The organism is Chitinophaga jiangningensis (assembly GCF_900142605.1).
Lineage (GTDB): Bacteria > Bacteroidota > Bacteroidia > Chitinophagales > Chitinophagaceae > Chitinophaga > Chitinophaga jiangningensis.
Window position 1 is genome coordinate 57,672 of sequence record NZ_FRBL01000008.1, and the last position, 230,686, is coordinate 288,357.

General features: G+C 47.9%; 174 protein-coding genes, 1 tRNA gene and 1 riboswitch (2 of these 176 only partly in view). Of the genes, 79 read left to right on the forward strand and 96 right to left on the reverse strand.

Features of this window, described 5'->3' with window-relative positions; genetic code table 11:
- A protein-coding gene (locus tag BUB18_RS20905; RefSeq protein WP_073084834.1) for an eCIS core domain-containing protein crosses the window boundary here: on the forward strand, positions 1–1,356 show its 3' portion. The gene continues 726 nt to the left of window position 1, outside the view; 1,356 of the gene's 2,082 nt are visible here — the last part of the coding sequence; its start codon lies beyond the left edge, outside the window; it ends in the stop codon at positions 1,354–1,356.
- Positions 1,357–1,411: 55 nt separating this feature from the next.
- Here the strand turns inward: BUB18_RS20905 and BUB18_RS20910 are convergent, their stop codons facing one another.
- Positions 1,412–1,963, reverse strand: coding sequence for a serine O-acetyltransferase (locus BUB18_RS20910; RefSeq protein WP_073084836.1), 552 nt, complete (start codon positions 1,961–1,963; stop codon positions 1,412–1,414).
- 141 nt (positions 1,964–2,104) lie between these two features.
- On the opposite strand from BUB18_RS20910, the gene BUB18_RS20915 reads away from it, so the two are divergent.
- Complete coding sequence (locus BUB18_RS20915; protein WP_073084838.1) at positions 2,105–2,923, forward strand: helix-turn-helix domain-containing protein; 819 nt, start codon at positions 2,105–2,107, stop codon at positions 2,921–2,923.
- Positions 2,924–2,926: 3 nt separating this feature from the next.
- On the opposite strand, the gene BUB18_RS20920 is transcribed toward BUB18_RS20915, so the two are convergent.
- The 4 genes from BUB18_RS20920 to BUB18_RS20935 all read right to left on the reverse strand — a co-directional run bounded on the left by BUB18_RS20920 (position 2,927) and on the right by BUB18_RS20935 (position 5,721).
- Entirely contained in the window at positions 2,927–3,376 is a 450-nt protein-coding gene (locus BUB18_RS20920; protein ID WP_073084840.1) for a YybH family protein, read from the reverse strand.
- A gap of 89 nt (positions 3,377–3,465) precedes the next feature.
- Entirely contained in the window at positions 3,466–4,458 is a 993-nt protein-coding gene (locus BUB18_RS20925) for a protein NO VEIN domain-containing protein (protein WP_073084842.1), read from the reverse strand.
- Positions 4,459–4,497: 39 nt separating this feature from the next.
- Complete coding sequence (locus tag BUB18_RS20930; protein WP_073084843.1) at positions 4,498–5,037, reverse strand: prolyl-tRNA synthetase associated domain-containing protein; 540 nt, start codon at positions 5,035–5,037, stop codon at positions 4,498–4,500.
- Between the two features lie 60 nt (positions 5,038–5,097).
- Complete coding sequence (locus BUB18_RS20935) at positions 5,098–5,721, reverse strand: DUF2306 domain-containing protein (RefSeq protein WP_073084845.1); 624 nt, start codon at positions 5,719–5,721, stop codon at positions 5,098–5,100.
- A 112-nt stretch (positions 5,722–5,833) separates the two neighbouring features.
- On the opposite strand from BUB18_RS20935, the gene BUB18_RS20940 reads away from it, so the two are divergent.
- The 7 genes from BUB18_RS20940 (at position 5,834) to BUB18_RS20970 (ending at position 14,384) form a co-directional block, all read left to right on the forward strand.
- Positions 5,834–6,190 (forward strand): winged helix-turn-helix transcriptional regulator, encoded by a 357-nt coding sequence (locus BUB18_RS20940; protein WP_073084847.1) that lies wholly within the window; start codon positions 5,834–5,836, stop codon positions 6,188–6,190.
- Between the two features lie 89 nt (positions 6,191–6,279).
- Entirely contained in the window at positions 6,280–6,954 is a 675-nt protein-coding gene (locus BUB18_RS20945; protein ID WP_073084849.1) for a response regulator transcription factor, read from the forward strand.
- The gene (locus BUB18_RS20950) at positions 6,951–7,994 is read left to right on the forward strand and encodes a sensor histidine kinase (RefSeq protein ID WP_073084850.1); all 1,044 of its coding nucleotides are present in this window, start codon (positions 6,951–6,953) and stop codon (positions 7,992–7,994) included. The genes BUB18_RS20945 and BUB18_RS20950 overlap by 4 nt, the downstream gene beginning before the upstream one ends.
- A 380-nt stretch (positions 7,995–8,374) precedes the next feature.
- Positions 8,375–9,487 carry a DUF4856 domain-containing protein gene (locus tag BUB18_RS20955; protein ID WP_073084852.1) on the forward strand — a complete coding sequence of 371 codons (1,113 nt, stop codon included), beginning with the start codon at positions 8,375–8,377 and terminating at the stop codon, positions 9,485–9,487.
- 97 nt (positions 9,488–9,584) lie between these two features.
- On the forward strand, positions 9,585–10,661 hold the full coding sequence (locus BUB18_RS20960) for an imelysin family protein (protein ID WP_073084854.1): 1,077 nt from the start codon (positions 9,585–9,587) through the stop codon (positions 10,659–10,661).
- Positions 10,648–11,982 (forward strand): HTTM domain-containing protein, encoded by a 1,335-nt coding sequence (locus BUB18_RS20965; protein WP_073084856.1) that lies wholly within the window; start codon positions 10,648–10,650, stop codon positions 11,980–11,982. Before BUB18_RS20960 ends, BUB18_RS20965 begins: the two co-directional genes overlap by 14 nt.
- Positions 11,983–11,987: 5 nt before the next feature.
- The gene (locus BUB18_RS20970) at positions 11,988–14,384 is read left to right on the forward strand and encodes a TonB-dependent receptor (RefSeq protein WP_073085297.1); all 2,397 of its coding nucleotides are present in this window, start codon (positions 11,988–11,990) and stop codon (positions 14,382–14,384) included.
- A gap of 113 nt (positions 14,385–14,497) precedes the next feature.
- Here BUB18_RS20970 and BUB18_RS20975 read toward each other — a convergent pair whose 3' ends face one another.
- The 3 genes from BUB18_RS20975 to BUB18_RS20985 form a co-directional block, all read right to left on the reverse strand.
- On the reverse strand, positions 14,498–15,670 hold the full coding sequence (locus BUB18_RS20975) for an HBL/NHE enterotoxin family protein (protein WP_073084858.1): 1,173 nt from the start codon (positions 15,668–15,670) through the stop codon (positions 14,498–14,500).
- Positions 15,671–15,822: 152 nt separating this feature from the next.
- Positions 15,823–18,225: a TonB-dependent receptor gene (locus BUB18_RS20980; protein ID WP_073085299.1), complete on the reverse strand. Its 2,403-nt coding sequence runs from the start codon at positions 18,223–18,225 to the stop codon at positions 15,823–15,825.
- A 58-nt stretch (positions 18,226–18,283) separates the two neighbouring features.
- Entirely contained in the window at positions 18,284–18,958 is a 675-nt protein-coding gene (locus BUB18_RS20985) for a response regulator transcription factor (RefSeq protein WP_073084860.1), read from the reverse strand.
- Between the two features lie 327 nt (positions 18,959–19,285).
- Between BUB18_RS20985 and BUB18_RS20990 the strand changes: the two genes are divergently transcribed.
- From BUB18_RS20990 to BUB18_RS21010, 5 genes are all read left to right on the forward strand, one after another.
- Positions 19,286–20,167 (forward strand): lysophospholipid acyltransferase family protein, encoded by an 882-nt coding sequence (locus BUB18_RS20990; RefSeq protein WP_073084862.1) that lies wholly within the window; start codon positions 19,286–19,288, stop codon positions 20,165–20,167.
- Between the two features lie 57 nt (positions 20,168–20,224).
- Entirely contained in the window at positions 20,225–21,211 is a 987-nt protein-coding gene (locus BUB18_RS20995) for a fatty acid desaturase family protein (protein WP_073084864.1), read from the forward strand.
- A gap of 343 nt (positions 21,212–21,554) precedes the next feature.
- On the forward strand, positions 21,555–22,130 hold the full coding sequence (locus BUB18_RS21000; protein WP_073084866.1) for a hypothetical protein: 576 nt from the start codon (positions 21,555–21,557) through the stop codon (positions 22,128–22,130).
- Between the two features lie 5 nt (positions 22,131–22,135).
- Positions 22,136–22,420 (forward strand): winged helix-turn-helix domain-containing protein, encoded by a 285-nt coding sequence (locus tag BUB18_RS21005; protein ID WP_073084868.1) that lies wholly within the window; start codon positions 22,136–22,138, stop codon positions 22,418–22,420.
- A gap of 70 nt (positions 22,421–22,490) precedes the next feature.
- Positions 22,491–23,177: a hypothetical protein gene (locus tag BUB18_RS21010; RefSeq protein WP_073084870.1), complete on the forward strand. Its 687-nt coding sequence runs from the start codon at positions 22,491–22,493 to the stop codon at positions 23,175–23,177.
- Positions 23,178–23,244: 67 nt separating this feature from the next.
- Here BUB18_RS21010 and BUB18_RS21015 read toward each other — a convergent pair whose 3' ends face one another.
- Positions 23,245–23,784 (reverse strand): YbaK/EbsC family protein, encoded by a 540-nt coding sequence (locus tag BUB18_RS21015; protein WP_073084872.1) that lies wholly within the window; start codon positions 23,782–23,784, stop codon positions 23,245–23,247.
- A 113-nt stretch (positions 23,785–23,897) separates the two neighbouring features.
- Between BUB18_RS21015 and BUB18_RS21020 the strand changes: the two genes are divergently transcribed.
- Positions 23,898–25,190 carry a flavin monoamine oxidase family protein gene (locus tag BUB18_RS21020; RefSeq protein ID WP_178372169.1) on the forward strand — a complete coding sequence of 431 codons (1,293 nt, stop codon included), beginning with the start codon at positions 23,898–23,900 and terminating at the stop codon, positions 25,188–25,190.
- A 51-nt stretch (positions 25,191–25,241) separates the two neighbouring features.
- Here the strand turns inward: BUB18_RS21020 and BUB18_RS21025 are convergent, their stop codons facing one another.
- The gene (locus BUB18_RS21025; RefSeq protein WP_218588074.1) at positions 25,242–25,739 is read right to left on the reverse strand and encodes a transposase; all 498 of its coding nucleotides are present in this window, start codon (positions 25,737–25,739) and stop codon (positions 25,242–25,244) included.
- Between the two features lie 132 nt (positions 25,740–25,871).
- Here BUB18_RS21025 and BUB18_RS21030 point away from each other — a divergent pair, with 132 nt between their 5' ends.
- Positions 25,872–26,573: a MarR family winged helix-turn-helix transcriptional regulator gene (locus tag BUB18_RS21030; RefSeq protein ID WP_073084878.1), complete on the forward strand. Its 702-nt coding sequence runs from the start codon at positions 25,872–25,874 to the stop codon at positions 26,571–26,573.
- Positions 26,574–26,663: 90 nt separating this feature from the next.
- Here BUB18_RS21030 and BUB18_RS21035 read toward each other — a convergent pair whose 3' ends face one another.
- The 6 genes from BUB18_RS21035 to BUB18_RS21060 all read right to left on the reverse strand — a co-directional run bounded on the left by BUB18_RS21035 (position 26,664) and on the right by BUB18_RS21060 (position 35,511).
- Complete coding sequence (locus tag BUB18_RS21035) at positions 26,664–28,019, reverse strand: DUF5074 domain-containing protein (protein WP_073084879.1); 1,356 nt, start codon at positions 28,017–28,019, stop codon at positions 26,664–26,666.
- 31 nt (positions 28,020–28,050) lie between these two features.
- Positions 28,051–29,565 carry a hypothetical protein gene (locus BUB18_RS21040; RefSeq protein ID WP_073084881.1) on the reverse strand — a complete coding sequence of 505 codons (1,515 nt, stop codon included), beginning with the start codon at positions 29,563–29,565 and terminating at the stop codon, positions 28,051–28,053.
- Positions 29,566–29,610: 45 nt separating this feature from the next.
- On the reverse strand, positions 29,611–30,540 hold the full coding sequence (locus BUB18_RS21045) for a DUF4465 domain-containing protein (protein ID WP_073084883.1): 930 nt from the start codon (positions 30,538–30,540) through the stop codon (positions 29,611–29,613).
- A 48-nt stretch (positions 30,541–30,588) separates the two neighbouring features.
- On the reverse strand, positions 30,589–32,061 hold the full coding sequence (locus BUB18_RS21050; RefSeq protein ID WP_073084885.1) for a PKD-like domain-containing protein: 1,473 nt from the start codon (positions 32,059–32,061) through the stop codon (positions 30,589–30,591).
- Positions 32,062–32,293: 232 nt separating this feature from the next.
- A complete protein-coding gene (locus tag BUB18_RS21055) occupies positions 32,294–33,445 on the reverse strand; it encodes a DUF5074 domain-containing protein (RefSeq protein WP_073084887.1) in 1,152 nt (383 codons plus the stop codon).
- On the reverse strand, positions 33,442–35,511 hold the full coding sequence (locus tag BUB18_RS21060; protein WP_073085301.1) for a TonB-dependent receptor: 2,070 nt from the start codon (positions 35,509–35,511) through the stop codon (positions 33,442–33,444). Before BUB18_RS21060 ends, BUB18_RS21055 begins: the two co-directional genes overlap by 4 nt.
- A 106-nt stretch (positions 35,512–35,617) precedes the next feature.
- Positions 35,618–35,823, reverse strand: a riboswitch (cobalamin riboswitch).
- Between the two features lie 272 nt (positions 35,824–36,095).
- On the opposite strand from BUB18_RS21060, the gene BUB18_RS21065 reads away from it, so the two are divergent.
- From BUB18_RS21065 to BUB18_RS21100, 8 genes are all read left to right on the forward strand, one after another.
- Positions 36,096–36,608 (forward strand): hypothetical protein, encoded by a 513-nt coding sequence (locus tag BUB18_RS21065; protein WP_073084889.1) that lies wholly within the window; start codon positions 36,096–36,098, stop codon positions 36,606–36,608.
- 463 nt (positions 36,609–37,071) lie between these two features.
- Positions 37,072–37,422: a hypothetical protein gene (locus BUB18_RS29450; RefSeq protein ID WP_143160033.1), complete on the forward strand. Its 351-nt coding sequence runs from the start codon at positions 37,072–37,074 to the stop codon at positions 37,420–37,422.
- A gap of 8 nt (positions 37,423–37,430) precedes the next feature.
- Positions 37,431–39,431, forward strand: coding sequence for a hypothetical protein (locus BUB18_RS21075; protein WP_073084892.1), 2,001 nt, complete (start codon positions 37,431–37,433; stop codon positions 39,429–39,431).
- A gap of 1 nt (position 39,432) precedes the next feature.
- Entirely contained in the window at positions 39,433–40,173 is a 741-nt protein-coding gene (locus BUB18_RS21080; RefSeq protein ID WP_073084894.1) for a glycosyltransferase family 2 protein, read from the forward strand.
- Positions 40,170–40,883 (forward strand): glycosyltransferase family 2 protein, encoded by a 714-nt coding sequence (locus BUB18_RS21085; protein ID WP_073084896.1) that lies wholly within the window; start codon positions 40,170–40,172, stop codon positions 40,881–40,883. Before BUB18_RS21080 ends, BUB18_RS21085 begins: the two co-directional genes overlap by 4 nt.
- Positions 40,861–41,826 (forward strand): glycosyltransferase family 2 protein, encoded by a 966-nt coding sequence (locus tag BUB18_RS21090; protein WP_073084898.1) that lies wholly within the window; start codon positions 40,861–40,863, stop codon positions 41,824–41,826. The genes BUB18_RS21085 and BUB18_RS21090 overlap by 23 nt, the downstream gene beginning before the upstream one ends.
- Before the next feature lie 2 nt (positions 41,827–41,828).
- On the forward strand, positions 41,829–44,060 hold the full coding sequence (locus tag BUB18_RS21095; RefSeq protein ID WP_073084900.1) for a peptidase domain-containing ABC transporter: 2,232 nt from the start codon (positions 41,829–41,831) through the stop codon (positions 44,058–44,060).
- A gap of 19 nt (positions 44,061–44,079) precedes the next feature.
- Positions 44,080–45,408, forward strand: coding sequence for a putative HlyD family type I secretion protein (locus tag BUB18_RS21100; protein ID WP_073084902.1), 1,329 nt, complete (start codon positions 44,080–44,082; stop codon positions 45,406–45,408).
- A 76-nt stretch (positions 45,409–45,484) separates the two neighbouring features.
- Here BUB18_RS21100 and BUB18_RS21105 read toward each other — a convergent pair whose 3' ends face one another.
- The 13 genes from BUB18_RS21105 to BUB18_RS21165 form a co-directional block, all read right to left on the reverse strand.
- Positions 45,485–46,324 (reverse strand): alpha/beta hydrolase, encoded by an 840-nt coding sequence (locus tag BUB18_RS21105; RefSeq protein WP_073084904.1) that lies wholly within the window; start codon positions 46,322–46,324, stop codon positions 45,485–45,487.
- 106 nt (positions 46,325–46,430) lie between these two features.
- Positions 46,431–46,946 (reverse strand): hypothetical protein, encoded by a 516-nt coding sequence (locus BUB18_RS21110; protein WP_073084906.1) that lies wholly within the window; start codon positions 46,944–46,946, stop codon positions 46,431–46,433.
- 89 nt (positions 46,947–47,035) lie between these two features.
- On the reverse strand, positions 47,036–49,144 hold the full coding sequence (locus tag BUB18_RS21115; protein ID WP_073084908.1) for an endo-1,4-beta-xylanase: 2,109 nt from the start codon (positions 49,142–49,144) through the stop codon (positions 47,036–47,038).
- Between the two features lie 4 nt (positions 49,145–49,148).
- The gene (locus BUB18_RS21120) at positions 49,149–50,105 is read right to left on the reverse strand and encodes a DUF5627 domain-containing protein (RefSeq protein ID WP_073084910.1); all 957 of its coding nucleotides are present in this window, start codon (positions 50,103–50,105) and stop codon (positions 49,149–49,151) included.
- Positions 50,106–50,129: 24 nt separating this feature from the next.
- A complete protein-coding gene (locus BUB18_RS21125; RefSeq protein WP_073084912.1) occupies positions 50,130–51,878 on the reverse strand; it encodes a RagB/SusD family nutrient uptake outer membrane protein in 1,749 nt (582 codons plus the stop codon).
- Positions 51,879–51,890: 12 nt separating this feature from the next.
- The gene (locus tag BUB18_RS21130; protein ID WP_073084914.1) at positions 51,891–54,737 is read right to left on the reverse strand and encodes a SusC/RagA family TonB-linked outer membrane protein; all 2,847 of its coding nucleotides are present in this window, start codon (positions 54,735–54,737) and stop codon (positions 51,891–51,893) included.
- 29 nt (positions 54,738–54,766) lie between these two features.
- A complete protein-coding gene (locus BUB18_RS21135) occupies positions 54,767–56,647 on the reverse strand; it encodes a RagB/SusD family nutrient uptake outer membrane protein (protein WP_218588075.1) in 1,881 nt (626 codons plus the stop codon).
- An 11-nt stretch (positions 56,648–56,658) separates the two neighbouring features.
- Positions 56,659–60,063, reverse strand: a complete 3,405-nt coding sequence (locus tag BUB18_RS21140) for a SusC/RagA family TonB-linked outer membrane protein (protein ID WP_218588076.1) — start codon at positions 60,061–60,063, stop codon at positions 56,659–56,661.
- A 118-nt stretch (positions 60,064–60,181) separates the two neighbouring features.
- Positions 60,182–61,255, reverse strand: a complete 1,074-nt coding sequence (locus BUB18_RS21145) for a FecR family protein (RefSeq protein ID WP_073084917.1) — start codon at positions 61,253–61,255, stop codon at positions 60,182–60,184.
- A gap of 80 nt (positions 61,256–61,335) precedes the next feature.
- Positions 61,336–61,929 (reverse strand): RNA polymerase sigma factor, encoded by a 594-nt coding sequence (locus tag BUB18_RS21150; RefSeq protein WP_073084919.1) that lies wholly within the window; start codon positions 61,927–61,929, stop codon positions 61,336–61,338.
- 21 nt (positions 61,930–61,950) lie between these two features.
- A complete protein-coding gene (locus tag BUB18_RS30040; protein WP_245805715.1) occupies positions 61,951–64,524 on the reverse strand; it encodes an endo-1,4-beta-xylanase in 2,574 nt (857 codons plus the stop codon).
- On the reverse strand, positions 64,524–67,124 hold the full coding sequence (locus BUB18_RS21160; protein ID WP_083550422.1) for a glycoside hydrolase family 3 C-terminal domain-containing protein: 2,601 nt from the start codon (positions 67,122–67,124) through the stop codon (positions 64,524–64,526). The genes BUB18_RS30040 and BUB18_RS21160 overlap by 1 nt, the downstream gene beginning before the upstream one ends.
- A gap of 42 nt (positions 67,125–67,166) precedes the next feature.
- Positions 67,167–68,036, reverse strand: coding sequence for an alpha/beta hydrolase (locus tag BUB18_RS21165; protein ID WP_083550424.1), 870 nt, complete (start codon positions 68,034–68,036; stop codon positions 67,167–67,169).
- A gap of 266 nt (positions 68,037–68,302) precedes the next feature.
- On the opposite strand from BUB18_RS21165, the gene BUB18_RS21170 reads away from it, so the two are divergent.
- Positions 68,303–68,815, forward strand: a complete 513-nt coding sequence (locus tag BUB18_RS21170; RefSeq protein WP_073084925.1) for an ester cyclase — start codon at positions 68,303–68,305, stop codon at positions 68,813–68,815.
- A gap of 662 nt (positions 68,816–69,477) precedes the next feature.
- Here the strand turns inward: BUB18_RS21170 and BUB18_RS21180 are convergent.
- Positions 69,478–69,975, reverse strand: coding sequence for a hypothetical protein (locus BUB18_RS21180; protein WP_143160035.1), 498 nt, complete (start codon positions 69,973–69,975; stop codon positions 69,478–69,480).
- A 93-nt stretch (positions 69,976–70,068) separates the two neighbouring features.
- On the opposite strand from BUB18_RS21180, the gene BUB18_RS21185 reads away from it, so the two are divergent.
- Complete coding sequence (locus BUB18_RS21185) at positions 70,069–70,422, forward strand: bleomycin resistance protein (protein WP_073084930.1); 354 nt, start codon at positions 70,069–70,071, stop codon at positions 70,420–70,422.
- Positions 70,423–70,464: 42 nt separating this feature from the next.
- Here the strand turns inward: BUB18_RS21185 and BUB18_RS21190 are convergent, their stop codons facing one another.
- From BUB18_RS21190 to BUB18_RS21220, 7 genes are all read right to left on the reverse strand, one after another.
- Positions 70,465–71,184, reverse strand: a complete 720-nt coding sequence (locus BUB18_RS21190) for an SDR family oxidoreductase (protein ID WP_073084932.1) — start codon at positions 71,182–71,184, stop codon at positions 70,465–70,467.
- Positions 71,185–71,264: 80 nt separating this feature from the next.
- On the reverse strand, positions 71,265–72,200 hold the full coding sequence (locus BUB18_RS21195; protein ID WP_073084934.1) for an AraC family transcriptional regulator: 936 nt from the start codon (positions 72,198–72,200) through the stop codon (positions 71,265–71,267).
- 24 nt (positions 72,201–72,224) lie between these two features.
- The gene (locus tag BUB18_RS21200) at positions 72,225–73,001 is read right to left on the reverse strand and encodes an ABC transporter ATP-binding protein (RefSeq protein WP_083550427.1); all 777 of its coding nucleotides are present in this window, start codon (positions 72,999–73,001) and stop codon (positions 72,225–72,227) included.
- Entirely contained in the window at positions 73,001–74,008 is a 1,008-nt protein-coding gene (locus tag BUB18_RS21205) for a FecCD family ABC transporter permease (RefSeq protein WP_083550430.1), read from the reverse strand. The genes BUB18_RS21200 and BUB18_RS21205 overlap by 1 nt, the downstream gene beginning before the upstream one ends.
- Positions 74,005–74,694, reverse strand: coding sequence for a class I SAM-dependent methyltransferase (locus tag BUB18_RS21210; RefSeq protein ID WP_073084939.1), 690 nt, complete (start codon positions 74,692–74,694; stop codon positions 74,005–74,007). Before BUB18_RS21210 ends, BUB18_RS21205 begins: the two co-directional genes overlap by 4 nt.
- Positions 74,691–75,692, reverse strand: a complete 1,002-nt coding sequence (locus BUB18_RS21215; protein WP_083550434.1) for an ABC transporter substrate-binding protein — start codon at positions 75,690–75,692, stop codon at positions 74,691–74,693. The genes BUB18_RS21210 and BUB18_RS21215 overlap by 4 nt, the downstream gene beginning before the upstream one ends.
- A gap of 9 nt (positions 75,693–75,701) precedes the next feature.
- Positions 75,702–77,852 (reverse strand): TonB-dependent siderophore receptor, encoded by a 2,151-nt coding sequence (locus tag BUB18_RS21220; protein ID WP_073084942.1) that lies wholly within the window; start codon positions 77,850–77,852, stop codon positions 75,702–75,704.
- A 355-nt stretch (positions 77,853–78,207) separates the two neighbouring features.
- Here BUB18_RS21220 and BUB18_RS29455 point away from each other — a divergent pair, with 355 nt between their 5' ends.
- The 19 genes from BUB18_RS29455 (at position 78,208) to BUB18_RS21320 (ending at position 96,172) form a co-directional block, all read left to right on the forward strand.
- Positions 78,208–78,489, forward strand: coding sequence for a hypothetical protein (locus tag BUB18_RS29455; RefSeq protein ID WP_143160036.1), 282 nt, complete (start codon positions 78,208–78,210; stop codon positions 78,487–78,489).
- 273 nt (positions 78,490–78,762) lie between these two features.
- Positions 78,763–79,068: an urease subunit gamma gene (gene ureA, locus BUB18_RS21230; protein WP_073084946.1), complete on the forward strand. Its 306-nt coding sequence runs from the start codon at positions 78,763–78,765 to the stop codon at positions 79,066–79,068.
- A 33-nt stretch (positions 79,069–79,101) separates the two neighbouring features.
- A complete protein-coding gene (ureB, locus tag BUB18_RS21235) occupies positions 79,102–79,473 on the forward strand; it encodes an urease subunit beta (RefSeq protein WP_073084948.1) in 372 nt (123 codons plus the stop codon).
- 43 nt (positions 79,474–79,516) lie between these two features.
- Positions 79,517–81,373 (forward strand): urease subunit alpha, encoded by a 1,857-nt coding sequence (gene ureC, locus BUB18_RS21240; RefSeq protein ID WP_083550441.1) that lies wholly within the window; start codon positions 79,517–79,519, stop codon positions 81,371–81,373.
- A gap of 12 nt (positions 81,374–81,385) precedes the next feature.
- Positions 81,386–81,847 carry an urease accessory protein UreE gene (locus BUB18_RS21245; RefSeq protein WP_073084949.1) on the forward strand — a complete coding sequence of 154 codons (462 nt, stop codon included), beginning with the start codon at positions 81,386–81,388 and terminating at the stop codon, positions 81,845–81,847.
- Between the two features lie 3 nt (positions 81,848–81,850).
- Positions 81,851–82,537 (forward strand): urease accessory protein UreF, encoded by a 687-nt coding sequence (locus BUB18_RS21250; RefSeq protein WP_073084951.1) that lies wholly within the window; start codon positions 81,851–81,853, stop codon positions 82,535–82,537.
- A gap of 25 nt (positions 82,538–82,562) precedes the next feature.
- Positions 82,563–83,168: an urease accessory protein UreG gene (gene ureG, locus BUB18_RS21255; protein ID WP_073084953.1), complete on the forward strand. Its 606-nt coding sequence runs from the start codon at positions 82,563–82,565 to the stop codon at positions 83,166–83,168.
- Positions 83,169–83,178: 10 nt separating this feature from the next.
- Positions 83,179–84,096 carry an urease accessory protein UreD gene (locus tag BUB18_RS21260; RefSeq protein ID WP_073084955.1) on the forward strand — a complete coding sequence of 306 codons (918 nt, stop codon included), beginning with the start codon at positions 83,179–83,181 and terminating at the stop codon, positions 84,094–84,096.
- Positions 84,097–84,103: 7 nt separating this feature from the next.
- Positions 84,104–84,445 carry a hydrogenase maturation nickel metallochaperone HypA/HybF gene (locus BUB18_RS21265; RefSeq protein WP_073084957.1) on the forward strand — a complete coding sequence of 114 codons (342 nt, stop codon included), beginning with the start codon at positions 84,104–84,106 and terminating at the stop codon, positions 84,443–84,445.
- An 11-nt stretch (positions 84,446–84,456) separates the two neighbouring features.
- On the forward strand, positions 84,457–85,164 hold the full coding sequence (gene hypB, locus BUB18_RS21270; RefSeq protein WP_073084959.1) for a hydrogenase nickel incorporation protein HypB: 708 nt from the start codon (positions 84,457–84,459) through the stop codon (positions 85,162–85,164).
- 31 nt (positions 85,165–85,195) lie between these two features.
- Entirely contained in the window at positions 85,196–86,383 is a 1,188-nt protein-coding gene (locus tag BUB18_RS21275; protein WP_073084960.1) for a porin, read from the forward strand.
- Positions 86,384–86,394: 11 nt separating this feature from the next.
- Positions 86,395–86,796, forward strand: coding sequence for a nickel-responsive transcriptional regulator NikR (gene nikR / locus BUB18_RS21280; RefSeq protein WP_073084962.1), 402 nt, complete (start codon positions 86,395–86,397; stop codon positions 86,794–86,796).
- Between the two features lie 250 nt (positions 86,797–87,046).
- Positions 87,047–87,868, forward strand: a complete 822-nt coding sequence (locus BUB18_RS21285) for an AraC family transcriptional regulator (protein ID WP_073084964.1) — start codon at positions 87,047–87,049, stop codon at positions 87,866–87,868.
- Positions 87,869–88,011: 143 nt separating this feature from the next.
- Complete coding sequence (locus tag BUB18_RS21290) at positions 88,012–89,376, forward strand: TolC family protein (RefSeq protein WP_178372170.1); 1,365 nt, start codon at positions 88,012–88,014, stop codon at positions 89,374–89,376.
- Between the two features lie 7 nt (positions 89,377–89,383).
- A complete protein-coding gene (locus tag BUB18_RS21295) occupies positions 89,384–92,524 on the forward strand; it encodes an efflux RND transporter permease subunit (RefSeq protein WP_073084966.1) in 3,141 nt (1,046 codons plus the stop codon).
- A 9-nt stretch (positions 92,525–92,533) separates the two neighbouring features.
- Entirely contained in the window at positions 92,534–93,616 is a 1,083-nt protein-coding gene (locus BUB18_RS21300; protein ID WP_083550451.1) for an efflux RND transporter periplasmic adaptor subunit, read from the forward strand.
- A 37-nt stretch (positions 93,617–93,653) separates the two neighbouring features.
- Entirely contained in the window at positions 93,654–94,535 is an 882-nt protein-coding gene (locus BUB18_RS21305) for a DMT family transporter (protein ID WP_073084970.1), read from the forward strand.
- Positions 94,536–95,039: 504 nt separating this feature from the next.
- Complete coding sequence (locus BUB18_RS21315; RefSeq protein WP_073084973.1) at positions 95,040–95,576, forward strand: hypothetical protein; 537 nt, start codon at positions 95,040–95,042, stop codon at positions 95,574–95,576.
- 2 nt (positions 95,577–95,578) lie between these two features.
- A complete protein-coding gene (locus BUB18_RS21320) occupies positions 95,579–96,172 on the forward strand; it encodes a hypothetical protein (RefSeq protein ID WP_073084975.1) in 594 nt (197 codons plus the stop codon).
- 369 nt (positions 96,173–96,541) lie between these two features.
- On the opposite strand, the gene BUB18_RS21325 is transcribed toward BUB18_RS21320, so the two are convergent.
- The 10 genes from BUB18_RS21325 to BUB18_RS21370 form a co-directional block, all read right to left on the reverse strand.
- On the reverse strand, positions 96,542–99,349 hold the full coding sequence (locus tag BUB18_RS21325; RefSeq protein ID WP_083550457.1) for a M16 family metallopeptidase: 2,808 nt from the start codon (positions 99,347–99,349) through the stop codon (positions 96,542–96,544).
- 22 nt (positions 99,350–99,371) lie between these two features.
- Entirely contained in the window at positions 99,372–100,685 is a 1,314-nt protein-coding gene (locus BUB18_RS21330; protein ID WP_073084977.1) for a MutS-related protein, read from the reverse strand.
- Between the two features lie 6 nt (positions 100,686–100,691).
- Positions 100,692–102,017 carry a MutS-related protein gene (locus BUB18_RS21335; protein WP_073084979.1) on the reverse strand — a complete coding sequence of 442 codons (1,326 nt, stop codon included), beginning with the start codon at positions 102,015–102,017 and terminating at the stop codon, positions 100,692–100,694.
- Between the two features lie 11 nt (positions 102,018–102,028).
- Positions 102,029–104,332 carry a Gldg family protein gene (locus BUB18_RS21340; RefSeq protein ID WP_073084981.1) on the reverse strand — a complete coding sequence of 768 codons (2,304 nt, stop codon included), beginning with the start codon at positions 104,330–104,332 and terminating at the stop codon, positions 102,029–102,031.
- 21 nt (positions 104,333–104,353) lie between these two features.
- Positions 104,354–105,283 carry an ABC transporter ATP-binding protein gene (locus BUB18_RS21345; protein ID WP_073084983.1) on the reverse strand — a complete coding sequence of 310 codons (930 nt, stop codon included), beginning with the start codon at positions 105,281–105,283 and terminating at the stop codon, positions 104,354–104,356.
- Between the two features lie 147 nt (positions 105,284–105,430).
- On the reverse strand, positions 105,431–106,357 hold the full coding sequence (locus BUB18_RS21350; RefSeq protein ID WP_143160037.1) for a hypothetical protein: 927 nt from the start codon (positions 106,355–106,357) through the stop codon (positions 105,431–105,433).
- 26 nt (positions 106,358–106,383) lie between these two features.
- Entirely contained in the window at positions 106,384–107,805 is a 1,422-nt protein-coding gene (locus tag BUB18_RS29860; protein WP_073084987.1) for a RagB/SusD family nutrient uptake outer membrane protein, read from the reverse strand.
- Positions 107,806–107,814: 9 nt separating this feature from the next.
- Positions 107,815–111,474 (reverse strand): SusC/RagA family TonB-linked outer membrane protein, encoded by a 3,660-nt coding sequence (locus BUB18_RS21360; protein ID WP_218588077.1) that lies wholly within the window; start codon positions 111,472–111,474, stop codon positions 107,815–107,817.
- Positions 111,475–111,661: 187 nt separating this feature from the next.
- Positions 111,662–112,861 carry a FecR family protein gene (locus tag BUB18_RS21365; RefSeq protein WP_073084989.1) on the reverse strand — a complete coding sequence of 400 codons (1,200 nt, stop codon included), beginning with the start codon at positions 112,859–112,861 and terminating at the stop codon, positions 111,662–111,664.
- A 57-nt stretch (positions 112,862–112,918) separates the two neighbouring features.
- Positions 112,919–113,521, reverse strand: a complete 603-nt coding sequence (locus tag BUB18_RS21370) for an RNA polymerase sigma factor (protein WP_073084991.1) — start codon at positions 113,519–113,521, stop codon at positions 112,919–112,921.
- Between the two features lie 388 nt (positions 113,522–113,909).
- Here BUB18_RS21370 and BUB18_RS21375 point away from each other — a divergent pair, with 388 nt between their 5' ends.
- Positions 113,910–114,290 (forward strand): nuclear transport factor 2 family protein, encoded by a 381-nt coding sequence (locus tag BUB18_RS21375; RefSeq protein ID WP_073084993.1) that lies wholly within the window; start codon positions 113,910–113,912, stop codon positions 114,288–114,290.
- A gap of 168 nt (positions 114,291–114,458) precedes the next feature.
- Here BUB18_RS21375 and BUB18_RS21380 read toward each other — a convergent pair whose 3' ends face one another.
- A complete protein-coding gene (locus tag BUB18_RS21380) occupies positions 114,459–116,603 on the reverse strand; it encodes a glycoside hydrolase family 31 protein (RefSeq protein WP_073085314.1) in 2,145 nt (714 codons plus the stop codon).
- 330 nt (positions 116,604–116,933) lie between these two features.
- Here BUB18_RS21380 and BUB18_RS21385 point away from each other — a divergent pair, with 330 nt between their 5' ends.
- Entirely contained in the window at positions 116,934–117,854 is a 921-nt protein-coding gene (locus BUB18_RS21385) for a phosphatase PAP2 family protein (protein ID WP_073084995.1), read from the forward strand.
- Positions 117,855–117,942: 88 nt separating this feature from the next.
- Here BUB18_RS21385 and sigZ read toward each other — a convergent pair whose 3' ends face one another.
- The 7 genes from sigZ to BUB18_RS21420 all read right to left on the reverse strand — a co-directional run bounded on the left by sigZ (position 117,943) and on the right by BUB18_RS21420 (position 122,917).
- On the reverse strand, positions 117,943–118,494 hold the full coding sequence (sigZ, locus tag BUB18_RS21390; RefSeq protein ID WP_073084997.1) for an RNA polymerase sigma factor SigZ: 552 nt from the start codon (positions 118,492–118,494) through the stop codon (positions 117,943–117,945).
- Positions 118,494–118,907, reverse strand: coding sequence for an arsenate reductase ArsC (locus tag BUB18_RS21395; protein WP_073084999.1), 414 nt, complete (start codon positions 118,905–118,907; stop codon positions 118,494–118,496). Before BUB18_RS21395 ends, sigZ begins: the two co-directional genes overlap by 1 nt.
- Before the next feature lie 42 nt (positions 118,908–118,949).
- The gene (arsB, locus tag BUB18_RS21400) at positions 118,950–120,029 is read right to left on the reverse strand and encodes an ACR3 family arsenite efflux transporter (protein WP_073085001.1); all 1,080 of its coding nucleotides are present in this window, start codon (positions 120,027–120,029) and stop codon (positions 118,950–118,952) included.
- Positions 120,030–120,038: 9 nt separating this feature from the next.
- Positions 120,039–120,527 carry a GNAT family N-acetyltransferase gene (locus tag BUB18_RS21405; protein WP_073085003.1) on the reverse strand — a complete coding sequence of 163 codons (489 nt, stop codon included), beginning with the start codon at positions 120,525–120,527 and terminating at the stop codon, positions 120,039–120,041.
- Between the two features lie 22 nt (positions 120,528–120,549).
- Complete coding sequence (locus BUB18_RS21410) at positions 120,550–121,383, reverse strand: arsenite methyltransferase (protein WP_073085005.1); 834 nt, start codon at positions 121,381–121,383, stop codon at positions 120,550–120,552.
- A 57-nt stretch (positions 121,384–121,440) separates the two neighbouring features.
- Entirely contained in the window at positions 121,441–121,770 is a 330-nt protein-coding gene (locus BUB18_RS21415) for an ArsR/SmtB family transcription factor (protein WP_073085008.1), read from the reverse strand.
- An 82-nt stretch (positions 121,771–121,852) separates the two neighbouring features.
- Positions 121,853–122,917 carry a DUF6340 family protein gene (locus BUB18_RS21420; protein WP_073085010.1) on the reverse strand — a complete coding sequence of 355 codons (1,065 nt, stop codon included), beginning with the start codon at positions 122,915–122,917 and terminating at the stop codon, positions 121,853–121,855.
- A gap of 186 nt (positions 122,918–123,103) precedes the next feature.
- On the opposite strand from BUB18_RS21420, the gene BUB18_RS21425 reads away from it, so the two are divergent.
- The 6 genes from BUB18_RS21425 (at position 123,104) to BUB18_RS21450 (ending at position 127,589) form a co-directional block, all read left to right on the forward strand.
- Complete coding sequence (locus tag BUB18_RS21425; protein WP_073085012.1) at positions 123,104–123,976, forward strand: helix-turn-helix domain-containing protein; 873 nt, start codon at positions 123,104–123,106, stop codon at positions 123,974–123,976.
- 63 nt (positions 123,977–124,039) lie between these two features.
- A complete protein-coding gene (locus tag BUB18_RS21430; protein WP_073085014.1) occupies positions 124,040–124,777 on the forward strand; it encodes an SDR family oxidoreductase in 738 nt (245 codons plus the stop codon).
- A 53-nt stretch (positions 124,778–124,830) separates the two neighbouring features.
- Positions 124,831–125,241 (forward strand): EthD family reductase, encoded by a 411-nt coding sequence (locus BUB18_RS21435; protein ID WP_073085016.1) that lies wholly within the window; start codon positions 124,831–124,833, stop codon positions 125,239–125,241.
- A gap of 115 nt (positions 125,242–125,356) precedes the next feature.
- Entirely contained in the window at positions 125,357–125,842 is a 486-nt protein-coding gene (locus tag BUB18_RS21440; RefSeq protein WP_073085018.1) for a hypothetical protein, read from the forward strand.
- Positions 125,843–126,230: 388 nt separating this feature from the next.
- Positions 126,231–126,992, forward strand: a complete 762-nt coding sequence (locus tag BUB18_RS21445; protein ID WP_083550470.1) for a glycoside hydrolase family 11 protein — start codon at positions 126,231–126,233, stop codon at positions 126,990–126,992.
- Between the two features lie 78 nt (positions 126,993–127,070).
- On the forward strand, positions 127,071–127,589 hold the full coding sequence (locus BUB18_RS21450; RefSeq protein WP_073085020.1) for a hypothetical protein: 519 nt from the start codon (positions 127,071–127,073) through the stop codon (positions 127,587–127,589).
- Positions 127,590–127,638: 49 nt separating this feature from the next.
- Here the strand turns inward: BUB18_RS21450 and BUB18_RS21455 are convergent, their stop codons facing one another.
- On the reverse strand, positions 127,639–128,247 hold the full coding sequence (locus BUB18_RS21455) for an FMN-dependent NADH-azoreductase (protein ID WP_073085022.1): 609 nt from the start codon (positions 128,245–128,247) through the stop codon (positions 127,639–127,641).
- Positions 128,248–129,168: 921 nt separating this feature from the next.
- Here BUB18_RS21455 and BUB18_RS21460 point away from each other — a divergent pair.
- The 3 genes from BUB18_RS21460 to BUB18_RS29870 all read left to right on the forward strand — a co-directional run bounded on the left by BUB18_RS21460 (position 129,169) and on the right by BUB18_RS29870 (position 130,646).
- Complete coding sequence (locus tag BUB18_RS21460; RefSeq protein ID WP_073085024.1) at positions 129,169–129,507, forward strand: TfoX/Sxy family protein; 339 nt, start codon at positions 129,169–129,171, stop codon at positions 129,505–129,507.
- Between the two features lie 361 nt (positions 129,508–129,868).
- Complete coding sequence (locus BUB18_RS29865) at positions 129,869–130,399, forward strand: DUF1016 N-terminal domain-containing protein (RefSeq protein ID WP_218588078.1); 531 nt, start codon at positions 129,869–129,871, stop codon at positions 130,397–130,399.
- Positions 130,320–130,646, forward strand: coding sequence for a PDDEXK nuclease domain-containing protein (locus BUB18_RS29870; RefSeq protein WP_218588079.1), 327 nt, complete (start codon positions 130,320–130,322; stop codon positions 130,644–130,646). Before BUB18_RS29865 ends, BUB18_RS29870 begins: the two co-directional genes overlap by 80 nt.
- A gap of 146 nt (positions 130,647–130,792) precedes the next feature.
- Here the strand turns inward: BUB18_RS29870 and BUB18_RS21470 are convergent.
- From BUB18_RS21470 to BUB18_RS21505, 8 genes are all read right to left on the reverse strand, one after another.
- Positions 130,793–130,865: transfer RNA gene (locus BUB18_RS21470), tRNA-Lys, on the reverse strand.
- Between the two features lie 112 nt (positions 130,866–130,977).
- Complete coding sequence (locus BUB18_RS29695) at positions 130,978–131,595, reverse strand: hypothetical protein (RefSeq protein ID WP_178372171.1); 618 nt, start codon at positions 131,593–131,595, stop codon at positions 130,978–130,980.
- Positions 131,596–131,720: 125 nt separating this feature from the next.
- Positions 131,721–133,145: an alpha-L-fucosidase gene (locus tag BUB18_RS21480; protein WP_073085026.1), complete on the reverse strand. Its 1,425-nt coding sequence runs from the start codon at positions 133,143–133,145 to the stop codon at positions 131,721–131,723.
- Complete coding sequence (locus BUB18_RS21485) at positions 133,142–135,196, reverse strand: glycoside hydrolase family 2 protein (protein WP_073085027.1); 2,055 nt, start codon at positions 135,194–135,196, stop codon at positions 133,142–133,144. The genes BUB18_RS21480 and BUB18_RS21485 overlap by 4 nt, the downstream gene beginning before the upstream one ends.
- 18 nt (positions 135,197–135,214) lie before the next feature.
- Complete coding sequence (locus BUB18_RS21490) at positions 135,215–136,798, reverse strand: RagB/SusD family nutrient uptake outer membrane protein (protein WP_083550474.1); 1,584 nt, start codon at positions 136,796–136,798, stop codon at positions 135,215–135,217.
- Positions 136,799–136,816: 18 nt separating this feature from the next.
- On the reverse strand, positions 136,817–140,062 hold the full coding sequence (locus tag BUB18_RS21495; protein WP_178372172.1) for a TonB-dependent receptor: 3,246 nt from the start codon (positions 140,060–140,062) through the stop codon (positions 136,817–136,819).
- Positions 140,063–140,316: 254 nt separating this feature from the next.
- Positions 140,317–141,480 carry a FecR family protein gene (locus BUB18_RS21500; protein ID WP_073085031.1) on the reverse strand — a complete coding sequence of 388 codons (1,164 nt, stop codon included), beginning with the start codon at positions 141,478–141,480 and terminating at the stop codon, positions 140,317–140,319.
- A 65-nt stretch (positions 141,481–141,545) separates the two neighbouring features.
- The gene (locus BUB18_RS21505) at positions 141,546–142,139 is read right to left on the reverse strand and encodes an RNA polymerase sigma factor (RefSeq protein WP_073085033.1); all 594 of its coding nucleotides are present in this window, start codon (positions 142,137–142,139) and stop codon (positions 141,546–141,548) included.
- Between the two features lie 312 nt (positions 142,140–142,451).
- On the opposite strand from BUB18_RS21505, the gene BUB18_RS21510 reads away from it, so the two are divergent.
- Positions 142,452–143,195 (forward strand): basic secretory protein-like protein, encoded by a 744-nt coding sequence (locus tag BUB18_RS21510; RefSeq protein ID WP_245805716.1) that lies wholly within the window; start codon positions 142,452–142,454, stop codon positions 143,193–143,195.
- A gap of 430 nt (positions 143,196–143,625) precedes the next feature.
- On the opposite strand, the gene BUB18_RS21515 is transcribed toward BUB18_RS21510, so the two are convergent.
- Positions 143,626–144,069 (reverse strand): hypothetical protein, encoded by a 444-nt coding sequence (locus tag BUB18_RS21515; RefSeq protein WP_073085035.1) that lies wholly within the window; start codon positions 144,067–144,069, stop codon positions 143,626–143,628.
- Between the two features lie 354 nt (positions 144,070–144,423).
- Between BUB18_RS21515 and BUB18_RS21520 the strand changes: the two genes are divergently transcribed.
- The 3 genes from BUB18_RS21520 (at position 144,424) to BUB18_RS21530 (ending at position 148,700) form a co-directional block, all read left to right on the forward strand.
- Positions 144,424–146,307 (forward strand): ulvan lysase-like protein, encoded by a 1,884-nt coding sequence (locus tag BUB18_RS21520; RefSeq protein WP_073085037.1) that lies wholly within the window; start codon positions 144,424–144,426, stop codon positions 146,305–146,307.
- A 135-nt stretch (positions 146,308–146,442) separates the two neighbouring features.
- Positions 146,443–148,083, forward strand: coding sequence for a peptide MFS transporter (locus BUB18_RS21525; RefSeq protein ID WP_073085038.1), 1,641 nt, complete (start codon positions 146,443–146,445; stop codon positions 148,081–148,083).
- A 167-nt stretch (positions 148,084–148,250) separates the two neighbouring features.
- The gene (locus tag BUB18_RS21530) at positions 148,251–148,700 is read left to right on the forward strand and encodes an SRPBCC family protein (protein WP_073085040.1); all 450 of its coding nucleotides are present in this window, start codon (positions 148,251–148,253) and stop codon (positions 148,698–148,700) included.
- Between the two features lie 370 nt (positions 148,701–149,070).
- Here the strand turns inward: BUB18_RS21530 and BUB18_RS21535 are convergent, their stop codons facing one another.
- On the reverse strand, positions 149,071–149,550 hold the full coding sequence (locus BUB18_RS21535; RefSeq protein WP_073085042.1) for a DUF4822 domain-containing protein: 480 nt from the start codon (positions 149,548–149,550) through the stop codon (positions 149,071–149,073).
- A 223-nt stretch (positions 149,551–149,773) separates the two neighbouring features.
- On the opposite strand from BUB18_RS21535, the gene BUB18_RS21540 reads away from it, so the two are divergent.
- The 11 genes from BUB18_RS21540 (at position 149,774) to BUB18_RS21585 (ending at position 173,654) form a co-directional block, all read left to right on the forward strand.
- Positions 149,774–150,748, forward strand: coding sequence for a YjgN family protein (locus tag BUB18_RS21540; RefSeq protein WP_073085044.1), 975 nt, complete (start codon positions 149,774–149,776; stop codon positions 150,746–150,748).
- Positions 150,749–150,759: 11 nt separating this feature from the next.
- Positions 150,760–151,812, forward strand: a complete 1,053-nt coding sequence (locus BUB18_RS21545) for a M48 family metallopeptidase (protein WP_073085046.1) — start codon at positions 150,760–150,762, stop codon at positions 151,810–151,812.
- 423 nt (positions 151,813–152,235) lie between these two features.
- Positions 152,236–152,829, forward strand: a complete 594-nt coding sequence (locus BUB18_RS21550; RefSeq protein WP_073085048.1) for a phage tail protein — start codon at positions 152,236–152,238, stop codon at positions 152,827–152,829.
- A 7-nt stretch (positions 152,830–152,836) separates the two neighbouring features.
- Positions 152,837–154,000 (forward strand): ABC transporter substrate-binding protein, encoded by a 1,164-nt coding sequence (locus BUB18_RS21555; protein WP_073085050.1) that lies wholly within the window; start codon positions 152,837–152,839, stop codon positions 153,998–154,000.
- Between the two features lie 9 nt (positions 154,001–154,009).
- Complete coding sequence (locus BUB18_RS21560) at positions 154,010–161,680, forward strand: Ig-like domain-containing protein (protein ID WP_073085052.1); 7,671 nt, start codon at positions 154,010–154,012, stop codon at positions 161,678–161,680.
- A 135-nt stretch (positions 161,681–161,815) separates the two neighbouring features.
- Positions 161,816–162,226, forward strand: coding sequence for a VOC family protein (locus tag BUB18_RS21565; protein WP_073085054.1), 411 nt, complete (start codon positions 161,816–161,818; stop codon positions 162,224–162,226).
- A gap of 35 nt (positions 162,227–162,261) precedes the next feature.
- Positions 162,262–162,390 carry a hypothetical protein gene (locus tag BUB18_RS30115; RefSeq protein WP_262487694.1) on the forward strand — a complete coding sequence of 43 codons (129 nt, stop codon included), beginning with the start codon at positions 162,262–162,264 and terminating at the stop codon, positions 162,388–162,390.
- 421 nt (positions 162,391–162,811) lie between these two features.
- Positions 162,812–165,931, forward strand: coding sequence for a SusC/RagA family TonB-linked outer membrane protein (locus BUB18_RS21570; protein WP_073085056.1), 3,120 nt, complete (start codon positions 162,812–162,814; stop codon positions 165,929–165,931).
- Positions 165,932–165,949: 18 nt separating this feature from the next.
- Positions 165,950–167,659, forward strand: coding sequence for a RagB/SusD family nutrient uptake outer membrane protein (locus BUB18_RS21575; RefSeq protein WP_073085058.1), 1,710 nt, complete (start codon positions 165,950–165,952; stop codon positions 167,657–167,659).
- A gap of 160 nt (positions 167,660–167,819) precedes the next feature.
- Positions 167,820–172,424: an IPT/TIG domain-containing protein gene (locus BUB18_RS21580; protein WP_073085060.1), complete on the forward strand. Its 4,605-nt coding sequence runs from the start codon at positions 167,820–167,822 to the stop codon at positions 172,422–172,424.
- 99 nt (positions 172,425–172,523) lie between these two features.
- Positions 172,524–173,654 carry an epoxide hydrolase family protein gene (locus BUB18_RS21585; RefSeq protein WP_073085062.1) on the forward strand — a complete coding sequence of 377 codons (1,131 nt, stop codon included), beginning with the start codon at positions 172,524–172,526 and terminating at the stop codon, positions 173,652–173,654.
- A 1-nt stretch (position 173,655) separates the two neighbouring features.
- On the opposite strand, the gene BUB18_RS21590 is transcribed toward BUB18_RS21585, so the two are convergent.
- Complete coding sequence (locus BUB18_RS21590; RefSeq protein ID WP_073085064.1) at positions 173,656–174,285, reverse strand: sigma-70 family RNA polymerase sigma factor; 630 nt, start codon at positions 174,283–174,285, stop codon at positions 173,656–173,658.
- Between the two features lie 64 nt (positions 174,286–174,349).
- Positions 174,350–174,700, reverse strand: coding sequence for a VOC family protein (locus BUB18_RS21595; RefSeq protein WP_073085066.1), 351 nt, complete (start codon positions 174,698–174,700; stop codon positions 174,350–174,352).
- Positions 174,701–174,801: 101 nt separating this feature from the next.
- Here BUB18_RS21595 and BUB18_RS21600 point away from each other — a divergent pair, with 101 nt between their 5' ends.
- Entirely contained in the window at positions 174,802–175,173 is a 372-nt protein-coding gene (locus BUB18_RS21600) for a YdeI/OmpD-associated family protein (RefSeq protein ID WP_073085322.1), read from the forward strand.
- 2 nt (positions 175,174–175,175) lie between these two features.
- Here the strand turns inward: BUB18_RS21600 and BUB18_RS21605 are convergent, their stop codons facing one another.
- From BUB18_RS21605 to BUB18_RS21615, 3 genes are all read right to left on the reverse strand, one after another.
- A complete protein-coding gene (locus BUB18_RS21605) occupies positions 175,176–176,051 on the reverse strand; it encodes an archaemetzincin (protein ID WP_073085068.1) in 876 nt (291 codons plus the stop codon).
- 131 nt (positions 176,052–176,182) lie between these two features.
- On the reverse strand, positions 176,183–176,722 hold the full coding sequence (locus tag BUB18_RS21610; protein ID WP_073085070.1) for a hypothetical protein: 540 nt from the start codon (positions 176,720–176,722) through the stop codon (positions 176,183–176,185).
- A 170-nt stretch (positions 176,723–176,892) separates the two neighbouring features.
- On the reverse strand, positions 176,893–177,219 hold the full coding sequence (locus tag BUB18_RS21615) for a hypothetical protein (protein WP_073085072.1): 327 nt from the start codon (positions 177,217–177,219) through the stop codon (positions 176,893–176,895).
- Between the two features lie 120 nt (positions 177,220–177,339).
- Between BUB18_RS21615 and BUB18_RS21620 the strand changes: the two genes are divergently transcribed.
- The 6 genes from BUB18_RS21620 (at position 177,340) to BUB18_RS21645 (ending at position 185,803) form a co-directional block, all read left to right on the forward strand.
- Entirely contained in the window at positions 177,340–177,915 is a 576-nt protein-coding gene (locus BUB18_RS21620; RefSeq protein ID WP_073085074.1) for an RNA polymerase sigma factor, read from the forward strand.
- Positions 177,916–177,986: 71 nt separating this feature from the next.
- Complete coding sequence (locus tag BUB18_RS21625; protein ID WP_073085076.1) at positions 177,987–179,138, forward strand: FecR family protein; 1,152 nt, start codon at positions 177,987–177,989, stop codon at positions 179,136–179,138.
- A 44-nt stretch (positions 179,139–179,182) separates the two neighbouring features.
- Complete coding sequence (locus BUB18_RS21630; protein WP_073085078.1) at positions 179,183–182,722, forward strand: SusC/RagA family TonB-linked outer membrane protein; 3,540 nt, start codon at positions 179,183–179,185, stop codon at positions 182,720–182,722.
- A 6-nt stretch (positions 182,723–182,728) separates the two neighbouring features.
- Positions 182,729–184,189 carry a RagB/SusD family nutrient uptake outer membrane protein gene (locus BUB18_RS21635; protein WP_073085080.1) on the forward strand — a complete coding sequence of 487 codons (1,461 nt, stop codon included), beginning with the start codon at positions 182,729–182,731 and terminating at the stop codon, positions 184,187–184,189.
- Positions 184,190–184,199: 10 nt separating this feature from the next.
- Positions 184,200–184,868 (forward strand): hypothetical protein, encoded by a 669-nt coding sequence (locus BUB18_RS21640; RefSeq protein ID WP_073085081.1) that lies wholly within the window; start codon positions 184,200–184,202, stop codon positions 184,866–184,868.
- Positions 184,869–184,885: 17 nt separating this feature from the next.
- On the forward strand, positions 184,886–185,803 hold the full coding sequence (locus BUB18_RS21645; RefSeq protein WP_073085083.1) for a DUF5007 domain-containing protein: 918 nt from the start codon (positions 184,886–184,888) through the stop codon (positions 185,801–185,803).
- Positions 185,804–185,915: 112 nt separating this feature from the next.
- Here the strand turns inward: BUB18_RS21645 and BUB18_RS21650 are convergent, their stop codons facing one another.
- The 8 genes from BUB18_RS21650 to BUB18_RS21680 form a co-directional block, all read right to left on the reverse strand.
- The gene (locus BUB18_RS21650; protein ID WP_073085085.1) at positions 185,916–186,623 is read right to left on the reverse strand and encodes a DUF4625 domain-containing protein; all 708 of its coding nucleotides are present in this window, start codon (positions 186,621–186,623) and stop codon (positions 185,916–185,918) included.
- A gap of 29 nt (positions 186,624–186,652) precedes the next feature.
- Positions 186,653–187,129: a DUF4625 domain-containing protein gene (locus BUB18_RS21655; RefSeq protein ID WP_073085087.1), complete on the reverse strand. Its 477-nt coding sequence runs from the start codon at positions 187,127–187,129 to the stop codon at positions 186,653–186,655.
- Positions 187,130–187,168: 39 nt separating this feature from the next.
- The gene (locus tag BUB18_RS21660) at positions 187,169–189,346 is read right to left on the reverse strand and encodes a TonB-dependent receptor (protein WP_073085089.1); all 2,178 of its coding nucleotides are present in this window, start codon (positions 189,344–189,346) and stop codon (positions 187,169–187,171) included.
- Between the two features lie 1,283 nt (positions 189,347–190,629).
- Positions 190,630–191,001 carry a hypothetical protein gene (locus BUB18_RS21665; protein ID WP_143160039.1) on the reverse strand — a complete coding sequence of 124 codons (372 nt, stop codon included), beginning with the start codon at positions 190,999–191,001 and terminating at the stop codon, positions 190,630–190,632.
- 61 nt (positions 191,002–191,062) lie between these two features.
- Entirely contained in the window at positions 191,063–194,686 is a 3,624-nt protein-coding gene (locus tag BUB18_RS21670) for a T9SS type B sorting domain-containing protein (protein ID WP_178372173.1), read from the reverse strand.
- Between the two features lie 149 nt (positions 194,687–194,835).
- Positions 194,836–195,000 carry a hypothetical protein gene (locus BUB18_RS29700; RefSeq protein WP_178372174.1) on the reverse strand — a complete coding sequence of 55 codons (165 nt, stop codon included), beginning with the start codon at positions 194,998–195,000 and terminating at the stop codon, positions 194,836–194,838.
- Between the two features lie 208 nt (positions 195,001–195,208).
- On the reverse strand, positions 195,209–196,030 hold the full coding sequence (locus BUB18_RS21675) for an alpha/beta fold hydrolase (protein ID WP_073085095.1): 822 nt from the start codon (positions 196,028–196,030) through the stop codon (positions 195,209–195,211).
- A gap of 272 nt (positions 196,031–196,302) precedes the next feature.
- Positions 196,303–197,544 carry a cation:dicarboxylate symporter family transporter gene (locus tag BUB18_RS21680; protein WP_083550487.1) on the reverse strand — a complete coding sequence of 414 codons (1,242 nt, stop codon included), beginning with the start codon at positions 197,542–197,544 and terminating at the stop codon, positions 196,303–196,305.
- Positions 197,545–197,705: 161 nt separating this feature from the next.
- On the opposite strand from BUB18_RS21680, the gene BUB18_RS21685 reads away from it, so the two are divergent.
- Entirely contained in the window at positions 197,706–198,545 is an 840-nt protein-coding gene (locus BUB18_RS21685; RefSeq protein ID WP_143160040.1) for a metallophosphoesterase, read from the forward strand.
- 70 nt (positions 198,546–198,615) lie between these two features.
- Here the strand turns inward: BUB18_RS21685 and BUB18_RS21690 are convergent, their stop codons facing one another.
- The 17 genes from BUB18_RS21690 to BUB18_RS21770 all read right to left on the reverse strand — a co-directional run.
- Positions 198,616–205,359 (reverse strand): MBG domain-containing protein, encoded by a 6,744-nt coding sequence (locus BUB18_RS21690; RefSeq protein ID WP_178372175.1) that lies wholly within the window; start codon positions 205,357–205,359, stop codon positions 198,616–198,618.
- A gap of 101 nt (positions 205,360–205,460) precedes the next feature.
- Entirely contained in the window at positions 205,461–206,603 is a 1,143-nt protein-coding gene (locus tag BUB18_RS21695) for an ABC transporter substrate-binding protein (RefSeq protein ID WP_073085101.1), read from the reverse strand.
- 34 nt (positions 206,604–206,637) lie between these two features.
- The gene (locus tag BUB18_RS21700; RefSeq protein WP_073085103.1) at positions 206,638–207,219 is read right to left on the reverse strand and encodes a phage tail protein; all 582 of its coding nucleotides are present in this window, start codon (positions 207,217–207,219) and stop codon (positions 206,638–206,640) included.
- Between the two features lie 36 nt (positions 207,220–207,255).
- Positions 207,256–207,804, reverse strand: a complete 549-nt coding sequence (locus BUB18_RS21705) for a phage tail protein (RefSeq protein WP_073085105.1) — start codon at positions 207,802–207,804, stop codon at positions 207,256–207,258.
- Positions 207,805–207,814: 10 nt separating this feature from the next.
- On the reverse strand, positions 207,815–208,402 hold the full coding sequence (locus tag BUB18_RS21710) for a phage tail protein (protein WP_073085107.1): 588 nt from the start codon (positions 208,400–208,402) through the stop codon (positions 207,815–207,817).
- Between the two features lie 178 nt (positions 208,403–208,580).
- Entirely contained in the window at positions 208,581–209,705 is a 1,125-nt protein-coding gene (locus BUB18_RS21715; protein ID WP_073085109.1) for a TlpA disulfide reductase family protein, read from the reverse strand.
- A gap of 30 nt (positions 209,706–209,735) precedes the next feature.
- Positions 209,736–212,288 carry a M1 family aminopeptidase gene (locus BUB18_RS21720; RefSeq protein ID WP_073085111.1) on the reverse strand — a complete coding sequence of 851 codons (2,553 nt, stop codon included), beginning with the start codon at positions 212,286–212,288 and terminating at the stop codon, positions 209,736–209,738.
- A 29-nt stretch (positions 212,289–212,317) separates the two neighbouring features.
- Positions 212,318–213,742, reverse strand: a complete 1,425-nt coding sequence (locus BUB18_RS21725) for a peroxiredoxin family protein (RefSeq protein WP_178372176.1) — start codon at positions 213,740–213,742, stop codon at positions 212,318–212,320.
- A 102-nt stretch (positions 213,743–213,844) separates the two neighbouring features.
- Positions 213,845–214,699: a zinc-binding metallopeptidase gene (locus tag BUB18_RS21730; RefSeq protein ID WP_073085115.1), complete on the reverse strand. Its 855-nt coding sequence runs from the start codon at positions 214,697–214,699 to the stop codon at positions 213,845–213,847.
- Positions 214,700–214,720: 21 nt separating this feature from the next.
- Entirely contained in the window at positions 214,721–216,226 is a 1,506-nt protein-coding gene (locus tag BUB18_RS21735; protein WP_073085117.1) for a RagB/SusD family nutrient uptake outer membrane protein, read from the reverse strand.
- A 24-nt stretch (positions 216,227–216,250) separates the two neighbouring features.
- Positions 216,251–219,817: a SusC/RagA family TonB-linked outer membrane protein gene (locus tag BUB18_RS21740; RefSeq protein ID WP_083550498.1), complete on the reverse strand. Its 3,567-nt coding sequence runs from the start codon at positions 219,815–219,817 to the stop codon at positions 216,251–216,253.
- An 85-nt stretch (positions 219,818–219,902) separates the two neighbouring features.
- Positions 219,903–221,027 (reverse strand): FecR family protein, encoded by a 1,125-nt coding sequence (locus BUB18_RS21745; protein ID WP_073085121.1) that lies wholly within the window; start codon positions 221,025–221,027, stop codon positions 219,903–219,905.
- A gap of 55 nt (positions 221,028–221,082) precedes the next feature.
- The gene (locus BUB18_RS21750; protein ID WP_073085123.1) at positions 221,083–221,625 is read right to left on the reverse strand and encodes an RNA polymerase sigma-70 factor; all 543 of its coding nucleotides are present in this window, start codon (positions 221,623–221,625) and stop codon (positions 221,083–221,085) included.
- Between the two features lie 68 nt (positions 221,626–221,693).
- Entirely contained in the window at positions 221,694–223,763 is a 2,070-nt protein-coding gene (locus BUB18_RS21755) for a carboxy terminal-processing peptidase (protein WP_073085125.1), read from the reverse strand.
- 252 nt (positions 223,764–224,015) lie between these two features.
- Complete coding sequence (locus BUB18_RS21760) at positions 224,016–225,464, reverse strand: alpha/beta hydrolase family protein (protein ID WP_083550503.1); 1,449 nt, start codon at positions 225,462–225,464, stop codon at positions 224,016–224,018.
- A gap of 287 nt (positions 225,465–225,751) precedes the next feature.
- A complete protein-coding gene (locus BUB18_RS21765) occupies positions 225,752–227,941 on the reverse strand; it encodes an IPT/TIG domain-containing protein (RefSeq protein ID WP_073085129.1) in 2,190 nt (729 codons plus the stop codon).
- 12 nt (positions 227,942–227,953) lie between these two features.
- Positions 227,954–230,686: the 3' portion of a TonB-dependent receptor gene (locus BUB18_RS21770; RefSeq protein ID WP_073085132.1), read on the reverse strand. 528 nt of this gene lie beyond the right edge of the window; only the last 2,733 of its 3,261 coding nucleotides appear in the window; its start codon lies beyond the right edge, outside the window — the gene reads right to left on this strand; it ends in the stop codon at positions 227,954–227,956.

Consider the following 230,686-nt stretch of genomic DNA (forward strand, 5'->3'; position numbering starts at 1 on the left):
GGTGGTGGTAGCCCTATGGACAGGCCGGTGCAATCGTTCATGGAAAGTCGTTTTAATGCGGACTTTTCCAGCGTAAGAATTCATGACAATCAGCAGGCCGCCGGACTTTCCAGTTCCCTGCAGGCGCAGGCCTTTACGGTGGGTAACGACATTTACTTCAACCAGGGCAAGTATGCACCGGGGACAGATGAAGGAAAGCATCTGCTGGCGCATGAGCTCACACATACCTTGCAGCAGTCCGGCGGCAGCACCGCCGTGCAGCGGCGTACAATACCACAGGACTTTGCCACAGCCGCCTATCCTACCGGACCCGTTTGGGATGTGCATCTGGTAGTAACCGGCGCCCCCGGAGGAACGACCGATTCCGTGACTGATTTCATCAATGCCTGTCACGATGGTATAATGGGTGCCGCCAACACCCTTGGCACCAGGCCGAGTGTTCCGGGCCGGAACATACGTGTATGCATCCGGTACAGGCGCATACGAGCCAATAGTGGTGATTATGCGGATGTACAGCAGGAAGCGTACCGGCTGGCATTGGCTTCCGTGCTGGGCCCCGCCCCTGCACCCGCTCCAACGCCGCCACCCTCCACACCAGCACCTACCCCACCAACACCGGCGCCACGCGGACCGCTGACGGTACTGCCCTGCCCTGCCTTTCCCATAACGATTGGCAGTCGCGGTGGCTGCGGCACAGGAGATGACGCCACCACTACGTTATTCCCCTTATCCGCTGTACCTTCTTCGCTGGCAAGGGAAGCGGCAGCATTGGATGCCCTACCGGATTTCATGCTTCGCGTTGCTCCTCAGGGCGTATTAAGCACCGCAGGTGCACCGGAAGGCTACTCCCTGTTCAACGACTTCTATAACTCCACCGCCTCCAGCAGAACATTTGGCGTTGGAACGGATGTATCTACCCGGGCGCAGGCCCATCCTGATTATATCCGTAACCGTGGTGTCGTGTCAGCGGGCTTTATAACCAATCTCGATGCACAGGCCACAGCTGCCAATCAGATCGATTGCTCCGCAATTACGCTACCCACTACACCGGCTTATAATTTCAGTGGTTCTTTCGACATAAAACTCTGGACACTGATCGGTGGTACACAGGGAACAGTGATAGAGCTGACGGGCATGACGATTGACCCGGCAGCCAGAACGTACACTGCTTCGGTAAGATTTACGATTTGTGACGACTTTGGAGTAGACACCTCTGACCTTTCCAGAACGGGCGTTACGGGTACGATGCTCAATGAGTTGTTGCTGCCATTCTGGATATTACAGCACCGGAGATCAGGCCATACGCCGCTGGTGATTAATGTGGTGGTAGAGGATACGATTTCAGGGCCGTTTTAAATAATACGGGCGGGGACCTGTAGATCCTCCGCCCGATTGCATGTATGATGTAGGTTTATAAGCTTAGTACATTATTGATATACCCTTCACAAGGGTTTTCCTTACTGATAATTTTGGCCGGATTGCCCAGCACCAGTGAGTTTTCCGGCACATCCATGTTTACATAGGCATTGGGTGCAATGAGCACATTGTTGCCGATATGAATATTTCCCACGATGACCGCACCTGTTCCCATCCACACATGATCTCCAATGGTGGGGTAGCCTTCCAGCTTACCCCGGTTGGCCTGGCCAATGGTTACATTATGAGCAATATTGCAGTTTTTTCCGATCCTTGCTTTCCCATTGACCACAATAGTGCCGTGGTGGCCGATAAAGAAACCTTCGCCAATGGTGGTGCCAACAGGAATCTGAAATCCGAATTTATAGGAATATCTTCTGCGCAGCCATGAAAAAAACAGGCGTTTCAAGGAATACCTGCCCCCCTGCGATGCCTGCCGGAATACGTACATATAGCGGAACCCGGGCTTCCGAAACCCTTTGATCAGCCCTTTGGTACCGGATAAACCGCCGTACCGGAAAAGGTCCGCCTGAATTGTTTTGTTCATCTAATTAGTCGTCGATATGGTTAAAGAAATAGTAACGGGTTAATGGTTTTTCAAAATTCGCTCTTTCCTCGCAAATTCCAGACCAGATAATATTGTTAAAAGATTAACTTTATAAACCATAAGTTATTAGACCCGGCCAACATGCAATTCTTACCATCTGCCATCTTAGCGCCCTATATTAAAAGCTATACCGTTGTCACCATTGAAAAAGATATCGACAACGAAGTGTTTTATCCCAGCGGATATGTGGACCTCGTCATCAATATTTCCGCCGGGATGGCGGCTACGATAATTAACGGGAGGAAAAAGGAAACGCCGGCCATTGAATTACTGGGGCATCTCACTCTCCCTACCCGTTTAACAGTCAAAAAAGGTACTACAGTACTAATCGCCCGCATCTACCCTCACGCATCTACGTTGTTTTTCCCATACCCCTTGTCGGAGTTTACCAACTACGCTACTGACATGTACGATGTACAGCTGCTGGAAAGCCGGGAACTCTACCATAAGGTGATGGAAGCGGAGCCGCTGGCGCAAAAAATCAGGGTATTGGAAGATTACCTCCTCCTGCAGCTGGCGAAGAATGAAAAGCAACTGAAAAAAATAACGCTGGTACAGCAATTATCCCGTCAGGTGTTGTCAGGCCCTGCGCAGCTGGATTTGTCCTCTTTGTCGCGGGATGCCGGCATATCAGCCAGGTACATCCAAAAGCTCTACTTATCCAATATTGGCTTAAGCCCGACGGCTTTTGCCGCTATTGTCCGGTTTAACAGGAGTTTGCAAATGGTATTGCATTCCCCGGTTCCGCTCACGGCCATTGCCTATGAGTGTGGTTATTATGATCAGGCGCATTTCATCAGGGAGTTCCGTAGGTTCACCGGCATTACTCCTTCCGAAGCGCGGCGTTCGCTCACAAAAAATGATGAGGCGTATCAGCAGGCGGTGAATATTGGGTTTTAATGGTTATTGTTTGGGCGGGTGGTTGCTGCTAAACATATCCCGGTGCATCTTCCAGCCTGCATTGGTTTTCTTCCACACGATCACCACTTTCCCATCGTCGATTTTATGGCCCCGCAGGTCTGTCATCTCATAAAAACTCTCTTCTGTCACAAAATCTTTCGCATCTCCGTATAAATGCTGGATAGTAAACTTAACATGCACCTGAGGACCATCTTTAAAAAACTTCCCAAGGTTTTCCTTACCACAAACAGGAGCAGCCCCCGGCGGGAAAAGGCAGGCATCATCAGTATAGCAGGTAAGGATACTGCCATCATTTTGGAGGGCCAGGTCCCCGTATTTGGCATTACTGGCTTCGATAGCTGTTCTGGCCTCTTTTAAGAGCTGGTCGTCAGATTGGGCAAAGGCCATGCAGGTGGTTAACACTAAAGCGGTTAGGAACAGGATTTTTTTCATGGGTTTATTTTTAGGCAAAGGAAGGCCATCCGGGGGTAAGGAAATTGTATAAATGCGAACAAAAGGGAATTTAAACTTTCATAGAGCCATCATTTTACCAAGATGGCCCTGGCACTAATTATTGGGTTCAACTGAAGAATTAATCCTTCTGGACTGGTCCAATAATTTGTTTCTAACGAATAAGAAAAAATATTTAGTTCTGGTTTGTCCAAGGCGTTTGTTACAATACATAGTCGCGCAAACTCATTATTTGATTTAAGGTGCGCATACTCATTTGGGGTTAATTCCGCTGCAATGCTTTTACCTGATAACCCTTTCACCTCTAACGTAAGTTGTGTCTTACTGTTGGTTGCTGTTAGATCCCAGCCTAAGTTGTCTTTCTCAACGGATTTCACACTAAACCCGAGCCTTTTATAGTATTGTGTAACCGCCAATATTGCATTTTTCTCAACTTTAGCCTTCTTTAACACATCCATTTGTCGCCCCATCCCATGATCATTAATTTTTGAGGCTGCAGGTACTATTCCAGTTTCTATGTATTTCTCCACCTTTTTTACAAACTTGGATTGCTTTTCCGCAAACCAGACATTACTCTGCCCCATCCAACCTTTACCCTGCCTAGGAACTTTAAAAATTCTTTCATCTACTGAAAGTAATCGACAGTTTGCAATTTCAGCCTTCGTGAAATAACCGACAAATTCAGATTTGAACCATCTATTTGACTTGTCTGAGGCTGGCTGGCAATATCTATAGACAAATGCTTTTTTATACCAGCCAATAATATAATTTCCATGATTATTCGGATCTCTGGCAGTCCAAACAACGGTTACATTTTCTATTTTATCCTCCTCTGGGGAAGCTCCTAACTTTTCAATTCTGATTGTACTTGGATTTCCATGTGTTCTGTCAATTTTTGGTTGCACATATCCAAAGTAATTTCCACGGTATTCCTGGAAGTTGAAAAGTTCGTGTCCCCATCCAGTTTGCTCTACATGCCTTCCACCTCCTTGAATTTTATCATTTTTTAGTCCCTTATAAAAATCCATCCAGCCGGTATTAAAAAAAATTATTTTGTCTTTCATACGGGTATTATTTTATAAATGTCATCTCTTTTAGTTTTTTTACAACCTCACCAGCTGCGGCACATGCCCTGTTCCCGGTATAAACTCCTTCATCACCCATTCCATTGGCAGCTTCAGGTAGCTGGTGGTGGTACCATCGCTGCAGCCGTACCAGGTTTCCTGCAGTACGTCTTCATCGATCACCAGCTGGATCTGGTGCTCCTTATCCAGCAGCAAACCGAATACCGTGGCGGCACCTACGGCCGTACCGAGCATGGAGTTAAGTAATGCTACCGGTGCAAAGGAAACGCGGGAAACACCCAGGGCAGCGCTAAAGTCTTTCGTAACAAAAGGCTTATCGGCAGTGGTAACCGCCAGGTAAAACCGGGTTTGCTGGCGGTTACAGAGAAACAAGGTCTTCACGGTTTTCATTTGCAGCCGTTCATCAATCCTGGTGCAGTCTTCCATGGTGATGGCTGGTTCACAGTCCACCCGATCGAAGGGCACGGCTTTTTCCTTTAGCAGCGCATATACCATTTCCTGCAAGGGTGTTTTAAATTCCTGTGGTGCATTTGCTGTTGCCTCGCTTACATAAATCATAATGATGACTTCCGGTTTGCGGTCAAAGATAGCCGTTGGCACCTGAAAATCAAAAGGCTGCTACTTCTTCCATTTCACACTTCGGATAATTTCGTAGGTGTATAATGGTACGGACCAGCCCAGCCAGAATAATGGCACCGTAACGGCTTCGAAGCTGCCGAGCTGCTGAATGGCCGGTATCTTATATAAAAATCCTGAAACCAGGAAGGCTACGGTTACAATATAACTGCGGATCATCCACTCCTTATGCAACTTGAACTGCCGTTGTACTGCGGTGATCCAGGCAATGAAGCTGCTGGTGATCCATACCGACGCCCATACCTGTAAAGTGAAGGCATATGCCCAGTTGACGTGGTACGCTGATGTAAACGACAGTACCAGTGCGGATATACTGCTGGTAAGTATCGCCAGCAGGTATACATACCCGATGATGCGATGCAGCAGCCAGCTAAAATTGCGGAGCTTAGGCCAGAACTGCAGGGCGCCCGAAATCAGGGCTCCCCCACCGGAGGTAATATGTGCGATCAGAAAATAACGTTGTTTAAAATACTTGCCCAGCGCTTCTGGGGTCATTTCCAGGTAATGATCCGCCCCGTGCATAAATAACCAGGTCACAAAAAATACACCTATCCATATGATCAAAGGTAATAAGTCGCTGTACTGTAGCCGAATGTTCTTCTCCATGTTGCTGATAATTTTATGATACAAATATCCATGGAAGCGCAGGCCTGTACAATAACCGAAAAAAGATTCGGTATGCCGATATTGCTTAACTTTAACCGGAAAGCCTATCAATATGTACACAAGGAAAATAGAAGAAGACCTGGACTGCGGCCTCATCCTCGGCATGAAAGTACTGGGCGGTAAATGGAAATGCTGCATCCTCGACGCTATTCACAAAGGTTTCACCAGGCCCAGTGAAATCACCCGCAGCATCCGGGAAGCCTCCCCACGGGTAATCGAAATGCAGCTGGCGGAGCTGCTGTTCTTCGGCGTGATTGAAAAGAACCTGGAAAGTGAGCAGGAATACCCTAAACGCACAGAATACCACCTGACGCCGCTGGGCCAAACCCTGCTGCCTATCCTCTCCCAAATCGACGCCTGGGGGTTGCAACATGCGGATATCATCAAGGAACGGCTTACAGAAGTATAATTTTCAATTAAAAGCAACCAAAGTGGTGTACCATCCCGTATATCAACATAATTCAGAATTTACACAGAATTGAACCATACATTTATCGAATGAAGATTTTAATTATTGAAGATGAACCGGAGCTGGCAAAAAGCATGGGCGTATACCTGAGGGATGAAGGCTACACCTGCGACTTTGCGACCGACTACACCGAGGGACTGGAAAAGATTCATGCTTGCAATTACGACTGTATCCTGCTTGATATTATGCTGCCGGGAGGAAATGGTCTTGCCATCGTGGAGGAACTGAAGCGACTGAAAAAAAATGATGGCACCATCATCATCTCTGCTAAAAACTCCCTGGACGACCGTATTAAGGGGCTCCACCTGGGAGCGGATGATTATATCTCCAAACCATTTTATCTCTCCGAGCTCTCTGCCCGCATCTTTTCGCTGATCCGGCGCCGGCAGCTGGGTAACGTTAATATCATTGAACAAAACGAACTGAAAGTAGATATACTCGGTAAGGAGGTTACCATTCATGATAAACCGGTTGTACTTACCAAAAAGGAATTTGGGCTGTTGCTACTGCTGATGAGCAATGCCAACAGGGTACTATCCAAATCCGCACTGGCAGAACATATTTCAGGGGCCGGCGTGGTGGACTTCGACAGCTACGACCACGTGTACGCTCATATTAAAAACCTGAAAAAGAAGCTGAATGATGGCGGCTGCGGCAACTACCTGCGTACGATTTATGGAACCGGTTACAAATGGGAGATATGAGTAAACTCCTGAACTATTCTCTCCGAAAAATTATCATCTGCGCCGGCATTGTGCTGGTTCTCAGTATCCCTATCTATTACTTTGCAATCAGCCGATTGTGGCAGTACGAAATGGATGAGCACAACGTGATGCTTACCACGGAGGCCGCCCGGGAAGACAGCTTCCTGATCATTGGAGCAGTAACGCTGCTGAGCGTCGTATTCTTCACTTTCCTCCTGGGGGCGCTGATTTTAATGAACCGCATCCTTTCCAAAAAGATGTGGCAGCCGTTTTACCAGAGCCTGGCAGAAATGAAGGCTTTTAATCTCAACCAGCCGCACGACATCAGCTTTAAAAAAACCGGCATCACCGAATTTGATGATCTCAACACCAGCCTGGAAAAGCTGCTCACCGCCAACATCAACATCTACAACCAGCAAAAGGAATTTGCAGATAATGCCTCCCATGAACTGCAAACGCCACTGGCCGTGGTGCAGTCCAAACTTGACCTGCTGTCGCAAAGTGAGCATTTAAATGATGCACAGTTCCAGCTGATAGAAGAAGCGTTGTTCGCCCTGTCGCGGGTGAGCCGTATCAATAAAAATCTCCTGCTGCTGACCAAAATAGAAAACAGCCAGTTTGCAGATAAGGTACAGGTAGATATTAGTGCCGTGCTGCAAGAGTTGCTCTCCCAGTTATCTTTTTACTTTGAAGAAAAGGAACTCACCTTGCAGGTGGACATCGAACCCGGAGTAATGGTAGAAGGGAACAGGATCTTACTGGAAATCCTGCTGGGCAACCTGCTGACAAACGCCATCCGCCATAGCAGTACGCCAGGTACCGTGCAAATTACCCTGCGGGCAGCTCACATCTCCATAAAAAATTCCGGAAAAACTGCTTTGCTGGAAGAGCAGCTGTTCAAAAGGTTTGCCATTACTTCTTCTCATAGTTCCGGCTCAGGCCTTGGACTGGCGCTGATAAAACAGATCTGCATCCGGTATGGGTGGCAGGTGGGATATCAGTTCGAAGGGTCGATGCATGTTTTCAGTATTACATTTTAGGTCCCACTATTTTCTCTTTTGCAAATAAGGACTGCCTTCGTCAGCCCTTATTTGCAAAAGTCCAGCGCCATCGGCGCTGGACTTTTGCAAAAACAATAAAACACAAGCCTTAGCTGCTTACCTGCTTTGCTGCTTGGCGAGAAAAAAGGATCGCCATGGGCCGAAGGCCCACCTCACAAAAAAATTCAGAATATTTTCAGATTTTATTCCAAATAATTTCAGATTCTGATTTTTTTATGCTAATCTTGCATCATCATTCTCCCGCACACCGGGCAGATATTTTATCGTCGTGCAATTTTTCCCGATTACATAAATCGAATTCCGCTTTCGAGTAAGGCGAAGTATTTCTGTTTTGTTGCTTTGCATCAAAATCAGAAAAAATGTTACATAGAAAAATCCTGGGTACATCATTAATCCTCGGTACCTTTATACTGACTGTTGCATCCTGTAAGAAAGACGACGCCCCTGCTACTCCACCCGTTTACACCGTTCCTGATACATACAATTTCGAAAACGTTGAATATGCGGAAGCCACTGGCTCTATCTCCATGTGGGCAGGATTTACATCCTGGCTGGGTAAAGGCACCGGGCGCCAGTTGTCAGCTGATTCTGCAAACTACCTCTGGAACAATACCAACAACGCCTTCACTGCGGAAACGACCACCAACCTGCCTATCGTTACTACCGCCATTAACACATTAGGATTTGGACTGGTAACTAAAGTTTCAGATGCCGCTACCTTCAAGCAGCTCGCCGATTCCATGGTAAAAGTGAGTGCATCCTTTTCAGTAGTGGCAGCACCTGGCGTAGCCGGTAAAGTAGGCACCCGCCTCGTCAACTACTCCGGTGTGGAATTCAACCAGCTGGTAGCAAAAGGACTCATGGGCGCTATGCAGATCGCTAAAATTAATGCGCTGCTGGACCAGTGTAAAAAAGATGATAACAACACCGTGAAAGCCGGTACCGGCACTGCTATGCAGCACAGCTGGGACCTCGCCTTCGGTTATGTAGGCATTCCCAAGGATTATGATTCTGCCAAAACATATGCTAACACGGAAGTAAACAGACCACTGGCCATCGGCGGCTACTTCCGTGAAAGAGGTCGCACCATCCAGGCTGGCGGTACTATCTTCACGGCGTTCCGTAAAGGCCGCGCCGCTATTAACGCGAAAGACTACACTGGCCGTGATCAGGCTATTGCCACCATCAAAGAAACACTGGAAAAAACCCTGGCCGCTGCCGCTTATGCTTACGCTACCCTGCCACAAGGCAGCTCCGACCTGGCTGTTAAATTCCATGCCTACTCTGAGTGCTACGGCTTTGTACTGGCACTGAAATACCGCGCTGCTACCAGCAAGCTCACCGCCGCTAACTACCAGACGCTGCTCGATATCATGAAGACTAACTTCTACGAACTGTCAGCAGATGCTACCAACGCAAAACTGAAACAAATGCAGACTATACTGACCACTACATACGGTCAGCTGCAATAACGTATACGACTACACACACTATTTGAGCAGGTGCCGCCCTTACAGCCGGCACCTGCTTTTCCAATAAGCATCGCATCACACACACAACGCACACACCATGAAATCAACTAGAAACTGGCTCATCGCTGCGGCAGGCTGCCTCCTCTTCGGATGCGGTAAAGACAGCAACTCCGGTGGCAGCACCGGCAACAGCACCGACGTATTCAAGAAAAATATGCTCGTGAATTATGCTGACACCTTAATACTCCCCTCCTACAGCGACCTCCAGGCAAAACTTATCTTACTGGAAACCGCCACAGAAGCTTTCCTGGCAGCACCATCTGCCGTTACACAACAGGCACTGAAACTGCCATTTAAAAATGCCTACGTATCCTATGAAGGCATTTCCGCAGTTTACTTCGGCCCCGGCGCTTCCCAACAATTAAACAATACGTTCAATACCTTTCCTACAGCGGTTACTAAAATTGAAAGCGGCATCCAGAGCGGCAACTACAATCTCGCACTGGTAATAGCTTCTGACAGCATCCAGGGCTTCCCGGCGCTGGACTACCTCTTCTTTTCCGCTAATGCCGTTCAGCAATTCAACGGCGCCACTGCCAACAACCGCAAAAAATATGTAAAGGATATTTTCGCCCGCATGAAGCTCCTGCTCACCAACACCCAGAACCAATGGGCAGCCGGCTACCGCGATGTATTTGTATCCAACCTGCAAACCAACGTGGGCAGCTCCATCGGCAGCCTGGTAAACCAGTTTGCTTTTGAAATGGATGCCCTCAAAGGCCCACGTATCGGATGGCCTTTCGGCAAACAATCCAACGGCATCGTGTTCGCGGATAAATGCGAAGGCTACTTCTCCGCCTATACGAAAGACCTCAGCATTGCTAACCTCACCGCACTTAAAAAATATTATACCGGCGGCAATGGCAACGGCATCGATGACTACCTCATCCTGCTCGGCAAACAGCAGCTCAACAGCGATGTACTGGCACAGTTCAACCTGGCACTCAATGCACTCAATGCCATTCCGGACCCGATGTCCGCCGCCTTTACCTCCAACGCCGCTTTAGTAGAAACTGCCTACCGTGAAACACAGAAGCTGCTCACCCTCATCAAAACTGATGTAGCTTCCGCCACCGCTGTGCAGATAACTTATATGGATAATGACGGCGACTAAGATACCTTCCTGGCAACGGCCGGTGTCTATCGCTCCGCTGGTGACCTTTCGCATCGTATTCGGACTGCTGATGTTCGGCAGTTTGCTCCGCTTTGTGCTCAGGGGCTGGATCGATACGCTGTACGTCCAGCCCACCTTTCATTTCACCTATTGGGGATTTGAATGGGTACAGCCCTTTGCCGGTGCAGGCATGTATATCCTGTTCGGCATCATCCTGGTGAGCACACTGATGATCACCTTCGGCCTCCTTTACCGGCTGGCCACCATCCTCTTTTTCCTGGGATTCACGTACGTGGAGCTGATTGACGTTACCACTTACCTGAATCACTACTACTTTATCAGTCTTGTAGCCTTTATCATGATATGGCTGCCTGCCAACCGCAGATACGCTCTGGATACGCTGCTGTGGCCTGTTATAAGGAGAGATAAGGTGCCTGCATGGACTATAGGCATCCTCCGCTTTCAGCTGGCCATCGTGTATGTATATGCGGGACTGGCCAAAATCAACAGCGACTGGCTGCTCCACGCTGAGCCCATGAAAACGTGGTTACCGGCAAGGAGTCACCTGCCGCTGGTTGGTCCGCTCATGTACAAATCCTGGGTAGCCTATGTGTTTTCCTGGTTCGGCTGCCTGTACGATTGCTTTATCGTTTTCTTTTTGCTAAATCGCCGTACACGGCCATGGGCCTATGCTGTTGTGGTGGGGTTCCATATTGCTACCGCTTTATTTTTCCCGGGCATAGGCATGTTCCCGTACGTGATGATTGTGGCGACGCTGATCTTTTTCTCCGGCAATTTTCATGAGCGACTGCTTTCCTGGCTGCCGGGATATGGCGGTAACGGTACTAACGCGAAGGCCTATACTTTTTCGCATCCCCGCGCGATTCAAACGGTGGTGGTAATTTATATAGTTATACAATTATTGGTGCCGCTGCGCTTCCTGTTTTATCCGGACAACCTCTTCTGGAATGAAGAAGGCTACCGCTTTTCGTGGCGGGTAATGCTGATGGAAAAGGCCGGCACAGCGTATTTCACGGTGAAGGAAGCAGGGCACCAGCGTGCAACCAGCATTAGCAACGCCACTTACCTCACGCCCCTGCAGGAAAAAATGATGAGCACACAACCGGATATGATTCTGAAATATGCCCATTACCTGCAGCAGGATTATTTAAAAAAGGGATGGAAAAATCCGGAGGTATATGCTGAAATATATGTAGCCCTCAACGGACAACGCTCCCGCTTATTCATCGATTCAACCATCAACCTGGCGGCCCAGCCACTGAGCTGGCGCCATTATAAATGGATTCTTCCCTATAAATGATTAACATGAGAACTGGTTTTATAGCAATACTGTTACTGACAATCTTAGGCATACCGGCAGCATTTGCCCAGTACGCCCTGGAGGGAACAGTGCGCAGCGGCAATGAACCGCTGGAAGGCGCTATAGTGCGGATCATGCCTGGCAATATCACACAGGCATCCAACGAAAACGGATTTTTTCGCTTTGCCAAAATAGAGAAAGGAACGTATACACTACTCATCAGCTTTGCAGGTTATAAAACATATGAGCAGTCCCTCACGGTGCCCTATTCCACCGCTAAACTGGACATCAACCTGGAAAAAAATACGCTGGCGGAAGTAGTAATCACCAACAGCAAAGCGGAAACAGTTTCCGGCAAGCTCCGCGATGTAGTAGGCACGGCCATCTACGCGGGTAAAAAAACAGAGATCATCCAGCTGAAAAATCTGAATGCCAACCTGGCGGCCAACAATACCCGCCAAATTTACGCACGCATACCCGGACTCAATATCTGGGAGTACGACAACGGCGGGCTGCAGCTGGGCATAGGCGGGCGCGGACTCAGTCCTAACCGCTCCTCTAACTTCAACATCCGCCAGGATGGCTACGATATCAGCGCGGATGCGCTGGGCTATCCGGAAAGCTACTACACGCCTTCCTCCGAAGCACTGGACCATATAGAAATTATCCGAGGCGCTGCCAGTTTGCAATACGGTCCGCAATTCGGCGGCCTGATCAACTTCGTGATGAAGGAGGGCCCGGCAGATAAGCCTTTTGAGCTGGTTACGCGCCAAACAGGCGGCTCCTTCGGTTTCTTCAATTCATTTAATAGTGTAGGCGGCACCGTAGCCAAGGGTAAACTTAACTACTATACGTTTTACCAGTTTAAAAGAAGCGACAGCTGGCGCCCCAACAGTCACTTCGACCAGCATAATGCCTATATACACCTGGCATATCAACTGACGCCCAGGTTCAGAATTACCGGAGAATACACTTTCATGAACTACCTGGCCCAGCAGCCGGGAGGCTTAACGGATGAGCAATTCAACGAAGACCCTTCCATCTCCGTAAGGGAAAGAAACTGGTTTAAGGTAAACTGGAACCTGGTTAACCTGAGCCTGGACTATAAATTTTCATCCCGCTCACAGCTGAACTGGCGCAACTTTACCTTACAGGGCGGCCGCGAAGCAATCGGTATCCTTTCCTATATCAACCGCCCGGACATCGGTGGGCCGCGGGATTTCATGAAAGACCGCTACAATAACTTCGGTTCTGAACTGCGCTTCATTCACCGCTATCCGTTGCTGGGCAGCACCAGCAGCACTTTTCTTGTGGGCGGCCGCTACTATAAAGGCCTTACCAACAGGAGTCAGGGCGATGGCAACGATGGCAGCAAAGCTGATTTCGAGTTCAATACGCCGGAGCCTGACAAATCCAGCTACCGCTTTCCGGGAGTGAATGTGGCGGCCTTTGTGGAAAATATTTTCCAGCTCAACAGCCACTGGAGCGTAACGCCGGGAATCCGCTTCGAGCATATCAATACCAGGGCCGACGGGTACTACTATAAACAAAACATATTTATCGATAACGAAAAGATTGAAGAACAAAAAGAAAATCCACGTTCTTTTACCCTCCTGGGCATCGGGACTTCCTGGAAATTCGATAACGGTACGGAGCTGTACGGTAACATCTCCCAAAACTACCGGTCCATCAACTTCAATGATATCCGGGTGGTGAACAACAATGCCCGCGTAGATCCCAACCTCCATGACGAAACTGGTTACAATATCGACCTGGGCTACCGTGGGTCATTTAAAGGTTGGTTGTATGTAGATGTCAGTGCTTTTTATCTGAAGTACAACGACAGGATCGGATCTATCTTCACGAAAGACTCCAATTTCATGACCTACCGGTTACGCACCAACGTAGCTGATAGTCGCAACCTCGGACTGGAAATGCTGGTGGAAGGAGATGTGCTGAAAGCCGTTACACAGGCGCGATCTAAATATAAACTCAACGTATATACGAACCTGTCGCTGATCGACGCCCGCTATATTGCCACTAAAAACACTGCCTTTGCCGACAAGCTGGTGGAAAACGTGCCACCTGTGTTGTTCCGCACCGGTGTTAGTTTTGGCAATCCTCGGTTTAATGTAAGCTGGCAATATTCTTACCAGGGAAAACAATATTCAGATGCTACCAATACGGAGATCACCCCTACCGCTGTAGATGGCGCCATCTATGCATTTCATGTGATGGACCTGAGTGCAAGCTATAACTGGCGCGGGGTTACACTGTATTCCGGCATTAATAACCTGGCAGATGCGAAGTATTTCACGAGGAGAGCGGATGGTTATCCGGGGCCGGGTATCCTGCCGGCAGACAAACGCAATTTTTACTTTACTGTTCAATACAAACTTTAGTGTGTAATTGTTTGTAGCCCCAAAGTGTGTGATGCAGAGGGTGTCTCAAATTACATTTGAGATACCCTCTTTTTTAATAGGAATTCAAAGACTCGTCTGGAGCTTCAGTACCGTCAGGCAACTGCCTGAGAACTCGGGATGGCAGTCACCTGACCATTGTCGGCTGCAGGGTTTTGCGTGCCATAATGATGCCAGGTTCCTGATGAATCCTGCCAGGAGTAATTGATATTGGCAAGACTGGTGGCGAAGGTGATAACGTCGGTCCAATTAGCTTCCGCCGCTTGAAAATCGGAGAGTGCCTGTTTAAACTGCTCGCTGGTGATATCATTATTCACATCATCTAATTCGGCAGCTACTGCGCCGATAGCCGCATCCAGCTGCGACCACATACCCGAAATTGTGGAAAGTGCCTGCACTGCCTGAACGCTCGCAGCCTGCAGGGCATTGATCTGTCCGCTGACACCCTGTAGCTGTATGATATCCTGGTTAATTCCGCTTACCTGACCCTGGAGGGAATTAATAGAGTTCTGCAGATCCTGTACCTCTTTGGAAAATACAACCGTTCCAGCAATTGAGGCGCCCAGGCCGGCAATTCCAAAGATGATAATACCTACGCCGATTCCCTGTGCGCCTGGAACCATACAAACCACCAGACCGATAAGACCAACAAAAATGGACGCAGCCAATCCGATTTCGGATACGGTCAGGAGCTGTTGTGCGTTGGCAACATCATTGTTCAAACGAATAATCTGGCTATTAAGGCTTTGAATCGTTGTTTTATCGGCACCAGCCATGCTTAAAGCCTGCTGCGCCAGTTGTTGAAGTGTCTGCCCGGCAGTTTGCGTATCGGTAGTGAATGCTGTGAGATTTGATTGTATATCTGTCACAAAGTTTAATTCAGCCTGAATCGTTTGCTGCATGTTAGTCAAGGTGGCTACTAGTCCATTCCTGGCGGCTACATTTCCAGGGTCATTGATGAGAATGTTCAGATAACCGGTAACTAAAGTTTCCTCCAAATTAAACAAGCTTCCCGCATAATTGATAATATGGGCAGGCAAGGTAGTTATGGATGGAAAAATGGTTTCCGACCAATTGATGGCGGAAGATTTCACCGGATTAAATGCTGAAATGAAATCCGCATAATTCGTCGGTGGCGCATTCAACGTCGGCAACTGCTGGTTTTCAACGGCATAGGTATAGCTGTTTACAACTATCAATGCATTTGCATAATCAGTGAGTTGCTGCGGAGTTGGTTGCAAAGCAACCAGGCGTGCTGAATTTTTCATTTTAATTCAATTTGGGTGAATGAAAGGATTTCACACAAATTCCGAATTAAGTCTGCTCAAGAACAGGCCGAAAAAGGCTTTTCAGCAAAGTGGTTTTTCACCTGGGGCGGGCGACACCGCAATGGTAACCTGACCAACATCCATAAGTTTATTTAAAATTTATAGCTGTACCCTACTCTGAATACCTGTGTTTCATAATAATCATTACTTACATAGCGAAAACCATTGCCGGTTACTTCTTTCTTGGAGCGGAGGGTATTAGCGAGGTCCGTTACGTTGGCAAAAACTTCTCCCCTTCCTTGCTGAATTCCTTTTTTAAGACCTGCATCAATTGAGAAGCGGGAAAAAGTTTTGCCCTGCGGAATCAGGTCAGGCGCCTGGTAAATGGCGGTGAGCTGACCTTCCAGGCTATGCGCGAAATGAAAAGCCCCGTTCACTTTCAGGTTGCCTGAAAAAATAGATTCCCTGGCTGCGCTGAAAGTATTTTCTACAGGGTACAGGTTCACTACCGTAAACGCATTCACGATATGCTGATAACCGTTGAGGTTCACACCCAGTGTAGCCCATGGCGTTAGTTTGTGCGACAACAGCATTTCCACGCCGGTACTGTAGCTTTTGCCGGCATTCTGAAAAATGTTGTAGATCAGCGTGCTGCCGGGCACAGTGCTGGCTATACGGGTAATGGTGGCATCCATGCGTTTATGGTACAGGGAAGAAGTGAGAAATCCGCTGTTCCAGTCAGTTTTATAGGCCAGCTCGAAAGTATTGGTATACTGCGGGCGCAGGCCAGGGTTGCCGACTTTAATAATTTCTGCATCATCATATTTCGGGAAGATGCGGATGTCGCCTTCGTTGGGGCGGTCGACCCGGCGGTTGTAGAACAGGGAGAATTTATTATAATCGTTGACCTTATAGGCCAGTCGCAGATTCGGGAATGGCTGCGTGTATTCGTAGCCGTTACTCCTGTACGTAGGATGGTTAGGATTCACCTGGTAATCAATTTTCACATATTCTACCCGCAGGCCTGCTTCTACTTCCAGGTGTTCTTTTTCCAGGATATAGTTACCGTATATGGCTGGAATGATTTCGTGGTAATCGGCCCATCCGCCGGCGTTTACGTCCAGCGGCGAATTTTCGCCCGGCTTAAACTGCATATTCACTGGGATGGTGCGATTGCGGAATTTCACACCAGTTTCAAAACGGCCATAGTGCAATGGCTGGATGTAGTCGAGGTTAAAATCCGCCACGTGCTCATCGGAAAGGAGTTTGAAGGAGTCCAGACCAATATAGGCGGGCATAAAGTTGGTGAAGAAATACTTTTCATCTTCCCTATGGAAAGTATAGTTGAAAGCAGCATTCAGCACGCGGCCCGGCTCTGCAAAGCGGTGCTGCCAGGAGGCGGAGGCGGTGAAGGTAGTCTTCATTTCATCTTCCAGGAACTGCCATAGGCGTTGGCGTTGGGAGAGGTCTTTATTAAAAAACGGTTCATCGCCCCGGTCAAGGATGTGTTCACGGCTGAATAATCCTGATACTGAGAAATTATCCTTGCTGCTGAGGTTCCAGTCTGCACCGGCTTTCAGCGTACCTACGTTGGTAGTGCGGTTACGTTTGGTTTGTTGCTTCACTACCGTGCCATCCTCATAAAACCTGTCTGCAAACTCATTCTTATTCAGGGTTTGGTTATACAGGTAATCACCTTGCAGGAAGAAATTCACTTTCCCTTTGAGGTAATTGAGGCCGAGCGAAGGGTTTAGCTTCGGCGTGCGCTGGTATTGGGGGCGGATGCCGGGATAGTTATGCTGTTTGATCCAGAGGGCACCGAGGCCGGTGGTGAGGCCCGCTTTGCCATTGAAGCCTTCTTTCTTTTCTTTTTTATAGATGATGTTGACGATACCGGCGTTGCCGTTGGCATCGTATCGGGCAGAAGGGTTATTGATAATTTCGATTCGGTCGATAGCGGAGGCGGGGATGTTATCCAGGCTGCTTTGTGCGCCGAAGCCGGTGAGTGCCGTCTGCTGGCCATCGATCAGCACCATTACCTGCTCGCTGCCGCGGATTTGCAGCTTACCGTCGGAGGTAACCGTCACACCAGGCAGGTTTTTCATGGCTGCCAGCACGGAGCCGCCGGTCTGACTAACGTTATCGGCTATACTAAAAGTTTTCTTATCCATTTTGGGAGACACTACCGCTTCTTTCCCGGCAACCGTAATTTCATGCAAGGTTTTCGCGGCACTCGTTAGTTCTATGGCTCCGACGTCCAGGAAATTATTGAGCTCCCCCACCCTTACCGGCAGGTAGCGGGGCTGGTAGCCTATGTAAGTAGCCAGCAGCAGGTAGCTGCCTTGTTTGATGTTGTGGAGTTGGAATCGCCCTTGTTCTTCCGTGATAGTACCCTTAATGGGAGTGGTATCGTTAACGGTGCGGAGTGAGATATTTACAAAGGGCATGGGTGCCCTGGTGGCTGCATCTTTGATTATGCCGGATACTGTTACCTGCTGCGCCGTGGCGGTGATGGCACCGGTGAGCAGTAACAGGAAAAGGAAAATTCGTTGCATCAATTGATTCTTTCCTGCATAGGTACCATGCAAATCAGTCGAAATTCTTAAGCGGGCCTTACATTTCCCATTTATAACCGGTGCCGTACATGGTTTTGAGATAGTTATCGCAGCCTGCCTCTGTGAGCTTACGTTTCAGGTTTTTGATATGTACGTAGATGTAATTGAAATTATCCAGCGCGTCCGCCATATCTCCCGATAAATGTTCGGCCAGCGCATTTTTGGAGATAACTTTATTTTTATTGCTGATGAAATATAGCAGCAGGTCGTATTCCCTGCGGGTGAGTGGAACCAGCTGATCGGCAACGGTAACCGACTTCCCTTGCAGGTTGATGCGTACGTCATCGAAATGAATAACATCATCATTGCCGAAATTTCGGCGGCGGATAAGGGAGTAAATCCTGGCGGCCAGCTCGGAGAGGTGGAATGGCTTGGCCAGATAGTCATCAGCACCGAGGCGCAGGCCGGTGATCTTGTCATCTACGGAATCCCGGGCAGAGATGATGATAACCCCACTTTGCTTATTCTGGGCTTTGATTTCTTCCAGTACTTTGAGTCCGTCTCCACCGGCCAGCATGAGGTCCAGCAGGATACAGTCATATTCGTAAAGATCCACTTTTTCGTAGGCCTCCTCCATGTTCACTGCAAATTCGCAGAGGTATTGCTCATCTGTGAGGTAAGTGCTGATGCTCTGCGCCAGTGACCGCTCATCTTCAATTATTAAAATCTTCATATACAACCGGCTAAAAGGCTAAGGTAGTAAGTCATTCTGAATAAAATCTGTACCTGAAAAGGGCGGATGGGGGAACTTTTAACATTTCTTTTATAGAGAAAATAGGGGTATCCGTCGATTGGCGTGTCGTATAGGGTATATGCCTGAAAGCAGGGCCCAATCCTGTACCGACGGCTATTTAACATTTAAATGGAAAGATATGATGCTACGCAAACGCCGACGGCATAACACTTTCGTTATGCTTAAAGATTATGAAAAGTGCCATGATACCCATATATTTACTACTTCTGCTTCCTTACCGGAGCAGTTTACTAAACCTTTGCTAACTTGTCAACTGTTATTTATTATTGTCTGCAACCTGTAATTTACGGGCTTGCCTTATTGCCTTTCCGTCTGTTATACTTGTTATCTGATGTGATGTTTCTGCTGTTGTACTACGTTCTTTCTTACCGGAAAAAGGTGGTAATGACTAACCTGCGGGCATCTTTTCCTGACAAATCTGAAGCGGAACTACAAAGAATCGGTAAAGATTTTTATCGCTACCTCTGTGATATGTTCCTGGAAACATTTAAGACGCTTACTATCAGCAGAGAAGAGATGGTAAAGCGTTGCAGTTTTACGCCCGAAACGGTAGAACTGTTTAACAAGCTGGCGGCCAACAACAAAAGCGCAGTGCTGGTGATGGGCCACAAGGGCAACTGGGAATGGGCCGGCAATACATTCAGTATTTTATGTAAGCAACAATTATATGTTATTTACCATCCATTGGGCAATAAGCGCTTCAACGACCTGATGATCCACATGCGTACCCGTTTTGGCACCAGGCTGATTGCCATGCAGGATACTTTCCGCGAAATGGTAAAAAACAGGCATGAAGTAAATGCGACGGCATTTATTGCGGATCAGTCGCCACAGCCTTCTACGGCACAATGGGTACCATTTTTGCACCAGGACACACCTGTATTCAAAGGCACCGAAAAGATTGCACAAAAAATGAATTCGCCGGTAGTGTATGTATCGGTGAACAGGGTAAAAAGAGGATATTATACTGTAGTGGCAACGATGTTGGTAGAAGACCCTTCTGCGGCAGCAGAGGGTGATATCACGGTATTGCACACACGAAAACTGGAAAAAGACATTATCGAAGAGCCTGCAACCTGGCTGTGGTCGCACCGACGCTGGAAGCACAAAAGACCACAGGCAGCTTAACACTGATTCAACTGACGCAGCAGTACTGCGTAACCACATCATACAAACCAAAGACCTATGCGCGAAGGAAAAGACCTTATCCTGGCAACGAAACCTTTTGCCAGTGAAGTAAGGTCCAGCAGTTGGTTCCACTTATGGACCACGCTGGCATTACTGGCGGGTGCACTTACCTGTACCCTTTTACTGCCTTATTTTGTTCTCCGGTTAGCTGCCAGCATCCTGGCCGGACTACTCATTGTACGGATGTTTGTGATTTATCATGATCACCAGCATCACACCATCCTGCAACATTCTCCTATTGCCAATGCGGTGATGACTGTATTTGGGCTTTACATCCTCGCACCGGCGAGCATTTGGAAACGTTCACACGATTACCACCATAAAAATAATTCCAAGCTTTTCAGCGCCAGCATTGGCTCCTATCCCATTGCCACGCGCCATAAGTTCGAGCAGATGAATGTCAGGGAAAAAAGGGCGTACCTCTTCACCCGGCATCCATTAACGATTTTGTCAGGTTACCTGTCCATGTTCCTGATTGGCATGTGTGTGCAGTCGTTCCTGAGCAGCCCGCGCAAGCATATGGACAGTCTGCTTGCCATCATCTTACATGTGAGTGGTAGTGTAGCCATTTTCTACTTCCTGGGCTGGGAAGCCTGGCTACTGTTCGTATTCCTGCCGTTCTCCATTGCCTGTGGCATTGGCGCTTACCTGTTTTATGCACAGCATAATTTCCCGGGTGTAACCTTCAAGGAAAATGAGGACTGGTGCTATCATGATGCTGCGTTGTTATCCAGCAGCTACATGGTGATGTCGCCGCTGATGAACTGGTTTACCGGCAACATCGGCTATCATCATATTCATCACCTGAATGCGAAAATTCCATTTTACCGGTTGCCGGAAGTAATGGCAAAGATTCCTGAGTTACAGCGGGCTAAAACCACCAGCTGGCGGTTGAAAGATGTGATGGCCTGTTGCAGGCTGAAGATCTGGGATTCCAAACTGCAGCGGATGATTTCGTTGCGGGAAGCAGCGATGCGTGCTTAACGGATTAAGCTATACGAAAAGAGGACCATCTTAAGAATCGATTAAACGACTGCCTGGCTCCACCAGGCACCCGAATAAAACGAGGCTGTATCATAACGATTTGATACAGCCTCGTTTTATTTATTCTATATAAGGTAGCTAATGCTACCTTAATATCTCTAACGCTTGTTCATTCATTTTTTTTCGAGAGATATAAAACCGGCTTTTATGGAATTGCGCGGCAGCTGCCAGCGTGCTCCAGGCCGTGGTGGCAGCTTAACACCTGCACTGCCGGGATAAAAAATAATTTAGTTTATATCGTAAACTACATTTACATTTGTAAGTAAACGCTAAAAGCTATTTCATGGAAGCGAATGAAATGAGGCTGGACCCGGAGCAGAGTCTCCGGTTGATCACGGCCACCATAGCCAAAACCAGGGATAACATACGGGCAATGAGCGATTGCTTTTTACTGTGGGGCTGGCTGATTGCCGGGGCGAGTTTCGCCTTTTACGGGTTACATGCGTTTACGGATACTACCCTCTATTTTTTACCGTTTCCCCTGGTGGTACTTGCCGGCGGTATCTGGACGATCCGTTTTTTCCGGCGGATGAAGGCGGGCACTGAAACCTGGTTAAACTGGTTTCTGAAGCAGCTGTGGGCTACTATTGGTGTCTGCTTTTTGTTAGTGGTAGCCATGAGTGTGGTGAAACACCAGCTACCGTTTACGTATACACTATTATTGGGGGGACTGGGAACGCTGGTATCAGGATTGGTGATGCGATTCAGGCCGTTAATTGGCGGAGGAATATTATTTTTGCTGCTGGCTTGCTGCAGTGTGGTGGTTAGCGATGCCATAAAACCTCTGTTGCAGGGTGTTGCCGTAATGGGTGGCTACCTCATACCAGGTTATTTACTGAAATATTCAAAAACAGCATAACGGCGATGTATAATGGTTTAGATCCTGTATTAAATACCCCGGTACGACTGGCAATTGTGTCGGTACTGGTAAAAATTAAGCAGGCGGATTTCAATTACCTGATGGAGGTTACCCAAACAACGCAGGGTAACCTGAGTCAGCAGATTAAAAAGCTGAGTGAGGCCAGGTACATTGAAGTGATCAAAACCTTTAAGGGCAACTACCCGCAAACCATTTGCAAATTGACGGACACGGGAAAAAAAGCGTTTGAAAAATATGTAGCGGATATAAAAATCTACCTGCATTTGTAGCGCGATTTTTTTTGTCCATTTGGTTTATAATGTAAACTAAATTAATATACTAATTCTTAAAATCCATTTTATGTCGGTATCTTCTATTCATTCGCCGTATAGCCGGCACCGTGGTCCCCATCCCGGCATCCTGGCAGTAGTCCATGTATCGTTGTTTGTGGCCAGTTTGGTCATCCTGGGCATACTAACCAAAGGCATGGGGTTTCCTAATCCATTTGTACCGCTGGCGGATGCGCAGCACCGGCTGCAAAGCTTTGCGGATGCCACCCGGATCAATGCAGTATTACAATTTGGTGCGGCCATTCCGCTGGGATTGTTTACCGCAGCGGTAACCAGCAGGTTGAACTTCCTAGGGGTAAATGTAACGGGAGTGAATATTGCATTTTTTGGCGGCCTGTCGGCCTCCCTGTTTATGGCGCTTTCCGGCCTGTGCACCTGGGTATTGACCCAGCCTGGCGTAGCGGATAATTTGTCGGCCATGCACGCGATGCAGTTATTTGGTTTTGCCACGGGTGGTGTGGCGCACGTAGTAGCATTAGGCTTACTAATGGCGGGCATTGCTGTTCCAGGTTTACTGGGAGGCTATACGCCCAAATGGGTAGCCTGGCTGGGACTAATACTGGCCGGGATCGCAGAGCTTTCTACGCTGAGCCTATTTTTTCCTGCACTAATGATCCTGTTGCCGGTAGTGCGTTTCGGGTCCTATGTATGGTTGATTGCTACAGGGTTTACAATCGCCAGGAGTAAAACGAAGTGAGTTGGCTGGAACCGGCGGTGGTAGGGATACTGCCGCCGGTAATGGCGGGCGAAAATTGTTTCATCATTCAAAAATTAACATACATCGGATCATGCCCAACCGCCGGTATAAACTCCCCCGTTAGCCACTCCGTCCGCAGTTTAAGAAAGTTCGTTCCGCTCCCGTCTGTACAGCCGAAATACTCCTCCTGCAGCACTTCCCTGTCAATCACCAGTTGTGCATGTTTTTCTGTATCCAATAGTAAGCTCAGCACGGTGGCACCGGCAGTATCCGTACCCAGCAAGGATTGCAGCAGTTTAACCGGTGCAAAACCTACGTGTGAAATGCGGAGTTCCGCGCTCAGGTCCTCCGGCGTAAAGGGCTTATCCTGTGGTGTTATCACCAGGTAAAAATCGTTCTGCTGGCGGTCGCACAAAAAAAGCGTTTGTACCATCATCACCTGTAGTTGCACTGCTACCTGCAGCAATTCAGCTGGTCCGGGGCTGGCATTAGTTTCCACGCGCTGGTATTCCACCGCATTTTCGCGGAGCATTTTATATACCAGTTTTTGAAGCGGTACATCGAAGGTGTTGGGCCGGTTTGTTTTGACCTCACTAACAAAAAACATACTTATGGACAGTTAAAACGAGGCTAAAGATACTATTACTTCTCTAAGAAATTATGCGCAACTGCACTCCTGCGTGGCACATTATCAGTAACTTTCCTGTATCAACGGAAAACATGAAACAAGCTGATATAATAGTAATTGGCGCTGGCGCCGCAGGACTGATGGCAGCCAGCCGACTTACCCGGGCTGGCAAAAAAGTAATTGTATTGGAGGCCCGGGAGCGTACCGGTGGCCGCATTCATACGATTCAGCATGAACACGGACTGTCGTTTGCTGAATTGGGAGCGGAGTTTATTCATGGCGAACTGCCCGTTACACTCGACCTGCTAAGGGAAGCCGGTATTTCGTATAATGATACCCGTTTTGAAATGTTTCATCATCATAACGGACAAATACAACAAGGCGATGAACCCATTACCGGGTGGGATGAATTAATGGAAAAAATGAACCAGCTGGAACAGGATTTGCCGCTGGAAGCATTCCTCGATCAACATTTCTCCGGTCCGGAATATACAGCCATGCGCAAGGAAATTACTGCCTTTGTAAACGGATACGACACCGCCTCACTCAGCGAGGTCAGTACTTTTGCTATCCGCAGCGAATGGGAACATGAGGACGATGAAGCACAACATCGGGTATCGGCAGGCTATCGCGCTATGATTCAATACCTGCAGGATATTTGTACAAAGGGAGGTAGCGAGATACTATTGCAGCAGGTGGTACAGCGCATCGAATGGACCAATGGAAGCGTAACTGTATACACACAAAGCAACAGTGTTTACCAGGCGGTAAAAGTGGTGGTGGCGCTACCACTGGGCGTGTTGCAGCAAGCAAACGGCGTTACTTTTGAACCAGCGCTGCAGCAGCATACAGCCGCATTGCACGACATAGGCTTTGGCGCCATCATCAAAATCCTCCTGGAATTCACCACCCCTTTCTGGATGAACGATGCCGCATTCGGCAATCCTGCGTTGAGTGCCAGTACCACCAGGCTGGTGGTTTCCGGCGAAACGGTTCCAACCTACTGGACGCAGACGGAACCCGGCAGCACGTTACTCACCGGTTGGCTGGGAGGCCCGCCGGCATGGGAAATGCGGGAGTGGTCGGCCGATGAAATATTGCATGCCACCCTAACATCTCTGCATCGCATCTACCAGGTTCCACTTAAAACATTGCAATCTCAGCTAAGCGGCTGGCAGGTAGTTAACTGGACGGCCGATCCGTATACACGCGGGTCATATGCGTATGATAAAGTGCCGAGCAGTGCTGCAAGAAAAATATTATCACAGCCGATACAGGATACCGTCTATTTTGCGGGGGAGTATTTGTATGAAGGGCCTGCTATGGGAACTGTGGAAGCAGCGCTGACAAGCGGGAAGTCGGTGGCCTCCATCATAACAACGTAGAGACGTGCGCAGCCCGTCTATCAAACGTGGGCAGAGGGGCGCAGCCCCTCTCTACCTAAGCCGTAAATTAAGCACCCGTATAAACAACGGGATAAGCCCAATTGATACCACCACAAAAATAGCCACCCGGACATAATTCAGCGTTTGCCACAACGATACCCGCTCTGCCAGGTTACTTACCACCGCCTGGGCTGCTGCAATCTTTTGAAAATTTATGATATTGGGCGCAAAGAACACTAATGTCCACACCCGTACGGCGAAGTGAACCGCAAACAATACCAGCAGCCAGTTCCTTGCAAAATCTATCTTCCAGCAAAAAATGATGGCTAATAAAAATGTAACTTCATGTACGGAATGCAACACAATCCAGAAATTTTTTAAGCTCGCTCCTCTCCCGTCTAATAGCAATTTAAAATTCTCCGGCGGTACCGCCGTCCATTTTGGTACAAACACCAGCGTTTCAAAAATCTGCGCACCGTTCATGAGAAAATAAATTACGGTGGTAATGAACAGCCACACCTCAGCTCGGGTTAAATAACTTGATGTCATATGTTTAATTATATCGGTTTAGTTATATTCAACTTCACAAAACAACTATTTCGACATAAAATTAAGAAAATACAGTAATAAACAAAGTTATTCGTCTTAAATAATTTACTTTTACATCGAATCCGATATATCATGAGCGAACTGGTGAAACTTATTTCTGCCTGGGATACATACAATCAGCAGCACAAAGGCGCTACTGCTGTGGAATTCTGCATGAACTTTTTAGCTACAGAGAGCAACGGCCAACTCTTCAGCGGCCTCACACCGCCGGATCTGGACACCGTTTTTGCCAAACTAATCGGCCGCGTAGCCAATATGCACACCGTGTATTGCAAAATGGCACTGCAGGATATGCCTGGCTTTGAGCTGGAATGGTTTTACTTCCTCAGCTCCATTTATCACCTGAAATCAGTCAAAAAAACACAGCTGATCCAGTACAACTTTACCGAACAAACCACCGGCATCGATATCCTCAATAAATTGAAAAAACTCGGCTACGTGAGTGAAAAAGCCGACCCGGACGATAAACGGGCCAAACTGGTGAGCATCACCAAAGCGGGAGAAAAAACGTTGTTTAAATTATATCAGCTGCTGTATAAACCTACGCTGCTACTGTATCACGACATCAGCCAGCAGGACAAGCAAGTGGTGGTGAACCTCCTCAAACGCACCGAACAAAAGCACCAGGAAATGCTTTCCGGCGCCCGTAATAAATCCATCGATGAACTGTTGGTGCAGGAACTGGGTTCAGCAAAAATTACGGCCATCGCTAAAGAACAGGAAAATAGAATTACACAATTTTCAAATGCCAGAAAAACCAAGGAAGATGTGTAAATAAGAATCCCATAGAGAAAAAACCTTCAGTCTATTCTCTATGGGACGTCATACCTTCTGCCGAAGGCAAAAGCTAATTCTTAACTACAACTAATTAAACGAATAGGTAAAGAAAGTACCTGCCGGAAAATTCGTATAATCCTTATAGTTAGCGCGCAGCGCCGCATCACCACTGAAGTTGAACACACTGATATTATTGATCAGGTAGTTCAATCCATAACCTTTCATGGTATTGAGATATACCTCACCGGTAACCGGATGCACCGCAATATTATTGTAAACGATACCAGCGTTTTCTACCATCGTTTTCGCATCCACCATAAACTCAGTTGTATTCAGACTGAATACATGACGGTAAATTTTTGTACCGGCACCGCTGAAATACAGCGTATCGCCTTTGGCGGTAATGCCTGGTGTAGCGCCGAAGCCTGCACTTAAGCTACCGGTAGTAATTTCGTTCGCTTTTATCAGCGAGTAATCCCTGAAGTTGATTTTAGAGATTTTCGAAGGTGCACCGGTAGTGGACACCCAGATGTTACCGTCGCTCGCTTTTACCACGCCACTTACGGATGCTTTCATATCCAGCGCATAGCTAATAGTGTCTTTATCCGCTTCCACCACAAACACTTTGGTGCCGGCAGCGGCAAATATTTTACCGTTTGAAACGGCCATAGTCATTTTAGCTGCAGAACGGGAACCTTTGATGAACGTCAGCACTTTGGTGGTGGTATTGAATTTCGACAAACCATTGTTATCCCTTATGATCACGTTCTGCTCGTTCAGTACGGCCACATGTGTAGGCCAGCTCAGGGTGCTCAACTCGTCATTGAACGCTGCTTCCTTTTTCAAAGTTTCGGCATTGGCTACAATCAGTCGGCCATCATTTTGAAAAGAGGTACCCACTGCATTTTTGTTGCCATTTTGAGAAATGATATAGATCTTGTTATTACGGATAAATAAATCCTGTGCTACATTACCCAGCTGGGTACCGTTGGCTTTAAAATAGGCACTGTCCGTCACCACACCTTTAGGACTAATGAAGGTAAGGCTACCATTCTCCGTAGTCATGTTGCCTTCATTAAGCACGAAAGTCCCGAACTTGTACTTACCGTATACGTTAATCGTTTCCTGGGAGCTTGTTTTCTGCCCGTTCAGCGCTGCTGTTACAGTAATTTTATGCTCCCCTAAATCGCTGGTCACGAATTTAAAAATGCTGTCCGTAACAGCTGCATCCTTACCATCCACTGCCCAGGCATAGGTGCTGCCTTTGCCTGCTTTTACTTTAAACACAAGGGTGTCTTCCTGTGCTACGGCGTTTTGCGCAAGTACATTTACAATCGCCACTTCAGGGGCTTCTACCGGCACAAGATCCGTTGCTTCATTTTTGGAACAGGATACTGCTGCCACGGCGATGAACGCCCCTACGCCTAATACACTTTTTTTCATATGCTTTTGATACTAATTGATGTTGCTATTGTTAGTTAATGGTGGCAATGTTGGTACCCAGCAGGTGCAGGTCTTCACCGCGACTCACCTCGGTGGATGATTCACCCAACCAGCCGTTTTCCTGGTCCACGCCATTATATATTTTTACGAAGTCAATACCCGGCAGCGTTACTTTATTACCGTTTTTGTCAATGGCCCAGTCGATGTCAATGCCTGAATTATCATGTACGTTTGGATAATTATCTACATAGCCGTAGCTATAAGCATACAGCACATAGTAGCTACCGGAGCCACTTTCATCTACGCCATTGGCAGCCAGCCGAATGCCTTTAAAAGTGAGCTGGTTGTCTTTTACCCAACCCGGATAATAGCTTTGCGTATGGTAGGTATTTTTGATTTTATAGCCTTGTTGTCCCTGATTATCTTTCCACTGGATGTAGTTGGCAATGCTGGTGTAGTTATCCGGTGTGCCAGGTGTTTCAGTAGCCGGGCGGTTGTAGGTCATTTCGTAATTGCGGAAGGTGCGTACATCTACCTTACCGTTTACGGCGGCGCTGTACCATAGTTCTTTGTCGGCGCCGAAGTTGCCGCTGCCTTTGATCTCATACCACTCGTCCTCATCCGGCTTACCGTTCTTATTTTTATCGTATGCTACCATTACCACACCAGGCTCACAGCTGCCACCAAAAGGCGCATTGGGGCGCGGGTTGGAGTTAGCCCCAAAGGCATTACCATTGATGCGAAAATCGCGCCTGCCAGCTACGTTTACGATGGTATGATCAAAGCCTATCACCACATAGCCTCCCCAGCCACCCAGCGTAATAACACTGGCATCTTCCCCCTTCAATTCTTTTTCTACCTTAGCCAGCATGGTTTCGTAGGTATCACCGGTAGTGTATTTAGGCATTTCGTTTACGAACTGGCCCGGGGCGGGCAGGTAATCAAATACTTTGGAAATATAGGGAGATGGTGCCTGCGTAGCCTGCTTTACGGTTACCAACAGGGTATCACTCAGGCTGCCGGAGGAAACACTGATTTTATAGGCCCCCTTGTCTACCGCCGTGAATAAGGCCGTGGTATTAGCGGCAGTCAGCCGGTACAGGTCACCCGGAGCCGTTACTACTTCCCATTTCACATCCGTTTTCCCGGCGAACTTAGCGGAGGCTTCCAGTGCGAGGATGGTATTGGCATTGGTTTCCCGGTTCAGGTACTGACCGGTGGTAATCTGTATCACTTTCTGAATAATATTACCCCGGTTATATGCCGTTACCACCAGGCTGAAAGTACCGGCAGTCGCAGGAGCCACAAAGTTGTACTGCAGCGCATTGGCGGCACGCGTGCCATTGAGTACCCACACAATGGAATCCACCTTATTTTCCACGGTGGGCTTCAGCAACAGGGATTCTTTTACCACTACATAATAAGCGGAATCCAGGCCGGAAATTACCGGTGGTGTATCCGGTATTTCAGCTCCTTCTTTTTTACAGCTGCTGATTATCAACAAACCGCAGGCAAGGTAAACGAGAAATTTAAATCGATTATTCATTTGATATAATTTTAAAAGAAAAGCCGGGCATAACTTTTAATGCCGTTAGATCGTCACATCTACGTTGTCAATGCAGATATACGCTGGTGTGTTTAAGCCATAGGAGCCATTATCGTTGCCTTCGAAATTGAATTCAACGCGGGTTACCGTACCTAAATCCGACAGGTCGAAATACGTCCAGGCAGTTAAAGGAGATACTACCGGCAGGTGGTTACTGTAGCGTGCCAGGTAGATTTCTACCGGGTCGCCATTATTCGTAGGTGTACTACCGTTATAACCGTATGCGAGTAATTTAATATAGCCTTCGCCGTTAGCGATATCTTTCAGCGGAGTGGCGGTACCCGAAGAACCAAAGGCATTACCATTCTGAATAACGCCATAGGTGTAGGACGACAAGCAGATGTACATACCATCCACTACGCCGCTGCCACTGGTGAAATTCATCACCGGGCGGGTAGCATAGGAAGCATTCCAGGCATCCACGTAGCCGAACAACACTGCGAAGTTGCTGCTGCCACCGTAGCCACCGTTTTTAGCACCGTGGGTACCGCTGTACACACTGCACTGGTTCAGGTAGGAATACCACCAATCGCCCGACTTACCAGGTATATTGGATTTATAATTCCAGTCAGACACTACAAAACCGCCATTGTAATAATCCACCGGACCACTTCCGGCGCCTTTGATGGCGAATTTCAGGTTACTGGGAGAATGCGTGTAGGGCGCAATCTGGGTACCACCCCAGGATGAATAGGCATTGTCGCCATAGGAAGTTGTATCGGCCATGTAGCCGCGACCAATCCCTTCAAACGTAATCGTGTAGGAACTGGTCAGCAGGGATTTTGCCGTTGTTGCCACGGCGTTGTTTTGCGCAACCGGATCTGGCGCCAGATCGTTTTGCTTGGAACACGAGGATGCTACAACAAGAGATACTGCTGCTATAATGAGGGTTTTACTAAAATGGGACTTTTTCATCAGTCAAGTTTTTTTTGTGAGATATTAGTTTCGGGGTTGCCCGGCTTTCTATTTGATGAGGTGTTTGTCCAGGATGGCGCCCACGTGCAGCATACGGGTTTCATCCATGTTATAATCTACCACCTGGCCACCGGCGTTGATGAAGTCCTGCTGCACAGGATACACCACTTTCCTTACCTTCACGAAATCAATACCGGGTAGCTGTACGCGCTCTCCCCTGCTGTTTACCGCGAGGTCAATATCAATATTCAGCTTTTGCGAAAACGGCGGTGCACCGGTGAGGTTTTTGGTAATACGCTTGCCCTTGCGGGTAAAGGTGTTTTGCCAGCCATCCAGGATGGCTACTTTTTTATTCGGGATATCTGTCATGCTGAGACCAGGGAAAAACCCTCGGGAAGAGAAGGTGCCGGCATCCGTCATAGCGCTGGTAAAGGTTTTATTGGTCAGCATCTCCCCTTGTGCAGGCGTTTCCTGGTTATCTTTCCAGTTATAGTAAGTATAAATTCTTTTGGCGTCTGTTTCGGTTTTGTTGTACGTAAAGGTGATGGCATAGTCCGGCATATCTTCCAGTCCATAATCCTCATTCTTGATTTCGTACCACTCCTCTTCGTCCGGCTTCCCGTTTTTATTACGGTCGTAGGCTACATAAACTGCCGGCAGGTCCAGCCGGGAGCAGGTAGCGGTGAGTTCCAGGTCGGGCTTCCCGGCGGCATTGGCAACGGTATGATCAAACCTGAATACTGCATATCCACCCCAGGAGCCTATCACCAGCGAAGGGGCCACATTATCCCTGCGCATAGCGGTGGCTTTTGCTAAAAAATCATTGTAAGGCAGTTGGAACTCATGTCCGAACTTCCAGAATTCAGCGTTGCCAATGATGGCCCAGTTATGGTTTTTAGCCGGTGCTGGTGCATATTCCAGTACCATGTAGGCATTTTGTACATATTGCTCCGGTTTGACTACAATTTTACGTGTAGCCGTTGCCGTTTGCTTACCGGCTACTGCCCGAAATTTCAGTTCATAGGTACCTGCGGCTGGTGAAATAAAATTCAATATGCGCTGCCTGCCAATCACCGAATCCCCAATGGACCATTGGTATGTAAAATCATTTCCAGCAGGGCCGTTCACCGTGGGTGATATCTCGAGCACCTTACCCATGGATACTTCCAGCTGATCCGCAATAGTCAGTTCGATCGGTTTTTCCACGTATATGTTAAAGGATTGCTTGTCGGTGCCGCCTTTATTATCTACCTTAAAAGTAACTTCAAAATTACCTGACGCCGTAGCTTCGAAGGTATAGCTGAGCTGGCCGGAAGCGGTTGCTTGTCCATTCACCAGCCAGGCATAGCTATTGCCTTTCAGGTTCTTGACGTTGGGCGCCAATACAATTCTATCTCCTATATTTAATACAATTGTATCCGCAGCAATGCCGGTAATACTGGGGGCACGGTACTCCTCTTTCTTGCAGGAGGAAAGCAAAACTGCAGCAGCAAACAGATTCAGAAAAAAGGTTCTTTTCATACGTTAAATTTCAGTTGCACTTTTATAGAACGTTTGTAGATTATTTCTTCGATGACAGGATATACCTTTCAGGCGCACCTTCGATTGGTGTAGAGACGCCTGGCAGGCGTCTATTCGCTATGATCGTCAAGGAAATCTCCGTATTGATATTTTTGCAAAGAAATTAGCGGAGATCTGCGCGGATAGACGCCTGCCAGGCGTCTCTACACAAATCGACAACGCTGCTATCCCTTTACGATTTGGGTAATAAAACCATATGCGCAGGGATATCACCGGTACGAACACTCCATTTCTTTTTCCCCTCTTTCGAAAAACAGTAAAGCATGCCGGGGGATACATAATTGCCGGCGTCTGTTACGTAAATATCTTTGGTCACGGGATTTACCATAATACCATAGGGAATTTCAATTTCCTTTTCTGTGCCGTCTGTGATGAAAGCCTTACTCACCACTTCCCTTGTACGTGTATTCACGATGGCGTAGGTGATCACATTGGAATACGTGATATAACTCCACTCGGTACTGTATACATACAGGGAATCGCCATCGAGGTAATAGTTACTCACTGCGATGGGTAAGGTATCTGTCACCTTCTCCTGGCTTTTATCGATGAAATACAGCCGCGATGGCAGCTGTTTATAATCCCCGCGGGAGGTTACCCATAAGTCACCGCGCTTATCCACCTTGATGTGATGCAGGTTGTAAGCCACATCAATTCTTTTTTCTTCTTTGAAAGATGCCAGGTCAATCACGGAAACGCTTCGTTCGTATTTGTCCGTACTACCAGCGCCCATATAGCCGCCGGAATTAGCTACATAAATTTTGCCATTGGTGATTTCCAAACCGTCCGGCTGGAAGCCAACTATGCACCGGTCCACTTCTGCAAGTGTGGCGGTATCAATTTTAGCCACGTAGCCTTTCTGTGTATAGTTAGGATTGATCTGGATAGGACCGGCATAAGAAGTAATATAGGCGTAACCGTTATCAAACTTAATATAGCGACAATTGGGAATCTCAATCTGTCCGATGCGTTTGGCGGTGCGGGCATCCATAACTTCCACCTTATTGGAAGCGTTGATCACCGCATATAACCGGCTACCGTAAATTGCCATATCATTGCCTACATCTCCCAATTCCTTTGGAACATTCGGGTTGATGGCAGCGTAGATATTTCGTTGGTACTTACCCGTAGTGTAATCAAAATAGTCAAGTGTACTTTTATTGCTTCCCATATTCCCTTCATTTAACAGGTAGAAGCCGGCGAAACCATTGACGGTGGCGGAGTCCAGGGAAGTATCTTCATTAATAAACACTTCCACATCTTTCCGGCAGGCGGACGCCATAAAAATTAACACCAGGAGTAAGAATAGATATTGCCTGCTCATAGTTCAACGGATAAAATGATTTTATAATTTCTTTTCGGCATCGGGTAGTTCACTACTACCTCATAATCCTGTCCCAGTACATTATTCAGCTCTGCTGCAATCCTGAAGCGGTAACGCTTAAAAGCAAAGTTTTTGGAGGCGGACAAGTCGTTGGTATACCAGGGCTGTTCGTAATTCTCCGGTATGTTGGCGGAGTTCTGATAACGCTCCCCTACATAAATAAAGCTGTAGTTTAGTCGCCACGACTTATACTGCACTGTTGAAATAACAGAACCGCTGTGCCAGGGGATGTAAGGTATCTGGCCGCCGTAAGTAATCTTTTGTAGTTCCGGATTTTTGCGTGTGGTATAGTCGCGTGCGGTCTGGTACGTATAGGCGGTCCTGATATTCAATAATATCTCCCTGGGAAAAGTAAATGCCAGATCCGCTACTACATCTACTCCCCTGATCTCCACATCCCCGATGTTCATCATCATCCAGCGGTACATGCCGCTGCCCTTAGGCACGGCCACAATTTTGTTGGTGACCTGGTTGTAGTAAAAATCGGATTGCAGCTGAAATTCGCTCAGCACGGAACCGGCGCGACTCTTCCGATACGCAAAGCCGAGGTTATATTGGTGTGTATATTCCGGTTGCAGGCTAATATTCCCAATATCCGTATAGTAGAGATCATTGAAAGTAGGCATCCGGAAAATATTCTTATAGAAGGCCCGCAGGTTAAAATCCTCCTTGGCAAAGGGTTTGTAAGAAATAAAGAAAGCAGGTGTGACTTCATTTTTAGCAGGAGCTGCTACGGAGGTATCGGTGGTGGAGGTGTTACCCCGGGTAATTTGCTCATTTACAAATGTGCCCAGCAGACTTCCCTGCATTTTCACCGGCCCTAATTCAGCTGCCGTGGCTAATGCTACCAGGGAGGTAAAACGTTTCGGGAATACAAAGCCATCCAGGTTTGAGTTCAATGTGTTGTACTGAAAATCAGTGGAGAGGTTGATGTCTATCTTTTTGGATACACTGTATTTATTGGCGATAGAAGCGTACCATTCCTGCTGGTGGAAGTTATTATCCAGGTACATCAAAGTCGTATCCGGGTTGAGGTAGCGCATATAGTCGTTAGCATACTTTGCGTTTACCTGCACATCATATCCTTTCACGATATTTTTCTGCAAGCCGCCCTGGATAAAGAAGTTACGGTCCCACTGCCGCTGTGAGCGTTTCCATACGTTGTTAACGATGGCGCCAGGTATCCCTCTTTCCGAATCATAGAAATATCCTTTTACATTCCATGCGCCGCGGTTGATATTCCCATACAAACCACTCTCTAGGCGCCAGGCTTCAATATCTCCGTTTTGGCGGATCGCAGTAGTATCCCATGCCGTAGCGCCGGAATTATGATATACTCTTTTATAACGAAACGGGTAGCGTCCGGATGACTTAATATATTCCGTGCTGAGGGAATAGTGTACGTTTTCTGAAATCTTTTGTTCCCACAGTACGGAGGGATTGATCAGGTCGAAGGAGCCTGTTTTAAAAACGCCTTTGAAGTTAGTGGTTTTGGTGGAGTCGAATGCAGGCTTGCGACTACGCAGGTAGATGCTGCCGGAGGAGCCGTAATCCTTTGCCGGTTGGAAGATATCGCTTTTCTGACCATTGTATACTGCAATGGATTCGATGTTATCCATGGAGAATTTACCGAGGTCGATTTGTCCGTTTTGTGCGTTACCGAGTTGTATACCATCGTAGAATACGCCCATATGGTTGGTGCCCATGCTGCGCATGTCTACGGTTTTGAGTCCGCCGATGCCACCATAATCCTTTACCTGCACGCCAGCGAAATAGCGGATAGCGTCTGCTACGGAAAAACTGTTTAGGCTTTTTAGATTTTCGCCGGTAAGTTTTTGCGAAGGGATCACCTCTTTATAGCCAATGGTGGAGATGGTAACACCCCGCAACATTCTGATGCCGGCGGTATCCACGTGGGTGGAATCGCGGTTGGTTTTTTGTCCGTAACTGCGCGTGCCAATAAATGCCAAAAACGTTATCATCAACGTTTTTAATGCGTTTGACATATCGATAAAAATTAAAACTGGTCCGGTATGGGTACCGGATGACATACTCAAAAAATCCTGAAATAATTTCAGTGTAGTTGATTCAAAGCACCTTCCCCGAGTGCTTACGAAATAGCTGCATGGCAGGTCTCCTGGCTTGTTCTCACTTTCGACGGCCTTCCCGTTTTTAGTCACTAAAAACAGTGGCAAGTGGATGTCGAAGTGTTGTTACAGAACTTACAGTAGCGGGTCTGCTCAGGATTTGCACCTGATTCCCTATTAATTTTAACCTTCGTGAAATGAAGGGTAAAAACCAATTGCGGCGTGAAAGTACAACAAATAATTGAGAAAGAGGCAAAAGGATAATTTTATGGCGGCTAGTTATACTTCTCTGGCGTAGTATAAGGGTGGTCTGAAAAAGTTTTGGAGGGATCAAGATAAATAGATAAAAATATATTTTGTTACGAATAGAATGTTCTATAATTTAACATTCCCAGCCAAAATATTTGGCTCCACCTTTTTACTTTCTCCATTTGATCATGCAAACAGTCGTAACTAACGACTCAGGAATTTTTATTTTTTGTTAAACCATAAATTCAAATTTCATGAAAATTTGCAGATTAACTTTTGCCGCTCTGGCAGAACAGCTGGAGATAGTAGACTCCGAAGAAATGAGATCCTACTATGGTGGTTATCTCACGACCAACCCAGATGGCCCCACCGATGGCTACGATTGTGTTTATAACTCTTGCGCCTATGTAGCAAACTATTATGGTGGTGGCGAATACGGCTATGAAAGTGGCTATTGGGAGGGGCTGTATGACTCAGAATACGGCAATGCCAATGAAGGAGTTGACGCGGCCACGCTGTATAATTTCCTTTCATCTCATTTTGTTGTGCAGCAAGTTGACCTCTCCACGTTAAGCGGGTCACTGAACGTACCAATCATGTGCGATTATGGAACTGGCAGCGGGGTAGCCCACTCAGTAATAATTCAGTATGTGGATCAAAACAGCCAATTAGCATATCTATACGATCCAACAAGCGGGGGAGCCTCGATAAAACCACTTTCTGAGATTGCAGCTGACAGAGTATTCCGCATAGATGGAATGCTGTAGAAGCCATAATAATTGCATAAGCTAGCTCAGAAGTTAGTACCAAGGTCGATCCAATACTTCAGCCCAAAACTAACAATTTTTATCATCAGGTAGCTGATGATAAGGCACATAACTATTGGATCGGCCTACTCAGCGACTCATTTTAACAGACAAACATTAAATATCTCCCACTATGCAGGCTTTTCATTTAAAAATAATGCTACAACTCCTCACGATACTTTTGCTTCACAACCTTACATACGGACAGCAGTCAGAAAAAGTATTCAGGAGCTATTTAAATGAATGCAATTTAACTTTCGTCAGTCCCAAAAACTATATGGACAGAGACACACAAGGAAGCTTCGCTTATTCTAAGAAGGCAAGTTTGAGTTACTTTTTTAAAACGTTGCAACATAAAAGGAAGCAAATAGTGATTGGAATTGCCTTAATACCAATCAGGCAACCTAAATATGATACAACAATAATGAAGTCAGCTTTCAGAAAGCACGACTTTGATGCTAATCAAAGTTTTTACAATCTGCTTACTTACCAATCGGATAGCTTGTATTCATCGATGCGGCTGTCGTCGGCCCAACGGCAGGCTATCAACGCGACTGATGCATATATCTATCAGTTAAACCAGACTGAATTATTTATGAACCAATACAGTAAGTGCCTGGTATTGGCTATACACCGAAAAAACATAGGGGATGCACATATATGCTATTTTTACAACCCCGAATCTGAAATGCAGGTGCGCAAAGAGATGAATAGGAATATCCGCATGATGCAATTCAAGCCAGATAGTGAATTCAACCCAATACTCATGAAATAAAGCGCACAATGATTTTTCTCTCCTGTCAGCCAGATGAACTTTACTTTATATGGCAAATTCAAGTTCAACTTTTCAACTTCGAGCGATTAGGTATAAACAGTAACGATGTACATGTACTGTTTGGGATCAGGGACAAAACTATTAGCAGCAACCTAAAGCAATTTTTAGCCGAAAATGCTTTTGGTAAAGTATTTATATACCCTGATACCCGGTCATTCATGAACTATGCATCCACCATCAGGCCACATATAATAAGAAAACATATCGAACAATTTCCGGAACTGGCTAAGGCAACAATATTTTACCACGACTCGGATATCATTTTTACCAAGCCTCCAGCATTCAGACACCTCCTACCGGGGGACACCTGGTATGCATCGGACACCAGAAGCTACATTAGTGCTGAATCTATAGTAAAAATTGCAGGACATAAAACATTGTACGAGATGGCGGCTATAGTTGAAATTGACCCTCACCTGCTATTGCTAAACAGCGAACACACCGGAGGGGCACAGTATATACTTAAAAATACCAACAGTTCATTCTGGCAGGAGATAGAGAACACATCCGAAAAGCTATTCAACTATCTCATGGGAAACCCGGCCATTAATGCATTGCAGCCATGGTGCGCCGATATGTGGGCAATACTGTGGACTGCCTGGAAAAAGGGCCAGGTGATCACCGTAGACAAAGCACTAGACTTCAGCTGGCCCCACCAACCTGTTCAAACCTTATCGCGGAACTCCATCTTACATAACTGTGGCGTACCGTTAAAACTCATGGACAAAATGTTCTGCAAAGGTGCTTTTAAGGTTTATACTCCATTTGGTATAAACAAAAGAGCGTATGATCAGACGGTTTGTGCTTCCAGATATGTAGAAGAAATACATCGGTACTCCGTACACCATAATATCAAAATTAACACAAGTACACAATCGATGAAAAAAAGATATACTGAGGAGAAAGCAATTGAGATAATTAGCGATATCCTTAAAATCAAAGCAGAAAAGACCAATAACCTCTCACAACATGATCTGCTGAGCATTTCAATTTTATTGTTTCATGCAGACCAGGTTTATCCCGATAATCAATATAAATATATTGCAGAAGCAACATTGGAAGATGCGGCCAGCAGACCGCTATCCAATGATTTCTCAATAACCAAAGGCGCTACCGCATTTGGATTAACACTTGAGCACTTGCAGCAACATGGTTTCATAAACGTAGACATCGATGATATCCTCATGGAAGTGGATAATGCATGTACTGAATTCCTTTTGAAATCAACAAATATTAACATACAGAATCAGTTACAAATTTTTAGTATAATCCATTATTTGTGCAAAAGATCCTGTGATAGTACAAAATTCATGCAAGCATTCGAACAGGCAGCAACCCTTCTTAAAAAATATGTTCATCAGCATTACAAGGGATTCTTGAGCAACAACAAACTCGCATCCATTGATGCGGAGCTCCCATTGCTTAGCCTCAGTTGTCAACTGTCAAGGAAAGTTCTGCCTGCAATAAGTGAACTAGTCGACATCCTTAGTACCAGTATCTTACACTATTTATATATCCGGCAAAACGAACCCAAACTGTTTACAGGAAGGATACTTAGCCATTTATGTGATGCAGAAAACATTCTTTCAAATACTGAAAAAACTGAAAAAACCAATAAGCTATTATCTTATTATGCCTCATTTTTACAGACGCGCGCAAACACTATTTTGTTTCCAGAAAACATACATCTCTCAACAGGCATTGGCAGAGCATTGATGCACCACCTCAAACTTGCAGAACTAGCACCGAGGTTGAATGAAATATCGGTATTCAATAACTATTTAGTCGATATTATGAAAGACAGCATTATCCAGGAAACAGCACATAAACCAGGGCGCATATACCCGGTAAATAGTTTCATAAATCCAGTTTGTGAATACGGGCTATCCACCTTAGCTATTAAACAACCTGCTACATTATTACAAATTGAAAACTTATATCTTTCCTGATATGACTATTACACTTTTTACAATAACGCGTAACACCGCACATCGACTGGAAGAATGGATTGCCTTTCACAGTTCCATAGGAATAGATGAAATCATAATTTATCTGGATCATCCAACCGACAATAGTATTCAACTGTTACAAAAGCTGCAACATCAATACAACATTACGTACAAAGTTTTACCACCAGACGGCGCATATTTGGACGGGCGCTTTGGAAGCGAATATATAAAATGGCTGCAGGAGCATGGAAATCCACTGGAGAATGCGCCGCATATTAAACGGCAATTCAATGCTATTAAAACAATACTCTCATCTTTAAAAGTAAAATATGAAGGACAAAATCATTGGACTGCATTTATTGATGTAGATGAATTCCTGGTTCCCCAAAAGACAACAAAAATCAAGGAAATCATTGAAAAATATCAACGCTTTTACAGTCGGATTGTGGCATTCGACTATCGCTTTGAATTACCAAAAGATATATTCATTCCATTTATTGAGCAATGCACTATTAGGCGACCTGTCACTCAGATGACAGAACACTGGCCAACAAGAAAATCAATCATACGAACAACCTACCATACCGAAATAAAATGCTTGCACGATTTAGATCAATCCCCATACCTAATCATAGATGATGAGCTCAAACTGTATCACTATCGGGAACAGGCCTCCTTTCCAGCTGATACCTATTTTATAGAAGACAGAAGGGCACTCATTCTAAAACAGCAATTAACATGAAGAAATTGCAATTCCAAAAACTAGTTTCGTTTACGATAATAACAGTTGTAAAAAATGGCGCCAAATTTCTCAAAGATGCTATAAAAAGCATCAGGGATCAACAATATCCACACATTGAATACATTGTGATTGATGGAGCAAGCATAGATGGCACGATTGATATTATCCAACAAAATAACGATATCATTACAAAATGGATAAGTGAGGCAGATAACGGGATCAGCGAAGCTATGAATAAAGGCATTCAGCAATCAACTAACGAAATTATAGGTATTATTCATTCAGATGACTGGTACATGCCGAATATTCTACAACCATTGTCCGATTTTATTTTCGAAAATCCATCTTTTGACGTTTATTATGGTAAAACAGCATTACTCGGGGAAACAGGCAGTCCCAGAATACTACCCCTACCCGACAGTCATCTTTTTTTGAAGAATGGCATGACGCTGGCACACCCATCTGTATTCATCCGTCGTGAGGCTTATCAGACCTATGGCACATTTGAAAATAATTTCAAAATCGCAATGGACTATGAGTTACTTCTGCGATTTATTATAAATGGAGCCAGGTTTAAATATTTCAATCAACAACTAGCCTACCACAGACCTGGAGGCATAAGCAACCGATTATATTCACAGGGAACAGCTGAATGCAAACTGGCCCAACACATTCATCTTCATAAAAGTGAAAATAAAATTAAAATTTGAAGAAAAAAGATCCTTAGACCAGGAAGAATTTCCAGCCGTAACCATTATCATACCAGTCCGAAATAATGAAACGAAATTAAAGGTATGCCTGCATGCCATTTCAGGGCAGGAATACCCAAGCGGAAAAATAGAAATATTGGTTGTAGATAACAACTCCTCGTGCCCTCCAAGTGAAGTAGTAGAGAAATATGGCAATGCCAAATTACTATTCTACAGAAGTACGAATAGCCCCTACCCTTCCAGAAACTTAGGAATCAGGAATGCCAAAAATGAAATTATTATATTACTTGATTCCAATTGCATTCCCTCACCAAGGTGGCTAATTACAGGCATCAGGGCTTTGCAGGCCACCCATGCATCGGCAGTTGCAGGTGACATCAGGTTCTACTATTCCAAACAGATTAATAGTGGCCATTTCGCGGACACCTTGCTTTTCGCAAATGTGGAGGCCGCAATTATGAATGGTGGTGCACCTGGGGGGAATATCTTTACCAAAAAAGAAACATTCAGACAATTTGGGTACTTCCCGGAAACCATCAGATCAAATGGTGACTCAATATGGTCTAACAATATTACCAGAAATGGCGGGCTAATAATCTACGAAAAGAATGCATATGTAGAATATGCAGCAAGGGGTACATGGCAATTTTTCAGAAAATCTTACCGCATCGGAAAAGGCAGCTATTATTACTGGAAATTTCTAGGATACTCAAATTACAAAATGATTTCGCTGTCGCTACGACAGATAAATCAATTCAGCCATACAGACATTAAAAAGGCAATCAAAATTAGGTTTCCAGAACACACCAGGCCTCCACTTGTGAAAATTCACCTGGTCATCCAAATCGGTTTCATTTTACGAGCGATTGCCAGAACCCAAACGATGTTTGTACAAAAATTATTCAGGAATATAAATAACAGTATTCATTCCCAGAACTTTTAACAATGATTTTTAACTCTTTTCCTTCCGAGAGACAAATGGACATGATGGATTGCGGCCCAGCTTGTCTAAAAATGATCGCAAAATATTATGGGAAATTCTACTCCCTGCAGTTCATGCGAGATAAATGCGGATCAACCAGGAGTGGCATTTCGATATCCGATCTTAGTCATGCGGCAGAAAATATTGGTCTTCGTACAATCGCCTTAAAATGCACAGTAGCGGACCTGGTTGACAAAGTACCTTTGCCAGCAGTTATACACTGGGACAACAGCCATTTCGCAGTTGTTTATAAAACTTCATCAAATAAAAAAGAAAATATTATTTACGTATCTGATCCCGCAAAAGGCCATGTCAAATACACGGCTAGTCAATTTTCCGAAAGATGGTTAAAAAGAAAAACCGACAAGGGAATTGTTATGGCCATTGAACCACAATCAAAATTTTATGAAAATGAAATAGTAACAAAATCCGAAAACAGAAAAACGCTTCTGAGTATTCTTGGCTATTTCCTACCATATAAAAAAAGCTTTGTTCATCTGTTCATTATTATGTTACTGATTACTATATTACAGGGTTTACTCCCCTTCATCAGTAAGTCAGTAATTGACGTAGGCATACAAACCCACGACACTAACTTTATTAACATTGTAATGATTGCTAATATCACAATCATTATAGGAGTATTACTGAGTAATATTGCACGGGATTGGATACTACTTCATATAACCAGCAGAATTAACGTGGCCCTGATTTCTGACTATTTAATCAAACTCATGAGGTTACCGATCACATTTTTCGAGAACAAAATGTCCGGTGACATACTACAACGTGCCCAAGACCACGATCGCATAAGAAGCTTCATCATGAACAATTCGTTAAACATGATTTTCTCCACATTGACATTCCTGGTATTTGGCATTATCATGTTTGTTTATAATCCTGTCATATTTTACTTTTTCCTGACAGGTAGCATTATTTATATTGCATGGGTACTTGCATTCTTTAAAGTAAGACGAAAATTGGACTGGGAGTATTTTGATCTGATCAGCAAGAATCAGAGTTACTGGGTTGAAACTATTGGTAGTATCACGGATATCAAAATCAATAATTATGAAAAAGAGCGTAGATGGAAGTGGGAGAATATTCAGGCAAGATTATATCACGTAAATAAGAGAGTTTTAAATATCAACAATATCCAGAATACAGGTGCTCAATTCATTGATCAATTAAAAAATCTGCTTATAACTTTTTATTGCGCAAAAGCGGTTTTATCAGGAGACATTACTTATGGTGTGATGATTTCCACCCAGTTTATCATTGGCATGCTAAATACCCCTGTCACACAATTCATACAGTTTATTATATCCTTTCAATTCGCTCAGATAAGTTTCCTGAGGTTGAACGAAATCCACCAATTAAAAGATGAGCATGATGCGGTAGGACAAACCAGCATGGATCTTCCGGATAACAAAAGTCTTGTGCTGACAAATGTGGCATTTCAGTATACACCAAACAGCAAGTTGGTACTCCAAGGGATCAGACTAGTTATTCCAGAAGGAAAAATAACAGCCATAGTTGGAGATAGTGGCAGTGGCAAATCTACATTGCTCAAATTATTACTACGGCTATATAAGCCTAGCTTTGGAGAAATCTGCATAGGAGAGATGAATATTAATAATATAAGTTTACGGCAATGGAGAGATAAATGCGGTGCCGTAATGCAAGACGGAAAAATATTTAATGACACTATCCTGAACAATATTGTTTTGGACGACCCTAAGATAGATTTTGATCGGTTAAAAAAGGCGATTCAGACTGCAAATATTGCATCTGAAATTGAGGCACTCCCACTTGGTTACGAAACTATGATGGGAGAAATGGGCAGAGGGCTCAGTGGAGGGCAGAAACAACGGATTTTAATTGCCAGGGCACTATACAAAAACCCGGAATATCTTTTTTTTGATGAGGCTACCAATTCTCTGGATACCATTAATGAACAAAAAATAACGAAAGCTCTCGATGAGGTATTTCATGGCAAAACTGTGGTAGTAGTGGCTCATCGATTAAGTACCATTCAAAAAGCTGATCAGATTATTGTGCTACAAAATGGGATGATCGCTGAAATAGGTAATCACGAAATTCTGATGGCAAAAAAAGGAAGGTATGCACAGTTAGTTCAAACTCAGATGTCAATGTCTGAAATGCATCCCTCACACCATGAAAATGTAGTATAATAATATCACAACCATCGTTATGACAACCATCAATCCAAAGCTCAAGGAAATTATAGAAGATCAGCAATCAGAGGAAATACAGCATATCATTAACAGGATGCCAACTACATTCAGTTCAATAATTTGCTATATAATAAGTTTTATTTTCATCAGTTTATTGCTGTGTGGCTGGATCGTCAAATATCCAGACGTTATAATCGGTAACATTACCATCAATACAAATACAAGCCCCATAAAACTAATTGCAAGTAGTTATGGCAAACTTAAACTGGGCAAAACTCAATCACTTAAAAGTGTCAGGGAAGGAGAATTAATTGCTTACATTGAGAATTCTGCAGCGCCTGAGGTCGTGCTACGAATCGATAGCCTTACAGTTGGATTTAATCCTAATATTGATAATCTAGTTAGCTTTTATGAAAAACTACCTCAAGATATCGCTCTAGGTGAGCTTAATACATATTATTTTTCATTAATAAAGGCACTTCAGGACTTTAAAAACAGCAAGACGGACCAACTTTATGACAAACAATCAGCGAGCCTGAAGGAGTTGATAACAGAACAAACAACTGCAATTACTGCTGCACAAAATCGTGTGAAAATGAGCCTCAATAACCTCACACTATCCAGCAAGTTTTTCAAGAGAGATAGTATACTTTTCGTGGAGAAAGTTATTAGCGAAGCAGATTTTGACAAGACGCAAATCAACTATATCAGTGCGAAGGATGGTCATCAAAATGCGCTTAACAATTTAACTGTAAGCAATCAGCAGTTAATGCAAACAGAAAGTAAGCTTCAGGAATTGCAAATTGCTCACCCCGAGAAAAACAAAGAGATCCAGATAGCAGCTATCTCTGCGTTTAATGATCTTATAGACAATATACAAAACTGGAAACGAAAATACCTATTTATTTCTCCCTTTGCTGGAAAAATACAGTTCCTTAAATTCTATTCGGATAACCAATACATACAGTCAGGGGAACCTGTATTTGCTATTATCCCAGAACAAAACGCAGTATTGGGCCAGGTAATGCTACCTGCTACTGGTGCTGGCAAACTTAAAAACGGCCAGGAAGTTATAGTAAAACTTGACAATTTTCCGTATTTGGAATACGGTAGTGTGTCAGGAAGGGTGCAAAATATTTCATTAACAACAAGTACCACTAAAACAGACAAAAGTGAAATCGAAGTCTACCTGATATCGGTAGAATTCCCAAGGCAACTGACCACAAATTATGGGGTCAGATTGGAACATAAGGCAGAAGCAAAAGGAACTGCTGAAATTATTACAAATGACCGCAGGCTGCTTGAAAGATTATTTGATAATTTAAAATACGTGTTAAAAAGATAAACATCGTAAATTTATGATAAATGACATGTAATAACAGCAAGAACTCAAAATATCTTGTTATTACATGTCATTCAGGCTATTTCACTCGTTCCCTTAACCAACTCAACAAATCCGCCATCACTACTTCTTTCTGCAAGTCATTCAGCAAATCATGATAGTGTCCTTCATAGAGCTTCAGCGTTTTATCCGCCGCGCCGGCATGCTCGTAGAAATACTGGCTGCCTTCATGTTTCGTAGCTTTATCAGCAGTACCATGGAGGATCAGCAGGGGAAGCTTAATAGCGGGCATTTCGCTTTTTAAACGCTCATCTGCCAGTACCAGCTGCTGCACCGTTTTCGTAGGTTGCACCTCGTTCGCAATCAGCGGGTCAGCGTTCATGAAATCTACTACTGCTTTGTCGCGGGAGAAGTCCTCGTTTTTCAGCTTCAGTACATGCGCATGGGGGAATACATGACTCAGCCCTTTCAACACAGCGAGGGCAAAATCGGGTGCTGGTACCTGGAAGGCGAAGCTCTCACAGATAAAGCCGCTCAGTTTCTGTTGATAGTCCAGCGTATAAACCGCCGATAGTACGCCGCCGGCGCTATGTCCCAGCAGGAATACGGGCAGGCCGGGATATGCGGCTTTTGCCATCTCCACTAACTGATCCAGATCCTTAACAAAAGCGGTGTAGTCTGCAATATAGTAGCGCTCTCCATCGGAATTTCCTCTTCCGGGCCAGTCGATACCATATACTTCAAACTGTTCATTTACCAGTTGTTCCGCGGTCCATTGAAAGTAGCCGCTGTGGGAGTTAAAGCCATGTGCCAGTATCACAACGGCTGTAGGGTTAGCAGCTTTCCAGTTACGATAGTATACGTTTAAACCATCGGCAGCCGTGAAAGTAGCGGTCTGCATTGGGGTAGTGTTTGCCATGAGATAGTATTTTGTGGTAACGTTACAAATGTAAGGTTTGAGGCGACCATCTGGTTCACTATAGCTCATATTTACATCAGAATGCACGAATGGTACATCTTTTTCTCTAATCTTTTCTCACCCAGCGCCAAACTGCCCTTGAGAACACCACCAAATAAGTTATTAACAGCCCTACGAATCCTGTCAGTGTAATTTTAAACCACTTAGTATCAGCCGTCTTTACTTCTTCCGGATTAATGATATAAGAAGCATTCTTCTTAAGACCTATTACACGCACTTTGTTGCTACGTTCACCCAGTATATTCCTATCTGCCTCAAGGATATTAATCGTGATCGTATCCATTGGCAGCATAGCGTCCAATGCAGCTTTTGCGGAATCATGATCCGTGAGGATATCATAACTTCCTCTTATTATGATGAACGAACATGGATATTCAGCGACGGTAAATTTGTAATATGGCTCTTCCTTATGGGGCTTATAATAAACAGGCAACTCTTTCACTGACACGTTAATCTCCGTGAGCCCCTGGCCTGTATAATAGTAGGCATCTGTCCTACATATCAGGAGGAAAACACCAATAGCTATAAGCAACAGCAACGAACCAGCTTTAAAAATTGACATCAGGTTGAATTAGCAAAAGACCGCAAGATAAAAAATCCTGCCAGTCGGAAGACTCCGTCCGGGCAGGATTTCTTTCTTATATGTCAACCCTATTTCGTTGCGGTTTCAAAAGCCTGGCAGGAAGTGGAATACGCCAGTTTGCGTATATATCCTTCCGTCCAGATGCCGATAGGCTCACCGGCGCGCCAGCTGGAGCTGGCCGGACTATCCAGCGGACTCCAGAAGGTAATGCCATAGCGTTGTTTGGCCGGCACCAGTTCAAAGTATTTCTGGATCACATACTGGTATAATTCCGCCTGCGCTTTGTAGTGCTCAGGCGTTGCAGCAGCCGTTTTAACGCCTACGCCTATATCCATTTCCGACACTTTAATCAGTTTGCCGGTGGCAGCGAGGAGCCTGAACATCTCGGCGATTTTCTCCTTATCGTTGGTGGTGCTGATATGCATTTGTGTACCAATACCGTCCACTTTTACGCCTTTGCTTTCCAGGTACTGTACGTAGGCGATCAGGCCGCGACACTTATCCAGGCTATATTCCAGGTTATAGTCGTTGATAAACAGTTTGTCGGTGGCATTCCCGTATTTGCGGGCCAGCTGGAATGCTTTTACGGCGTAATCCTTGCCGAGGTAGTCCTGCCAGTAGAACTCATCGTTTTTTAATGTTTTACCCACACCGGTTTTCAGCTCGGCAGGCTTACCGTCGTCCATGGGTTCATTTACCGCATCCCAGGCGTGTACATCGTTTTTGCAGGCCGTTACCATACCGGCAATCCAGGATTCCATGGCATTGCCGATGATCACTTCTTTTTCTGCGGCTGATTTTTGTACGGTGGTAGTTACACTGCCTACTGCTTTGGCATTGCTCAGCACCACGTCATCAATATATACCGTGCCGGCAAATTCTCCATAACTGAATATCAGCCGTATTCTGTCGGCCGCTGTTGTTTTTGTGGAGATGGTTACCTGTTTCCATTCTTTAGTGACGGGCACCTGTCCGAAGCCGTTAGAGGCGTAGTTCGCGCTCTGTAACTCCGGGCGGATGATACCTTCCGCCGTTCCTTTCACCCAAAAGCTCAGGTTATAGGTTTCCCCGTTGTCCAATGCTTTATCGAATGCATAGGAGGTTTGAATATCCCAGTAGTTGGCAGCCTTAGCGGTATTGGTCACATAAAACGCTTTGCCTTTATTGCCTACGCCCATACCATCGGCGGTAATGCCTCTGGTGGAGCCGGTTCCCCATCCTCCCCAGGCGCTGCCGGTTTCGAAGTCGCCGTTTTTGACCAGGTTGGTGATGGAAGGTGTGCCCTGGGTATCGTATACGTAAATATTATTAACGTCCAGGTAGTAGGTTACGCCCGGCTTGTAGCCTAAATCAAAATGTACTTTAAAAGTGCTGCCGGTAATATCACTCACCTGCACCTTTATTTCTTTCCAGGAGATGTTAGTGCTGAAGGAGGTAAATGGCGTGTTATTTCTCAGGCCTTCAAAGGCAATGCGACCTTCCCCGTCCTGATCGGATTTTACGTAGCAGATGATTTCATACTTATGCCCGGCCACTGCGTTGATGGCTGGCGTGATCAGCTGCAATGCCTCTGGCGTGTTGCCATTACCGGCTACCAGCTTAATGGCTTTTCCGCCATTCATGCCTGTACCGTCTTCCATCGTGATGGTGCCGGATTTGGTCCAGCTGGTGAAGCTCCCATCCAGCAAGCCGGTTCTGTTTAGGTCATTCGTGTAAGCAGGGGAAGTAAACATCAATGGAGCTATCAGGCCATTGAGGTAGGCGGCATTCTGGTTGGCATGCCAGCATAACGTATGCCCATAAACGCTCATGCCTGCACCTTTTGCAGTAGTAAGCAGACTGGTGACGTTGTCCAGCGCCAATTTACCATCTGCCTGTACCACGGCGCCATGCTTCATTTCGTATCCCAGTACCAGCTCATCAAAATTGCGGTTGGCCAACCGGTACATGACGCCTTTGGCCACATAAGGGGACAGCGACAATGCCACACCGAGTTTAAAATCGGGGTTGGAGGCCCGATTGATATAGGATTTCAGGGCTTTGTACGAATTAATATCTTCCTGTACCACAGCACTTTCCGGCTCCTGCACTGAAAACGCCAGTGGCTCATACTTGGTACAGGCAGCCAGCATGGCCAGTGCGAGTGCGGGGAGTACTGGTTTATAACGTTTGTTCATGATGTTACTTAGCTATAGGGGTGAAAGTTTCCATGGTCACCGCCCGGTCTCTCATTACCAATGTATCGGTAGTGGCCACCTGCAAGTCTGCCAGGGTGATGTTATAGTTGAGATAGAGTGCATCGCGGTCCTGGTTGCCCCAGCTGTTCTTCTCTCCCTTCTTCACAAACTTGCCGCTACCCGTAACCGTGAAATTGCTACTACCGGCAGTTACAATACAGTTGTTTGCTTCATCAAAGTTGAGTAGCAGCGTGCAGGTATTATTGGTACCGTTTTTATCTTTGATCACTACCGGAAATTCCAGTGTAGTGAGGCTACGTGTACTCAGTTTATTTACCGCATCATCTTCCACATACTGCTGATGCCTGGTGATAGTCTGATTCAGACTACCAGTCAGCACGTCTTTCCCGCGGCGCAGGTAATTACCATGCCAGGTATTTACGTACTTCACGGCGTATAGGATAAAGTCCTTGCCGAGTAGCACTGAATCAGCGTTGGAGATAGCGCCTATACGCAGCGGGATCACATAATTATTGCTGATGGCTTTAGGGTCCGCAAAAAATGCATCCGTGAGCTGCACTTCTACGCCGCCGGTGAGGCCACCCGCAGGGATAATTATTTTATTATCCGCCAGGGTGTAGTAATGTGTGGGCATGGCCTGCACCTCACTTTTACCGGCGCCAAACAGCAGTCCGTTGCCGAGCAGGGAATTATCCACTGCTACCTGCACGGTCACATCCCTTTTAGCGTAATACACACCACCGGTGGTGGCCATGATTTTACATTTGTGCTGGTTGTCCAGTTGGGTATCAAAAACATCTTCTCCCATGGTCAGCGTTCTAACCGGGTACTGATAGGCGAAGTACACCGTCTGGTATTTATAATCCGGGAAATCCCTGGACTTATTGCAGGCTGCAACCGTGATGTATAACAGGATCAGTAAGAGAATACGCATCTTCATAGTTCAAAAATTTTAAGTAATATTTTACTGCCAGCCCGCATTTTGCACCAATGCGTTGTACTTCAGTTTTTCGCTGTAAGGAATTGGGCCATAGATCATGTAGTTCTGAAACACCCTGTCTTCTACGGGAATCACTGTTGGCGTGCCACCTACAATGCTCACTCCTTTGGCTGCTTCATTCAGCGGGGCTTTCCAGCGGCGGAGGTCCCAGAAGCGGAATCCTTCGAAACAGAGTTCCAGGCGGCGTTCGTTCCTGATGAGTGTCCGCATGGCATCCTGACTTCCTTTTGCTGCTTCGAGGTAAGCGTCACCGTTAGTGAGGCCAATACCTGCACGTTTACGGATAGCCTTGATTACATCGTAGGCGGAGTAAGCATTTTCGCCTGTTCCTGTTGGCCCCCAGGCTTCGTTGGCGGCTTCGGCGTAGTTGAGGAATATTTCCGTATAGCGGATGTGCGGCTTATAATGCCTTTGGTTGTTGGCAGATGTAGGATTCAGGTTTACATCCTGGCGCAGTAGCTTGCGGAGATAATAGCCGGTGCGGGTAGAGGTCCCTACCTTATTCAGCGCATCGTTAGTGGTGCCATCCGCAGCGGTATTTATCACAGTGTTACTCGGTCCTGCGGTACCGCCATTTACCAGCACAAAGAGCTTCAAACGAGGGTCCCGGTTGGTGTAGGGATCATTGGCGTTGTAGCCGCTGGCCGGGTCACCAATGGGATAGCCGTTTAACATCGGGAACGCATCTACGAGGTTTTGGGTAGGATTAATTCTACCATTACCATAAATCGTGGGCGGGAAATTATTCTGTTCCAGGTCCCTGTTATCTCCATAATTATTTCTCCATAATATTTCAGGTGGATTAGCACCATCTGCCAGGCCCGCAATTTCACTGGCGGTGGAGTACCAGTTCAAACCATTGGCTGCGAGGCCACCTATGCCGCCTTTCATATCCAGCAGGTCCGCTGCGAGGTCGGCTGCTGTGGCCCAGGTATTGGTGCCTGCGGTAGCATAGGCCGGACTTGCGGCCAGCAGGGCTACCTTGGATTTTATAGCCCTTGCAATACGTGCGGTAAACAATCCCCGGAAGGCGCCGCCAAAGGCACGGTTATACTGTTCCACGGTTACATTACCATATTTATCGGGTACAATGCCCTGGTTTTCATAATCCAGCGGCAGCAGGGCGATAGCAGTATCCAGGTCGCTGTAAATCTGCTTTACACATTCTTCGAAGGTGGCGCGCGGTTTATTGAAATCCGTTTGTGTTTCAGTAATGATCGGCACGCCGAGCAACTGCCCATTGGCGCCAACACCTGCATGCGCCTGCAACAGGTGATACAGGAACAGGCCTCTCAGGCCTAATGCTTCCCCTCTTACACGCATGGCGAACAGGCGGCTAACGATACTATCGGCCGTCCACTTCACTTTAGGAATTTCCGCCAGCGTGATATTGATGTATTGAATGGCAGCGTAGCTGTTGCTCCACTGATTCAGCGGGTTATTGGTGGAAGTCCACTGCCCCTGTGCAATTTTCAGGAAGCCGTTGGTTTGGTCGTTGGTGACGGCATCATCTGTAGCCACGTCGTTAAACGACCATGCATTTGTTGGAATGCGGTTATATCCATTCAGCAGGATACCATAAGGAAACCTGGAATCGTTTGCCGGATATTCCGTTTCCAGCTGCCGGTTATTTTCTATGGCGGGGTCGATCAGGTCTTTACAGCCAGACAATATGAACACCACACCCATTAGCATTACTATTACCTTATTCATGTTTGCTGATTTTTAAAATAAAGCTTTCACGCCCAGATTATAGAAACGGGTCTGAGGTGCACTACCGATGTTTAACTCTAATGTTTCGCGCTCCTGTGCGATAGTCAGCAGGTTGGAACCGCTGATATATACGCCCAGCTCACGTACAAATTTCTTTTTGCCAATCAGCTTATTGAGGTCGTAGGTGAGCTGCACTTTGCCGAGGTCGAAGCGATTGGTGCTGTACAGCCAGAAGTCGGATGAGCGAAAGTTATTATCGCTGTTTAACGTGGTGAGTCGTGGATAAGTAGCGGTAGCTTTCGTAGCTTCGGTCCAGCGGTTGCGGGTTACTACGGAATACTTATCTTCCCCATCTACCCAGAAATAAGAACTATTTTTTACTGCATAGGCACCATAGCGGCCTACGCCCAGGGCGAAGAAAGACAGGTCCTTCCATTTTGCTTCCAGGTGTACACCCAGGGTGAGCGGAGCACCTGACCAGCCGGCTTTGCCGAGATATACCTCGTCTCGTCCGTCAATCACGCCATCGCCATTCTGATCCTTATACTTGATATCGCCGGGTTTTACCTGACCAAAGGATTGTGTGGGCGATTTATCTATATCTGCCTGATCCTGGAAAAAACCGAGGTTTTGCAATCCCCAGATCGCATCCACCGGCTTACCCTGGCGGTATTGATAGGCATCTTCGTATACCTCTGCCCGTTTGGAAGCCAGCGTTTTATAGTAGGTAGCGGTAACGCCGAGGGTCCAGTCCACCTGGCCGATCGTTTTATTCACGTTAACGCCTATATCAAAACCGGTACGGGTATCATCATTATAATTCACGTAAGGAATAAAGGAAGATACCGGCCAGCCGGTGTTGTAGTACGACGGGAATAACACGGACGCCTGTACGATGTTACCAGTAATTTTATTTTTGAAAACGGTGGCGTTGAACTCAAGCAGCTTATGAAACAGGGAAGCTTCCAGGTTGAGGTTTACCTCATCTCTTCTCGGAAACTGCATGTTAGGGTTATCGCCCCGGCGGGATTCTGTGGCCGGGATGCCCGAACCATCTTTCCAGCCGTACCAGCTGCCATCTACCGTGTAATAGCCCTGGTATAAATAGTAGCTGGCAATGTCCAGGTCGGTATGCAGGCGGCCTGCGGAAGCACTGATTTTTAACAGGTCTATCCAGTCGGCATTGCGGAGAAACTCCTCCTGGCTGAGCTTCCAGCCTACCGCGAGCGTGGGCGACAATGCCTGGCGATTTCCTTCCGGCAACTTAGCTGAATGGATGTAGGCGCCGTTAAAATCCACGAAGTACTTCTGTTTAAAATTATATCCCAGGTGCAATCCCAGGTTGGCGTTACTCACTTTGTGGTATACGGCGGATTCCGACTGCTGGTAACCATTTACCAGGAAGGTGGCGGAAATATAATGCTTCATGGCTACGTTAGTCCGGTAGTCCAGCTGGGCAGTAGCCGCAATCGTTTGGCGATACCAGGTATTGCTGACGTTCTGGACGCCTGAAGTGGCGTCTTGTCCGTATTTGGTGAGACTACTAATTAAATCCACGCCTGAATAACTATTCCACTGCGGTTCATAGGTGGCATAGGCATTATTGTAGGCGAGATTGTAAGTAGTAGAGTAATCTACTGCCATCGTGGTTTTAAAAGTAAGGCCACGCAGTATGTTACTCAAATTGGCATTCACACCGGTGTTAAACTGAAACTGTCGGCTGGTATAGCTGTTGTACCCGCCGGCGTAGATGGCTGCAAAAGGATTGGTTTGATCCAGCTGCGTACCGCCGAGCAGGTATTTACCATCGATGATATGATTGCTGTTTTGCACGAGCAGCTGGGAGGCATCATCGTCCGCTTCCAGCATGCTGATAGGGATGAGTGGCGCAAAACGGTAAGGCCTTAAAGTAGCGGCGCTGTTCCAGTAATTGGTATTTACGCCTTTCCCGGTGTAGAATATAGCGGTTGCATCTACATTACAGGAAATATAATCATTCAGGGAGATGTCAATGTTTCCACGAATATTGAATCGTCCTGAGCGGTCGTTTTTCTGCGCCTCACCAAAGTTGAGCAGGGAGCCGGCCGTCCAATAGCCAATGTTGGTATAGTACCGTGCCTTGTCGTTACCGCCGGAAATTTCCGCGGTGGCATCGAGGCGACTATACATCTTTTTCAGGTATTCGTCGGAGTAGTAATCTACGTTCGGGTAGCGATAGGGATTTTTGCCGGACGCGTAGTTATAAATAGTTTCATCGCTGTAGAGTTTGGAGAGGCCATCGTTGGCACGTGCTTCGTTATACAGCGTCATGTATTCGGCGGAGCCCAGGTATTTAGGATAGGCTTTAGGCACGTTTACACCGGTATTTACCCGCATGTCCATACGTATGTTGCCGGCCTTCCCTCTTTTGGTGGTAATGGCTATTACGCCTTTGGCAGCCGTGCTGCCGTATAACGCTACCGCCTCTACGCCTTTAAGGAATGCGACGGATTCAATTTCGGTGGGCATTACGTTACCCACTTCTCTGGGTACACCGTCGATGAGCAGCAGGTAGCTGCCCATGCCCCATAAGCTGTTGCCATTAAAGCCTGGTGCCAGCGCTTCCATGCCATCCAGCGGATAGGTAATGTAATTTTTTTTCAGGAGAGCTGTCATGTTCACCACGGGAATGTTCATCGCATAATCCCTGTTTCTGACAATGTCAACGGCTGCCTGTATGTATTGCCCCTCTCCTGCCTTCTTGCTGCTATCCAGCTGCAAGCCGGCAATGATCTGGCTGTAGTCACGCCTGGTGGTATCCTGCGCCTGTGATGCCATGCACGTTGCGGCGGTGATGGTGGCTAATATTATCTGTTTCATGATTATTTCCTTTTACAATGATGAAGCTATTACCAGCCTGGATTTTGTGGGAACTCGAGGTACATGCTTGCATCTGAATTTTTCAATGGCAGCCAGTAGTGTTTCATGCTGAACTTGCGTTCCAGGATCACTACTTCACGCAGGTTATTCACTTTATTGAGTTTGGGATCAGCGGTGTTGAAAGTGCCGGCTCTGTCGAATTCAACGGATTTTTTGAGTGTATACGGACTCTCAATCAGCAGCATCCACCTGCGCAGGTCATTGAAGCGATGGCCTTCAAACGAAAGCTCTACGGCACGTTCGCGCCTTACTTCTTCCATAAAGCTGTCCAGCGAACCGAGGAATTTAGCAGCCACATGTCCTACACCTGCGCGGTCGCGGATAACGTTCACCGCGTCCACCGCTGTTTTGCCATAGCTGGTCACGCTGGCGGCAGCGGAGCCATAGCCCGCGGCAGCAGCTTCCGCATACATGAGGTATACATCCGCAAGTCGCATGTACGGCACATGTATGTTCAGGCTTTTATCGTAAGAATAGCCCTGGTCATATTCGTTGGCTGTGCGTGGAATGAATTTATACAGGAGATAACCCGTACGGCTACCCGTAGAAATATTGCGGTAGCTACCGTTGGTATACAGGTTGGCATAGCGGTTGGCTTCATCTGTTGTAGCGCCCTGCACACATTTCACACCATCGTACACGATATCATTATAAAACCTGGGATCACGTCCTTTCCATGGATACGCCGGGTCATAACCAGATTCAGGGTCGGCCGTAGTGATGTCCCTGATCGGTAATCCGTTGGCCATACCGTAGTTATCCACGTAATTCGCTGTAGGAAGAAACTTCACATCTCCCCCAGATAAAAAAGACGGTTGATACTGCTTACTGGTACCATAGTTGGAACTGTTACCATTAAAGTAAGGCCCCTGGAAGATAGCTTCTGTACCGCCCGCCAGCAGCCAGTTCTGGCCGGTAGTATAAAAATTTGTGTAGTATTTGGAGAAGTCGATCAGGCTGTAAGGGGCTTCCCCGTTTTCGCAAAGTGAAAGCAGGCTGGCAAATGCATCCGCGGCCTTTTTACAGTACTCCTGGTTATAAGTTTTATTTCCGGTAGATACAAAGTTCATCAGCGGACTGCCTGCCCATAAATAGTTTTTGCCGAGGTAGCCCAGTGCCATTATTTTGTTGATGCGCAGCGTATTTTTTCCGAGCGTCCTTTTACCTGCGGTGGTATTATCCCAGTGTACAGGCAGTATAGCAGCGGCCTCTTTAAAATCGGCAGCAGCTTTGTCCGCGCATTCCTGGTAGCTGAGGCGGGGCAGGGTAAGTTTCTGGTCGCCCGGCAACACCTTATCAATATACGGCAGGCCTCCAAAATATTGCATGAACATAAAATGGAACCAGCCCCGGAAAAACAGCAGCTGTCCTTTGATGAGGTTCTTCTCTTCCTCGGTAGCGTCTTTTAATTTACCAATATTTTCCAGCCCTAAATTGGCTTTCCTGATTCCGTACCAGCCCAGCTTCCAGAGCGATTTAGAAAAGCGATCGTCGTTGGTGTTGGTATTATTTCGGTCCATCCAACCGGCCTGCCAGCCATCATACTGCGCCTGCCAGCCCCAGAAATCACCGTTATCTATTTTTACGATAAAATGGAAATCGCGGGCTGTGGATTGGATTTCATCTTCTCCCCAGTTCCAGGAATTGGTCCAGTAGGCATTGGAGAAGTCAGGGATGCAATTATACAACTCCTCTGTAAAGCCCTGAAAGTTGGTAAAATTTTTAAACGCATCATCACCGGAAACGATGGATTCATCGGCCCTGTCGAGGTATTTTTTGCAAGATACCAGCCCAGTGCTGAGTATAATCCCGGTGGTGAGCAATACAGTTTTGATATACTTAGTCATCATAGTGGAATAGCTTAGAAAGTTATGTTAGCACCGAGGTTGTAACGCTTCACAGTAGGATAAGCACCCTGTGATGCCCAGCCGGTACCGGCGAAGTTGGATTCCCTGTCGTCCGGCATTTTAGTCCAGGTAAGCAGGTTGTTACCATTCAGGTAAATCCTGAGGGCGGCCAGTCCCAGCGATTTGATAAAGCCGGTGTTAAACGTATAGGCGATTTCGGCGTTTTTGAGTCGTACATACGAACCATCGTACATATACTGCGTGCCCCTGTAATAGCCCGCCGGAGTGGATAACCAACGCAGCATGGGCACCACGCCGGTTGTGTTATCCTTTGTCCAGTAGGCGCCTTCATCATATACTAAATGGCTTTGTGAGCTGAGACTGTTAAACACCACTTGTCGCGTAGCGTTGTTGGTACCATAGAATTGGACAAACATGCTGAAGCCTTTCCAGTCGGCTCCCAGCGTAGCGTTATAGGTATTCTGCGGCCAGGAGGAATAACCGTAGGGGATATTATCCTGCGCATCGATGATACCATCGCCGTTATAGTCCACCAGGTAATAGTTACCCGGCAGCTTCTGGTTATCGTTGGTATTATTGATGGTGCTGCCATACAATTCATCCCAGGTGTTATAGGTACCCTGGCTTACATACGAATAAGTTTGTCCGATTTCTTTACCTTCTGTTTTCTGGTAATCCGGGAGTAGTGCCGGGTTGTCTGCTTCCAGGATTTTGTTCTGGGAATGGGTCATGTTCAAATCGGCCCAGAGGCGGAGTTTATTGGAGAAGGTATGGTTGAAGTGTAATTCTATTTCATAGCCCTGCGACTGCACCCGGCCCAGGTTGGCCACTGGTGCGGTAGTGCCGTAGTAGGAAGGAATAGAACGGTTACTGCCTGCCAGTAAAATTTCACTGCGGAGATCGCGGAAGAAATCAACTTTTCCGGAGATCAAACCATCGAGGAATCCGAAGTCGGCCCCGAGGTTTATTTTCTCTACTTTCTCCCAGTGCAGGTCCGGGTTACCTACTACTGATTCGCGGTACCAGGTATAGGGGCTGTATTCCGCATCCACGCCCGAGGTGCCCAGGCGTGTTTGGCCACCATAGGCCCATTGCGACATATACAACCATCTGCCGTTGATGTTATCATCCCCGATTTGTCCGTAGGAAGCGCGCAGTTTAAACAGGTCGAGCCATTTGAGCGACGCCATAAATTTTTCTTTCGATACATTCCAGCCAAGGCCTCCGGAGGAAAAGAAAGCGAATCTATTTTCCGCGCTGAATTTTTCGGAACCATTATAGGCGCCGTTATATTCCAGCATGTATTTACCTGCGTAATTGTAGGTAGTACGGAATACCCAGTCCTCACGGTAGTTGGGGATCTCACTACCGGAAGCACTCTGATTCCTGTTAAACAGTCCCATCGCCGATACATTATGTTTCTGCCCGATGGTGGTAGCGTAGTTGAGCTGGCCCTGGTAAAACAGGCGGCGCTGGTTACCGGTAACGGCGCCGGAAGCGGCTCTCCATTTGGCACCTTCCTGGAAATCGAAGTTGGTAACCCCGTCCAGTTTTTGTTTATAGATGGGCAGTCCAGTTTCGGGGTCTATCCATTTACGCTGGGTATCGTTGTAGAGGTCAGTGATACCTCTGTCGCTTTCCACGAAGGTATTATCCAGTGATATGGTGGCGTTGAAGCGGAGGCCTTTCACGAGCATATCCAGGTTTTGGTCGATGGAGAAATCGGTGGTGATACGGGTGGTCGTCTGGTACTGTATACCGCCAATGGCCAGTGAGCGCGCGGAGTTTTCCGCCCGTCCTTCACTGGGGGAATAAAAGCCCCAGGAGCCATCCGCATACACAGGCATAAACACGTCCGGCGCGGTGGTATAGGCATCTATCCATGCGCCGTACTGGTTGCCGGTAAAGCCCCATGGACTTTTTCTAACGCCATAGGAACCGAAGAGATTTGTTTTAAATAAGGTGGAGGGTGTCAGTTGAAAATCGAGGTTGCTCCGAACATTAAGTCGTTTGAAGCCAAAGCCCGGTTTATATCCTCTGTTGTTATCGTAGATTTTGAATAAGTCGCCTTCACTGAGGAAGTCCGCGCTGGTAAAGTATTTCACTGCCCGGGTGCCGCCACTGATGTTTACGCTGGCGTTGTTGGACATGGCATAGTCTTTAAACAGCACCTTTGCCCAGTCTACGTTTGGGTAGCGTTCTGCCTCTTCGAGGCTGGCGGGGTTGCGGTACTTCTGCAGGATCGCTTCCGGGAGGTAGTCGTTCCAGCTTTCAGGTTTTAATGCCAGTTCATATTCGATGGCCTGGTTGCGGATGGAGAGCGCATCATAGGAGTCGTATTTACCCGGAAGTTTGGACGGCACTTTCATGATGGTGTTAACCGTTCCTCTGATGGATGCTTTGCCGGCCTGTCCTCTTTTGGTGGTGATGAGGATTACCCCGTTTGCACCGCGCACACCAAATACGGCGGTGGCCGAGGCATCTTTCAGCACGGAGATGGACTCCACCGAGCTGATGTCCACACTGGTCATGGGGCGCTCCACTCCGTCTACGAGGATGAGCGGGTCCGAGTTATTCCAGGTGCTGCGGCCGCGGATGATGATGCGGGGATCTTCTTCTCCGGGCAGGCCGGTGCTGGCGGAGGTGATGAGCCCGGGCAGGTTACCCGTGAGGGCCGCCCCTACGCTGGATACACCGCCGGCGCGTTCGAGCACGGTGCCGCTTACCTGCGACACAGCAGCTACCACACTTTCCTTTTTCTGGCGGCCGTAGCCAACTACCACGAAGTCGTTCATGGAAACAGACACCGGCAGCAGCTGAATGGCTACGGGCGACTGTCCCGCTTTCAGGGCCAGTTCACCGGGGGCGTAGCCCATATAGGTGACCAGCAACACTGCTTTGGGGTCCGACACCTGGATGGTAAAAGAGCCATCGGGGCGGGTGATGGCGGAATTGGTGGTACCTTTTTCCACTACGGAGGCGCCTGCGAGTGGTTCACCTTTTTCGTTTACTACCTTACCTTTTACGGTTTCCTTTACCAGTTCAGCGGCCGACTTTTCGGCCACGAGCGGGACGATGGTAACCAGGTTTGCATTGATCTTGCGGTAGGTAAGGGTGGTGTTTTCCAGGGCGATGCCGAGTACTTCTTCCACAGAGGCATTTCTAACGTGAATACTTACACGCTTTTCACGCGGAAGGATTTCTTCCTTGTAAACAAAGCGGTAACGGCCCTGGGCTTCAATCGCTTTGAATACCCGGATGAGGTCTACTTTTTCCAAAGTGAGACTGATAGCATCCTGAGAGGGGGCGGTGGTAAAGGATAGCAGGAAGAGCATGCCGGTGATCAGCAGTGTGCATCTTGCCGTCAGCGACCAGGCAAAGAGCAATTTTTTGGCCATGATGTTCATAACTTCAAACGTGAAAAATACTATTCGTCCCGGCGGGGCAAAGCTCCGCCTGAAGGCACGTGGAGATTACATTTACCTTCTGTTTTATTGCTGTTGTATCAGTAATTTATTATCGGTTGATCGTAACTGTATTTCCTTTAATAGAATAGTGGAAACCGCCGGTGAGCCTTAATGCTTCCAGCACCTCTTCCAGTTTTTCGTTCTCAAATAGCCCGGTGTAAGTGGCATCATTGAGGTGATTGTCGGTAATGATAACTTGTACATTGTACCAGCGTTCGATTTTTGCCGCGATGTTTTCCAGGTTTTCCTTGTCAAACATCAACTTGTTTTTCACCCAGGCTGATTCCAGGTTATTGCTGCTATCACGGCCCCAGTAGCGGATTTTACTCAGTACTATCAGGGGACTTTCTTCTGTTGATTTTGGTCCGGTCAGGGTATAAATGGCGCTGTCATTCCTGCAGCTATTCACTAATATTTTTTCTTTCGGTTTCAGGATGATCTTTTTTCCGGGATCATTGCGGAGCGTTACTTCTACGGCGCCCCGTACCAATGCTGCTTCTGTTTCCTTCTCTTCTTCATATGACCTGATGTTAAAAGCCGTGCCCAATACCCGCAGGTCGATGGTGCTGGTATGTATCACGAAGGGCCGGTCTTTATCCGGTGCCACATCAAAAAACGCTTCACCGGAGAGCTGTACTTCTCTTTTATCCCCTTTAAAATTTCCGCTGTAGGTCAGTTTGCTGCCTACGTTGAGCCATACGGACGTACCGTCCGGCAGTTGCAGTTTCATGCGCTGACCGGGTTGGGTATTATAGACATGACTGGTCTGTTTGCCAAACGTATACCCTTTACCGTTAGAAAAGTATTTTATACCAGCGAAACAGATAAATACTACCGCGGCAGCTGTCATCCAATACCATGGTTTTATCCGCTTTGGATGTACCTGCACTTCCGGAGCCGTTGCCGGACTATGCAGCCGGTTCAGGTGTCGGAGCCAGGCATCTTCCTTATTGATGCCCAGGCCGGCCTGCCTGGTTTTCCAGATAGACGTCAGCACCTGCAGTTCATCTTTCAGCGCAGGGTCCTGCGCCATCAGCAGCTCTAATTGCGCCAGCTCCTCCCGGGTTGCTTCCCCGCTCAGTTTCAGACTTACTAATAACCAAATTTGATGATCTACCGGCATAATACAGCTGACTGTTATAATAAGGACAAGTGGAATAGTGAAAATGTACCAAAGAGAATGAAAAAAAATTTTGGTACACTTCAGGAAGGAGAAAACCGGTCCTGGAATTGAAACAGGGTTTTATACTGCGATGGTAATGCTTCCGTTACTTTTTTAACGGCGATGGCCAGCTGGTTACGGACGGTGAGTACAGATAATCCGAGGATGGCTGCAACCTCCTTATATCGCAGGCCATCTTCCTTTACCAGCTGGAAGATGATCCGGCACTGCGGAGGCAGTTGCCGGATCGCACCTTGTATCTTTCCAATTATTTCGTTGGAGATGTATACATTTTCAGGACTGTTAAATTCCATTACGGCTTCCACATCCAGATTATCCAGCTGCACCAGCTGCATTTTGTTTTTTTGTGCATGGTGGTTGAGGGCAAAATTTTTCGTGATCACATACAGGTACACCTTCAGGTTTTCTATTTTATTGATTGTATGGCGGATCTGCCACAATTTCACAAAGGCATCAGAAACTAATTCCTCTGCCACCTCGCTGGATTTCACCATCGTATAGGCGAACCGGTGCAGACCATCGAATAGCAGCAGGTATAGCGCATTATAGGCTTTCATATCTTCATACAAAGCGATGCGCAACTGCAGATCTTTAATGTGGTTTTCTTGCTGCATGTACCGGGGTTTTTATGCGTACTAAAAAAGAGCTACCTGCCAGAAAGCTTTTTTAGGCTGGAGTTGCTGGTTGAACAGCAGCGGATAATCTTTCCGGCCTCTTACCGGGAAATTATCGAGCCAGCTGGCTTTATCGGATACATTCCAGAAAGTAACACCGGTGATCTGGTGCTTATACTTGCGGAACAGGTCGAAACAGCGCTTGTACTGCTCCATCTGTGCCTGCTCTCTTGCAGGTGTGAAGGCCATCATGGAATCTGCCGGCTTTGCTGCCCTGGATTCATGCTCTTTCGGGTATACAGAGATATCCAGTTCCGTGATCTGCAAAGGCAGGTGAAGGGTAGAAAAATCTTTTAACGTGCTTTCCAGCTGTGCTTCGGTAGGCTCGTTTACCGCCCAGTGCGCCTGTAACCCTACCGCCTGTACGGGTACGCCCTGCTGCTTTAATTCATTGATCATGCGGATGATTTTGGCGCGCTTCACCGGGCTGATTTCGTTGTAGTCGTTGTAAAACAGGATGGCATCCGGATCTGCCTCATGTGCCCAGCGGAAAGCCTTTTCTATAAACTCAGGCCCGCAGATGCGCAGCCAGGCTGAATTCCGGTAGTATTCATCCCGCTGATCGCTGATCACTTCGTTGACTACATCCCAGGCGTATACTTTTCCTTTGTAGCGGGTAACAACGGTATGGATATGCGCTTTCAGGCGTTGCAGTAAAATTTCTTTTGATACCGTATCGCCTTTTTCGTCTTTAAACATCCAGCCGGGGGCCTGGTTATGCCAGCAGAGGGCATGGCCGCGGACTTTAATACCGTTTCGTACGGCAAAAGCAACGATGGAATCGGCGCCGGTAAAATTGTAAACATCCTCACGGGGATGGATCACCGCCATCTTCATGGCGTTTTCAGGCGTCACACTGTTAAACTGCTGCGTGATCAGCGCTGCCTCTGGTCCTTTCAGGGACCAGGGAGTAACGGCGGCGCCTATAGGGAAATAGCTCTGGTAGTAATCTTTCAGTCCCTTGTCGGCCACCACCTTGCTGCTATCGAAAGAAACCTTGTCTTCTATATGAAAAAAGTCAACATCCACCTGCCCTCCTGTCTCCCTGGTAGCAAAATTGAATAAGCCAAAGCGATAGCCCATAAAGTGCGGGATGGTGTACGACATTTGTAACACGCCGCCAATAGGCTTCCAATCCGCACCATCCAGGCTGTAATAGAAGTATCCTTTATCTGCGCCGTTTCTGAAATTGGCCAGCGCTTTGAGGTATACGACTTTTTGCTGCAGTGGTATGCTGCCTTCTTCCACCTGTTTACCTCCTCTTGTGTTGATCATTACCACCCACTTAGCACCTGCCGAATCCTTCACGCCTACCCAGCCATAATTTTTTTGTAACAGCATTAAGCCGGTGTAATCGCCATCTTTCATACCACTCACATCTATCGCCGTGGTACCGGAGGAAATGGGCCCGAAAGTCCGTTGCGTGAGTGTATTACGTGCCTGCGTCACTTCCTGGTCTATTCTGCCGGTGGTGATCCGCAGGTAGCCGGGGCGCTGGGATAAGGACCAGTGCTGGTTGTCCGGCTGATGGTTCCATTGCCAGGCCAGCGGTAGTGCCGGCTCGCCCGGTTTGCGTGTGAATTCATCGGAGCAAACAATGCCTGGGTTGTAGCCTTTGCTGCGTGGGAGGTTCAGGGTGTCGGGAATTTTACCGTCCGTGCCGATTACCGGCCAGCCGTCTTTCCATGTAACGGGCACCAGATATGGCACGCGGCCCACGGCGCCATTGTCGCGAAACAGGTAGGCATACCATTCTCCTTTAGGCGTGTTAATGAGTCCTCCCTGTGCCACGCCCCTGTCCTGCAGGCCCACACGGCCTTCCCATGGACCTTCCAGCTTGTCGGCCCGGTGGATTACTACGGTACGCATACCACCTTTAGGCCAGCAAATGTTAAACAGGTAGTACTTTCCTTCATGCTTAAACAGCTGGGAGCCTTCGGCCCGCAGGCCTATATTGGGGCCTGCGGGACTACTGGCGTCATGGATGATTACTTTGGGTGATGTACCAGGCCGGATGCCGGAGAGGTCTTTATTGAGTTCAACGAGACTGATTTCACCGGCGCCGTAAAGCATATAGGCGTTACCGTTATCATCGAAAAAAAGCGAGTGATCATGCAGGGCGGGTTTAAATGAAGTGCCTTTCCACGGTCCTTTTTCGATATTTTTTGTTTGGTAGATATAAGTCTTACCGGTGGTACCGGAGAAAGTGCTGAGGTACCAGGTGCCTTTGTGGTAGCGCAGACTACTAGCCCAGGTGCCTTTCCCGTAAGCGTTCTGGCCATTGGCGAGATTGAGTGCATCGGATTCTTCCGGCACGCTGGCGGCATAGCTGATGGTTTTCCAGTTTATCAGGTCGTTGGACTTCATGACAGGTACGCCGGGAAACAGGTGCATGGTGGTGCTGCTCATGTAATAGGTATCCCCGTTGCGGATAATGGAAATATCGGGTACGTCGGCGTAGATAACCGGATTACCTTGTTGGCCGTAACTGGCCATAGCAGCTAATATCAAACAGGTGGTAAAAATTCGTTTCATTATTCATGCGTTAAGTTGTCAACAGTTGCAGTGAGCACATTACTGGTGGTTTTATTGGCAACGCCGGGTTGTCCGCCGCCGATGCTGACCAGGGCCTTCCCTTTCGGCGTATATAGGTGGCCGTTAGTATCTACCAAAGCCAAATCATCCGGTGTTATTTTAAACTGTACCTGTCTGGATTCGCCGGGGCGCAGGGCAATGCGCTGGAAACCTTTGAGTGCCTTTACCGGCGCGCCTGGTATGCCCGGGTGGCTGATGTATAACTGCACCACTTCTTCTCCCTCCCGGGTTCCGGTATTGGTAACGGTGGCAGCAGCGGTGTTGCCGGTAATTGTCAGTTGTTTATAGGTAAAGTTCGTATAGCTGAGACCGTAGCCAAACGGATACAGTGCTTTGCCCTGGAAATAGCGGTAAGTACGGCCTTTCATGGAGTAGTCGCTGAATGCCGGCAGGTCGCTATCCGATTGATAGAACGTAACGGGGAGTCGGCCGGATGGGTTGTAATCACCAAAAAGTACGTCCGCAATGGCGTTACCGGCTTGCTGCCCACCATACCAGGCGTTTACAATTGCGGGCAGGTTTCGATCTTCCCAGGGGCAGGCGATGGCGCTGCCGGTCATCATTACAAACACCACTGGTTTGCCGGTACTTTGCAGGGCCTGCAGCAGTTGGGTTTGCACGGCTGGCAACTGGATGGTTGTTCTGTCGCCCCCGTTAAATCCTGGTACTTTCACCGGCATTTCCTCTCCTTCTAACTGTGGGGAGATGCCACCGGCGTAGATGATTACGTCCGCGTCCTTCACACGTTGTGCCAATGCATTAAAATCGGTTTTAACGCGGTTACCTGCTTTAAGGCGGATGCTGGCGTTACCTTCGTTCTGGTAGAATTCCACCACCAGTTTGTACACACTGTCCTTCACCACGGGGAGCTGGAACTGGCGGGCACCCCAGCGGTTACGCTGCCAGGCGTCGATCCTGATTTTACCATTTACGTATAGGCGGTAGCCGTCATCTGCGTCCATTTCAATATTGAGTGGTTCAGTGGCGGAGGCTTTGAGGTAAGTGGTGTAGCGGCCGGAAAAGCGGGTGGTGGAAAGTCCGGGAGCGGGTGTTTGTCCTTCCGACCAGTAGTGGTCGATCTCCTTTTCTATGACGGTATGCAGTGGTTCGCCCTGTAGGTTGTCGTTATTAAAGTATTGCGCCTGTATACCTGCCTGTCCGTTAAAGGAGAGGAATGGTGTGATGTCGCGGTATACCAGTAGCGAATCATCCGTATAGTTAATGGCTTTTTCGTAGTGGATGGTTACCTCCTGGCCCAGCCTGGCTTTAATACCGTCCAGCAGTGTCACCACGTGAGAAGGCATGCCGTTATAGTTGCCCAGAACGGCGATTTTATTATCCGCGTTGGGGCCTATAATGGCGACTTTTTTCAGCGTTTTACGCAGGGGGAGTAATTGCTGGCTGTTTTTGAGCAGTACGATGGATTCCCGGGCCATTTTCAGGGCGTGTGCCACGTGCTGCGGGGATTCCAGTTCCGAGTCCGGTGTTTGCGCGTATTTCACCATGGCTGGTGGATCGAACATGCCGAGGCGGTAGCGGATGGTAAAAAGTTTTTTAACGGAGGTATTGATTTGTTCTTCTGTGATCAATCCGTTTTTCACGGCGTTTACGAGGGTATAGTATACCGAGGTACCGCATTCGATGTCGGTGCCGTGCATCACTGCGTCCACTGCGGCGGAGGCGGAGTCTTTATGGGTTTTATGGTATTTGAAGAAATCGTCGATGGCCCAGCAGTCGCTGGTAACGTAGCCATTAAATTTCCACTTATTCCGGAGTATATCTACCATCAGCAGGTCGTTGGCGCAGCAGGGTTGTTTATCCACTGCGTTATAGGCGCACATCACCCCGGCTACGCCTGCATGTACGATCAGCTCCTGAAAGGCGGGCAGGTAGGTATCCCACAGGTCGTGTGCCGATGGGGAGAAATTATCCACGTGCCTGCTGGGTTCGGGGCCGCTGTGTACGGCGAAGTGTTTGGCGCAGGCGGCGGCTTTGAGATAGGTAGGATCATCGCCCTGGAGGCCGCGAACAAAGGCGGCGCCCAGCTTAGCGGTGAGGTAGGGATCTTCTCCGTAGGTTTCCTGTCCTCTACCCCACCTGGGGTCGCGGAATATGTTGATGTTGGGTGTCCAGTAGGTGAGTCCCATGTAGCGCTGGTTGTTTTTCCCTTCTGCGGTGGCGCGGTTGTGCACCGCGCGGCCTTCAGTGGCGGAGTAATCTGCCATGAGGTGCAGTGCGGCGGTATCCCAGGTGGCAGCCATGGCAATGGCCTGCGGGTATGACGTTACGGCGTAAGGGGTGCGGGCAACGCCGTGCAGCGTTTCGTTCCACCAGTCGTATGCCGGTATGCCGAGTCGCGGTACAGCTGGTGCGGCGTTCAGCATTTGTTTCACTTTTTCTTCCAGGGTAAGCCTTGCTACGAGGTCGCTGACACGTTGGTCCGTGGGTAATTTTGTGTCCCACATGGGAAAGGCTTTGTATTCCTGGGCGAGTGCGGGTGAAGCAATAGCTACCAGTATGAAAAAGAATAGTTTTTTCATGATAACGTTGTTCATAATCGTGGTCCGGTGTGGCCGGTATTATCAAAGCGTAGAATATTGTTTATAGCTGCTGGTATCCACTAGTTTAAAGAGGAACTGCGCATACATGTACAGTCCGTTTTTCCAGACTTTAAAATCGTGGACGCCGGGCTCGATATAGTAGATATGTGGCACCTGTTTTTCATCGAGGTATTGATGCGTTCTTTGGCTAAAGGTGATGAGCCGGTCGTTGTCGCCGCAGGAGAGCCACAGCAGTTTAAGCCGCTGCTTTGCCTTTGCGGGATCGGGCACCAGCAGTTCAGGGCTTTTGGTATTCGGTGCTGCTGAGAAAGCGCCTACCCAGGCAAACTTATCCAGGTTACCGAGGCCAAAATTCAGGGATTGCCCCCCGCCCATGGATAGCCCGGCGATGGCGCGGTGTTCTCTGTCTTTAAGTACCGGGTATTTTTTTTCGATGAAGGGGATCAGGTCATTTAATAAATCCTTTTCGAATACGCTGAATGCCTCTACTTTATCCCTGGCCATGATGTCGCCGGTAGCGCGGTCATCTTTCATGGCTCTTCCGTTGGGCATTACCACGATCATATCCGCCAGTTTGCCCTGGGCATAGAGATTATCGAGGATTACCTGTGGCTGACCACCTCTGAGCCATTCCATTTCATCGCCGCCGATGCCATGCAGCAGGTACAGCACCGGGTACTGCTTTTGCGGGGAGAAGGCCGGAGGAAGATATACCAAGGCTCTCCTGGTGGTGCCAACGGTGTTGGAAGGATAATGAATGGTATCGATGGTGCCTTTTGCCGCTGATGGCTGAGGCACGTCGAAGCCTGCAGGCATATGCTGCAGGGGTGATTGCGCGGTTGCTGCCCAGCTAAACATGAAGAGGCTGGCAGCTATGAGGATTCTTTTCATAACGTTTCATTTGGGCATCGATCAGCACTTGCCTGTAGATAAGGGTGAAGAGAGGTCAAGACTGTCGGCTCTACACTAAATAGGTTCATGCGCTTTATGTGTAAGCGTGCACTAAAAATAAAAATTAAATTGTAAATCTGACAATTATTTTTGAGGGTGACTCCCACGTTCGTAATTTCCGACCCGGCTCCTTTCGAAATCAATGATTTTTTACAATGATCCTGTGTGCGCTATGTGCAACTTTGCAATAACAAAAATAAACAAGCATGAAAACGATAGCACAAATTTGTATTGTAATGGTATTATGCGCGCAGGCAGCAGTGGCACAAACAGCAACCAACAAAGCAACCATCCGTGATTTATATGAAAACATTCTGAACCACAGGCAATTAGCATTGGCAGATAGTATAGTAGCGGCGGATTATACCAATCAGCAGGGCTTAAAGGGTGTGCAGGCATTTAAGCAAAACCTGGCCGGGTTGCTGGCTGCATTTCCGGATGGCAAATGGAAAGTAACGGCCATTATAGCGGAAGGCAATACCGTTATAGTTAAACAACAGATGAATGGCACGCATACAGGGAAGTTTCAGCAGATACAGCCTACTAATCAGGCAGTAGTCGTAGATGGAATCGCTATTTATACCTTTCGGGATGGCAGGATTATTCATAGCGAAGTACTGACGGACAGGCTGGGCTTTATGCAGCAGCTGGGGGTGATTGACCGGGATCTTAGTGCAGCGATTGACAAGGTGAATAAAGGGCATGAACAGGGGCAGTAGTAGTAGACCTCTATACATACCTGGGGGATTGTTTTTATGGTACTGAGCGATTATGCTTCCTGTTGTACTCCTGAACTCTGTTCTCCCAGGTTCGTTTCTTTATTTTGTAACGTTGTTCATTAATAAGGAAATATGGATAGGTAAGAAAGGCGATTACTATGAATAAAACTAATAGAACTGATAAAAGCACGTATGTGAGTTTCATAGGAGTTGTTAGAATCAAAATACACTTTTATGGCACTATGATGTCACTATCTGATGTTGCTTCACCGGCTGATTTGTAAGTAATGATTCATTATATGCCAGATCATTCATAATTACAGAAAAGGCTATTGCGCCAATAACGTACTGCTTCCCATTGCATGTAATTGAAAAATACTTTTCCTGCGGGTGCTTGGGTGTCTTTAAGCCATAGGATTCAATGTCACTTTTAGGTATTTCATTGATACAGATACCATTGAAATCTATCCCTAGCTGCATGTAAAAAACACCTATGAATACGATATCCTCATTACAATACAGACTATTGTCTAAAGCGCTGTTACGAATGAGTAGCTGCGACAGGCTGGGAGAATAATCCCAAATCGAAAAATGGTTGTATGATTGATAGGTCATTGGCGGATAAACAGACTATCAAATTACTAATTTTCTTACATATTCCCCTACCCCACCCTCGTAATCCTTACTAACTCATTCCGCATCCCCGGCACCCGATGTATACATATCCTCATCCCCTGCTGCATCTGAGGAAATGTCAGGTCCGGAAACAGTACCACATCTACGCCACTGTCTATCACACCGGCGTCTGTTTCTACCCTAAACAACAGTATGGTAGAATTAAGAGAGCGCTGCCTGATAGCAAGGATAGTAGCTTCCACCAGCTCCTTCTCTCGGGCGCCGGCATACTTAAACAGATTGCTATAATAAGGGAATAAATACTTGCGGGCTGCTAAACAAAAAATAATAAATCCCGATAAAACCACGTAGCTTAACACATCAGAATCTCCTTTCACAAAACTCATCCCCGCCTGGTATACGATGAATCCTATCCCACACAGCAAGGGCAATATCATCAATACGAAAACGATCATCCTTGAAATAAAGATGGTGCTCATTTTCCGTTTTTCTGCTGTAGTGAGCAATGCCGTGGTTACTTTCATATTACGGACGAAGATGCCATAATATCTCTTTAAAAACAATCCCTGATTCCGGGGAAATTTTTTCAGTACCTTGAAGTAATAAAATACAAGGTTATGCTTACGGAAATCAGTCCCAAACTTCCCATGCGGGATAAGGCAGTCACCAAAGAGTTCTACCTGTCCAAACTAGGCTTTGAGGCCCCCGGCACCGATTATGAAGGCTATTTAATGCTGCACCGGGATCAGATAGAGATCCATTTTTTTGAATTTAAGGAGTTAAGCACTACTGAAAATTACGGGATGGTGTATATACGCACCAACAATATCGAAACACTTTACCAATCCTTCATTGATAACAATGTAGCGATCCATCCCAATGGTCCGCTGGCGGTAAAGCCATGGGGGCAAAAAGAATTTTCCATCCTCGATCCGGATAATAACCTGCTGACCTTTGGCCAGCAGGCATAAAAGGCTGCCTCCTGTATAGCAAATACAGGAGGCAGGATTTTGTTATAGGGAGATACCACCGTCGCACCGTATAACCGTTCCGGTTACATTCCGGTTGCCCATTAAAAACAGGATGGCATCAGCCAGTTCTTCCGGCTCTGCGATACGGCCGGTAAGCGTTTGCGCTGCAAAATGGGTAAACGCCGCTGCTTTATCGGCAGGTGTCATCGCATCCCACCAGGGGGTGTCCACCACACCAGGGGAAACAGCGTTGATACGTAAGGGTTGTAACTCTTTTGCGATTGACGGGATCATTAACTCCAACGAGCCATTGATAGCAGCCAGCCCAGCCACACCAGGTGTATGCATCGCCGCAGAAGCTGCGGTTACAAGGGTAATACTACCGGCTTTATCTACATAAGGGATTGCCGATTGCAGGGTATTCAGCTGCGGCCAGAATTTACCTTCAAAGCCGGTACGCAAATCGTCCAGCGGCAGCGTAGCGAACGCACCTGCTCCTTTGCCTCCGCTGAGCGTCAGCACCAAATGATCAAACATTCCCATACTTTGGAAGAACTGGTCCAGTTCCTGCCTGTTGTTACTATCGAGCACCACCGTGTTCAGGGATGGAATAGCTGCCTTCGCCTGTTCTAATTTCTCCACGGAGCGACCGGTGATGGTAACGGATGCTCCTGCTGCCACCAGCAGGGCTGCTGTAGCAAAGCCGATACCGGTTGATCCTCCTGCTATTACTACGCGCTTGTTTTCAAATTTTCCTGGCATATTGTTCAGTTTTATACCAGCAAATTTCCAACGATTACAGCAGGGAATTATTAACGCATTTATGCATTGGATTAACCTGATTATGCATTCTTTCGGAAATCCAGCGGCGTTTGCCCGGTTTGCTCCCGGAAAAAGCGGGTAAAAGACGCAGGGTCGCTGAAATCCAGCTGAAAACTGATCTGGGAAATAGTATCGTCCGTATAGCGCAGCAGTGCTTTGGATTCACGGACAAGCATAGTACTGATGGCGGCAGAGGCAGTATGCCCAGTGGCTTCTTTAATAGTCCTGTTGAGGTGGTTGGGCGTAACGCCCAGCATCGCTGCATAATCGGCCACCTTGCGTTTTTGCAGGAAATACTGACTCACCAGCTTATGGAATTTGGGAATAAGATAACCGGTGCGTATATCCGTCCGCGTGAGATGAAGCCCCTGGGTAACATAGCTGCGTTTTATTTCCAGCAACAGCAGGTAGAAGTACATGCTCACCGCCTTTTCCCGGCCTACTTTTCCCTCCTGCAGCTCCTCATTAATTTTTGCCACAAAGTCCGCTACCTGTGTGATTTCCGCGGTGGAAAGCTGTATAAACAACTGCCCGTCCACACTAAAAAAGGGAAACTCCTCCTGGAATTGATCAGGTGGCACAAAGCTGCCGAGGAAGTCGGCCTCAAACAAAGCGTAATAACCAAATGTGCCCGGCTGTATATTCGATTTACTAAACACCTGCCCAGGATAAGTAAAGCTGATCGTACCCGGCTGATGACGGAACTGCTCCAGCCCCAGCTGCACGTCCACTCCCCCGCTCAGCGTAATACTCATGCGGTAAAAATCAGATTTCAGCGGCCCCACCGCCGATACCAGCCCTTCACTGGAATATATTTCAAAGCCTTTTATCTTTTTTTCCGGGGAGATGTTATTGTAGCCAAAGGAAGAACTATCGTCCGGCTCCCGGTGGAGATGACGAAAGTCGCCCAGCGTATAATGCGGTAATTTTTTATGGGTATCCGTTTGCTTTGCCATGGTCAGTAAAGATAACCAGGAAAATTATTTTAACATACCCTCTCCCACCGGCAGCACGATTTTTAACCCCTCATGTGATATATGCAGGAAATCGGTATGGTACACCGCCTTCAGCATCTCCAGCTCCTGCTCTGCTGTACTCACCGCCGGCACTACCATTTTATCCAGCATAAAAAAGAAATCGTCCGCAAACTGGTAGGCCAGTGTGGGATTGTGCATGATCGCAATTACCGTTCGGCCTTCCTCCACAAATGCTTTCAGTTTGTTCATCAGAAAATGCTGGTAGTATACATCCAGGTGGTTGGTAGGCTCATCGAGGATAATGATTTCCGGGTCCTGCATGAGCAGGCGGCCTATCATCACCATTTGCTGCTCGCCGCCGGATAACTCGGGAAAGAGTTTTTGACGCAGGCGCTCCAACCCCAGCTCTGCCAGCACCTGCGTCACCAGTGCGCGGTCGCGCTTTGCGGGCGCAAAGCCGGAAAAGGCTGCGCGACCTGTCAGCAAAATATCTTCCACGGTAAACGGAAATACCGTTTGGTAAAACTGCGGCAGGTAACCTATCTGGCTGGCTCTTTGCTTATGTGTTAAGCTACGTACAGGCGTTCCCTTTATCTTCACGATGCCCTCATACCCGGATAGCAATCCCGTCATGGCTTTAAACAAAGTTGATTTTCCGCTGCCGTTCGTCCCCAGCAACACCGAAAACCGGTGCGCAGCAAAGCTCACATTCACCTCCCGCAGGATGGATTGCCTGCCATAGGAAAAACTCAGATCAGTAATATCAATCGCCTTTTCCATCAGTTCCAGTTTAATTTGTTTTTACGCATCAGGTATATAAAAAAGGGGCCTCCCAGCAGCATGGTGAAAATACCTACCGGTATCTCAAACGCAAACAGCGAACGGGAGAAATTATCGATCACCAGCAGGAAAGTGCCGCCAAGGAATATGCTGGCAGGTATCGCCTTACGGTTATCTGCCCCCAGCATCATCCGCACCATATGCGGCAGGAACAATCCGTAGAAACTGATCATTCCCACTGCTGCCACCGTAATGGCCGTCAGCAGGGTGGCACAGCCGATCAGTATCCATTTATCCAGGCCAGGGTTTACGCCGGTAGCCTTCGCGGCATCATCCCCCAGGGAGAGTATATTGAGTCGCCAGCGGTAGATGTATACCACTACCAGCCCCGCTATAACAGGCCCGTATACACGCTGCAACTCCTGCCAGGAGGCGGCATGCAGGTTACCCATCGTCCATTGCACAATCGCCTGCAACTTATAGGGGTTGCTGAGGTATTGCACAATGGCCAGGCCTGCGGCGAACATGCCTGAAATCACCATACCGGATAATACAATGCTGACGATGCCTGATCCGGAACGGGCCACCAGGTACGACATCCCCACCGCCAGTATACCGCCGGCAAAGGCAGCCAGACTCACCGGTATCAACACAAACGTCATCGCCAGCGCCGCCCCGAAAGCCGCCCCGGAAGAAATACCCAGCACATACGAATCTACCAGCGGGTTACGGAAAATCCCCTGTAACACCGACCCGGAAACAGACAACGCCGCGCCTACCAGAAATGTCATCAACACCCGCGGCAGCCGCACGTTATAGATAATGTTTTGGATCATCATCCAGCTCTCCGCCTCCGCGGCTGATAACGCTGGCGCAAAAACACTTTTGTACGCCAGCGCCAGTGCCGTACCCACATCCGCCTGACCGGTGGACCCAATAAAAAGCGAGATCAGGATCACCGGCACCGGCAGCGCGTAACAGATAATATAAACTATACTTTTTTTCAACGTAATGGCTTATATCCTTTCAATTCAAACAAACCGGAACTGCCATGCGGCAAGTGGAGTACCTGGTCTTCCGTGAAATCCGCCGAAACCCGCACAAACCCTACATCCTGCAGCACTTCCATATCCCTGGCAGGGCGCTGGTGCTTCGAAATATCGAGCTGGCTCTTTATCCGGTTGGCCTCTTCCATAATATCCGCCGGATATTTTTCGTGCCCTTCCTGACTGAACTGGCAGCCACCGAAGTCGCCATCGAAGTTGAGCAGCAGGCCACCGGGCTTTAATACTTTATAACACTGGCTGTAAAAACCTTTGATATCCGGGATAGTCCAGGTCATGAGGCGGGTAAATACCAGGTCGAACTGCTGCTCCGGGAAAATGAGCTCCTGGGCGTCCATTACGCGGTAGTCGATTTGTAAATTTAGCGAAGCCGAAACTGCTCTGGCCTCCGCAATCATGTTCGCTGAAATATCCGCTGCGGTAACGTCGTACCCTGCCAATGCCAGGATATTGGCGAAGTAACCGGAAGCGGTGCCCAGCTCCAGTACTTTGTTGCCCGACAACTGCGGTAACATCTCCCTAAAATAATGACCCCATTGTTGTGTTACCGGCTGGGTCCATGCCTCCTGCTTTTCTTCTCTCCAAATGGCGCTTTGCTTATCCCAGTAAGCTGAAATTTCCTGCATCATAATAATGTGATTAATTGGTTACCGGTACTCGTACCGTAATAAGTAATGATCATTTTTTTTACTGCTTCCAGGGAAGCAGCCGTATCTTGCCCGGTAGCCCATCCCTGAATACGAACCGCAGCTGTCAAGGATTTCAGGGTATGTGGGTTATAAAAAAACATGGGCATCAGGTTATAGATCGCTTTGTTTTTAATGGCGCTGATACCTGCCAGTTCATTTTTAGCATAAAACAAATCTGCCGGGTCGTTCCACATCACGATCATATCCGGGTTCCAGCTGATCAGCGTTTCTGCGTTGATGTTAGGCTGATCCACCGGCGCCGTGCATACATTGGTAACGCCTGCAAATTCCAGGCAGTCGTTCATCATGCTGTTACGCCCGGTGGTAGCGAAAATGCGGCCGTTGGCCCAGGAGAAATAGGCTTTCTTTTTTTCTGCTAAAGCAGAAGCGGCAGATTGCATGGTATCAAATTGCTGTTTGGTGTAAGCTATCAGCTCGCCGGCTCTATTACTGGCTCCAGTTAGTAATCCCACATCTTCCAGTTCTTTCAATACCTGTTCATACTTTTCCGACGATGCCAGGTATACCGCAATACCCATGGCCTGCAAGCTCTGGATGCTGCCTGCACTCATGTGCTGCGCTATCACGAGATCGGGCCGGAGTGCAAGTATGCTTTCCAGGTTAGCGGTTTCATTGGTGCCCGGTGTAGCCAGACTTTTATGCTTCACCCGTTCATCGATGAGGCTGTAAGGCACAAATAATTGCGGATCTGTATACGTTTCAGCGGGTATCCCCACCAGTTTATGCTGCATCTGTAGCATGTAAATAGCGTCCACCATGGGATCGAACAGACATACAATTTTTTCCGCCGGCTTTTGTAACGCGACTTTATTTCCCCGTACATCCGTTACCGTGATAGCTGCTGCTTCAGGCGAATGCTGGCTGCTGTTACATGCAGAGAGGTACAGGCCCATTAATAAAACAAATATTATTCTCATGAGATCAGGTTAAATGTTAACGGTAAGGGCACAACGAAAATTACGCGGAGCCGTTTGCACCCAGTAGTACATGTCGTTCCGCTTCCAGGCGGTGCTGTACAAATGCTCATCCAGGAGATTGTTGACAATCACGTTGATGCTAAATTTCTTCCTGGTGTAAGAGATACCGGCATCCAGCCGGAAGAAATCTTTCAGCGGTTCCTCATTGGTAGTGGTAAAGCGCTCCGCGCGGCCAGCCAGGTACTGATACCCTGCGGACACAGCGAACCCGGGCAACTTCGGTATTGGCAGGGCATAGTTCACCCAGGTATTCTGAATATGCTTTACCCGGTTGGGAGTGGCCATACCTACCATCTCCGGGTTTTTCTCATCTTTGGTAATATTCGATTCGGTAAAAGCGTAATTCACCACTATGTTCAGCCCCTTGGTGATCCGGCCCCTTACGTCCAGCTCTACCCCTTCTGACCTGTTTTCTCCCGTTTGATAAATAGCATTGGACACCGGGTCCCGAAGGATAGTACGCTGCCGGTAAATCTGGTAAACAGATAAAGTAGTATTCCAGGTACCATCGTACCAATCCTTTTTGATCCCCGCCTCGTAGCTCTTGCCTGTCAATGGTTTCAGGGGGCTACCATCATAAGCCACGCCCGCCTGTGGCAAATACGAATGGTCATATAACGCATACACGCTCATGGCAGGTAACAGCATATAGTTAAGGCCAACACGCGGCGTCACCACGAAATCGCTGGCAACAGTTTTAGTGCCGTACTGGTTAAAATCGGCGTTGGACTGCGTCATGCGTAAACCTGCATTCAACTTCAGTTTATCCGTTAACGATACTTCATCCATCACATAGGCGGAGAAATAATATAACCGGCCTTTTGTTTTATTTTTTTCTCCGGAGATGTCATTTTCAGATTCGAACGAGCCACCGATCCCATTGTTATTAATCACCTGGCTGTATACGGGATTTGAAATACTCAGGGGATATATGGTGCTGGCAGTTTCCCATGTATCAGTGGTGTTATTTCTTTTATCATTGAAATCTATTCCACCCGTAATAGCATGTTTGATCGCGCCGGTATTAAATTTACCCTGGATATAAGTTTGCACTGAAAAAGTATTATACCCTACCCCGTCGTACACATAATACCTGTTTAGGATATCAGGGTTATGATTATTTTTTCCATACACCCAAAAGATGCTCCCATTATATTCATTATTGATATTACTGATGCGGGAGGTCAGGTGCCAGTTATCATTAAACCGGTGTGCTGCCGTAAAGAAAACATTATGATCCTTTGCCCGGTAAGGTTTGGTATTGGGATCGGATATTGAAAAATTCCGTGGCAGGGTACCATAACCATACGGGGAGATCTGGGCTTCGCTCAGTAACATATAATTCATACCCTGATAGATATATTCGAGGGTAAAGGATGTTTTATTACCGGCCAGGTATTTTACGGCGGGTGCAATCAACAGACGGGTACCATTATCGAATTGCAGAAACCCTTTTGTACTCATGCCCATGAGGTTAAAACGGTATTGCCACTTTCCCTTTTCGTCCAACACGCCGCCCAGGTCAGCCTCAGCGCGGAAAAGGTCATAGCTGCCGGACATCATTTTAATAGTATTCTTTTTAATACCTGTCGGTTTTTTAGTGACGATATTATAGGAGCCGGCAGGATCACTCAGTGCCGTCATAAAACCTGCGGGGCCTTTCACAAATTCAATTGTTTCGATCATAGCGGCATCATCACCCAGTGGACCTTTTATTAATGGACGCAGGTCCACCCCGTTGCGTTGCGCATTGATGTATCCGCCGCGGGCATATATATCCGGTGATACTGCGTTATGTAATTCTTCGCGCATGGTACCGCTCACATTGCGGGTAACACTTTCAATTAAATTATATACCACCTGATCTTTCAGCACTTCCGAACTGATAATTTGTATGTTCTGTGGTGTTTCTATCAAGGGTGATTGCAGGCGTAAACCGGAAGATATTTTGCTAAGATTATATTTCTTATAGTATTTACTGGTCACTGTATGTTCATCCAGCATGCGCACTTTTAACGTGTCAGTTGATGCTGTTTCCTGTGCAGCAGCATGCAGGCCGGAAAAGGCCAATGCCGCCAGGGACAAAGTTCTCCTAAGCATATCGAAAAATAAATGGATAAATAAAATTGGCATTTGCAGAAGTCCGCGAGTCAACGGAGTGTAGCCATGTGCGCTAGTAGAAGTAGCAAGAATTTTATTTTCGTGACACGAAGGTCGTGTATTTTATGAGAACAAAAAATGTGATGCAGAAAAAAAATTAGAACGATATGTTAAAAGATCGATAACAATGCACAAATATTTTTACAACCTATTGTTGTTTAATAACTTTTTCCTACTTTCGCCGCAATTCATACGCAGTCATACTTCTATGCGGTTGCCAAAACAGACATATCAATTTATCCGCCGACTTTCTGCCATCCTCTCCATGCTGTTATTCACATGGGTGACTGTTAGTATGCCCGATATTTTAATCAAACAGGCAGAGCATAAAAAAACATATACTATTACCAAGGACACCACGGATGATGCTTACTCCAGCCTCAACGAAGAGCGCAATGGCCTCAACGAAGAACGGGTGGAAGAAGATACGCCGCTTTCTGAATTTCTAGTAGACAGGAAAGATCCTGTTACCATTATCCTTGAGCCAATTCAGCATGTTATGGGAGAAGATACCTTCTATTTAAATAACCACTCCCTTGAACTGATTACCCCGCCTCCGGAACGCCAGCTAATCTAAGCCTGCTTTTATTTTCGTTGCAATTGCGAATAACGTGTAGAAGACGTTGTTCCGTCCAACTATTGTCTATTATTTCTCTTTTTTATTACCAACAGCGTTTGATGATGCAGTCCACATAAGGCTGTTACCTGTTGCATTTATTATCATGTCCGTGATGGGCCACGTGTAAAAGCGTTGCCAGTTCAGCCTCGTTTGGCTGTCCCTGTCCTACCTGTGTCCTGCTACATAGGATTAGCACAACAGAATATTCAATCATAACAAAATACAATTACTATGCATCTAACCACCCGGGAAATTGAGAAGCTGTTATTACACCAGGCAGGAGAGCTTGCTGCCAAACGGCTAAAGCGCGGGGTGAAATTAAACTACCCGGAATGTATTGCTTACATCTCCAGTGAAATTATGGAACAGGCCAGGGATGGCAAAAAATCGGTGGCGGAACTGATGGAATGGGGCACCAAATTATTGTCCAGAAGTCAGGTCATGGAAGGCGTTCCGGAAATGATACACGACATCCAGATTGAAGCGCTGTTTCCGGATGGAAACAAACTGGTCACCGTGCACGACCCGATCCGATAACATCAATTGCTAAACCTGTTAAACGAAACTATAATGGTACCCGGAGAACTCATTCTGAAAAAAGAAGATATTATCTGCAATGCAAAAAAGAATACGGTGAGAATAGAAGTAAAAAATACGGGCGACCGTCCTATCCAGGTCGGTTCTCATTTTCACTTTTTTGAAGTAAACAAAGCGCTGGATTTCGACAGAAACCGTTCCTTCGGCATGCGACTCAACATCCCCGCCAGTACAGCAGTACGCTTTGAACCGGGAGAAAAAAAGATGGTGATCCTCGTGGAATACGGTGGCAAGAAAAATATCCATGGGTTCAACAATCTCACAGATGGTAATGCTGCCAGCAACACGGTTAAAACAGAAGCCATCGCCAAAGCGAAGAAGAACAATTTCAAAGGCGCCAAATAAGCTGCTGCGTTGAAATATTTCATTATGCATTAAATCAAAAAACATGTCCGACAATAAAGAAAAAAAAGGCTGGAACAGACGGGAATGGATCAAGATTGTGGGGGTAACCACCGCCGGATTAACGGTGATGGGCCTGAACAAAGCCTTTGCACAGAACAGTAATGAAGTAAGATTTGAGAACGGTAACTTATATATCAAACGCGAGAAATATGCTTCTCTCTTTGGCCCTACTACCGGCGACAGAATGCGCCTGGCCGATACAGAGCTGTTTATTGAGATAGAAAAGGATTACCAGGTGTATGGGGAAGAAAATAAATTCGGCGGTGGTAAAACCGTTCGTGACGGGATGGGACAATCCACTTCCACGATGGACAAAGACGCACTGGACCTCTGTATCCTCGGTGCTATCATCATCGATCACTGGGGTATTGTAAAAGCAGATATAGGTGTGAAAGACGGTAAAATCAAAGCCATCGGTAAAGCCGGTAACCCTGATACACAGGATGGTGTTACCCCGGGTATGATCATCGGCCCCGGTACGGAAGTACACGGCGGCTGGGGCTATATTGTTACCCCTGGCGGTATCGATACGCACATCCACTTCATCTGCCCTGAAATCATTGACACAGCACTGTATAGTGGCCTTACCACGCTGATTGGCGGCGGCGCCGGACCAAACGATGGCACCCTGGCCACTACCGTTACCTCCGGTAAATTCTTCATGGAAAAGATGCTGCAGGCCTCAGAGGAACTGCCTATCAACGTAGGCTTCTTTGGTAAGGGTAACGTATCCAACGAAGAAGCACAGGCGGAAATGATCAGGGCGGGAGCCCTGGGTATGAAAGTGCATGAGGACTGGGGAGCCACGCCATCCACCATTGATATGGCACTGCGTGTAGCCGACAAATACGATACACAGGTAGCCATTCACACGGATACCTTAAACGAAGCAGGCTACCTCGAAGATACCATTAAGGCGATCAACGGAAGAGTGATCCATACTTTCCATACAGAAGGTGCCGGCGGCGGACACGCACCGGACATCATCCAGATTGCAATGTTCCCGAACATCCTCCCATCTTCTACCAATCCTACCAAGCCCTATACCTATAATACCGTGGCAGAACACGTGGACATGCTGATGGTTTGCCACCACCTCAGCCCTGAAATCAAGGAAGACGTGGCCTTTGCCGATTCCCGTATCCGCCCTTCCACTATTGCTGCGGAAGACGTGCTGCATGACCTGGGCGTAATCAGTATGATGAGCTCCGACTCGCAGGCGATGGGTCGCGTGGGTGAAGTGATCACCCGCACCTGGCAAACGGCGCATAAAATGAAAGTACAGCGCGGCGCTCTACCGGAGGACAACAAGCAGGGCCACGACAACTTCAGGGTGAAAAGATACATGGCCAAATACACCATCAACCCGGCGAAAGCGCATGGTATCGATGAGTATGTAGGATCTATTGAGCCAGGCAAAATTGCCGACATGGTGATCTGGCGCCCTGAATTCTTTGGTATTAAACCGGAGATGATTTACAAATCAGGTATGATCGTGGCGTCGAAAATGGGTGACCCTAACGCGTCTATCCCTACGCCACAGCCGGTGCTGTACCGTAAAATGTATGGTGCCTATGGTGGCGCAACGGCCCAAACGAGCTACAATTTCGTTTCCAAAATATCCATAGAATCCGGCAACATCGCCAAACTTGGCCTGAAAAAGAAATCGCTGCCGGTGAAAGGATGCCGCACGGTGGGCAAGAAAGACATGATTCACAACAGTGCCATGCCTAAACTGGAGGTAGATCCGGAAACATATGTAGTAAAAGTAGACGGCAAAGTAGCCACCTGCGAGCCTTTGAAAGTATTACCACTGGCACAGCGTTACCTGCTGTTCTAAAAAAATATAGCGATGATCATTATTGAAGCAGTGTTGAATAGTCCGGCTACCGGAAACAGAACCAGAGACGTTTTTGAAATTGAATGGTACGAAACTGCCAAAACAATAATCAGGCGCCCTACCCTGTCAGGGATGGAAATAGTGATCAGGAAACACAATCGCGTTCCGCTGGCCGATGGCGACATCCTTTGGATGGACGACGAGAAATACATTGAGCTGGTGATAAAACCCTGCGAGTGTATTGTGTTTACACCAAAAACGCTGAAAGAAATGGGGATTATTTGTTTTGAGATCGGCAACAAACATATCCCCATTTACATCGACGATGCAAACAATGTAAGTGTGGCGTATGAGTCGCCCCTGTACATGCAGTTACTGAGAGCCGGTTATGAGCCCCGCATTGAAGCGCGCAAGTTATTGCAGACGCACATGCTAAGGGCTCATGGCCATGGCCATAACGATGCAAATAATTAACGTATGCAGAAACTATTAACACTGTTGCAGGTAAACGATTCCATGTTTCCCATCGGCAGCTTTACGCATTCCTATGGGCTGGAATCCTACGTGAACGCGGGGATTGTACATGATAATGCTTCTGCTGCTGAATATGCCCGCACCATGCTCGAGCACAGCATCTACTACAACGATGCCGCCTTCCTGTACAAAACACTGGCCCTGGCCGGCGGCAAAAAAGGATGGGATCAGCTAACGGAGCTGGATACACTGGTGACCGCATTAAAGGCTCCCTATGAAATCAGGGATGCCAGTAAAAAGCTGGCCATCCGCTTCCTGAAACTGGCCAATGAACTGAAGGTATATCCCATCTGCAAAAAGTACGCGGAAGCCATCCAGACGGAGGCACTGCACGGGCATTACGCCATCGCCTTTGGCTTATACGTAAAGGCGGCAGGCATCACTACGGAGGATGCGCTAAGTGCATTTTACTACAATACGCTGAACGGTATCATCACCAATTGTGCTAAAACGGTGCCTATCAGTCAAACCGCAGGACAGAAGATTCTGTTCCTGCTGCAGCCGGTAATTACCAAGCTGGTGAACAAACAAAAAGACATGGACGAGCAGCAGCTGGGCTTGTGCTGTATAGGTCAGGAAATAAAGTGTATGCAACACGAAAAACTGTATACCCGCATTTACATCTCCTGATCCTCAAACTTTAAATTCTTGTGAAATGAAATATGTAAAAATAGGGGTAGCCGGCCCCGTAGGTTCCGGAAAAACAGCTTTGATCGAAGCACTCACACGTGTAATGAGCGATGACTACAGCATTTGCGTAGTTACCAATGATATATATACGAAAGAAGATGCGCAGTTCATGATTAAAAACTCCAAACTGCCTGCGGAAAGAATCCGCGGTGTGGAAACCGGCGGATGCCCGCATACGGCTATCCGGGAGGATGCTTCCATGAACCTGGAAGCAGTGGAAGAACTGGTAAAGCTGCATCCTGATACGCAGATTGTATTTATTGAAAGCGGGGGCGATAACCTGGCAGCAACGTTTAGTCCTGATCTGGCTGATGTAACCATTTTCGTAATCGACGTGGCGGAGGGAGAGAAAATACCTCGCAAAGGCGGCCCTGGTATTACCCGCTCGGATCTGCTGCTGATCAACAAAATAGACCTCGCACCTTACGTAGGCGCCAGCCTGGAAGTAATGGAAAGGGACGCCAAAAAAATGCGCGGAGAAAAACCTTTCCTGAAAACAAACATCCGTGAAAAGCAGGGACTGAACGATGTGATTAGCTGGATTAAGAAATACGCATTACTCGAAGCATAATATATAGCCAATGATAAATAGGGATAATTCACTGACGAGCAGGGTTGACATTAGCTGCAAGCGGGAGGGCTCGAAAACCCTGCTGGTGAACAGTTATTTTGACATTCCCTATAAAGTGGTGCACTACGGCTCCAAGCTCCTGCACGACCACCTGGAGGTAATGCTGATGTGTTACTCACCGGGGGTGATGGACGGCGATACATTGGAAGTAACGGTGCACTCCCCTGCCCACACGGAAATGAAGCTGTTTACACAGTCGTTCAACAAAGTGCACCCGATGAAAAAAGGTGCCTCCCAGTTGATGCATGTAAAAGTAGATGAGCACGCCCTGTTGCAATACCTGCCGATGCCCACCATCCCTTTCAAAAACGCCATATTTCATATGGAGAACCTGATTGACGTGGCGCCTGCAGGACATCTGATATGGGGAGATATTATTGGTGGTGGCCGTATTCATTCCGGGGAGCGGTTTGAGTTTACGCGCTTGCATAGCCAAACAAAAGTATACTGCGGAGGCAAACTGATTTTCTTTGATAACCAGTTGATGGAGCCAGGGAAGCAGCCAATGGAGCGTATGTTGTTCATGGAAGGGCATACGCACCAGGGGACCTTATTGATTGTGTCTGATTACGCCAAAGCATTTAAAGAAGAACTGGACGAAGTGCTCACCGAGCAGTTTGTAGACATGAGCTACGGGTTTACCCTGTGTGGTAAAAATGCACTGCTGATACGTGCGCTGGGCGAAAGCGGGGAAGCGATGCATGAGTGGCTGTCCAACATCGGGGATATGTGCTGGAGCTTTATCCGGCACCATACAGAAGCGGTGGAGCCAGTGCCTGTAGCTGTACCAAAGAAAGCAGTGGTAAAAAAGAAAACAACACCGGCTACCAAAAAGCGGACAGCGAAGAAGGTAGTCGCAGAAAAATAAACAGTTTATGCATGAAGTGCCAATAGTCAGGGATATTGTAAATACGCTGCAGGAGCAGCATCCGGATAAGTTCGACCGCATCACGAAGGTGCAGGTACAAGCCGGGCTGCTATGTAACGTACAACCCATCCTGATTCAGAATGCATTTGAAGCGCTGATACGCGATGAGCCGCAATTGGCACACATAGACCTGGAAGTAGTGCTGTTACCGATCATAGCGTACTGCGAAAGCTGCGAACAGCAGTTTGAAGTGATCCGCCACAAGTTTGTATGTGGCTGTGGTACGCCTTCCAGGAAAATTGTGCAGGGCGAAGAACTCCGCATCAGCAAAGTTGAATTTCTCACTTAAAAATCACGATCATGATTGATACAAAACCTAAAAGTAACAGAATGCCTGCCGGTTCCGTGCAGTGTGATAACACCACTCTGAACCTCTTAAAGGCCAACGATTTTGTTGCCAAAGCGATTAAAGATAAAGTGCCGGATGTTTTAATCATCAATATTTGTTCTTCACCGGGAAGCGGCAAAACCACGCTGCTGCAGGAAACCGGGAGGCGACTGCGGGATAAGCTGAGTATAGCCGTACTCGTTGGGGACCCTGAAACAGAAAGAGATGCCGTACGACTGCGCGATGTGGGCATTAACGCATTGCAGATCGTAACCGGCGGCATGTGCCATATTGAAGCGCAGATGATTTACCAGGCGCTGGATCATATCGACCTTACGCATGTGGACCTGCTGATTATAGAGAACGTAGGAAATCTCGTATGTCCGTCCGCGTTTGACCTGGGCGAAGATTACCGCGTAACCCTGCTTGCTTCCACAGAAGGCGATGATAAGCCGAAGAAATATCCACGCATGTTCCTGACCAGTGAGCTGATGCTGGTATCCAAGGCGGACCTGCTGCCTTACGTACCTTTTTCAGTAGAAGCGGCGGTGAAAGACGCGCGTGAGGTAAACCCCGATTTATCTGCCATACAGGTGAGCACCCTGAGTGGCGAAGGTATTGATGAATGGTGCAACTGGCTGGAGGAAAAAGTAAAGGAGAAAAAGGCACGGAAACAATAAGCTTTTGCTCCTAAAAATCTGAATCTGATATATGAAATTGAAACTCTTTCTGACTATAAACTTTATTTGCTCCTCAGGTTACCTGTTTGCCCAAACAGCACCTGCCGGTGATACTACTTCGCTGTTAATAACAAACAAACCACCGCTGCTGCAAAATGTACACATGAATGTTTTGTTACGCAGCTCGCTGGAAATTCCGGATGGGGACAAACCATCGTCTCTGCGACTCAATGAAGCCCGTCTTGAGTTTATGGGCACGATCGTCCCCGATCTGGATTTCAGAATCCGGTACCGGCTGAACCGCTCGCAGGCGCAGCGGGACCTCGACAACGCGCCGGGCTCACTGGATCACGCTTCGGTTAACTATAAGTTTGGCAGCCAGAAGAAATGGTCCATCAACGTAGGTAAGCAGGCGGCATATGTAGGCAACTGGGAGTTTGAAACCAACCCTACGTATGAGTACCAGTACTCGGATTTTGTGAACTATCAGACTAACCTGTTTTTGATGGGGATGCGGTTAGGGTACCAGGCGAATAAAAACCATGGTTTCTTTTTACAGCTGCACAATACCTACAACAACAGTTTTACCACTACGTATAACAATGCCGGTTATGCACCGGATGGATTAAAAAGTGCCAAACACCCGATGGGCGTGTATGCGAGCTGGTTAGGAAAACTGTTTGATCAGAAATTGCATACTTTCTGGAGTTACGACATTTCGCAGTATGCCTCCGGCAAAACCAATCATGCCGTAGCATTGGGTAATAAACTCGTGCTGAAAAAGCTGAAAGGTTACCTGGACCTGCAATGGGCATCAATGCCGGTGGATTATGTAAACATTGCCTCCCCATCAGTAAACAAGTATCAGCAGGGGCTGAATCCGGCGTATACGCCGGGCTTTGCGCGGGACATTAATTATAAAGGCGCGGTGCTGCGACTGGATTATGAGTTTGTGCCCGGCTGGTTTATTACTACCAAGGGGATTTATGAAACATCCAGTCAAACAAAGGGCAACAGCGCGATAGGAAAAAATTTCAGGCAGAACATTGGTGTGCTGGCAGGCTTTGAATACAAGCCTATTGCGAGTCAGAACATGAAGTTGTTTGGGTATTACTATAACAACCAGGTGAAGTACAGGAATGCGATAGCGGACGCTAATGAGCCACAGCGTTCCAGTTTGTTTGCCATCGGTGTGCTGTACCTGGTGAATGCATTCTAAGTTATCAGTTTATGAAAGTTGTAAGATTTGGTGTTTCCGTAGAAAAAAATGTATTGGAGCTGTTGGATAATTATATGGAGGACAACCAGTTTCCCAACCGGTCGCAGGCTATCCGGCACCTGATCCAGCGGATTGAGGTGGAAAAGCAGTGGCAGTCGGATGAGGTGGTGGGAGGTTCCATCACCTTACTGTTTGACCATCATAAGCGCGATCTGCTGGATAAGATCACGGACATTCAGCATGATTACCATGATCTGATTCTGTGTTCCCAGCACATCCATCTGGACCACGACAACTGCATGGAAATTATTGCCGTGAAGGGCAAGGCTTCGCTGCTAAAGCAGCTGGCCAATGCTTTGACAGCGGTAAAGGGTATTATACATGGTGAATTATCAATGACGAAGATTAGTTAAAGGTTCGATAGTAAGGAGAAGATGAAGCACAGGGTGTCCCAGGGGTTACGGGGCACCCTATTTTTGTTTTTTAGGGAGATGTAAGTGCTGCATTGTAAACTGGCTCAATAGCATTCCAATGGCTGAAGGGAGTGACACAACGGCGGCTGAACAGGGGACCGAAAGCTGGTCCACCCAATAACATTCAAAATAATAGCACTACCTGGATACCACTAAAACTTTGTAAATTGATGCCGAGCACCTGACTTATATGACAAATAATCTTCAAGTAAAAGACAAGAGTGAATCCGGCAAATCCATTAAGATTTCCCCTTTCAGAAAAGAGATCAGGAAAACGATTCCCCATAAGCATAATAGTTACTTCGAGATCATTTACCTGTCGCAGGGTAGCGGGCTTCACTTTATTGATTCCCGCAAATTTGAACTGGCGCCACCGGTGATGTACCTGGTGAGGAAAGACCAGGTGCATTACTGGGAGCTCGACAGCGAGCCGGATGGGTTTGTGGTAATTATTAAAAAAGCGTTTATTGATGAGAGTGCGGACGTTGAGTTAAAGTCGCTGTTTATGCAACTGAGTAAGGAAAGTTGCATAAACATTAAAGACCACCACACCACTAATGCCCTGCTGGAATTATTAACGGCCACGAATAAACGGACCGGTGAACATGCTACCCATATGACGCAGGGACTGTTAAAAGCGCTGCTGGCACATGTTTTGGAAGATGTCATTCCTTTCACCGGCAAAGTGCAGCTCACTGCTAACCTGTACCAGTCTTTCCTGGCCCTGCTGGGCACAGGGCAGACCGTTAAAAACAAGGTGCAGTATTATGCAGCGCTGCTGGGCACCTCCCCTCAAAACCTGAATGCCGCTTGCCGCAAGGCCGTGGATCAGTCGGCCGAGGAGGTACTGTCTGAATTTATTATGAGTGAAGCCAAACGATTGTTACTGTATACCGATAACACGATCGCTGAGATTTCTTTCCTACTGGATTTTAATGACCCTTCTCATTTTGTAAAGTACTTCAAACGAAAAAGCGAACAAACGCCACTCTCCTTCCGGAAGAATAGCTAATGCTATATTAACCCCCTCATATTTTCAAATGTACCATAAAACGGCGGTGGTATTTACCATATTTGCGCTGACAACAGTGAGCAGGCAGGATGTATAGCTAAGCCTGCACCAGTAAGGTTTTTAAACAAGCAAATATGTATCGCATGCCGTCAAGGCTACTCCTATGTATCGCCGCGCTGTTAATGAGCACGCAGCTGGCGCTTTCGCAATTACCTGCACACACTTCCCTGAAGGAGCTGCTGCAGTTGGCTACCACCAATTACCCCCTGTTAAAATCCAGAGAATGGGAAGTGAAGGCTGCGCAAAAAGCAGTGGCCACCAGTAAACAAACGCTGATACCTTCGCTGGACGCGGCCTACCAGGTAAATTACGCTACGTACAATAATATCACGGGCATGGCTGCGCCGCAGTTTTTTGTTCCTATCAGTGGGCCGCCATCAGCTACCAATCAGTATGATGGGGTATTCGGCAGTGCCACCAGCCTGTTGCTCAACTGGCAGCCGCTGACTTTCGGGCAGCGCAACTCCCAGGTGGACCTGGCAAAGGCCGGAGAACAATATGCCAGAGCGGATGCCGGCAATGAAATTTTCCGGCACCAGGTGCGGGTGATCAACGCCTACCTCGATGTATTGGTAGCCGCCGAACTGGAAACTGTATACCAGGAAAACCTGGTCCGTACGGAGGCCAATTTATCCGTGGTGCGCACGCTGGTGGTGACTGGCATTAAACCCGGTGTAGATACCGCCTTACTGAAAGCTGAGATGTCAAAAGCAAGAGTGGAATTGCTGAACAGCCGCAAATCCAGGGAGCAGGCGATGATTACGCTTGCCGCGTTAGTGGTAACGGAGCGTTTGCCGGCAGTAAATGACAGCAGTTATTTCACCAGGCTGCCTTCCGCCTTTGTGCCAGCGGATACGGCAGGAAATCCATTACTGGCCTTATATGATTCCAATATTGAACTGAGCAAAGCCCGCAAAAAAGTGCTGGGTAAAACTGCTATGCCTACATTGGGTATGTGGGGTACGGCCTATGCGCGCGGCTCTGGCATTGATTACGCCGGCCATGTGCAATCCACGGACGGACTTGCCTTTCAACGGTACAACTACGGCGTGGGCTTACAATTGAGCATTCCTATTTTGCAGTTTGCAAAAGTAAGATCGCAGGTGCAGCAGCAGGATTACCTGATCAGATCCAACGAGGAAAAGCTGCAGGAAATTAGCCTGCAGCTAAGGCAGCAATACGAGCTGGCTGACACCACGCTCAGTACGGCCTTGCTCATTTCAAAGGAAACCCCGTTGTATTATGAATCTGCCGATTTTTCCTATAAGGCTATGCAGTCGCGCTACCAATCCGGGCTGGCCAACTTTGCAGATTTGATGCAGGCACAATATGCGCTGGTAAAGGCATCGGCCGATAATAAAACAGCGTATATGGCAGTATGGAAAGCGCTGTTGTATAAAGCCGCCGTAACCGGGGATCTCAATTTATTCTTAAATCAGGTTAATTAGCAAGGTTATGATCCGATTAATATCAATGGCGCTACGTAAGCCATTGACCATAGTGGTAGCTTTTATCGGCATTATCTTTTTTTCATGGCTCAGCATACGGAACATGAAGATCGATATCTTCCCTAAAATGGGCCTGCCTACTATTTATGTAGCACAGCCCTATGGGGGGCTTTCACCGGAACAGATGGAGGGGTTTATCACCTCCTACTATGAATATCATTTCCTGTATGTGACCGGGGTAAAGTTCGTGGAATCTAAATCCATCCAGGGGGCTGCCATAATCAAGATACAGTTCAATGAAGGCACGGATATGAGTCAGGCCATGGGTGAAGTGGTAGGATATGTAAACCGCTCGCGCGCCTTTATGCCGCCGGGAACGGTGCCGCCTTTCGTGACCCGATTTGATGCCGGCAGTGTGCCCGTGGGGCAGCTGGTGTTTACTTCCGAAACCCGCTCCCTGGGCGAGATACAGGACCTGGCCTTATTCAAGGTACGACCAATGTTTTCTACCCTGCCGGGCGTGTCCGCTCCTCCCCCTTTTGGTGGCAACCAGAAAACGGTGATCATTAAAGTAGATCCGGAGAAGATCCGGAATTACCACCTCTCACCAGATGCGGTGGTACAGGCATTGGCAAAATCCAACAGCATCACTCCTGCGGGAAATATCCGGGAAGGGGATCAAACGCTGATCACCTCACAGAATGCCGTAGTAGAGCAGGTAAAGGAATTGGAAAACGTGCCGCTGCAGTTAGGTGCTGGTCCGGCGGTGTATATCCGTGATATCGGCAATGTGGAGCTGGGGGCCGATGTCACTACCAGTTATGCACTCATTAACGGCAAGCGTTCCGTATATATTCCCGTAACAAAACGTGCGGATGCTGCCACCTGGGACGTGGTGCAGCGGGTGAAGGCAGCATTGCCGGACATGCAGGCAGCAGTGCCGGACGATATCAAAGTTTCCTATACGTTTGACCAGTCGGGTTATGTAATCAATTCATTGAAAAGTCTGACGACAGAAGGTATCCTCGGTGCGTTGCTGACAGGCCTGATGGTGTTGCTGTTTTTGCAGGACCTGCGCGGGGCACTCATCGTGGTGATTACCATTCCGCTGGCTTTATTATCCGCCATTATCTGTTTGAAATTATTCGGGCAGACGTTAAACGTCATGACGCTCGGCGGCCTCGCACTGGCCATAGGCATCCTGGTGGATGAATCTACGGTTACGATTGAAAATATACATCATCACCAGGAGTTGGGGAAACCGAAGGCCAGGGCCATATGGGATGCCTGTCGCGAGATAGCGCTGCCTAAATTACTCATCCTGTTATGTGTGCTGGCGGTATTTGTACCGGCACTTTTTATGACCGGTATACCCGGTGCAATGTTCCTGCCTTTGTCGCTGGCGGTAGGCTTTGCGATGATTGCTTCGTTTATACTGTCTCAAACGCTGGTGCCGGTATTCTCTTTCTGGTTACTGAAAGATAAGGCTGTACATAGTTCCCCCAGATTTAACCAGTGGCGTGTGCGCTATGAAGCATGGTTGAAGGGCTTTGTAAAAAATGCTACCTGGGCGAGTCTCTTGTATTTACTGTTAACCGTTGCCGGTACGGTGGCCGGGTTTTATTTATTGGGGACAGATATATTTCCTAAAACAGATACCGGCCAGGCGCAGGTAAGACTGCGGCTACCTGCGGGCACACGCGTGGAGAGGACGGAAGCGGCCACGCAGCGACTATTGCACCTGGCGGATAGTATTGCCGGCAACCAGGTAGAAATTAGTTCTGCCTTTGTGGGCGTGCAGCCTTCCAGTTACCCGGTGAACCTGATCCACCTGTGGACGAGTGGCCCGCATGAATCTGTCACTAAAATAAAGTTGACACATGGTGCTGACATAGCTATTGAGGATTTCAAGGAGTCGCTGCGGGCGGCGGTCAAAAAGGAGATGCCGGCGGCCACCTTATCCTTTGAGCCGGGTGATATAGTAGAGCAGGTGATAAACATGGGCACCGCTAACCCGATTGAAATTGCGGTGATGGGGAAAAATCTTTCCCAAAGCAGCAAGGTGGCTTCGGCGTTACATCAAAAGCTGCAGGCTATTTCATACCTCCGTGATGTACAGATTGCCACCCCGTTAGCCTATCCGGGGGTGAAGTTAAATATTGACCGTGTAAAGGCGGGGCAGCTGGGGCTGACGGTGGATCAGGTGAGTAAGTCGCTGGTGGCGGCAACTTCTTCCAGTCGCTTTACGCAGCCTAACTACTGGCTCGACAAAAACACCGGCACGGCCTACCAGGTACAGGTGGAGTATCCGCAGTACCGCATGAACAGCGCCGATGCCCTGGGATTGGTGCCGGTGACGGCAGGCAGCGGTAACCCGGTGTACCTGCGGGATGTAACCACGATGCAGCCGACTGTGTCGCCTGGTGAATATGATCGAATCAACCAGCAGCGGTTCATTACCATTACGGCTAATATTCATGATAAGGATGCAGGCACGGCGGTGAAGGCGGTAAAGCAGGCGATTGCTTCCTTAGGGGAACTGCCACAGGGTGTTAAAATTATGTTGCGCGGTCAGGCGGACCTGCTCACGCAAACCATGAGTGAGCTGGCAACCGGGCTGTTGATTGCGATTGTGGTGATCTTTTTACTACTGACGGTAAACTTCCAGTCTTTCCGTTTATCCCTGGCCGTTATAGCGGTGGTGCCGGCAGTTATTGCCGGGGCGTTGTTGCTGTTGCTGCTAACCGGGCAATCGTTGAATATACAGTCGTACATGGGTACCATCATGGCGGTGGGTGTGGCGGTGGCCAATGCTATTTTGCTGGTCACTAACGGAGAGCAGTACCGGCAACAAGCCATTGACGGCTTTGCTGCTGCCGGTGCCGGTAATCGTTTAAGGCCGATATTAATGACCAGTATGGCAATGATTGCGGGGATGATCCCTATGGCCATCGGCCTGGGTGAGGGTGGTGATCAAATGGCTCCTTTAGGCATTGCGGTGATAGGCGGGCTGCTGCTTTCTACGATCAGCACCCTGCTGTTTTTACCCCCTATATACAACAGTTTGGCCGGTAAAAAGGCCTACCATGCTCCTTCGCTGCATCCTGACGACCAGGACAGTCCTTATTATGAATCAACAAATAATTAATTTTCCATCATGAGATTCCTTTATTCTATCATAGGTATTGTATCACTGACGGCATGCGGGCAGCGGCATAACAAGCAGGAAGCTGCGAAGAAAGCAGGGCCGGATTCCGCTGTGGTTTTTCTGTTGCATAAGGATAGTATTAACAAGCAGCTGAGTTTTCCGGCGGAATTAATTCCATTGGAAAGGGCGGAGCTGTTTGCTAAAGTAAGCGGGTATGTAGGGTCATTAAAGGTAGACATTGGTGACAAGGTGAGTAAAGGGCAGCTACTGGCGGTATTGGAAGCGCCGGAAGCCGCAGCCAGCTATGCGCAGGCCAATGCGGATGTGCAGTCGGCCAGATCCAGTTACCTGGGCAGCCTGGACGCCTATACGCGGATTGTAAACGCCTCGAAGGTAGCCGGCACCATTGCTGCCGGAGAGCTGGAAAAAGCACGGACGCTGATGATGGCGGACAGTGCGGCGTTGAATGCTGCCAGGTCCAAAACGGCGGCCTTTGCACAGCTGAAAGATTACCTGAGTATCCGCGCGCCTTTTAACGGCATTATTACCCAGCGCAATGTAGACCCTGGTACTTTGGTGAGTGCGGGTAATGCCAGTCCTATGCTGGTGGTAGAGAATATAAGTACGCTTCGTTTGCGCGTGCCCGTGCCGGAGTCGTTTACAGCAGCCGATGCTGCAACACCGGTGATCAACTTTACCGTGGATGCGCAGCCGGATGTAACGTATCAGGCGCGCTTGTCGCGTAAGGCGGGTGCTATAAACCAGGCTAACCGCACGGAAACCTGGGAGTATCTTTATACAAACAGTAATGGTCAGTTGAAATCGGGCATGTTTGCCAATGCTGTATTGCAGCTGGGACGGAAAGCACCCGGCTTCCTGGTACCGGCATCGGCGGTGGCTACCAACCTGGAAAAGCGTTTTATCATCCGTTTGAAAGATGGAAAGGCGGAGTGGGTGGATGTGCGCAGTGGCATTAACCTGGGAGATAAGCTGGAGATATTTGGCGGGCTGACCGAGGGCGATACGCTGCTGCTGCGGGCTACGGACGAGGTGAAGGCAGGAACACCGTTAGTGCCGAAGGTAAAGCAGTGAAGATGAATTATCTTAGCTGCCTTATTGAGAAGTATTAATGAGTAAGAAGCAGCTGTATTTAATATTGTTAATCATAGGCACTGCCTTTTGGGGCATTGCCTATTCCGTTACTAAACTAGCCATCAGGGAGGCAACGCCTTCTACCTTTCTGTTTTACCGTTTTGTGGGTGCCACGCTGGTGCTGGCACTGCTTTTCAGGCCGCGCATCAGCATGGCAGCGGTGGGCACCGGCATTCGTTTAGGCTTGCCGTTAGTAGCAGGCACCGTGCTGGTTACCATTGGGATTAAGCATACTTCGGCTTCTCAGGCTGCGTTTGTGCTGGGCATTGTGGTGGTGATGGTGCCGTTGTTTAAGTTGCTGCTGTTTCGGGCGGCCATGCCTTTTAAGGCGTGGGCATCGGCTTTTATGGCGCTGGTGGGTTTATTTATCATTTGTATTAAGGGAGCATTCAGGGTATCTGCGGGGGATTTGTATAGTATTGGCAGCGCGGTAAGCTTTAGCTTATACCTGCTGTCGGTGGAGCGCGCAGCTGCAAAGGCTGACATCATAACTTCCATCGTACCCATGTTTGCTACCTGCGCGGTGGTAACGGGCTGCATGGCGCTCTTTGACCACAGCGCCACCTGGTTGCCGGCGAGTCCGGGCTTCTGGGCCTGTGTGGCTTACTGTGCCCTGTTTTCCACCGCCTACATGTATACCGTTTCCAATATGGCGCAAAAATATATCAGCGCCGAAAAGGTGGCGGTGATATATCTGTTTGAGCCGGTGTTTGGTGCGCTGGCGGCGTATTATATGCTGGATGAGGAGTTGTCGTGGCGCTTGCTGCTGGGCGGTGGGTTGATATTTGTGGCGACGCTGATGTCGGAGATGGATATCAGGAAAAAGGCGGTTGTTTATTTGCAGGAGCGGGATAAGTAGGTGCTTTGTGAAATGCGATGCTTAGGGTATTGTTTGTTCATAACAAGGGGTTGGTGATGAAAAATATAACCTGTATTTGAATCGTTTACCTGGAAGGGTACCTCGGAAAGAATAAAAATCGTGTCATTCCGGACGGTGTCAATTCCAAGTATAAAGTCACCTTCTATTGCAGCGGTATTCCTGTCTAAGCAACATGCGCAATGGCCGACGGCCATATAGGAGTAACTGCTTTCATGAAACATGTCCGCATATTTATACCAGTACAAAACTTTATCTTTTGCTAACACAAGCGAATCAACCATTACTCTGGTGTCTTCGTCTTCCATGGATGCGCGTATGGTGCGGGAACATATGAACCCTGCTGTGATTATGCAAAGGAGGAAAATGATTAATATGGTGGTTATGCGATTGAATATTTTCATTTTCAGTTATCTATCTGGTAAAATAACAATACAAATTTGAAAACAGAATTTTTATACATTTACCCCTGCCGAATCTGTATCAATGGAAGAGCGTTTATTAGCTGAAAAAATCTGCAGTGGGTTTACTGTGCTGAGCATTGATCCATCCCAGGGCGAGTTTTGGATGAAGCCTGCCTGGAAATTCGCCTATTATAACGCCGCAAAAAAAGAACAAAATGGATCGGTGGAAATTTATCCAGCCAGGTATGAATCATATTTAGTGGCAGCATTAGCATCTATCATGACAATTATGGCGCTGGTATTAAAAGCATATACTCCTGCACTCGTGGGAATTTCAATTGTAGTAATCATACTACTGCTGACAAAACTTATCCCCCGTAAAAAAATGATTTTTGATAAGGCGGGCATTAAGATACCAGGCAATGAGTTTAAGTGGAGCGATTTCGACGGTGCTTATATTGCAATGCTGGCTATCGGGAAACAGAGGCATGCCATGCTGGTGCTCGCGAAAGGTGATGAACCCGCTGTGTACATTAACATTTCCCACTATATAGATGTAAGTAAGGTTGCCACGCCGGTACGCGATTTTCAGCCAGCATCGTACAAAGTGAGATTATAACTATGAAAGAGAGCAAACTATACCAAACGATTAAAAAAGACTTTAAAGCAGCTGGATTTACTTTTAACGAGTATAATTTTGACCTGAAACCGGCATGGAGGTTTGCATTCTACAACTCCGAAGAAACAATCCGAAACGAGGAGGAGATATTTCGCACCTATAATCCCACCATGTACCTTTTAATCGGATTCCCAGCTGTGTTTACGGTGTTTTCCCTGCTAATGGGAGAATTTAAGGTTGCTTATGCCGTTGCGGTTGCTACGGCGATTGCTGCACTGATAGCACAATTGATAATAAAGCATTACGACCTTGACACACCTAAAATATTAGTAATAAATAAAGAGGGTGTCCGGACGGCAGAGAAACAGTACAGATGGGAAGACTATGAATTAGCCTATATCGCACTTATACCTCTTCACAGGAGGAATATCACACTTATACCTCTTCACAGATGGAAACAACAGCATGCGCAGCTGATATTAATACAAAACGATGAACCAGCAGCATATATCGACGTTTCCTATTGGGATATTGCTAGAGTAGCGGCTTTGATAAAGCATTTTCAGCCACCGGGGTATAAGCAAGGGCTATTATAAAATACTACAATTATATTGCTGTTTTACTACACTATTATCTAGCGGCGTAGTAGGCGCCATGCAGGCGTCTACTCAGTAAAAGCTTCGCTTCAATCTTCGCAAAAAAATTTCGTATATACATTTGCATTATACAAAATATCGAAGATTGCGTTTTGATAGACGCCTGCAAGGCGTCTCTACACCGCGAATAAAAATGGTTAATAAAGTGCAACAGTAATATTCGGCATCATCATACCATACCGTTAAAATTTTAACTTTGCCCTCCTGCCATGCGAATTCAACATCTCCACAAAAAAATTACTCATTAAAAATAAATCAGCCGGACACGAAGTCCGGCCGCTATCTATGGTTTTTTGCTTATGAGAATTCTTAGTCTTTTTTCTTTTCAGGCAACGCTACAAACCGGATGCTGTTTTCACCGCTCAGGTAACGCTTCGAAGCATTGCTAATGGAGCTTCCGGTAAGTTTGTTCAAACGCTTTTCTACATCCGGCAGCGGTTTCAATTCCTCTTTCTTTTCCACCTTGCCAGCTATATACTGTAACCAAAATTCGTTACTCTTCACCTGCAATTCGTACTGCTGCCGCAGGCCTGCTTTGTATTTCAGCAACTCGTCGCTGGTAGCGCCTTTCTTTTGCAGGTTAATAATATCCTCCTGCACCAATCCTACCAGATGTTCCACATGCTCCGGCGCACAGCCAAAAGAAACATTGATGGAGAATCGCTGATCCGGTTCTTTAGTCATCCCTCCCTGCACGGATGGCGTATATACTTCGCCGGCAGTTTCACGTAAGCTGGTCAACAATCTGTACTGCAATATTTCGGCTAATGCCTGTAGCTGCATTTGCTCGTCCTCGCTGTATTTGCAATCGCCATGGTACACGAGTAGCACGGTAGCCTTATTATCATTTCCTTTCTCCACGGTTTTGATCAGCTTACCTTTAGGTACGCTGGAATGCAGTATCACCGGCTGCTCATGGCGATTCAGCGCCGGCAACGCACCCAGGTAGGTTTCCAGCAAAGGTGCAATGCTGTCGGTATTAAAGTTGCCGACAAACACAAAATTTGCATCAGCCGCATCTGCAAAACGGTCCCTGTAAATTTCAAAGGCCTTGTCCAAACTCACACTATCCAATCGCTCCTGCGTAACAGGGCTCAAACGGTAATGATAATTACTCAACACATTACTCACCGTATCACTAAACACATTACCGGGATTATCATATTTATTCCTGATCTGCTCCCTGGAGCGCGCAACGGCATTTTCAAATAACACCGTGTCTTTACGCGGCGCTGTATAACGCAGGTAAATCAATTGCAGCGCAGTTTCCAGGTCGTCGGTAGTGCAGCCGCCATTGATACCCTGACTACGGCCACCTATATACGCTCCTACGGAAGCCGATTTACCATTCAGCATGCGGGACAACTGCAACGGTGAAAACTCACCCAGGCCACTGCCGCCAATAATTCCGATGGTATTGGAAGCAGTCGGGTAATCTGCATCGCTGTACTTGTTAATTCCACCCGGTGCAAACGACATGAACTGTATCTGATCATTTCTATAAGCAGTAGGTTTCAGCCATACTTTTACGCCATTGCTCATGGTCAACTGCTCCACCCCTACTGCCGGTATATGCTTGCGGGCAATAATTTTTCCGCCTGCAGGCACTTTAGGTAACAGTACCTCATTGGCCGCCACATCTTTATATTGCTGCAACGCGGCCGTGCTGACCTTCGCCAGCCATTCCTGTACAGTAGCGGAATCCGGCAGGTTGCCCTTCTCCCGCTCAGGACCTGCAACGAATATATCACGGTTGGTAGCAGTGATATATTGCGTAGCCACCGCCTGTATATCGGCCAGGCCGATTCCCGGCATCTGCTGCTGCATGAAGCGATATTCCCAGTCGAAACCCGGCGTAGCAGCACCATTCAGGAACAACTGCTGGTATTCGGCTACATAATTATTGGAAGGAGTTTTGCTCACTTCCCGCTTCGCTTTTTCAAGGTTAGTCATGTAGGCGGTTTTTGCCCTGTCCAGCTCCGTTTGGGTAAAGCCATAACGCTTCACCTGCTCCACCTGCGACCAAGCCAATTCAAATGCTTCCTTCAGTTTGCCCGGCTTGGCAGTAACGGAAAATCCAAACTGTGCCAGTCCACCTGTTAAATTCCCAATACCGGCTTTGACCCCCAGGAATGGCGGGTTAGCCTGCTGGCTTAATTCACTCAGCCGGTAGGCCAATAGCTGATTAAATAATCCCCGCTTTACTGCCTGCAGATAGTCAGTAGTGGTTTTTAATTCCGTTCCCGGATGCTTCACCAAAATTTCCAGCTCCGTGGCAGTAATTTCAGGATCGGTGAGCAGCAGCCACTGGTTTTTGCCGGTCAGCTCTATTTTATAATCCGGTCTGGGCCGCGCATGGTCAGGATTTTTCAAACTGGCAAATTGCTGTTTTACCTGCTGTTCTACCAGCACAGGGTTAATATCTCCCACTATAATTAATGCCTGCAGATCGGGCCTGTACCAGTCATGGTAAAAACGACGTATAGCCGCCACCGGGAAAGTTTTCAGGATAGTATCCGTACCGATGGGGTTACGGAAAGTATACCTGGAATTATTTAAAATCACCGGCATTGTCTTCTCCTGTAACCTGGCTGCCACACCCTCCCGTAAACGCTTTTCCTCCAGGATAACACCCCGCTCCTTGTTGATATCATCTGTTTCCAGCAAAGCACCCTGTGCCCAGTCGCGCATGATTTCAATACCCTTGGTAACCAGTGAAGGATTATTAGTTGGGATCGGCAACTGGTACACCGTTTCATCGTACGACGTATAAGCGTTCAGGTCAGCTCCAAACCGTACACCCACTTTCTGCAGGTAATCTACCAGCTCATTTTTCGGGAAATGGGTAGTACCATTAAAATTCATATGTTCCATAAAATGCGCCAGGCCCTGCTGGTCGTCATCTTCCAGGATGGACCCCACCTTGTTTACCAGGTAAAACAGTGCACGCTGCTGCGGCTCCGTATTCCTGCGTATATAGTAGGTAAATCCATTGGGCAACTTGCCGGTTCTCACGGCTGTATCCAGCGGAATTACCTGGTTCTGCTGGGCATTAGTAGTATTTATCGAGGCAGACAACAACATCAGCGCCGCTGCTGCCATATAACGGTTATGCATAATTGATTGCGTATTTTAAAAGCTATAACATTTCCAGGATGCCTTCATTTTCAATGATAATCATCCCCTGTCTGTCTGTAGTAATGCCGGTTTCCAGCCTGTAGGTATAATGCGGTACATGCCCCTTCATCACCGTAGGTAAAAACCGGAACTGAATCTGGTCGCCGGTTTCCATCAGTGCATGGCCCACTTCGAATATATGCGTAGAGATAATAAAGAAGCAATCTTTAAAGGCGGTAAAAGCGGAGGTAACGGCTAACGTAGCATCGTAGGCATCTTTTACATTCGTACCTTTAAACAGCTCGTCGAAAATGATGAAAAGCGATTTACCGGCGGCCACTTCTTCCGCTACCCGCTTCACGCGCAGCACTTCTGCGTAAAAATGGCTATACCCTTTACTGATATCATCCGGTACATTTACGGACGAATAAATGCCATCCATAACAGCAAAGCGCATATGGTCCGCCGCAACCGGAAACCCCATGTGTGCCAGGTAAATCATAATACCGGCCGACTTCATAAGCGTTGATTTGCCGGCCATGTTAGCCCCGGTAAGAAACAGCACATTATTGGTACCGCTGAAGCCCAGCTGGTTGCCCACCGCATTGGCGAGCCCGGGATGCCGGATATTTTCGGCAGATAAAATATTTTCATGTTTGGGCAGAGCCGTGGCAAAGGAGCAGTTACGCGCTGTTGCTACTGCCGCTACCGCGATATACAGGTCTATCTCATACGTCAGTGCCAGCATGCTTTTCAGCTGCTCCCTAAACACACCGGTCAGCAAGTGGTGTAAATTTACTATTCGGGAGAAGGAAAGGCTTCCTTGTGAAAGCGGCTGCAGCCGGCTATCCTGCACAATACCGCTAACGGTGTCCGCCCATTTTTCCCAGGGAGAATTTTTGTGCCAGCCCTGCTTTTCAATGTGCTCAAGCAGCACTTTACAAGTCTGCAACACCTGCATGGTGCTGATAATTCGTTCCTGCTCCTGTTCAAAAGCTTCGTCCCGCAGGATCCACCCTGCCATCCGCTTCCTGCCCACATGCAGGAAAGAAAGCAGCTGGTTATTAGCTGTACCCTCTTCCACATATGCTTCCATTTTATCCAGGGCAGCATTATCAAACGGAAACTCCGCGTGATGGGTAGTGAAATATTTAAAAATAGCGCTGCGTGCATTGATCTGGCCGGCATCTGTTAAAGGCCGCTCAAACATGGCTTCCAGCAACTTCTCCGCTCCTCTCGTCTTTACCTTATTAAACAGGCTGAATACGGAATGTGGGTTGTATTTTCCCAGCATCGATAAATCGTCCAGTGTTTGTTTATCCGCAATAAAGCTCATGTTCGCTTATTGTTTTTTCTGGTTAAGAATATCCAGTATTCCCTCATTTTTGATGATCAGCATACCGTGCCTGTCAGCCGTAATACCGGGTGTAAGCCGGTGCGTATATACGGGCCTGTTACCTTCCATTAACGTAGGCAGGTATACGAAATTGATGTTGCTGCATTTGTCCTTCAGCACATCGCCGGCTTCAATGATATGGGTCGACACCACAAACATACAGTTCTTCCGGCGTGCAATGGCGCTGGTTACGGCCACTGTGGCCTCAAACGCATCCTTCACATTTGTACCGCGAAACAGCTCATCAAAGATGACGAACAGGTATTTATCCCGGCTCAGCTCCCGCGCAATATTTTTGATGCGCAGTACTTCTGCATAAAAGTGACTGGCGCCCTGGGTGAGGTTATCGGGTAAATTGATCGTTGTAAAAATCCCATCTCTTACAGAAAATTCCATTTTGGACGCGGGCACCGGGAAACCCATCTGTCCCAGGAACATGGCTATCCCCAATGCTTTCATGAAAGTGGATTTACCTGCCATATTTGCACCGGTCAAAAACATCACATTGTTAGCCAAAGAAATGCTAATACTGTTTTTTATGGGAGATGTAAGTGCCGGATGGTAAAAATCTTCCAGTACCACCTGCTGCAGCGTTTTCTCCAGCGCCACCGGGAAGCAAAAGTTTTTTGTAACGGCAATTTTCGCTACGGACAAATACACATCGGCCAGGTAAAGCTGTTGCAGCAACTGCTTCATCACATCCCGTTGCCGGAAGCGGAGTATTTTATCATACTCCGCTACCCTGGCAAAAGGTAATTTCTGTTTTAAAGGTTCCTGTAACAAAGGCAGTAGTTCCGGTAATTGCAGCAGGGAATCCGCCATCGTCAGTTCCTGGTTAAAAGGGATATGTTCCCGGAGCGCCGCCGCAAAGGACACTGTGGTCTGCAAAATATGAATCAGACTCTCCACTCCTCTTTCTATGCCTTTATAGGCATTGTCACCGGCAATCAGCTGGTTCAGCTTCCGGCCCAGTGAGTCCTGCTGGTCGTTCAGGCGACTCCGTTCATCCGTATTTTCCAGGTACTGCTCGGCCGCATCAAACCAACTAACCTGGTAAGGAAAGGGCAGCTCCTTTGCAGCAAAGGCACGGATCACATTACTGCGGGCATTGATCGCCTCCTTATCGGATAAGGGGTGACGGAACATTTCTTCCAGCAGCTCCGCCCCTCCCCGTGTAAAGGTATTATTGAAGATAGCATACACTCCGTCTGATCCCTGTTTGCCGAAAATATTCAGGTCAGTAAGTGTTTGTTTATCGGTCATTAAACTCATACCGCTACTTTTTATTTTCTTTTTCTTCTAATGAGTAAAATGGTGCTACCTATGAGTAACAGTCCCGGAATCACGTACATTAAACCGCACCGTACTATTTTCAGACTTGTTTTGGTGAGGGTGGTTTCGTTGTCGGAAGGGCGTGGTCGACTCACATCCACCGGCACCGTACCGTAGGAGAGCCAGCCGAAGGTGCCCGGGATGAGGGAGAAGTTGGCAGCGCCGTATCTCCTGATGGGAGGTGTCATCCCGCCGTTACTGATGCAGTCGGCATCTCCCAGCACCATAATACGCTGTTCCTTATTACCCACTTTACGGGTAAGCGCCATCGCTGTTACAAAGCTGTCCAGCCGTTCGCCGGCAGCAACATCCACTGTCGCGGAGTCGTTAACAAAGTCGATCGTATGCACCTCGTTCCAGGTTTTCATGGTATCGATGGTCTGTAATACTGGGGTAGCTGTAAAGCCTTTATCCTCCGCCATTACGAGCCCCGCTGATTTCACCATCCCTACATACTGGTGGCGTTCTATCATCGTTTCAAATACTTCCGACACCTTTTTAGCCGCAGGGGTAGCCACACACATCACTACGTTGGCCGCCACATCCTGTTTAGGCTGCACCAGTTGACCCGGAATAGTTTTCATACCAAATTGTGCGATAAACTCTTCCATCACCGCCGAGCCGGGTTTCAGCGTCACCAGCAGGTTGCCGCCGGCAGCGATATAGGCATCTATTTTCTTTTTCACCACGGAGTCCATGGCTTCTTTCATATCCGCAATCACGATAACATCCACGCCTTTCGGTATCTCTTTATTACCGGAGAGGTCCAGCGTTTCCACGTCACAACCCTGGTTAGTGAGGGCGTAACGGAAAGTTTTTACAGAAGAAAACAGGGTATAATCCTTGATGCGGTCGCCTTCAATCAATCGCTCTCCCTGTCCGCCGAGGAAGCCGATTCTCGGCAGTTTCATCACCATGCGTTTGAACATGGCCGATACTTCCGCTTCATTCGGAAACTTGAACATATCATCGTAGATCCTCAGCCAGGCTTTCTGCCCGTTCTCTCTTTCCACCAGCCTTACAAACGTATTGCCTTCATCTGTCAGGTTTACCTGCTTTTTAATTTGTTCGGGCGAGAGGAACATGTCGAAGTCCAGGTCACGCAGCTCTGCTTCCTTACGGGCCATCTCCTCCAGCGTTTTACCTTTGTATACGAAGTCGAGCCGCGCATTATTGCTGGGTTTATCGTAGTAATAAACGTATTTCAGTTTTGTTTCCGGTTTAAAACGGATGTACTGTTTCAGGCGCTGTTTATCTTCATTTACCTGGCTGGGGATACCGTTGTAATATTCCCTGTCCAGCAGGTTAACATAAGTGGTAATGGTAAGCCCGCCGGTGAGCTGATGCATGATGGCCTGGCTGTTTGGCGTAAGGGTATTACGCTTTGTTTCTGAAGCATCGTAGTACGCCATCAGCATAGGGCGTGAGGTAGCGTAACCCAGCATCATTGCCGCCAGCACTACCAGGCTGTATTTCCCCCATACCATAGCAAAACGCTGGTGGGTGCGGTTGGCCTGTAATTTCTGAATGCTGAGTGTCAGGAACATCAGGATGACTATCACAAAGTACAACACGTCCTCACTGTTGATCAATCCTAATATCATCTCATTACAGCGACCTGAAATAGACAGCCAGTAGGTGATGTCGCGTACAAAGCTGATATCCTGCCATACCTGGTTCATGTAGCTGAGTGCTGCCAGCAGTACGAGCGTGCCTAATGCTGCCACCACCTGGTACGAGGTGAGGCACGACATAAACAACCCGATGGCCGAATAAGCGCACATCAGCAGGTAAATGGCCAGCAGCCCGGATAATACGGACGGCAGATCAAAATGATCAATATAAATCATCCCTATCATCACATATACCAGTATTACCGCCAGCAGCAAGCCACTGTAGATCATCATGGCCAGAAACTTACCGCGGATAATCTGGGAGGAAGTAACGGGGGAAGAATATAATAGTTTGATGGAACCGCTGCTGAATTCCCGACTCATCAATCCCATGGTGAGCAGCGGCATGTACAGATAGAGGTACTTTTGTACCGCAGGCAGCAATCCCAGCTGGCCGGCGAATAAATTAGCGGTGATGAAGGAGTTGCCAAAACCGATGTTCTGCGAATGCAACACTTCCTTTAGCAAACCGGCAAACACCATCCCCGTCTGAAAGGCAAATACCACCAGGATCATCCAGGCTATGGGAGAATAAAACAAGGTAAATAATTCAGCCTTGGCGATTTTATATACACGTCTCATGAAATATCTTTTATCAGGTTTTTAATGGTTGTTTTTCTTGGATAACCTGGCGAATACTGCATCCAGGGAGCTCTTTTCCACGACGAGCTCCATCAGTCCCCACTCGTTTTTTACACTTTCTGCGGCTACACGCTGCGCGGTTTTCTTTTCCCCGTCGTACCCCAGCCGGAAACGGTAAGGGGTCAGCTGCTCTACTGACTTCACGCCTTCCAGCGTCATCAATACTTCCGTTAACGGCGGGGCATCCAGCGTTACCACCAGGGTGTTGGGCTCTATGTAGTTGTTAAACATTTCGAGTGACCCGGAGAACACCATCTGGCCTTCTTCAATCATTTTGATCTCGCGACAGGTAGCCTGCACTTCTGTTAGGATATGGGTTGACAGGAGTACGGCACGATCAGTAGAGATGTGTTTGATCAGGTTGCGTACTTCCACGATCTGGTTGGGATCCAGGCCGTTGGTGGGCTCATCCAGCACCACAAATTTCGGGTTGTGTACAATGGCTTGCGCAATGCCTACACGCTGCTGGTAACCACCGGAAAGGTTACGCAGTAAGCGGTCCCTGAAATGCGCTACACCGCAGCGTTCCAGCGCCTCAGCCACTGATTTCTTTACCTGCGTTTTCTCCACCATGCGGAGGTCCGCACAGTAAGTGAGGTATTCTTCCACGGTAAAATCATAATGCAGTGGCAGCTTCTGCGGCATAAAACCAATATTTCGTTTAGCCGCTACCGGATTATCCTTCAGGTTAACGCCGGCGATATATACCTCCCCCTTGGTCTGCTTTAACACACCGCAGATGATGTTCATGGTCGTAGATTTACCAGCTCCGTTAGTTCCCAGCAGGCCAACAACGCCCTGACCGCTGATCTCAAAATTTATATCTCTTACCGCCCATTGAGCCGCATAACGGTGAGACAAGTTTTCAACTTTTACGATGGTGTTTTCCATTCTTTACGGATTGTTTATTCAATAATATAGCAGGCATAGGCATGGCCTACACAATGCTGATGTGTTTTATGATGCAGGGAATAAAGGCGGCGACCTGCTTTTCAATCCCGGGGGCATTACACCCCCGGGTGAAAAGGATAGTCAGGATTAATAGGTCGCATTCGCGATGGCGCGAACGTCTATATTGTATGAAGATTTAAAATAGGCAACTAACAAGTCGAACTTCTGTTTAATCAACGGGTATTTCAGGTATGGCGCCATCTCCGCATCGGTACGTGTGGTCAGGTGCAACATATAACCTGTTGCATCCGATGACTGGGCGGTAGTCCATGCATAGGCACCATAATACCACTCTGAAGGTGCACCCGTTACAGCATTATAGCTGCCTGGCAAAAAGCCCCGCTGCCGGTATGCTTCCAGGTTTGCTGCATTATTACTGATTGGGAACGCAGGCGCTGTTACATAGTTTGTCAGCTTGTAAAAGGAAGCAGGTATTTCCACTATTTTATTTTGTACATAATACGCCCATATAGCGCTTGTCAGCAGATTTTTCCGTTTCACTTTTTCTGCCGGCGTCATTGTGCGCAGCGATGCATTCATACCCGCAAAACATATCGCCTTATCTATCACCTTATAGTCGGAATACAGGTATTCCATGCCGGCCGGATAACCAGGGCCGCGGTATGTTTTAATGGTATCAGCCAGTAACACCCGGTAAGGAATTCCCTGTGCCTTCTTGAACGCATCCGGCAGGAATTTCAGCCAAACATCGTCCAGGAAGGTCAGCATATCCATTACGTATTCCGGTTTCCCTAAAACCGCCGTATCTATCTTGGCATTGCCGCCGCCCGTAGAAGGTACCCACACAAAATCCTTCTGCGTAAATACATACAGGAAGTAGGAACCGTAGTTATCGTACAATTGCTGGATTTTATCATTGGCAGCAGCAGGCGCATTGCCCTGTGGCAGTTGGTAATCGTGCCCAATCTCTACCGGCGGGCCGATTTTCTCGTCTTTCTTACAGGCGAAAAATAGCATACTGCAGATACAACCGATAATTAATCTATGTCTCATGTGATGGTTGAATAGCTTGTTGAAAATTATTGTCCGATCCTGTCTGGCGCCATGCCGGAAGGATTTTGTATTAACGCCGGATTCCTTGTCAGCAGGCTGGTAGCAAAAGGCAGCGTATAAGCCGGATCTTTTTCCGCCAGTTTATATTGCAGCACCGGCTCTCCCGGCTCATGCTGATAACGGTGTGTGATGGCCGGCATGCCATAACGGCGCAAATCAAACCAGCGGAAGTTTTCAAAGCAAAACTCCTTACGGCGCTCTTCTCTTACTGCCTGTAATAAGGTCGCTTTATCAGTTACCGCTTCATCCTTATAACCGGGAATGCGTGTGCGACGCAGGTTGTTGAGGTCTTTCAGGGCGTCGGATAATTTATCCAGCTGTACATAGGCTTCTGCCCTGTTCAGCAGTGCTTCAGGGGTTCGAAGCGTTTGCGCCAGTGCTGCACTGGTAGGCAGTTTTGATACCAGTGGTACAAAGGTGCCAGACTGCACCTGGATACCTTTGGTACCTCGTACATCTGCAGGATCAAATGTACCTCTGAATGCCGCAGCAGGAATATAGGTGGTCTGGTTAGGCTGTGTGTTACCACCGTAGAGCCACTCTACTTCCGGATTGGCGTAGGTGAGCCAGGAATATACCTCCAGCGCTGTCAGGTCTGCTAAAACGCCCCCCTGGTCAAATACCTTGTTGGCTTCTTCAATGGCCTCGTTGTATTTTTCCATGTAGAGGTATATTCTCGATAAAAGAATATGAGTGGCAGGTTGATTGATATGATAATCCTTACGCACGATGGGCAACGGGTCCATCAGCTCCACGGCCTGCTTCAGGTCATTCACCACCTGGTCGTACACTTCCTGTACCGTGTTTTGCTTCAGCGGCTTGTCCGTCATACCTGAACTGAGTTTCAGTGGTACGCACAGCGACTGTGGACGATAGTTATAAGGCTCACCATACAGGTTAGCGAGGCGGAAGTAATAAAACGCTCTTACTGCCAGTGCCTCTGCTTTTACACGGGCCTTGTCCTTATCGGACCCAATAGACTGATCGATATTTTCCAGGACGGCATTGCAGCCCATGATCCACTTGTAATAGGCAGCATAAGGGGTAGCAGCAGGATCTTCGCTGGTGCGGTCCCCTACTCCGTTCATATCCGCCAGCTTAGGCTGCCAGGTATAGTAGAGATAACTGTATTTAGCATCGTATTTCCCTACGGGCGACTCCTGCCCGTTTGCGAATTCAATGAACAGGTCCACATCATCATCCATAAAATAGACCATGTTCATTGGTTCTGAATTATTCATGTAGCCGGAGCCGATCAACAGCTCGCGGTAGTCGATCGCAGTTTTCGGAATCACTTCACTCTGCGATTTTTCTTCCAGGAATTTACTGCAACCGGAGAAGGTCAGCAGACCTGTAACACCAGCTAATATTAATGATTTGAATTTCATGCGTTATTATTAGAGTGTCATGTTAAATGAAATAGAAGCCATTCTGCGTGCAGGCCAGCCGGCAGTTTCAGGATCATAACCCCTCCATTTTTTATCAAACGTAATCAGGAAAGGATTGGTCAGGCTCACGGCAGTGCTCAAACGTTTTATACGAACTCTTTTCAGCAGTACCGGGTCAAACTCGTAATTAAGCGAGAGTGATCGGCAACGGATAAAATCAGCATTGGCCACCATAAAATCTGACATATTATATAACGTATATGGAGATACGCCGAGGCCAGGATTTAAGGTAGGCAGGTTTATCTCGATATAACGCGGATTACCAGGCGGCACTGCCGGGATGTTAGTATATAACTCATCTCCCGGTTGCTTCCAGCGCTCGCTCAGTATACGCGGCACATTTTGCTCCGGCGTGGGTGCACCGCTGGCATTATAGTAGGAAGGCACACGTTTGGCTGCGCCAAAGGCCATGGCAAACTGAGCATAGAAAGTAACATTCTTATAACGCAGGCTGGAATTGAAACCACCTGTAAAGTCCGGCTCCAGCTTACCTGATTTCACGAGGTAATCCAGGTCGTTTGCCGTAGGTTTAATGTTCAGGTAATTAAACATAGGCACGCCGGTATTATGATTCAGGCCCGCATAGGAATAGGAATAAAAAGTAGAATAGGCTTCCCCGTTAACGATGGCGGTACCATTCAGGTAATCGTCTTTGGTATTCGTTCTTTCATTTTGAGTAAGCTTGTTTTTAGCCTTACCGGTGTTTACGGATACCTGCCAGGTGATGTCTTTAGTTTTCACCGGCATAATGCTAACGATGAGGTCATACCCTACGTTCTCCATCCTGGAACCGAATACGGTGGCGGAACTCATCCCATTTTCAACCGGTACCTGGCGGGAGGCCAGTACATCACTGATTTTCCCGTAGTAGTTGGCAGTGGCGTTGAGTCGGCCGTTGAAGAAAGAGAAATCGGCGCCGAAGTTGTACGACTTCGTTTTTTCCCAGCCAAGATCAGGATACGGCAGCGACTTAATATTGAGCGTATACTGTTTGAAGATATTACTCAGGCCACCGTCCGTAGCAATCAGGTATGGCGACACTGCTTCCACGGCATTACCCTGGTAGCCATAGGTGGCAGAAAGGTCAAATGCGTTGAGCCAGGTTTTAGAACGCAGGAAGTTCTCGTTGGCTACACGCCATCTGCCACCCACAGACCAGGTTGGCTGGAATCTTTTATTTTTATCCTGTCCGAAGCGGTTGGATGCGTCCAGGCGGGAGTTGAAGTTGAAGATATAACGGGAGTCGTAGCTGTACACCGCCGTGATATATTCACTGAGGAAATTACTGCGCTGGTTGGTAATCCCGGAATTGGTGCGCATCAGGTCATTGAGGTTAGCTGCCCCCTGGTTTGTCAGCAATGCCGGCAATAATGGCACGGGCGCATAGCTTTCGCCGCGGTAGCGCAGGTAACCGTAGCGGGTGCTCTTGTTGGATTCCAGCAAACTGGATCTCGCTTCGATACCGCCCTGTAAAGTGATGTTATGTTTCAGCCCAAAGTAGTGGTTATACATCAGGCTGTTTCGGAACGTATAGCCGTTGTTGCTGGCGTTCTCGAATTGTGCCATACCGCCAAACGGGAGGCGACTACCCAGTTCTTCCGGCGAATTGGCTAACACGGTTCCAAATTCATAGCCCCTGGTTTGGGTGATATAATAGGACAGCTCTGTAGCGTAGGATTTGCCGGTGGAGGTAGCAGAAGTATAGGACAACAATCCCTGGTATTCCAGTCCTTTGGCAATTTCGTACCGTACATCCAGTGTGGAAGCCAGTGTGGTAGCCGTATTCTTGTTACCGGTGTTATCCAGTTCATTCTGGATATTATAGAGATAAGAAAACTTATTAGGGTACACCGTACTGCTTTCTCCCAGTTTTTCGTGGTAGAAAAGCGTTCCATCGTCCTTATACATGGGAATGGTACGGGAAGTTTTGTAGGCGTAATCAAACGGGTTTACGCCATAGGCAAAACCATTTGTTTCGCGGAAGGTACCGTTCAGCAGGAAGTTTACAGTTAAGCGGTTGCCAAAGCGCAGGGTGGTGTTGGAAGAGGCTGAGAAGGTGGTCAGGTCGTTGCCTTTCGCTTCCCCTTTCTGTTGCTGCATGTTCAGCGAGGTCCTGTTCGTGATTTTTTCAGATCCACCCGAGATGCTTATGCTGTGGTTCTGGTTAAAGGAGTTGCGGAACAGTAGTTTAAACCAGTCTGTGTTCTGCTGTTCCAGCTTTCTGTATTGTTGCTGATAGGTGTTATAATCGATTTGTTTGGTTTGCAGCTGCTGAATCAGGGCTGCATAGCCGATGGGCAGTAAGGTGTTGGTATAGCTGTCGCGTCCTTCGTAGATCTCTTTGGAAAACTGCATGAGTTCCTGGGAGTTCATGAGGTCGAACATGCGGTAGTCGGGCCGCTGGCCGATGCTCAGGTTATTATTATAAGATACCGATAAGCTGCCTGGGCGTGCTTTTTTGGTGGTCAGTACAATCACCCCGTTGGCTGCCTGGGAGCCATAGATGGCGGTGGCGGAGGCATCTTTGAGTACGGTGATGGTTTCGATATCATTGGGGTTGAGCCAGGAGATAGCGTTGGATGCCAGCAGGCGCAGCTCTTTGGCGTCACCGGCGAGGGAGCCGTTACCGTTTGGAATGGGCAGCGGATCGCGCTGGATCACGCCATCAACCACCCAGAGGGGTTCCTGGTTACCCAGCAGCGTGGAAGTACCACGGATACGGATTTTAGGGGCAGCGCCCACCTGTCCGGACTGCACCATTACCGACATACCCGGCACTACGCCCTGTAACATCTGGTCGATGGAGGTTTCACCGGCCACCTTGATGGAATCGGCCCTGATGGAGTATACCGCGCCAACGTATTTATCCTTGTTTACGTTCATGTAGCCGGTTACCACTACGTTATTCATTTCATAGTCCCTGCGGTTGAGGGTGATGTTCATCATCAGGTTGTTGCCGTCTGTTACCAGCAGGGAGCCGCTTTGCTCTTTTTTAACCGTATAGGCGGTATAGCCGTTGGCTGATTTACGGATGCCGACTTCGAGCGATTCAAAGCCCAGCATGGTAATCTGGAGGATGGCTTCTTCCGGAAGGTGCGTAAAATAGAAGGCCCCGTCAGCGGAGGTGATAGTACCGCTGGTGGTACCTTTGATCCGGACGGACGCGCCGGGCAGGAGTTCTCCTGCGGAGGTACGGATTATACCGGAGATACTGATAGGCGGCCTGGCTGCCGGAGTAGCAGCAGGTTTGCGCGACAATACGATCGTTTTGTCTTTAATCAGGTAGGTCACCGGGAGGTCCTTCAGCATTTCATCGAGGAGGTCTTCCAGGGCCATGTCCCTGGCGGAAAGTGATACTGTTTCCGACTCGCTGATCACATTGGTATTGCTGAAAACTACGTAACCTGTCTGCTGTTTGATGGCAGAAAATACTTGCTTAATAGGTATAGTTTTACCCGTTATAGTCACGGATTGTGCGTGTCCTGCGGCCGATACCTGCAGGATTGCCATAGTTAATAGAATGATGGTAAGACGCATAGCGAGGCAGATTTTGGTAAGGCCACGACGCTTCCCTGCATGATCAGGGGGCCAATAGCGTTTTTTTTGCATAAATTGCATGAGATTTGGTTGTTTAAAAAATGAGAATTGCAAAAGACCATTTGAAATAACTAAGTCGGTTACACCGTCACGGCCGCAATCCGTGGCGGTTTTTTATTCCTGCTTCGTTTTTTTCAGGCAATATTCTTCCCGGCCGGTATCTCCGGCTTTTTATTTTTACATTCCTATAGTGTTGTTATTATTTATTCAATACTATCAATTGCCGACCTTCCACTCTAAAGTCGACTTCCGTTCTCTTTAAAATCTCTAATAAATCTGTCAAGGCTATTTGTCGGCTCATCTCTCCTATAAACCGGGTCTGAGGTATGCCGTTTTCGTATACTACTTCTATATCATACCAGCGTTCGAGCTGGCGCATTACTTCTTCCAGGCTGGCACCGTCGAAGTTGAACAGTCCATTTTTCCAGGCCATTACTTTTTCCAGGTCTGCTTTACTGGCCAGGGTCAGCTGCTGGCCGCTGATGGCTGCCTGCTGGCCGGGCTTCAGCACCAGGCTACTGCCTTTGCCGCCTGGCAGGGCGATTACGCGTACACTACCATCGGCCAGCGTGGTGCGGATGGCGGCTTCATTCGTATAGGCATTTACGTTAAAGGAGGTACCCAGTACTTCAATGGCTGCCTTATTACCTACAGTCACAAAGAAAGGACTGTTCACATTTTTTGCTACTTCAAAATATACTTCCCCGGTTACTTCTACCCTTCTTTCGTTGGCAGCGAAAGTGGTAGGATACCTGATCGAACTGGCGGCGTTTAGCCATGCCCGTGTACCGTCGGGCAGGGTCACCTGGAACTGCCGTCCTTTGGGCGTAGTCATGGTATTATAATCCAGCTCACTATTTTTGCTGGCGGTGGGATCATAAATAAGTTCTCCGGAGGCTAAAATCACGGAAGCCCCTTTCTGGCTGGCGATTACACCGGTATTCATACTATCGAGTATCAGCTGGCTGCCATCGGCCAGGGTAAGCACGGCGCCTTGTGTTCCTGGCTTAATGTCCGCCTGATGTACTGCCAGTTCACGCCCCCTATTTTGCTGATGGGTGGACCAGAAATAGGTCCCTCCTGCCAGGAGGATAACCGCTGCGGCAGCAGCCCAGCCCCATTTTTTCAGGGAGCCGTAAGATCGCATAGGGACCACCTGTGGTGCTGCAAATTCAGGAACGGCGGCACTGATTTTACGGATTATTCTGTCCGAATCATAAGCATATAGTTGTTGCAGACGAGCCGTCAGCTGCCGCTCATCTGTCATTTCTGCAAAAAGAGCACGGTTGGTTTCGGAATCGTTGGTCCATTCCGTTAAGGCCTGCTGTTCTTCGGCAGTAAGACTATTATCCAGATATTTACCGATTAGTTCGGCGATATAATGACTATTCTCCCTCATGATATACTACTAAAACAACTAACGCTTCATTATATACCGGTCTGTTTGAAATTTTTTTTACCGGTTCAGCATGGTGAGCGCAACAATAAGGGCAGACAGGGAAAGTAACTTGTTTTTCAGGATGGCGGTACGTAGTAAAGCCACGCCTTTGGCTTTCTGGTTAAGCACAGTTTGGTATGCGATATGGAGTTCATCCGCGATTTCGGAGGCGCTGCGGCCTTCGAGGATGGCGAGTCGCACCACCTGCCCGCATTGGGCCGGGAGCTTTTCTATTTCCTGTTGGATGAGGTGCATTACTTCCGAGCGGATGTAGGCATGTTCTACATCGGCGGAAAACCGCTCTCCAGCCTGCCCGATAGCCTGATGAATATCGTGGTGGCGTTTTGCTGCCTTCAGGTAATTGAGCGCAGCATTTTTGGCGGCGGTATATAAAAATGATTTCAACTGTCCGAGGGAAGGGAAATTTTCTCTTTGTTGAAACGCTTTGATGAAGCATTCGGAAACGATATCTTCAGCGGCCATGGTATCGGCTATCAGCTGATCTGTAAAAAAGCAGAGGGCCTTCTGGTATAGGTTATATACCTCCAGCAATGCTAATCGCTCGCCCCGCTGAAATGAATGAATCAGTTCTAATTCCCCGTATGCTTCGATGGTTGACAATATTTATATTTATATGTACAGGAACTCACAAACGCTGGTATTCTGCATAAACATGCAAAATTGATGAAAAACAAATCTAAGAACTATAACTTAAAAAATCGAGTATAATATGGAATTATTCATGGAGAATATCTAAAAAACGTTTGTTAATCAATACGGTGGGCACATTCTAACGTATTGCATATTTATTTAATTTCATTAAAACCCGTCTTTATTTTTTAGGGAGAGATTTACTGTTTCGTTGTAAAAGGGCATAGTTGAATCGGGCTGTATACGATGCGGTGCCTCTCCTACGTAATCGGTATGAGACGGGAATAGAACAGGTACCCTCGGCAAAGTATTTTTTGTTGGAATGAAAAAAAATCGAATAATTTTGTGGCAAAAAAATATGGAACCCCTATCAACGCAAGTTAACTCAGCAGCTGAAAAGCAATCAATTCTCCTTACATTAAATGATTATCTCCAGGGCCGTCCGGTGTTAGACATCGAACGTATGCGGGCAGCATTTCATCCCGGAGCAATCATCAGGACTACTATTGATGGTAAATTACGTCAGTGGGCATTGCCGGAATACCTGGACCTGGTGGCTACCTTAACCGTGCAGGAATGCCAGCCTGAAGTGGTATCTTACTCCTGGGATGGGGATACCGGTTCGGCTGTAGTGCAAATTACATTTGCGACCTTCCGTTTCATTGACCGGTTTAACCTGATGAAGTTGGATGGGAAATGGGTGATCGTGGATAAGGTGTCGTACCGGCAGGAGCTGTAGCGCATTATCCAGCGTTTAAACCAGCAACATCAGCCCACTACATGCCAAAATAAATTTTGCTTGCAGTTAACATGGCTAAAAAGCAATCCCCCCGCGCTTCGCACAGGGGGATTGCTTTATTGTGACTCCTCTGGAATTTCTATATCATTAATAACGCGACGCAGCGGTTCACATAAACCGCCATTTAATCTCTTTATAACCTGATTTCAAACCCTGTTTATTATCCACAGCCACTTTTCCATTCCACTTGCCATTCTTATCTTTCTTAGCGGTGAGTTGGTACTGCATATACTTTCCCTGCTGATAGCTAAAGGACTCTCCGTCATCATCATACAAATTAGCACTGCTTTCTGCTTCGCCATAGTGGCGGATTTCCAACGCCAGCTGTTCACCAGGTGCAGGTGTATGCAACACAGGAGGGATCATCGGGATGATACCACCATCCTTAACATATACCGGTATCTTGTTCAGACCTGGCGTAGCAGTGATGATGCCACCATCTCCTACAAATTCACCTGTATAGAAATCGTACCATTTACCTGCCGGCAAAATTACTTTCCTGTCGGTTTGCCCGGCAAACATAGGCGCCACCAGCAGGTAATCGCCCAGCATAAACTGGTCCTTCACATCTTTTTTCAATGCTACCTGGTAGGGGTTGTTGGTGCCATCCAGTGCGGTTTTCTCTGCCTTATCCTGGTAGGAAAATCCTTCCACGAGGTTCATGGCGCGTACAGGTGGCTTACCTTCCATATAATACTGGGAGAAGGTATTGTAGAGATAAGGCAATAACTGCATGCGCAATAACGCCACTTCTTTCACCTGTGCTTCTACTTCAGGGAAGCTCCATGGTTTGGTGCCATCCGCCCAGGCATTCAGCATGGCCATTGGTGAAAAGCAGGCCGACTGCATGCGCCGCAGCCACTCTTCCGCCGTTTTAGAAGCTCTTACTTCCGGCGTCCATAATACACCTATAAAGCTGCTGTTGCAAAGCGCCGTGATAAAATCATGGTGGTCATAGTAATCATTGTAAATAACATAAGGGAGAGATGAAGCGCCTGCGTTGGATGCACGTACGAGGCCATAGGTGCGTACTCCTTTTTCTTTGAACCAGTCCGCTGTGGCACGTTGCATCAACACGCCAAATACCTGGCGCATCTGCTCCGCAGTGGTTCCCGAAGGGAAAGTGGCTACGTCCGGCCAGATCCATTTATCATAGCCATCTACTTCATCTATCTTATAACCGGAGATGCCGATATCCAGGTGCTGTGCTTTGAATAAATTCTTGTACAGCTCCTGTGCAGGTGCCAGGGTCAGGTCCGGTACCAGGCCATTCCACACGGTATGTGTACCTGACAATGGCTTTGCTTTTTCATATAAGGAAGATGCAGGCGATAAGTATGGGTTGAGCCACAAGTTGAGGCGCACCCCTTTTCCTTTCAGTTCCTTTGCCAGCCCGGCAGGATCAGGGAACCGGGATTTATCCCATTCAAAGGTACAAGGGTAAGCTTTGGTTTGCCATCCTGGCTCAAGGCCTATGAAGTCGAGCGGGAAACCATGTTCTTCAAAACTCGCTGCCTCTGCTCTTACCTGCGCTGCGGTAGACAATGTAGGCATGCGATGGGTAAAGCCGAGGCCCCATTTAGGGGGCAACACACCTCCTCCATTCAGCAGGTTGTAACGCTGCACTACTTCCATGGAGTTTTTGCCCGCAAACACATATACTTCCGTACCGGTTGTTGGTACCAATATTTCTACCGCATCGGAATAAGGCTGCGAACTCCATTCAGAAGAGGTATTTCTGTCATATACTTTTGGCGGATGCTCGCTGTCCACCCGCACTGCCGTGCCGGCGTACACGGTGATATAACGGGCGCTGTTAATCAGCACCCCATAGCCGTTGCTGGAAACATAGAAAGGCACCGGTGCGTGGGAACGTCCGTTATCTACCCCACCGTAGTGGTCCATGTGCAGGTTCAGTACCTGTCCGCGGCGGTTCACCGTTTTAAACTGCAGGCCCAGGCCGTACAACTGCTCTTTTTCCTGTAAAGGAAAACGCAGGTATACTTTTCCATCGCGGAGCTCCGCTTTGCAGTCGGCCTGTGCTAACGGGAACGCCCGCACTCCCAGCTTTTGCAGTGCCTCCGTTCTGGGACTGGCACCAGCGGCCACCAGGGGATTGAGTTTGTCCGGCTGGCCTACGGTGGCTTTCCAGATGCCCGGCGCAACCTCCTGCCATTGCAAGGGTACCTGCTGAGCCTGTGAAAATAATCCGGAAAAAATGCAGATCAGGAACAAGAATAATTTCGTCTTCATAACTTCATTACAAGGGATCAAATGCGCCTCCCCGTTGCTTTTGTGTAAAATAGATATCCCATGCTGCCTGGTGGTACCGGTAGCATGATATAATAGTTTTTCAAAGTGGAATGCTTTCGTAATCGTAATAAGAAAGTGGAAAACATTCAACAACAGTGTATACTTGAATTCAACTGTAATTTATAGCGGATATCTATTACTTTTTAGTAGCATTTGAGCGATTAATAGCTAAATTTTAGCACTGTGCAAGAGGTTATATGCGTACGCCTGCGTCTTTTTTAGATACTAACCGTCTTATGGTAAATATTCTTTAACTACCAAAAGACGATTATGAAAATGAAACACCGCAAAAGAACAGTGCTGCTACTGTTGACTGCAGCTATTACAGGACTGTTAGTAAGTGGATTCCAAAGCAAACGGGGAAGTATACAACCGCTGGAACCTGTCAGCCAGCATTACAAAACACTTTCAACATGGAGTTTAAAACCTGACAACAGGCGGGCCTGGATGGACACTGTCAAATTTCCCTGGTCGGAATATGGAAAAGGTGCGCAGGGAAATATGCTGTGGCGAACTGTATATCTGAGCCCGGAAGATGAGGCCAGGTTGCCGGAGCTGATCCGGGTACCGGCCAACAGCTCAGACCAAACGAGGGCCGAGCTGGATTATATGCTACAAGTTCAGCAAAACAGGACACCGAAAGAAATAGAACGAGCCCGTTATATAGCCAACATTGGCTCCTGGCCAAATATTCTTAATCCTGAAGACCCGGATTATTATGAGAACAGGCAGCAACTATTTTACATTGCCACAGCCATCGGGGAATGGTATAATGATAAAAATTTCCCTGCAACTACTGCCCTGCTGCTGAAATGCATACAGGACATCCGCGTGACGGAATTTAGACTGAAGTGGTACTTTAAGCGCCCACGCCCATACCATCTGGAACCCGCCTTGAAACCACTTGCAAAAATCAACTCTCCTTCATTTGCCAGTGGCCATTCACTCTGGGCGTTTGCTGAAGCATTTATCTTTGCAGAAATTATTCCGGAGAAACGGGCCGAGTTTCTAAAAAAGGCGGAAGAGGTACGCTGGTCGCGTGAATTAATGGGCATACATTATCCGAGCGACAATGAAGCCTCACGAATAATAAGCTGGCATCTGCTTCAAGCCTGGTACCAAAACCCAACATTTGTAGCGGATCTTGAAAAAGCGCAGCGAGAGTGGAGGGATCGGAAATTGTCCTATTAAACAATATCCCTGTTAAAAGCGCCGTCTGACAGAAAACGCTTTTAACAGGGATCGCTCAAGCCCTGGGAGTTCAGGTAGAAACAGCTTTTTAACAGCTCATTTTTGTAGGTACGGCATTATTGCAACAAGACAGGATGTTGCCATATTTATCGAATTCGTACTGGCAGCATTTCAAAATAAGCGCTTTTAACAGCTCTCTGGCTCGCTGCACTCTTGATTTAGCACCGGATAAGGATATACCGGACATTTCCGCATATTGCTTTTGCGTATGCCCCTGAATTTCTGTGATAATCAACGCCTGCCGGTATATTTCCGGTAAGGTATCAATCATCGGTCTCAGGCAGTCTGCCAGTACATACTCCACCTGTGAATGCTTTTGTTCATCGGCCAACTCCGGGAATTGAGTTGTGGTTGCCTGCCGGTTACACCGATGATGATCCATAATAGCATTGCGGGCCATCCGGTACAAATAGGCCCTGATATTACCGGCAGCCTTAACCTTTGGCATGTTAATATAGATTTTTAAAAACAATTCCTGTAGCAGATCCTGACAATCGGCATCATACCCCATCTGTTTACAGATGAATTGTTCCAGTTCCCTGCTAAATTGCTCCCAGATGTTGCTTGCTGGCGTTTGCATTACAAGTTCTTTACTACAAAAGATTTGGTATAGTCTTTTATGATTTGTCGCACTTTTCTGAACTGCTGCATAATTTCCTCTTCAGTACCTGTTGCCTTTGCCGGGTCTGGAAAGTTTTCATGAAATTTTTGTGCGCTGGTTGGAAAAACCGGACATCTTTCCTTTGCATGATCACACACGGTAATCACAAAATCAAAAGGGATCTGGCTGTATTCGGTGATGTTATTGGAGGTGTGTCCGGTTATATCGATGCCGTCTTCGGCCATTGTAGCAATAGCCCTGGGATTTACGCCGTGTGTTTCAACACCGGCGCTATAAATCTCCGCTTTATCTCCGGCAAAATAGCGTAAATAACCTTCTGCTATCTGGCTACGGCAACTATTTCCGGTGCAGAGTACTAATACTTTTTTCATTTTAAGAAATTGAGGATGATCAGATATTTGTTTGTTACAGCATCACGATATAAATGCCGGTGGCTCACCGTACATTTTCTTTTTTAACCAGAATGCCACATTCACCAGCGCAATGAGTGCCGGAACTTCCACCAGTGGCCCTATTACCCCAACGAAAGCCTGGCCGGAATTGATGCCAAACACGCCGATGGCAACAGCAATAGCGAGTTCAAAGTTATTACCAGCAGCGGTAAAGGCGATGGATGCGTTCCTGGAATAGTCGGCCCCCAGTGCTTTTCCTAAAAGGAAACTAACAAGGAACATCATGGCAAAGTAGATGACCAGTGGAATTGCAATCCTGACTACATCGAATGGTATCTGTACGATCAGTTCTCCTTTAAGGCTGAACATCACTACGATAGTAAATAACAGTGCGATCAGGGTAACTGGTGAAATAAAAGGAACAAATTTATTTTCAAACCATTCCGTTCCTTTCAGGGCAATCAGGCCGTAACGACTAATGATACCGGCAGCAAAAGGAATCCCCAGGTAAATGCCTACGCTTTTAGCTATCTCTCCGATGGACACAGCCACCGTAATACCTTTCATACCAAATAACGTTGGCAGCCAGGTAATAAAGATGTAGGCGTATACACTGTATAGCAGTACCTGGAATATACTGTTTAAGGCTACCAGTCCTGCCGCGTACTCGCGGTTACCATCTGCCAGTTCGTTCCATACGATGACCATTGCAATACACCGGGCAAGCCCGATAAGAATAAGTCCGGTCATGTATTCCGGGTATCCGTGCAGGAAAACTATTGCCAGGGCAAACATCAGGATAGGACCAATAATCCAGTTCAACACCAGTGATGCCGTTAGGACTTTCGTATTGCTGAATACCTCACCCATATGCTCGTACTTCACTTTTGCCAGCGGTGGGTACATCATCAAAATTAACCCGATAGCTAAAGGGATGTTGGTGGTACCAGAAGAAAATGAATTGATAAAGTCCGACGATGAAGGAAAGAAATATCCAATGCCAATACCTATGGCCATCGCCAGGAATATCCATAAGGTCAGGTAACGATCCAGAAAGCTCAGCTTTTTACGTTGAGCGGGATTGCAATTTTGCATAGTCATAATAATAGTTTAGACGCCTACGTTAGTACTACGCCTCTCCAATAATACAGTATCTCTCCAGGTGCTGCCCATTTTGCCTATCCGTTCGCGGCGGCCAACCATACGGAATCCGCATGATTCATGCAATTTTACGCTCCCGGTATTTTCAGGGAATATACCGGCTTGTAAAGTCCAGATATTGTGTTGTTCGCTCTCACTGATTAACTTTTCCAGGAGCTGGCGTCCTACACCTTTATTTCTTTCGTCAGGTGCAATGTAAACGCTGACTTCAGCAACTCCGGCGTAAACACAGCGGCTGGAAACCGCTGTCAGCGCTGCCCATCCCAATACTTTGTCTCCTTCTACGGCTACCAGCCTGCATACCTGCAGGTGTGACTGGTCCCATTCCTCCCATGATGGAGCGGCAGTTTGAAAGGTGGCGTTGCCGGTAGCGATACCTGCTTCGTAAATAGATAAGACCTGCTTGCCGTGGCTGGCAGTCATTGGTTGAATGATCATAAAGGGTGCTTTTATGGTTTGATTAACAACAACCCGGAGGGCAACATGCCGCAGGCTTCTCTGCGTAAACCGTGATGCTGTATATACCTGTGTTGCTGGCCCGGAAAGCTACAATTTCTTCAGGACTGAGGTAACCAGAAAGAATATCATCCGGGATCACGATGGTTTTTTCCTTTTGAATGGTAATGTGCTGGAATCCGTTCTTTTCGATCAGGTTAAGATATTCCTCCTTTTGAATAGCGCCAGATACGCATCCGGCGTACATTTCAGCCGCCTGCTGTATGGTGGCCGGCAGTTCGCCCTGCAGTACGATGTCGGAGATGCTGAAGTGACCACCGGGCTTGAGCACACGAAAGATTTCCTTTATTACACCATCTTTATTGGGCACCAGGTTGAGCACGCAGTTACTTACTACTACATCCGCAACGTTTGCCGTTACCGGCATTTTTTCAATATCGCCCTGGCGGAATTCAACATTGTTGTAGCCCAGCTTTTCCGCGTTTTCGCGGGCTTTGTCAATCATCGCAGGGGTAAAATCAATACCAATCACTTTACCGGATTCCCCCGTTTCATGGCGGGCAATGAAGCAGTCGTTACCCGCGCCGGAGCCAAGGTCTATAACGGTATCTCCTTTTTTGATGTTCGCAAACTGCGTCGGAAGCCCGCAGCCCAGTGACAAGTCAGCATCCGGATTGTAGCCTTCCAGTGTGCTGTAATCATCAGTCATGATATTATATACTTCGGTGGAGCAACAGCCGGAACCACAGCAGGAGGCTGCATTGGTAGCACTATCCTGTAAAGCGATTTCGCTGTATTTCTGCCTTACGAGCTCCTTCTTTTGTTCGTCAGTATTCATGATTATATATTTGATTGTCTTATTGCAATATTGCGATAAATATCAGAAAAAAATTTTTTAGCAGCAGCTGCCCTGCAGGTCTACTTCTTTGAAGAAGGCATTGAACAGATCGCGGTACTGCTTCCAGACTTTAGGATTGATGCAGTAACACACGCTGGCGCCTTCAATAGACCCTTGTATAATTCCGGCCGTTTTCAATTCTTTCAGGTGCTGCGAGGTGGTTGCCTGTGCCAGTCCCAGTTCATCTACCAGGTCGCCGCAAACGCAGGCATTCTTTTTTACCAGGTATTGCAGGATGGCAATACGGGCAGGATGTGCGATGGCTTTAGCCATGGCGGCTATTTCATTCTGTTGTTTGGTGAATAAATCTGTTTTAGTTGCGCCCATTGTCTCAATTATTATCGCAATATTACGATATAATTATAAAAATACCAAATTTGGGTTGCTGTTGCTAAAAGCGGCGGACTAATTACGGTAAAACTGCCACTTGTTGTTGTTTCAGTACCTCATCACCTACCTGCCTGTTTTTCAGCAGGCGGATATAGTTCAATGCCAGTTTATTGTTATATTCCTCGTAGGCTTTCTGCGACCATTTAATGGCCAGGTCCAGCTCCCCGTTAATTTCACAGATGATGGCCATATTATAGCATGCCCTACCCGCCACTGTGCTGCTAGGGTTGGTAGTTTCCTTTTTCCAGAGTTCCGCGGCGCCATCCCAGTTGCCGGTTTGCGCCTTACGCCGCGCTGTCCGGAAATTGTCGGACCCTTTCACATAGTAGTCCCTTGTTACCCGGGTGCGGTATGGAATAATCCGCATGGCATAATAGTGTCCCGCTTGCTCTCCCACTTGCTTTACGGCCTCTTTTCGGTTGATCAGTGCGCCGGCGGCAGCCACCGGGTTGATGCCTCTCCCGGAAAAGGTAAGGTCCCTTGCAACCGCATATTCATCCAGGATATTCCTTCCTACGGGATCGTATATCCGCCATCCTGTTTTCACGGTTGTCAGCATACTGGCATTATGCTCTATGGCTGGTACATTGCCCAGCGGGGTTTTTACGAAAACGGGTACGGCGGCGTAGCTGATCTTTGAATCAGTGTCAAAAAGCTCCAGTGAGAACAGCGCGTCCACATGTTGCTCCCGGCATATTTTGTCTACAGTGTCCCAGGAGAGCGGTGCTGAGAAAAAGCCGGGTGTATTGGTGGTTAGATCCAGCTCGCCCAGCGCTTTTACATCGCTGAACCGGTTGTTTTTCAGCAATTCGTCCGCCAGGCCGGTTACGCTGCTTTTGGCGCCCTCCTTGTCGAGCTGTACTCCTTCCAGGCTGAATACCTTGTCCACCGCATCCACTGCCTTGTTCTTAGTGGTGATGGTAGTTCTGTTCAGCACACCGGGATTTTTAATATAGGCAGGGATGGTCACTGGCGCCGGATGCAATACATTGATATGAACCAATTCGGTAGTTTTGCAGGAACTGCAGGTGGCTGCTGCTAAAGTAATGAATACCAGACTTTTCAGGCAAGTACGTGTAGGCATAGGATAATGATTGATATATTGGCAGTCTCTCGTTGACTAGTGCTCGATCTAAATATACATATAATAAATTTAATATACAATTATTGCCTAGCCAGATTAACATCTCCCTAAAGCTTAAAAAAGAGGATTATGAAATATTAAAAAAGAGTTGGAATTTCGTAAGCACCCAAACCTTTGCGCCAGTATATGCAAGAACAAAAAGGGAAGAATGAACGCGCACAGCAAGATGTGCCTGGAATAAAGATTCGTTCCAACGACAATCCTTATCACGCTCCGGACATGCAAAGCAAAGTCCTGCAACCCCGCCGTTTATCTGCTTATTTTATCATTTTGATTGAAAGCGGAACGATCACCTACAACCTGGACTTACAGGACATCCCGCTTACTGACGGGCAGTTGCTTTTTGCCATGCCCAATCAGATTTTGACACCACCCGCCAAGCCGGATAATCTTAAATATTTTAAGCTGCTGTTTGATGAAGACACCCTGGCATTGCTGCCACAACAATTCGCCTTTCTGGTAAATCCGTTAAACGCACAAACCCTGGAACTGGATACAGCTGCAAGGGAAAGAGCAGTCACCATATTTGGTATATTAAACCAGCTGCTTCAGTCAGATCCACCGGCCGACACAGAGATCGTATTAGCCTACCTGAATTTGCTGCTGTCTGAATTCAATAGTGCCTATTTCAAAAACAAAGGAACCGCGAATATCTTAAACACGAACCTCTCCAAATTTGTCGAGTTTAAGTTAGTAGTGGAAACTTACCTTACGGAGCAACCATCCATCAATACCATTGCCGAAAAGCTGGCATTATCGCCTAACAGTTTGTACCGGATTGTAAAAGAATACGCCGGCACTTCGCCCAAGGATTATTTCACTAACCGCTTGATCACAGAGGCGCAGCGAAGGCTGCGTTACTCCGGAAATACATCCGTGAAAGAGCTGGCCTATGAGCTGGGGTTTAATGACCCGGATTATTTCTCGAGGCTGTTTAAGAAAAGTACCGGAAAGAGCGCCAGCGACTTTTTGCCTAAGCAAGATTTGTCGGGTAAATAAAGTGATTTGTCCATTTCCGCTACTTTTCCGCCGGATACTTTTGCATTATAAAATTCATAGAAAATGAAATATGCATTAGTAACAGGTGGCAACAAAAGCATTGGCCTTGAAGTTGCCCGGCAACTTGCCCAACAAGGAATCTATGTTTACCTCGGTAGCCGTAAAATTGAAAACGGTCATGAAGCTGTGGCTAAATTAAAAGCAGCCGGATTAAACAATATTGCAGCTATTCAGCTGGACGTTACAGATGATGCATCCGTAATGAACGCCCGCCAGCAAATAGGTAAGAAAATAAATCAATTAGACATACTTATAAATAATGCGGGCATATTTGGAGGTTCCCCACAATCAGCACTAAATGCAACGATTAACCAGTTTATGGCAACCTATAACGTGAACCTCTACGGCACAGTGCGGGTTACACAGGCATTCATGGATTTAATGAAAAACGCACCTGCACCCCGCATTGTAAACGTAAGTTCAAGCCAGGGCTCGATTACCCTTCACAGTGACCCTGGCTATAAATACTTCGATTATAAAGGTGCGGTATATCTTTCGTCTAAATCAGCCTTGAACATGTACACGGTGGTATTAGCATACGAGCTTAGGGATACACCATTCAGGGTAAATGCTGTTTGTCCGGGTTTCACAAAAACAGATTTCAATCAACACCGCGGACCTGGAACAGTAGAAGATGCGGGAAAACGAATTGTAAAATATGCGTTGATTGAAGATGATGGCCCAACCGGGAAATTTTTTAGTGAAGAAAACAATCCGGCTACGGGAGAAATACCCTGGTAAAGCAGTGAAAGCAAAGCATTATTTATATATTTTGTATAATAAAATTAATCACCATGAAGTTCACACTCATCTTTTCATTGCTAATTTTCGCTGCTTGTCTGATTGGATTTGGTCAGAAAAAACAACATGATATGGCAGTTACAGAAAAAGGCTTAATCAAGATCACCATCATGTACCCATATGCCGAGGGTAAAACTTTCAATATGGCGTATTATGAATCGAAGCATATGCCAATGGTGGCAGGCTATATTGGATCAAATCTGGTTAAATATACCATTGAAAAAGGGCTTTCTGGTATTGCTCCTGACCAGCCGTTGCCTTTTATGGCTGTTGGCACTTTTTATGTAAAAAGCCTCAGTGAATATCAGGCTGCTGTAGGGCCACACCGGGATGCGATTCGTGCAGATTTTGCTAACTATACGAATGCCTTGCCTGTGATTTTGGTGAGTGAGGTGATAAAGTAAGGTGATATTTAGGAATCACATATCATAAATATCCACTTTGTTAATGATTTATAAATTTATAGTACCAATGAAGCTGCGGCAGGTTTTATGATTTTAACCAAACCGTATCTTCTCTATGAAAATTGTTACTACCCTCCTTATTGTTCTGGCATCCGGAGCTTTATCAGCACAAACCTCCAGGATAACCAATATTGTTGTTGCTATCGGGAAAGCTGAGGTTCGCGGACAACCTGACAGCAAAATGCAGTTAACGGTGGGCTATGAAAATACCAATACTGAGCAGCTTACGCCGATTGCAAAATGCCCGCTTGTTGAAAGATGGAACTCCAATAAAATGAGGGATAACGAGTTTTTGCTGGAATGTGATGATCAGGGATGCATAGATTCCCTGAAAAGCAACAGTGGATATATGGAGATCATCCTCACTCCATCGTTGAGATCAGATCTTACATTGCAGTATGAATTGAGATTTTCCTACATAGACGGTGACGCCGGTGAGAAAACTATAACGAGGACACGTGAAATAAAAATACCAAGAGGCTCCCCCACTTTTAAAGTCAATTGGGATTTTAATGAAAAAGGGACAGTTGCAACACAGTAATTTACTTTAAACAATGAATTGTTTCCTGGAATACATAGGTTTTCAATAAAGAAAAGTTCAGCGACAGGGACAGGTCTTTTCAGACCTATCCCTTTATTAATTTTCAAACGGCAGTAAAATAAATTACCTCCAGCTCCAATTGGGCCGCAGTGTGTACTTTGAACACATTAGCACCTCAAAATAACAGATCAATTATAAAGCGTGCAATCTCATCAATTCCCCTTGTGTTGTAAATCAACATTTTCCAATTTTCTCAGCAATTAATATCGCTTTTGGAATATACAAACCAAATGTAGGGCCTGAACATTTGTGCAACTAAATTGGCGATTAGTACCCTTGTCTGTTTATCAAAAATATTTGTTTTGCCTCCCTAACAAAAACCCACGATATGAAAAAACACACCCCTCTCTCCCACGTAACCAGGAAGGTTACTTTTGGCGCTGCTGTAATCATTGCACTGGCAGGCGCAACAATGCTGACAAGCTGTAAAAAAGAGGCAAAGACCCTCCCCGAAGTAACTGGTAATGAGCGCCCCGCTAACCCTGCAGCTACCGAAACCTACCAGTCGGGTACACACAACGGCTTCTTTTGGTCGCTATGGAAAAGTGACGGCGCTACCGGTACCGTAAATTACGCCAATGGCCCAGGCGGAAATTACAGTGTTAACTGGAACGGATTTAATGGCAATTTCACCTGCGGTAAGGGCTATAACGCAGGCTCTCCTACTTATAAAATCGGATACAACCTCGGCATATATTCCAATTCCGGTGGTGGTACTTTCGGCTGGTACGGCTGGAGCAGAAATCCTTATTATGAGTATTATGTAAACGAAACATGGGGCTCGGTATCACCGCATACCGGCACTTATTTAGGCACCTTTGAAAGCGATGGTGCAGGTTATAATGTTTGGACCCGTTGGATGACCGGTAAGAATATCGATGGAGGTGACGGTTTCAGACAGATTTACAGCTCCAGGGTTACCAAGGTTACTACCGGACAAAATCGCGTTATCACCTTTGCCAACCACTATAACAAGTGGAGCAGCTATGGATATACGCTTGGTCAGTTAAACATTCCGGCTATTATGGTTTCAGAAACATGGGGAACCAATACAAACGGAAGTATTAATTGTACTATCTGGGCGCAATAACCACTGCTTATTTCAACAACACACAGATACAGCCTGGAATTCCTCCAGGCTGTATCTATGCCTATAAAAACGCTAGTTATGATCAAATCAATTCCTTTTATTCTTGCACTTTTCATACTTACGCCTACTGCCTGCGATTCCCCACCACCCAAAACCCCGAAGGGAGGCAAAAATTTCCTCATCGGAAAATGGCATCGATTTTCCAGGGAGAACGGTTATACTGAATTTGATATTGATTCCCGGTACATCGTTTTCTACAACCAGAAGGTTGGCCGGTTTGCGCTTGCCTATAAAATTGAAAATGATTCCCTGAAATACCTTACCAATCAATATGCGGCTAAGATTACAGACTACGGCGACTCAGTACTTGTGGAGGGCAACGACAGCACTACAGCCACTTTATATCGGTTTGAAGCGGCGCATGTTGCCTTTAATGCCATTCCGGAAGAGAAAGATTCTTTGGCATTTACCGCGTACCTGGAAGGGTTCGACAAGCGGTTGATCCGGGAATTTGAGAAAGCCGGCATAAAGTTCTCAGATGGGCCGGAACAGCCCGAGGAGGCTGCCTATAGAGACCTGTTAAACAAGAAGCTGTAATTTCCTCTACTGCCATCAGCCGTCATGCAGGAATTCGTTAAGTAATGACTTACTCCCAGGCGGCTATGCTTTCGAATCCCTTTTCCAGTGCGGCCTCCGGACCAACGAGCGACTGGCCCTCTGCCCTGAAAACGCCTGCTACCCTGATCCCGATTACCGAAAGGAAAGAGCGCACATAAGGTTCAACGAAGTCATAGTTTTTGAGGTCACCTTCGGAATACACGCCTCCGGAGCTGGTGACGATATATGCTTCCTTATCTTTCAGCAAACCTTCCGGTAGCAGGCCCTGTCCCCTCGGCTTAAACGTTATACCAGCCCTGGTGATGTGGTCGAAATATGCTTTCAGTGTAGAGGTAATGGTGAAGTTATACATGGGCGCTTCTATCACCAGGGTATCAGCTTCCAGCAATTGTTCCACCGCTTCTTCCGAATACCGGATAGTAGCCAACTGTTCCACGGTTCTGTTTTCAGCGGGAGTAAAAAAGGAAGCAATGTGTGCCTCGTCCAGGTGGGGCAATGGATCTTTAGCTAAATCACGCACGCTAACAGTGCTGCCCGGATACTTCGCTGTTAATTTTTCCACGATCGCATTTCCTAATTTCCTGCTGGCTGAATGGGCCGTTCTCGGACTTGAAATGATGTGCAGTATCTTTTTCATTTTTTTACTTTTTTGATGACTCAAAACTAGGTACATTAGCTTACAAAAGATAAGTACTATACTAAAGGTTAGTGGTAACCTTTAGGTTATTTAATCCGTTAAAAAAGATGCAAAGACCTACATTTAAAGCAGTTAGATACGTGCCCGGTTATGGGGGCGATAGGTATAGGACCAACGGAACGCTATTTCTGAGTAAGAATTAAATCAGATCATCCAATGAACTATGGTGTAATACAACCTCCTGTACATCTAACCGACTATGTCCGGTTCTACTGGTTTGTTGAAGGAGATCTCCCCTATGTTCATCATTCTAAGTTTGATTGGTATAATTCTTAGTGGATTATTTCTTCGCAGGAAAAAAATATAAAACGTATTTACCAGGTTGAGATTTTATTATTGCCCTTTACATTTTTATCAAGTCCTTGCCACCATAATAGCCGCCCACAATATGCCAGTTGCAAAACAATAATTCGAAATGAGAATACTATATAATAAGTAACCAGCAAACCGGAAATCATTCGTCAGCTCATTAAAAAAAATGTAAATACAAGCAGCATAATGCCTCTCATTACTAAAGCGGAATGCATCAGCCGCCAGCCCGACTCATTGTCAATAATTTTCCGGATTGTTTTCTAATAGCCGATGCCGGACATATTTCCGATCAAAATTGTAAGGAAGCCATGAAATAACAAGGTGTGATATTTAAGGAAAGGGTAAAATCAAAAAGAATTACTAGTTTCTTCAGCTCATCTTTTGTCTCAAAAAGTGGCACAGCGTATTTAATTATTGTATCGTAGCGTTAATGTGGCTCTTACAAAGGTAAATAGCACTTACATTTTATTGGTGAATTTGAGGTAGCATGGAAAGATTTTTTAAGCAGTATATTTGTGAGGCGCTATTTAATCAATTAAAACTTCATCCATGGCATACGACCAGCAACTAGCCTCCCGGGTAAGAGAATATTTGACAAAGATCGAAGGCCTCCATCTGGAGGAGAAGGCGATGTTTGGCGGCCTCGCATTCCTAGTTAACGGCAAAATGTGCGTAAACGTGTCCGGACTGCGATTGATGTGTCGCTTTGACCCGGCATTAAATAAACAGCTTTCGATGAAGCCCGGCTATCAGCCGATGGTGATGAAGGGTAAAACGCTGGATGGATATTGTTATGTTGAGCCGGTTGGATTTAAGAAGAAGAAAGACTTTGTTTTTTGGATGGAGACCTGCCTTGCATATAACCAGAACGCTGGAAGGAAGAAGTAGAAGGTGCAGCGGATCTGTAAAAATAGGCAGATAACTTTCAGGAATTTGTATCCTTTTGGATTATCTCACGGTGCATAAATATGTAACACTTGCACACTTTAATTTTTCAAATTTGATTCAATTTCAATACCATAAAAATGTTATTAGTAAGTTAAGCTTCATCCGTTAACACAACAGAGACATTTGCACGATAACTAATTCCTAATTTTCCCTTGTAAGGCAAAAATTGTTTTAAACGATTCCAAACAATTAGAATGACTAACAAAGATTACAGGGAATGGCTGGTGCAAATAAAAAACAAGGTAAAACTAGCTCAATTAAAGGCCGCTTCTAATTTCAATATAGCTTTAATTGAACTTTATTGGGATCTGGAAAAGAGATTATTTCCAAACAAACAAAATACAAATGGGGAGAGAATTTCCTGGAACAACTTTCAGTTGATCTCAAAAAAAGTTTCCCACAAATCAATGGTTTCTCTCGCAGGAACCTGTACACTATCAGACAATGGTATTCTTTCTTTTCTCAGCAATTTGAATTTGTGCCACAGCCTGTGGCACAATTACCCTGGTCTTATCAAAGGCTGCTGATTTCTAAAATTAAAGACTTTGAAACCGTACTTCTGTATGCCAGAGCCGTCCATAAGAATGGCTGGTCCAGGAACCAGCTAGAAATTAATATTAAACATAACTATCATTTAAGACAAGGAAAGGCCGATCATAATTTCGAATCCACCCTCCCTAGACCGCAGTCTGACCTGGCAGCAGAAACTATTAAAGATCCCTACCATTTTGATTTTCTCGGATTAGAAGAGAATGCCCAGGAGCGAGAAATTGAACTTGCCCTTGCGCTGTTTCGTAGTCATAGAATTAAAGGCGGGAAAATCTCTACCTGAATACGCGGGCAAATTGAATTTTTATCTTTCTGCAGTAGACAGTAAACTAAAACACAAAACAGATAGTCCATCCATCGGCATAATCTTATGTCGGTTGAAAGATAAAATAGAAGTCGAATACGCCCTTCGCGATTTAAACAAACCCATTGGAATTAGTTCCTTTGAGTTATCAGAGATAATCCCTGATGACCTTAAAAGTCAGCTTCCAACAATTGAAGAAATGGAAAGAGAGTTAATAGACGAGTAAGACCTTATTTTTATTTGAAACGTAATCCTTAATTTCTCGTAAGCTTCTACCAGCAAAAGTACAGCAAAGAAAAAGCGATTATTTAAAAAGGACTCGACCATCCACTCGACTAAAAAGAAAAACCCGCGCCAGGCGCAGGTTTCCAGTGATCCCGCTGGGACTCGAACCCAGGGCCCATACATTAAAAGTGTATTGCTCTACCAACTGAGCTACGGAATCAGCAATGATATTTTCTATCAAAGCGGGCCGCGAAGATATGCATTAACAAATTAAAACCAAAAAAATTTTAGGGAGAGATGAATTTTATCTCCATCAACACTTACCAACCACGCTATAGCGCCTCCTCTACATAATAGGTCACTTCCAGGAACTTCTTCCCCGGCGCTCTTCCATCCTCGTTCGCATCTGGTGTTTTTAACACACCTCCCATCACAATATGCATTTCAGGTAACTTTTCCTTTCCTCTGGCAGCCGCCAGCACAATCACTTCCCCACTCTCATCATCACGGATCTCGTAGGCGTCATAATATTCTGAAACCGGGATCAACGTGAATACATTTACCACCGGCACCAGGATAAAACCTGTCAGGTACGACTCCGAATTCACCGCCTTAGGTGTACCACGAATAATCACATTCGCCGCATCAGGGCCACTCAGCGCCTCCGTAGGCGACAACTCCACCGGCTTAAACTTTTCATACCCTGCCTTCAGGCGATCGTCAAATTTCGAAATCACTTCCGCCTTTGCGCCTGCATCCAGCTTATCCATGGCCAGCTCCAGAAACAACATCGATTTCTGCTGTTCGAAAAACAAACCAGCCACTTTGCTCACCTCTGCCTCACTTATCTTTTCATCATGGGAGTGGGTAAAAATATTATAGAACCGTCCGCCGTTATCCAGGCTGTCAATTGCTTCTGCAGCAGTTTTAAAAGGTTGAATCTTTTCCATGTAAATCTATTTGAGGTGTAATAATTACAACCCTATCAAATTAAGTAAAATCATGTTAGCCGCAAAATATAAACAAATCAGCCCGGAGCAATCGCCCCGGGCTGATATTAATAACGCTCACCAACTCACGTCTTCGCCTTCTCAAAATTACCTTGTCCTCGCTGCTGCTGCTCCAACTTCATCACTATCACTAACGGTGAAGTATATACTTTCTGTTCCACCGGAATAAAATACTCATCCCTGCTCACCAGCTCCGGCTGCAACGCCACTCCCGGCTGCTCCAGCGCCCAGGCTTTCGCGATCGATTGCTTCGCCGGCAGCTTCACACGCAGATTCCCGTTTACCGGCACATTGCAAACCACCATATACACGGTGTCTGTACCGGTTTTGCGGGTGTAATAGCCCCAGTCCGGCTTTTCCAGTCCGGCATAGCCGGTACCGTATACCGCGCTGCCGTTCACCTGCATCCAACGGCCAATATTACGCATCAACTCCTGCTCCTCGGTACGGAATGTCCCATCCGGCTTAGGCCCAAAGTTGAGCACAAAATTTCCATTCAGGGAAGCAGATTTCACCAGCATCTCAATCAGCTCATTGGCCGACTTCACATGCCCGAACCACTGCTGATGATACCCCCACTGGTTTTCAGGAACCGTCATCACTCCTTCCCAGTCGTTGCCATGTACATCCGCGATGGTGTTAGGCAGCTTGCGCTCCCAGCCCTGCTCATAATCGCCCATCAGGCGGCTGTTGGAGTCGAAGTGACGGGCACCCTTTTCATCCGCACGGAGGCGACTCCCAATAATCAACCCCGGATGCAGCTGTTGCAGGTACTGCTCCAGCTCATCACTGAAAGCACCATCGTTTTTCCACGACTCATCCCAGGTGCCGTCAAACCAAAAACCCTTTACGGTAGGGTAACGGTCCAGCAGCTCCTTCAGCTGATTCTTTACAAATACTTTAAAACGGGCCATCGCCATGGAATCAGCGGGCGACTTAATACTCGTCCGCCAGTCGGGATGGTTCCAGTCGATAATCGAAAAATACAGATAAGCATCAATGCCAGCCTTGTTATAAGCCTCCACCATCGGACCCAGGATATCCTTTTTGTAAGGTGTGTTAGCAATCGTATACTTAGCATACTTACTAGGCCACAGGCAAAATCCATCATGGTGCTTGGTGGTAATAATCATGTACTTCGCACCCATGTTCTTCGCCTGCTGTGCCCAGTCAGCCGGGTTGTACTTCACAGGATTAAACTGTTTGTAAAGCTGGTCATAGGCCTCATGCGGCATCTCTTTCCAGCTCCGTATCCATTCGGCAGCACCGTTGTATACTTTGCCGTCCCACATGCCTCCCGGGATCGCATACACGCCCCAATGGATAAACTGGCCAAAGCGCAAATCACGCCAGCGCTGCATGTCCGCATCCGTTCTGTTGCCAATGCGATGTGCGCCGTGCTGCAAAGGGATCGTATCTTTCACCTGCGCGGTGGCCACCTGTGCCAGTAACAAAGCGGCAGCACTGCAAACTTTAAATAGGTTCATCATTTCACTGTTGGTTTATATTCCCAAATAATAGTATCGGTAATCGTTTTGCCATCCCGTGTAGCCGTAGCAGTGATGGTATTTTTCCCACGCCTCAACACCACGTTATCAAAAAGGAAATCCCGGGTATTAGCGCCGGCACGACCTTTCAGTATAGCGCCCTTATTCACCCGCAACGTTACATTCTCCATGTTACTAAACACCTCCACGGTAGCAGTTGCGCTACTGCGCACATTATTCCGGCGTTCAGCAATATACACCATGGGCGCCGGATTCCAATTGGCCTTGTACCAATACCAGGCGTCCTTGCGCTGGGTACGGTCATAGGTAACCAACCCTTTCAGGTTGCGGGCATTCACCCCTCCCCGGTTCCACATCGGCACTGCAAATTCAAACATATTCCACAGGTAGGAAGCCGCAATGTAAGGATGCTTTTCAATGATCGCCCATTGCTGCACATGTGTGGCCGTTTGATAGGTTTCCGGAAAAAACTGCCCGTTCACGGGATTGAACCTGGTGGAAAGTGAGTCCGTATGCTGATTGATATTACCATCCGCCCCATATTCGGTCAGCATCAGCTTATAATCCGGATAGTCCTTTTCCAGCCGCAACACCCAGCCTTCCAGGTCCCTGATCTTACCTTCGTACCAACCATAATAGCGATTCATACCCTGTATATCGGCTGCCAGGTTGGCGGGGCGGTTCATCTCCCCATAACCACTAACGGCAGTGGTTAAACGATCCGGATCCTCCGTTTTGGCCAGGTCATTTAACTGTCTGGTTAATACAGCCACCTGCTCATCCGGCGTTTTGCTGTACACCTCATTATGCATGCCCCACACATAAATTGCCGGGTGATTGAAGTTTTGCCGGATCAGCTCCGTCAGCTGCTGTTTAGCATTATCGCCTTCCTTGCCGGAAGCGGCATTTACAAATGGAATTTCTGCCCATATCACAAAGCCCATGGTATCACATTGCGCATACAGGTACTCCGCCTGCTGGTAATGTGCGAAGCGAATGGTAGTTGCCCCCACCTCACGGATCACATCCAGGTCCGCCTTGTGCTGGGCATTGCTCAGCGCATTGCCATAGTCCTGCCACTCCTGGTGCCGCGTTACACCATGCATCGGATAACTTTTCCCATTCAGATAAAATCCTTTGCCCGGCACCACCTCAAACGTACGAACGCCCAACGGCTGGGTCACGGCATCCATCACTTTACCATCCTGCAACACCGTGGTGGTAACTGCATACAGGTAAGGATCAGCCAGCCCATTCCAGAGATGCGGCTGCTGTATGCGTAACTCCTGCTCTACGATATTGATCCCCTGCGGACTCGCCTGCAACGGTTGCTCATTGCTGGCCACCAGCTGCTGATTACGGTCCCTGATCTCCGTTTTTACCATTACCGGTGTATGGTGCTGCTGCTTGTTCTCTATCTTGGATTTCACACGAATCAACGCTTGCCCGTTTTGGAGCGACTGCCTAATGTATATTCCCGGACTCGCATAATCCGTAGTCGTGATATTGATATCATTGGTTACAATCAAACTCACGGGGCGGTACATCCCGCCAAAAATTCCGAACAGGAAATTATTGATCGGCAGCACGTCTTCCCGCTGCTGATTGTTGGCCTTTACCACAATGGTATTCTCCTCGCCTGCCTTCAGCTCATGGGTGATCTCAAAACAGAAAGCACTGTAGGATCCTCTGTGCTGGCCGATATATCGACCATTTACGAAAAGATCCGCTACGGAGCCTACCCCTTCAAATCGGAGGAAAAATCGTTTACCGGCGAGATTAACATCTCCCTTAAAAACTTTTTTATAACACCCATCCCCTGCATAAAAATCCTTCCCCTCCTGCATATCCCTGTTGTTCCAGGTATGCGGAATACGCACGGCAGCAAAGCCACTGTCGCTGTTGCCAACGGTAAACCCACCTTTTCTAAACTCCCATCCGTCGTTGAAAGGCCGGGTCAGCCGGCCCTCCTGGCCCTTCGCCATAGCGGCGGCCAGGAGGCAGACTGCACTTATCAATCCTAATTTCTTCATTGTAATATTTCCGGGTTACTACTTGGAATAGCCATCGTTCTGCTTCAGCTCCGCATCTTTATTGACGTCGATTTCTGATTGCGGAATCGGTAAATGGATATTGTAATCGCTGATGGTAGGCCCTGCCTTTGGATTATATTTTTTAGTACGTGCTATCAGCGTATTGGTCCTGATGAGGGTCAGCCTTCTCAGCTCCTCGGCGGTCAGCTCCCTGGCCCTTTCATCCAGCAGGTAGTCCATCGTTACCATCGATGCATCTACCGGAGTAGCCCCTGCCCTGTTACGCACCACGTTGATGCTGGCAGCAGCCCCGGCTACATTGCCCTGCATCAGCTGCGCTTCCGCCAGGAGCAGGTATGTTTCTCCCAAACGCATCATAATTCTGTCTTTAAACGAGCTGGAACCCTGCGGATCATTCGGCTGGAACTCATACCACTTGGTAGTATGCGCATATATATTCTGAATGGTATCAAAACCAGTAGCCACCACCAGCTGACCATACTTAGCACCCGCCGGATCATTGTACCAATAATTTCTGCGAATGTTATACGGGGAGTTACGCATGTCTTTTTTCTCGTACAGTTCATACGTCCACCAGTTGGTAGGGCGAATCCTTCCGATGCCACGACCACCAAGGGAATCCGTGATTTTCATGCCCGCCACATTGATGTAAAAAGGTCCCCATTCCCTGCGGCGCTGATCAAATGTAGCACCGCCACCGGTTATATTGTACTGCTGTTCTACCACCCAAATCGCCTCGGTGTTACCCTGACTACGGCGCATGCTGCCATAAGTAAACATATCTGCAAACGCGTCGCCCGGCTGATTAGCCTTTATGCCATACCTGTTTTTAACCAGCGTAAAAAACTGGCTGTCGATGATGCTTTGTGCCGCTTTCTCCGCTTCGGCGCCTTTGTTGGCACGCAGGTAAGCTTCCGCCAGCAGCTGCGCAGCTGCAAATTTATTGATGCGGCCCTGTTTCTTTACCCCTGCCGGATCAGGCAGATTGGTAACAGCAAAATTCAGATCTGTGATGATCAGGTCAATCACCTGCGCTTCGGTAGCACGGGTGTAATCCGTACGGGGCGCGGTTACCGGCTCCGTGAGGACAGGCACCCCACCGTATAAAATGGAGAGGTGGTTATAGGCATATGCCCGGAAAAAGCTGGCTTCTGCCTTATAAAAAGCACGCTGTGCATCGGTAAGACTCGCAGCAGGATTATCACTCGCCTTAATGATATTATTCGCTGCGTTGATCAGCTTATAACACCAGTTCCAGATGGAGCTGGCAGCAGTAACGGACGAGTTTAGGTTACGGTAATCGTCAAACGGCGCCTGTACAGCGTTTGGCTGACCGGTGATGGCCATGTCCGTACCCACAAAATAAGTGGCCATCAGCCCCTGCGTGTTACCGTAATCGTTACGAAAAATGCTGAGCATACCGGTGCTGGCAGCTTCGAAGCCCAGTTCATCCACCAGTGTGTTATCCGGTGCGTAGGAAGACTTCAGTTTCTCATCCAGAAAGGATTTGCTGCAGGAAATAAAAGAGGTAGTCATTACACCCGCCAGCAACAAGCAATATATTTTACGACTGTTCTTCATGTCTGAATCTTTTAAAATTTACAAACTGATATTTACGCCAAAAATCACCGTAGCCGTGTTCGGATAAAAGTCGGAGCTCTGTTGCCCCGTACCCTGGCCATTGTTCAGGCGGGCGTTGGTGGAAGTAATGGTAGACGGTGATGTTTCCGGGTCCCAGTTCTTCCATTTGGTGATGGTGGCCAGGTTGCGGCCACTCACATACATCATCAGGTTGGAGATTTTGTAACGCGATAATAAATCCTTGTTGAACATATAGCTGAGCGTTACATCTTTCAAACGGATGTACGACGCATCTTCCGCATATTTATATCCTCTCGGATTGCTGTAAAACAGGGATGGGTTGGTATTGATTTTATTGTCGGATGTCCAGTAGGGAATATCAGCCGGCAGGTTTACAATACCGCCCTGATCGCGGTTATCGAGAATGTTATTAGGTCGGAGTGAACCATGTACATCCTGGATGAATATGTTGAGGGAAAAGTTTTTATAGGTAAAAGTGTTGGTGAGGCCTGCTATATATTTTGGCAGTTGTGTGCCGAGGTAAGAGCGGTCATTCGCATCAATTTTACCATCATTATTGATATCTGCAAATTTGATGTAACCTGGTTTGGTACCGGGGTCCACCTTGTTATCTTCTCCTTCCTGCCAGATGCCGGTCATGGTATAATCGTATATCCCTAACAGTGGCTTCCCGATAAAGAGGTTGTTACCGATGTCGTCCTTATTATCTCCATACAAAGCCACTACTTTGTTTTTATTAAAGGAGATATTAAAGGAAGTAGACCACGTGAACCCGTCGCCCACAATGTTTTTACTGTTCAGTAAAATCTCCAGTCCCTTGTTGGCGGTTTTACCTATATTATCAAATATGGTATTATATCCGGTGAGAGATGGGATTTTCCTGCTGAGCAGCAGATCGTAAGTGTTAGTGGTATAGCCTTCAATACTACCGCTTAAGCGATTGTTCAGGATGCCGAAATCAATCCCGACGTTCAGGCCTGTGGTGGTTTCCCATTTCAGGTTGGCATTACCCAGTTTATCCGGGATGAGGCCCATGGTGGTTACCCCATCATAGATATAGGCTTCTGTGGTAAGGCGGGTGAGCGTTTGGTAGGCACCTACTGCCTGGTTACCTGAACGGCCATACGAAGCGCGGAGTTTCAGTTGGTTGAAGGTCGGCAGGTCTTTCATGAACTGCTCGTTCTGGATATTCCAGCCCACTGCCACAGATGGAAACACGCCGTATTTATTAGAGGCACCGAAGCCGGAGAAGCCGTCGCGGCGGATGGTAGCCGTCACCAGGTAGCGGCTGTCATAGGTGTAGTTCGCGCGGAACATCTGCGACAGCAGCGTGCTGGAGGAATCGGCAGAATAAGTTTTCTGCACCTGTGCGGCGCCGAGGTTGTTGTAGTCCAGGTTATCGTTCACGAAAGTATTGGCCGTAAGCGTGGAGGTAAACAGCAGGTCCTGCTGGGCACTGTACAGTGCGGTGAAGTCCAGGGCATGCTTACCGAAAGTTTTCGCATAGCTCAGCACATTTTCCACGATCCACTGTTTGCTTTCTTCGTTGTATACATTGGCTGTACCGAGGTTATCGCCCATTTTGCGGCCGATGTAACTGCCTGTTCTTTTAGGGCGGTAGCCGTAAGAGGCATTCACGCGGTATTTCAGGCCTTTCACAAAATCGGGAGCTACTTCTGCATAACCGCTGGCATTGATATTTTTATTACGGTTAATGGCCGGGTTGTACAATTCGATGAGCGGGTTCTGATACAGTGTTTGCGGTGCAATCGGGTAGATTTCGTAATCACCTTTGGCGTTGTACAGCGTACCGTACGGGCTCAGGGAGTTGGCATTGAAGAGGGACACGCGGCCACCGTCTTCATTGTTGTTGACGAAAAACATATTCACCCCTGTTTTCAGCCAGGAGGTAACGTTAGCGTCTATATTAGCGCGGATGCTGGAGCGGTTAAACTGATAGCCTTTAAGGGTACCTTCCTGTTTCAGGAATGTTCCGGACACGTAGTACTTCACATTTTCCGTACCACCGGCAATGCTCAGCTCATGGCTTTGGATGTAGCCCTGCTGGCTGATTTCCTTCTGCCAATCCACGGGGGTAACGCCATTGGCGTAGTTTTGTTGTTCGGAGAGATATGGGAGATCCGGTGCTGTAGGGCGACCTGCCTGGATATTGTACCAATGGTTCTTTTCACGGTATTGATCACCGTTCATGTTTTTCACCACGTTGGTCTGGTATTCAGGACCACCGTAGCCGTTATAGGTAATGACCGGTTTACCGGACTTCCCTCTTTTGGTGGTGATCATGATCACGCCGTTGGCGCCGCGGGCACCGTAGATGGCGGAGGCGGACACGTCTTTGAGCATGTCGATGGACTCGATATCGTTCGGGTTAATATCGTTGTAGGTGCCGCTGAACGGAATCCCATCGAGTACGATCAGGGGTGCGTTGCTGGCCGAAATAGATTTAAGGCCGCGGAGGTAAAAGGCAGGGCTGCTACCAGGGCGGGTGGAGTTGTTGATGATGTTAACACCGGCGGCCGCTCCCTGCACTGCCTGCAGCACGTTGGTTACCGGCAGGTTTTTGAGGCGGTCTTTCGGTACGGAAGAAATGGAGCCTGTAACATCACTTCTCTTTTTGGTACCGTAACCTACTACCACCACTTCTGTTTGTTGTTCAATAGCGGCTTTTAAGGTGATATGGAGAGATGGGTTGCTGCTGTTAACGGTAACTTCCTGCGGGAGCATACCCATGTAGGAAAAAACCAGCACCACGTTGGCGTTCGATTGCAGATGAAGCGTATACATACCATCGTTATCAGTGGTGGCGCCCTGCGAGGTACCTTTCACGCGCACGGATACACCGGGCAGCGGGTTACCAGCTTCGTCGGTCACTTTACCTCTGATGTCGATAGCCTGCTGTGTAGCGGTGGCAGCGGGTTGCAGGGCAACAGGCTTTGGGGAGATAAAAATGGATTTCTGTTCAATGGTGTATTTTAATGGTTGATCTTTGATTACCATATCCAGAAAATCCCTGATAGCGGTGTTTTTCACGTCAAGCGTAACGGGATGTGCGTTGCGCAGCACTTCCCTGCTGGCCACGATGGTGTAGCCCGACTGCTGACGGATAGCGGAGAATACTTTTTCTACAGGCACATTATTACCGGCCCAGGTGATGCGTTGTGCGTAGCTTTCCGCACTGGCATGGAGAATAGCAGCCGTGAATAAAAAGAAAGTCAGTTTCATAACTAACAACATTTTGGTTGGAAACAGACGGCCCGTTGTTCGCATAGGCGCATAGGGCTGCCGGTTACAAAGAGCATTTTTTTGCATAGCTTTGTACTGGTTTGGCTTGATAAAAAATAAACAGTTGTTCTACATTCAATTGTATGTTTAGCCGTAACCGTAGTGGGCGGAGGTGGTTCCAAGCACCTTCGCTTTTTAATTACAGGTAAACTTATTTCCGGGAATTATTTTTCCATGTTCCTGTTGGTTGCCCCTTACTTTGTGTTTGTTTTTGGTCCTACTATCAGTTTGTTATTTTCCATACTAAATGTTATACCTGACTCCTGCAAGAAGTTTAAAACGCTGGCTAGGTTTACATCGCAGCCGATTTCACCGTAAAAGGTAACATCGGGTGGAGTGCCCTGGTATACCACTTCTATATCGTACCATCGTTCCAGCAGTCGCATAACGGCTGTCAGTTTTTTATCCTGAAAATTGAGTATACCGTTTTTCCAGGCCATCACGGCGGCTGTATCTGCATTGTTCACGATGGTAAAGCTGTTGTGCTGATCCAGTTGCAGTTGCTGTCCTGGTTTCAGCAGTTGCACCCTGCCTTTACGTTCAATTTTTACTGCCCCCTGTAATAAGGTGGTGCTCATGTTATTTTCATCCGTGTAAGCGTTCACATTAAAGCTGGTGCCCAGCACCTGTATATAAGTTTCTGCTGCGAGCCGGATTCGGAAAGGTTTGTTTGGTTGTTGTGCTACTTCAAAGTAGGCTTCCCCGCTGAGCTCCACGGTTCTGTCGCTGCCGGTGAAGGCGGTGGGAAATCGCAGCGAGGAGGCGGCGTTCATCCACACCAGCGTGCCATCAGGCAGTTGCAGTCTGAATTTGCGGCCTTTAGGGGTGGACATGGTATTAAAGCTGCTGCCGTTTCCGCTGCCCTGGTAGGCCAGCTGACCATTCTGCAATACTACGCTGGCGCCGTGCTGGTTGGTGACTACCCCGTTTTGGAGACTGTCCAGCACTACCTGTGAGCCATCGTCGAGGGTGAGTACAGCACCTTCCTTGCCTGGTTTCACATCGAAGGATTGGGCCATTGTGGCGGCAGGCTTGCTATCAGAACGGTGGCGGATATACCATGCACTGGTGCCCAGTAGCAGCAGCACGGCCGCTGCCGCGGCGAGGCGGGGCCAGAGCCGGCGCACCGGTGTTTGCTTACCTGCATCGAGGATAGACTGTATGGCCGGTTCATAGCTGGCCGGATCATAGGCCGGGTCAGGTGTTTCGGCGGCGTACATTTCCTGGATGAGTAGTTGCCACTGTTCATCATCCGCATGTTTACGCAGCTCCGCCATCAGCTCTTCGGTTTCTGCCGGTGTGGCGGTACCGTTATAGTAGCGGGTAATTAAATATTTATAATAGGCGGTTGACTCCACTGCGTAATACTTTTACCGGCTAGACGCAAAAATGGGATTGTCGTACTATCCGATTTGAAAAAAAATTAAAAAATTTTCAGCAGTAGGGCTATAAGTAGTAACGGAAGCGGGTTTCCGGTTTTTTGTTCGAGGTATTCCCGGACAAATCGCCTGGCGGAGAGCAACTGATTTTTAACGGTGTTCTCTGAGATGTCGAGGGCATCGGCAATTTCACGGCGCGATTTACCGTCCTGCATGCTCATCATGAAAACTTGTCGCCGTGATACAGGCAGTGCGGCGATGGCATCGCGAAGGATGCTTTGCAATTCTTTGGCGTAAAATTTTTCGGACAGGTCGAGGTTGTCCTGGATATCGTCGGCGGGAAGGTCCTCCGTGCGGACTTTTTCGCGGGCCTGTAGCCGCAGCTGGCTGAGGGAGAAATTAGCGGCCAGGGTGTAGAGCCATCCGCCGGGATTTTCGATGTTTACCAGGGTATCGCGTTGCAGCCATACTTTCAGAAATACTTCCTGCAATACTTCTGCGGCGGCGGTGTCGGAACGGAGCATTTTCTTCACGCCCTTTGCCAGCACTGCGTTGTAGCGGTGGTATAGCAAACGGAATGCATACTCGTCCCCACTGGCAATCCGTGAAAAAAGTTCCCTATCCTCAGTTATGTTCATTCAATGACCCGTGTAATGTGTGACCCCGGAGGTCTAAAATAGCAACAAATATCGGCATATTATCTAGTGGGGTGAATAAAGCATTATCTTTTAAGAAGATGGTATTAAAAACATTTAAGGTGTCAAAAACACGCTTTTGCTTTACTGCAGGCAGTCTGCAGTTTGACGATTCCCTGATGAATCCATTAAAAAATCGATTTAGCAATCTCCTAAATTTGTCATGATAATTTTCTGCTATAGGATTTATCTGTGGTTATTGATAATTTACTGTTGATCGACCGTTTATCTGCCCCTAAGCAACCCAAGGATCTCATGAGATATCCGAATCTGTTATGTATTGCACTTTGTGCGACTTCCATGTTGGCTTTTATTGCCTGTAGCAAATCATCACTTCCGGAGCCGGCTACCACTCCCACTCCAGCTGAAGCTGTAACCGAAGCAACTACCCCTGTAGGTACTGTTATTTATACCAGTAACGGGTATAAGCTCACCTTTACTAATAATGCCAGCGGATTTGACGATGCCACCCGTCAAAAATTCGTGAACATGTATTTCAGTATTTATCCGCAATTGCTAAATCGATTTTATACAGGCGCTACCAAACAGGTAACCTTCGTAATCGACCCTAATTATACCGGTGTCGCCTATACGTCAGGAACTACGGTCACCTATAGCGCGGCGTGGCTGAGCAGCCACCCGCAGGATGTGGATGTATTAACCCATGAAGTAATGCATGTGGTACAGGCCTATACCGGTGGTACTCCCGGCTGGCTTACAGAAGGGATAGCAGATTATGTCCGTTATAAATATGGCGTCAACAACGGCCCCGCAGGCTGGTCGCTCCCGGCCTGGAGTTCCACCCAATCCTATACCAACTCCTACCGGGTAACGGCACGTTTCCTCGCCTGGCTGGAATTACATGTTAGCAGTACCATTATTACAAGTCTGAATACGGCTTTGCGTAATCAAACATATACCAGTAACACCTGGAATCAACTTACCGGCAAATCTGTGGATCAGTTATGGACCGACTACTCCAATAGTCCTGCCCTGTAGCACCGCCGAAAAATCATCATAGCATTGTTGTAATTATTCTCTAACCAGGGAATGATGAAGGGTCGATCAACTTTTCAGGCAATGCTATGTACTATCGGTTACCGGCAGCCTGAAAAGGTTAGCCGGTAACTCTCGTTTATATGGATGCACTGGGGAGACCTCCGTTGACAGCACAACAATGGCACAGCAGGTTTAAATCAATATTACAATAGGAATGGTCCGGCACTAACGCCTATGCACCTGCTGCCAGGATCCTGAGCTGGCCTGGTCAATAAACAGGTGATTATGGCAGTGAATTTTCAATACCCGGGTCACTGGGCATCAATAACAGTAACCGTCCTCGTTAATAAATGGCAGTGTATTTTCAATCCTTGGGTCACTGGGCACCAATGTCATAATCCTGTGATTAAATGGCAGTGCAAAAAGTAATCTATTTCAACCCTCCTGGTGCCTTGGCCACCTGAAACGCCTGCACCAGCGCCTCATGCATTTTCCCTACCTGGTCGTTCGGGACTTCATAAAATCGTTTGGTATCTGGTTCGTACAGCATTTCTCCCTGGGTGCTGATGAGCAGCAACCGCTGCTCGCCAGAGCGCAGCATCACATTGCAGAGGTGATAGCCTTTCCAGAGGTAGCCGGTGGTCTTTTTTTCGCAGGAAGTGCCCGGTAATACTTCTTTTACCATTTCTACCGACAGTGGGTAGCCGGTTAAACTATCCAGTTTCGTTCGTAAGTTGCTGAAGCTCCCCCCAACAGGCCAGTTGTATATAATGAAAGAGTCAACCTGATCCCAGCGAATACAATCGCTTTTGGTTTGGGCGAAACCAGTGAGCATGTAAGCACATGCTAGCAGCATTACGGCTATAATCTTCATACTGGCTACTTTTGTGTATAAAAAACCGTTATTACCTTGGGGATTAACCGAGTGGGTCTATCTATACTAAATGTAACAAATACACGCCATTTTAACAAAACCATTTTCATTCCGGCATCCACCGATGCCTTCGGCATCGGTGGATGCCGGAATTGGTTTAGGGCCGAAGGCCCTAAACCAATTCCGGCAACTAAACGGGGAATGCAACCAGATCGCAGGACGTATAACATACCACTATTAATCAGGCTTCCTAACTATAATGACACGTAGCAGCGCTGCCAGAATTCACTACCTATCTCTCCAAAAGTTTTATACCTTTAAAACCACTTATTACTATTTAATTTCCACGTAAGCATGCATACTTCCAGAAGAGATTTCCTGAGAATGGGCACGCTGGGGGCAACCGGCCTGTTATTGCCGGCGATTAACGGCAACGCCTATCCGCAGCCACCAGTAAAAGACGAACTAGCCAGTTTAAGTACCAAATTATTGTTCGAATGGGGCGAAACCCTGTTATCCCTCCAGGTAAACCAGCCGGCAGCCAAAGGGGTGCACGGTGGTATCCTCTGCCCTGCCTGCGCCACCATCCACGGGCGTTGCAGCGATATGATCTATCCCTTCCTGTACCTGGCACAGCAAACCAAACAACAGCGATATATGGATGCGGCACTGCGACTGTACGACTGGGCAGAAGAAATGGTGAGCACGGAAGATGGCGCGTGGCTAAACGAAGTGAGTACGAGCGACTGGAAAGGCATCACCGTTTTTGGCGCCACCGCACTGGCAGAGAGCCTAATCCACTTTGGCCACCTGCTCCCCAAGGCCACCCGGGAAAAATGGAAAATACGCCTGCAGCGCGCCACCGAATATGTATACCAAAACTTCACCATCACCTACGGCAATATCAACTACCCCGTTGCCGGCAGCTACCTGCTGGCCTTAACAGGGCAATACCTGCAGGAACCCCGCTACGCGAAGCGCGGCAAAGAACTGGCCCACGAAAGCCTGGCCTATATTACTACCAGCAACCTACTTTACGGAGAAGGCAGACCCAAACCCGATAAAAGCCCCAAAGGCTGCTATGCCGTGGACCTGGGCTATAATGTGGAAGAATCACTCCCCTCCCTGGTACAATATGCCCTGCTCACCAATGATACTGAAATCACGGTAGCCGTAATGCGCTCCATGAAAGCCCACCTGGAATTCATGTTGCCGGATGGCACCTGGGATAACAGCTGGGGTACCCGCAATTATAAGTGGACCTGGTGGGGAAGCCGCACCAGCGATGGATGCCTCCCTGCATACGGACTACTAACAGATAAGGACCCCGTGTTTTATACCGCGGCCCTGCAAAACACCAGATTGCTGGCGGCATGTACGCACAACAAGCTGCTACACGGCGGCCCGCACTATGTATCCCACGGCATCAAACCCTGCGTGGCACACGCCATGGCACACAGCAAGGCAATGGTCACCTACCTGCTGCATGCGAAACCTGCGCCGTCCATACCCGCCACCCTACCCCGCACCGCGGAATACGGCCTAAAAGCCTTCCCGGAAATATATACCTGGCTGATCAGCAAAAACAAATGGAGAGGAACGGTAACTGCCTACGACCAGGAATACACGATGAAAGGCGGCCATGCCACCGGCGGCGCACTGTCCCTCCTCTGGCATAACGATGCCGGCCCCCTGCTCAGTGCCTCCATGAACCAGTACCAAATGGTGGAAAGCTTTAACATGCAGAAAGACCGGGATCCCCACAGCATCCCGCTCACAGCGGGTTTTCGGCTACAAACGGCAGAAAAGCTATTCCTCAGTACGCAGGACCTGAAAGCGACCATCCAGACGGATACCACCCCATCGGCTATACGAATAAGCACGCAGACATCCCTGGTGGACGCCGCCCAAACCGCCGCACCGGATGCCGCCTGCCAGATCACCTATACCTTTGCTGCGGATAGCGTAACCATAAAAGCTGTTAGTAGCAACCCTGCCGCGGTATTCAGTCTGCCCGTGATCAGTGCCCGTAATGAAACCGTTTCCCAACCCTCCCCAACGCAAATCATTATACGAAAACCGGGCGCGCTGGTGGAAATTGAATCCAGTGTAGCCGTAAAGGTGAGCGTCCCCCTGAACGAAAGGATTTTCAACTTTGTGCCTGGCATGGAAGCCGTGCCGATCATACTGGAAAGTAATCAGGTGGAAATCAGCATCTCTGTAAAAAAATTGAGCTAAAGCCTTCTTCACACATGGGCTGTGCCGGGACAGCCGTCCCGACTAGTATCAAAACATAATAAATTCCCTTATTTTAGCGGTTTGGCGGTTGCACCGCTGTAGCATAACCTGAGGCCAAAACATCATTTAACCTGTATGAATAAGTCTAGTAGTCATCCGGCCGCATTGCCGTTTCTGTTTCTCTCTGAAATGTGGGAGAGATTTGGTTTTTATCTGATCCTGGGTATTTTCCAGCTCTACCTCACCGACACAGCAAAAGGCGGCTGGGGCATGGACCGCGCCACCGCCGCCGACATCTTCGGCACCTTTATCGCATTCGTGTACCTCACCCCTTTCCTGGGCGGCCTTATCGCCGATCGCAAGCTGGGCTACAGTAAGTCTATTATTATTGGTGGCATCCTCATGGGAATCGGCTACATCGGCCTGTCGGTGCACAACCTCACTGTATTCTACCTTTCGCTGGGACTCATCTGCGTGGGTAACGGGTTTTTCAAACCCAATATTTCCACGCTGCTGGGGAACGTATATAACGATGACAAGTACCGCAGCCGTAAAGATACCGGCTACAATATCTTTTACATGGGTATCAATATCGGTGCCTTCATCTGTAACTTCTTTGCGGCCTTCCTTCGTAATACCGTTGGCTGGGGCGCCGCCTTCATCGCTGCCGGCGTAGGCATGTTCCTCGGCGTGCTGATTTTTGTAATTGGCATGAAACATTACCGCCACGCGGACGTACGTAAACCTGTGCAGGAAGGAGATATGCCGCTGAGCAGGATTTTTTCGGTGGTATTTCTGCCAGCCATCGTGGTAGGCCTTGGTGCCTGGTTTATTCCGGGAAACATCTTCGGCTCCGACTCCACTGATGCCTTTATTTTCGCCTGTATCCCCATCCTGTTTTTCTTTGTATCCCTGCTGGTAAAGGCGGATGCAAAGGATCGTAAGCCTATAGCTGCATTGCTTTCTATCTTTGCGGTGTCAATCGTATTCTGGGCCGTATTTAAGCAAAATGGTACCGCTCTTACGACCTGGGCACAGTATTATACTGACCGTGAAATACCTGCGGCGATAGAAGCGCCGGCACAAAAACTCTATCTTGTTGAAACCGTCACCAACAAACCGGACTCCGTAACGGCCTATGACAGTGAATTCAGGGTAATCCGCGATGCCGCCGGCAAACCGGTGAAAGTATGGGACAAAGTACCGTACTTCAAAAACGTAGCACCGGAGAAAATGCCGGAAGAAGGAAAATCCATCAGCCTCTTTAATACGGAATTGTTTCAATCCATAAATCCGTTCTTCGTCATCACCCTGACACCTTTGATTGTATGGTTCTTCGGCATGCTGCGCAAACGTAAGCGTGAACCGAGTACACCATCAAAAATTGCCTGGGGCTTATTGGTATCCGCCGCATCTACCCTGCTGATGGTGGGCGCCGTATACGCGTGCAGCAATGGAGCAATCAAAGCATCGCCCTGGTGGCTGATCGGTTGTTATGGCGTGATCACGGTAGGAGAATTATTTTTAAGCCCGATGGGATTGTCGCTCGTTTCAAAGCTAAGTCCTGCGCGACTCACCTCCCTGATGATGGGCGGCTGGTTCCTGGCCACTTCCATTGGTAATAAGTTGTCGGGCATCCTGGCTACGCTTTGGGATACCTATGATAATAAAGCGAATTACTACCTTGTGAATTGCCTGCTGCTCGGTGGCGCTGCGGCGGTGATATTTTTGATGCTGAAGTGGCTGAATGGTATATTCAGGGAGTATGTAAAATAATTGCATTAAATGCTGAAGGTATCATTGTGATTGTAGTGATGCCTTCAGCATATTTCCGTTCCCCCCAATTATTACAGTCGCAATTCCCCCTTTTATTGTCACATCTGCCCACTGTTTGATTCCTGTTTAATCATGACCTTTGAATCGGAAACAAAAAATCTATTCATATGGCAAACAATTCAGTTTCACTACACAGGGTCATAAAAACCTCTCCTGAAAAATTATACCGCGCCTTCACTGAGGCCATCGCAATGGCTTCCTGGCTACCACCCTACGGCTACCTCTGCACGGTGCAGGAAATGAATGCCGTGAAAGGCGGTCGCTTTAAAATGACGTTTCACAATTTTGGCACCGGCCACAGTCATTCCTTCGGTGGTAAGTACGTGGAATTAAAACCGAATGAATACCTGCAGTATACGGATACTTTTGACGATCCCAACCTACCGGGAGAAATGGTAACCACAGTGTGGCTGAGAAAAACGATTGTTGGCACTGAAATTAAAATTACGCAGGAAGGTATACCTCCGCAGATACCAGCAGAAATGTGTTACCTCGGATGGCAGGAGTCGCTGGATAAGCTGACGAGATTGGTGGAACCGGAGATTCCAGATGCCTGAGACCCAAACCCCTGAGGCCTTCGGCCTCAAGGGTTTGGGTCTTTATGTGGTACGCCGATGGCGTACCACATAAAGACCCAATATATAACGATCCTACCGTTGCAGATAGGTGCTGCCTAATACGGCGCCTGGCGCAAAGGTCGTGTTGAGTGTATTCAGTTCATCCACGGTGAAGGATATATCCATTGCCGTTATGTTTTCCTGCAGGCGGGAGCGCTGATTAATGCTGACCAGCGGCATAATACCCCCTTACTAACTGACTGGTTGTGAAAACTTTATCTGCGCCCATTTGTTCTAACACTTCAATTTTTTAAAACACAATGGGCTGCCCTTAATAAGACAGCCCATTGTTACAAAAAGGTGGTACCTGCTATTTTGCAGGCTCCCTGTGTGTGGTGGGTGTATGAATAATATCGAAGTATACTTCTTTATTGTTGGCATCCGGATAAATGCGGTAGGTAAATTCCTGTTTAGTGAGCACGGTGATATCTACCACGCGGGTAAACAGTACAGTACCGGCGTCATTCTTAGCTACGATGGTACGGGTTTTACCATCTGCGGATACGGACCAGTCGCCATGCATTTTCGGAGAATCGTCCAGGTTGTACATGGTAAAGGTGCCATCAGCTTTGAAGTAGGCGAAGCCTACAAAGTTGGATACATTAGCATCGGTGAGTGCTACATTTTCGTTCTTGTTATTTTTGGCGTTGGTGGTTTCCCAGGGAGTGCTGGCGAGCGTTTGTGAGGGTGTGAGTGGTGCCGGTGCATCATCATCCTTGCTACAGCTTACGATAAATACGCTACATACCGCCAGTAACAGTGCTGCGGTTACTTTTTTCAGATTCTTCATAATAATGAAATTTTAAGTCAAACAAAGGTAACCGGCGGTATCAAGGAAGCTTTGCGCTTTTCATTCCAAAGCTTGTAAGATTTATAACTGAAGGCATCTGATGCACTATTATGCTGCATTAGCCGTTGGGTGCAGCGTATTAAAAAATAGTGAGGGCTAATAAAACTTAAAAATATTATCTATACTTGCGCCATTAAATCTCTTAACCTATACCTAAAAAACTATGCAACAGGTTTACACGCCCCCTCCTGCGGGCAACATCTTCACGTCGCCAAAACTGAGATTCACCGGCAATGGCGGATCTTATTTCGGTATTTTGATTGTGAATGCACTGTTATGTGCGATTACTCTTGGAATTTATTACCCGTGGGCAAGGGTAAAAAAACTTGAGTACCTGTACAACTCTACTGATCTGGATGGTTCCAGTTTTACATTTACCGGTACTGCCAGTGAGATATTCAAAGGCTTTATCAAATTAGTTGGCCTATTCGTGGTTTTGATGATAGCAAATTTCCTGCTGGCAAGAGCAGTACATCCGATTGCCGGCATGTTGCTGTACATCGCCGGATTTATTTTGCTCCTGCCTTTCGCGATCCATGGTGCTAACCGTTACCGCTGGTCCAGGACTACCTGGAGAGGCATCCGTTTTGGTTATCGTGGCGACAGGTCAACTTTTGTGGGCCTGTTTTTTAAAGAGTTCCTGCTCACGATCATCACCTTTGGTATTTATGGTTCCTGGATGGCCATCAACCTGCGTAACTATATTATCAGCAATATCCGCTTTGGCAGTGGTGAGTTCAGGTACCAGGGTAATGGTACTGATTTCTTCCTGCTCAACCTGAAAGGATACTTCCTGACCCTGATTACACTGGGTATTTATGGTTTCTGGTGGCAGGCAGACGTGCTCCGTTATTACATCGACAAAATGACTTTAGTTCAGGGAAACAGAACCTTTACTTTTCGTTCTACCGCTACCGGTGGCCAGTTTGCGGGCTTGATCCTGGTGAACGTGCTGATTATCTTTTGTACGTTGGGGATAGGTTTTGCCTGGGCACAGGTCAGGACTTTCACCTTCCTGGCAGAGCATGTTGAAATCGAAGGTGATGTGGTATTAGAAGAGCTGATGCAAACAGAAGAAGAGTATCACAACGCTATGGGTGAGGATATTATTGATTTCCTGGATATTGATCTCGTATAAATAGTACTTCTATGTATTCAGGTAATTACTTCGATAACAAAACAGCGGCACTTACACCAGCGGATATCCGTTTAAATACGGAATCGCTGGAATTCCATGTAGGCAGCAGTCGTTTTTACTGGCTTTATAGGGAGATAAATGTGCAGCTAATCAATAAAAAATCGTTGCGCATTACGCACCCTGTGGAAGGCGGGCTGGAGATCAAGGACCCTGTATGCATTGAAACGTTTACAAAATTATATTACGCTGGCCGGGGCCCTTCCCTTCATCGGTGGGTGCTCCGGTCGGGTAATAAAGCGGCATTGCTGATTGCGGCGGTACTGTTTATTTCCGGGCTGGCCTGTTATTTCCTGCTGCTGCCATTTTTGGCGGAGCAGGCGGTGAAGCGTATTCCCCTTTCCTTTGACCGGGAATTGGGGAAGATGGCACAATCATCTTTGAACGAAGAACCGAATACCAAAGGCAGCCAGCTATTAACCGAATTCGCCCGCCACATCAATTGGCAAACCGCTGATACTATTACTTTCGCCGTAGTGGCCAGTGAAACTGAAAATGCTTATGCTTTGCCGGGCGGTTATATTGTGGTGTACGACGGCTTGCTGAGAAAGCTGAACACCAAAGAGGAACTGGCGGCGCTGCTGGCGCATGAAGTTTCACATATCCGTTTCCGTCATTCCACGCGAAAGCTGTGCAAGCAGTTAGGCGCCAGCCTGGTACTGGATGTATTTTTTGGTGGCATGGGCGCTTCTTCCGTATTGCTGTCCAATGCGGATGCCTTACATTCCCTGAGTTATTCCCGCCAGTTTGAAAAGGAGGCGGACCTGGAAGGCCTGGCACTCCTGCAGGCTAATAAAATTGACCAACTGGGCATGGTTCAGCTGATGCAGGTGCTGTCGGCCATTCCCCATAAACTGAAAATCCCGGATTTCTTAAGCACCCATCCCCTCACGAAAGAAAGAATATATTATGTAAGGGATCAGATCCGGAAACATCCGGCTGCCCATGAAACCAACAACGACCTCGAAAAAGCCTTCCGTCAGCTAAAAGCCTTATATCCATCCTGATATATGGAAGAGTCCCCTACGAATAACATTTAAGTTACATGAAAAAAAATCCAGCTTGATAAAAAAGATGATATATCTTTGAAAGACTTTTATAAAGATTTTAACCCTAAATTATTGAAAACCAGTCAACCACAGCAAAAACTATCCGTCTGCCGGATCGAGCTGGATTTACATTGGAAATTGGAGGATTTGCCTTTTCAGTTCGTTTTTCGGGAGACCCAATAAAGGGATGATTCCTTATGCACACAAAAAGTAGTTGGCATTTACTCAACAATGCCTGCCCCTCATTATCGTTTTTCTACTTACCGTCATCTCTGACGGCATACTGTCACCACGTGGATGTTTCGGCACTATTCACTGACTTCACCACTTCTTCGAATGTTCAGAATTCCTATTTAATAATTTAAACCACTACAAAAAGCAATGGAACCTTATCTTGCTTCGCTCCTGCTATTCGCTGGAAATTTTGCCATCAGAGGCTATCAGTTTTGTTGGGGACAAATCCTCAGTATTGCCCAAAACACGGCCTTATTTTCCCTTGTGGGTACTACCTACGGTGGCAATGGACAAACTACATTTGGCTTACCAGACCTCAGGGGTCGTTTCCCAATGGGTTGGGGACAAGGTCCCGGATTGCCGAACTATTCATTAGGTCAGATTGCAGGTACACCTACTACCACCCTGTTGATTACAAACATGCCGGCACACAATCATACTGGTACGATTGCTTCTGCTTCTGTAGCCCAGGCAGCCAGCGCAGCTGCTGCAACCACTAATACACCTGGCAGCACAGTAGTACCAGCGCAGTTACCAACCATTGGTGGAGGCCCAAGTGCACAACCAATTAATGGCTATGCAGTTCCTGACAATACTACTTTCCTGGCACCTACCACGAATGTAACAGGTACGGTAAATGTAGGTATCGCAGGTGGCAGTCAGCCATTCAGCATCATGAACCCTTATCTGGCAATGTCCTGGCTCATCGCTACAGAAGGTATTTTCCCTAGCCGTAACTAAAAAATTTATGCAAGCAGCGCTTTCTATTGGGTTCCTTACTCCTTATTCCGGTGTTTATCCTGCCTATTCTGCCCACCTGGTTACAGGCTGGCTGCTGGGTATGGGCTTAGATCCCGTGCGGCAAAGAACAGTGCAGTTTACATCAGAGTATACCCATATGGGAAGCGCTCGTGCATCTGCTGATGCAGCCCGTAAACTGCTTTTTTTTAATAATGTTGACGTCCTGTCAGGATTAATCAGCTATAAGGTGACACCAGATATTATTCCACTGGTGGAGCAGTCAAAAAAACCGGCATTTTTCTTTGACATGGGCGAGTATATTCCCCATTTTCCTCACCTTAGTCCGGATATGTTTTATGCCTCCCACCAACTGTGGCAATCGCAGTTTGCTTTGGGAAACTGGGCCCACAAACAGTTTGGTGATGGCGGACATATGATCATGCCTGTTTATGAAGCAGGCTACCATCTTCACACGGCCTTCAGAGAAGGTGTAACCGCAGCAGGCAGCACACAGATTGGTTTGACGGTTTTACCATTCGACCAAAATGATCCCTCAAAAATGGAGCTGGATGAACTCTTTGTAACACTGGCAAGGGATGCCCCATCCTATGTTCACGCCATCTTCGCCGGCAGTATGGGTACCCGTTTCCTCCAGAAATGGATTGAAAGCGGCTTCCATAAAAAGATTCCCCTGGTCATTAATGAAACCATGGCTTATGACGACATACTGCAGGATATTAAACATATAGACCTGGAAATCTACACTTCCATGACCTGGATGCGGGAAGACCAGCGCAAGGCGAACCAATTGTTTGTAAAGAAGTTTGAAAGCATAGCGCAGCAACCAGCCAATGTATACGCATTAATGGGCTATGAAGCCGGGTTGATGTGGCGGGAGCTGTTGCCTTACGCGCAACAAAAAGACTGGAGTGCAGTAAAACAACAACTACGTACAGGCGTAATAGATGGCCCCAGAGGAGAGAAGAACTTTTACCCCGCTTCAGGATTTGCACTCCCTACTGTTAACATTCTCAGGATCAGTACTACTGGTAATAAAATAAATAAATTAATTCTTGATCAGGGAACAGGAATGCGTTATGATGCGAAAGAATTTGAGATGATTCATAACGAATCACTGACAGGATGGCAAAATCCTTTCCTCTGCATTTAAACCATTTGTATGAATGATATCTTTACCCGAAGTATCAGCAGAATCTTGCTGATAACCTTCTTTATGCTGACAGGCCTGGGGGCATTTGCACAGTATACCAAAACCACCTTACACTCAGGTGGTAGCTATACTGCGATGACTAAAGACAATGCCGGGAATCTCTATGTTGTGCGATTTAACAGTACAACCAATAAATATGAGGTAGTTAAGTTCGTAAATGGTACAAGTACTGAACAGGTGATTTATGACAACTTGTTTAATGGAAGCTCGCTGAATATTTATTCCTGGGGCCTTGCCGTTAATGACCAGGGTGATGTATTTGTGACCAATCCTAATCAGTCGGTTGGGTGGAACATCATCAAGTTAACAGCCCCCAGTTATACAAGTCCCGGAATAATTCAAAGCAATCGTTTTTTTTCAGCGCTGGCGGTAGACAACTCCAATAACCTGTTGTCAATGGAATATAATTCCAGTACCAAAACCTACCAACTAGTTCGGTATCCCTCTGGAGCAGAACAGCTTACGGGTACAGTTGTCTGGAATGGTTTTACTTATCCAACGGCAGCAATTGCAACTACTTACCCTACCAACATTGTGGTCGACTCCCATGATAATATTTATTTGACGGATCTGCATGAATACAGCAATGGCCAAATTGTTAAACTTACCGCTCCGGGATTTGCCGCGACTTCTTTAGCAAGCGGACGCTATTTTTCCTCGCTTGCAATTGATGGAAATGATAATTTTTATACCGCTGAAGCAGGAAGTGACCCAAATAAATATGTACTAAAAAAATACACTGATCTTACAGCTACAGGAACTACATTGTACCCTGACCTACATCAGACAACAGCATTATTCTTTCCCTGGGGAATTGCCGTTATGCCTGACGGTACCATTTTTGCCAACGACGGAGAAAATGGCGGAGAAATCGTTAAACTGACACCTCCTACTATCAACGTTACCGGCATTACCAGGCAAAACAGCAGCCCTACCAACGCCACCAACGTAACCTTCCGCGTTACATTCAGCGCAGCCGCTGCCAATGTAACCGCCGGTGCATTTTCACTGACCACTACCGGCCTTACTGGTACCAGCATTACCTCCGTAACAGCAGTTCCTGCAACTAACTCTTTCGATGTGGTAGTTAACACAGGAACCTCCACCACCGGAACAGTCAGGCTTGATGTAAACGGAACAGGTATTAGTCCTGTCGTAGCGAACGCGCCTTATACTTCCGGTCCAACTTATACAATCGACAGAGTAGTACCCGTTGGAACAATTTCCATAAATGGCGGCGCAGCATATATCAATACAACCAGCGCACCACTCACGCTCACCGGTACCGATGCGAATCCGCCACTACTTATGGCTTTCTCCACGGACGGCGGAACAATCTATTCAGCGAATGAGGCATTTGCTACCAGCAAAACTCTCACACTGCCTACTCCGGATGGTGTAAAAACAGTCCATATGCGACTCACAGATGCTGCAGGTAACTACGCTGTTTACAGTGATAACATTACACTGGATACCAGGGCCCCTGTTACTACTATTAACAGCAACCCTACAAATCCATCAAATACGGGTGTTGCCGCCTTTGCCTTCTCTGCAGATGAAGCTGGCAGTACGTTTGAGGCAAGCAGGGACGGTCTACCCTACTCCGCCACAACTAGCCCGCTTACGTTGACTGGCCTGGCAGATGGCGCGCATACTTTCAGTGTAAGAGCTAAAGATCCGGCAGGTAATACAGGTGCTCCTGCAAACTACACCTGGACCATAGACGCCACCGGCCCTCAGATCACCAGCGTAGCCGTTCCTACAAATGGCTACTACCGTGCAGGCCAGCCACTCACCTTCACCGTAAATTATAATGAACCGGCTGTCGTAGATCAAACCTTAGGCACACCATTTATTAATATCGTTATTGGTACCACTACCGTACAGGCACCTTACACCGGCGGCAGCGGCACCAACCAATTAACCTTTGCATATACAGTACAACAGGGTGAAATGGATATGGACGGTATTACCGTACAGTCTACCCTGGATAATAACGGCGGCACCATTAAAGATGCCCTCGGTAACAATGCCTCCACTACCCTAGCGGGAATAGGTAACACTACACTGGTAAGAGTAAACACCTCTATCCCATCAGTTACCTTATCGTTTGCGTCAGGTGTTACCATGCCTACCAATTCACAGTTTACCGTGGTAGCCGTTTTCAGCGAAGCGGTAATTGGTTTAACGGTAAGTGATTTCAACGTCCTGAATACCACTGTAAGTAATCTTGCAACCTCAGACAATATTACCTACACCGTGCTCATGACACCCGCCTCCAATGGCACAAGAACCATCAGCTTACCATCAGGTGCTGCCCTGAATATCGGTGGCAACCCGAACACGCCTTCCAATACCCTGACGTATACTTATGATGCTACCGCACCAACTGTAACATCAGTAACGGTACCATCTCCCAAATACTATAAAGCAGGTGAAAACTTGTCGTTCACGGTTAATTTCAGTGAGAATGTGATCGTAAATACCACTGGCGGATCACCGGTACTGACACTGACCGTTGGCACTGCAACCGTCAACGCTACTTATGTAAGCACCACCGCCAACGCCATCACCTTTGCATACACAGTTGCGCCAGGTGATATGGATATGGACGGTATCACCATCGGTACATTGTCATTAAATGGTGCTACCATTAAGGACGCTGCCACCAACAATGCGAACCTTACCCTGAACAGTGTTCCTTCCACTACAAACGTACGGGTAAATACTTCGCGTCCTACCACCACCATTACCAGCAGTGCACCTGCAATCATCAATACACCATTTAATGCCACCATTAACTTCAGTGAAAGTGTAACCAACTTTGTGCCTACTGATATTACCGTCACCAATGGTACATTACAGGGCTTTACACAAATCACCGGTTCCACTTACCTTGTACAGGTTGCACCAACCGCAGAAGGTACAGTAACCGTGCAGGTACCTGCAAACGTGGCAGACAACATCGGCAGCAATGGTAACAATGCCTCCAACATACTCTCCCGCATATACGACATTGCGCCACCAGCTGTAACTTCCGTAAGCGTACCAGTCAATGGTTACTATAACGCCGGAACTACCCTGAACTTCACCGTTCGCTTCAGTGAAAACATCACCCTGAACACCACAGGGGGTAATCCAACACTGAACCTGACCATAGGCAGCGCCGTGAAAAACGCCACCTATACAGGCCTGAATGGTACTGATGGGCTGGACTTCAGCTACACTGTAGTAGACGGCGACATGGACATGGACGGTATCGCAGTGAATGATCTTACACTCAACGGCGCTACCATCGTAGACATTGCCAATAATAATGCGGTGATTACCTTAAACAACGTGGCTAATACCACTGGCATATTTGTAAATACACAGCACCCGGGTGTTGCACTTTCTACCACTGCTCCGGCATTGGTAAATGCACCGTTCAATGTAACGGTTACGTTTACGGAAGCAGTAACCGGATTGGCAGCCAGCGACTTCACCCTCACCAATGCCACCGCCAGCAACGTGGCCGGCAGCGGCACCACTTATACTGTACTGGTAACACCTGCCAGCGACGGACCGGTGAGTATTAGTCTGGCTGCGGACAAAGCAGCGAACATAGGAGACAATGGCAACACCGCTTCCAATACGCTGAACTTCACCTATGACGGCACTGTACCAACAGTAACAGCCGTAGCCGTTCCGGTAAACGATTATTACAATGCCGGCTCGGAACTTAATTTCATCGTCCGGTTCAGTGAAGACCTGGTGATCAACACCAGTGGTGGCTCACCAACACTCACACTTAACATCGGCGGTACCAATGTGAACGCGACCTACACCGGCCAAAACGGCACCGATGGTCTCAACTTTGCCTATACCGTACTGGATGGCCAGTCCGATATGGACGGTATCCAGATTACTTCCCTGAATCTTGCAGGAAGTACGATCAAGGATAACGCCACCAACAATGCAAACCTTACATTGAATAATGTGGGTAATACTTCCATGGTACGAGTAAACACCACTCGCCCATCGGTAACACTCTCCACGCCGGCTACACCGAGCGTGAATACACCATTTACGGTGAATATCGCATTCAGTGAAAATGTGACCGGCTTCACCAGTGCGGACATTTCCGTCACCAACGGTTCTTCCAGTCCGGTAACCGTTATCGACAACGCAAATTACAGCGTGACTATCGTACCGGCCGGCGAAGGTCCGGTGACCATAAATGTTCCTGCTGACAAAGCAGATAACATCGGTAACAACGGCAACACCGCCTCTAATACCTTAACTGTTAACTACGATATCACCGCCCCTGCAGTTGCTTCCGTAGCTGTACCTGCTCCTAAATATTACAGAGCAGGCGATGTGCTGAACTTCAGCGTAGCATTCAATGAGGATATCGTTCTGAATACCACAGGTGGTAATCCATACCTCGTCCTGAATATTGGTGCGAACTCAGTACAGGCTAACTACACCGGCGTTTCCACCAACCGCGAGCTGAACTTCAGCTACACCGTAGTAAACGGCGACCAGGATATGGACGGTATCACCGTGATATCCCTGGAAGCAAGCGGCTCCACTATTAAAGATGCCGCTACCAACAACGCCGTGCTTACCCTGAATAACATCGGTAACACCAGCAGTGTATTTGTAAATACCACCAGCCCTACGGTTACGCTAACGTCCACCGCACCGGCACTGGTGAATGCACCATTCACGGTAACGGCTACCTTCAGCGAAGCAGTAACAGTACTTACGGTTGACGAGTTTACCATCACCAATGGTACTGCCAGCAACCTGCAGTCAAACGCTAATACCACTTACACCGTAACGGTCACGCCTACTGCGGACGGTCCGGTAACAATCCAACTGCCGGCTAACAAAGTGGTAAATATCGGCGGTAATGCAAACACACCTTCCAACACCCTCAGCTTCACCTACGACGGCACGGCACCGGCAGTAACTGCGGTAACCGTACCTGTCAACGGCTACTATAAAGCGGGGGATGCGCTGAACTTCACCGTCCTCTTCAACGAGAATATCCACCTTACCGGTGGCACGCCTTCCCTGGATGTAATCCTGACCACAGGCACCGTAAAAGCAGCATATACTACTGCCACAGCCAATAGCCTGTCGTTCCGCTACACCGTTCAACAGGGAGATATGGACCTGAACGGCATTGCCCTCGGCACTGCCATCAGCTTAAACGGCAGCGCCATCAAAGACGATGCTACCAATAACGCCATCCTCACGCTGAACAACATCGCCAATACCACCGGCGTATTTGTACATACAGGATCACCATCGGTACAGCTGTCCACCGCCGCTGCCAGTCGTGTTAACGCGCCATTCACCGTTACAGCGGTGTTTAATGAAGCGGTAACCGGTTTAACAGCCACCGACTTCAACGTCACGAATGGTGCTGTCAGCAACGTGCAGACGGCTGATAACATCACTTATACCTTCACCGTAACACCTGCTGCTGATGGCAATGTAAGCGTAACGCTGCCAGCTACCAGTGCGCAGAACGTGGTGAATAATGGCAACACTGCCTCCAACACGGTAACAGTGCTCTACGACCACACCGCTCCATTAATTACCGCAGGCCTCGCCTTCGAAATACCGGAAAAAAGTGCCGTAGGTACCCAGGTAGGAAAAGTGACCGCCATCGAAACGGCAGGCACCCTGCAAAACTGGACCATCGCTACCGATGATTCCAATGGCGCCTTCGCCATAGATGCGAACGGTAACATCACCGTGGCAGATCAGGCTAAGCTCAACAGTAAGGTGAGCACCACCGTAACGCTGGGCATCACCGTAAGCGACGGACTCAACACCAGTGTAGCCGTTCCTGTTACCATTAAGGTGACAGATGCCACACCACCGGTAGTAACCGCGGTAACCGTACCTGTGAATGGCTACTATAAAGCGGGTGATGCGCTGAACTTCACGGTCACCTTCAACGAAAATATCCACCTTACCGGTGGCACGCCTTCCCTGGATGTAATCCTGACCACGGGCACCGTAAAAGCAGCATATACTACTGCCACAGCCAATAGCCTGTCGTTCCGCTACACCGTTCAACAGGGAGATATGGACCTGAACGGCATCGCCCTCGGCACTGCCATCAGCTTAAACGGCAGCGCCATCAAAGACGATGCTGCCAATAACGCCATCCTCACGCTGAACAACATCGCCAACACCACCGGCGTATATGTACATACAGGATCACCATCGGTACAGCTGTCCACCACTGCCGCCAGCCGGGTTAACGCGCCATTCACCGTTACAGCGGTGTTTAATGAAGCAGTAACCGGTTTAACGGCCACCGACTTCAACGTCACCAATGGTGCTGTCAGCAACGTGCAGACGGCTGATAACATCACTTACACCTTCACCGTAACACCTGCTGCTGATGGCGCTGTAAGCGTAACGCTGCCAGCCGCCAGTGCACAGAACGTGGTGAATAATGGCAACACGGCCTCCAACACGGTAACAGTACTCTACGACCACACCGCTCCATTAATTACCGCAGGCCTCGCCTTCGAAATACTGGAAAGAAGTACCGTAGGTACCCAGGTAGGAAAAGTAACTGCCATCGAAACGGCAGGCACCCTGCAAAACTGGACCATCACTACCGATGATTCCAATGGCGCCTTCTCTATAGATGCGAATGGTAACATCACCGTGGCAGATCAGGCTAAGCTCAACAGCAAGGTGAACACCACCGTAACGCTGGGCATCACCGTAAGCGACGGACTCAACACCAGTGTAGCCGTTCCCGTTACTGTAAAAGTGAAAATGGTGAACCAGGCGCCAACGCTTGATGCAATCGCCAACGCCACCATCTGCCCTGATGGTAAGGAACACACCATCCAGCTCAGCGGCGCCGCAGCGGTAGAGCCAGGCCAAACCTTCGGCTTCAGCATCCTGACGGATAAAGCTGCCAGCTTCGACAAACTGAGCGTGAGCGCAGCAGGCGTCATCACTTACCAGCTTAAAACCACTGCAACCGGCATACAAACCGTCACAGTTACCATTAAGGATAATGGCGGTACGGCAAATGGAGGAATCGATTCATTACGCCGCTCCTTCAATATTGAAGTGGCTACCTTAGGTACGGTTACCATCACCAGCGACAAAGGCAATACCATCTCCAAAGGAGATATTATACACCTGACCGCTACCGGTGGTACACACTACGAGTGGGATAATGCCGCCGGCATTATCAGTGGTCAGCAAACCGCGGTACTGGAAGCCAGACCAATGCAGAACACAACTTATCATGTAACCGTTAGCAATGACTTAGGCTGTAAAAACACGGCAGACTTCGCCGTAACAGTAGTGGCCGACTTCAAAGTAGACGCGGTGAACATCCTCACACCGAACGGGGATGGCAGAAATGATAAGTGGGTCATCCGCAACCTGGACAGCTATCCAAATAATGAAGTGAAAATCTTCGACCGCGCTGGTCGCCTGGTGTACAGCCGTAAGAACTACAGCAACGACTGGGATGCCACCATCAACGGTGCACCATTGTCTACTGGCACTTATTACTACATCTTAACGATCGAAAATGGTGCTAAAGTGGCAAAAGGTTATATCACTATTGTAAGAGAACAATAACAAATATCGAAGCATCTTTTCTGAAAATGCCAGCAACCTTAAACGGTTGCTGGCATTTTCTTTTTAGGCTAAAATCGAGGGTGCATGTCGGCAAGAACTTTGTGATGGTTATACACATCATCAACACCATTACATATGCAAAAGCTACAAAAAATCGACGCACACACGAACATCCTCACCTGGTTTGAAATCCCGGCGGCGGATCTGGACAGGGCCAAGAAATTTTATGAAACCATTCTGGATATTCAAATGGAAAAGCGGAAAGACGGTGACCATGAGTCCGTATTTTTCCCATACGATCCCAACGTAGTTCAGGCCACCTCCGGGCGGGTGACGGGTGTGTTAGCCAAATCGGAACGGCATACCCCATCCGGGGAAGGAACAGTAGTATATATCAACGCCAGCCCGAGTATTCAGGCGGTGATAGACCGGGTAGCCGACGCCGGCGGAAAGGTATTATCTCCCAAAATTCAAATACCCGCAGGTTATATTGCTATCATACAGGATTCAGAAGGGAATAAAATAGGATTGCATGCGGAGCAATAGCATTCACATCTCCCTAAAAAATAAAAGGCGAAAACGTGTTGCAAGAGCACGCCGCCATAGGCCTGGCATTCAGCACAACCCATCCGTATTTTTACAAAGGTTCCCCGCGCGCCAGCACGGCTCCTCAGGATGACACCGAAGGTGTCATCCTCCTCCCCATTTAAATATAAATTAATCATTTGCTAATACTATATTATCCCACCCCAAAATTTACCTTCACCAATATCAATTATTCTATAACTTCCCGTTACGTCAGTGCTCCAGCCTAAGCTGGCACCGATTAATACCACAACTGTTCATAAACAACCAAAACCGCCCGATGCTGAAAGTCATACTGTTAGCATCGCCAGAAGAGAAGAACCAGATATAGTACATAGACAGGCGAATAAACTATCAACTAAAGACCTTCGTGTCTCTTTTTTTATCGAAGAAATGCAATCGTTTGCACAACCAGTATCTATTCACTTATAAAAACCACATTATGAAAAAAACAACAGCCCGTTACGGCGCACCAGGAAAATATGCTGGCGGCTGCAACCTTCCAACTCTACTTTATCCCCTGACTAACACCCAAAATTTTGCGTTATGAGAAGTATAGGGAAAATTACCATTGCGATCATGCTGCTCCTTTGTGCTGTATGTGTGAAATCCTTCGCGCAAACAGGCACCGTAGTGGGCACCGTTACAGACCAGGGAGGTACACCACTTCCCGGCGCCACCGTAGAAGCCGCCTCCGGCGGGAAACGTGTGAACATCGCCATTTCCGACAGCATCGGAAAATTTGTATTCAGAAATTTACCGCCGGCCAGCTATACTTTCAATGTGAGTATGATTGGCTACGATCCTAAATCTTTTACCGGCTATAAAGTCGCTGCCGGCAACAATACACCATTATCATTCGTGGTATCTTCCAACGTAAGTGAGCTGAACAGCGTAGTGGTAGTAGGTTACGGTACCCGGAAACGACAGGACGTAACAGGTGCCGTTGCCAAGGCCGACTTACAGGTGCAGAAACAATCTCCCAACGCCAACGTGATGTCGTCCCTGCGCGGAACAGTGCCGGGCCTCACAGTAGGCCAGGTAGGCAAAGCAGGAACCGACCCCACCATTATGGTGCGCGGCCGTAACTCTATCTCCGGTACTACTTCCCCGCTGATTGTAGTAGACGGACTGATTTACAGAGGTTCGCTTACTTCCATCAACCCTTCTGACATCGCCAGTATTGATTTATTGAAAGATGCCAGTGCTGCTGCCGTATACGGCTCCCAGGCCTCCAATGGGGTGATACTGGTGACCACCAAAAGCGGTGCAAACGGCATGGATAAACTAACGGTGGATTACAGCGGCTCCTACTCCATCCAGGATATGACGCAGAAAGATATGAAGCCCGCCACCGGCGCACAATACGTGCAAAAGCTGGGCGACTGGTACCTGTCTGAGAGTCGTGACCCTAACGACCCTACGAAAATGAATCCTAACTGGGACCCCACTACGAAAATGCCAGCCATCGAAGGCGACAACTATAAAAACGGCTATGAAGCCAACTGGTGGGACCTGATGACGAATAGTCGCCCCAGGATCCAGAACCACAACATCGGCCTCAGCGGACGCTCTAAAAAACTCCGCTTCTATATGGGCTACGGCTACTTCGACCAGCTGAACCTCATCAAAGGCGATAACTACCGCAGAAACAGTATCCGTATCAACGTGGAAGCAAAACCGGCCGACTGGTTAACCGTTGGCGCGCAAACCAGTCTTTCCATCAACGACTACAGCGGCGTATCTCCCACTTTCTCGGACATTATGCTGCTGAAGCCATATAATCTCCCATATGATCCAAAAACCGGACAGATGCTGGAGTTTTATGCACAAACAACTACACCCACCCCCATCGAAATACTCAAACGATCCAGGGACCTGGACCGCAACCTGAACTTAACAGGTAACTTTTTTGTGAGCATCGATATACCGTATATCAAAGGACTGAACTACCGCGTTAACTTCGGTAACAACTATATCAGTGCTAACCGCTTCAATTACAACGCGCCTTCCGTAGAAGCTACCGCCTACAAAACTTATCAGACGGACTACTTCCTGACGCTGGATAATATTCTCACCTATAAAAGAGATTTTGGGAAACATGGAGTGGACCTGACTTTATTGTACGGAGCAGAGGTTAATAACCATGATGGTACCAGCACTTCAGCCGGTGGTATTACCAACGGTGCACTGTCTTATAACAGGCTGGATGTGGGCGATCCTGCGCGACTCACCACCTCCAATGACATGACCATTTTGCCATGGAAAGAACAGGCGTTGTACCAGATGGCGCGACTCTCCTACTCTTTTGATAAAAAATATATCCTCACCGGTACTGTCAGAAGAGATGGTTTCTCCGGATTTTCTGCTACCAACAAATGGGCTACCTTCCCATCGCTGGCTTTTGCATGGCGCATGAAGGAAGAAGAATTCCTGAAACCGGTGAGCTTCCTGGATGACCTGAAACTACGGTTATCGTACGGTTCCACTGGTAACAGAACGGTAGGCCGCTATCAAACCCTGGCCCAGATGAGCGTAGGGCTGGCGAATGGTTACCTGTACGGTACTTCTGGCGGTGCACAACTGGGTACCTTCCTGAATCAGTTACCTAACTCCGCACTCCGCTGGGAAACCACCAACTCCTTCAACACCGGTGTGGACTTCTCTTTCCTTAACAACCGGCTCTTCGGTTCACTGGACCTCTACTTCTCCAATTCCAAAAACCTGTTGAACTCACGTGCTACGCCTACCATTACGGGCTTCAACACTTTCCTGATCAACATCGGGAAAATACAGAACAGAGGTCAGGAGCTGAACATCACCGGTGTACCGGTGGCAGGCAAAGACTTCAAGTGGGAAGTAACGGCTAACTTCTTCCGCAACCGTAACAAAGTGCTGGATATTGACGGTACTAAAAAAGACCTGATCAATGGTGCAGACCCTATTCTCAGCTACTTTATCGGTCAGCCCTACGGCGTAGTGTATGATTACAAAATCACCGGCATGTACCAGATTGGCGACAAGATTCCGGATGGCCTGGCACAACAGGGTTTCAAGGCGGGTCAGTATAGCATTGAGGATAGAAACGGGGATGGAAAAATTACGCCGGAGGATAAACAGATCCTCGGAAAGCTGGATCCCTCTTATAGTCTGGGTATCAGCAACAGTTTCTCCTACAAGGCTTTCCAGCTGAAGTTCTTTATCAATACCATTCAGGGTGGCAAAAATGGTTACCTCGGCGCGCCTGGTATTATGCTGCAAAATCCGGATAACATCCGCAACAACAACGGTTTTGTATACGACTACTGGACACCGAATAATCCGAATGCACGCTACAGAAGCATTGCTGCTTACGTAGCCACACTGGGTGAAAATTTCGGGCCTTACCTCTCCAGGAGCTTTATCCGTTTGCAGGATGTAACCCTCACCTATTCCTTACCGGAAGGGGTTTTAAGTCGCCTGAAAGTAATCAGGGCTGCCAGCATATACCTGAATGCACAAAACCTCCTGACCATCACCAAATGGGACGGTTGGGACCCTGAGTCTAACCCGCCTGCCAGCCAGCGCTCTTCGCTGGGGCTGAGAATGCCGGGTGGTATGGGCTTAGACCAGAATGGTTACCCGGTAATGAAAAACTATTCACTGGGTGTGAACGTGACCTTTTAATGCATAAAACTTCAAGACATGAAAAAAACACTCTTCATATACCTGTTTGGCATCAGTGCGGTAGTAGCTTCCTGTAGTAAAAGCTTTTTGGATGAGGACCCGCTGTCGATCTACACGCCTGACAACTCCCTGCAAAACGCCACACAATATCAACAGGCTACCAATAACCTGTACAATGGTGTCAGGAATATTTATATGGGCAATATCAACCTGGATACTTATTTCGGGTTGTACTACGCTACTGACTTCGCCTTTAACGGCACGGACTATGATCCGGCAGCCAAACTGAATGCCTACAAGGCCACCATGGTGCCCAGCTATTTTATCCCGCAGGGCATCTGGACGGCTTATTACAAGATTATCACCAATGCTAACCTGATCATCAGTCAACTGAATAAATCCAAACAGTTGAGCGATGCGGATAAAAACAATTTCATGGGACAGGCATTGTTTTTCAGGGCCTACTCCTACAACATCCTGGCGAATTTGTTTGGCGGTGTGCCGCTGGAGTTAAATGAACTGGCAGCGCCCCGTTACGATTATGTGCGTGCCAGCAGGGACAGTGTTTATCTCCAATGTAAAAAGGACCTGGAACAGGCAGTAGGCTTACTCTCAGATATCAACAAAGTACCTGATGGTACGGTTAATAAACAGATAGCACAGCATATTCTTACTGAGGTGCTGATTTCATTGAAGGATTACGACGGCGCCATTGCCAGCGCTTCTTCTGTGATTAATTTTTCCGGTGTATCACTGATGACCAGCAGGTTTGGCAGAAGAGCCAATTTGCCGGGCGATGTATACCGCGATCTGTTTGAATACAACAACCAGAACTACAGCACCGGTAACCATGAAGGTTTGCTGGTGATACAATCTACACTTAACAACTCCTCCTCCGTGGGCGATCAAACGGCCTGGGCGGTGGTACCGAGTTTAACCGGTGTAAGGATTGTGGAGTCCACAACAAAAACGAAGATTCCAATCCTCTACAATGCGAAGTTTGTGGACAGCGTTTCCTCCAACGGCATTGGCTGGATCAGGCCTACCTCGCACTTCTTTTACGAGATCTGGACGCCGGGAGATATACGCAATTCGCCTAACAACATTGTGCGCGACATTCGTATTTCCGGTGTGCCTGCCACCTCCCCTGATTACGGCAAATGGTATGTGAAAGATGGTTATAAGGACAAAGTGCAGCCGGCCGACTTCCGCGATACCATCCGTAATTTTTACCCGGTGATCAGGAAAACTTCACCTTCTGCGGGCGACTTTGTAGCGGTTGCTGGTCCTTCTATTTTGACCAACGTCACCAATCCGTTTGGTGGTTTGTTGTTGAATGGCGCTTCCAGGTTATTTATGCAGAAGTACATGGCCCGCCTGGCAGAAACTTACCTGTTAAGGGCAGAAGCCTATCTCCGCAAGGGCGACAAGCAGAAAGCTGCTGACGATGTGAATGTGGTGCGTAACAGATCGCAGGCTGGCCTGGCCACTGCGGGTGAAATGAATATAGATTATCTCCTGGATGAGCGTTTACGTGAGTTATACATGGAAGAGTTCCGTGCGGTAACGCTGACGCGCTTAGGGCTGTTGTACGATCGTGATAAGCGGTATAATCCGAAATCGGGGCTTACCATTGAGCCGTACCATAACCTATGGCCGATTCCTTCTACGGAGATTACGCAGAATACAGGGGCGGTGTTAGAGCAGAATACAGGATATGGAAATTAAAATTGGCAGGTCCGGCTTATGAGCCGGACCTTTTTTTGTTTTTAGGGAGATGTAAATACCGAGCTGGAATACATTTAAGTTATCATGTAGAGGCGATCGGTTGCAATAGCTGTAAATTATCCAAAACAAATTTTACTTTTGGGCTCTTATTACCTATACTATGAAGCAACTGAGGCACTTTCTGTTGTTGGCTACCATGCTGACTACAGGTGTAAGTATATATGCCCTGGATATCTATCCTGCTGGTTTTAAAAGGGCAAATCCACCGCGTATCACTTCCTTTAGCCCACAAATGGCCGGACTGAATGACACCGTTACCATTACAGGTACTAACCTGAATTATGCAAGCGTTGAACTTGGGGATGCCAGGTCTTTTGCATTTATACTATCGCGGACTTCTACTACGATGCAGATAGTGGTGCAGGAAGGATCCTCCGGAAATGTGTACGTATCTAACGCAGACGGGGAGGATTCCCTGCCAGGCTTTAAATATATTCCCACAGCTCCGCGCGTTACCAGTTACTCCCCGAAGCTTGTTAGCAGTGGTGCGGTAGTTACCATCAAAGGAAAGTATTTAAAAGATGTCACCGGCATAATGTTAGGAGGCAATGCGGTGGATAGCATCATTTCCGTACAGGATACGCAATTGGTAGCGATTGCAGGAAAGCCTGGCAGTGGCGACGTTACAGTAACGACGACCGCCGGCAACGGTGCTATATCCGGCTTCACCTGTTTGCCTGCAGGCCCTCAGATTACCGGCATTGCCCCTTCCCGGGGGCCGGTGGGTACAATCGTTACTATTTATGGCCATCACTTCCATCCGGTGGCCAATAAGAATACCGTGTATTTTGGTGCGGCGCAGGCAAAGGTGCTGGCTGTTACGGAAAGTACCTTAACAGTAAATGTACCGGTGGGCGCATCCTATGAATCGTTATCTGTGACAACTAACAAGGCCACTGCTACCTCACCCGTTGCGTTTGATGTAACTTTTGCCGGTGGCCCGATCACCAGCAGCTCTTTTGCTGCCGGCTATACCTACCGCCCTGCACAGCCCCCTTTTGAGCTCCTGGCACTGGATATGAATAATGACCAGCGTGTAGACCTGGTGGCACCATACGCCACACCAACTCAACTACAGGTAGTCAATACCGTTATAAAAAATCTGGGAAATGAAACCTTTGCCGCAGTGGAAAACAGGGTTTTAACGGCTACGCTGGATCAAACTGAAACAGGCTGGGCTGATATGGATGGCGACGGCAGAAAGGACCTCGTGCTTACAGTTAATTCCGATGGGAAGGCGGTCACTGTTATTCGTAATATTTCGACCCGTGATAGTATTGCCTTCGCGCAGCACCAGTCCGCGCCATTGACCAGCCTTTACTCCAACAGGGTTAGTACCGGAGATCTGGATGTTGACGGCAGACCCGATGTATTGGTACAGAGCCAGAGTGTGAGTGTAGGTCGTATAGGCCTCAACGTTACCGTCGACAGTATTTTATTACTTACTCCTGTATCTCCTTCATTAACTGGTGGGGAATCAGCTATCATCGAGGATTTGGACGGCGACGGCAAGAATGATTTGTTGGTGCTGGATCCTTATTATGGCGGCTTATTATTTTACCGGAATATCCTGCAGTTAAAAGGCGTAGTTAGTATGGCAGCAAGGCAGCAAATAAAATACCTGGCAAAGCGGATACTGGTGGCGGATATCGACGGAGATCAGTTACCCGATATCATTACCGTTAACAAAAACGGTTATTTTGGTATCCTGAAAAATAACTCTGTGCCAGGTAACATCTCGTTTGGCAATCCTGTGGAATTCGCCATAGGCTATATCCCTGCAAGAATTGGCATCGGTGACCTGGATGGAGACGGCAAACCTGACCTGGCATTTCCAGGAGGTACAAGCAGCGTTATATCTGTTTTTAAAAATCTGTCTGATAAAAACCAGATAGCATTCGGTACCGCCATTAATTATCCTGCGCCACATCAACCTACGCTAATTACCATTGCTGATCTGAATAATGATAGCAAACCTGATATAGCGTCTGCAGGTGCCGGTGGCATCTCCCTATATTACAACAGGATAAATGCGGCTGACAACCCGGTAATTGATGCTTTTAGCCCAGAAAGTGCCAGGAAAACGGATATGATCCGCATCACAGGCAGTCACTTTACAGGTGCCATCCAGGTTACATTTGGCGGAGTGCCGGCTCAAAGCTTCCAGGTGCAGAATGACAGCACTATTACTGCTGTGGTGGGCGAGGGTGCGGGCGGACTTATAACAGTGATAACACCTGCAGGGATCGGTAGCAAGGCTGACTTTTTATTTATTGCAGATAAACCGGCCATTACTTCATTTACTCCCACGCAAGCGACTGTACGAACACCAGTAACTATACGCGGCAGTCATTTTACCGATGTCACGCAGGTATTGCTGGGTGGTGTGAACAGCCCTTTTACGATTATTTCCGATAGTATTATTACTGTTGTCGCGGGTGCGGGGGCCACGGGTTATGTAACTGTTGCCAGCAATGGCGGGGCAGATAGTTCGGCGGGCTTCACCTACAAGCCGCCTGTTCCTATGATTACCCGCTTCTATCCTTCCACCGCTACTATAGGAGATACAGTGATGATCAACGGTAATTATTTCGATTTTATTACCCATGTCACATTCGGAGGGAGCGACGCCGGCCAATTTAAAGTGCAAAGCGATACCGCTATCATGGCGGTGGTTGGACGTGGCAGTAGCGGAAAGGTGAGCGTTTCTTCTGCTACTGCAGACGCTGAACTGCCTGGCTTCAGCTTCCGTATACCCGTGCCAGTTACTACAGCATATATGCCACAAACCGGCCGGGAAGGCGATACAATACGCATTAGTGGGAGGTATTTCCAGTGGGTGACCGGCGTATCGCTGGGAGGTGTGCCCGTGGCCACGTACCAGGTGTATGGCGATACCCTCATTGTTGCTGTCGTGGGTAAAGGGGCATCAGGATACGTTAATTTAAAAACAGATGAACGCGGTTATGATATGTATAACTTGCGTCAGTTTGCATTTGTATACCCAGCTCCAAAAATATCGGCATTTACTCCGACTACGGCGAAGCCGGGTACTACCGTTACCATTACAGGTAATAATTTCCGAAATATTATGGCCGTAAAATTTGGAGGTGTAAAAGCTACCTCCTGGAATGTAATATCTGACACTAAGATTACTGCTGTGGTAGGGACAGGTGCCATTGGGGCGGTAACGGTGGACAGCGATTGGGGAGTTGACTCCCTGCAAGGTTTCAACTGGATAACAGATGCGCCAATTATACTGAGCTTTACGCCGGATACTGCCTGGCAGAGCCGCACGGTAACTATTAAAGGCTTGAATCTGAGCAAGACTTATGCAGTATTATTTGGAGCCTTGCACGCCCGTTCATTTAAAGTAATATCAGATACTGTAGTTGAAGCAGTGGTGGGAGAAGGTAACAGCGGAAGCGTTGTATTGCTTGTATCCGGCTTTCCTTTAGTTGGCAAAGCGGGATTTACATATGTGCTGCCACCTCCCATCATTACTTCCTTCTCACCCACCAGTGCTACCGCCGGGACCACTGTCACCATTCGCGGTACAAATTTCACGGGGGCTCATACCGTAAAGTTTGGGAGTGAATCAGCAATGAGTTTTAAAGTAATTGCAGATACCCTTATTACAGCGATAGTAGCACACGGTAGCTCCGGAGCTATCACTATTCAAACTGATAAAGGCAATGGGGCTGCGAGCGGTTTTATTTTTACCGACCAGCCGGCTATACTGAATTTTTATCCTTCCAGTGGCGGTTTTGGAGATTTAGTAACTATCACTGGCCATAGGCTGAGCGGTAGCAGTAATGTTAGCTTTGGCGGAATTGCAGTCCAAAGATTTACCATTGTGAACGATACCACCATCACAGCTGTGCTAGGCAGAGGCAGATCAGGGAATGTGGAAGTATCAACACCTGCCGGGGTTTTGTCAATGCCGGGATTTGCTTATGTAGCGCCCGCACCTGTTATCACAGGATTCTCTCCTGCTACAGGCACATTGAACAGTCAGCTTACTATCCATGGAATTAACTTTACAGACGCCTATTACGTAGCGTTTAATACAGCATCTTCTCTGAACTTCAGTGTGGTAAATGACAGTACTATTATTGCAACCGTCGGCTTTGGGGAAAGTGGGGAAGTGAGGGTAATCAACAGCAAGGGTGAAGGAAAAAAAGCGGGCTTTATATTTACCCAGCCACCGCCAGCCATCTCGCATTTTGAACCAGCGGCTGCTGCTATGGGCGATACAGTGACGATTTATGGCAGCTTCTTTAAATCTGTTACAGCGGTGGCCTTTGGAGGTACAAATGCAGCCGGCTTTAGTGTGATTACTGATTCTCTCATTACTGCCATAGTAAGCAAAGGCAGCAGCGGTGCAGTAACGGTAGTTACGCCTTCTCTCCCTTACGCCTCCTTGTCCGGATTTACATTTTTGAGTCCATTGGAGGATCCTGCCAAAAAAATTGCTATTTATCCTAACCCTGCCGTTAGGTACACCTGGGTAACTCATCCGATAGCAAACAATGCAAAAATTTATTTGCTAAATGCCGGTGGGGATATCGTCCGGGTTGTAGCGACCACACCCGGGACCACTCAAACCCGGATGATGTTAACGGGAATAAAAGCAGGTATGTATTATTTGTCGTGGCGGGATGGCACACAATCCATATCCGCGGCTATCATTGTTAGTCCTTAGTACCTATTCCGACTGACCAGCCAATGGCAAAGCTTGTCAGGCAGCATAAATCCGGTACGTGACTTGTGTCAGCAATAGTATCACTAAAGTAGCAGGACGATGTGTACACCATTCCAGATCTATTTCAGCCAGGAGATGCTGGATGATCTTCGTGCCCGGCTAGCGGCAACACGCTGGATTACCGAGATAGATAACTCCGATTGGATGGCAGGTACCAACAAGGCATACCTGCAGGAACTATGTGCATATTGGTTCAACGAATTCAACTGGGAGCAGCAACAACAGTACCTGAACACATTCCGTCACTACACCAGTGAAATACAGGGAAGTACTATTCATTACATTTGGGAAAAAGGCCGGGGAAACTCCTCTATCCCGCTATTGCTGACTCATGGCTATCCGGATAGTTTTGTCCGTTTCCTGAAGCTGATTCCACTGTTAACCGCTGCAGATGAGGAGGGGGTTAGTTTTGATGTAGTAGTGCCTTCTATTCCCGGCTATGGCTTTTCGGGTAAGCCCATTGCGCCGGGGATGAATCCTTCGAAAATTGCCTCGGTGTTTGCGGCCTTAATGCAGCAGTTGGGCTACGATACATTTATGGCGCATGGTGGCGACTGGGGCAGTACCATTACCGAACTGCTGGCCAGGCAGCACCCTGATCAGGTAGCAGCCATTCACCTCACGGATATACCTTTCATTCATCTCTTTGAAATTCCTCCGGGAGAGTTGTCACAGGCAGAAAAGGAATATCTGGAAAAAGGCAAACAATGGCAGCAGCTGGAAGGCGCTTATGCCATGATCCAGAGCACGAAACCACAAACGCTTGGCTATGGCCTCAACGACTCCCCTGCGGGCCTTGCGGCATGGATCATTGAAAAATTCTATCGCTGGAGCGACCATCCGGGGGACCTCGAAGCGGTGTTTACGAAAGATGAGTTGCTTACCAATCTCACCATTTACTGGGGTACTGAAACGATTCATTCTGCCAACCGACTATACTATGAAATGGCGCAGGCAATGGCATCTCCCCAAAAAACTACCACTGAAAAACTTGCCACCCCTGCCGGAGTAGCGGAATTTAAGGATTTGATTGCAGCGCCAAGGGATTATGCGGAGCGCTTGTTTAATGTACAACGCTGGACGGAGTTTGATAAGGGTGGCCACTTTGCGGCCATGGAACAGCCGGCATTGCTGGCGGGTGATATACGTACCTTTTTCTCCTCATTGTAATTCAGGCATCTGCAATGCCCAGGTGATGCATCACATAATGTACGATACGATCACATTTTGAAAGGTGAAAGCTGTAAACGGAATCCTTCATATAGCCGTGCAGGTTTTGTCGCAGCATAGCTTTGGCCCTGTTAAGGCGAACCTTTACATTTACTTCCTGTATGCTGAGCGTATCCGAAGTTTCGCGCACGCTCATGGCTTCAATTTCGCGCAGTACAAATACCAGTCTGTATTTTTCCGGTAATTGCGCGATGGCATTTTCCAGGATTTGGCTGAGTTCTTTATTGAGCAATTCGTTAGCAGGTGTTGTCATATTTATATTGTTGTTGGTTATAGGTAGATGGTAGTTTCCCTTTCTTTTTTGTGCCAGACATTGGTTCAGCATAATACGGGTTAGCCAGGTGCCAAAAAACGAAGGTGTTTCTAATTGCGCCAATCCTTCATAGGCGTGTATATACGCAGTTTGCATAGCATCTTCCGTATCAGCGGGATCAGCTAATATGGACATACCGAGTCTGTAAAGTCGCTGGTTATACTTACGTATCAGTAACTCAAAACGTTGCTTCTCCCCATTTTCTATTTTTTCAATGATGACGGCGTCAGGGATGGTGGCCGGCGATGTTTGCTTCATACCCTATTAGATGCCAACTACTGAAAAAGGTTACAATATATTTTACGGGAAATCGTGTAACCTTTTAAAGCTGTGTAAGTTCAATTTTTCTGCCGTCGCAGTCTTGTACAACAGCGCTGTACCCCCAGTCCGTTTGGGCTGGGGGTACTATTATGGTATAGCCGCTGGCGGTAAGTTGATCAATTAAAATGTCGAGGTTTTCAACCATAAAGCCCAGGCGGGTGGTGGTATCTGGTGTGGTGATTCCTTTAGGCAGCGGGTAAATTTCAAGTACTACCGGGTTACCCGTACTGGCGTAATGGTAAGGCCCGTTGCCGTGGCGGTGGTAGTCGAACTGAAAGCCTAAGAGCGAGTAGAAATCGCGTTGGGCTTGTAGTTGGTTGGTTTTTAGGACGATGAGGGAGAGTGTGATCATATAAAATTAAAGTTAGTAAATCCACTGCAAAATTTTTTTGAGGCTACTGACATAGGGTTGTCAAACCCCGGTCCTACTTTTACCAAACAATGCTACTAGTTATGGAAACACTTGATGGAAGACAAGCCGTATATGCCCCTACCAGAGCCGAATGGCGCAAATGGCTTCAAAAAAACAGTCAGCAGGAAGCAGGGGTATGGCTGATACAGTACCGCAAGCACAGTAAAGTGCCTTGTTTATCGCTGATTGAGGCCACAGAGGAAGCCCTCTGCTTTGGCTGGATAGACAGCAAGGCTAAAAAGCGTGATGAGGAAAGTTTTTACCTGACGTTTACACCCCGGAAAGCGAAGAGCAAGTGGAGCAAGCCCAATATTGAGCGGGCGGAGCGACTGATTGCCGAGGGGTTGATGACGAAGCATGGGCAGGAGAAGATTGATTTGGCGAAAAGGACGGGGATGTGGGTGGTGGAGTAAGTTTAATCCAGGGCGTCCAGTTCTGGCTTTAAGACTGCGTAGTCATTTTCTAACCCATTACTTTTGTAAAATGCGGCTAGTTGTTTGAGTCTTTTGAAATTATCATATTTAAACCGCCACGACATTTTTTTCTGGCATTCGGAGCAGAGTCGGCTAGGGGTTTTATCGGTTTCGCGGAGGCCATTGGAGCCATTCATTACGCATTTAGCGTGGAGACAGTGCCTCATTTGCAGCATATGCCCCAGTTCATGTGATGATATGCTGTTAAGACGCCTCAGCATTATCTGATAGTTCAATGAGTCCCTAGTATCCTGAAAGCGATAAATAGAGGTGACCCCTACCCTGTTAACATAAGACGACAGTCCAAAAACAAAGTTCCAATCCGCTTTAGGATATAGGTCTTTGGCGGTGATGGCCATCAATGCTATTCCGTCGCACGGCAGCCTGTTGTTTAGCAGTGTATCCAAAATGTAAGGAGCCAATAACTGAATATGCTTATCGGCCTGGATACGTCTTGCAGTGAGCGGCACCAGGTCGTCTTTCAACCCGGGAAGGAACTTTACAGGTTGCTGATAAAAAATTTCAATATAGCTCCTGGTTGTCAGCAGGGCTTTCATTTGTAAGTTATTAAACTCGCCTACCGGCAAAAGGTAAATGCAGGATTTACCTGAAGGAAGAATGACTTTTTTATAGTCTGAAAAGGTTTGTGGTTTTTCGTCATGCATGTAGCGCCATTCGAAGGGGGATGGTTTTTCGAGTGGCAGATCTGCGGCAGCAGCGATGTCGAAGTAGCGGGCATCGGGCGTTTGATGCAGATGGCAGGATGATATGGAGATTAGGAATACAGCAATAGTAAGTAATTGAAAAGGGAAAGTCATAGGTGACGGTTTACAGATAGATGCAAAGAGGCTCTATTTCCATAAAGTCATAATACTGCTATAGAACTACTATAAATATATAGTTCATTACAACAGGTGAATATTCAATCCTGACAATCGATTCCCTGATTTTACCAATCCTCCTGATTAAACCCCACCGCCATTATCAGCAAATTCCATAAAGTACACACTTCCGTTGGATTGGCAGCATGAAATAAGAGAGATACATCATGCTTTGTTTTTACCTCCAACTGTTGCGATGCCTTTTTCCAGTATGCTCTCCCTCTCTGTAAAGGATCATTGATCTCTCTTTCCGCATACGGAAACATAGTTTTCACTTCTTTGAGACATACAGTATAATGAGAATGAAGATCAAAACCGATAATCTGTCGCGTGCAGACTAATGTCCATTCTTTACCTGGACTGGTAAAAAATAAAACAGGGATTCCTGCTTTATCTGGATTGAAGTAGTTGGAGAGATAGGCAACTTGCTCATCAGTTAAGTCGTTGTAAAATAAACTGAACTCCTGTGGCAGGCCGTATTTTTTTGCTTTCCAGATTAGTCTGTTGTTGATAAATTCATCAGTTTTATTAATCATAATTGGTTGTTCAGGAACAGTTATAATTGTCGGGGCCCATTGTTCAGGCTGCTCATAAAGGTCGATTGCCAATACCGACTTTTCTTACTTCAACAATATAAGCAACAATACATACAGCCACGATCAGCACCAGCAAAAATCCACCCAAAACAGATTTGTTAATTCTTTTTGTCCTCGTTTTTTTCATGGAGGCAAAATAAGAAAATCATATACATCTTTATATATGTAGATAGCACTCCCCCTCAATGCCACACCGCCACTACCCCGGCCCCTATCGCCAACCCCATCAGCCAGTAATAAGCCCCCTTCGTCAAGTCCCGCTCGCCAAAGCGTATATTTATCCCCGTTACCCCTAAAAATGCCGCTGTTTTCGGTATTACCTTGTAATAATTCACATGCGGATACTTCAAACATACCAACACCACCCCGGTAACCAACAATATAATCCCTAAGTACAAACTCATCTTACTCCGCGGGCCCGCACCACGCGTAGGCCACAACGCCCCCAGATAAGCCAGATACAAAGCGAAAGCAACAAAATGAATCAATAATACAATACTGAAGAGCATAACCTTAATTTTTTTATGATAGCACAAAACTAGCTCCCCGCATCTGCCTATTCGTTAACCCAGGTTAATAAATACCTATTTTTTTACTAAATTACCGGTCACAATCAACCAAGACTAAGTATGGGGTTAATTAGTATCGATAATGAGCGCGACATACTGAACCAAATTGCCAACAGTGACGAGCAGGCTTTTACCGTCCTATTCAACGGATATGTTCACCAGACAGGGAAAATCGTATATGCTATCACCGGCTCCAAAGAGCAAACAGAAGAAATCGTGCAGGACGTATTCCTCAAAGTATGGAACGAACGAGCCAAACTGCCCGCCATCCAAAAATTCAATGCTTACCTTTTTATCCTGTTAAGAAACCATACTATCAATTATATCAATAAACTGATCACAGAGAGAAAACATCAGCAACAATATTCTAAATTCATACTCCACACCCCCGACCAGCCAGAAACAGCGGCCACGCACGAACACCTGGAAAAAGCCATCGAGCGACTCCCCTCCCAACAAAAAACCGTGTTCCTACTCCGCGCCCAGGGCTATAAAAACCCCGAAATCGCTGATAAAATGAACCTCTCCACCGACTCCGTAAAGAAATACAACCAGCTGGCACTGAAATTCCTGCAGCGCATGATCTCTATCAAAGTCCATATCGCATTCGCCATATTCCTGTTCAAAAAGCCCTAACAAAAAAATTTTCCCTCCCATATCTCCTTTTTGATCTCCCTCCTGTCTTTAATAATGTACACCGACTTACAATGAACGACAAACGCTTGGAATTCCTGTTCAAAAAAGCAATCAACCGCTCCTGTACCCAAGAAGAGTACGAGGAACTGCACGCTTTACTGGCAGACCCTGCCAACGAAAGCCAATACAGACTGTATTTTGAACAGCTTCCAACGCTGACCGCCGCCGACCCGGCCGTGTTCACCGCCGAAGATACCGCCGCCATGCTGCACCGTATCCTCGACAAACAACCGGAAAAAAAGGTCACCCGTATGAAACCATACGTGCTATGGGCAGCCGCCAGTATCACCTTTGCCGCCATCGTGCTGGGCTACCGGCAGTATGTATTGTTACAACCGCCTGCTACCACTAAAAGCATAGCGGCACTAACACCGGCGACTAAACGCAATGCCGTCGTGCTCACCCTGTCCAACGGAAAACAGGTAACGCTCGACACCCTGCGCAACCGCCACGTGATCGAAGACAACGGCACCACCGCCGTACAATCCGGCAACGGTACGCTCTCCTACCAGGAAAGCCCCGCCACGGGTGAAATAGTGTACAACACACTCTCCACCCCACGCGGCCGCCAGTTTAAACTGGAACTGCCCGATGGTACCAAAGTATGGCTCAATGCAGCCAGCAGCCTGCAATACCCTACCGCATTCGGGGATACCCGGCAGGTTACACTTACCGGCGAAGCCTATTTCGAAGTGGCACAGCAGGCACAACACCCGTTCGAAGTAATCGTGAACAACGAAAAAATTACCGTGCTCGGTACATCCTTTAACGTTAAAGCCTATAACGATGAAGCTTATGTGAAAACAACACTGCTACAAGGTAGCATCCTCGTGAAGCCACAACAGCAGCCACCCACCCTGCTGAAACCAGGCGAACAGGCTACCCTGTCCAACAACCAGCTACACATCAGAAAAGTGGACACTAAAGAAGATGTCGCCTGGATGTCAGACCTGTTCTACTTCTCAGACACTGACATCTCCGCAGTGGCACACCAACTGGAACGCTGGTACGATATCGAAATCGATTATGCATCATTACCGGAAGCCCGACTTTACGGCCAACTACCAAGGAGCACACCACTCCCTGTACTATTAAGAGCAATTGAAAAAACAAGTAACATAAAATTCAGTTTGAACAACAACCGCTTATCCATAGCACAATAAGACAGGAGATTATCAACCAATCACCCTTTTAAACCGCTATTATCATGAAAATTCAACATGGCCACATGCTGGGCCATTGGAAGCGCTATGCCTGCTGCTTAGTACTGTCAGCCGTGCAATCACTGGCCTCCGCCGCAACGGCCTATTCACAAAAGGTAGACCTAAAAGTGCATGATGCCCGACTGGATCAGGTCCTCGCCTCCATCCGCTCCCAAACGGGGTACTCCTTTGTATTCGATGCCAGGTTTACCAAAAATGCCCTGCCGGTTACCATCGACCTCAAAGACGCCTCCTTCCAACAGGCACTCGCTGAAGTCTTCAAAGGCCAACCCTTTACCTACGAAGTCACAGATAAAATCGTGACCATCACCAGCCCAACGGCCATCCAGCAGGCCACCATCACCCTGATCGGCCGCATCCTCAGCCCGGACAACCAGCCCGTAATCGGCGCCAGTATCACGGTGCAGGGTACACGACAAGGAAGCACGGCTAACGCTGACGGCTACTTTAACCTGGCTAATGTACCGGACAACGCTACCATCGTCATCTCCTCCATCGGCTTCAACCCCCTGCTGCTGAAACTGGATAACGGCAACCTCTCCGTACCCAACCGGGAAAACAGAAGCCAGCTGGTGCGCAGCAATACCCAAAACCTGCTCATCACCCTGCAACCCTCCTCCTCCCAACTGCAGGAAGTAAACATCTCCGTAGGTTACGGTACGCAAAAAAGAAGAGAAACAACATCGGCCATCTCCACCATCAAAGGCTCACAGCTGCAGAATAAACCCAGCGGCTCCATCGAAGGCCTCCTCCAGGGCCTCGCCCCCGGCCTGCTCGTGCAAAACAACTCCGGTATGCCCGGCGGCAGAAGCATGGTGCAGATCAGAGGGCTCGCCTCCTTCTCCAACTCCGCCAACTCCGGCGTGGTAAGCACCCCACTGTTCATTATCGACGGAGTGCCACTGGAACAGGATGTGTTTAACCCATCGGACCCGCGACAAGCTATCACCTCCGTACTCGCAGGTTTCAGCCCCTTCGACCTGGAATCAGTGGAAGTCCTCAAAGACGCTTCTGCCACCGCCATCTACGGCTCCAGAGGCGCCAATGGCGTAATCATCATCAATACCAAACGCGGTAAAATCGGTAAGCCTATCGTAACATTAAATACGCAATATGGCCTCAGCTACTACCCCAGCCTTCGTAAAACACTGGGCGGCGCAGCTGAACGCAACTTCAAAATTGCCTTATACAACCAGTATAAATCAGCTAAAGTAGGTGGCGGCGCTACAGACATGCCCATCGAACTGACCGACAGTCTCAACGGCTTTTATAACAACTCCACCGACTGGCAAAAACTCTACTTCCGCGATGCGGATATTAAAAATGTCAATCTCGGCATCAGCGGTGCTACAGAAAATGCCAGCTACCGCGTGGGCGTAGACTACTATAAAGAAAAAGGGATTGTACTGGGCTCCGGCTTCTCCCGTTTCTCCCTCACCTATAATGGTATATTTAAACCTACCTCCAAACTCACTATAACGGGAAGGGCTAACCTGAGTCAGACAGATGCAAGCCAGAAACGCGGCGATACCTATAACGCCGCCGTAGTAGGTAACAACTTCTCCTCCTCCTTCCGCCCGGGTCCAACCAGTGGCTATTTCGACGCATTCCTGGACTCCTACAGCAAAGGCGTGAACCTCGACCTTACCCGTCGCGGACTGGCTCAGCTGGAAGTGAGCTACGATATCTTTAAATTTCTGAACCTCACCTCCCGCGCCTCCGGCAACTACGAGTTTTACCGCACCCGCACCTTTGAGCCAAGCGGCACCCGCAGCGACGCAAAGGCAGCAGCATCGTACTACTCCCAGGAAAAAGTAAACCTGCTGAGCGAAACATTCCTTCGCCTGTACCATACTTTTCCTTCCCAACACTCGTTCGATCTCACCGTTGGTAATACTATCAACACCAGCGAAAACAATAACATCTACGGCGCTGCCACCGGCGGCCCCAGCGATGCTCAACAGGTAATCCTCGGCTATCCGCAGGCCAACCTGAAGCTGGAAACACATAACCTCAAATACGGCCTTTTATCCTATTACTCCCGACTCTCCTATAACTATAAAAAGAGATACCTCCTGCAAGGCGTTATCCGCGCAGATGGCTCCTCCAAATTCGGTAAAGACAACCAATGGGGCTACTTCCCATCGGTATCCGCCGGCTGGGTGTTCACAGAAGAAAACTTCCTGAATAAAAGACTCGGCAACATCCTCAACTTCGGTAAAATCCGCGCCAGCACTGGTAAATCAGGCACACAATACGAAGACAACTACCTGGCAGTAGGTGCCTACCTCACCAAAAGCGGCGACAATGCCACTTACAACGGTGTGCCTTTACTGGCCCCTAACTACGCAGGTGGTAACGGTATCGCCCTTCCTAACCTGACCTGGCAAACAACCAAAGATCAGGGCATCGGGCTGGACCTGGAATTCTTTAACAGCAGAATTACCATGGCCCTCGACTACTACAACAAAAACACCGATGGCTTCCTCTTCCCGGATGCACTCAACGGCACCAGCGGCTACTCCTCCAGGTATGTCAACAGCGGCGCCGTTCGCAACTATGGCTACGAAGCAGCCATCACCGCCTATATCACAAAGCCTAATAATAACTTCCAGTACTCCACCACCTTCATCGGTGCTATCAACCGCAACGAGCTCACGAAGCTGCCTGACTTTGGCCGCAGCGTGTCCCGCTCCGGCTACGCCGTAGGTCAGCCTTACCTGCAGATAGGCCGCCCGCTCAACGGCTTCTACCTCATGAAATACCTCGGCGTTTACGCCACCGACGATGAAGTACCTGTAAGCAAATACACCGGTCAAAAACTCTACCCCAATACCAGCGGCTTCACTTCCCAGGATCCTTACCGCGCCGGCGATATCAAACTGCTGGACGTTAACGGCGACGGACGTATCGGCGTAATGGACAACACTGACCGGGTATACAGCGGCGATCCCAATCCTAAATTCACCGGCAGCTTTGCACATTCCTTCAGCTACCGTTTTAAAAATAACGCAGTAGTGCAGCTGGATCTTTTCTTCAACTACTCCGTAGGTAATAAAGTATTCAATAAAGTACTGGCAGACCGTATCAAAGCAGTTAGCTGGACGGCCAGCGAAAACGTAAACTACCCCGGCGGACAACGTAACCTGCTGGATGTTTCCGACCTCGACTTCTGGACGCCTGAACATACCAATGCTAAATACCCGGTACTGAATCCATGGAGATACTATGGCTTGTCCAGCTACGATTTCATAGGTAACTACGAAACCAATACAGATCTGTTTTTGGAAGATGGCAGCTTCATCCGGTTGAATAACATCAACCTGTCGTACGATTTCTCACCGGCAGTATTGAGTCGCGCACATATACGCAAACTGCGTGTATACGGGGGAATGAGCAATGTGTTCCTTCTCTCCAAATATAGCGGCGTTGATCCTGAAAACGTGGATTCATACGGCTACGACCTCGGTAACGGTTATCCGATTCCGTACAAATTTAACCTTGGCTTTAACTTCGAATTCTAATCTATCATGAAGATATTTTCATTCCGGAAATACCCGATTTTATACGCGCTGATCATAGCAGCCACCCTTTTCTCCTGTAAAAAAATCCTGGATCCGCAAATCATTGAATTACCCACCGCCGATAATGCTATCACCTCTTCCGCTGATGTGGAAAAGGCCATCGCATCGGCCTACTCCTACCTGCGTGCAGTAGTTCCTGATAAAGTTTTTTTAATGGGAGATGTACGCGCCAACCTGTTCACCAGCTACTCGGATGTGCAGAACGTAAGAGTGGAAACACCCATCCCGCAAAACACCGCTGCCGCGTTACTCAACAACGACGGCGGTAACTGGAACCAGTTCTACACCGTCATCGCGCAATGTAACCTGGTACTGGACCGCATCAGCAAGATTAACATCTACGACGAAAAAACACGCCGCCGCCACATCGGCGAGGCCAGCTTCATCAGAGCCCTCACCTACTTCTACCTCGTGCGCTTCTGGGGCGACGTACCCATGAACCTCCAGGCCATTAATATCGACAATATACCACGCACACCACAGGCAGAGGTATTTAAACAAATCAATGCCGACCTCGATATCGCCATCAACAACCTGGACCTGAAGTATGCGGATGGGGATGCGGCCGTACGCGCTACAAAAGGTGCTGCCTGGGCCATCAAAGCGCACGTATCCGGATGGAACCACGATTACGCTACCTGCGAAAAGTACTGCGACAGCGTGATCACCGCCGGCCCTTACAGCCTCGTGCCTACCTCCAATCTCATCAGCATCTTCATCGGTAAATCCAGCGAAGGCATCTTTGAACTCAACTTCGATGTAAACACCCGGGAAGTACAAAAAAACCGCGTATTTAACAGAACACTGGGCAGACCATGGTACACGGATTACAGCGACGGTGGCGGCGGTAGCGACAGATACCTCCTCACGCCTCACCGCGACCAGATCAACAACATGTTTACCCCCGGCGTAAAAGATGATCGTATAGCCACCTGGTTTATATACGAGACCTACCTCCAGGGGAAAAATGAAGACCGCGTATTCCTCGGCAAATACAGAACCCTGCAGCTGAAAGGAGATACCTCTTCTCAAAACATCAATGAATCCAATATCATCATTACTCGCCTCGCAGACATCCTGCTGCTGCGCGCCGAAGCCCTTGCATCCAACGGCATCAACCGCAACGCTGAAGCAGCGGACCTGCTCAATCGTGTACGCCGCCGCGCTAACGCACCGGAGTACACCGGTGGTGGTAACATCCAGGATACCATCCTGCTGGAGCGCAAAAAAGAATTACTCGGGGAAGGCCAGTACTTCTTCGACCTGGTTAGAAACCGGAAAATTGATAAAGATACCCGTATCAAACAGGCTGACTGGTACGAGAAAGGTGCCTGGCTGCTACCCATCAGCCAAACCATCATCGCCAAATCTAATTTCGTCATCACCCAGAACGATTTCTGGAAATAACCTATGCGCCATGTATAAAAATATCTTCCTGAAAATATACACTTTCACCATGCTGGCAGCCCTGGCATTGCCAGCCTGCCGCAAAAATGATTATTATGTGGACGGTGGCCTGTCCGGCCAATCCCGCGAGGAAATGAATATGCCCGTCTATGATTTTCTCGCCAGCAGGTCCAACCACATGTTCGACTCACTGGTAAAAATCATCGATATCCTGGATGCCAAAGCATTGGTAAACCAGCCAAACATCACCTTCTTTGCCGCACCTAACAGTGCCGTACAAAGATTACAGCTGAATTTCAAACCGGACGATAAACAAACACCACGCCCGCTATCCTCCATCGGGAAAGACACACTGCGCTTCCTGCTTGGCCGCTTCATCATCCCTAACGCGAAAATCACCCTGGAAAAAGCGGTGACCGATAAGGAAATGTTTTACAAAGCTGAAAATGGTGACAGCCTGTTCCTGTACGGAAGAGGTGGCGGTATCCAGCCGGGAAGTTCTCTCCCTACCTCTGCGTTTTACATAGAATACACCCACGTAAAAATTCCGGGACTGGATTCCACACGTTATACCGGCGGCATACAAACGCATAATCTCATCACCGCCAATGCAGTGGTGCATGTACTGAAAAACGGCGCCAGCTTTGGCGCCGGCCTTAAACAGAAATATTACCGATAACCTAAAAGCTTCGTAACATGACACGTATTATCAACTGCTGGATACTGGCGCTCACACTGTTTGCCATGTCCTGCTCCAAAGATAAAACAGACGGCTTCCTGAGCCCGGCCATCAAATACACGAACCCCACTATTAATGCATCCATTGGTGGCACCCTCATCGTTACTGCCGCTATGGTAGCGGATGAATCGAGTAAGCCACTCACTTTCTCCATCGATGCTATCCGCGCTGCAGACGGTAAGGTGATGCAGTCGCTGATGGACTATAAAGTAAAAACCTGGTGGTGGAAGTCAGCCTATACAACAAAGGAAAAAACAGCAAAGGAAATCGACGACAAGCGCCAGCTGCTGGAGCGCCCCGCGATCGATATCAATCCGGAAAACGGGTCAATTATCATTTACCCGGAATTCGATACCCTGCAAATGCCAAAGGGGAAATATACCCTCGATATACGCGTAAAAAACTCAGGGGGCGAAATGCTGATAAAGAACGCGCTTACCATCAATATTTCGTATGCGCTGGACTATGCTTATACCTTCCAGGGAATTGATGGTAACCTTACCGGTATTGAAGTGAATTTTAAAAGAACCAGTCTTACCGGTAATAAAATTGCGGTTTATTTTACGGATAAGAACAACAACCCGGTGGACCCTGAAAAGCTGATCGGGTATGATTATTCCACTACACCCGGCGTAACGGACCTGAAGGACTGGCATAACCTGGGATTGGAAAACCCTACGAAATACACCGCTTTTCCTGATCACCTGGAGCTGGAAGTAGCCAACTTCCCATTGCCTTATGTAGCCGGGAAAACGCTTACCATCGATATGTACAACAACGGGGATATCAACGGCGCCTATTTCAATTTCTGGTTTGCTTTTGCCATACGTAAAGAAGGCATGTGGACCATTAATATCAAATTAAACTATAAATAGCCTATGCTCCCTATAGCTGTGCCCATGGCCCAGCACCACAAACAAATGCAAAAGGGGTTGTTGCACGCAACAACCCCAATAAATAACCAGGAGCCTCAAGGCTCCTGGTTATTTATTTATCAAAATGCGCTTCAAACTCCCGCTCTTTCCCTAACTGATCCACTACTTTAATATGCACATGATAATGCCCCGCTGGTGCCGCACTTACATTTACATGCTTATGTAAATGATAAGTGGTTTGCCCTACCATGGCCGCATCGGTATACGTAACTTCGTACTCCCATCCGCCGTGGATTTCCACGGTTACGCCGGCGATTTTATTTGGCGCTGTAATATCTCCCCCCACATGTAAATCAGTTTTATCTGTATTTAATTTCAGCTCCAAACCATCCAGGGAAGGTAATGTAGCATCCATTTTGATTTCCAGCTCCGACTCCACTTCCGTTTGCTTACCCTGCTGATCTATAACGGTTAGATGTATATGATATTTGCCGGCGGCAGCTTCCGCAGGTATATCAATATGTTTGTGAAAATCTGCATTTTTTACACCCGCAAAGCCTTCGGTGTAGGTGGAATCAAATTTCCAGCCGCCGGATTCCTGTGAATGAATATCCACTGTAATTGCCTTAATACCGCCAGGAGCAATGATTGTAGCATCGATATGCAAATCGCTGCCGGCATAAGCCACTTTGCTGTTGTTACTGCCGATTTCTTTCAGGCTAATAGTAGCGGCAGGCGCCACGTCATCTTTTTTGGAACAGGCGAATAAGCCGGCCGACATTGCCAGCACCATCCCGATTTTCCCGAGGGACCATTTCATGATAGTTGAATTTTTAAATGAATAAATATTTAGATAATTTTTATGCTGATGCCCTTCATCGTTTGCCAGCCTTCCTTGTCCGTCAGGCGGATCATGAAGTGATAATCGCCGGGATCCACATCCACCGGCACTGCAATCTCCGCAGTGGCCGTATAATCAGCGGCTCCGGCAGGTATCGGATAGTCTTTAATGAACAGCATGGGTTTTACAGGCGCCTTCACCCCCTCTTCATCACAAACTTTCACCTCCGTGCTGTGCGTGTGATGGTCGAAGTTGTGGTGTATATCCAGGCTGTACGATCCCAATGCCATATTATCGGTAAACCTTGCACGGAAGGTGAAAGTCCTGCCACGTTCCAGGATACTGCACTGCTGCGGGAAAGCGCCGGAAATACCCAGGTCTATTTCCGGATAGGCAGTATCTGTTTGCTGATCATCCCTGCTACAGGAGTAAAATGTAATGGCCGTCAGCAATAGCAGCCCGTAATACAATCGTGTTCGTTTCATATTGCTTTTTTATTTTTTTAGGGAGATGTTAGCGCCGCATCAGATAGCCTTTTCGTTACGGGTAACGGTAACGGGTATACTAAGCGACAACACAATATTTCTACCCGCCTCCGGCAAGGCAATCAGGCGGTAAAAGCTCGTGTGGTCGAGGTAATTGGTATTCAGTAAATTTTGTATTTGCAGGTTGAGCGCTAATGGCTGGCCTTTGATATTTAACTTACTGCCGGCATTAAATCCAAGCAACTGGTAACCGGAGGTAGTCCGCTCTGGTGGAACAATGCGGCGTTGTGCTGCAGTAATCCGGTAATCCACTCCTATCCAGGAATTTTTACTGAAGGAATAATTAGCGGATAGCAGCGCCGAAGGTGGCGGTGTAAATGGTAACGTATACCCTTTCTTACTTCCGGAGAGTTGACGGTTGTATAAATATTCCCCTGCAAACCCCAGCTGCAAACGCTCCCATAACTTGTACTGTGCCTGTAGTTCAGCTCCATATCTCCATACCTTACTTTGTGCATAATAAAACACCTGGTTGCCCGCGCCATATTGGTAGTCGTGCTCCGCAGTGGGATTCAGGTAGATGTAGTTAGAGAAATAATTCAGGTACGGGGTCAGTTGTACCGACCATCGGTCGGTATTCCACCCGATGCCCAGGTCCAGCTGGTAGCTGCGCTCCGGTGAGAGATTTACATCTCCCCGCTCATACCTGAAATAATGATAGTTGACACCGTTAGCCCCCAGCTCCTTTGCGATTGGCATGCGAAAGCTACTACCCACATTGGCTTTCAGCACTAAATGCTGCGGCTGATAGCTAATCCCGAACGACCAGTTAACACTGGAAAATCTGCGCGCAGTCGCTGTTGCACGCGATAAGTATTCGTGTGTCGTATCTTTTCCATTGATAATGGGAGATGTAAACCAATCAGCATAAGGCGCAATATTTATTTTACCGAGGTCGTACCGCAGCGCGCCATGAAGCAGCAAATCATCCGTTAATGCCAGTTTATCATAGGCATAAAAGCCTGCCTGCCATTGCGAAAAGGCCGGTATCAGAAAGCTCCAGCCGTCGATACGGTTACGCTGATACGAAATTTCGCCGCCATAGCGCAACTCATGCCTCCCCAGTTGATGGTAGTCGCTCAATGCCGTATTCCACACCGTTTTATCGTACTGCCGTTCCAGCGTTTTAGGCGTGGGCATGCTTTCGGGGTATACCGGTGGCATGTATCCATGGTTCACATAGTGGTTATATTCCTGACGGAAGTTGCGCTGGAAGCCGGACTGCCACAGCAGCTGGTGCGTGCCAAGATGGAAAGTAGTTTTATTCACGAGCTTATAATGCGTGACTTCCTGCGAGGGCAGCTGTATATCACGGGAAGAGCGGTCATGCAATTCCGCATCCACCCGGCGCGGCTCCAGTCCGTGTGCGTTGGCAAAAAACCCGGCTTTATTATACACGATGCTGCCATAAAAAGTAGTGGCCGCGTGCCTGCCTATCCAGCCGGTACTCACATGCGCATTGCGCTCCCGACCCGCCGTATTGCGCACCTGGTGGTTGTGCAGCGGTGCGGCATAACTGTATACATACACCGTATCTGCCGGCACGCGGTAGTCGCCATAATCGGTGGCTGTTACGCGGGCCGTCATAAACCAGTTACTGGTACGTGCAAACACCTGTGCGGACATGGCCAGTTGGCGGTTATTACTTTTTCCGGTGAGATCCAGGGAGCCGCCATAGGTATGTGCTGCGGGCGGGGCCGGCGACTTGATATCAATAGCGCCACCGATCGCGTCCGCACCATAGAGAAAGGCAGCCGGACCTTTCACAATCTCTATCTGCCCGGCATTAAACTGATCTATTTCTAATCCATGATCCGCGCCCCACTGCTGCCCTTCGTGCTTGATGCCATGCTCCGCCACCACCACCTGGTTGAAGCCCAGCCCGCGTATAAGCGGCTTGGAATTACCCGAGCCAATGCCAATGGATTTGATGCCCGGCAGCTTTTCGAGCGATTTCATCAAACTACCGCCCATATTGCGACGGATATATTCACGGTTCACCATTTCCATCGGCAGCGCACTCTCCTTTATGCGGCGCTCCGTATGATTTCCCGTTACCGTTACACCGGCTAATGTATCATTGGCAATAAGTTTTTGGGCATGCACAGGCCTACTCCATGCCGCCAGCAGCAGCATACAGATAAGAATAATTCGCATATCATTGATTAAATTCCCGCATCACGTTTGAAATGGTTTCATCAAACGATCATTGCGATTTAAAAACAATTTTTCCCCGTGTAGAGACGCCTGGCAGGCGTCTATTCGCACCAATCTCCCATGCTTTCTCCATATGAAAACATAACATTGGATTGCTGCGAAGATTGTGTTTTGATAGACGCCTGCCATGCGTCTCTACGCGGCAGGGAATAGTCCAACAGCATATACAACAATAATTCGCATATTTTGAACAGACTATTGATTAAATGCCGGCATCACGTTTAAGATGGTTTCATCAAACGATCATTGCGATTTGAAAACAATTCCCCCCCGTGTAGAGACGCCTGGCAGGCGTCTATTCGCACCAATCTCCAATGCTTTCTCCGCTACAATAAATTCAATTCAATATGAAAACATAACATTGATTGCTGCGAAGATTGTGTTTTGATAGACGCCTGCCAGGCGTCTCTACGCAGCAGGGAATAGTCCAGCAGCATATACAACAATAATTCGAATATTTTGAACAGACTATTGATTAAATGCCGGCATCACGTTTAAGATGGTTTCATCAAACGATCATTGCCATTTGAAAACAATTTACCCCCGTGTAGAGACGCCTGGCAGGCGTCTATTCGCACCAATCTCCAATGCTTTCTCCATATGAAAACATAACATTGGATTGCTGCGAAGATTGTGTTTTGATAGACGCCTGCCAGGCGTCTCTACGCGGCAGGGAATAGTCCAGCAGCATATACAACAATAATTCGAATATTTTGAACAGACTATTGATTAAATGCCGGCATCACGTTTAAGATGGTTTCATCAAACGATCATTGCCATTTGAAAACAATTTACCCCCGTGTAGAGACGCCTGGCAGGCGTCTATTCGCACCAATCTCCAATGCTTTCTCCATATGAAAACATAACATTGGATTGCTGCGGAGATTGTGTTTTGATAGACGCCTGCCAGGCGTCTCTACGCAGCAGGGAATAGTCCAGCAGCATATGCAACAATAATTCGCATATTTTGAACAGACTATTGATTAAATGCCGGCATCACGTTTAAGATGGTTTCATCAAACGATCATTGCGATTTGAAAACAATTTACCCCCGTGTAGAGACGCCTGGCAGGCGTCTATTCGCACCAATCTCCAATGCTTTCTCCATATGAAAACATAACATTGATTGCTGCGAAGATGGTGTTTTGATAGACGCCTGCCAGGCGTCTCTACGCAGCAGGGAGCAATCCATCCCTCCAGAGAGTCAGACCAGGAAAAAAACATTACAATATGAAACTATACATTTCAGGAGGCCCCTGAATCGCGAAGAAATACCTGGGTGCCACATAGGTAAAGGCACTCCGGTAACTATATAACAATGGCAATGGGTAGGTTACCTCACTATTTGCTGTTGAAACAGCCCACACCAGGTAAGGTGAATCGTGATGTACCACATGGGAACAGTGACATTTAATCTGCGTTTTGGTAAGCTTAGCCTGCTCACTGTGTACGCTTTCCGAACAGGTATGCACATGCGTGGCAAAGCAGCCATGCAGCCACTGCGCCGGCACCTGGCTGATGGCAAATATTGCCAGCAGCATCCAGGCCATAACGGCGTTGAGCGACTTTCTCCTGTTTAGAAATAATTGAAACATCGTTGCAAAAATAAGAAATACATCCAACGATCCAAGAAAATTCGAAAAAGAATTTATGTGATTATCGTAGCAGTGTAACCGCACCGGTTTTGCGGACTGCTCCCGTATTTTCAACGCCTTCATATTCCAGCACCCACACGTAAGTACCCGGGTCCGCCTTGCGGCCACCGGAATTATTTAAACTACCATTCCAGCCATCCCCTGGTTTGCTGGTGCTGAAAATTAATTGTCCCCAGCGGTTGTACACGCTGAACCGAAACATGCGCGTGGTACAATATACCAGCGGTTTAAAAATATCATTTTTGCCATCGCCGTTAGGTGTAAAAGCATTCGGCATATATACCTCACAACCGCAGCTGCCATACTTAACATTAATAGCATCACTCGCGCGGCAACCATACTTATTCTGCACTACTAAGGTGTAGGTACCTGCTTCATTGGCCACCGATACAGGGTTAGCTGAAAAATCACTGTTCTGCCAGCTGAAGCCTGTTACGTCGTTGCTATAGGCTGGTTGCAGTAATAGCTGCACGCCTTTGCAAAGCGTAGTATCATCCGGTAGTGTCACCGTAGGCTTGCCGCCCACTTCAATCGTTCTGGTAGCGGCAGTGGTCTGTCCGCAGGAGCCTTTCACGGTGTATTGAATGGTATATTGCCCAGGGGTAGTCCAGGTAGCAGTAAACGGTGTACTGCTGCCCTGCGTAACAGGATTGCCGGAAAAGCTCCAGCTAATGGTGCCCACCGACTGATTTGTAACGTTAAACGTCACCGGTTCGTTTATGCATGCCAGTGACTTATAATTCAGCTGCCCCACCAATGCCGTTGCTACCACATTAGCCTGCTGCTGCGCCGACTGTACCTGTAAACAATTGCCCGTTGCTTTTAATGTGAGTGTATGCGTACCCGGTGTATTCCATTGTACCGTAGGGGTAGCGGTATTTTGACCGGAGATAGTTCCTGATACGTCCGTACTCCATTCGTAGCCGGTAATAGTGGGCCCGGCGGCCACCGTAGCCTGCACAGGTGCTCCCACGCATATGGCCTGCGAAGGAATACTAAATGCATATGCTGTCCTGTTTTGCACCGTCACAGTGGATTGTGCAGTGGCCACGCAATTGGCACCTGCACTGGCTTTCAGGGTATACACCCCGGACAGCTGCGCCGTAGCAGCAGTGGATACCACCGGTGAAGCCCCGTTATAGGTATTGCCTTTGGTATCCGTCCAGGTGTAGGTAGTACCAGCAGCAGCAGTGGCTTTCAACTGCAGGGCCTCACCGCTGCAAATGTTGATAGCAGCAGTCACCTGTACAACTGGTATACTGGTCACTTCAATATACCCCGTGATACCGGTGGTTTGCCCACAGGACCCATTCACCGTGTATTTGATGGTGTATTTCCCGGGAGCTGCCCAGGTGGCTGTTAATGGCGTGCCGCTACCCTGCGTGGCCGGGTTACCGGTCAGATCCCAGGTTACCGTTCCGGTGGACTGCCCACTCAACGTCAGGGCAACCGCTTCGCCCACACATACCGGCGTTTTAAAACTCAGTGTACCCGGCTGGGAAGCCGCTACAACAGTAGCCTGCTGGCTTACCGGCTGCGACTGCAAACAATTGCCCGTTGCTTTTAAAGTGAGTGTATGCGTGCCTGGTGCATTCCAGCTGATCGTGGGTGTAGCAGTATTGGGGCCGATGATAGTGCCGGCGGCGTCGGTAGTCCACTCGTAACCGGTGATAACAGGCCCGGTTGCTACGGTGGCCTGTACAGGTGCTCCCACGCAAATGCTTTGCGGAGGTAATGTAAATGAATAGGCAATGGTGCTTTGCACAGTTACAGTTGACTTAGCGGTATTCACACAATTATCTGCCGCCGTTACCTTTACGGCATAGTCGCCCGATTGCTGCGCCGTAGCCGCAGTGGCTACCACCGGCGAAGCCCCGTTATAGGTATTTCCTTTAGTATCCGTCCATACAATCGTGTTGCCGGCCGCGGTGGTTGCATTCAGCTGTAAGGGCTGGCCGGTGCACACACTGATCGTAGCAGCCACCTGTACATCCGGCAATGCTTTTACGGTTAGTACCACCGGTTGGGATACTGCCTGTTTGAAACAGGCCGCACTGGTATTTTCCCGGATCATCACGCGGTATTGCCCCGCATCTGCGGATGTAATATGCTGGATTACAAAAGTAGGCACGGTAGTGGCACTCACGTCTGCCCAGCGGGAAGTGGCTGCATCAAATTTCTGCCAGGTAAAGAGTGGATTGCTGATGGCGGAACCAGTCATATCCGCGGTGAACGTGGCAGCTTCATTGGCGCAGGCCGACAGGCTGTTGCCGTTGTTAACCTTTACCGCCTGCTCCACCAGGCAGGTACTGAGTACGATGTTGTCGATGGCCATATCGTTGCCACAGCCTCCGGGTGCATCGTTGAGGAGTACCACCTGTATCGTGGTGATATTGGCGGGGAGGGTAAATATCAGGCCATAATCTTTCCAGGTGCCGTTGGGGTTATCATCCGGTGGTATATACTTCTCTGATAACTGACCTAAAATATTACCACTCCCATCTTCAATGCGAAATCGTATGCGCGAAGGTATAGGGGATGTATTTTCACCGCAGGTCAGTTCAGGAGAAATCACAGAACAGGCTTTTACGGAAAGTGAATATTGTTGCTGATCGCATAAACCGGTGATGAGTTTGCGGTAAATCTCTCCCGGAAAAAAAGACCCGTTAATGACCATCATACGTCCGCCCGGCTGGCCGCTGTAATCCGGCATTTGCTTCCAGGTATTGTTGCCGATGGCAGTACGCGGATTGTCCACCACCGTATACTGGCCTTCCTGTAACGGGGCGGTATTGGAAAATGTATATGCCCCACTATGCAGGCCCGGCACTGCGCTGCCATAGCCACCGCCGGTACCAAATTCTTCCCGGAATATTTCTTTGCTGTCGGTAGTACATACGCCGCGCTTCATACGGCAGGCCAGGTCATTATCATCAATAAACCGGTTCTTATCATCATCTATGCCGTTGCCGCAAATTTCAATGTCTTTATCATTCTTCCCTTCATTGAGGATGGCGATGCCGTTTACTTCCTTCAACCCGCCTTTGATATCGTTGTTAATCACGTAGGTGGTAGCATCTTCCAGGTCAATGATGGCCAGTTCGCCAATGGTGCTGATGAGGTAACAAATTCCGTATTGGTTGGTACCAATACTATATACCTGCCCTTTTACACCCAGTTTGCCTATCAGCCGGGTCGACACGATACTGCTGCGGGTGCCGTCCAGCGTGATTTCCAGCAGCTCACTGTCGTGGGTCACCATATATAGTTTCCCGTCACTGAAACATAGGTCACCTCCGGGGGCATAGCCCATCAGTCCCACCTGGGTTACTTCACCTGTTTTCAGATTTATTTTATGGAGATAGTCAGCGCTGCCGGCAACAAAAAGGTTCCCGTCCCTGTCGCTCACCATGGAGTTACCATAGTCAAACGTAGGATTAGTTCCGATAGGTACCAGTGTACAGGTACCATCCGTTACATTAATTTCATAAATGGATGCATCGTCCAAACCGTAAAACTTTCCATCCGGTGTATTTGCAAGGTCTGTGAAAACCCTGGTCAGGGTTACTATCTTGTGATAGGTATAATCCGCCATATCCACATAACCGAGATCATTCCCGTTCACCACATAAAGTTTATCCTGCGCTGCACTGCATATGTATGAAAGTAAGAGGCAAACAAATAACACAAGTCTACGAGATACTTTTAATCTCATAACGTCTGAGGTTGATGAATAATTGGGGCCGTCTCTTCCGTAAATTTAAGTAATAATATTTAATTAGTCAGGAATCCTTCGATGGCTGAAGGCCTTCGGCCATCGAAGGATTCCTGGTGGTGTGGGCTGGCGCCCACGCCGCCAGGGGCGCTGGGCTGGTTAATGGCTGGTAGGCACCTGCCACCCATGTCGAATCGGCTGGCGATGGAAAGCGTCTGCTCCACAAGGAGCCCGCAACTTGTAGTTACTATGCGCGCTGGATCCGTATTAGCAGGTGAACGAATATCCAAAGATTCATCAAGGCATTGTAGCCTCAGCAGTCCATAGAAAATAAAAAAAGCGCCGCATTGCCATACCGGCAATGCAGCGCTTTAAATCTATCATAAGCAAGTGAACGCAATTAATGATCGTTATCACCTGACGGGGTGATGCCTATGATTTGATCCAGGCCAGGAGATCCTTATTGATGGTAGCTGCTTCAGTAGTTGGCATACCATGCGGGAAGCCCGGATAAGAAATCAGTGTTCCGTTTTTAGCCAGTGAGGCTGATTTAGGACCGGCATTATCATAAGGCACGATCTGATCATCTGTACCATGCATTGCCAGCACAGGAATATCTACGTTTTTCAGGTCTTCGGTGAAATCGGTTTCTGAAAACGCTTTGATACAATCGTAGTGCGCTTTGATGGAGCCCATCATTCCCTGGCGCCACCAGTTTCTTCTGATACCTTCTTTTACATCGGCCCCCTCGCGATTGTAGCCGTAGAATGGCAAAGTGATATCTATATAAAACTGCGCTCTATTTTCAGCTGTATTTTTTCTAATATCATCGAATACAGATATATCAACACCACCCGGGTTGCTGGCGCTTTTCACCATTATTGGCGGCACTGCGCTGATCAGCACCGCTTTTGCTACACGGCCCTTTCCAAATTTGTTGGCGTAACGGATTACTTCACCACCACCGGTAGAGTGGCCTACATGGATCGCATCTTTCAGATCCAGCGCCTTCACGAGCTCAAATACATCCGCTGCATAAGTGTCCATGTCGTGGCCCACCACCGTTTGCGATGATCTGCCATGGCCTCTTCTGTCGTGTGCAATCACGCGGTAGCCCTGCTCCAGAAAGAAATACATTTGTGCATCCCAGTCATCACCAGATAAAGGCCAGCCATGATGGAATACGATTGGTTGACCGGTGCCCCAGTCTTTGTAATAAATTTCGGTACCGTCTTGTACTGTAATCTTGCTCATTGTTTGACTTTTTAATTTGGTTTGAAAAATCTAAAACCTCAAGGGCTTTCTATGGTTTCCAATTAGCCAACAACTGACGGTTTAATTGTGTTCGTCGGAGTTCTAAAAATTTTTGCGATTTTTTTTCTCGCAAAGCAGCATAAGCAGGTAAGCAGCAAAGGATTTTGTTTTGTTGTATAAACCCGGAATTTTGAGGTATATAGTATCACCACGCGTAGCGCGGAACCAACCGCCGGCACCTTCGGTGCCGGCAAAAGGTGTTTATTAATTAATTATGAAGCTGGTGTTTCCGTGAACTCATTTTCGCTTTTAGCCACCACGATGGTCGCTACGCCATTACCTATAATATTCGTGAGCGCTCTCGCCTCACTCATAAATTTATCTATGCCGAGTAAAAAAGCCAGGCCTTCCACAGGAATTTTATGGAGTGCTGTTAAGGTAGATGCCAGTACAATAAAACCGCTGCCTGTTACCCCCGCTGCTCCCTTGGAGGTAATCATCAGTATACCGATGATGCTGAGCAGCTCCATGATACCCAGGTGTACATCATACAACTGCGCAATAAAAATCACGGACATGGATAAGTAAATGGAAGTACCATCGAGGTTAAAGGAATAACCCGTTGGAATCACCAGTCCAACTACGGATTTGCTGCAACCAATACCTTCCAGCTTCTGCATAATGGAAGGCAGCGCCGATTCAGAAGAAGAAGTTCCCAGCACCAGCAGCAGCTCCTCGCGGATATACCGGAGAAATTTAAAGATGCTCATTTTGTAATACCGCAGGATGCTCCCTAATATCACGACTACAAATATGATCATGGTTAAATATACGGTACCCATCAGCTTTGCCAATGGCACTAAGGTATGTAGTCCAAACTTGCCTATCGTATACGCCATGCCTCCGAATGCACCGAGGGGTGCCAGGTACATCACATACTTAAGCGCGGTAAAAACGATTTTTGATATCTTCCCCAAAAATGCAATCACCTGCCATCGGTAACGGCTATAGTTTAACGCCACCCCGATGATGATGGCCGCCAGCAGAACTTGCAGCGTGAGGTTGCTCAGGAAAAATTCCAGCCAGCTGAAACCCTTTTCCGCCGCGGAAGTATATTTGGCAGCACTCTGCATTTGTAACCCCTCCCGGTTTATATGCCCCGGCTTGAGGAGCAGTGCCATGCCTACACCTATGGCGAGGGATAAAGTACTCACCACCTCAAAGTACAGCAGCGACTTCACACCAATGCGGCCCACTTTCTTCAGACTGTCCATTCCACTGATGCCCAATACAATCGTGAGAAAAATGATCGGTGCAATAAACAGTTTGATGATATCGATAAACGTTTTGCCGATGACTTCCATCTTCACGGCGGTAGCCGGTGCCTGCACGCCCAGCACTACGGCAGCAATAATCGCAATCAATACCCAGAAGGTCAGATTGGTAATCAGGCGAATAATCCAGCTCTTGGGAACGCTCCCAGATGCTGCATGGGCGGTCACTTCCAACGGCATAGTCCTATTAAATTTTGAAAAAAGCCTCAATAAACAAAAATTCCCCGGAACTATAAAAACTAAATAACACCATTGCGGTATTTTTGCGGCAAATTGTCTAAATCCTTGGTACACTAGATAAGTACTTGTATCTTTATCCCTAGCACTATTCTTTATACCTAATGAACACACGTCGTCGTTTTCTCCGAAACACCTCGCTGGCAGCGGGGTTGCTATTATTCAAATCCCCCATGCGCGTATTCGCTTCTTCCGGCACTGCCACTATTCGCCTTGCGGGCGACAGCTCCCGATTGCTGGTACATTACACCAACGATATGCATGGCACCGTTTTTAATAATGGTGGTGCAACGGGCGATTTACTGTTAGATGCCGGTGACTTTACCGCCGGTTCCAATGATGCTGCCGGCAACCTGCGGATTATTAAGGCCATGAACGAAGCCGGCTACCATGCTGCCACCATCGGCAACCGGGAACTGGCCAACGGCACCGCCGCACTGGCCGCCCTGATCCCCGCTATGGATTTTGCACTCGTCAACTGTAACTACCGTTTTGCAGACAGCCAGCTGGCCACCCTCGTAAAACAGGAAGTGATCGTTCAGAAAGGACTGCTTAAAATTGGTATTACGGGTGTAGGTACTGCCCTGCCGGGTGTTAGCGGTGTTACCGTTACCGATCCGGTAGCAGCGGCCAATGCTGCCGCCAGGCGCCTAAGGCAACAGGGTTGCGAAGTGGTGATTTGCCTCTCCCACCTGGGGTATGACAATACTGCGGACAAGGTATCCAACTACTCCCTGGCCAACGATTCCGTTGGCATCAATTTCATTGTGGGTGGTCACCAGCACGGATTTGACAGCAGCCTGCGCACACAAAAGAATAAAGAAAACCAAGAGGTAATGATTGGCCACGCCGGTGCTAACGGCCTTCACAGAGGCACGCTGGCATTTAACTTTAATGACCGGCAGGAGTTCATTCATATTACTCCCGGACTGCAGCGCGTATAAAATTTCAACTTATTTATAATAAAAAAGGCGAAACCAGTTGGTTTCGCCTTTTTTGTTATGGTGCCCTGGATTAATCATGAATAATCGTGATAAAGCCTTTAAACTGCGGTTTACCGGCTCCCAGGTCAATGATGTAATAGTAAGTACCCTCCATCAGCGGATGCCCATTCACCGTACCATTCCACTTGTTGGAATAGCTACGTTGCTGGAACACCATCCTGCCGGCGCGGTCAAATATCTTCACTTCATTCTCCGGATACATATCAATGTTTTTCACTACCCAGTAATCATTACGGCCATCGCCGTTTGGCGTGAGCAGGTTGCTGGATTCCAGCTTGTAGTCGTCTTTCACGGTGATGGTGATGGTGGCGGAAGCCACGCAGCCATGGTCGCTCGTTACCACTACCTTATAGTCCGTAGTTTTAGCCGGGCGTGCGTTGGTGATGGCACCCGTTCTGTTACTGAGGCCCGCAGCAGGTTCCCATGTGTAAGTACCACCGCCACTGGCGCTGAGGGTAATAGTTTCACCTTTGCTAATGGTAGTTGGTGCAGCTGCCTGCACGGTAACTACCGGCAACGGATATACGGTAACGGTAATGGCTACAGAAGCTTTTTCCTGGTTCCCCGGGTACAGTGCATATACCTGGTAAGTACCTGAGCTGGTAACTTTATAGGCAGATGTAGTAGCTCCAGGGATACGTACCCCGTCTTTAGTCCATGCGTACGCCGGTGCGGCGGAGGCGGTGAGGGTGACGCTACCCTGCTCACAGAAATCCAGTGGTCCGTTTGGCGTAAGGTCCGGAACCGGGTAAGCCGTTACCGTCACTGTTTGCGCTACGGCTGCTGCAGGTTCGTAGTTTTGATCTCCTGCCTGCGTAGCAGTGAGTACTACCGTACCCGCTGCCACCACCGTACCTATGTTGCCCGTAACACTGATCACATTTGTATTACCGCTGGCAAAGCTCACCGGCAGTCCGGAAGTGGAGGTAGCCTGTAAGGTAAATGCCGGATCTCCTTCGTTTTTATTCGTAACTACATTGAAAGTGATGGTCTGCTTCGCTTTCTTTATTGTAAGCACACCATCTGTGATGGATATGGTGTAATTATTATTATCCGCTACCACTGGCTTCAGGGTATAAGTACCGGTGTTAACCGCACCCTGACTGCTACCTGCATAGGTAACCGCACCCAGTACCGATGGTGTTTCATTGTTTACCAGCCCGTTAACATCTACTCCATTACCACCGGTGTAAGCCTGGCCATCGTATGTTTTTTCCGCGTTGCGGGCTGCAACTGTGATAGCGGCTTTATTCACCACAAACGATTGTCCTGCTTCCGCAGCGGCATTGAAATTTGTATTACCGGCCTGATTAGCGGTGATAACTACATTGCCCGCACCGGTGATAGTGACCAGATTGCCACTGATGGCGGCTGGTCCGCTTTTCACGGCAAAGGTAACCGGCAGGCCGCTGCTGCTGGAAGCACTGAGTGCAAACGGAGCGTCGCCATAGGTTTTATCCGTTGGTGGTGTAAAATTGATGGTTTGGCTATTCCTGCCCACCGTAAGCGTACCGTTTACCATTACAAAAGTATAATTGGCAGCGCTGAGGGTATTTAGCGCCACGGTAATCGGGTAAGTACCCACGCCGCTGTTGGCCACAGCAGTGGTAGTGAGTGCAGGCGTGCCTGTTAGTACCGCGGCAGTTTCATTATTTACAAAGCCGGTGATATGATATGTGAGAACCGGATTAGCAGCGCCATAGAGCTTCTGCTGCGCATCAGCAGTAACAGTAAGCACTGCCGGCGCTACTGTGAAGCTTTGTTGGCGTGGCGTAGCTGCCAGCCAATTTTTGTCCCCTGCCTGTTTAGCCGTTACCGTTACAGTACCAGCACCGGTGATGGTTAATACATTGCCATTCACCGTAGCCGGGCCGGTCACTTCATAGGTCACCGGCAGTTCGCTGCTGGCAGGTGCATCCAGCTGAATAGCGGCATCACCATATGTTTTGTTGGCCAGCGGCGCAAAGTTTATACTCTGGTTATTGGGGGAGATGGTAATCGTTCCCTTAACCAGGTTGAAGTTGTAATTGTCGGCCTGCAAGGTACCAATGGCCACATCCACATCATACACCCCTACATCTGAGGTAGGCGTAGATACCGGTGTAATTACCGGTGCACCCGTGATCACGGTTAGCGGATCACCGTTTACCAGACCGTTGATAAAGAAGCCAAAGGTAGGATCCCCCTGGGCGTAGGTACGGTAGTAATTTCCTACAGAGATATCCACCGTTGCTTTGGCTACGTGGAAAGTATGGCTCACAGGTGTAGCAGCCTCCCAGGATACATTCCCATCCTGGTAAGCTTCTACGGTTACATCGCCTGCACCATTGATGGTGATCAGGGAATTATTCAATGTAGCCGGACCGCTCACTACGCGGTAAGATACTGGTAGTCCGCTGTTGCTCACCGGGTTCAACGCAAACGGCAGTACGCCGTAAGTCACATCCGCAGGTTGATTAAAGGTAATCACCTGTGTGCCTTTACCTACGGTATAGGTGCCCGGCACCAGGGTGAAGGTATAGTTTTGTGCCGCGAGTGTGTTAGCGGTAATATTGATCGGATAAGTACCCAGCGGTGTGGAAGTACCTACCGGTGTGCTTAAAGCAGGCTGCCCTGTTAACACCGCCGATGTTTCGTTGTTCACGAATCCGGTGATCTGATAAGTCAGTGCAGCAACCTGTTCATTGAAGTTTTTCCGTTGATCATCCGCCGTTACCGTCAACGCAGCTTTTTGCACGGTGAAGGTTTGGCTGCCTGTTGCAGGCAGGTAATTAACCGTGCCTGCCTGTGTAGCCGTTACCGTTATAGTACCTGCACCGGTGATGGTAATGATATTATTATTTACTGTTGCAGGGCCTGATACAGTGAATACCAGCGGCAGTCCTGTGTTCACGCTTGCTGATGGCGTGAAAGCCGCATCACCATATGTTTTATCAGTAATCGGCGGGAAGCTCATTGTTTGCTGCGCCTGGAGGATAGTCAGCCTGCCTTTTATGAAATTAAAGGTGTAATTGGCAGCATCCAGTGTATTCAGTGCCACGTCAATATCATAGCTACCCACTGCCGAAGCCGCGTCTGCGCTGGTAGAGAGTACAGGTGCCCCGGTTACAACGGTCGCATCTTCCCCATTTTTATAACCATTGATAGCGAAGGTAAATGTTGGGTTAGCCTCACCGTACAGTCGCGTCTTATTATCCCCTGTTACGTTCAGGACAGCTTTATTCACCGTGAATGTCTGCCTAACTGCGGTAGCAGCGTCGTAGTTACTGTTCCCCGGCTGAATCGCTTCAATTTCCACGGCACCTGCACCGGTGATGGTGAGCGTACTACCGTTAACGGTAGCCGGCCCCGATACCACGGTGTACACCAGTGGCAGGCCGCTGCTGGCTGTTCCGGTTAAGCTAAACGGCAGATCACCGTAAGTTTTGTCGGCCGGTTTACTGAAGGAAATGGTTTGTGAAGCAGTGCCAATGGTATACACCCCATTTTGCGATGTCACCGCGTAATTGGCACTAGTGACGGCACCCGTACCTATCGTGATCGGATAAGTGCCGACATTGCTGTTGGCCGCAACAGTGCTGGTAACCGATGGTGTACCGCCCAGTATGGATTCATTCTCTCCATATACAAAGCCCTCATAGTGATACGTAAGCGGCGCAAGGGCGGCTCCGTATGCGGAGGACTTATTATCTGCCACCACTTTCAGCGGCGCCTTACTGATGGTAAAGCTCTGGGAAACTGTTCCCGCATTATAGTTGGTGTTACCAGCCTGACTGGCGACTACCGTTACATTACCTACTCCGCTGATTGTACCGGTGTTCCCGTTGATGGTGAGTGGCCCGCTGGAAACGGTATAGGTAAGCGGTAAACCGGAGGTGGTAGTGGCACTAATGGTAAATGGTGCATCGCCGTAGGTCCTGTTCACCAGGTTATCGAAGCTGATAAACTGATTCAGCCGCGTGATGGTCAGTCTGCCTTTGATGAAATTGAAAGTATAATTGGCTGCCTGCAATGTGCCGACGTCCACATTGATATCATAATCGCCGGCATCGGATGCCTGGGTAGCAACCGTGGTTAGTGCCGGCAAGCCGGTGATCACGGAAGCATTGTCGCCATTCACCAGCGTACCCAGTGTATACGTAAACGTTGGGTTTACGTCGTTATATGGTCGCTGTGCGTTATTGGCAGTAATATTTACCACGGCTTTATTTATTTGGATACTGAAATTATCCGTAGCCGGATTGTAATTGGTATTACCTGCCTGGTCAGCACGAACGGTAACAGTACCAGCGCCGGTGATGGTAATCATTGTTCCATTTACGGTAGCTGGTCCGCTCAGGATGGTATAGGTCACCGGTAAGCCGCTGGTGGCGGTTACACCCGGATCAAACGCCGCATCACCATAGGTTTTGGTAATGACCGCAGGCAGCGTGATTGTTTGCGCAGCCTTTACGATCGTCAGTTTACCGTTAGCAGGAGTAACGAGGTAGTTCGGGTTAGTAGCACCATTCATCCTGGGCGAAAGTGGATATTCTCCAGGCGCGGATGTTTCGCTGGTACCTGCATAATCCACGGTGGTAGCAGGTGTGAAGATGGATGGCCCGTCAGTAAATGCAAAGCCAGACCAGGTAAGTGCCGGCACGGTCGGATTAGGTTGACCGTAAGCACGTGTTACATCATCAGCGGTTACAAAGAGTGGCTTCGGTGTAACGGTGACGCCTATAGTTACCGGTGCGGATTCGAGGTAACCACGGGTGGCCGCAGCTTTGGCGGTTATCGTGGCGTTACCTGCTCCCCTGGCGGTCAGATTATTATTAACAATTTGTGCTATGCCCGGTGCGCTGCTGGTGATAATTATCGCACCTCCTCCATTGGTAGCGGGCGCCGGTACAAATGCTACGTCGGCAGCGCCATATACATAGGAAGTGGTAGCAGGCGCAAAAGTGAATGTTTGCACCAGCGCCTGGTATTCGTATGCGCCGGGATCTACGGTCACATTGCTGATCCTTGGTTTTCCATCCAGGTCAGTGGTGAGGGTAGTCAGTGCATTGTTACCATTGTTGATAATTACATTGGAAGTATCCAGTCGGAAGTCGCCGGTAGCCGGATCTTTAAACAGCACGGCTCCGCTGAGTGCAGCGTCGGTAGCGGAACTGCTGTTGTAAAAAGAAGTCTGAATCATACTGGACTGGTATACCGGTGTAGTGCCGGTAACCTGTACATCCGCTACACTATTGCCAGCAATGATGGAGTTGGTAACAGTAACAGCGGCAGTATTACAATTGAGTCCATAGCTATTACGGGTAATCGTGGAGTTTTGTATTTTGAAAGTATTAGATCCGATGGCGCTCAAGGCAACCCCGCCATTTCCGGTAATAAGGCAACCGGAGATATTAGCAGTGGTACCGGAGGCGTTTCTCAGGTATACCGCGCTTCCTTGTGCAGCATTATTTCCCTGCAGGCGGCAGTAATTGATTTGATAGTTTTCACTGGCCAGGCCATTTTCTGATGCCACGGCGGCAGCGTTGTCACCTGGATTATTGGCACCGGTAATGATCAGGTTATCTAACACGACGTTGATAGCCCCCTTTCCAATTTTCACCAGTTGTAAGGTATTTCCACCCCGTAAATCAGCACTGTTTAAGCTCATGCCACCCACCTTATTTACGTCATCGTTGTCGAGGTCCCCGCTGAGGATTACGGGATAGTCCGCCGGTGTACGCGCTGCCAGGGTAGTTTCTCCTCCGGCACCGCCTTTGAAGCCACCGTACACGCCTACTCCTGTAGGTATAACAAAAGCGGCGTTGATATCGCCGATACCACTGGGATAGTAGGTACCTTTCGCTACCCATATCTGCTTAATGCCACTGGCCGGATCGGCGGCGGCCACCAGTGCATCTCTGAGTTCTTTTACGGGGTTGGTCCAGGTGGTGCCATCTCCGGGGGTGGTGGTATTGATGTCCACTCTTACCACGCCTGCTGCATCAGGGTTAACGATCGTAAGGTCGCATGGCGGCGTGGTGAGCAGGTTGAAGCTAGCAGGATAGCTGGTAGCAAAGGTATTATCTTTTGACCACTGGGCGGCATCGGTGAGTAATCCTCTTAATATGGCGCTGGTGCCAATGATGCGGTTACAGTTATAGCGGCCGTTCACCGCCAGGATGCTGGGTAGTTTTAGTGTAGCCGTAGCGGTTGGGGATACTGACATCGATGAGGTGAAGTCACATGATTCGAGGCTTGCATCCCAGGCGGCCTTGTTTACATTGATACCCGCAATAACGGTATGTGGTCCGCCGGGGTTGCCGTTACTGGAAGTAAAGGCAAACAGCTGGTCGCCGGTCAGGCCAAGACTGATGTACTCTTTCAGGATAGCGCCGGCACTGTTTTTTGTAGGAGAGATCGCATCAACGGTACCGTAGGAGGTAGCGGGATTGTATTTTCCCTTTATTACGATTTGCTTTCCCGCGAGCAGGCCGGTGGCAGGGGCTGTCCATCGGATAACACCATCGGTATTACTGCCTTCTCCTGCACTACAGCTGAGCGACTGAAAACCGCCGGATATCCGCCCGAGATCGGTGAAATAAATCACCGTATTACCGGGGATATTCTTCAGGAACACAAAGGAGAATACATCATTCTGTGTATTCCCGTCTATATCATCGTCAAAGGAATTATAACCTGTAAACACCAGGTCACCCGGGGAAATCTGTGCCTGCGACAAAAAGGTACAGCAAATAAAAAACAAGGTTATCAAAACCTTAGGTATAGTGCACTTCATACTATCGTTGGTAGTCTTACGGGATTAAATTTCGCCCTTACAGCGAATAATTACTATTTGGAGTCCCCTTACGCAGCTCAGGCGCAAGGATAGGTATTAAACCAGTGTGTGGTCACCACCCCTTCTACTGCTGCTTTCATCGTGCTCCACGCAGGGGTAATGTCAGGAATGTTGCCGTTGATCTTCACCACCATATCACCACCGGCTGTAGCCTGCCATACCGGCGCTAAGGTGTGGTGGGTGGCTGCATCAAAATGCAGGGTGCCCCGCGGCGTGGCTATATCCAGGGTGGCCAGGTGTTTCATTATCGCCGTGGCAGCATATTGATGTTGGGATGCGCCCTGGAGGATATACTCCACCAGCTGGGCGGTAGTCCATCCATGCATCATAGCACTGTTTACTACGCGATTAGTAGCAGCGGCACAGGTATCGGTGAAGATTTTATTGGCTGGTAATTCGATGGCCGCTGCCCATGGCAGGTAACCCTGAAGGCTGTACGATAATGGTGGTAAAGCTCCATGTGCGGTAGCGAGCGATGGTTCAAATACCATCGGCGCGGCAAACACTTCCAGGTTAGGTATTGCTGCCTCCTGCAGTTGCCGGAGGAAGTAATAGGCCAGGTCGCCATTGTACATGGAGAGCACAGATGTCACAGCCGGCTGCTGACGAAGAAAATCAACCAGCGGGCTGATGGAAAAATCACTGCTGTTAAATTTGCTGATAAAGTTATGTTCGATCTGCCCGCCGTTATCCGCGTAATGCTGACTTAAGCTATGACTTGCCGGAAAGCCACAATCAAAAAACGACGTGGCATAAGCGGCAGCTGCTGCTTTGGTGGCCGCCAGCTCAGCGGTGAACCGGCAGCAGAGACTATGGTGCAAAGTGTGGGAGATGACATGTGTATGCGGCTCCCAGGCATGGAAGTACCTGGCGCCCGGGTGCAGCAGGATTACGAGCTTATTCACTGCTCTTGCAAAATCAGCTATCTGCTGCAGACTATCCTGATCTGCATAAATAGCTAATACATCTACATTATCTTCCATCAGCATTTTTTCTGCGGCGGCGAACACGGCAGGTACGTCCGTTCCATAACCAATATTGGCGGTTACCAGCTCCACCGGCAGCTCACGGTGTGCCATATACGCTTTGCAGCCTGCGAGCAAATCGTGCTGCAGCAGCGGCTGAAAAGTGGAACGGGGTAATAATAATCCTAGTTTCATGCTCCTGACAATCTTGTTCAAACAGATATAGGTATTACGTCTGGCTTGGATAAATCCCCTGCAGACAGATAATATAATTCACCACCAGGAATGGCTGCATCAGGCTAAATGGCTGTGAGCCTCCGGCTACTACTCCCTGCATCATGGTACCTGCTCCCTGGTCCACAGGTGAGGTAACCTTTAGTGGCAAGGATTGTTTGGTGTTATCACGAGTTGGGGAATATTGTTGTATAGTTGGTGTAATGGCTGCATATTTATTGGCTGGCTGGCTATCATTAGCCGGATTTTCTCCGTAGGCTGGCATAAATATATTGCCACCCAGTACGTGCTGGTGCGCGGGGATCTGCGTGACAGACAAGGTATAGGTTTCACTCCCACCGGTTTCTCCGATACTATAACTATCTCCATTTAAATTGGTGCCCATGTGTAATGGCACGCGTCCTTGCAGGTCTGGCAGGTTAAAGGTTTCCAGACCATCTCCACCATAGGTAGTACGAATGAGTTGAAACAGTGCATCATTTTCCGATATCGATAGCGATTGACCCTGACAAAATGCCCAGCCAACCGGGGCAAAGGTGCCGGCAAAAATTCTTATTTCTCCAAGGTATGCGGGCATAATATTAAACAGGTATTTTTTAAAAAATTCAACGAACTAGGATCTTTGCGGAAAAATCCCTGCTGTGGCTATACAAAAGCTTACCGCCAGTGTAGGCTGGTAATTGATTAATGGTTGATTACCGCCTTCATTATCCAGGTACAGCGCCGTACCGGCTTCCATGGATGTGCCGCTGTCGGCCGTGCCATAAATCTTCGCGGTAGAAACTGCGCCATGATAATTACCTACCGGCGTACCACTGGTAGCGGCAGTTCCAACGGGCAGTGTCATTACTGTTTGCGGGATGGTATGTACGTGTGCGGGCATTTCCGATGCCAGTAAGGTGGTACCGGGGGATCCACCCTGCTCGCCCAGGAAGCGGTCGCTCAATCCAGTACCCTGGCCTGCTCCTATTGGCACTTTTCCCTGCATATCAGGTAATGCAAAAGTGGATTTACCATCTCCACCAAAATAAGTACCCAGTAATGCAAACAATGCAGTGTTTCGGGATATTGGAATCAGCTGCCCTTCACAAAGCTCACTATTTACAGGTGCAAAACCTCCTGCTAAGGTAAAAATCTGTCCTAAGAAAACATCTTCAGGCATAATCGTAATTTTAGTTGCGGGAAGGAAAAATACCTATCAATGCGATAATAAAGTTCAATACAAGGTAGGGCTGCATATTGGGGTATGGCCGGGCCTTCCATGCTGATGGAGGATCACCTGCAGTCACTGCCGCACCACCTACCCAGCTGCTCATCACTGGTGCAGCAGTGAGTTGTTGCGCAGGCATTAGCGCCATCCGCTCATCTTTTTCTGACCTGAACCGGTTAGTATTATCGCTGGCAGGATAGGCATCCGCCGGTGCACTGGAGATACCTGAGGAGGCTACCGGCAGCTTCACAAAACCATTCACGGGATGTGTATGCTGGGGTAATTGTGCGAGTTGTACGGTGTTGGCAGTAGTACCCAAACGCTGCCCTAGTATAATACCGTCCCCGCCCCAATGCGCCGGAATACGGCCCCGGAAATCAGGTAAAGCAAAGTTCGTTTGTCCGTTGCCACCATAAGTAGTACCTAAAATTGAAAAGAGCGCCTGGTTTTGGTTGATGGGCAGTAACTGCCCGTTACACATGGCCCAGCCCTTTGGGGCAAAGTTGAAAGATACGATGGATATCTCCCCTAAATACGGTGCATCGTTCATAAAATAGATTGGTATGGGATCAGATTAAATATCGTTTATGAAAAACCATAGCAAAGCTAGATAAAAATTTTATATAGGATAAAAATTTTATCGCTTCGTATAGGCATGGCCCGTTAGGCACATAAAAAAAGCCGGCCTTACAGGGCCGGCAGCTATCTTGCTTATGAGTACGTGGAATTTATTTCAGTAATTCAGCCAGTTTATCTTTTAAGCGCTCTCCGCGGGCTCCGAGCATAATCACGTTGCCGGAGGGGTCAATCAGGAAACAGGCAGGAATCGCCAGTACACCATATTGGGTAGGTACTTCGCCGTTACCACCTTTCAGGTCAGATACCTGTGGCCATGCCATCTTCTCCTCTTCCAGCGCCTGCATCCATTTGTCTTTTTTATCATCCAGGGATACAGATAATACCTCCAGGCCTTTGCCTTTATACTGATTGTATACTTCGGTCAGCTCCGGAATCGCCTCTCTGCAAGGCTTGCACCAGCTTGCCCAGAAATCCAGCAGTACATATTTACCTTTGAAATCTGCCAGGGATACCGGCTTGCCTGCGGCATTGTTCAACTTAAACGCCGGCGCAGGTTTGTTCAGCAGATTCGCCATCTCGCTGCCGCCACCAATTTCTCCGGTCATCATTTTATTCACGGTAAAGGTGTTTCTTACATTCGGACCCAGGCTGCTGATCAGGTTGATCAGGTCTTTTTTCTCCATGCCCTGTGCCAGGTAGGCATTGATCAGATAGGAACCCGCTCCGGAATTAGGATGCTTGCGTAACCACGCAATACTGGCATCCACATCACGTTGCTGCAAACGGCGGTGTTCCGCATATGCTTCGTCTTTCGCTTCCTGGTCGCCAATCTGTGTTGCTTCTATCATGCGCTTTTCTACCGCCTCTTTCTGCGCTAACAGCGTGTCAGCATCCAAAACTGTTTTGGTGATATCCAGCCAGTCGGCCACAAACTGACTACCGGTATAAGTAGCGTTCTGGAAATAAGGACCGTTACCGGTAATGTTCATGGTACCCGCTTCCAGGTACAAAAACGTTCCCTCTGATTCCTTTCCCCTGGTGCCTACCTGCAAAATATAGGTCGACCCGCCTTTACTCATATCCAGTGAATAATGGAAATGGTCATCTTTTACATAGGCGGTATCAATGGTGTTGGTCAGCGGTCCCCATAACTGTACTGTATCACCGTTGATTAATCCTTTAATTTTTACATCCAGCTCCAGCATTTTCTTTTGCTGCTGCGCACTCGCCGAAACGGCCGTCAGTAACGCAAGCCCCAGGAATATTCTATTCATAGCTTTTGGTTTTAAAATGAGTCAGAAATATTAATTTATAAGAGAGATATGTTTCAGCTGCATCGTTACCGGTTCGTCACCGGGAACACCAAACAGTAAGGACGCGGGCCATTTGATGCCGTTGTAGGACTGATAGCCGGAGAACTCCAGGTTGCTGTAAAACAGCTGCTGCGCAGGGCGGTGCTGTGCAGGTTGCTCCATCACCTTCAACCCGCCATCCACGGCATAGTAGTACAGCCAGGGTTCGCCCTTCGGTGTTTCCACCCGTACTACATAGGTATCCATCCCGTTTACGTTTATCCTTTCCCGTAATAAGGTTGTTTTGCAGTCCTGATCAAAAAAGTGCAGTTCCGGAATCAGCGCCGCAGTTAAACACAACTGTTTCACGTCAGCAGGGTTATAGTCCGTTTGCTGGCCAAACCTTGATAACGCTACCTTTCCAGGCAGCACCTTTAAAGCCGCCAGTTCACTATGCAGCGCATTCATCTGCAAGCTAAGCCGGCAGCTATCTGCACTCCATTGCCGTGCAAATGTGATAGCGGCGCTATCTGCAGAAGCATAACTAATAACTGCATTGGTAAACTGTTGCAACTGCTGCTTCCCTCCTATGGCTGCCAGATAATTGTCAATCACCTGCACGGCCGTCAACCCTGCCGGCACTACGCTGGTAGCACCGGTACCTTTCCAGCGGTTGTTTTCCCGGCGGCGGTCAGGCACCACCCCATCCGGATCAATGGTCACCGATGTAACGGCCGAGGTAGAAGGATAATGGAATTCAAATACCTTATTTTGCAGCCAAACCTGCACCGGCAGAATTTTGCGGGATACCTTGCCGTTAAACTCACGTACTTCCACTATCACCGGCACCGGCATGCGGTCCCTGTTTTCAATCGTGATATCTACCCCGTTAGCCGGGTTATTTTTTACATAGGCTACATTGGTGATGGCTACATCTGCCCGCCAGTCCTGTAAAAACCAGCTGTTCCACCACCAGCTGAGGTCCTCACCGGTAGCGCTCTGCATCGCCCTGAGAAAATCGTTGGGTCCCGGATGTTTAAACCGCCACGCCCGTATGAATTCATTAAACGCCGCATCGAAACGCGCCTTACCGATTACCACATTGCGCAGCATCATGAGCGCCATCGCAGGCTTCATGTACATGTGCATGGCCATTTCCTTCATGGTAACGGCAGCCGCCGGTGTGTTCAGCGGTGGCATTGGCGGTATAACAGAAAAGTAGTTTAACCCTGCCGTATACTCGAAATTTGGTTGCCCGTTCAGCTTTTCACTGTTCACGAGGTTGATGTAGGTGTTGAGTCCTTCGCACATCCAGCCATGGCGACTATCAGCCGACACCATCATGTTAAACCAGTTGTGACCTAATTCATGGTTGGTTTTTGTCCACACACTGTTGGATCCAAAGCTTTGATGGTAGTTGATGACGGACACACCGGGGCCACCTACACCGGTGATGCCACCGGCAATGTTTACACAGGTATTGTAAGGGTAAGGTTCCAGGTAACTGGAATAGGTTTCCAGTATACGTTTCATATCGGCGGTAATGCCGCGCCAGTCCAGGTGGCTCTCCTTAGGATACAGGGCCATTGCCAGTGAGGTACGATTCTCCGGCAGGTCCACTTTCACCGCATCCCAAAGGAAAGCGGAAGAAACGGCCCAAAGGCCGTCACCGGCATTTTCCGAAGCAAAATGCCAGGTCCGCTTTGAGGTGGTGGATGCTATAGGGATATCATAGGATGTAATGATGTTGATGACAGTATCGCTTTTCCAGGCCGACAGATAACGCTTTAGCGCCGCCGGCGGCAGCACTTCTTCGGGATTCATCAGCTGACCCGTGCCCTGCATGATCACGTTGGCAGGCAGCGTACAATACATATTCAGGTTGCCCGGCTCTACATAATAACCGGCGTTAAATACGTTCCAGCCCTGCAAATCATCGTATACACATACCCGTGGGAACATACCGCTGAATTGATAGACTTTCCCCGAAGGCGTGGAGAGCACCCCCATGTAATCGGAACCGTTTACCGGCAGTATGAAATCATAGTCAACGGTGAACTTCAGCTGCTGCCCTGCGGCCAGTGGCGTAGGTAATAATACTTTTACATAAGTATCGGTCGTTTCAAAGGTCAGCGCTTTTCCATTACCCCCTTTGATCTCATGGATATGACAGCCTTCCGTATATTCCTGCACGCCAAAGCGGGTGCCGCTCACCGGTGTAGTGTTGGCTACGCGGGAATCAGGTTTGAAACGGTTCTGCATCACGGTGAGCCATATATAATCCAGTGCTACCGGGCTGTTATTGCGGTAGGTAATGGCTACTTTACCACTCAGCTTGCGGGAGGCGGTATCAAAGGCCACGTGAATATCATAGTCAGCGCGGTTTTGCCAGTAGCCAGGTCCGGGCCTGCCGTCCGCCGTACGTTGTGCGTTGGCGGATGGCAGGTTTACGGCATAAAAAGCTTCCCGTGCGCTTACACTGCTGTCTTTTCTTACCTGTGCGTAGCTGCTGCCACACACCAGTAAACACGCTACAGTAAGCAGTTTTGGAAATATGCTGTTCAAGATAGATAGTTTAGAATGTCGGAGGAGGATTAGTCCCTCATTTTATAAAGATTGGCAATGACACGTTCGAACTTCTCATCTTTGGAATAGTTCAGGTGACCATCCAGGATATTGCCTTTCTGATCAATGGCAACCCAGCGGGTGATAGCGGTAAGGCAATAGCGAAGCATAAACTCCTGTGCTTTAGGATCGGACCTGTCGGCGGATAAAAACAGGTTGTTTACGCCGTTGATATTTTTCTTTACGCTGAATCGTTTCCATTCTTCCTGGGTTTCTGTGTCCGGTGCTTCCCAGCAAATAGTGAGGAATACGATATCATTTTTATCCTTGTAATAATCGGCGAGCTGGCGGAAGAAAGGCAGTCCGTCCACGCAGCCATGGCACCACATTGCCCAGATGTCGATGATGACTATTTTACCTCTGAAATCTGACAAGCGAACGATGTCTCCATTTTCATTTTTCAATGCGAAATTGTAAGCAGGCAGTCCTGCTTCCAGCTGTGCATAAGCTTTGTAAAGAGAATCGCAGGTGGTAGCACCAATACTACCTGGCTTCAGCTGTGCTTTTGCGATGGAATGAATTTGCTTCATCTCGCTGAAGAAACCTCTGTTACGGCCTTCCACCACAAACCAGTTGGTGGTTACTTTTCCGTTCAGCGGATTTGATTTGCAGGTGGTAAGTAATTCCGTTACCTGATTGATGGTTTTGAGGGTGGAGTCCTGCAGTTTGCGCCCAATCCACCAGAAAGTCACGATTTCACGGGTCAGACTTTCGCTGCCTACGGATGCAATGGCCGGATCGCCAATGTTAAATCCTTTGAGGTACCAGTCGCCAAAACCGGCGGTAGTTTTCAGTGCTGCATGGTCTTCTGCAAACCGGTATTTTAATTGAATCCGTGCTTTATCTTCATGGAAATCCACGAGTTCGCGCACTGCGGCATTGGAGATTTTCGCGTTCGTAATGAGTTGTGCGGTGGTCTTTTCCAGGTTACCAATGACCTCATCCAGTTGCTGTGTGGTGCTGACAGCTTTAACATCTACCGACTGATAAAAACTATCAATTTTATACAGTAAAGCATGTTTGGATGCATTTTTACCGGACCACAGTGCGGTGAACACGCCTTTAGGGGCAGTTTTAAAATCGTCTTTCAGCGTTAATGCCATTGATACGGTTTCACCGGGTTCTACTATCATCGGCACATCGTTTACAGTGATAAGCTGGGTAGCTGCCGGGAAAGTATTGGTAAAGTTGGTGGTAGGCGTATTCCCCATACGGTAGCCTTCTTCCTTAAATGTATCCGTTCCCTTACCCCCGAAATAGCTTACCATTATCTGGCCTCCAAAAGGTCGGTTGGCTGTCACCTGTAGTTGCAGTTTTGCCGGCATTGCAGGGCCTGTGGCATACATACTATTCCAGCCCAGCAGCATCATCAGAGAAAGACTTATTGCTCTCATTATTATAACAGTATTAGTTATAATTAAGGCAATCATGCCGCTGAAAAGGGTGAAGCTCCCCGGGTTATTTTTTAAATAATTTCCGGGGAGATATAATCGCTGTTACGGTCTGTCGCCAATAGCCTGCAGGTCAATTCCGTACTCATTGCGGAAGAAGTTACAAACCACCTCATATTTTTGCCTGATGAGGCCTTTGGTATCGTAATTCGGTTTGAAGATGGTATTTTCCAGTTCTGCACGCGAACGACTGGAGATATAAGCTACGTACATGCCAAAGTCCCAATAGATACTGATATCCGCCATGAGGGTTGCCTGGCCTAACATACCTACACCACGCGGATCACTGGTGGCTTCATTATAGGCTGGTGGCGCCAGCATCACAAATTCATCGGGTATTTTCATAGCACCGCTCATGGTTGCATGTTTCATATAAGCAGCGGTCAGCCATTCCCGGAGCGTTCTGGCAGGATACTTCTTCTTGATGAAAGTACTGTCTGCCCAGCCGATTGCCAGTGTGGTAGGCGATGCAAAGGTCCCTGTTATGGAAGGCTGCAGTACGTTTAAATAGGTGACATTCATGGTGTCGATGGAGGCTGCCAGCAATATTTTGTAGGGCATTGTTTTCTTCAGGAAATCCTCCGGGTAGTAGTTCATAAATACAGATCTGAAAAGCTTCAGCGTTGTATCTATATATTGTGGGTTGGCAACCCTGGCGGCTACACGGGGTGTAACACCTGCTACCTCATATACCAGATCGTAGTTAGTAAACTTGTATAAAATATAGGAGGCATATTTATCTTTGAAAGCGAGGATGGAATCATCATACGGCTGATCCCCCTGTGGCAGTGTGTAAAAGGGCGGAATGGGTGTAGGCTGTATGGCCGCTTCCTTTTTGCAGGCATATAGTCCTCCCACGAAGAGCAGCCCTGCCAGTATTTTTTTATGTATCTGCATCATGAATTTAAGGATTGGTGTGAATTAGTTAGGCATACGTCTGGAACCGATGGTTACATTTTGACCCAGCGACCTGTTTTTTTCCAATACTTCATTGGCGATAGGAATGACATATTGCGGATCACGTTTTTTCAACTGATAATATTCCGTTGTAGTTTTTGTAGGCATATAAGAGTGCGTGATGGCCGGCATACCGTATCTGCGAAGATCGAACCAGCGGTGACCGCATTCCATGAACAGCTCTCTTCTTCTTTCGAGGCGGCACATTTGCAGCAGCTCATCCGCCGGCCGAATGGTCCATGGTACGAATTTGGTTTTATCCCAGCGGGAGGCGCGGAGCTTATTTAAATCATCCAGTCCTTTTTGCGCCGCTTCGGTATTACCAGTGGTGCGGTACAATTGTATATATGCTTCTGCGCGGTTCAGGTAGGCTTCGGCACTGCGCCATGCGCAGCCCATCATCATTTGCGGAGAAGTACCCACATTTTTCAACTGATAATACGGTGTAAGTGCATAGGGTTTGAAAATCTCCGGCACCTCTCCAATATATGTTTGCTGTCCACGGAGGTCACCAGGTTCTAATATGGAAATATAGTCGAATGAAACATCGTATGCCACTGACATGCCGGCCGGCTGCTGTTCGTATACGCTGCCAAAGTACCAGATGGTTTCGGGATTATCGGGTGAAATAAACGGCAGCACTGCCGGGGCATTCGGGTCCGGAATCGGATTCCATTGTGTAAAGTCCTGCAATTGTGGATGACGATTTATCACCACACTTGCATGCTCAATTACTTTATTCCATTTCTCCATATACAGGTTTACGCGGGATGCCAGTAATTCCGCACCCAGGTACGACATCCGAAACGTGGGCAGTTTCAGCTTTTGCTGCTCCAGCAATTGGATGGAAGAGTCCAGGTCTGCTATCACCTGGTCGTATACTGCTTTCACGCTGCTTCTCTGCGGACTGTCGTCCGACAAATTCGCATCCAGTCGCAACGGTATACCCTGCAGCTTATCCGGCGTGGTGGTGGAATCATTGTAAGGCATCGCAAACAGGTTCACCAGCATAAAATGATAAAATGCACGGGCAGCGAATGCTTCCCCTTTAAACTGTATCTTATCCTTCAGATCTCCCTGTGAACCGTCCAGGGACTGAATAGCCACGTTTGCACCCAGCAATAGCTTATAGTAGGTACTCCAGGAGTCCATGCCATTTGATACCACCGAACCTCCGCTACTTTTGCTTAATTCAATAAAGTCCGGCTGCCATTGGTAGGCAGGGGCACTATTGGTCAGGTCAGCATCAGAAGGCAGGTTCTCGCCGTTGAATGCCTGCACATCATCATCCATCAGGGTCAGGTACGGCTGTAGGCGGGTATTTGCGCCTGGCATGCCTTCCGTATATAATATCTCGCTAAACTGCTTGGTAGTTTTTGGTATTATCTCGTACTGCGACCGCTCTTCCAGAAATTTTTTACATCCAACAAACGGGATCACTGCAAAAGCCAACAGATATAATTTCTTCATAAAAATAGATTTAATGGATCTGCATTATAAATTCAGCGAGAGGTTTAAACCATATTGGCGTGCGATAGGCAACGCAGTGGTGCCAACACCCTCAGTTTCCGGATCCTGCCCATTCAGGGCTTTGCTGGCAATGGTAAATACATTGGATACAAATACGCCACAGCTAAGTCCGTTCACACCCATACGCTTTACCACCGGCAACGGGAAAGAATAATTCAGATTTAGGTTAGGACAACGTACAAAGTCGTTACGTACTGCTCTGAAATCTGAATTGGTGTAGGCGCTATAAGGGTTGTCATTCAGCCCCAGGTAAGCCTTGGCGGTGGTTTGATCCACGAGCGCCGGGATATTGGTATGTGCCTCATCGCCGGGTTTGCGCCAGCGCTCCAGCAGCACCCTGTTGGCATTGCCGAATGGTGGTGGCACCCCGTCATTGGTTTTATTGAGAAACAACGGATCCAAACGTTTATGGCTGCCAAATGCATAGGCGAAAGTAGCGTACATCGACAACTGCTTATACCTGGCGGCCACAGAGAAGCTACCATTCATGATAGGCTGTAACTGTCCTGAATACACGAGCCAGGAGGTAGGATTATCGACCTTAGGATCTTTGTCTGTCAGGTTATCAAACAATGGCAAACCATTTTCATGGGAAAGGCCCATGTATTTATATGAGTAAAAACCACTGATGGCCCGTCCAGGCACGTTTGCTGTACCGTTAAAGTAGCTCCGGTAGTCGTTACTGAAATCGTTATCGCCTATTTTATTAGTGTTCTTACTGTTAATAAAGGTCAGGGAGAGATTTAAGTTTTTCTTCCGGATCACCTCTACGTTTACAGTCAATTCAATACCGCTGTTAATAAGCCTTCCCTCGTTTTTATACATCGTCGTAATGCCGTATTCTGCGGCAATGGTACGTGCCATAATCAGATCGCGGCTTCTTTTAATGTAATAATCTGTATTCACATTTACTCTTCTGTCGAACAGGGATACATCCAGTCCTGCGTTAAACTGGTGTGTTTTTTCCCAGCGCAGGGATGGGTAAGGCAATGACTTGATATTAAGAAAGGGGAAGCCGGTGATCTGGTTGATGGACCCGTTTGCAGGATAGGAAGCGATGAGCTCAGGTCCTACTGCATCCACCACGTTTCCCTGGGAACCATAGGAACCGCGGAGCGTTAATCCGCTCACGAGGCGACTGGTTTGTAACCATTTTTCGCTGGAAAGATCCCATCTCCCGGATAAGCCGTAGTTAGGTAAAAATTTAGCATTCGAATATTGACCGAATCGGTTGGAGCCGTCAGACCTTGCCGTAGCGCTGAATACATATTTTCCTTTCAGGCTGTAGGCGGCGGTGGCCATCACCGAAAAAACATTGTTTAAGGAGTTGGTAATGCTGTAACTCATCAGCTGGTTGAGGCTGGGAAAGGAAGGAGAAAAAGTTTGTCCTCTGTCCGGAAAGTAGCCTGGCTGCGTAGTTTTATTCATCTTCAGCTGTGTGGAACGCGCCTCGGTTCCTACCATCAGTGCCAGCTGATCTCTCTCTTTAAATAAACCCAGCGAATAATCCAGCATGTTGGTATTCGTGATGGTAGAGGAGAAATTGGTAGCAATATTGGCAATACCACCATAAGGAATTTTAGATTCATTTACCTGCCGGGCAGTAGGTGTATACCCCAGGTTCCAGCCACGCATGGCGGAAATGTAATAGCTGTTTTCATATGCAGCCATAAAGCTTTCGCTGTTATCCAGCACCGCGTTGACGGTACTTCTCAGAAACAGGCGGGGTAATATCTTATACCTGACATTTATATTCCCGACCATGGATCGTACGCTGCTGGTATTTTCCGTATTGGCAATTTCGTTGAGCATATTAAAAGTAATAGGCCCTGGTATCGGATGTTTGATGATAGTGGAAGAGGACAGTGCATAGGCCAGGTCTGGTGTAAGCGCTCTGCTGGTGCTGAGCGCATAGGTTTGCGGCTGCACAGTGGGATAATAACCTTGGTTCTTATTGAAGTTACCCATTAGGCGTACATCCAGTTCCAGGCGCTTCCCTCCTTCTGTGTGCATGCCAATGTCGGCGGTATACCTGGTGAGCCTGTCATTTTTTGGCAGGCCTTTGTTGCTGGAATAGGAGAAGGAAGTATAGTAAGTTGTTTTACCGGCGCCACCGCTCATACTGATGGATTGAGTCGTGGACAGCTGGTTCTGATACAGCACCTTAAACCAGTCCGTATTATTGGTTTGCAGCTTTTGCACGGCGGTATTGAATTCCGCTTCGGTGATTTTCTTCGCATTCATCGCCATGTACAGGCCTTCATAGGAATACGGTTCGTTCAGGAAATTACTGAGCGTTTTGTGCGGGAGTCCATCCTCCATGAGCTGACGGGATAGTTCAATCCTTTCGGCGGAGTTCATGAGATTCATTTTCGTGAAGTCCGGCCGTTGGCGGAAGCCATAGTTGCTGTTATAGGACACGCGCATGGGTCCGGCCTTTCCTTTTTTGGTGGTCACCACAATCACCCCGTTGGCAGCGCGCACGCCGTAAATAGCGGTGGCAGCAGCATCTTTAAGAAAGGTGATACTTTCCACATCGTAGGGATTCAGGCCGCTTACAGCGCTGCCAATCATAGAAAAATCACCCGATTGTGCGTCAGTAACCACGTTGTTCAGCTGCGTGGCGGAGAGGTTAACCGGATCAGGGCGCACCACATTATCTATTACCCATAAAGGGCTGGCATTACCTACAAAGGTGGAGGTACCGCGGATGCGGATGGTGGGGCGTGCGTTTACACTACCCGAATTATTCATGGCCAGCAATCCCGGCACTTTACCCTGTAGCATTTGATCTATGCTGGGCATGCCCGGGTTTAGTACTTCAGCCGCATCCAGTTTAAATACAGAAGCAGTAGACATACGGGCATCGATTTTCTGATACCCGTTTACTACCACTTCCTGTATTTCCTGAACGGCAGTATCCATCACTATTCTGAACAACGTGCTATTGTTGGCCGAAGAGAAGGTGCGTACAACCGTTTTCATACCCACCTGTGAAAAGCGCACGGGTTGTTTTTCGTTTACTACCATGCCAAACATACCGTCGGCCTGTGTGGTGGTGCCCATCGACTTGCCAGAGGCAGCAATGGACACGCCTTCCAGTGGCATTCCTGCTGCGTTTATCACCTGCCCCTGTATGTAAAAGCCTACCTGCACATCTACCGAGGCACTAATATGCGGGTAGATGACGATCCCTCCAAAGTCTTCCATAAACTCAAGTCCGGAGTTCATCAGTACTTTTTTTAACAATTCTCCCAGCGTGCCGTTTTTGTGGTCTACTGTAACAGAGGGTCCTTTACGAATCAGGCCAATATCGTAGGTAAAGCGCACCTTGGTGATATCGCGGATCTGCTTTAACACGGTGGATAGTGGCAAATCCTTTGACTGGTAAGTCACTTTTTTAGCCAGTACATCCGACTGCCAGGCGCTTGCCGTTACCGTGGTAAACAGCAGTAAAAATAGCAGCAGCAATGGCATAGCATAGCCCTGCACTGCCCTCCTGAACGAGGGTGTGCCCTTCATTGTTTTCATCTTGATTGATATTAGTTGGTTAAACAGTCACCAGCTGATAGCGGTATACCGATGCCACGTTTTCTAAATAATTCTCTTTATTCACTTATTTTCTAAATACTTCAATATTTCTACCTTCAATACGGAACTGCACTGTTCCGGTGATCCGGGTGATTTGATCCAGCACCTGTTGCAGGGTGGCTGGCTGGCGCATGTCCAGCGTAAGCAGGAGTTGCATCAGGGCAGGCTCTTTGCAGGTAAAGTTATAATCAAAGCTGCGGCCCAGCTGTTGCAGGATATTTCCCAGTGCGGCTTCTTCAAAATAAACATCGCCATCTTTCCAGGCAGTATAGATCCGTGCATCTACGGAGATGCGTTGCTGTTGGTTCGTTTGGGTGTTGTACTGTGCCTGCTGGCCTGGTGTGAGCACCAGTTTATTACCGGCGGCACCTGTACTTACCTTTCCTGTTACCAGTGTAGTATGAATAGTGGTATTATAATTATTGATGTTAAAAGATGTTCCCAGCACGGTTACGTTTACCGGGCCTGCGGCCACTTCAAATGCCTGCTGCGCGTTAGGTGCTACCTCAAAAAATGCCTCTCCGCTTACCGATACCCGCCTGGCGGAGCCGGTGAATACGTTGGGGTATACCAGTCGCGAATCGGCGTTGAGCCATACATGGCTACCATCTCCCAAAACAATATGTGCTTTATTACCCCTTGGTACTACCAGGGTATCCAGCTGCACAGTAACAGTGCTGCCTACACTGAACCGGATTACGTTGGACTGGTTGAGCTGCACGGTGGTACCGTTGGCCAGCCGGGTAACCTTTCCGGTACTGTCCAGCGTTACCGACTGGCCATTACCCATTTTTATCTGCACACCGGCAGCAGGCGGCAAGGTGGCCTGTGCCAGCATCCCCGGTTTACCAGCCGGTTTGGTTTGATGGAGTGCCCACCAGGTACCTGCGGCACCCAGCAATACAAGCAAAGTAGCGGCTACGGCCAGTTGCCGGCGCCAGCGTACTTTTAATCCCTGTTGTTGCCTGTTGGCGATGTGTTTTTGCCAGCCCTCTTCGGTAGAAAATCGTTCCTCCGACTTTGTGAGCTGCTTCATTTGTAATGCTTCGAGATAAGTGGCTTGCTCCGCGGCTGTAAGATGGCTGGTATCTCCATCGGTGAGGGCGGCCAAAACCTTATCCCAATTGATATCCTGATCTGGTGTATTCATACTGATATGAATTAAGGCAATTCAAGTCTGAAAAAGGGTGAATCAAAAATCTTCTTTATTTAAAAAAAATCAGGAAGAGGATGTAGATGAACATCCATTCACATTCTTTTCGCAGGAATTGATAGGCCAGTTTGATTTGTGTTTTAACGGTATTGACAGAAATATTCAGTTTGCCGGCTACGTCGTTGTACGACAGCTCGTCGCGGTTGCTCATTAAAAAAATGCGGCGGCGCTGCTCCGGCAAACGGCCAATAGCTGCCCAAAGGGCAGCATGGCGTTGCTCTTCCAGTTCCCGGTCGTCCACCAAATCTGGTGCCTGATCCATAGAATCGGAAGGGTCATTGAATACTACTTTACCGTTTTTCTTTAAGTAGTTTAAACTGGCATTACGAACAGCTCTGGTTGCATAACTTCTAAAATTTTGTGTGATCTGGATAATATTGCGCTTATCCCAGCAGTACATGAAAAAGTCCTGCACCATATCTTTTGCTGCATCTTCATCTTTCAATACAAAATAAGCTGTGGCGCACAATATAGAATAGTGGCTACGAAAAAGTTCTTCAAAAGAAGCCGGCTCTATAGAGTTTGGTTGATACATATCGCGTTGGCACCCGTAAAATTATCAACACAAAATAGCGTAAAAACCGGATAATCAATGTGCCAGACCTAATTTTTTGCCATTCCGGTCAGCATCTGCACCGTTTCGGCCAGTTGCCTGTCCCGGGCACAGGCCTTTAGCCAGTCCTGGTACCGTGCGCGTTTTTCGGCCGGTAATTTGTCATCCGCAGTTCCCTGCATACTAAGTTGGTGATCGGGTGATAAAGTAAGAGCGCTATCAATGGCCAGTTCATGCTGGTGGCTTTCCTGCAACTGTTTCCTGAAAAGACCCTTTTCCAGGTTGATAGGCTGATTTTCCTGGCTATGCAGCCATTCTACATGATACCTGAGTTGTTGATAATTACTGTCACGGGCAATTTTTTCATTGGCCTGCCGAATGGTTTGCTGCAGGAGCGCTGTGTTGGTGTATGGCTGGAAACGTGCGGCTGGTATGGTATCTGCCGGCATCGCGGATTCGAAATCCCTCTCCCTGATTTTTGCATATATTTTTTTACTTGGGAAAATTACGTCTGGAACTACCCCGCCCAGCTGGGTGGTAGTGCCGTTGATACGGTAAAATTTCTTGATGGTAAGCGCCATGCTGCCGTAGTTGATGTTGGCAATACCCCTGGCACTATCACCCAGCTTACCCATCGGATAGGTTACCTGCATGGTACCTTTGCCGTATGAGGTGGGACTCCCCACTACAATACCCCTTTTATAATCCTGGATGGCGGCAGAAAATATTTCGGATGCGGATGCACTGCTTTCATCCACCATTACCGCCAGCGGGCCATCATAAAGCGTTTCGCCGTTATTATTGATAGTATAGGATTCAATTTTATCCCTGCCTTTGCCCAGCACTACGGGTCCTGATTTCACGAACAGGCCTGTCATGGCTACTACTTCATCCAGCGAGCCACCGGGGTTGCCGCGCAGGTCAATCACCATACCGTTTACTCCCTGTTCCTTCAGTTTCAATACTTCCATGGCCACGTCGCGGGCGCAACGCACTCCGTTGATATTTTTAGCATCGAGGTAGAATTCCGATAGTTGGATATAGCCTATTTTTTTTGTGCCTTCAACTACCACTGCGCTCCTGGCGGCATTAGCGTCTTCCTTAATTTCTCCTCTTTTAACTTCTACCTGTTTTACTTCGCCGGAAGCTTTGCGCACGCGCATTTTCACGATGGAGTTGAGCGGGCCGCGTATCAGGCGGGAAGCCTCTGTGATGCTCATGCCTGCTACGTTTATCATTTTGCCGTTATCGTCACTCAGTTCCAGGATGCGATCATCCGCATGGAGTAGTCCGCTGAGATCGGCCGTACCGCCGGGCAGTACACGTTTAATCACTACATCACCATCCTGTGCAGTGAGTTCCATACCCAGTCCGAAATAGCGGTGCGTCATCATGCTTTCCCGCAGCGATGCATCGATGGGTGCCATAAAGGACGTATGCGGGTCCATTTCCATGGCCACAGTATTAAGGAAGGCCGCAAAGCGATCATCCGCAGCGGTGGTGCTTAAGAGGGTTTTAAAGAGTCCGTCCATATTGGCCAGCACGGCTTTGCGAGCGGCGGCTTCCGTTTCCACATCAGATTTGGTACTATCCTGGCGCTGGATATCCAGCATCTTTTTCAGCACTTCATACTTCATGGATTTGCGCCATATTTCTGCACGTTCTTTTTCATTTTTTGGGAAAGATGCCATTGTTCTGGTGGGGGCAACGGTTTCTTTTTTGCTGAAATTAACAGGCCGGGCAAGCAGGGTGCGATACAGCACCTGTAATTCGGCAAGTCGGTTTGCCTGTATGGTGTATGCGGCATTGAAATATTCCAGGGATTGGGAAGTCAGCTGATCGTCGATGAGAGTTTCATATTTACGCAGCGCATCTACATCCTCCTGGAGGAGCGTATTTTTATTAGCATCAATCACCTTCAGGTATTGCTGCCAGATCCTTTGGGAGAACTGATCGTTCACCGTTTTTGGGGCGTAGTGCTCATTTTTGATGCGGTTCATCACCAACCGTATGGTGTTTTTACGGTTTAATTCTTTCTGTGGGTCGGTATTTTCACCTGCTATGGCCGTATAGCTCATGAGCAGTATCGGCAGATAGCAGCAGTATTTTGCAATTGTCATATTTGTCATATTTAGTATAGAAACCCCCGCGGTGGGATCTATGTATAACATATTGGCAATTGGGTGCGGAAAAAGGGTGAAGGTGAGTTTATCTTTTTTTCTCGCGAAGGCGCGTAAGGCTTTTTAAGATCGCAAAGGATTATGTTTTGTTGGTTAAGATCGTTTAATGGTCCGCCGAAGGCGGACCATTAAACGATCAGGGTGGAGACCGAAGGTCTCCACCCTGATCGGGTAACTTAATGGAATATTTCACTATTTCACATTTGCTGCAAGCCACACCCGCAGCTGCTCCAGCAACTCAGGTGCCAGCGACTCCTCCAGCTGCGCATACTCCTGCGTAGTACAGGTTTTACAATGCTGGAACAGGTGGTTTAATCCTGGCAGGCTCACGGTGGTTACCCGTTTGTTGCCGTTGCTTTCCGCAGCTTTGCGTATAGCCGTAAGGTTAGGCTCCGCTGCCACCTGCACATCCTTATCACCGTTGATCGCCAGGATAGGCACGGTGATTTTTTTCCAGTAGTCCGGGAAGTTGCGGGTGATAAGAAAACGGAACCAGGGATCATAAAAACGATTTACAGAAGCTTCCAGATTTTTTGCGCGCGTGGCGGAATCAGTATTTTGATATAGGCGTGTTAGTGTGGTATCCGGGATCGTTTTTTCAAAGGCTTTGGAATCTGCTGTAATTTTGGCCAGGCCCTTAGCCGGGTCCGGCTCTGCAACCACTGTATTGGCCATACTCCGCAGTGCTGTTTCGATGAGTATCAGATCGGATGCAGAGGTATTTCCGGCGGCGCGCCTCATATCCACGCCCTGCTGAACGATCAGGTCCCGGCCGCTCACACCTACGCCTGCCAGAGATATCACATAGGCCACCTCTTTTGATTCCGCCGCTATCATGGCGGCAATGCAGCCACCTTCGCTATGTCCGGCCAGAATTATTTTCTTCGGGTCTACCACCGGCAGCGTTTTCAGGAAGGCGATACCCGCCTGTACATCTTTGGCAAAATCGGCCGAGGTTGCGTCTTTGAACTGGCCGGTGGATTTCCCTGCTCCCCTGTCGTCTACCCGGAGAACGGCATATCCCTGTTTAGTAAGATAATCCGCAATGATGGCGAAAGGCCTGTGATCAAACAATTCCTCATCGCGATCCTGCTGGCCGCTGCCGGTAATCATCAGCAGCACGGGATAGCGCTTATTTTCTTTGGGATAAGTGAGCGTGGCGCCAAAGCGGATGGATTTATCCGCATTATAGTACGTAGTATCGACCACGTTATAGCTATACGGGGGCTTGGGCGTTTGGGGCCGGGCGCGCGGTGCGGCCGCCTCCAGCTTATCATGTGTCATGTTCAGGGGTAATGCTGCCCCCTGGAAAAAGCGGCCGTGCAACGCCGTATCGTTTACCAGCGCGGCAGCATAAGTAATGCCTGCTCTTTTAAAATTAATATGGAGAGAATCATTTGCCACATAGGCCGTGTCCATCTTAATGCCAAAGGCTTTCTGATCAGGACTGTCCATAGTGGCCGATAAGTTACCGGAAGCATCCGCCGTTATATGATACACCAGCACCATTTTTTGAAAAGGAGTGGCGAGCGTTCCATACCAGCTGCCGGTGTATTGCTGGGCGAAAGCGGCCATCACGGATAATTGACATAGGAGCAGCACTAACGTCTGCCTGAAAAAACCAGAAAATCGTGTAGTCATACTATGGGATCGAAGGGTTAAGGAATGTAATCACTAATTTCTCCCTAAATTATCAAAAACCTGCCACTGCTAAAAAATCAGGATTTCACGATTTTACGATCCCCAGCAGCCCTGATATCTCCCCAAATCCCAGCCAGCTGCTGTTATATGTGTCGGAGTTTTCCTATATTCATCCACGTTATGAAAAAATACGCCCTGTACCACAATGGGTGGCAATAAAAACCCCGCCTGAGAACAGACGGGGCACCGTTTCATCGAATGTATAATGCTAAGATTCCAGGTTTTTATTATCGTAAGAATACCTTACGCACTGCTGCGTTGTTGATATCAAGAATATAAATACTCCCTTCTTTATCCATCGCAAAGCCGGCAGTATTGGAAGAAAACTTCGCCTGGTCAAAGCTACCGTCCGCAAAGCCATTGCCAGCCTTCATCATGGTGGACACCTCTCCGCTCAGTAAATTGTACTTACGGATGGCATAGTTCCACCTGTCAAGGATCAGCATGTTATTGTCCTTATCCATCAGCAGGCCTCCGATGCCATACTGGAACCGCGCCGTTGCACGGGTACCATCCACATGCCCCATATCTGAACTGCCAAGGTAATCCGTAGTGTAGCCCCCTCCTGCTGCTAGCCGCGAGAGGTAGGAGTTATAATCGTCGTTCATAAAATAGATATTCCCTGCCGCGTCAATTGCTGGCTGACAAACATCCGATACTGTTAAATTAAACAGCTTTTCAGTGGCACCGCTGGCATAAACTTTCAGCATCCCCTGGTACATTTGGGTGATATATACTTCGCCGGCTTTGTTGAGAAACAGCTTGCCCGAATACGTGAGCCCACTGCCTATAAATGTGCTCACCATCCCATCCGGCGTAATTTTACGGATCACCGGCGTAGTGTATTGGTCGGACACATACATGTTATCAGCGGCATCTATCGCAATGCTGTTGATCGCGCCGAAAGTAGCCTCCGCCCGAGTTCCGTTTTTGGTACCCATTACGTTAGGTATACCTGCATATACGGACACCTGGCCATCCTGGGTAATTTTACGGATGGTACCGTCACCGCGACTGGACACATAAATATTTCCTTTGGAGTCCACTGCAATGCCTGTTGCATAGAAAGAAATAAAACTACCTGTGCCAGGGCCACCGTAGATGGTTTGCACGCCCGCACGCAAAAACTCCGCCGGTGCGTGTGCTTCCAGTGCGGCACGCCGCACCACCAGGGCACCGGTGGTCAGGGCTGCCGGCGTAGTTACTACCAGCGAGGTTTCCGTGGCGCTTTCCACCGTTGCCGGAATGCCATTAAAGGTGACTATGTTTTCTGCCGCCACAGTGCTGAAACCGGCGCCGGTAATAGTTACTTTTGTACCTGCGAGACCGGTAGCCGGCATTACCTGCACAATGCCCAGGTTCTGGTCCTTAAAATGCGGCCCATCCACCTTTTGATCATTCACTGCCAACACTACCTTTCCATCGCCGGTACCACCCGGCAGCACTAAAGTAAGCCTGGTAGCAGTAGCTGTTTTCACCGGCACTACTGTACCATTTATGGTTACGATGTTTTCATCCGCTTCCTTACTGAAGTTTAACCCTGAAATACTCATTTCCAATCCCTTTGGACCACTCAGCGGGGTAACCACTTCAATGATCGGGGAAGGCACAATGGTAAAGGCAGGACCAGGTATTTTTTGTCCGCTAACGGTAACGGATAAAGGACCCGTGGTAATATCAGCAGGGGCCAGTACCACCAGCCTGCTTTCAGTAGCTTCCAATACCTCCGCGGGCTTACCGTTGAAATCCACCAGATTGCCGGCCGGCGCGGCTTCAAAACCAGAACCGTTAATAACGACTTTCGTGCCCGGGCCGCCAGTAAGGGGTTTGATGGCTTTAATTGCCTGGAAGCGGAACATGGCGCCGGAAGAACTCTTTCCGTCTACTACCACGGTTAAAGGACCGCTACTGGCATCCTCCGGCACTTCGGCCACAATCAGGGTATCGCTCACGCTTACAACCGTTGCGCTCACCCCATTGATGGTAACTGCAGCAGGAGAAGTTGTATTGCCGAAACCTTCCCCGCTGATACGTATATGCATGCCGGCGGGGCCATTGGAAGGGAAAAAACTACGGACACTCAATTGCTGGTAGGTATAGGTTCCCACTTCAATGGTTTTATCGGTGGTTACTAAGGTCAATTTGCCGGTTTGCCCGTTTTCAGGTGCACGTACTACCATCGATGTATCGTTATGATTCAGTACTTCGGCCACCCTGTCCCCGAACATCACTTTACCATCAGCCGGGAAACCACTGCCCAGCAGGGTTACCAGCGTACCGGCATTACCGCTGTTGGGGTAAAAACTATTCACGGCCAGTGGCTTCGCCATCGGCGGATCATTTTTCCTGCAGGCCTCCATCATGCCGATGGCTGCCAGCAGCAGGAAGCTAATCAAATAGGTAATTATCTTTTTCATCTGTCGTGATTGTTAAAATGTATAGCGTACGCCTAACTGCATCTGGTACCGGCTACCGAAATAATCCACACTGTATGGTTTACCCGGATGAGCGAAGTTGTATACCGGGTACCCTTCCTTACCTTGTGCCGGCGGATACAATGCTGGCGTTAAACCCACACTGGCAGTACTGTTGAAGGTATTGGGCGAAAAGTACTGGCGCCCCCAGTTGCCATTCAGCATGTTGGTGAAGTTGGTAATATCCGCCGTAAGCGTGAGGTAATGCGTTTTAAGCGACGGGATATGGAATTCCTGGGCAAAGTGCAGATCGCCCTGGATATTCCACGGCGTACGGCCCATATTCCTTTCCGTGAACATGCCCCTCCTGGTACGCAGGTAAGCATTGCTTTCCACATAAGCGTTGAACGCGGCAGCCTGGTCAGCGGCCGATTGCCCGTCTGCATCGCGGAAAAACTTCACGGCCTCTGTTGCGGCAGGGATATATGCCAGGCTCACCTGCTGCGGTAACCCCTGCACACTGTTATTAACAATGCCGTAGGTAAACGGACTGCCCGACTGCGCTGTTCCAAACAGGCCCAGCGTGGTTACCAGCACTTTACTCCAATGCCTGCGGTAAGTAACGTTAACGATTATACGATGCCGCACATCAAAATTAGAATATGCCAGCGCCGCATCATTAGGGCTCAGTGCCTGGTTCAACTGCCAGTTACTTTCCATGGAGTTGCGGATACCGTTAAACACATCTTTACTTTCCCCGAAAGTATACGCCACATTTGCATACAGTCCGCTCTGCCACGTTTTACTAACGGTACCGGTTATACTATACCTGTATCCTTTGTTGGTATTACTCAGCAGGTAAGCATTTGAAAAAGCAGGATTAATACTGCCGGCATAAACTGGCTGCTGTCTATTTTTATCGTAACCGTAATACTGCGGGTTGTCAGTGATGTTTACCTGTTGAAAAAATACGTCTTTCAGCACCCTGGTAATGATCCCTTCAGCAGTAAATTTCCATTGATCAGCAGTTGTGTAATCTGCGGCCATACTGGCACGCAGCACCTGCGGCATGGAAAAACCGTTGTCTACCAGGTCCACCTGCGTTTTACCGGCATTAGGATTATTGATGATGGTACCATTATCTCTGATAAAACCAGCGATGCCTTCCGGCCCGGGTTTTATAGCGTCCGTACCGGCAGCAAAAGGCTTCTGGTCCGCACGCTGATCAAAGGAACCGTAACCGATGCCGTTGTTGTAGTATGCATAGGCCAGCCATGCGAAAGGAATACGCCCGGTAAACAGGCCGGCACCGCCACGGAGAATCAGGCTTTGATCGCCCAGCCAGTCGTAGCGGAAGCCCAACCGCGGCGATAACTTCACCTTATCAAAAAACTGGTTACGTACACGGCTCAACGGAGTATAGGTATAAGTAGTCCCGAAATATGGGTCAGCGGGGGAATTGATCACCTTCTCACTCAGCACGGGTTTTTCCGGCAGCCAGCTATAGTCCGCACGCAGGCCAGGCATCACTTTCAGCTTATCTGTTACCTGGATTTCATCCTGTATGTATACACTGTGGAGGTTGATATTAAACACCGCTCCGGGATTAGCGAGTATATAATCACGGTTATTGTTGGTGTAGTTGTAGCTCCCACGCACGCGGTACGGCGTATTGTTCAGGTAGTCTTCGATGCTGAGATAATCTACCCTTCCGTTCCAGCTGTTTACAAAGCCATAGTCGATGTGATATAGCTCATGATGTGTACCAAACAACCAGGTATGTTTACCTTTTGTATAGGTGAGATTATCACTGATTTCGATGGTACGTTGTTTCATATTGAAGATGGCTGCTTCGCGGTCGGTGCCCAGATAGATGGTGGTACCGGGGGTGCGGCCCATGATCTGTACCTGTGGCAGGGATGGATCACTGAGCGGATCGCGGAAATCTTTCACTACGCTGAAACCGGCTACCAGGCTGTTACTTACAGCGTTGCTGAAGCGACTCTTCCACTCCGCTACGGTGCTGCTCTGGTTATTCGTTTGTTTAAACGCCATGCTGCTGAAGCGGAAATCCTGCTGGTCGCGGTCCATATGGATGGCGCTGGACTGAATCGTATTATTGCGTACAGAGAGCTGATGGCGATCGTTGATATTCCAGTCCAGGCGGTTAAAGAATTTATTGGACCTGGAGCTGGTGTTATAACTGCCGGCAGTACCGGGGTCGAAGATATTCCCATAACGACGGATGGTTTCATTGCGGATCGCATCGGCATCGTCAGCACTGAGGATCTGCGCGGTTTCTGCCTTGCCGGCCATCAGCTGTGCGGGTTCTGTACGGCGTGTAATTTCTTCGTTGGTGAAGAAGAATAGTTTGTTTTTGATGAGCGGAAAGCCGAGGCGAATACCTGCCTGGAAGTCCTGGAAATCGCTGTCCATTTTACCGAGTGTGCCTGCCTTATCTTTTCCTGTAATGGCGGCGTTACGGCCGTAGGCATATACGGAGCCTGTGAGGGTATTGGTACCGCTGCGGGTAACTGCGTTTACGCTGCCGCCGGTGAAGTTACCGATCTTCACATCATAAGGGGCGAGGTATACCTGCATATCTTCGATGGCATCCAATGATACGGGATTGGTGCGCGTGCTGCTGCCGGGTTGGCCGCTGGTACCGCTCTGGCCACCGTTGGAGGGACTGAAACCGATGGCGTCGTTGTTGATGGCACCGTCGATGGTCACGTTATTATACCGGAA

What these genes read in the sequence shown, in the direction of transcription:
- BUB18_RS20910 (WP_073084836.1), bottom strand. Translation starts at nt 1,963, where the DNA reads ATGAACAAAACAATTCAGGCGGACCTTTTCCGGTACGGCGGTTTATCC.
- BUB18_RS20915 (WP_073084838.1), top strand. Translation starts at nt 2,105, where the DNA reads ATGCAATTCTTACCATCTGCCATCTTAGCGCCCTATATTAAAAGCTAT.
- BUB18_RS20920 (WP_073084840.1), bottom strand. Translation starts at nt 3,376, where the DNA reads ATGAAAAAAATCCTGTTCCTAACCGCTTTAGTGTTAACCACCTGCATG.
- BUB18_RS20925 (WP_073084842.1), bottom strand. Translation starts at nt 4,458, where the DNA reads ATGAAAGACAAAATAATTTTTTTTAATACCGGCTGGATGGATTTTTAT.
- BUB18_RS20930 (WP_073084843.1), bottom strand. Translation starts at nt 5,037, where the DNA reads ATGATTTATGTAAGCGAGGCAACAGCAAATGCACCACAGGAATTTAAA.
- BUB18_RS20935 (WP_073084845.1), bottom strand. Translation starts at nt 5,721, where the DNA reads ATGGAGAAGAACATTCGGCTACAGTACAGCGACTTATTACCTTTGATC.
- BUB18_RS20940 (WP_073084847.1), top strand. Translation starts at nt 5,834, where the DNA reads ATGTACACAAGGAAAATAGAAGAAGACCTGGACTGCGGCCTCATCCTC.
- BUB18_RS20945 (WP_073084849.1), top strand. Translation starts at nt 6,280, where the DNA reads ATGAAGATTTTAATTATTGAAGATGAACCGGAGCTGGCAAAAAGCATG.
- BUB18_RS20950 (WP_073084850.1), top strand. Translation starts at nt 6,951, where the DNA reads ATGAGTAAACTCCTGAACTATTCTCTCCGAAAAATTATCATCTGCGCC.
- BUB18_RS20955 (WP_073084852.1), top strand. Translation starts at nt 8,375, where the DNA reads ATGTTACATAGAAAAATCCTGGGTACATCATTAATCCTCGGTACCTTT.
- BUB18_RS20960 (WP_073084854.1), top strand. Translation starts at nt 9,585, where the DNA reads ATGAAATCAACTAGAAACTGGCTCATCGCTGCGGCAGGCTGCCTCCTC.
- BUB18_RS20965 (WP_073084856.1), top strand. Translation starts at nt 10,648, where the DNA reads ATGACGGCGACTAAGATACCTTCCTGGCAACGGCCGGTGTCTATCGCT.
- BUB18_RS20970 (WP_073085297.1), top strand. Translation starts at nt 11,988, where the DNA reads ATGAGAACTGGTTTTATAGCAATACTGTTACTGACAATCTTAGGCATA.
- BUB18_RS20975 (WP_073084858.1), bottom strand. Translation starts at nt 15,670, where the DNA reads ATGAAAAATTCAGCACGCCTGGTTGCTTTGCAACCAACTCCGCAGCAA.
- BUB18_RS20980 (WP_073085299.1), bottom strand. Translation starts at nt 18,225, where the DNA reads ATGCAACGAATTTTCCTTTTCCTGTTACTGCTCACCGGTGCCATCACC.
- BUB18_RS20985 (WP_073084860.1), bottom strand. Translation starts at nt 18,958, where the DNA reads ATGAAGATTTTAATAATTGAAGATGAGCGGTCACTGGCGCAGAGCATC.
- BUB18_RS20995 (WP_073084864.1), top strand. Translation starts at nt 20,225, where the DNA reads ATGCGCGAAGGAAAAGACCTTATCCTGGCAACGAAACCTTTTGCCAGT.
- BUB18_RS21000 (WP_073084866.1), top strand. Translation starts at nt 21,555, where the DNA reads ATGGAAGCGAATGAAATGAGGCTGGACCCGGAGCAGAGTCTCCGGTTG.
- BUB18_RS21005 (WP_073084868.1), top strand. Translation starts at nt 22,136, where the DNA reads ATGTATAATGGTTTAGATCCTGTATTAAATACCCCGGTACGACTGGCA.
- BUB18_RS21010 (WP_073084870.1), top strand. Translation starts at nt 22,491, where the DNA reads ATGTCGGTATCTTCTATTCATTCGCCGTATAGCCGGCACCGTGGTCCC.
- BUB18_RS21015 (WP_073084872.1), bottom strand. Translation starts at nt 23,784, where the DNA reads ATGTTTTTTGTTAGTGAGGTCAAAACAAACCGGCCCAACACCTTCGAT.
- BUB18_RS21020 (WP_178372169.1), top strand. Translation starts at nt 23,898, where the DNA reads ATGAAACAAGCTGATATAATAGTAATTGGCGCTGGCGCCGCAGGACTG.
- BUB18_RS21025 (WP_218588074.1), bottom strand. Translation starts at nt 25,739, where the DNA reads ATGACATCAAGTTATTTAACCCGAGCTGAGGTGTGGCTGTTCATTACC.
- BUB18_RS21030 (WP_073084878.1), top strand. Translation starts at nt 25,872, where the DNA reads ATGAGCGAACTGGTGAAACTTATTTCTGCCTGGGATACATACAATCAG.
- BUB18_RS21035 (WP_073084879.1), bottom strand. Translation starts at nt 28,019, where the DNA reads ATGAAAAAAAGTGTATTAGGCGTAGGGGCGTTCATCGCCGTGGCAGCA.
- BUB18_RS21040 (WP_073084881.1), bottom strand. Translation starts at nt 29,565, where the DNA reads ATGAATAATCGATTTAAATTTCTCGTTTACCTTGCCTGCGGTTTGTTG.
- BUB18_RS21045 (WP_073084883.1), bottom strand. Translation starts at nt 30,540, where the DNA reads ATGAAAAAGTCCCATTTTAGTAAAACCCTCATTATAGCAGCAGTATCT.
- BUB18_RS21050 (WP_073084885.1), bottom strand. Translation starts at nt 32,061, where the DNA reads ATGAAAAGAACCTTTTTTCTGAATCTGTTTGCTGCTGCAGTTTTGCTT.
- BUB18_RS21055 (WP_073084887.1), bottom strand. Translation starts at nt 33,445, where the DNA reads ATGAGCAGGCAATATCTATTCTTACTCCTGGTGTTAATTTTTATGGCG.
- BUB18_RS21060 (WP_073085301.1), bottom strand. Translation starts at nt 35,511, where the DNA reads ATGTCAAACGCATTAAAAACGTTGATGATAACGTTTTTGGCATTTATT.
- BUB18_RS21065 (WP_073084889.1), top strand. Translation starts at nt 36,096, where the DNA reads ATGAAAATTTGCAGATTAACTTTTGCCGCTCTGGCAGAACAGCTGGAG.
- BUB18_RS29450 (WP_143160033.1), top strand. Translation starts at nt 37,072, where the DNA reads ATGAAGTCAGCTTTCAGAAAGCACGACTTTGATGCTAATCAAAGTTTT.
- BUB18_RS21075 (WP_073084892.1), top strand. Translation starts at nt 37,431, where the DNA reads ATGATTTTTCTCTCCTGTCAGCCAGATGAACTTTACTTTATATGGCAA.
- BUB18_RS21080 (WP_073084894.1), top strand. Translation starts at nt 39,433, where the DNA reads ATGACTATTACACTTTTTACAATAACGCGTAACACCGCACATCGACTG.
- BUB18_RS21085 (WP_073084896.1), top strand. Translation starts at nt 40,170, where the DNA reads ATGAAGAAATTGCAATTCCAAAAACTAGTTTCGTTTACGATAATAACA.
- BUB18_RS21095 (WP_073084900.1), top strand. Translation starts at nt 41,829, where the DNA reads ATGATTTTTAACTCTTTTCCTTCCGAGAGACAAATGGACATGATGGAT.
- BUB18_RS21100 (WP_073084902.1), top strand. Translation starts at nt 44,080, where the DNA reads ATGACAACCATCAATCCAAAGCTCAAGGAAATTATAGAAGATCAGCAA.
- BUB18_RS21105 (WP_073084904.1), bottom strand. Translation starts at nt 46,324, where the DNA reads ATGGCAAACACTACCCCAATGCAGACCGCTACTTTCACGGCTGCCGAT.
- BUB18_RS21110 (WP_073084906.1), bottom strand. Translation starts at nt 46,946, where the DNA reads ATGTCAATTTTTAAAGCTGGTTCGTTGCTGTTGCTTATAGCTATTGGT.
- BUB18_RS21115 (WP_073084908.1), bottom strand. Translation starts at nt 49,144, where the DNA reads ATGAACAAACGTTATAAACCAGTACTCCCCGCACTCGCACTGGCCATG.
- BUB18_RS21120 (WP_073084910.1), bottom strand. Translation starts at nt 50,105, where the DNA reads ATGAAGATGCGTATTCTCTTACTGATCCTGTTATACATCACGGTTGCA.
- BUB18_RS21125 (WP_073084912.1), bottom strand. Translation starts at nt 51,878, where the DNA reads ATGAATAAGGTAATAGTAATGCTAATGGGTGTGGTGTTCATATTGTCT.
- BUB18_RS21130 (WP_073084914.1), bottom strand. Translation starts at nt 54,737, where the DNA reads ATGAAACAGATAATATTAGCCACCATCACCGCCGCAACGTGCATGGCA.
- BUB18_RS21135 (WP_218588075.1), bottom strand. Translation starts at nt 56,647, where the DNA reads ATGATGACTAAGTATATCAAAACTGTATTGCTCACCACCGGGATTATA.
- BUB18_RS21140 (WP_218588076.1), bottom strand. Translation starts at nt 60,063, where the DNA reads ATGGCCAAAAAATTGCTCTTTGCCTGGTCGCTGACGGCAAGATGCACA.
- BUB18_RS21145 (WP_073084917.1), bottom strand. Translation starts at nt 61,255, where the DNA reads ATGCCGGTAGATCATCAAATTTGGTTATTAGTAAGTCTGAAACTGAGC.
- BUB18_RS21150 (WP_073084919.1), bottom strand. Translation starts at nt 61,929, where the DNA reads ATGCAGCAAGAAAACCACATTAAAGATCTGCAGTTGCGCATCGCTTTG.
- BUB18_RS30040 (WP_245805715.1), bottom strand. Translation starts at nt 64,524, where the DNA reads ATGAAACGAATTTTTACCACCTGTTTGATATTAGCTGCTATGGCCAGT.
- BUB18_RS21160 (WP_083550422.1), bottom strand. Translation starts at nt 67,124, where the DNA reads ATGAAAAAACTATTCTTTTTCATACTGGTAGCTATTGCTTCACCCGCA.
- BUB18_RS21165 (WP_083550424.1), bottom strand. Translation starts at nt 68,036, where the DNA reads ATGAAAAGAATCCTCATAGCTGCCAGCCTCTTCATGTTTAGCTGGGCA.
- BUB18_RS21170 (WP_073084925.1), top strand. Translation starts at nt 68,303, where the DNA reads ATGAAAACGATAGCACAAATTTGTATTGTAATGGTATTATGCGCGCAG.
- BUB18_RS21180 (WP_143160035.1), bottom strand. Translation starts at nt 69,975, where the DNA reads ATGAAAGTAACCACGGCATTGCTCACTACAGCAGAAAAACGGAAAATG.
- BUB18_RS21185 (WP_073084930.1), top strand. Translation starts at nt 70,069, where the DNA reads ATGCTTACGGAAATCAGTCCCAAACTTCCCATGCGGGATAAGGCAGTC.
- BUB18_RS21190 (WP_073084932.1), bottom strand. Translation starts at nt 71,184, where the DNA reads ATGCCAGGAAAATTTGAAAACAAGCGCGTAGTAATAGCAGGAGGATCA.
- BUB18_RS21195 (WP_073084934.1), bottom strand. Translation starts at nt 72,200, where the DNA reads ATGGCAAAGCAAACGGATACCCATAAAAAATTACCGCATTATACGCTG.
- BUB18_RS21200 (WP_083550427.1), bottom strand. Translation starts at nt 73,001, where the DNA reads ATGGAAAAGGCGATTGATATTACTGATCTGAGTTTTTCCTATGGCAGG.
- BUB18_RS21210 (WP_073084939.1), bottom strand. Translation starts at nt 74,694, where the DNA reads ATGATGCAGGAAATTTCAGCTTACTGGGATAAGCAAAGCGCCATTTGG.
- BUB18_RS21215 (WP_083550434.1), bottom strand. Translation starts at nt 75,692, where the DNA reads ATGAGAATAATATTTGTTTTATTAATGGGCCTGTACCTCTCTGCATGT.
- BUB18_RS21220 (WP_073084942.1), bottom strand. Translation starts at nt 77,852, where the DNA reads ATGCTTAGGAGAACTTTGTCCCTGGCGGCATTGGCCTTTTCCGGCCTG.
- BUB18_RS29455 (WP_143160036.1), top strand. Translation starts at nt 78,208, where the DNA reads ATGCCCGATATTTTAATCAAACAGGCAGAGCATAAAAAAACATATACT.
- ureA (WP_073084946.1), top strand. Translation starts at nt 78,763, where the DNA reads ATGCATCTAACCACCCGGGAAATTGAGAAGCTGTTATTACACCAGGCA.
- ureB (WP_073084948.1), top strand. Translation starts at nt 79,102, where the DNA reads ATGGTACCCGGAGAACTCATTCTGAAAAAAGAAGATATTATCTGCAAT.
- ureC (WP_083550441.1), top strand. Translation starts at nt 79,517, where the DNA reads ATGTCCGACAATAAAGAAAAAAAAGGCTGGAACAGACGGGAATGGATC.
- BUB18_RS21245 (WP_073084949.1), top strand. Translation starts at nt 81,386, where the DNA reads ATGATCATTATTGAAGCAGTGTTGAATAGTCCGGCTACCGGAAACAGA.
- BUB18_RS21250 (WP_073084951.1), top strand. Translation starts at nt 81,851, where the DNA reads ATGCAGAAACTATTAACACTGTTGCAGGTAAACGATTCCATGTTTCCC.
- ureG (WP_073084953.1), top strand. Translation starts at nt 82,563, where the DNA reads ATGAAATATGTAAAAATAGGGGTAGCCGGCCCCGTAGGTTCCGGAAAA.
- BUB18_RS21260 (WP_073084955.1), top strand. Translation starts at nt 83,179, where the DNA reads ATGATAAATAGGGATAATTCACTGACGAGCAGGGTTGACATTAGCTGC.
- BUB18_RS21265 (WP_073084957.1), top strand. Translation starts at nt 84,104, where the DNA reads ATGCATGAAGTGCCAATAGTCAGGGATATTGTAAATACGCTGCAGGAG.
- hypB (WP_073084959.1), top strand. Translation starts at nt 84,457, where the DNA reads ATGATTGATACAAAACCTAAAAGTAACAGAATGCCTGCCGGTTCCGTG.
- BUB18_RS21275 (WP_073084960.1), top strand. Translation starts at nt 85,196, where the DNA reads ATGAAATTGAAACTCTTTCTGACTATAAACTTTATTTGCTCCTCAGGT.
- nikR (WP_073084962.1), top strand. Translation starts at nt 86,395, where the DNA reads ATGAAAGTTGTAAGATTTGGTGTTTCCGTAGAAAAAAATGTATTGGAG.
- BUB18_RS21285 (WP_073084964.1), top strand. Translation starts at nt 87,047, where the DNA reads ATGACAAATAATCTTCAAGTAAAAGACAAGAGTGAATCCGGCAAATCC.
- BUB18_RS21290 (WP_178372170.1), top strand. Translation starts at nt 88,012, where the DNA reads ATGCCGTCAAGGCTACTCCTATGTATCGCCGCGCTGTTAATGAGCACG.
- BUB18_RS21295 (WP_073084966.1), top strand. Translation starts at nt 89,384, where the DNA reads ATGATCCGATTAATATCAATGGCGCTACGTAAGCCATTGACCATAGTG.
- BUB18_RS21300 (WP_083550451.1), top strand. Translation starts at nt 92,534, where the DNA reads ATGAGATTCCTTTATTCTATCATAGGTATTGTATCACTGACGGCATGC.
- BUB18_RS21305 (WP_073084970.1), top strand. Translation starts at nt 93,654, where the DNA reads ATGAGTAAGAAGCAGCTGTATTTAATATTGTTAATCATAGGCACTGCC.
- BUB18_RS21315 (WP_073084973.1), top strand. Translation starts at nt 95,040, where the DNA reads ATGGAAGAGCGTTTATTAGCTGAAAAAATCTGCAGTGGGTTTACTGTG.
- BUB18_RS21320 (WP_073084975.1), top strand. Translation starts at nt 95,579, where the DNA reads ATGAAAGAGAGCAAACTATACCAAACGATTAAAAAAGACTTTAAAGCA.
- BUB18_RS21325 (WP_083550457.1), bottom strand. Translation starts at nt 99,349, where the DNA reads ATGCATAACCGTTATATGGCAGCAGCGGCGCTGATGTTGTTGTCTGCC.
- BUB18_RS21330 (WP_073084977.1), bottom strand. Translation starts at nt 100,685, where the DNA reads ATGAGCTTTATTGCGGATAAACAAACACTGGACGATTTATCGATGCTG.
- BUB18_RS21335 (WP_073084979.1), bottom strand. Translation starts at nt 102,017, where the DNA reads ATGAGTTTAATGACCGATAAACAAACACTTACTGACCTGAATATTTTC.
- BUB18_RS21340 (WP_073084981.1), bottom strand. Translation starts at nt 104,332, where the DNA reads ATGAGACGTGTATATAAAATCGCCAAGGCTGAATTATTTACCTTGTTT.
- BUB18_RS21345 (WP_073084983.1), bottom strand. Translation starts at nt 105,283, where the DNA reads ATGGAAAACACCATCGTAAAAGTTGAAAACTTGTCTCACCGTTATGCG.
- BUB18_RS21350 (WP_143160037.1), bottom strand. Translation starts at nt 106,357, where the DNA reads ATGAGACATAGATTAATTATCGGTTGTATCTGCAGTATGCTATTTTTC.
- BUB18_RS29860 (WP_073084987.1), bottom strand. Translation starts at nt 107,805, where the DNA reads ATGAAATTCAAATCATTAATATTAGCTGGTGTTACAGGTCTGCTGACC.
- BUB18_RS21360 (WP_218588077.1), bottom strand. Translation starts at nt 111,474, where the DNA reads ATGCAAAAAAAACGCTATTGGCCCCCTGATCATGCAGGGAAGCGTCGT.
- BUB18_RS21365 (WP_073084989.1), bottom strand. Translation starts at nt 112,861, where the DNA reads ATGAGGGAGAATAGTCATTATATCGCCGAACTAATCGGTAAATATCTG.
- BUB18_RS21375 (WP_073084993.1), top strand. Translation starts at nt 113,910, where the DNA reads ATGGAACCCCTATCAACGCAAGTTAACTCAGCAGCTGAAAAGCAATCA.
- BUB18_RS21380 (WP_073085314.1), bottom strand. Translation starts at nt 116,603, where the DNA reads ATGAAGACGAAATTATTCTTGTTCCTGATCTGCATTTTTTCCGGATTA.
- BUB18_RS21385 (WP_073084995.1), top strand. Translation starts at nt 116,934, where the DNA reads ATGAAAATGAAACACCGCAAAAGAACAGTGCTGCTACTGTTGACTGCA.
- sigZ (WP_073084997.1), bottom strand. Translation starts at nt 118,494, where the DNA reads ATGCAAACGCCAGCAAGCAACATCTGGGAGCAATTTAGCAGGGAACTG.
- BUB18_RS21395 (WP_073084999.1), bottom strand. Translation starts at nt 118,907, where the DNA reads ATGAAAAAAGTATTAGTACTCTGCACCGGAAATAGTTGCCGTAGCCAG.
- arsB (WP_073085001.1), bottom strand. Translation starts at nt 120,029, where the DNA reads ATGACTATGCAAAATTGCAATCCCGCTCAACGTAAAAAGCTGAGCTTT.
- BUB18_RS21405 (WP_073085003.1), bottom strand. Translation starts at nt 120,527, where the DNA reads ATGATCATTCAACCAATGACTGCCAGCCACGGCAAGCAGGTCTTATCT.
- BUB18_RS21410 (WP_073085005.1), bottom strand. Translation starts at nt 121,383, where the DNA reads ATGAATACTGACGAACAAAAGAAGGAGCTCGTAAGGCAGAAATACAGC.
- BUB18_RS21415 (WP_073085008.1), bottom strand. Translation starts at nt 121,770, where the DNA reads ATGGGCGCAACTAAAACAGATTTATTCACCAAACAACAGAATGAAATA.
- BUB18_RS21420 (WP_073085010.1), bottom strand. Translation starts at nt 122,917, where the DNA reads ATGCCTACACGTACTTGCCTGAAAAGTCTGGTATTCATTACTTTAGCA.
- BUB18_RS21425 (WP_073085012.1), top strand. Translation starts at nt 123,104, where the DNA reads ATGCAAGAACAAAAAGGGAAGAATGAACGCGCACAGCAAGATGTGCCT.
- BUB18_RS21430 (WP_073085014.1), top strand. Translation starts at nt 124,040, where the DNA reads ATGAAATATGCATTAGTAACAGGTGGCAACAAAAGCATTGGCCTTGAA.
- BUB18_RS21435 (WP_073085016.1), top strand. Translation starts at nt 124,831, where the DNA reads ATGAAGTTCACACTCATCTTTTCATTGCTAATTTTCGCTGCTTGTCTG.
- BUB18_RS21440 (WP_073085018.1), top strand. Translation starts at nt 125,357, where the DNA reads ATGAAAATTGTTACTACCCTCCTTATTGTTCTGGCATCCGGAGCTTTA.
- BUB18_RS21445 (WP_083550470.1), top strand. Translation starts at nt 126,231, where the DNA reads ATGAAAAAACACACCCCTCTCTCCCACGTAACCAGGAAGGTTACTTTT.
- BUB18_RS21450 (WP_073085020.1), top strand. Translation starts at nt 127,071, where the DNA reads ATGATCAAATCAATTCCTTTTATTCTTGCACTTTTCATACTTACGCCT.
- BUB18_RS21455 (WP_073085022.1), bottom strand. Translation starts at nt 128,247, where the DNA reads ATGAAAAAGATACTGCACATCATTTCAAGTCCGAGAACGGCCCATTCA.
- BUB18_RS21460 (WP_073085024.1), top strand. Translation starts at nt 129,169, where the DNA reads ATGGCATACGACCAGCAACTAGCCTCCCGGGTAAGAGAATATTTGACA.
- BUB18_RS29870 (WP_218588079.1), top strand. Translation starts at nt 130,320, where the DNA reads ATGCCCAGGAGCGAGAAATTGAACTTGCCCTTGCGCTGTTTCGTAGTC.
- BUB18_RS29695 (WP_178372171.1), bottom strand. Translation starts at nt 131,595, where the DNA reads ATGGAAAAGATTCAACCTTTTAAAACTGCTGCAGAAGCAATTGACAGC.
- BUB18_RS21480 (WP_073085026.1), bottom strand. Translation starts at nt 133,145, where the DNA reads ATGATGAACCTATTTAAAGTTTGCAGTGCTGCCGCTTTGTTACTGGCA.
- BUB18_RS21485 (WP_073085027.1), bottom strand. Translation starts at nt 135,196, where the DNA reads ATGAAGAAATTAGGATTGATAAGTGCAGTCTGCCTCCTGGCCGCCGCT.
- BUB18_RS21490 (WP_083550474.1), bottom strand. Translation starts at nt 136,798, where the DNA reads ATGAAGAACAGTCGTAAAATATATTGCTTGTTGCTGGCGGGTGTAATG.
- BUB18_RS21495 (WP_178372172.1), bottom strand. Translation starts at nt 140,062, where the DNA reads ATGAAACTGACTTTCTTTTTATTCACGGCTGCTATTCTCCATGCCAGT.
- BUB18_RS21505 (WP_073085033.1), bottom strand. Translation starts at nt 142,139, where the DNA reads ATGAACATAACTGAGGATAGGGAACTTTTTTCACGGATTGCCAGTGGG.
- BUB18_RS21510 (WP_245805716.1), top strand. Translation starts at nt 142,452, where the DNA reads ATGAGATATCCGAATCTGTTATGTATTGCACTTTGTGCGACTTCCATG.
- BUB18_RS21515 (WP_073085035.1), bottom strand. Translation starts at nt 144,069, where the DNA reads ATGAAGATTATAGCCGTAATGCTGCTAGCATGTGCTTACATGCTCACT.
- BUB18_RS21520 (WP_073085037.1), top strand. Translation starts at nt 144,424, where the DNA reads ATGCATACTTCCAGAAGAGATTTCCTGAGAATGGGCACGCTGGGGGCA.
- BUB18_RS21525 (WP_073085038.1), top strand. Translation starts at nt 146,443, where the DNA reads ATGAATAAGTCTAGTAGTCATCCGGCCGCATTGCCGTTTCTGTTTCTC.
- BUB18_RS21530 (WP_073085040.1), top strand. Translation starts at nt 148,251, where the DNA reads ATGGCAAACAATTCAGTTTCACTACACAGGGTCATAAAAACCTCTCCT.
- BUB18_RS21535 (WP_073085042.1), bottom strand. Translation starts at nt 149,550, where the DNA reads ATGAAGAATCTGAAAAAAGTAACCGCAGCACTGTTACTGGCGGTATGT.
- BUB18_RS21540 (WP_073085044.1), top strand. Translation starts at nt 149,774, where the DNA reads ATGCAACAGGTTTACACGCCCCCTCCTGCGGGCAACATCTTCACGTCG.
- BUB18_RS21545 (WP_073085046.1), top strand. Translation starts at nt 150,760, where the DNA reads ATGTATTCAGGTAATTACTTCGATAACAAAACAGCGGCACTTACACCA.
- BUB18_RS21550 (WP_073085048.1), top strand. Translation starts at nt 152,236, where the DNA reads ATGGAACCTTATCTTGCTTCGCTCCTGCTATTCGCTGGAAATTTTGCC.
- BUB18_RS21555 (WP_073085050.1), top strand. Translation starts at nt 152,837, where the DNA reads ATGCAAGCAGCGCTTTCTATTGGGTTCCTTACTCCTTATTCCGGTGTT.
- BUB18_RS21560 (WP_073085052.1), top strand. Translation starts at nt 154,010, where the DNA reads ATGAATGATATCTTTACCCGAAGTATCAGCAGAATCTTGCTGATAACC.
- BUB18_RS21565 (WP_073085054.1), top strand. Translation starts at nt 161,816, where the DNA reads ATGCAAAAGCTACAAAAAATCGACGCACACACGAACATCCTCACCTGG.
- BUB18_RS21570 (WP_073085056.1), top strand. Translation starts at nt 162,812, where the DNA reads ATGAGAAGTATAGGGAAAATTACCATTGCGATCATGCTGCTCCTTTGT.
- BUB18_RS21575 (WP_073085058.1), top strand. Translation starts at nt 165,950, where the DNA reads ATGAAAAAAACACTCTTCATATACCTGTTTGGCATCAGTGCGGTAGTA.
- BUB18_RS21580 (WP_073085060.1), top strand. Translation starts at nt 167,820, where the DNA reads ATGAAGCAACTGAGGCACTTTCTGTTGTTGGCTACCATGCTGACTACA.
- BUB18_RS21585 (WP_073085062.1), top strand. Translation starts at nt 172,524, where the DNA reads ATGTGTACACCATTCCAGATCTATTTCAGCCAGGAGATGCTGGATGAT.
- BUB18_RS21590 (WP_073085064.1), bottom strand. Translation starts at nt 174,285, where the DNA reads ATGAAGCAAACATCGCCGGCCACCATCCCTGACGCCGTCATCATTGAA.
- BUB18_RS21595 (WP_073085066.1), bottom strand. Translation starts at nt 174,700, where the DNA reads ATGATCACACTCTCCCTCATCGTCCTAAAAACCAACCAACTACAAGCC.
- BUB18_RS21600 (WP_073085322.1), top strand. Translation starts at nt 174,802, where the DNA reads ATGGAAACACTTGATGGAAGACAAGCCGTATATGCCCCTACCAGAGCC.
- BUB18_RS21605 (WP_073085068.1), bottom strand. Translation starts at nt 176,051, where the DNA reads ATGACTTTCCCTTTTCAATTACTTACTATTGCTGTATTCCTAATCTCC.
- BUB18_RS21615 (WP_073085072.1), bottom strand. Translation starts at nt 177,219, where the DNA reads ATGCTCTTCAGTATTGTATTATTGATTCATTTTGTTGCTTTCGCTTTG.
- BUB18_RS21620 (WP_073085074.1), top strand. Translation starts at nt 177,340, where the DNA reads ATGGGGTTAATTAGTATCGATAATGAGCGCGACATACTGAACCAAATT.
- BUB18_RS21625 (WP_073085076.1), top strand. Translation starts at nt 177,987, where the DNA reads ATGAACGACAAACGCTTGGAATTCCTGTTCAAAAAAGCAATCAACCGC.
- BUB18_RS21630 (WP_073085078.1), top strand. Translation starts at nt 179,183, where the DNA reads ATGAAAATTCAACATGGCCACATGCTGGGCCATTGGAAGCGCTATGCC.
- BUB18_RS21635 (WP_073085080.1), top strand. Translation starts at nt 182,729, where the DNA reads ATGAAGATATTTTCATTCCGGAAATACCCGATTTTATACGCGCTGATC.
- BUB18_RS21640 (WP_073085081.1), top strand. Translation starts at nt 184,200, where the DNA reads ATGTATAAAAATATCTTCCTGAAAATATACACTTTCACCATGCTGGCA.
- BUB18_RS21645 (WP_073085083.1), top strand. Translation starts at nt 184,886, where the DNA reads ATGACACGTATTATCAACTGCTGGATACTGGCGCTCACACTGTTTGCC.
- BUB18_RS21650 (WP_073085085.1), bottom strand. Translation starts at nt 186,623, where the DNA reads ATGAAATGGTCCCTCGGGAAAATCGGGATGGTGCTGGCAATGTCGGCC.
- BUB18_RS21655 (WP_073085087.1), bottom strand. Translation starts at nt 187,129, where the DNA reads ATGAAACGAACACGATTGTATTACGGGCTGCTATTGCTGACGGCCATT.
- BUB18_RS21660 (WP_073085089.1), bottom strand. Translation starts at nt 189,346, where the DNA reads ATGCGAATTATTCTTATCTGTATGCTGCTGCTGGCGGCATGGAGTAGG.
- BUB18_RS21665 (WP_143160039.1), bottom strand. Translation starts at nt 191,001, where the DNA reads ATGTTTCAATTATTTCTAAACAGGAGAAAGTCGCTCAACGCCGTTATG.
- BUB18_RS21675 (WP_073085095.1), bottom strand. Translation starts at nt 196,030, where the DNA reads ATGAGCAAGATTACAGTACAAGACGGTACCGAAATTTATTACAAAGAC.
- BUB18_RS21680 (WP_083550487.1), bottom strand. Translation starts at nt 197,544, where the DNA reads ATGCCGTTGGAAGTGACCGCCCATGCAGCATCTGGGAGCGTTCCCAAG.
- BUB18_RS21685 (WP_143160040.1), top strand. Translation starts at nt 197,706, where the DNA reads ATGAACACACGTCGTCGTTTTCTCCGAAACACCTCGCTGGCAGCGGGG.
- BUB18_RS21695 (WP_073085101.1), bottom strand. Translation starts at nt 206,603, where the DNA reads ATGAAACTAGGATTATTATTACCCCGTTCCACTTTTCAGCCGCTGCTG.
- BUB18_RS21700 (WP_073085103.1), bottom strand. Translation starts at nt 207,219, where the DNA reads ATGCCCGCATACCTTGGAGAAATAAGAATTTTTGCCGGCACCTTTGCC.
- BUB18_RS21705 (WP_073085105.1), bottom strand. Translation starts at nt 207,804, where the DNA reads ATGCCTGAAGATGTTTTCTTAGGACAGATTTTTACCTTAGCAGGAGGT.
- BUB18_RS21710 (WP_073085107.1), bottom strand. Translation starts at nt 208,402, where the DNA reads ATGAACGATGCACCGTATTTAGGGGAGATATCCATCGTATCTTTCAAC.
- BUB18_RS21715 (WP_073085109.1), bottom strand. Translation starts at nt 209,705, where the DNA reads ATGAATAGAATATTCCTGGGGCTTGCGTTACTGACGGCCGTTTCGGCG.
- BUB18_RS21725 (WP_178372176.1), bottom strand. Translation starts at nt 213,742, where the DNA reads ATGAGAGCAATAAGTCTTTCTCTGATGATGCTGCTGGGCTGGAATAGT.
- BUB18_RS21730 (WP_073085115.1), bottom strand. Translation starts at nt 214,699, where the DNA reads ATGATGCAGATACATAAAAAAATACTGGCAGGGCTGCTCTTCGTGGGA.
- BUB18_RS21735 (WP_073085117.1), bottom strand. Translation starts at nt 216,226, where the DNA reads ATGAAGAAATTATATCTGTTGGCTTTTGCAGTGATCCCGTTTGTTGGA.
- BUB18_RS21740 (WP_083550498.1), bottom strand. Translation starts at nt 219,817, where the DNA reads ATGAAAACAATGAAGGGCACACCCTCGTTCAGGAGGGCAGTGCAGGGC.
- BUB18_RS21745 (WP_073085121.1), bottom strand. Translation starts at nt 221,027, where the DNA reads ATGAATACACCAGATCAGGATATCAATTGGGATAAGGTTTTGGCCGCC.
- BUB18_RS21750 (WP_073085123.1), bottom strand. Translation starts at nt 221,625, where the DNA reads ATGTATCAACCAAACTCTATAGAGCCGGCTTCTTTTGAAGAACTTTTT.
- BUB18_RS21755 (WP_073085125.1), bottom strand. Translation starts at nt 223,763, where the DNA reads ATGACAATTGCAAAATACTGCTGCTATCTGCCGATACTGCTCATGAGC.
- BUB18_RS21760 (WP_083550503.1), bottom strand. Translation starts at nt 225,464, where the DNA reads ATGACTACACGATTTTCTGGTTTTTTCAGGCAGACGTTAGTGCTGCTC.
- BUB18_RS21765 (WP_073085129.1), bottom strand. Translation starts at nt 227,941, where the DNA reads ATGAAAAAGATAATTACCTATTTGATTAGCTTCCTGCTGCTGGCAGCC.